The following is a 226258-nucleotide window of genomic DNA, read 5'->3' as shown; positions in this document are numbered from 1 at the left end:
TGCGCGAGGGGAAGTACTCGGCCAGCGAGCGCGCGGAAAGGCGCTCGCGATCGGCTTCGGTCAGGCAGATGGCCGTGACGATGCTGATCCCCAGGCCCATCGCCACGTACTGCTTGATGACCTCCCAGCCGCCGACTTCCAGCGCCACCGTGTAGGGCACGCGGTTCTGCTGGAACACCAGGTCGATCAGGCGGTACGTCGTAAGCCGCTGCGGCGGCAGGATCAGCCCGTACGGGGACAGGTCGTCGAGCGTGATCGACGCCTTCTGCGCCAGCGGGTGGTCGCGCGGGGTGATCAGCATGGGTTCGAAGCGGTAGACCGGCTCGTAGCTCAGGTCTGCCGGGACGTCGAGCATCGAGCCCACGGCGAGGTCCACACCGTCCGAGCGCAGCAGGTCGAGCCCGCCGGCGCCGGTGACGTTGTGCAGGCTCAGCCGCACCTCCGGATGCGCCGCGCGGAAGGCTTCGACGATGCGCGGCAGCAGATAGAGGATCGTCGAGCTGCCGGCAGCGACGTTCAGTTCGCCCGCGTCGAGCCCGCGGATACGCTCGTGAAAGGCCGCATCGAGGCCGTCGAGGCCTTCGACCAGCGGGCGGGCGAGGTCGTACAGCTCCTGGCCTTCGCGGGTCAGGGCGATGCGCCGGCCGGTACGTTCGAGCAGGCGGATGCCCATTTCCCGTTCCAGCGCCTGCAATTGCAGGGTCACGGCCGGCTGGCTGAGGTACAGGGCCTCCGCCGCGCGGGACACGGAACCCAGTCGCGCCGTCTGGCAGAACGCGCGCAGGGGCTTCAGGCGATCACCCTTGTAGGCGAAGCGGGGCGTGCTGGACGGGCTGGAGGCCATGTCAAGCGATCCGTATTAGCAGAACTAATGATATGCATTGACAAAGCTTCATTGTCAAATAACAAACGCCGGCGCATGGTGGCCCTCCACGGTTACCACGGAGTTACAGCATGTCGGCAGTCATGGCGCAGCCCCAGCAGTCGGACATCGAGGTCATCGCCCAGGCCCCCGGGCAGGCGGACGTACTCACTCCCGCCGCGCTGACCTTCCTGGCCGGGTTGCACACCCGCTTCGAGACCGCCCGTCAGGCGCGTCTCAAGGCACGTCGCGAACGCCAGGCGTTCTTCGACGGTGGCGGGCTGCCGGATTTCCGTGAGGACACCCAGGCCATCCGTGCCGGCGACTGGAAGGTCGCGCCGCTGCCGAAGGCGCTGCTCGACCGTCGCGTCGAGATCACCGGCCCGGTCGATCCGAAGATGGTCATCAACGCGCTGAACTCCGGCGCGAAGGTCTACATGGCCGACTTCGAGGACAGCACCGCGCCGACGTGGCCGAACCTCATCGCCGGACAGCGCGCGCTGATCGCCGCCGTTCGCGGGACGCTCGAATTCACCAGCGACGCCGGCAAGCACTACGCGCTGCGCCCGTTCGCCGAACAGGCCGTGCTGATGGTCCGCCCGCGCGGCTGGCACCTGGACGAGAAGCACGTGCTCGTCGACGGCGCGCCGATGTCGGCGAGCCTGTTCGACCTCGGGCTGTTCGCGTTCCACAACGCGCGCGAACTCGCCGCGCTCGATCGCGGCCCGTACTTCTACCTGCCCAAGCTGCAGTCGATGGAAGAGGCGCAGCTGTGGAACGAGGTGCTCGACCACATCGAGCGCGAGCTCCGTCTGCCGCAGGGGCAGCTCAAGGTCACGGTGCTGATCGAAACGCTGCCGGCCGTGTTCGAGATGGACGAGATCCTGCACGCGCTGCGCACGCGCATCGCCGGCCTGAACTGCGGCCGCTGGGATTACGTGTTCTCGTACATCAAGACCTTCCGCGCGCATCGCGACAAGGTGCTGCCCGAGCGCGCGCAGGTGACGATGACGCAGCCGTTCCTCAAGGCGTATTCGGAACTGCTGATCCAGACCTGCCACAAGCGCGGAGCGCATGCGATGGGCGGCATGGCGGCGCAGATCCCGATCAACGGCGACGACGACGCGAACGAAGCCGCACTGGCGAAGGTGCGCGCCGACAAGTTGCGCGAAGTGACCGCCGGCCACGACGGCACGTGGGTCGCGCATCCGGCGCTGATCCCGCTGGCGCAGCAGATCTTCGACGAACGCATGCCCACGCCGAACCAGCGCCACGTGCTGCGCGAGGACGTGTGGGTCACGCGCGAGGACCTCATCAAGCCTTCGCTGGGCACGATCACGCGCACGGGTTTCGAAGGCAATGTCGAAGTGTGCGTGCGCTATCTCGCCGCGTGGCTCGACGGCAACGGCTGCGTGCCGATCCACTGGCTGATGGAAGACGCCGCCACGGCGGAAATAGCGCGCACGCAACTGTGGCAGTGGCTGCATAGCGACGGCCTGTTCCTCGACGACGGCACGCCGGTCGATTTCGCGCTGCTCGAACGCGCCTTCCTCAACCTGCCGGCGCGCCTGGGCGATCGCTCGGGCATCCCGGGCGGCAGCCGCATCAACGAAGCCATCGGCGTGCTCGATCGACTCACGCATGCCGACGAACTCGAAGACTTCCTGACCTTGCCGGCGTACGCGCGACTCGACTGAGCCCGCGTCATTCCTGCACGAATCCGCTGTTCCGCACTCCCATCATCGAATCGATAAGGAACACCGCCATGAGCACCACGCTCCAGACCGCCGAACAACTCCGCCACGACTGGGCCACGAACCCGCGCTGGGCCGGCATCACGCGCCCGTACTGCCCGCAGGATGTCGTGCGCCTGCGCGGCACCGTGCAGGTGGAGCACTCCATCGCCAGGCTCGGCGCGCAAAAGCTGTGGAACTCGCTGCATAGCGAGCCGTTCGTCAATGCACTCGGCGCGCTCACCGGCAACCAGGCGATGCAGCAGGTGAAGGCCGGTTTGAAGGCGATCTACCTGTCCGGCTGGCAGGTCGCGGCGGACGCGAACATCGCCGGCGAGATGTATCCCGACCAGTCGCTGTATCCGGCGAACTCGGTGCCGCAGGTCGTGCGTCGCATCAACAACACGCTGCTGCGCGCCGACCAGATCCAGTGCGCCGAAGGCACGGGCGATGTCGACTTCCTGCAGCCGATCGTCGCCGACGCCGAAGCCGGTTTCGGCGGCGTGCTCAACGCGTTCGAACTGATGAAGGGCATGATCGAGGCCGGCGCCGCCGGCGTGCATTTCGAAGACCAGCTCGCCAGCGTGAAGAAGTGCGGCCACATGGGCGGCAAGGTGCTGGTGCCCACGCGCGAAGCCGTCGAGAAGCTCGTCGCCGCGCGCCTGGCCGCGGATGTCATGGGCGTGCCGACGCTGATCGTCGCGCGCACGGACGCCGAAGCCGCCGACCTCATCACCTCCGACATCGACGACAACGACAAGCCCTTCTGCACGGGCGAGCGTACGGTCGAAGGCTTCTACAAGACCAGCAAGGGCCTGGACCAGGCGATCAGCCGCGGCCTCGCCTATGCGCCGTACGCCGACCTGGTGTGGTGCGAAACCGGCAAGCCGGACCTGGAGTTCGCGCGGAAGTTCGCCGAGGCGATCCACGCGAAGTTCCCCGGCAAGCTGCTGGCCTACAACTGCTCGCCGAGCTTCAACTGGAAGAAGAACCTGGACGACGCGACGATTGCGAAGTTCCAGAGGGAAATCGCGTCCTACGGTTACAAGTTCCAGTTCATCACGCTGGCCGGCTTCCACAGCCTGAACTACGGCATGTTCAACCTGGCGCACGGCTACGCGCGCCGCCAGATGAGCGCGTTCGTCGAACTGCAGGAAGCCGAGTTCGCCGCCGCCGAAAAGGGCTTCACGGCCGTGAAGCACCAGCGCGAGGTCGGCACCGGCTACTTCGACGCGGTGACGCAGACGATCCAGGGCGGGCAGTCCTCGACCGTCGCGCTCAAGGGTTCGACCGAGGAAGAGCAGTTCCACGAGAAGCGGGCGGCTGCGGCATAAGCCCTCGCCCCACCTTGGAAGAAAAGCCCTTCTCCCGCGTGCGGGAGAAGGGGCCCGGCAGGGTGGATGAGGGCGTTGGCGGCCGTCACGGCGCCTCGCAGCGCGCCCTCACCCGGAACCCTCTCCCGCATGCGGGAGAGGAGCGGATGCGACCCCGTAGCAGCAGGCTACGGGCATCCCCGATTAAGGCTTCCGCCCTTGCCGGAGTACGGCTACACCCCATTCAGCAGCGCCCCGTCCGGACCGTCCGCTGTCCTCCGTTAGACATCCAGTTCAGGTGCTATTCTCCAGCCTCCCCAGGGACTGGGCCCTCGTTGGATGACTCGTGACAGCGCCGCGTCGTTACGGACGCGCGATTCCATCAACTCCGGCAAGTCGAGCGCGGCGCCTGCGGATGTGGCGACGGCGGTGCTTACCGAAGCGGAATACGAGCTGTTCGCCGAACTGGGTCGTCCGCGCCGTGTCGAAGCCGGCCAGCTGCTGTTCCGTCGCGGCGAACTGGGCACGACGATGTTCGTCATCGCGCGCGGCGTCGTCGACCTGGATTTCGGCGACGACCTCGTCGGCAAGCGCCTGGGGCCTTCGGAATTCTTCGGCGAACTCGGCCTGCTCATCGGCGACCACGTGCGCAGCGCCGATGCGGTCGCCGCCAGCGACGGCCTGCTGATCGAGCTGCGACATGAGGAATTCCAGCGGCTCGTCGATCGCGATCCCGGACTGGTCTCGTTCTTCCTGCGCCGCGCGATCCTGCGCGTCGTGCTGAACGAACAGAGCCTGATCCGCCGCCTGCGTCGTCGCAACGAGGAACTGCAGTCGGCGCTCGACAGCCTCTACGCCGCGACGCACCAGCTCAACCAGACCGAGGAACTCGTCCGCACGGACGAGCTCACGCGCCTGTACAACCGTCGCGGTCTGACGCTGCACCTGCAGGAACACCGCGAGCGCCGCGTGCATCGCAGCATGGGCCTGCTGCTGGTGGACTGCGACCGCTTCAAGCAGGTGAACGACGACCACGGGCACCTCATCGGCGATCGCGTGCTGCAGGGTGTCGCGAACATCCTGCGCTCGGTCGCCGGCCCGGAAGACTTCGCCTGCCGCCTCGGCGGCGACGAGTTCTGCCTGCTGGTGGTGACGGACCAGCGCGAGGAGGTGATGCGCTTTGGCGACTTCATCGTCTCCACCGCGCAGAACCTGATGCAGATGTCGCACGGTACGCCGCTGATGTGCCCCCTGAGCATCGGCGCCTGCCTGATCGACCCCACGCACGACTGGAACGACGGTTACGCCCACGCCGACGCGGCGCTGTACCAGGCCAAGCGCCTGGGCGGCAACCGCGTGCATTGGCACGACATGGAACTGACTTCGGCCTGAGCCGAACGGAGAGGGGAAGGACGCGATGAACGAGATGACCCATCGCCCTTCGATCGAAGCGCCACAGCTGCGCACGCTGCTGCTCACCGATCTTTGCGATTCGACCACGCTGGTCGAGCGCATCGGCGACGTGCAGGCGGCGACGCTGTTCCGCGACCACGATCGACTGGTGCTGGATCTGCAGCAACGCTGGCGCGGACGGTTGATCGACCGCTCCGACGGCCTGCTGCTGCTGTTCGAGCGCCCCATCGACGGCCTGGGCTTCGCCCTGGACTACGTACGCGAACTGCGCGAAATGGGCGACGCGCGCCGGCTGGAGCTGCGCGCGCGTGCCGGCCTGCACGTCGGCGAAGTGCTCACGTGGCGCAACAGCGACGAAGCCGTGCAGGTTGGCGCCAAGCCGCTGGAAGTCGAAGGCCTCGCCAAACCGATGGCCGCGCGCCTCATGTCGATGGCACGGCCCGGGCAGATCCTGCTGTCGGCCGTCGCCGAACCGCTGGCGCATCGCGCCGCGCGCGAACTGGGCGAACGCGGCCAGCACCTGCTGTGGAAATCGCACGGCCGCTGGCGCTTCAAGGGCGTGCCCGACGGCCAGCAGATCTATGAAGTCGGCGAGCCGGGCATCGCACCGCTGCGCATGCCGCCGAACACGCCGAAGGCGTGGCGCGACCTCCCGTTGTGGCGTCGCCCCGCCGCGCTCGCCGCCGAGGTCGCGATCATCGCCGGCATCGGCGTGGGCGTGTGGTTCGCAACGCGTCCAGCGCCGGCCATCGCCTTCAACCAGCGCGACTGGGTGGTCGTCGCGGACCTGCGCAACCTCACCGGCCAGAGCGTGCTCGACGACTCGCTCGAACAGGCCTTTCGCATCAGCCTGGAACAGTCGCGCTACGTCAACGTGCTCAGCGACCTGAAGGCGCGCGACACGCTCACGCGCATGCAGCTCAAGCCCGACACCATCCTCGATCGCGCCATCGCGTCGGAAATCGCGCTGCGCGACGGCGCGCGCGCCGTGATCCTGCCGACGGTGGCCGAAGTAGGCGGCAAGGTGCGGGTGAGCGCAGAGATCATCGATCCACACAGCCAGACCACCGTGCTGTCGGAGGCCGCGGACGGCTCGGACCTGTCGTCGGCGCTGGAGTCGATCGATACGGTCACGGCGCGGCTGCGCGAAAAGCTGGGCGAGACCGTCAAGACAATAGAGCGTGATTCCAAACCGCTGCCGCAGGTCACCACCGCAAACCTCGACGCCCTGCGTGCGTACGCCCTGGCGCAGGAGCTGTATGCCAAGCGCGACTACGCGCAGGCGCTGGAGCTCTACACGCAGGCGACCGATCTGGATCCAAACTTCGCGCTGAGCTGGATCGGCCAGATGCGTTCGCATTACTCGCAGGCCGATGCCCCAGCGGGCGTCGCAGCGCTGCGGCGCGCCCAGGCGTTGAAGTCGCGACTGGCGCCACGCGAGGCGATGTACCTGGACGCGTGGATCGCGCGCTTCGACGAGCCCGCCCGCGCCGCCGACAAATGGCTGAACCTCGCCAAGCTCTATCCGGATTACGACGCCGCGCAGAGCAACGCGGCGATCTGGATGTACCAGGACAACCGGTTCAACGAAGCCATCCAGTTCGCTACGGCCTCGCTGGTCCCCAACAACGTCTCGGCCGCGATCGACTACGACAGCCTGGGTCGCGCACAGCTCGCGCTTGGCGACCTGGCGGCGGCCTCGACGTCCTTCGACAAGGCGGTTAACGGGGGGTACGACAGCGCATTGCGACGTCGCGCGATGGTGGATGCATCGCAGCGCAAGTTCGCGGACGCGTGGAAGCATCTGGCGAAGGTGCCGCTGGACGACCGGCACGGCTACCTGGAGCGTACGTCCATCGCGATCGACGAAGGCAAGTTGGACCTGGCGAGGCAGTACGCCTCGGCCGGCCTGCAGATGGCGAAGAAGCAGGGCGGCTTCGACAGCCGCGCGTTCCTGCTGCCGATCGCGGTGGCCGAATGGCGCAGCGGCGACGAGCAGGCTGCGCTCGAGCACGTGCGTTCAGCCGCCGAGCAGTCCTTGACCGTGCTGCGCGCCGGCGACGGCAAGACGCCGGACGCGCAGGACGATGCGGAGGTCGCGCTGGCCGCCGCACTGATCGCGTTGCGATTGGGCGACGGGGGTGTCGCCGATCGGGTCGAGGCCCAGCTGAGCGAATACGACACCCTGACCACCGCGCCGAGCGTCGCGGAGTTCCGCGCCGTGGTGGCCGCACAGAAGCTGCGTCTGGCTGGCAAGCCGCAGGACGCCATCAAACAACTGCTGCCGCATCTGGACGGGCGTGAGCGCTACCAGACCCGCGTGGCGCTCCATCAGGCCTACCGCGACGCAGGCGACGAACGTGGCGCCCAAGTCCACGCGGAGTGGCTGCAGGCGCACCGCGGCCTGGCCTACGTGGAACTGGAGTGCGGCAACTGCCTGCAGGCGCTGAACATCATGGACAGCCACATCACGCCCCCGAAGGCGTGATGCGTGCGACGGCACCCGGCCGCGGCCGGGTGCGGGATGTCACTTCAAGCGGTAAGCCGACGCGTCGTACTGCGCGTCGAGCTTCGGCGACACCTGCGAGAGGCCCTGCGTCAGCATGGCCTTGATCTCCGCCCGTGCGGCGGCGATGACTTCCTTCGACGCGAGGTCCTGCACGCGGCAATCCCGGAAGGGCTCCATCGCGACCAGGGGCGACACTTCACCGCTCGCCGTCATCTGCCCCGGCGCCGGCGACTCGTAACCAATCGTACGCAGTGCCGCGAGGTGATCGCGCTGGAAGCGCTCGCGGAACAGGTCGTCGGTGCTCAGAAGGTCCAGGAGCCGGTCGGCCAGGGCCGGATCCAGCGGTGCGGTCAGCGGCTTGTTCATCCCCAATCTTCCCCGTCAAAGAGCCCGTTGCGGGCCAATCCGGCAAAATCTAACCGGTATGTGCTTGCTGTCACAACCGCGTGAGGACGCCCGCCGACGCGCGGCCAACGGCCCTCGGGGAGATAACGCTACCCGGGCACGACGACCTGCGACGATCGGCTCGCCGCAGGCGCGACCTCTTTCGCCCGGCCGCATGCACACGCAAAGTAGCGGCTACGTCCAGGGAACCGGTCATGCGCATCCGCCGTTGTGGAGTGGTCTATTTCGAACCGCGCGAACAGGTCGGGTTCGACCTGTCGATCCTGCTCACCGGCGGCGACGGCCTCCATCGCGAGCGACGCTGGCTGGCGCTGGCGCCGCACCTGGGTCGGGAAGTCGAAGTCGATGGCGATGAGCGCGAACTGCTCGGCGAGCTCAGTCCGGGCCAGTGGGTCGACGCCGATGCGATCGATGCCGACGCGGGCGTACTCGCACGCCTGCTGCGCGAAGGCCTGGTCGTCGGCGACGCCCCCGAGCACGCCGACATGCGCGAGCGCGACGAATCGCTGCGCCGCACGTACTGGCATCCGCTCGGTGCGACGCTGCATGCGTTCACGCGCTGGAGCGGCGTGGACACCGTGCAGAACCAGAAGGACAGCGGCACCGAAACCGCGGTGTCGATGCGCGAAGTGCTTGGCGCGCCACCGGTGGAAGCGGCCCGGCGCAGCGAAAGCGACGAGGCGCGCATCCGCCTGCCGCGCATCGCGCCGGCCGCGTTCGACGACCTGCTCGCACGGCGCGCCACATGCCGCAATTTCGATGCGTCGCGCACGTTGCCGTTCGACACTTTCGCGCAGGTGCTGCAGCGCGTGTTCGCCGCGCAGGCGGAAGTGCGCGTCACCGACGACACCGTGTTCCTGAAGAAGAACGTGCCCTCCGGCGGCGGCCTGCACCCGATGGAGTGCTACCTGATCGTGCAGCACGTCGACGGTGTGGCGCCCGGCCTCTACCACTACCAGTCGCAGGAACACGCGCTCGAACCGCTGCCGTCCCCGGACAAGCCGCTGCGCGAGTTCGTGACGGACATGGTCGCGCAGCAACACTGGTTCGCCGACGCGCACGTGGTCGTGCTGCTGTCGCCGCGCTTCGACCGGACCTTCTGGAAATACCGCCACCACGCCAAGGGGTACCGCGTGGTCGCGCTGGAAGGCGGACATCTCTCGCAGACGCTGTACCTGGCGGCAACCGACGCCGGGCTGGGCGCGTTCATCACCGGCGCGATCAACGAGGTCGAGCTGGAGCAGGCGTTCGGCCTGGACCCGATCCATCAGGGCGCGTTGGCCATCTGCGGCTTCGGGTGGCGCGGGCCGGTCATGGAAACAGCCGAACTGGACCCGGCCGAACGCGTCTGGCAGCGCGCGGACGCCTGACCGCGCCGTTCGTCGCGCATCGAGCGCGGAGCGACGCGGCCGCCACCGCCCGGAAGGCCGGGCAGGGGCCAACGAGTCTGAACGGCCGAATTTGCCTCCGCAGGCAGTCGACATTGCCAAATCTGGCGCGTTATGTTTGGCGACCCACCACAAGGACTGTCGCAATGCGTGCCATCCGCTTTGTTTCCGCCATCGTCCTGGGCCTGGCGCTTGCCGCCCCGGCCGCGTTCGCGTCCGTCGACAGCCGCGTGCTGATGCTGGACGACATCCGTACCCAGCAGACCGAGATCCGCGACGGCGTGGAAGCGCGCACCGGTCGCTACAAGGACCTGTCGACCTCGCAGCGCAACGAACTGCTGAACAAGCAGGCGCGCATGCTGCAGACCATCGAAGGCAAGCATTCGACCGAGGAACTCAACGCCCAGCAGAAGACCGAAGTCTTCAACACGCTGGAGTGGATCGAGGCGGTGGTGAACAACGACGACGACGAGCGCCTGGTGTGCGAGCGTCGCCCGGTGCTCGGCAGCACGCGCAAGGAGCGCGTCTGCAAGACCGCCACGCAGTGGCGTGAAGAGCGCGAAGCGGCACGCAACATGATGGATTCGCGTGGCGCGTGCATGGACTGCAAGAGCAACTGATCGCGGCGATCGCGTCGCATCCGGAGCCGGCCCGCCGGCTCCACCGACATCGACAGGGGGAGTGGCATGAACAAGCAACCACGCTGGGGCTGGCTGCTCGCCCTGGGCATCGCGTGCTCGTCGTTCGCGGCGCTCGCGCAGGACGACGCGGCCGCGCCGCCGCAGAAGCTGGACCGCATCCTCGCGCAACAGCAGGAACTCAAGCGCGATCTGGATGCCGGCAAGACCGACGGCATGACGACGCGCCAGGTCAATGCGATCCGCAAGGCGCAGGTCGACGTGTTCGCGGTCACCGACGGCAAGACTTCGCTCGATCAGTTGTCGATGGACGAGAAGGTGCGACTGGAAAACGCGCTGGAACGCATCAACGCAGAGGTCAAGAACACGCGCGCCGGGCAGGACGAGAAGCAGGTCTGCTGGCGCGAGCGTACGTCGGGCACCACGATGAAGGTCACCCGCTGCGGCACCGAGGCCGAGAAGCGCGAGGCGCGCGAAGGCGCCCGCGATTTCCTGGATCGCCCGAAGGTCTGCGGGGACCGCTGCGGCTGAATGCCGGTGTAGGACGCGACGCGGCAGGGAACTCACGCCACCGCGGCTTCGAGGCCGCGCGTGGCGCGTCGCAACGAAATGGCTTCGGTCAGGTGCGCGGTGCCGATGACCTCGGCGCCGTCGAGGTCGGCGATGGTGCGCGCCACGCGCATGATCCGGTGCATCGACCGCGCCGACAGCTGCAGGGCATCGACCGCACGTTCGAGCAGCAGGCGGTCGGCGTCGGCGAGCCGGCAAGCCGATGCGGTTTCCGGCTGGTCGAGCACGGCGTTCGTCTTTCCCGATCGAGCATGCTGGCGCGCGCGTGCCTCGACGATGCGTGCGCGCACCGTCTGCGTGGATTCGCCGGCCGGTGCATCGGGACGCAGCGCAGCGGGCGGCAGGCGCGCGACTTCGACGTGCAGGTCGATGCGATCGAGCAGCGGCCCGGACACGCGGCCGCGATAGCGTCGTATCGCGTCGGGACTGCACCGGCAACGGCCCGACGGATCGCCGGCCCAGCCGCAGGGGCACGGGTTCATCGCCGCGACCAGCTGGAACCGGGCGGGAAACTCCGCGCTGCGCGCCGCGCGCGAGACGGTGATGACGCCCGATTCCAAAGGCTCGCGCAGGACTTCGAGTGCGCGGCGATCCCACTCGGGAAGCTCGTCGAGGAACAGCACGCCCTGATGCGCGAGCGAGATCTCGCCGGGCCGCGGCTGCGCACCGCCGCCGACCAGCGCCACCGCGCTTGCGGTGTGGTGCGGCGAGCGGAAGGGGCGCTCGCGCCAGCGGGCGGGATCGAGCCCGCGCCCACTCACCGAGGCGATGGCCGCCGCCTCCAATGCCTCGCTTTCGGTCGCCTCCGGCAACAGGCCCGGGAGGCGCGAAGCCAGCAGCGTCTTGCCGCAGCCCGGCGGGCCGATCAGCAACAGGTGGTGCCCTCCGGCCGCGGCGATTTCCAGGGCCCGACGCGCCTGCGCCTGACCGCGGACGTCGGCAAGGTCCGGCCCGGGCGTGCGTTCCAGCGCCGGCGCTTCGGCGAACGGTAGCGGCTTGTGGCCGGTGAGGTGCGCGCAGACTTCCAGCAGCGTGCGGGCCGTGCGCACTTCGACGCGGCTGGCGAGCGCCGCCTCGGCGCCGTTGCCTGCCGGCACGATGAGGCGGCGTCCCGCGTCACCGGCCGCGAGTGCCGCCGGGAGCACGCCATCCACCGCGCGCAGTTCGCCGGTGAGGCCGAGCTCCCCGAGGAACTCGCCATCGCCGAGCGCTTCCAGCGGGATCTGCCCGCTCGCGGCGAGGATGCCGAGGGCGATCGGCAGGTCGAACCGGCCCCCGTCCTTGGGCAGGTCGGCCGGTGCGAGGTTGATCGTGATGCGCCGCGCCGGGAATTCGAACTGTGCGCAGAGGATCGCCGCGCGTACCCGGTCCTTGGCTTCGCGCACTGCGGCCTCGGGCAAGCCGACGATCGACATCGCGGGCAAGCCACCAGCCAGATGGACTTCGACGCGTACCGCGGGCGCACGGACGCCCGATCGTGCACGGCTGTGCACGAGTGCCAGGTTCATGGGAGGTGGCCGCGGGTTAGTGGTGCGGCGTCGTGGTCAGCGGCTCGGACTGCGCCAGCTGCGCTTCCAGATCGGCGACGGTCTGCTGCAGCGCTTCGAGCTTCTCGCGCGTGCGCAGCAGCACCTCGCGCTGGACCTCGAACTCTTCCCGCGTGACCAGATCGAGCTTGGCGAGCCCCGACTGCAGCACGGCCTTGAAGTTCTGCTGCAATTCCTCGCGGCCCTCGCGAACGCTCGGGGGGACCAGGGTGCTCAGGCGGCGGGCAAGGTCGTCGATGGGATTCAGGTCGATCATGGTGAGGGAGGTCCTCGGGCGTTCCCGCCAGAGTGGGGGCTCGCGCGTGAGGGCGCCGTCGGCACGGGCCGCGGCGTCATGTGGGGGAAGTCCGAAAGTTGCGTCACTCTATCCGAAGGCCACCCGGCCCGGCACGGCCTTCGCTATTCTTCCGCCACGATCGAAGGCGATCGCAGGAGAACGAAGCGATGAAGATGGTCATGGCGGTGATCAAGCCGTTTAAGCTCGACGACGTGCGCGAGGCGCTCGCCGAGGCCGGCGTGGCGGGCATCACCGCGACCGAGGTGAAGGGCTTCGGGCGCCAGAAAGGCCACACCGAGCTCTACCGCGGCGCCGAGTACGTCGTGGACTTCCTGCCGAAGATCAAGCTCGAGGTCGCGGTGACCGACGAGCAGGTCGACGCCGTGGTCGAGGCGATCATGAAGGCCGCCGGCACCGGCAAGATCGGCGACGGCAAGATCTTCGTGTGGGACCTGGAACGCGCCGTGCGCATCCGCACCGGCGAGATGGACGCCGACGCGCTGTAACGCGCCAGCGCCAGCGGCCGGCCCGGCGCCGCGTCGGCCTGCATGAAACTCGCGACGGGTGTCGAGCCGCCGGTGCTACGCGCGGTCCGGCGGACGCGCCGCACGTCAGAATCATCACGCGGCACGTCGCCGACGAAACGAACACGAAAGGACTCATGCCGCGCCTCCCCGGACTCGACCTGCTGCGCGCCATCGCCGTCGCATGGGTGATGCTGTTCCACTCCTTCCTCGTCGGCGGCCTCGGGCCGGTTTTCAAACCGGTCGAGCGCTACGGCTGGATGGGCGTGGACATCTTCTTCGTGCTGAGCGGCTTCCTGATCGGCCGCCAGGTGCTGGCGCCGCTGGCGCGCGGCGAGCGGCTGTCGTTCGGCGATTTCTACGCGCGGCGCGCGTGGCGGATACTGCCGGCGTTCGTCGCGGTGCTCGCGATCTACCTCGCCTTCCCGCAGTGGCGCGAGGCCGACGGCATCGCGCCGTGGTGGATGTTCGCCAGCTTCACCTTCAACCTCTTCGTCGATTACGGCACGCAGCAGTCGTTCTCGCACGCGTGGTCGCTGTGCGTGGAGGAACACTTCTACCTGCTGTTCCCCGCACTGGCGGTGTTCATGGCGAGACGGCCGTCGGTGGCGAAGTTCGTCGGCCTGTGCGCGTTCGTCGTCATTGCGGGCATCGCGATCCGCACCGGGACGTGGCTGCACGACGAGGCGACGCAGCCGGATCGGGCGTGGTTCGTCGAGGATCTTTACTACCCGACGTGGTGCCGACTCGACGGATTGCTTGCGGGCGTGGTGCTTGCGGTGATCGCAGTCTTCCGGCCGGCGACGTGGGAGCGCCTGATGCAGCGGGGCAACGCGTTCCTGGTGATCGGCGTGGGGGGCATGGCGCTCGCGTTCTGGCTGTTCGCGCAGCGCACCGGACTTCTGGGGAACGCGATCGGCTGGCCGGTCATGTCGTGGGCGATCGCCTGCCTCGTCGTCGCCGGCGCGAGCCCGCACAGCCTGATCGGCCGCCGCGCGCTGCCCGGTGCGGCGTGGATCGCGACGATCTCCTACAGCCTCTACCTCAGCCACAAGCTCGTGTTCGCCGGCGTCGATCGCGCGTGGGGCGAAGCGCTGGCGGGGCAGGGTTTCGCGACGTTCGCGGTGTATGCGGTGGCGACGCTCGCCGGCGGTGCGGCATTGCACTACGCGGTCGAGCGGCCGTTCCTGCGACTGCGCGAACGTCGCCGGCGCGCGGCGAAGTTGCGGCTGGCCGAAGCCGCCGCCTGATTCAGGCCTTGAGCCGCCGGTAAATCCGCTTCCAGCCCAGGCGGATCGCATCGACCCAGCGCGGCGGCGCGAGCAGTTCGGCCTCGCGCGGCGTCGGCGCTTCGCCGGTCAGGCGCTGGCGCATCTTCGCGACATTGGCCAGGTCGCTGCGCCGCAGTTCGCGCGCGAGGGGAAACCAGCGCAACCAGCGCGGCGTGCGCATGGCGGAGGCGAAATCGATCAGCACCGGCGTCGAACCGGCGACGAGTACGTTCGCCGGATGCAGGTCGTTGTGCGTGATGCCGTTGGCGTGCAGCGAGGCGACGGCGCCGCGCAATTGCTGGAAGACGTGCGAGCCGGCTTCCAGCGCGGCTTCGCCCAGCGTCTCGCCGGCGATGAACTCGATGCCCAGCGCGAGTCCGCCGATCGTGCCGAGCAGCGCCGGCGCATGGCGCCATCCGCGCAGCAACGCGAGCACGCGCGCCTCGCGCCGGACCAGCAGCCGTGCGAGCAGCGAGAGCGGCGTGCGTCGATACCGCCCGTAGTCCTTGACCACGGCGGGGCGTCCGTCGACGTGGAGGACGTAGACGTCGGGTTCGAGGAAGCGTTCGCCGCGTTTGAGCAGGCGAACGTCGGGCGGCAGCGACCGGGGGTCGCGCGGCAGGGCGTTGGCGTTCATGGGCGATCCGGCGACGCGCGTCGTGCTCGGGGGAGGGCGGCGCGGCGGTTCCCTGAACCGGACGGTTCAGTAGCGAAATGTTAACGACGCGGATTCGCCGGGCCGACCCGGGCAGGCGGCATTCACCGTTTCGCGAGCGCGCCCGATTCGGCACAGCTGCAGAAACGAAAAGCCCCGCCGTAGCGGGGCTTTTCGATCGATCCAACAGGGGTGTGTCCCAAGCGCTAGCCGGGCGTGCGACGGCGTCAGCCTTCGCCCAGCTCCGCCGCCACGAACGGCGGCAGCACCGCGGCGCCCTGGTGTGCATCGGCCGTGTAGTACTTGGTGTCGAAGCCCTTCGCGCGCGCGTCATCGACGCGGAAATCGAAACCCTGGCCCTTGCGCGCCAGCGTGCAGCTCCACCAGCCGGTCGGGTAGCACGGCTGCGGGAACGGCAGCGTCTGGAACGTCGTGAAGCCCGCCTTGCCCATTTCGGCGCGCATCTCCTTGATCAGCGAAAGCAGCATCAGCGGCGATTCGGACTGCTGCACGAGGATGCCGTCGTCCTTCAGCGCGCGGAAGCAGCTTTCGAAGAACGCCTTGTTGAACAGGCCTTCGGCCGGGCCGACCGGATCGGTCGAATCGACGATTACGATGTCCAGCGAGTTCGGCTCGCAGTTCTGCATGTACGCGATGCCGTCGTCGAACAGCAGCGTCGCGCGCGGATCGTCGTTCGCCTCGCACAGTTCCGGGAACCACTTCTCGGCCATGCGCGTGACCTGCTCGTCGATGTCGCACTGCACCGCGCGCTTCACGCCCTTGTGCTTGAGCACCTCGCGCAGCGTGCCGCAATCGCCGCCGCCGATGATCACCACGTTCTCCGGCTTCGCATGCGTGAACAGCGCCGGGTGGGACATCATCTCGTGATAGAAGAAGTTGTCCTTCGTGGTCAGCATCATCGCGCCGTCGATGAGCATCAGGTTGCCCCAGTCGGTGCTCTCGAAGATCTCGATCTTCTGGAACGGCGACTGCACTTCGTCGAGCTTCTTCGTGATGCGGTAGCCGATCGCCGAACCGGTCGGGTCGAAGTTCTCGTAATGCCAGGACGTGTTGGTGCTCATGCGCGATTCCCAGGAGAAGTTGGCGCGACCCAGTATTTCCCTGCGCGATGACAGGACGGGCGGCCGGAAAGGGGGCGGCATTGTAACGGAACGGCCGTGATGCGCCGGACGGCACGCCCGGTTAGGATCGGCGGACCTCGGGGGGAGATGCACGGATGGCGTCTGTGATGCGTTATCGACGCATGGTCGAACGGTTGGAGCGCCAGGCACGGCAGGCGCCGGGTCGGTACCGGTTCAAGCTGGCGATGCTGGCCGGACTCGGGTTCGTGGTGCTGGGAGGCAGCATCGCGCTGGCGCTGGGGATGTCGGTCGGACTGGTGGTCGTGTTACTGGCGATCAGCCCGGTCCTGCTGCTGAAGCTGATCAAGGTGGTCTGGATCCCGGTCGCCTTCGGCTGGTTCATGCTCAAGTCGCTGTGGATCAAGTCCTCGCCGCCGGAGGGTTACCACCTGCGCGAAGGCGAAGCGCCACAGTTGCGCGCCGAGATCGAATGGCTGCGCGAACAGACCGGCGCACCGCCGCTGGCCGGCATCGTCATCGATTCGCAGCTCAACGCGGCCGCGGCCAGCGTGCCGCGCGCGATGGGGCTGTTCGGCCATGCGCATTACCTGGTGCTCGGCCTGCCGCTGATGCAGTCGGTGAGCCGCGAACAGTTCGGTGCCGTGGTCGCGCACGAGTTCGGCCATTTCGGCGGTGGGCACGGGCGTTTCGCTGGCTGGATCTACCGCGTGCGCGTGAGCTGGTATCGCGTGGTCGAGGGCCTGGCGATGCAGCGCTCCTGGACGACGAAACTCTTCCGTCGCTTCTTCGATTGGTACGCGCCGTTCTTTGATGCGTACAGCTTCGTGCTGGCGCGCGCCAACGAATACGAGGCCGACGCGACCTCGGCGCGCGTGGTTGGCGCGCCGGCAGCAGCGTCCGCCCTGCAGCGCATCGGCGTGTGCGCGGCGCGGCTGGATCGCGATTTCTGGCCCGGCGTGCAGCGCAGCGTGCAGACCAGCGCGCAGCCGCCGATGGCGCTGTTCCGCGAGATGGCGACGTCCTTCACGCGGCCCGCGGAAAACGACGCCGCACGGCTGGCCGAACTGCTCGAAGAGACGCCCGGCCTGGAAGACACGCATCCCACGCTGTCGCAGCGCCTGCAGGCGTTGGGACAGTCGCCGGGCGACATCGCGCCGCCGCGCCGGACCGCCGCCGATTCGCTGCTCGGCCCGCTGCAGGATCAGCTGGAAGAACACTTCAGCAACGAGTGGCGCGAAAGCGTCGACGAGAGCTGGCGCGAGCGCCACGGCCAGCACGAACGCGATCGCACGCGGCTCGCCGAACTCTCGTCGATGCCGCAGCGCGACGCGCAGCAGGCGGCCGAGCACGCACGCCTGGTGGACGATCTCTGCCCGGACGTCGATGCCGTCCCGCTCTACCTCGATGCGTTGGCGGCGAACGGCGACGACGGCTTCACCCACTTCCGGCTGGGCCTGCTGCTGCTCGATCGCGACGACCCGAAGGGCATCGTGCATCTGCGCCGCGCCATGGACCTCGATCCGCATGCAGCCGAACCCGCGCTGCGCCGGCTCGAATTCCATTACCGCAAGCGCGAGCAGCTGCACGAACTGGAAGCGGTGCAGGCCCAGCTGCGCGCGCTGGAGGATCGCCAGATCGGCGCCTTCCATGCGCGGCAGGAACTGAACGCGCGCGACAGCTTCACCGCGCACGGGCTCGACGCGCAGGCGCTCGCCACGGCCATCGACGGGCTCGAACGCGTCGGCAACGTCAAGCAGGCGTGGATCGTGCGCAAGCTCATCCAGGCCGACACCAGCGGCGTGGACCATTTCGTGGTGATGGTGGCCTGGCGCGGCGTGGTGATGGGCGAGTCCGCCGCGCTGCAGAAGGTGGTCGATGCGGTCGACCTGCCGGGCTCGTTCGTCGCGGTCACGCCGTCGATTGGGCGCTCGATCGCGTCGAAGGTGAAGAAGGCCGCCGGTTCGCCGACGTTCCGGCATCGCTGAACGCGGTTGCCGGCGCTACACGGGCCGGGGCGGCGACGGGCTGTAGAATGCGCGTCCCCCCGCCTCCCCCGGAAGCCGCGCCGATGTCCGACTGGTCGCTCGATCAGGCCCGCAAGACCTACTCGATCCCGCACTGGTCGGAAGGCTATTTCGACGTGGGCGCGAACGGGCAGGTCCTCGTACGGCCGCGCGGCGAGAAAGGCCCGGCGATCTCGCTGCCGCAGGTCGTCGATGCCGCAAAGGCGAACGGCGCCAAGCTGCCGCTGCTGGTGCGTTTCCCGGACATCCTCGGCGACCGCCTGGGCAAGCTGCAGGCCGCCTTCGCGCAGGCGCAGGCCGACTGGGGCTACGCCGGCGGTTACACGGCCGTGTATCCGATCAAGGTGAACCAGCATCGCGGCGTCGCCGGCACGTTGGCGTCGCATCGCGGCGAAGGCTTCGGCCTGGAAGCGGGCAGCAAGCCGGAACTGATGGCGGTGCTCGCGCTGTCGCGCCCGGGCGGCCTCATCGTCTGCAACGGCTACAAGGACCGCGAATACATCCGCCTGGCGCTGATTGGCCGCAAGCTCGGGCTGGAAACCTTCATCGTCATCGAAAAGCCCTCCGAGCTTGCGCTGGTGATGGACGAAGCCGCCGCGCTCGGCGTGAAGCCGGGCCTGGGCGTGCGCATGCGCCTGGCCTCGCTCGGCGCGGGCAAGTGGCAGAACAGCGGTGGCGACAAGGCGAAATTCGGCCTCTCGCCGCGCCAGGTGCTCGACCTGTGGAAGAAGCTGCGCGATTCGGACATGACCGATTGCCTGCAGCTGCTGCATTTCCACATGGGCTCGCAGATCTCCAACGTGCGCGACATCGCCAACGGCATGCGCGAGGCGACGCGCTACTTCGTCGAACTCTCGCGGCTGGGCGCGAACGTGCGCTACATGGACGTCGGCGGAGGCCTGGGCATCGATTACGAAGGCACGCGTTCGCGCGGGTTCTGCTCGATCAACTACGGCGTGCAGCAGTACGCCAACTCGATCGTGCAGCCGCTGTCGGACGCCTGCGCCGAGCACGGCCTCGTGCCGCCGCGCATCGTCACCGAATGCGGCCGCGCGATGACCGCGCACCACGCCGTGCTGGTGGCCAACGTCGCCGAGGTCGAGGAAGCGCCGGAAGGCCGCATCCCCGACGTGCACGACGACGAGCCGGCGGTGATCCGCCACCTGCGCGAGGTCTACAGCGAACTCGCGCAACGCCCGCCGGTGGAACTGTTCCACGAGGCGCAGCACCACCACGCTGAGGGCCTGCAGCTGTACGCGCTGGGCCAGCTCGACCTGGTGCATCGCGCGCGCATCGACGATTTGTTCTACGCGATCGCGCACGACGTGCGTCGCCGGCTGAGCTACGACGAGAAGAGCCATCGCGAGCTGCTTGACGAGCTCAACGACCGCCTGGTCGACAAGTATTTCGTCAACTTCAGCGTGTTCGAATCGATCCCGGACGTGTGGGCGATCGACCAGGTGTTTCCGATCGTGCCGATCGAGCGCCTGGACGAGGAACCCACGCGTCGCGGCGTGCTCGCCGACATGACCTGCGATTCCGACGGCACGGTGAAGACCTACGTCGAGAACGAAGGCCTGGACACCTCGCTGCCGCTGCACGCCACGCGCTCGGGCGAGACGTACCGCATCGGGTTTTTCCTCGTCGGCGCGTACCAGGAAATCCTGGGCGACATCCACAACCTGTTCGGCGATACCGACGCGGTGGAAGTGCGCATCGAGGGCGACGGCTACCACCTGACCCAGCAGCGCCGCGGCGACACGACGGACGTGATGCTCGACTACGTCGGCTACCGGCTCGACGACCTGCGCGCGGCATACCGCGAGAAGGTCGCCGCCGCCGCGCTGCCGGCCGACGAGGCCGCGCGCCTGGACGCGGCGCTGGAAAGCGGCCTCACCGGTTACACCTACCTCGACGACGTGCCGCTGGCATGACCGGGGACGAGCGAAAGCGGTACCTGATCTTCACGCGGCGCACGCCCGCGTTCGACCAGGCGGCGATCGCTCCGCATTACGCGCACCTGGACGCGCTGCGTGAAGACGGCCGGCTGGAACTGGCCGGTCCGTTTTCCGACAGGAGTGGCGGCGCGTACATCGTACGTGCGGGTAGTCTGGCGGAGGCCGAAGCCATCGCGTTCGCCGATCCGGTCCACACCAGCGGGTCTTCGGACGTCACCGTGTACGAATGGAACGCCACGCCCTGAGGGCCGGCGTTCTTCTTAATCAATCAACGGAACAAGCAGATGAAAGTTGGCTTCATTGGCCTCGGTGCGATGGGCGCCCCGATGGCCCGCTACGTGCACGCCAAGGGCCTGCTCACCGCGGTGGGCAACCGCACCCAGGCCAAGGCCGACGCGTGCGCCGCGGAACTGAACGTGCGCGCCGCGCGTTCGGCGGCGAACTTCGCCGACTGCGACGTCGTGGTGCTGTGCGTGTCGCTCGACGCCGACGTGCTGGAAAACGTCACCGCGTTGGCCGACGTGCTCAAGCCGGGCGCGATCGTGATCGACCATTCCACCGTCGCGGTGGACACCGCGCGCCGCTGCGCCGCGATGCTCGCGCCGCACAACATCGGCTTCCTCGACGCGCCAGTGTCCGGCGGCGTGGAAGGCGCGCGCAACGGCAAGCTGTCGGTGATGGTCGGCGGCGACGCGGAGGTGCTGGAAACGGCGCGCCCGGTGATCGAAAGCTACGCCGCGCGCATCAGCCACATGGGCGCGACCGGCGCGGGCCAGGCGACGAAGGCCGTGAACCAGGTGCTGGTCGCCGGCATCAACGAAGCCGTCTGCGAAGGCCTCGCCCTGGGCGAGAAGCTCGGCCTGGATCCGGAAAAGCTGCTGCCGACGCTGATGGCCGGCGCGGCCAGCAACTGGTTCCTTGAGAAGCGCGGCGCGACGATGCTGCGCGACGAGTTCAGCCCCGGCTTCAAGTGCGCGCACATGCTCAAGGACCTGCGCATCGTGTCGGCGATCGCGCGCGATACCGGCGTGCGCATGAGCACCGTCGAACAGGCGCTAGCCGATTACGCCGAGCTCATCGAGCGTGGCCAGGGCGAGTCGGACACCTCGGCGCTGATTACGCTCAAGCGCGGCGCCTGAGACGCTTTACGCCGCGCCCAGCGCGCGGCGTCGTTCGACCAGGCGAGCACCCAGGAACGCGCCGAGCCATGCGAGCAGCAGGCTCAGGACGATCGCAAGCCGGTTGAAGCGCAGCACCTTCGCCAGCGTCATCTCCGGCTGCAGCGACATCAGCACGAACACGGTCGCAGCCCACATCAACGCGACGAGGCCCAGCGCGAGCCACGTGTAACGCCGGCCGGCGATCGCGCCGCCCACGGCCATCGACACGAACACGCCGGTGAGATCCAGCAGCGGCAGCTCGCCCCACGGCGTGGCCTGCACGTGGTGCAGCTTCGCGCCAAAGACGTAGCCGGCGAGGGCGAACAGCATCAGCCCGACCAGCGAGGCGATGCAGCCCGAGAGAGTGCGCTTGTCCATCCGTTCCCCAGGAATCCCGTTGCGGGACGGCGGCAGTCTATCCGGGGAAACGCGCGGCAGCGGTGACCGTGGTCGCGGCTCGACAGCCGGTTGGCCATCGTCCGGATCAGCGGTGGTTTGTGGTGGCTGGCCGGTCGCCCGATTCGATCGTCGCCCTCGCGATCGGTGAGTGGCGCTGGTGGGCGGTAACAAAAAGGGCCCGCGCTGCGCGGGCCCTTCGGTTCGTCTGCGTTCCTCGCGCGGTGCCGCGACGCGGGGCGCTATTTCACCTTGATCGCCATCGCCTGCAGCCCGCCGCCGGCGAGCTTGCGCTTGGCGTCGGCCAGGTCGCTGGCGGTGCCGTACGGCCCCATGCGGACGCGGTACACCGTGTTGCCGTTGATCGCGGCCGACTCGACGCGCGCGCTGAGGCCGAGCATCGCGATGCGGGCCTTCATCTCTTCCGCCTGGCCCGAGGCCTGGAACGCGCCGGCCTGCAACAGGTAGCGCGTGCCGTCATCGGCCGAAGCGCTCGCGGCGGGCGAGGTCGTCGAACTGTCCGACGGCTTTGCGCTGGGCGCGGGCGGCGTGGACGCGGTGCTGGTGGACGGGCTGGGCGTGCTTGCCGGCGTCGGCGTGCGCGACGGCACGGTGTCGGTTTCGACCGGACGGGGCAGCGGGGCCGTCGCCGGCGCATTGCGTGCCGGCGTCGCGGCGACTTCGGCATCGTCGGCGGCGGACTGCGCCTGCTTCTCGCGCTCGGCGGCGCGCTTGGCCTCGGCCTTCTCGCTCGCGGCGAGCTCGGCATCGGTCATCGGAACTTCCTTGCCCGGCAGCAGCGTGTAGAAGTCGTAGTCCGTGTCCTTTTTCGCCGGCGTTTCCTGATCGCGCTTGCCCTTCGCCGGTGCCGGCGGAGTGTCTTCGGCGATGGGCTCCTCGTCGGCGCCGCTGGCCTTGGCGGGCTGTGCGTCGGGGTTCGGTTGCGGACGGAAGAAGCCGTCGCCGCCGGACTTGAAGTACTTCGGCGCGACCAGGATCGCGACCACGGCCAGCAGGATGCCCAACACCATCCAGGCCCAGCCGGGCAGGCCGCTGTCGCCGCCGGAATTGCGTCGTGCCTGGGATTTGCCTCGCTTGGCTGCCACTTACATCACCTCGGGGGCGCTGACGCCCAGCAGTTCGAGACCGTTGGCCAGTACCTGTCGCGTCGCCATCGCGAGCACGAGACGCGCATCGCGGGTGTTGGCATCGTCGACCAGGAACTGGTGGTCGTTGTAGTACGTCTGGAAGGTCTGCGCCAGTTCGAGCAGGTACGCCGCGATCTGGTGCGGTTCGAGGTCGCGTCCGGCGGTCTCGACGACGTCGGCGTAGCGCAGCAGCGTCGCGATGAGTTCGCGCGCGGCGACATCGTCCAGGTCCAGCGGTTGGGCGAGGCCGTTCGCGGCGTCGAAGGAGAGGCCGCGCTCCTTCATCTGACGCATCAGGCCGTGCATGCGCGCGTGCGAGACCTGCACGTAGTACACGGGGTTGTCGAGCGACTGGCTGCGCGCGAGGTCGATGTCGAACGTCAGCTGCGAATCGGGCTTGCGCGCGATGAGGAACCAGCGCACCGCATCGCGGCCGGCCTCGTCGATCAGATCGCGCAGCGTGAGATAGCTGCCCGCGCGCTTGGAAAGCTTCACTTCCTCGCCGCCGCGCATGACGGTGACCATCTGGTGCAGCACGTATTCCGGCCAGCCCTGCGGGATGCCGCAGTCCAGCGCCTGCAGGCCGGCGCGCACGCGGGCGAGCGAGCCGTGGTGGTCGGCGCCCAGTTCGGTGATCGCGCGCTCGTAGCCGCGCTGCCACTTGCTGAGGTGGTACGCGACGTCCGGCAGGAAGTAGGTGTACGTGCCGTCGGACTTGCGCATGACGCGGTCCTTGTCGTCGCCGAAATCGGTCGTGCGCAGCCACAGCGCGCCGCCTTCCTCGTACGTGTGACCGTGTGCGACGAGTTCGCGCACGGTCTCCTCGACCTTGCCGTCGGTGTAGAGCGAGGACTCCAGGAAGTACACGTCGAACGACACGCCGTAGGCTTCCAGGTCCAGGTTCTGCTCGCGACGCAGGTACGCGACGGCGAACTGGCGGACCGCATCGAGATCACCCGCGTCCTTCGCGCCGGTGACGACGTGGCCTTCCACCTCGACGCTGTCCCCGCGCAGGTACGCCGCCGCGACGTCCTTGACGTAGTCCCCGCGATAGCCGTCTTCCGGCCAGTCCGGATGCTCCGGGCCGCGGCCCTCTGCGCGTGCCTGCACCGAAATGGCGAGGTTGTTGATCTGCGCGCCGGCGTCGTTGTAGTAGAACTCGCGCGCCACGCTCCAGCCGTTGGCATCGAGCACGCGCGCGATGCAGTCGCCGATCACCGCCGCGCGGCCGTGGCCGACATGCAGCGGGCCGGTGGGGTTGGCCGACACGTATTCCACGCCGGCACGATGGCCCTTGCCGGTCTCGTTGCGGCCGTAGTCGGCGCCGCGTTCCAGCACCTGACCGATCTGGCGGCGCCACGCCGCTTCGTCGACATGGAAGTTGATGAAGCCCGGGCCGGCGATCTCGACCTTCGCCAGATCGGCATTCGCCGGCAGCGCGTCCACCAGCGCCTGCGCGATCGCGCGCGGGTTCGAGCGCGCGGGCTTCGCCAGCAGCATGGCGGCATTGGTGGAGAAATCGCCCTGGCCTGCGTTCTTGGGACGCTCGATGACGAACTCGGGCGTGGCGAGGTCGGCCGGCAGGGTGCCGGCGGCGCGGAGGGCGTCGATCGCCTGCGCCACCAGGGCGCGGAGAGTGGATTTCACGGGCTTCTGCAGGGTGCTGCGGGACCGCGCATTGTACGCGAGCGGGCGCGCCGGGCCGGCCGTTCACACCCATCCCCGCGCCGCCAGGGAGACCGGCGTCCCGTCGCCGATGACGATGTGGTCGAGCAGGCGCACGTCGACCAGGGCGAGCGCTTCCTTCAGGCGGGCGGTGATCACGCGATCGGAGCCGCTGGGCTCGGGGTTGCCGCTCGGGTGGTTGTGGCCGCAGATCGCCGCGGCCGCGTTCAGTGCGAGTGCGCGCCGGGCGACCTCGCGCGGGTGGACGTGCGCGCCGTCGATCGTGCCGTGGAAGAGCTCCTCGAAGGCGAGCGCCCGGTGCCGCGTATCCAGGAACAGCACGGCGAAGACCTCGTGCGGCCGACCACGCAGGCGTTGCGCGAAGTAACGTCCGGCCGCGTGCGGATCGCTCAGCAGCGCGCCGCGTTCCAGTTCCGCGCCGAGGAAGCGATGGCCCAGTTCCAGCGCGGCGGCGAGACGGCACGCGCGCGCGGGGCCGAGCCCGGGCAGCTTCGCCAGCGCGTCCGCGGGCCGTTCCAGCAGGGCGCGCAGCGGCCCGTGCTCGTGCAGCAGGTCGCGCGCGGTGGTGACGGCATCGCGGCCGCGCAGTCCCGAGCCGAGGAAAATCGCCAGCAGTTGCGCGTCCGAAAGCGACTTCGCGCCGAAGGCGAGCAGCCGTTCCCGCGGGCGTTCGTCCGGCGGCCATTCGCGGATGTGCAGGGAGCGGGTCGGGGTTTCCATGACGGTCGATACGGAACGAGCGAGGCCGGTGCGATGTGAAGTGGGCGGACGGCCGTCGTTGCGCCGCTGCGTCGCGATGCACCACTGAGCATCGCCGCTGGCGCCGCACACCGAGCCCGCACCACCGCGCTCGTGTGACGGCCGCCCGCCGTATGCGTATTCCACCGTGTCGAGGCCGCGCGCACAGGCGGGCTGGACAGGTCATTCGGGTAAGCTAAACGCTGATTCGGCGGTAGGTAGTTTCCAGATGGTCGAGCCCCGCTCCCTGCGCGGAACCAAGATCCTGCTGTGCGTCTGCGGCGGCATCGCCGCGTACAAATCGGCCGAACTGGTGCGCCGCCTGCGCGAGGCCGGCTGCGAGGTGACCGTGGCGATGACCGAGAACGCGCAGCAGTTCGTGGGCACCACGACGTTCCAGGCGCTGTCGGGCAATCCGGTGCGCACGTCGTTGTGGGACGCCGCCGCCGAGGCCGCGATGGGGCACATCGAACTGGCGCGCTGGGCCGACCGCATCGTGGTCGCGCCGGCCACCGCGAACACGCTGGCCAAGCTGACGCACGGTTTCGCCGACGACCTGGTCACCACGCTGTGCCTGGCGACGACCGCGCCGATCACCGTCGCCCCTGCGATGAACCACCGCATGTGGCTGCATCCGGCGACGCAGGCCAACGTCGCGACGCTGCGCGAGCGCGGCGTGCAGATCGTCGGGCCGAACGACGGTCCGCTCGCCGAAGGCGAATCCGGGCCCGGGCGCATGAGCGAGCCGGCGGAAATACTGACCGCGCTCGGGCAGGCGAACGCATGAGTGCCTCCGAACGCCTGCGCGGACTGCGCATCGTGGTGAGCGCCGGCCCCACGTACGAGGACATCGATCCCGTCCGCTTCATCGGCAACCGCAGCAGCGGGAAGATGGGTTTCGCCGTGGCGCAATCGGCGGCGCGACTCGGCGCGCAGGTCGTGCTGGTCGCCGGGCCGGTCTCGCTGCCCACGCCGGACGGTGTCACGCGCATCGACGTGCGATCGGCCGCGCAGATGCACGAGGCGGTGCTGGCGCAGTTGCCGGCCGACATCTACATCGGCGCGGCGGCGGTGGCGGATTTCGCGCCCGCGCAGGCGGCGTCGAACAAGATCAAGAAGACCGCCGGCCAGGACACGCTGAACCTGATGCTGGTGCGCACGCGCGACATCCTGGCCGATATCGCCTCGCACGCGCAGCGGCCCCGCCTCGTCGTCGGCTTCGCCGCCGAGACCGACCACGTCGAGGCGTACGCGCGCGGCAAGCTGCAGAACAAGCGCCTGGACCTGATTGCCGCCAATCGCGTGGGCGTGTCGGGCAGCGGGTTCGAAAGCGACGACAACACGCTCGCCGTCTACGCCGCCGACGGCGACAGCCGCGTGCTCGGCCCCGCGCCGAAGACCGCGTTGGCCGACGACCTGCTCGAACTGATCGCCGCCCGCCTTCCCGCCTGACGGCGGAGTTGGCACGGTGCTTGCGTCACGACTTCACGACCACCGCGTCGGTTCGACACCGCGCGCAGCCATACGACGGACCGCATGAACCACACGCTCGAACTGAAGATCCTCGATCCGCGCTTCGGCGGGGAATGGCCGCTGCCGACCTACGCCACGCCGGCCAGCGCGGGCCTGGACCTGCGCGCCGCGCTGGAGGAGCCGCTGGCGCTGCAGCCGGGCGACGCCGCGCTGGTGCCCTCGGGGCTGGCGATCCATCTGGGCGATCCGACGATGTGCGCGGTGATCCTGCCGCGTTCGGGCCTGGGGCATAAGCACGGCATCGTGCTCGGCAACGGCACGGGGCTGATCGACGCCGACTACCAGGGCCCGCTGCTGATCAGCGTGTGGAACCGCGGTCGCGAGGCTTTTACGATCCAGCCGGGGGACCGCATCGCGCAGCTGGTGATCCTGCCGATCGTGCGGGCGGAGCTTGCGGTGGTGGATGAATTCGAAACCAGCGCGCGCGGCACCGGTGGCTTCGGCCATACCGGCGTGCGCTGACAAAGGGGATGGGAATGAAGGGTCTGGAAAAGGGACAAATCGCGGCCGGCGCAGCGCAGCTGAAAGTGCTGCTGCCGGTCGTGGTCGCGCTGTTCGTGCTGCTCGCGGCGTTCTTCGCGTGGAGCGGCTATCAGCTGCATCGCGACGGCGCACGCCGGCTGGCGATCAGCGAAGCGCGCAACGCCGCCGTCGACGGCGCCGTGCGGGCGCTCGGCCTCGAGCAGAAGCAGCTGACCGACCGCCTCGCCGCGCCGACGCTGCAGGCCGCGCTGACGGCGGGTGACCTGGGCGCCGCGTCGCAGGAGCTCGGCAAGGGCTGGAACGGCGCGAGCGATGCCGCGATCCTGCCGCTGGACCTCGCCGCCGAGTACGCGGCGCTGCCCAAGGGCGGGTACGGCCGCCTGGGCGTGATCGAAGCGGCCATCGCCGCTGACCGACCGGTCTCCGGGCTGGTCAAGCACAACGGCGGCCCGCAGCTGGCGCTCGCCGCGCCGGCGCGCGTGGGCGACCGGACGGTGGGCGTCGCTTACGTGCGCCTGCCGATCGCCCGCATCGGCGTTGGCCTGCAGCAGGTCGACGTGGCCGACGACAGCTACCTCGCCCTGCGCCAGGGCGGATACAGCGCGATCGAACGCGGCGACCAGAGCCTGTCCGGCGGTGCCGAAGCGCTGGCCGCGAAGGTCCCGGGCAGCGACCTGCGCGTCGCCGCCGCGGTGCCCGACGTCGCCGGTGGACCGTTCGGGATGGAGGCGCTGGGCTGCTTCATCGCCGCGGCCGTGTTCCTGCTGCTGGCCTTCTTCGCGTGGCGCGCCCCGAAGATGACGGCCCGCCGCAAGGGGGCTGAACAGGAAGATGAAGGAGCCGTTCAGACGCTGGCGGAGAGCATTGAGGCCAATCCCCCCGTCCAGGCAACCGCTCCCGTGACCGCACCCAAGCCCGCAGCCCCCGTTCCTTCCATCGCCATCGATCGCGGCATCTTCCGCGCGTACGACATCCGCGGCGTGGTCGGGCAGACGCTGGATGCGGGCGTGGCGGAGCTGATCGGCCACGCCGTCGGTTCGCTGATGCACGAGAAGGGCCTGACCGACATCGTCGTCGGGCGCGACGGCCGCCTCTCGGGCCCGGCCCTCGTCGAAGGCCTGATTGCCGGCCTGCGCAAGGCCGGCCGCAACGTCATCGACATCGGCCTCGCGCCGACGCCCGTCGTCTATTTCGGCGCCTACCACCTGCGCGCGGGCTCCTGCGTGTCGGTCACCGGCAGCCACAATCCGCCGGACTACAACGGCTTCAAGATCGTCGTGGGCGGCGAGACCCTCTCCGGCGACACCATCACCGACCTCTACGCGCGCATCGCCGAGGACCGTCTGCACCTGGGCGACCTGGGCACGCTGGTCCAGCGCGACATCTCCGAGGACTACGTCCAGCGCATCGCCTCCGACGTGCAGATCGACCGCCCGCTGCGCGTGGTGGTCGATGCCGGCAACGGCGTGGCGGGCGAGATCGGACCGCGCGTGCTGGCCGCGATCGGCGCCGACGTCACGCCGCTGTACTGCGACATCGACGGCACGTTCCCGAACCACCATCCGGACCCGAGCGAGCCGCACAACCTCACCGACCTGATCCGGATGGTGCAGCGCCTGGAAGCGGACGTCGGCATCGCCTTCGATGGCGACGGCGACCGGCTGGGCGTGGTCACGCGCGAAGGCGAGAACATCTTCCCGGACCGCCTGCTGATGCTGTTCGCCGCCGACGTGCTCGAACGCAACCCGGGCGCGGTGATCCTGTTCGACGTGAAGTGCACCGGCCGCCTGCCGGGCCACATCCTGCGCCACGGCGGCAGCCCGCTGATGTGGAAGACGGGGCATTCGCTGATCAAGGCCAAGATGCGCGAGACCGACGCGGAACTCGCCGGCGAGATGAGCGGCCACTTCTTCTTCAAGGAGCGGTGGTACGGCTTCGACGACGGCATCTATGCCGCCGCGCGCCTGCTGGAGATCCTGGCCGCGCAGCCGCGCACGCCGAGCGAAACCCTCAGCGCGCTGCCCAACGGCGTGTCGACGCCGGAAATCAAGGTCGATGCGCCCGACGGCGACCCGCACAGCTTCGTGGAGTGGTTCCGCGACGAGGCGAAGTTCGAGGGCGCGCGCCTGTCGACGATCGACGGCCTGCGCGTGGACTTCCCGGACGGCTGGGGACTGGTGCGCGCGTCCAACACCACGCCGGTGCTGGTGATGCGCTTCGATGCGGATTCGCCGGAAGCGCTGGCCCGGATCAAGGCCGACTTCCGCGCCCAGCTGCTGGCGCTGCGTCCGGACCTCGCGCTGCCGTTCTGATCCCTCCAGCGCTGCAAAACAAAAGGCCGACGGTGCGAACCGTCGGCCTTTCGGTTTCCAGAGCGGGAAGCGGCTGCGGAAGCGCCGCGCCCGCGGCTCAGTTCTTCGACGGCTGCTTCAGCGCGTGGTAGCGCTCCAGCGCGGCGGCAAGCTCCTCGTCGATCACCTCGCGTTCGGCCAGCTGCTGCACCAGCAGCTCCTGCTGGCGGATCAGCTGGTCGTGCTGGATGCGCACGTTCTGCTGGGCGGGCAGCGGCACCGGCTTGCCGGCCAGCTCGTTCTCGCCCGCGCGGCGGAGCAGCGCGACCAGCGTGTCGCGACGGCCGACGACGCCCAGGCGCGAGGCCTTGATCGATTCGTCCATCACCGCCTGGCGTTCGCCGAAGGCACGGCGCAGGTCTTCTTCGGTCGCGTACGACTCGACCATCGCGTGCTCGCGGCGATCACGCGCTTCGGCGATGGCGGCCTGTTCCTTGTCCAGCTTGGCCTGGGCTTCGGCCGCGGCGCGCTCCTCGGCGGTCAGGGCGCGTTCGACCTGCTTCGTCGCCAGGCCGCTCTTTGCGTTGATCTCGGTGCGCGCGTTGTCCACGGCATGCGCGGGCAGCGCGTCGCCGCAGACGCGGGCGCCGTTCTCGTTCCAGCAGTAGAGCTTCTTGCCTGCGCCTTCGCCCGACTTCTTCTGGGCGACGGCAATGCCGGTGGTGGCGAGCATCAGCGTGCAGGCGATCAGCGGCAACGTGCGACTGATCAGGGGGCGGCGGTTCGCGGTGCTGGTCATGACGTCAGCAAAGTCCGAAGGATCTGTCGGGAATACCCCCGGAATCATGCAAGAGTCACGCCAGCATCGCGGGCCGCCGCGCGATCGGCGCTCAGGCGGCCTCTTCGCTTCCGTAGGCCTGGCGGTAGGCCAGCAGGCGTTCGCGCTGCGCTGCGAGCTCCGCGTTGCCGCCGGCGAAGGCAAGCAGGTCGCCCAGCGTCGCGACCGCGATGACGGGCAGGCCATGGTCGGCCGCGACCGATTGTGCCGCTGAGCGTCGGGTTTTGGCCGGGTCGATGGCTTCCTGACGGTCGAGCGCAATCACGATCCCCGCCGTTTCGCCACCTGCGTCACGAATCAGTCCGAGCGCCTCGCGGATCGCGGTGCCGGCGGTGATCACGTCGTCGACGATCAGCACGCGACGGCCCTGCAGCGGTGCGCCGATCAGGTTGCCGCCTTCGCCATGCGTCTTGGCTTCCTTGCGGTTGAACGCCACCGGCAGGTCGCGGCCACGGCGCGCGTATTCGCAGGCCAGCGCGGTCGCCAGCGGAATGCCCTTGTAGGCCGGACCGAACAGCAGGTCGAACCCGACGCCGTGCGCGTCGATCGCATCGGCGTAGCACGCGGCGAGCCCGGCCAGCGCGACGCCCGAATCGAACCGGCCCGCGTTGAAGAAATACGGGCTCTGGCGCCCGGACTTCAGAGTGAACTCGCCGAAGCGCAGGGCGTCGGCGCGCAGGGCGAGATCGAGGAAACGCGCGCGGTGGTCTTGGATCATGGACGGGACTCTGGGTGCGGATGGAGGAACTGCAGCATCACGTGCTGCGGGCCGGCGCTGCCGCCGTGGAAAAGCTCGCCGGTGTCCTTGAACCCCGACTTCAGGTACGCCGAAATCGCCGGCGCGTTGATGCAGTTGACCGTGAGCACCAGCACTTCGCGCTCCGGATGCCGTTCGCGCAGGTCGTCGCAGCAGGCACGCATCGCCGCCTGGCCAAAGCCGCGGCCCTGCTGCCGATGGTCGATGGCGAATGCGCGCAAGCCCACGCTTGGCATGCCGAGCGAGCGACCGACGACCGCGTTGGGCGCGAAATCCAGCCGGTAGAAGCCGACGACGGCATCGTCGGCGATCACCGCCATCGCTTCGCTCATCGGATCGCGCAGCGTGTCGCCGAGGTTGAAGGTGGTGTCGCCGACGTAGCGGTACTGATCGGGCGCCACGCGCAGTTCGCGCACGCGGCGGGCCACGATCGAGTCGGGGTCCACGATCGGTTCGACGCGGACGCGGGCGGTGACGGCGGACATGCCCGGCATGATAGCCCCGGGCCCATTCGCGCCGATCATGCGGCGCCGCGCGAGGGGCTATGATCGCCGGCACATCGTCGTGGAGTGCGCATGCGCATCATCAGCTTCAACGCCAACGGCCTGCGCTCGGCCGCCAACAAGGGCTTCTTCGACTGGTTCCGCACGCAGGACGCCGACGTGTTGTGCGTTCAGGAAACCAAGGCGCAGGAGCACCAGCTCGCCGGCCCGCAGTTCCTGCCCGAGGGCTATCGCGCGTGGTTCAAGGACGCGATCACGAAGAAGGGCTACAGCGGCGTGGCGATCTACAGCCGGCGCGAACCCGACGAAGTGCGCACGAGCATGGGCTGGGCGCCGTTCGACGATGAAGGCCGCTACATCGAGGCGCGCTTCGGCAACCTGAGCGTGGTGTCGTTCTACATCCCGTCGGGCTCGTCCGGCGAGCTGCGGCAGGGCTTCAAGTTCGAAGTGATGGAGTGGCTGAAGCCACACCTGGACCAGTGGCTCGCCAGCGGCCGCGACTACGTGCTGTGTGGCGACTGGAACATCGTGCGTTCCCGGCTCGACATCAAGAACTGGACCAGCAACCAGAAGAATTCCGGCTGCCTGCCGCCCGAGCGCGACTGGCTGAACGGCCTGTGCACCGACACCACCGGCTGGGTCGACGCGTACCGCGCGCTGCATGCCGAAGGCCAGGATTACACGTGGTGGAGCAACCGCGGCGCGGCGCGCGCGAACAACGTGGGTTGGCGCATCGACTACCAGCTGTGCACGCCGTCGCTCGCCTCCAGGCTGAAGGCGTGCTCGATCCTGCGCGATCCGCGCTTCTCCGACCACGCGCCTTTCAGCGTCGACTATGACCTCTGAGTCCGCGCCGTCCACGCCGGCCAAGCCGCTGAAGGGCTGGCGCCTGGTCGCGGCGAACCTGCGCGAGCCGAAAGTGCTGGTGATGCTGCTGCTGGGTTTCAGCTCCGGCATTCCGATCTACCTGGTCGGCAACACGCTCGGCTACTGGATGCGCGAGAACGCGATCGAGCTGTCGACGATCGGGTTCCTCTCGTGGGTCGGCCTGGCGTATTCGCTGAAATTCCTGTGGGCCCCGGTGATCGACAAGCTCGACGCGCCGTTGCTCGGCAAGCTGCTGGGGCGGCGCCGGGGCTGGATGCTGCTGGCGCAGGTCGTCTGCGCGGCGGGGCTGGCCGGCATGGCGATGATCCAGCCGCAGGAAGGCCGCCTGCTGCTCGGTGGCCACGAGGTCGACCAGCTGGTGGTGTTCGGCGTGATGGCGCTGATCGTGGCGTTCGCCTCGGCGACGCAGGACATCGTGATCGATGCATGGCGCATCGAGATCGCGTCCAGCAACGAGCAGCAGGGCCTGCTGACGGCGACCTCCGCGCTGGGTTACCGCGGCGCGCTGCTCGTCACCGATTCGCTGATCCTGATCTTCGCCGCGCACATCGGCTGGTCGATGTCGTACGAACTGATGGCGGCGCTGATGGGCGTGGGCATCGTCGCGACGTTCCTCGCGCGTGAACCGGCGGCGAGCGTGCAGGCGGCCGCCGCGCCACACGCTTCGATGCTTTCCGTGCAGGGCCTGTACGACGCCATCGTCGCGCCCTTCGTCGTGTTCTTCCGCGAACACGGCAAGTGGGCGCTGGTGATGCTGCTGGCCATCAGCCTGTACCGATTGCCGGATTTCGTGCTCGGGCCGATGGCGAACCCGTTCTACGCGGACCTCGGGATGGACAAGGAAACCGTCGGTGCGGTTCGCGGCAGCTTCGGATTGTTGGCGACGACGGTTGGCATCGCCACCGCCGGCCTGTGCGCGGTGCGCTTCGGCTTCTTCACCACGCTGATGGCCGGCGCGGTGCTCGGCCCGGGTTCGAACCTCGCCTTCTCGTACCTGGCGCTGCACGGCGCCGACCCCGGCGTCTTCACGGCGGTGATGGTCATCGACAACTTCTGTTCCGGCTTCGCCGGGGTGGCGCTGATCGGCTACATGTCCAGCCTGACCAGCGCCGGCTACACCGCCACGCAGTACGCGCTGCTCAGCTCGTTCTACGCCTTGCCGGGCAAGGTGCTGAAGGGTTTTTCCGGTTGGTCGATCGAACAACTGGAAGTGGGCCGCAGTTTGCTCGAGGCGTATTCGCTATTCTTCGCCGGAACGGCCCTGATCGGCATCCCGGCACTGGTGTTGTGCCTGGTCCTGGCCGCTCGCCGCACGGGTGCGACCGCTCGCGCGCCGGCGGTGGAATGACCGGGCTGCGGCCCGGAAGGAACTTCGAATGACCGACATCATCCTTCACGACATCGATCCGCTGCTGCTCGACCGCGTCAAGCGCGTCGCGCAGGCGCGCAGCTGGCCGCTGCAGGAAGCGCTGATGCACCTGCTCGAGCACGGCCTGTTCGCGTGCGAAGCCGAGCTGGCGGCCCGTTTCACCGATTCGGACGCGATGGCGCTGCAGGCGGCGATCGCCGCGCTGGAACACATCCCGAGCGATCCGGGGTTCTCGAAGATCGGCCGCATGGAGCGTCCGGCGGACGTCGGGGCGCTGCCGCTGGAAAACCAGGGGCTGACGGACGTCGACCGCGACCTGATGGCTTACGCCCAGAAGGGCTGACGCCTCGACGGCCGCTCAGGCGGCCGGATGCACCACGCCGAGCACGCGCGGCCCGCGCGCGCCGGTCACGCTGGGCAGGTTTCCGGGCAGCCCCGACACCGTCTGCCGAGCCAGCCACGCGAATCCCATCGCCTCGACGAAATCCGGATCCACGCCGTGTCGCGCGGTCGATTCGACGATCGCGCCCGGCAGGTGCGCACCAATGCGCTCGAGCAGCCGCGGGTTGTGTACGCCGCCGCCGCAGGCGAGTACACGCCGGGTCGTCGGCTGGTGCGCGCGCAGCGCGTCGGCGATGGTGATGGCGCTCAGTTCCAGCAACGTCGCCTGCACGTCGGCCGGCGCTTCGTCGCCATCGAGGCGGCGTTCGACCCAGCGCAGGTGGAAGTGCTCGCGGCCGGTGCTCTTCGGCGGCGGCAGCATGAACCATGGCTCGTCGAGCAGGCGCGCAAGCAGCTCGGCGTCGAGCTCGCCCTGCGCCGCGAAGGCGCCGTCGGCGTCGTACGCCGCCCCGGTATGTCGCAGGCACCACGCATCCAGCAGGCAGTTCGCCGGGCCGGTATCGAAGCCGCGCACGGGGCCGTCCATCGGCAGCAGCGTGAAATTCGCGATGCCGCCGAGATTGAGGACCGCGCGATCCTCACCTTCGTCCGACAGCAGCGCCGCATGCAGCGCCGGGAGGAGCGGCGCGCCGTGGCCGCCGGCGGACACATCGCGTCGCCGGAAATCGCATGCCGTGGCGATGCCGGTGCGTTCGGCGATGAGCCCGCCGTCGCCCATCTGCCAGGTGAAGGGATGGCGGCCGTCGAAGCGCGCGCCCTCCGGCCGATGCCGGACCGTCTGTCCGTGGGAGCCGATCGCGCGTACGTTCCCTGCTGCGACGCCGGCTTCGTCCAGCAGGCGCAACGTGGCGTCGGCGAAGGATTCGGCGATCTGCACGTCGAGCGTGCCGAGTTCGTCCAGCGACTGGGCGTCCGACCCCTGGCCCAGCACGACCAGCCGCTCGCGCAGCGCGTCGTCCCACGCGTAGGTGCGGCCGAGCAGCAGCTCGACCGCATCGCGGCCGTCGTCGTGTCGTTGGAAGCGGACCAGCGCGGCGTCGATGCCGTCCGCGCTGGTGCCGGAGATCAGGCCGACGAAGAGTCCGTCGACCGGCGGGCCGGACGGCCCGGCCGCGAATGACGGCACGTCAGGCCTTGGTCTTCGCGGGCTTGGCCGGCTTGCGTGCGGCCGGCGAGGGCTCGGACGCGTCGGCGTAGATGATGTTCTCGACCTTCTGGATGCGCGCCAGCGCGACCGAGGTCTGTGCGCGGAACTGCGCCAGCGCGGTGCCCGACAGCGGTTCCGGCGGCGGCATGGTGATCGACAGCGGATTGCGGTGGACGCCGTTGACGCGGAATTCGTAATGCAGGTGCGGGCCGGTCGACATGCCGGTGCTGCCGACGTAGCCGATCACCGTGCCCTGCGCGATGCGCTGGCCAGGACGGATCTTGCCGACGCGCGACATGTGCCCGTACAGCGTGGTGTAGCCGCGGCCGTGGTCGAGCACCACCGCATTGCCGTAGCCGCCCTGCCAGCCGGCCGAAACGACGCGCGCGTCGCCGGCCGCCATGATCGGCGTGCCGGTGCGGGCGGCGTAGTCCACGCCCTTGTGCATGCGCGTGCGGCCGAGGACCGGGTGCTTGCGCGTGCCGAAGTTGGAGGTCAGGCGCGCATACGGGATCGGCATGCGGATGAAGCTCTTCTTCAGCGGGCGGCCGTCGCCGGTGAAGTACTCGGACTTGCCGTTGCGCTCGAAGCGGAAGCCGGTGTGCAGCTTGCCGCCGGTGGTGAAGGTCGCCGCCAGCACCGGGCCGGTACGCAGCAGCTCGCCTTCGCGCCAGGTCTGCTCGACGACCACGCTGAAGCGGTCGTCGGCGCCGACGTCTTCGTTGAAGTCGATGTCGTACTTGAAGATCTCGTCGGTCAGCGTGTTGATGTTGTTGCCCGACAGGCCCAGCTTGCGCGCCGAGCGAAACAGCGACTTGCCGACCTTGCCGCTGATCACGACGGTGCGGGTTTCGGTCGGACGGACGGTGACCTTTTCGGTGACCTTGTCGCCGGCGATCGCCAGCTCCACGCGGTGGCTGTCGTCGCGGTCGTAACGGAAGGTGCGCAGCTCGCCGCTGACCGGGAGGTCGAACGCGAGTTCGGTGCCGGGCTTCAGGCGCGTCAGCACCGATTTGTCGCCCGGGACGGCCGACAGGATCTGGTGCATCGCCGAGGCCGGCAGGTCCAGGTCTTCGAACACCGCGCCGAGCGTCTGGCCGCGCTCCACGCGTACGATCTGCCAGCTGTCGCCGCTGTGGCCCTTCAGGCGCGCCAACGGAAGCGGCGGCAACGCGAGCGCGAGGGAGCTGCGCTGCGCGTGGATGGGTTGCGGAACATTGGGCGCCGCGCCGAAACCGGGCACGATGGCGGCGACCAGCACGCCGAGCGTGGCGAACAGGCTGGCGTGTGCCCAGTGGCGACGCGTCCAGCGGCCGTTGAATCCACGCGACACCTGTGTCGCGGAGACAGGACGGTGAAGAGCGGCTTCACGCAGCGCCTTGAGTCGTTGGCGCCGATCCGTACCGGTCTCGGATGTCGTCATGTTCGTGTCCCGCGCGCAGGTGTGAAGGCCATGTAGCGGCGTTACCATAGAGGCGCGAGCTGTGTGCGTCAAACCCTTGAACTGAATAGGGTTTTTCTTCACGTGCCCCGGCGGGTATGTTTAACCGTGATTTAACCCGAATCCATGATCGTGATCGCATTGCGCGTTCACCATTCACCAGCGAGTCTCACTTTGTCCCCCCAGATTTCCGCTTCTGTCCAAGATGCCCTCGACCTGATCGCCCGCGGCGCCGACGAGATCCTCAAGCGTGAGGAGCTGCAGGCCCGCCTGGCCGCGTCCTCCAAGGCGGGGGGGCGCCCGCTCCGGATCAAGGCCGGTTTCGACCCCACCGCCCCGGACCTCCACCTGGGCCACACGGTCCTGCTCAACAAGATGCGCCAGTTCCAGGACCTGGGACATCAGGTGATCTTCCTGATCGGCGACTTCACCGGAATGATCGGCGACCCGACCGGCAAGAACGTCACCCGCAAGCCGCTCACCCGCGAGGACGTGCTCGCCAATGCCGAGACCTACGCCGAACAGGTGTTCAAGGTCCTCGACAGGGAGCGCACCGAGGTGCGCTTCAACTCCGAGTGGTTCGGCCAGATGGGCGCGGCGGACATGATCAAGCTTGCCGCGCAGCACACCGTCGCGCGCATGCTCGAACGCGACGACTTCGCCAAGCGCTACGCGGCGCAGCAGTCGATCGCGATCCACGAGTTCCTGTATCCGCTGGTGCAGGGCTACGACTCGGTGGCGCTGAAGGCGGACGTCGAACTTGGCGGTACGGACCAGAAGTTCAACCTGCTCATGGGGCGCGGCCTGCAGGAGCATTACGGCCAGCCGCCGCAGATCGTCCTGACGATGCCGTTGCTGGAAGGCCTGGACGGCGTCAACAAGATGTCCAAGTCGCTGGGCAACTACATCGGCATCAACGAGCCGGCGATCGACATCGTCACCAAGACGATGAAGATCGACGATGTGCTGATGTGGCGCTGGATCGACCTGCTCAGCTTCGAGATCGGCATCGCCGAGGCCGCGCAGTTAAAGCGCGACATCGAAGGCGGGCAGCTGAATCCGCGCGACCTCAAGCTGCGCCTGGCGCGCGAGCTTGCGGCGCGTTTCCACGGCGATTCCGCGGCGGAACAGGCCGTCGCCGGCTGGAATGCCGCGGTGCGCGGCGAGGGCGATATCGCGTCGCTGCCCATCAACGACGTCGTCGTGCCGGCCGAAGGCGTGCGCATCGCGGCGCTGCTGACGGCGGCCGGCCTCACGCCGAGCAACTCGGAGGCCAATCGCAAGCTCAAGGAGCGCGCGGTGCGCATCGATGGCGAAGTGATCGAGGATGCGCAGCGCGTGTTCGCGCCGGGCTTCGAAGGCGTGCTCGCCGTGGGCAAGCGCACGTTCGCGCGCGTTCGCCTGGTCGCTGCGTAAGCGCGTATGCATGACGTTCTGCGTGCGCTGCATGCGCTGCGCGCGTCGTTCATGAAAATCGAAAAAAATTTCTTCGAAGACCCCTTCCAATTCGCGTTGTGCGTGTGCACAATGCGCGCCCCGCCGAGGTGAATCACTGACGCGGGGCGCGGTTGAAGCGGCGGATTTCGAAGGGCGGTTGACGAACTTCGAAGGTGCTGTAAGATGCGCGGCCCGCTACCCGGGACGGCCTTGAAAGAGGCACTGAACGGCAGGCGGGGGCAGCGAAAAAGATCTCGACACGGTGTTGACGGAATCGAAATTCGCTGTATAGTAGTCGGCTCCCTCGGGCACTTCGGTGCGACGGGGTGAGGCAAGAAAAGGGAAAGGCGCTGAGGCCGGCCCCGTGATCTTTGACAGTGTGCGCAGGTGACTTGTGCGGGCGTCTGGCGAGTGGATGGTTGTCCATAAGCAGACGTTCGTAACAGAGCAACAAGTCAATTCAAATGCATGCAAATGCAAGCGAGTAATTTGGTGCCTGGAACGGGCTCTGCACTCAAGATATTGAACCTTCGGGTTCTGCAATTTTAAGTGAAGAGTTTGATCCTGGCTCAGAGTGAACGCTGGCGGCAGGCCTAACACATGCAAGTCGAACGGCAGCACAGAGGAGCTTGCTCCTTGGGTGGCGAGTGGCGGACGGGTGAGGAATGCATCGGAATCTGCCTATTTGTGGGGGATAACGTAGGGAAACTTACGCTAATACCGCATACGTCCTACGGGAGAAAGTGGGGGACCTTCGGGCCTCACGCAGATAGATGAGCCGATGCCGGATTAGCTAGTTGGCGGGGTAAAGGCCCACCAAGGCGACGATCCGTAGCTGGTCTGAGAGGATGATCAGCCACACTGGAACTGAGACACGGTCCAGACTCCTACGGGAGGCAGCAGTGGGGAATATTGGACAATGGGCGCAAGCCTGATCCAGCCATGCCGCGTGTGTGAAGAAGGCCTTCGGGTTGTAAAGCACTTTTGTCCGGAAAGAAAAGCGCTCGATTAATACTTGGGTGTTATGACGGTACCGGAAGAATAAGCACCGGCTAACTTCGTGCCAGCAGCCGCGGTAATACGAAGGGTGCAAGCGTTACTCGGAATTACTGGGCGTAAAGCGTGCGTAGGTGGTTTGTTAAGTCTGATGTGAAAGCCCTGGGCTCAACCTGGGAACTGCATTGGATACTGGCTTACTAGAGTGCGGTAGAGGGGTGTGGAATTCCCGGTGTAGCAGTGAAATGCGTAGATATCGGGAGGAACATCTGTGGCGAAGGCGACACCCTGGACCAGCACTGACACTGAGGCACGAAAGCGTGGGGAGCAAACAGGATTAGATACCCTGGTAGTCCACGCCCTAAACGATGCGAACTGGATGTTGGGGGCAACTTGGCCCTCAGTATCGAAGCTAACGCGTTAAGTTCGCCGCCTGGGAAGTACGGTCGCAAGACTGAAACTCAAAGGAATTGACGGGGGCCCGCACAAGCGGTGGAGTATGTGGTTTAATTCGATGCAACGCGAAGAACCTTACCTGGCCTTGACATGCACGGAACTTTCCAGAGATGGATTGGTGCCTTCGGGAACCGTGACACAGGTGCTGCATGGCTGTCGTCAGCTCGTGTCGTGAGATGTTGGGTTAAGTCCCGCAACGAGCGCAACCCTTGTCCTTAGTTGCCAGCACGTAATGGTGGGAACTCTAAGGAGACCGCCGGTGACAAACCGGAGGAAGGTGGGGATGACGTCAAGTCATCATGGCCCTTACGGCCAGGGCTACACACGTACTACAATGGTAGGGACAGAGGGCTGCAAACCCGCGAGGGCAAGCCAATCCCAGAAACCCTATCTCAGTCCGGATTGGAGTCTGCAACTCGACTCCATGAAGTCGGAATCGCTAGTAATCGCAGATCAGCATTGCTGCGGTGAATACGTTCCCGGGCCTTGTACACACCGCCCGTCACACCATGGGAGTTTGTTGCACCAGAAGCAGGTAGCTTAACCTTCGGGAGGGCGCTTGCCACGGTGTGGCCGATGACTGGGGTGAAGTCGTAACAAGGTAGCCGTATCGGAAGGTGCGGCTGGATCACCTCCTTTAGAGACTAAAGACAGCTAATTGCTGGCCGGACGTCCGCACAAGTGACCTGCATCTAGTTCCGGAAACTCCCAAGGGGGAGTTTCGCGGGAGCGTCCCGTTCACTCGATTGAACATGGGGCTTTAGCTCAGCTGGGAGAGCACCTGCTTTGCAAGCAGGGGGTCGTCGGTTCGATCCCGACAAGCTCCACCAAGCTATGACGCGAATCCTTCGCAACCGCCCGCACATCCCTGTGCGGACCGTTCAAGGAAACACGCACGACTTTTGGGTCTGTAGCTCAGGTGGTTAGAGCGCACCCCTGATAAGGGTGAGGCCGGTGGTTCGAGTCCTCCCAGACCCACCACTCCCGAACGAAACTAGATTGCGCACACATCAAGAATTGAAGCGGTACGGCGTTGAGGCCGGATCGCGTTCTTTGAAAATTGGGAAAGTAGCGAGCGTTTTGAGACGAATGTCCATGACGTGTCGTGAGGCTAAGGCGGGTGCCGAAAGGCACCTTATAATTGAGTCGTTGAATTCGCGTTTGGGCTTTGTACCCCCGAACACAGACGACCCTGAGGCGACTTGGGGTTATATGGTCAAGCGAATAAGCGCACACGGTGGATGCCTTGGCGGTCAGAGGCGATGAAGGACGTGGCAGCCTGCGAAAAGTGCGGGGGAGCTGGCAACAAGCATTGATCCCGCAATGTCCGAATGGGGAAACCCACTGCGCAAGCAGTATCCTGCAGTGAATACATAGCTGCTGGAGGCAAACCCGGAGAACTGAAATATCTAAGTACCCGGAGGAAAAGAAATCAACCGAGATTCCCTAAGTAGTGACGAGCGAACGGGGACCAGCCCTTAAGTTGATTGAGTTCTAGCAAAACAACCTGGAAAGGTTGGCCATAGACGGTGACAGCCCGGTATGCGAAAGAGCTCTTTCGATGAAATCGAGTAAGGCGGGGCACGAGAAACCCTGTCTGAACATGGGGGGACCATCCTCCAAGGCTAAATACTCCTGACCGACCGATAGTGAACCAGTACCGTGAGGGAAAGGCGAAAAGAACCCCGGAGAGGGGAGTGAAATAGACCCTGAAACCGTGTGCGTACAAGCAGTCGGAGCCCGCAAGGGTGACGGCGTACCTTTTGTATAATGGGTCAGCGACTTACTGTTCGTGGCGAGCTTAACCGTATAGGGGAGGCGAAGGGAAACCGAGTCTGATAAGGGCGCATAGTCGCGGGCAGTAGACCCGAAACCGGGTGATCTAGTCATGCCCAGGGTGAAGGTTGAGTAACATCAACTGGAGGCCCGAACCCACTCCCGTTGCAAAGGTAGGGGATGAGGTGTGATTAGGAGTGAAAAGCTAATCGAACCCGGAGATAGCTGGTTCTCCTCGAAAGCTATTTAGGTAGCGCCTCATGTGAATCTTCCTGGGGGTAGAGCACTGTTATGGCTAGGGGGTCATTGCGACTTACCAAACCATGGCAAACTCCGAATACCAGGACAGACTGCATGGGAGACACACGGCGGGTGCTAACGTCCGTCGTGAAAAGGGAAACAACCCAGACCCACAGCTAAGGTCCCAAATTTCGTGCTAAGTGGAAAACGATGTGGAAAGGCACAGACAGCCAGGAGGTTGGCTTAGAAGCAGCCACCCTTTAAAGAAAGCGTAATAGCTCACTGGTCGAGTCGGTCTGCGCGGAAGATTTAACGGGGCTAAGCACGGAACCGAAGCTTGGGGTGCATACTTTGTATGCGCGGTAGAGGAGCGTTCCGTAAGCCGATGAAGGTGGATTGAGAAGTCCGCTGGAGGTATCGGAAGTGCGAATGCTGACATGAGTAACGATAATGCGGGTGAAAAGCCCGCACGCCGAAAGCCCAAGGTTTCCTTGCGCAACGTTAATCGACGCAGGGTGAGTCGGCCCCTAAGGCGAGGCAGAAATGCGTAGTCGATGGGAAGCTGGTTAATATTCCAGCACCTCGCGTAAGTGCGATGGAGGGACGGAGAAGGTTAGGCAGGCCGGGCGTTGGTTGTCCCGGTGAGAGAGTTGAGGCGGTCCCCTTAGGCAAATCCGGGGGGGCAACGTTGAGACTAAGGACGAGTCCTTTAGGACTAAGCTGCCGATATCACGCTTCCAGGAAAAGCTCCTAAGCTTCAGCTTACGCAGACCGTACCGTAAACCGACACAGGTGGGCAGGATGAGAATTCTCAGGCGCTTGAGAGAACTCGGGTGAAGGAACTAGGCAAAATAGCACCGTAACTTCGGGAGAAGGTGCGCCCTTTTTGGTTCATAGCCGAGAAGGGCCGCAGTGACCAGGCCGCTGCGACTGTTTATCAAAAACACAGCACTCTGCAAACACGAAAGTGGACGTATAGGGTGTGACGCCTGCCCGGTGCCGGAAGGTTAATTGATGGGGTCAGCCGCAAGGCGAAGCTCTTGATCGAAGCCCCGGTAAACGGCGGCCGTAACTATAACGGTCCTAAGGTAGCGAAATTCCTTGTCGGGTAAGTTCCGACCTGCACGAATGGCGTAACGACAGCGGCGCTGTCTCCACCCGAGACTCAGTGAAATTGAAATCGCTGTGAAGATGCAGCGTTCCCGCGGCAAGACGGAAAGACCCCGTGAACCTTTACTATAGCTTTACACTGAACGTTGAGTTCGTCTGTGTAGGATAGGTGGGAGGCTATGAAGCGCAGGCGCTAGCTTGCGTGGAGCCATCCTTGAAATACCACCCTGATGTGCTTGACGTTCTAACCTAGGTCCGTAATCCGGATCGGGGACCGTGTATGGTGGGTAGTTTGACTGGGGCGGTCTCCTCCCAAAGTGTAACGGAGGAGCACGAAGGTACGCTCAGCGCGGTCGGACATCGCGCACTGTGTGCAAAGGCATAAGCGTGCTTGACTGCAAGATCGACGGATCAAGCAGGTACGAAAGTAGGTCTTAGTGATCCGGTGGTTCTGTATGGAAGGGCCATCGCTCAACGGATAAAAGGTACTCCGGGGATAACAGGCTGATACCGCCCAAGAGTTCATATCGACGGCGGTGTTTGGCACCTCGATGTCGGCTCATCACATCCTGGGGCTGTAGTCGGTCCCAAGGGTATGGCTGTTCGCCATTTAAAGTGGTACGCGAGCTGGGTTCAGAACGTCGTGAGACAGTTCGGTCCCTATCTGTCGTGGGCGTTGGAGATTTGAGAGGGGCTGCTCCTAGTACGAGAGGACCGGAGTGGACGAACCTCTGGTGTTCCGGTTGTCACGCCAGTGGCACTGCCGGGTAGCTATGTTCGGAAGCGATAACCGCTGAAAGCATCTAAGCGGGAAGCGCGCCTCAAGATGAGATCTCCCGGGAGCTTGACTCCCCTGAAGGAACCATCAAGACCAGGTGGTTGATAGGCTGGGTGTGTAAGTGCAGCAATGCATTGAGCTAACCAGTACTAATGATCCGTGTGGCTTGACCATATAACCTCAAGTGGCCTTGGACTTACGACAACGTCGTGACGTTCGGCTCACTCGCTACTTATCCCAACCTATCCGCGAAGGACGCCCTGCGTCCCGAGCAACCCAACGAGAGCGTGTGCGCGATCCAGTTCACCGGAACCCGCGACCCTCCACCCTCTCCCTGGTGACAATAGCTGTGTGGTCCCACCCGATCCCATTCCGAACTCGGAAGTGAAACGCACATGCGCCGATGGTAGTGTGGCTTAAGCCATGCAAGAGTAGGTCATCGCCAGGGGCTTTACCCAGAAGGCCGGTCCGACAGGACCGGCCTTCTTCTTTTGTGCGTTTGAAAATGCATCAACGCGCGTGTCGGGAAATGTGTCCGCAGACGGTGCATCTGCTCGTCCCCGCTACCAGCCGCCGCTCGGTTCACGCCTAACCACTATGCGTGGCAAATGAAAACGCCGACCCAGCGGCCGGCGTTCGGTTGCGTGCCCGAAGCGCGCGCGTGCGATCAGATACTGGCCCGGTGCCTGTGCCGCATAGAAACAACAATGCCGGCCCGCCAGGCCGGCATTTGTTTACGAGGCAAAAGGCTCCGCCGGACGCGCGCGAAACGCAGTCAGCTCAACGCCCGCTTCGCCGCCGAAACGTCACCACCAGCACATCCCGGTGCGATGGCTGCATCGGATCTTCCGGCTCCACCGGTGTAACGCCATGGAAGACACGCGAATCATCGACCAGTGCGGCATCCAGCGGCCGCGTCAGCGTGAAACTGCCGAGCATTGCACCGTCGGCGGAATGGATCGTCGTTGTCCCGCTGGCGATGTTCTCTCGATCGATCAGCAGCACCAGGACGTAGTCGACGCCGTCCCGATGCACGCCCTCCGGCGTGGGCTGGCCGGGTTCGTCCGGGCGGGCTTCGATACGGAACTGATGCAGCTCGACATGCCACGTCGCAACGTCGGGCGAAAGCGCACCGAAGAACGCGTGACAGAACCGCAGGATGCTACGAAGACTCGGGCTTTCCGCGACATGAGGCAGCACCGGCGCGAACCACCGCTCGATGCCGCCCTGCAGCGTGTTGTAGTCGCGACTCTGGTAATGCGGTTGATGCGGTTCGCGCGTGATCTCCCCGCCCTGCGCAGAGAACACCGCGTGTCGGCGACGACGATGCAAGCCGACGTTCGCCAGATAGGCATCCGGCTCCAACCCATTCCAACTGCCGGCGAACTCGCTCCAGTCCGATAGCGGACCGTAGGCTTCCAGCAGCGTCCGCATCGACTCGCCTTCGACGAAGCGGAACCCGTCGACGCGCAATGCGTCCGTCAGGACGGGAAACGACAACCCACGAGCGGATGCAAGGCTCAACGCAGTATTCCGTTTTTCAGGGCGAGACGTGCAGCGCTGCCTGCACCAGCAACCAGATCACGCACGCCAGTCCCAGCGCCCAGATCAGCGAACGAAGGTAGTGACGGCCCGCGATGTACACCAGGCCGTGCAGCACGCGAAGCACGATGAAGGTCAGCGACAGCGCGGCGATCTGCGAGTGCGCGACGCCGGCCAGTTGCGCGAGCACCACCGCCGCCGCGAACGGCGCGAACGCCTCGTAACTGTTGAGCTGGGCCGCATACGCGCGTTGCGCGCGCGGGCTCTGCTGCTTTTCCTGCCAGCGCCGCGGGTCGCGATTGTCGTAACGCTCGCCGCTGGCCTTGGAAATTGCGACCCAGAGGTACGGCAGCAACGCGGCGATCAGGACACAGACGTACGCGGTGGTGAGCGTCATGGCGGTTCCGTGCGGCCAGGATGGGGCCATCAGCGTAGCCGAAAACGACAACGGCGCCCGGGTGGGCGCCGCTGCGGGTCATGCCGATCGATCGGGAATTACTTCGCCGATTTCATCAGCTTGTCGTGGGCGCCGCGGAAGGCGTTGCCTTCGTACCAGTTCGGCCACTGCTCGTCGCCGGCCAGCGTGCGGCCGACGCCGTACAGCGCTTCCAGGTCCTGCACCACGCCGTCCATCTTCCACGACGTATCGAACTGGTCGCCGGGCTTGTGATAGCGGTTGTCGCGGTAATCCGACTCCGCCTTGCGGCCGGCATCGGCGCCGCCTTCGATCAGCTCGCTGCCGCCCTTGGCATACAGCGCCGGTACGCCGGCCTTGGCGAAGTTGAAATGATCGGAGCGGAAGTAGAAGCCGTCTTCCGGCGTCGCTTCGGCGTGCAACACGCGCTGCTGGCCTTCGGCCTGCGTCTTGAGCAGATCCTCAAGCTCCGAACTGCCGAAGCCCACCACCGTCATGTCCTTCGCCTTGCCGATCACCGGCATCGCGTCAAGGTTGATCACCGCGACAGTCTTGTTGAGCGGAATCGACGGATGCGCGACGTAGTATTTGGAGCCCAGCAGGCCCGACTCCTCCAGCGTCACCGCGAGGAACAGCAGCGAGCGGTCCGGCGGCGGCGTCTGCTTGCTGAAAGCCTCGGCGATCTCCAGGATGCCGGCCACGCCGGTCGCGTTGTCGATCGCACCGTTGTAGATCGTGTCGGCGTGCGGCTCGCCGGCGCTCGTGCCGCCATGCTCGTCGGCTTCGTGGCCGTGATTGCCGAGGTGATCCCAGTGCGCCATGTAGACGATCGCCTCGTCCGGGCGCTTGGCACCCGGCAGCAACGCGACGACGTTGCGCGAGGATTTCTCGCTCGTGGTGCTCTTCAGGTCCACCGACAGCTTGCCGTCCAACGGAATCGCCTTGAAGCCGGGTTTGTTGGCGGCCTTATACAGGTCGTCGAGGTTGTGGCCGAGGTCGGCCAGCAGCGAACGCGCCGTGTCGCCAGTGATCCAGCCCTGCACCGGCAGGCGCGGTTCCGGGTCGTCCTTGGCCGGCAGGTCGAACTGAGCGCCTGACCAGGAATTCTTGACCACGTCCCAGCCGTAGGACGCGCCCTCGGTGTCGTGGATGATGATTGCCGCGGCGGCGCCCTGGCGCGCGGCCTCCTCGAACTTGTAGGTCCAGCGGCCGTAGTACGTCATCCGCTTGCCCTCGAAGAGCTTCGGATCCTGGCTGTGGAAGCCCGGATCGTTGACGAACATCACCACCGTCTTGCCCTTCACGTCCACGCCGGCGTAGTCGTTCCAGTTCTGCTCCGGCGCGTTGACGCCGTAGCCGACGAACACCAGCTGGCTGCCGTCGACCTTCACTTCCTTCTGGCCGGTACGCGTGCCCACGACCATGTCGGTGCCGAACTTCAGCGTGCGCGGCTTGCCCTTGGCGTCGATGGTCAGCGTGGTCGACTCGTCCGCCGTGGTTTCCACCATCGGCACCGTCTGGAAGTAGCTGTCGCCGTTGCCGGGCTTGAGGCCCATGCGCTTGAACTGCGCTTCCAGGTACTGGACGGTTTTCTCTTCGCCGGCGCTGCCGGGCGCGCGGCCTTCGAACTCGTCCGACGCCAGCACCTTCACGTGCTGGGCGAAATCGGCCGCGTTGATCGCGTCGTTGAAGGAATGGCTGTCGGCCGTCGACGCCGCGGTGGCGGGCGCCTGCGGTTTGGCCGCGCTGGGTGCGTCGCTGGGCTTGGAGCAGGCGGTCAGCGCGATCGCGCCGACGACGCCGGCGACCGCCGTGCTGAGCAGGGAAACTCGGGACATGGGACCTCCGGATTGGACCAGGCCCCACGACAGCCCCACGCCAGGCGGGGCCGCCGTGAAGGCGAACCCCATTCTAGGCATGGTTTCCGGGCCGCGGCCGTGCGCGGTCCGGCAGTTCACGCGCCCCGGGCGTTACTGGCCCGGAGGCGTCGAGCCGTCGAAGCGGACCGCCGTCGCGCCGGTCACCGGGCCGACCTTCGCGGTGCTGTGCACGTACAGCTCGACCTTGCGTTCGAAGTTCAGCGGGCCTTCGACGACCGCGTTCGGCCCGATGATGACCTTCGGATCGCGCTTGTTGAACGAGAACCACGAGCTGCTCGGCTTCGTGTAGTGGATGCCGCCCTTCACGTGCGAGTTCACGCCGACGGTCACGTCGCCATTCACCGTGGTGATGCCGCCCGACAGGTCGGTATCGACCAGCCCGATCGCGCCGTTCACCGTCTCGATGTCGCCGCGCACGTCGCCGCCACGGTCCACGAAAATGCCGCCGTTGACGGTTTCCAACTTGCTGGACAGCTTGCCGTTGCCGGCCACGCGGATGGAGCCGTTGACCGTTTCCAGCCCGCCGGCTTCGACGTTCTCGGCGACGGTGATGCTGCCGTTGACGGTTTCGGCCTTGCCGGCGCGAGCGCCCGCGCCGATCTTGATGGAGCCGTTGACGGTCTCCAGGTCGCCGACGGTCTGGCCGGCTTCGACGGTGATGCTGCCGTTGACTTTGTCGATGTCCTGGGCGGCGAACGCCGGCGCGGAGAGCGCCAGGGCGAGCGGCAGGACGCAGAAGGAGCGGATTCGCATCGTTTCGGTTTCCGTGTTGGGACGGGCTTCAATGCATCGGATGCGCTGAAGGCGGAATCGGTTTACACCGCTTCGCTACAATCGCAGCCATCGCCGGCGCGGACCCGTGCCCGAAGTCACCATTGGCCCCCTCACACTGGAATCCGACGTGCCCGCATCCACTTCGCGCCCGAAACCCGTGGTCCTGCTGATCCTCGACGGCTGGGGGCATCGCGACGACCCGACCGACAATGCGCTGGCCCAGGCCACGCTGCCGAACTGGGATGCGCTGGTCGCCTCCGCGCCGCACACGCTGATCCACACCGAAGGCCGCCACGTCGGCCTGCCGGAAGGGCAGATGGGCAATTCCGAGGTCGGCCACATGAACCTCGGCGCCGGCCGCATCGTGTACCAGGACCTCACGCGCATCGACGCAGCGATCGAGGACGGCACGTTCTTCGGCAACGAGGAACTGCGCGCCGCCTGCGCCGCCGCGCAGAACAGCGGCGGGACCCTGCACGTCATGGGCCTGTTGTCGCCCGGCGGCGTGCACAGCCACGAGAACCACATCTTCGCGATGCTCGAACTCGCCAGCCAGGCGGGCGTGCCGAAGGTCGCCGTGCACGCGTTCCTCGACGGCCGCGACATGCCGCCCAAGTCCGCCGAACCGAGCCTGGCGAAGCTGCAGGACGTCTGCCGCAAGCTCGGCAACGCGCACGTCGCCAGCGTCAGCGGACGCTACTACGCGATGGATCGCGACCAGCGCTGGGATCGCCTGCGCCGCGCGTGGGATGCCATCGTCGAGGCGAAGAGCGAGCACGTCACCACCGGCCCGATCGAAGCGCTGTTGCAGGCGTACGAGCGCGGCGAGACCGACGAATTCGTCGCGCCCACCGTGATCCAGGGCCATATGCCGATGGCCGATGGCGATGCCGTGGTGTTCATGAACTTCCGCGCCGACCGCGCGCGGCAGATCACCGCCGCGTTCGTGTCGCCGACGTTCGCCGGCTTCGACCAAGCCGTCGAAGGCGTGCGCCGCCCGAAGCTGTCGCGTTTCGTCTGCCTCACCGAGTACGACGCGAAGCTGCCGGCACCGGTGGCGTTCGGTCCGGACGATCTTCGCCACACGCTGGGCGAAGTGCTCGCCGAGAACGGCCTCACCCAGCTGCGCATCGCCGAAACCGAAAAGTACGCGCACGTGACGTTCTTCTTCAGTGGCGGCCGCGAAGAACCGTACGCCGGCGAGACGCGCATCCTCGTGCCGAGCCCGAAGGTCGCGACCTACGACCTGCAGCCGGAAATGAGCTGCCCGGAAGTCACCGAGAAGCTCACAGCCGCCATCCGCTCCGGCGAGGTCGGCGTCGCCATCTGCAACATCGCGAACCCGGACATGGTCGGCCACACCGGCGACATCGCCGCCGCGGTGAAGGCCGCCGAAGCGGTCGATGTCGCCATCGGTGCGATCGCGCAGGCCGTGCGCGATACCGGTGGCGCGCTGCTGATCACCGCCGACCACGGCAACCTGGAAATGATGCGCGATCCCTCGACGGGCCAGCCGCACACCGCCCACACCGTCGGCCCGGTGCCGTTCGTCTACCTCGGCCCGCGCGCGGCGACGCTGCGCAGCGGGGGAGCGCTGCGCGACGTCGCGCCGACCATCCTCGACCTGCTCGGATTGCCGAAGCCGGCCGAGATGAGCGGAACGAGCCTGCTCGCAGGCTGACGCATGCGGCGCATCGTCGTTGCGCTCCACTGCGCGGCCCTGTTGGTCGCCGGCCTGATGCTGGCGATGCCCGCGTCCGCGCAGAACAGCCGCGAGGCCGAACGCAAGCTGGAGAAGATCCAGCGCGAGCTGAAGTCGGTCGCCGCCGAACGCCGCAAGATCGAGAGCCAGCGTGGCAGCGCGTCGCGCCAGCTGCGCGAGGCCGATGAGAAAGTCGGCGAATCGAACCGTCGCCTGCGCGAGATCGAAACGCGCATGGCGAAGGAGCAGGCCTCGCTCGCCGCCCTGCAGGAGCAGCGCGCGCAATTGCACGACCGCATGGGCGCGCAGCGCAAGGAGCTCGCGCAGCTGCTTCGCGCAGCCTACCTGCAGGGACAGGACGCGCCGCTTAAACTGCTGCTCGCGCAGGATCGCGTCGCCGATGGCAATCGCCTGCTCGCCTACTACGGTTACCTGCAGCGCGATCGCACGCGCCGCATCGCCGAACTCGACGCGCAGCTGCGCGAACTCAACGACGTGGAACAGGCGATCGTGCAGCGGCGCAGCGAACTGGATCGCACGCGCGAACAGCAGCGGTCGCAACTCGGCCAGTTGCAGAGCGCCCGCAAGGCGCGCGCAAGTCTGGTGGCGCAACTCGACGAACGCTACGAGGATCGCAGCACGCGCGAGCGCGAACTCGGTCGCGATGCCGCCGGCCTGGAGCAGCTGCTGAAGAAGCTTCGGGCCGCCGCGGCGAAGGCCGAGGCGCAGCGTCGCGCCGCCGCCGAACGCGCCGCACGCGAAGCCGCATCCGCCCCGAAGGACGCCCCGCCGCGCCGCAAGCCCGTGGTCGTCGCCAGCGCGCCGGCGCCGCAGGTCGGCGGCCTGGGTTGGCCGGTGTCGGGGGCGTTGCTCGCCGGCTTCGGCGCGACCATGCCCGACGGCCGCGACAGCGACGGCCTGCTCATCGCCGCCGCCGCCGGCACGCCGGTCAAGGCGGTCGCCGACGGCACGGTGGTCTATGCCGAATGGATGACCGGCTACGGCCTGCTGCTGATCGTCGATCACGGCAACGGCTACATGAGCCTGTACGCGCACAACGACGCGCTGCTCAAGGACGTCGGCAATGCCGTCAAGCGCGGGGATCCGGTCGCCACCGTCGGCACGTCCGGCGGCCACGGCCGGGCGGCTTTGTACTTCGAACTCCGGCGCAACGGCTCGCCAGTCAATCCCGGGACGTGGCTGAGACGTTGACGCTGAACGGTCGACGCCGTTGCCGGAACGATTAACGAAAGCCTTCCATTGCGCTCCCCCGCCGTGCCCATAATCACGCACGGCGGGCCGCGCGTGGCCCGCGACTCACCGCACCGCCCGGAGTTGCCCGAATGTCCCTGCGTCGCCTTGTTCCGTTCGCCCTGGCCGCTTTCGTCGCGTTGCCGGCTGCCGCGCAGGAGGCCGACGCGCCGCCCGCCGACGCGCCGATCGAATCGCCCGACGGCGAAACGGCCGAAGCCAAGGTGCCGCTCGACGAGATCCGCCGCTACGTGTCGGTCTACAACGCGGTCAAGCAGGCGTACGTGGAGCCGGTGGACGACCAGAAGCTGATGCATTCGGCGATCCGCGGGCTGCTGTTCGACCTCGATCCGCACAGCGTCTACCTCGACAAGGAAGACGCCGAGAGCTTCGACGAACAATCGCGCGGCGCCTACGACGGCGTCGGCGTCGAACTGATGCGCCAGCCCGACGGCTCGCTGCGCGTGATCTCGCCGATCGACGACACGCCGGCCGCGCGCGCCGGCGTCAAAGCCGGCGACGTGATCACCGCCATCGACGGCAAGCCGTTCAAGCCCGACGAAGGCGATCAGTCCGGCCCGCTGCGTGGCGAGCCGGGCAGCAAGGTCACGCTGACCATCGTGCGCGAAGGCAAGGACAAGCCGTTCGACGTGACGCTGACGCGCGAGACCATCCGCGTGGCGAGCGTGAAAAGCCGCATGCTCGAACCGGGCTACGGCTACGTGCGCATCAGCGCGTTCCAGGCCGATACGGCCGCCGATTTCGAAAGCCAGCTCGAGAAACTCAAGGCGCAGGCCGGCGGCAAGCTGCGCGGCCTGGTCATCGACCTTCGTAGCAATCCGGGTGGTTTGCTGACGTCCGCGGTGCAGATCGCCGACGACCTGCTCGACTCGGGGAAGATCGTGTCCACGCGTGGCCGCATCGCCATCAGCGACGCGGAGTTCGGCGCGACGCCGGGCGATCGCCTCAACGGCGCGCCGGTCGTGGCGCTGGTCGACGCCGGTTCGGCGAGCGCGGCCGAAGTGCTCGCCGGCGCGCTGCGCGACAACGATCGCGCGCGCATCGTCGGCAGCCGCACGTTCGGTAAGGGCTCGGTGCAGACCGTGCTGCCGCTGGACAACGGCGACTCGGTGAAGCTCACGACCGCGCGTTACTACACGCCCAGCGGCAAGTCGATCCAGGCGCTCGGCATCTCGCCCGACGTCGTGCTGCAGCCGGGCAAGGAGGCCGACAAGAGCATCCGCAATTTCAGCGAAGCGAGCCTGCCGGGCCACCTGCGCGGCGACAGCGAGAAGGACGGCGAGGAAGGCCAGCCCGGCCAGAACGCCGGCGACGTGCTCGACGGCGATGCGCCAATCGCGGCCGCACTGGTGGAACTCAAGAAACCCGTCGCGAGCGCGGCGACGAAGCCTGCCGCGAAAACGCAGTAAACGAACGCGGTTTTGCGCGCCGGGCTAGCGACGCTCGCCCGGCTCGCCGATCAAGCCGCACGAAATGCGTACCGGCGACTGCGCGGCGACTGCGAGGGTGTCCTGGAACATCCCGCAGTCGAGCAGGTTGTCCGGCGATGAGCGCCGACCCGAATAGACGTTGACGTTGACCTGCGGCGCGTCGGGCGCATCGGTCCACGCGAGCTGCTTCGCATCCAGCGAAACGGCGGGAAACCGCGCGACGACATTGCCATCGAGCGTTGCGCCTTCGAGTTCGACCTGCGCGCGGTGCAGCGTCAGCCACGGGTTCTCGCTGCCGGGTACGCGCTGCGCGATCGCTTCAGCGCTCGGCTCGCCGAAGTAATCCGCGCTGACGATCAGCGATTCGTGCTGTGCGCCCAGGCGTTCTCGCGCGGCGGGCGAGAGCGAAACCTCAACGGCGAAGGCGTTCGACGCAGCGCCCGCGTCGCGTCGCGCCGCACCGGGGCTGGAGGACGCCGTGTCGTTCGTCGACTTATGCCCGCATGCCGCGGCTGTGAGCGCAAGTGCGAGTGCGGCGATGGCAACGATGCGTGGGGAACGTTTCATCGCGCCACTCTATCGCGGCGTGCCTAGCGCGGCTTTCCCGGCAGCGGGAAGGGCGTGACGACCTTTTCGCCGGTGGTCGCATCGCGAATGGCCGACTGGCCTTTGCGCTCGACTTCCTCGATGCGCACGATGCTGTGCATCGGCAGATGCAGCGCGCGCGTGTTGCCGAACTCGTCGCGCAGCCGTTCTTCGGTGGGATCGATCACCACGCCGTCGTGCACGTCGAACACCAGCTCGCTCACTTCGGTGAAACCCCACAGCGCGCCCGATGCGACGTTGCGCGCATAGAGCTCGTACACCTTGCCGGCGTTGAGGAAGGTCACCTTGTAGAGCGGCTTGGACATGATCGGATCGGGTGTGATGGCGTAGTGCCGTGCACGCTGACGATGGGGTCGGCCGGCCCGCCAATCAAGCCGCGACGTCAGAAGCCCCGTCGTCGCCGCATGCGCCGCGCGATGCCGGCGCGTGCGATCAACGCGAACACGCCGCCGAACGCGAAGCCGGCCAGGTGCGCCGACCATGCCACCGCGCCGAACGCCGGACCGATGAAGGTGAAGACCAGTTGCAGCAGCGCCCACACGCCGATCAGCAGCGGCGCCGGCACCTTCACGAACTGCAGGAACAGGCCCAGCGGCACCACGACGCCCAGCTTCGCGCCGGGAAACAGCGCCAGGTACGCGCCGATCAGCGCCGACACCGCGCCGCTGGCACCGATGATCAGGCGGTCCGGCGTGCCGATGGCGATCACCGCGGCGAGGTTCGCGACCGCGCCGCCGAACAGGAACAGCACCAGCAGCCGCCACGGGCCCATCGTGCGTTCGGCGGGCAGGCCGAAGATCAGCAGGAACACCAGGTTGCCAAGCAGGTGGGCCCAGTCGGCGTGCAGGAACAGCGCCGTGAACAGCCGCCACACGCTGCCGGTCCGCATCGATTGCACCCAGGCGTCGGGCGAGGCGAGCCCGCCGGACAGCGCGCCCCACTCCATCAGCAGGCGGCGCTGCTCGGCGCCCGGCATCAGCTCGACCGTGATGAAGCTCAGCCAGAGCAGGCTGAACAGGGCTGGCGTGGCCCAGCGGAACGGAATCCGTTCGCGGCCGGGGATCGTCACGAACACCGCAAAACTCCCTCCCTGTTCAGCATCGCGAAGGGCCACGAAATGTGCAAAACCCCTGTTTTACAAGTGCGGACGGGCATGCCGGCTATTGTTAGCCTCGGGTTAAAAGCCGGGTTATAGTGCATACGGCGTCGTACGTCGGGAGGGGTTTCCGGCGGGCAATGGCGACCGACCGGACCGGCCGGATTGCCATGGCAATGACGCGGCCTGAAGAAGACGAAAAAATACTCCATTGGAGACTACACGCATGCAACACGCTTCTCGTTTCATCCAGCTGTCGGCGCTTGCCTTCGGCATCGCCGGCGCGCTGGCCGTCGGCCAGGCACACGCTTCGGGCTTCCAGCTGAAGGAAAACAGCGTCAAGAGCATGGGCGCGGCGTTCGCCGGCGCCGGTGTCAACGAGACCGACTCCTCGGTCGTGGCCAACAACCCGGCCACCATGGCGCGCTTCTCCGGCACCACGATGCAGGCCGACGTTACCGCGATCGACCTCAGCTATGAATTCAAGGGCACCGGCACCGACGCGATCGGCCGTCCGATGACCGGTGGCAACGGCGGCGACGCCGGTGACATCGCCGCCGTGCCGGCCCTGTCGGTCATCCACAAGCTGGACAACGGCCTGGCCTTCGGCGCCATGGTCAGCGCTCCGTTCGGCCTGAAGACCGAATACGACAACGACTGGGTGGGCCGCTATTACGCCCACACCTCCGACGTCGAAATCGTCGACCTGACCCTGGCGGCCGCGCTGGACATCGTGCCGGACCGCTTCTCGGTCGGCGCCGGCATCATCTACTCGCGCGCGGATGTGACGCTGTCGAAGTCGGTCGACTTCGGCTCGCTGCTGTTCTCCAACCCGGCCACCCGCCCGCTGCCGTTCGCCCGTCCGCAGGCTGCTGACGGCTTCGCCGAAATCCAGGGCGACGACACCGGCTTCGGCTGGACCGTGGGCGCCAACTTCAAGCCGACGGACAAGCTGGCCATCGGCGTGAGCTACCGCTCGGAGATCGACTACGAACTGGAAGGCACCGCCGACTGGACCGTGCCGGGCAACGTCGCCGCCGTGTTCTCCGCCAGCCCGACCACCCGTCCGCTGTTCCAGGACGGCGCCGCGCTGGCGAAGCTGACCACGCCGTCGGTGCTGAACGTCGACCTGCGTTACGACTTCACCGACAGCTTCTCGATGATGGCGTCCTACGCCGAGACCGGCTGGGAGTCGCTGCGCGAAGTGCGCATCGAGTTCGCCAACCCGGATCCGGATTCGGTCGAGCCGTTCAACTGGAAGGACACCACGTTCGCTTCGCTGGGCGCCGAGTACAAGCTCAACGAATCGTGGACGCTGCGCGGCGGTGTCGCGTACGACGAAACGCCGACCCACATTGAAACCCGCACGCCGCGCCTGCCCGATGCGAACCGCATGTGGTACTCGCTCGGCGCCAGCTGGGCCGCCACGCAGGCGCTGGAAGTGAACTTCGGCTACACCCGCATCGAGCCGAACTCGCCGAAGATCGACCTGCACTCGGAAACCTCGCTCCAGAGCCTGGTCGGTCCGTTCGACGGCGCGGCGAACCTGTACGGCGTCTCGGCGCAGTACAAGTTCTGATCGCATCGCGCCTGCAGTAATCGAAAGCCCCGCCTAGGCGGGGCTTTCTTTTTGCGCGATGCGTCTTGCAGTGTGTGTTACCGAACCATCAAAGCGCCGGCGTCACCGTAGCATCGCGTTCGCCGCGCAGCGCCTGCACGCGCGCCATCGCCGATTGCGCCATCGCGTCGTCCCGCAGCGCGCGATACAGCGCCAGCGTCTCCCACGCCAGCGCGTAATCGCTGGCGGCGAACGCATCCAGGTCGCCCAGCACCGGGAGCGCCGCCTCGGCCGCTCCCGGAACGAAAACGGCCCCGGCGATTGCCGGGGCCGTGCGGTGGTTCGCCGATGTGGGAGTGCCCACACGCTGCAGGCCTGGGTCCCGGCTTTCGCCGGGATGACGGATTACAGGGGGACCCCGTGATCCGCTTTCCCGAACCCCAAATCCCGAATCAATCGCCCAGCGTCAGCAGCGAGGCGTTGCCGCCCGCGGCCGTCGTGTTGACGGTGATGGTCTTCTCGGTGGCGAAGCGCGGCAGGTAGTGCGGGCCACCGGCCTTCGGGCCGGTGCCGGACAGGTTCTGGCCGCCGAAGGGCTGCACGCCGACGACCGCGCCGATCTGGTTGCGGTTGACGTAGCAGTTGCCGACCTTGATGCGCGAGGCGATCTTCTCGATCGTCTCGTCGATGCGCGAATGGATGCCCAGCGTCAGGCCGTAGCCGGTCGCGTTGATCTGGTCGATCACCGCGTCGAGCTGGTCGGCCTTCCAGCGGATCACGTGCAGCACCGGTCCGAAGATTTCCCGGTGCAGCTGGTCCAGCGACTTGAGCGTGTACGCGCGCGGGGCGAAGAAGCTGCCGTTGGCCGCTTCGGCGTCCAGCGCGACTTCGGCGATCTTCGTCGCTTCGCGATCCATGCGCTCGGCGTGGTCGCGCAGCATCTTCAGCGCGTCCTCGTCGATCACCGGGCCGACGTCGGTCGACAGCAGGCCCGGGTCGCCGACCTTCAGCTCGGCCATGGCGCCGGCGAGCATCGTGGTGACCTTGTCGGCGATGTCGTCCTGCACGAACAGCACGCGCGCGGCCGAGCAGCGCTGGCCGGCGGAAGTGAACGCCGAGGCGATCGCGTCCTTCACCACCTGCTCGGGCAGCGAGGACGAGTCGGCGATCAGCGCGTTCTGGCCGCCGGTTTCGGCGATCAGCACGCCGATGGCGGCATCGCGCGCGGCCAGCGCACGGTTGATCGCGCGCGCGGTGTCGGTCGAACCGGTGAAGGCGACGCCGGCGATGCGCGGGTCCTTGGTCAGCGCGGCGCCGACGGTCGCGCCATCGCCCGGCAGGAACTGCAGCACGGCTTCCGGCACGCCGGCTTCGTGCAGCAGCTTCACCGCGTAGTAGCCGATCAGGTTGGTCTGCTCGGCCGGCTTGGCGATGACGCTGTTGCCGGCGGCGAGCGCCGCGGCGATCTGGCCGGCGAAGATCGCCAGCGGGAAGTTCCACGGGCTGATGCACACGAACACGCCGCGGCCGGAGAGCTGCAGCGTGTTGGCCTCGCCGGTGGGGCCGGGCAGCGGTTCGACCGCGAACTGCTTGCGCGCCTGCGCGGCGTAGTAGCGCAGGAAGTCGACCGCCTCGCGCACCTCGGCGACGCCGTCTGGAATCGACTTGCCCGCTTCGCGCGTGCACAGCGCGATGTACTGCGGCATGCGCTGCTCGAGCAGGTCGGCGGCGTGTTCCAGGATCGCGGCGCGGCTGGCGGCCGGCGTCTTGTTCCAGGCATCGTGCGCGGCGACGGCGTTCTGCAGCGCCTTCTCGACGGTCGCGCTGTCGGCGGCCTGCCACTGGCCGACGGTCTGGCGACGATCGGCCGGGTTGGTCACCGCGATCAGCGGACCGGTGACGTTCGCGCCCGGCACGAGCGGCGTGGCGCGCCATTGGCTGCGCGCGGCGGCGTTGATCTGGTCGGCGAGCGTGCGCAGCTGGTCGTCGTTGGCGAGGTTGATGCCCATGGAGTTGGTCCTGTCGATGCCGAAACTGCGGTACAGATCGATCGGCTGCGGAATGCGCGGATGCGGGATGGATTCGAAGGAGGACACGGTCTCGACCGGATCGCGGACCAGGTCGTCGATGGCGATGTCCTCGTCGGTGATGCGGTTGACGAAGCTGGAGTTGGCGCCGTTCTCGAGCAGGCGGCGCACCAGGTACGGCAGCAGGTCCTCGTGCGAACCGACCGGCGCGTACACGCGGCACGGCACGTCCAGGCGGTCGGCCGGGATCACCTCGGCGTACAGGTCGTCGCCCATGCCATGCAGCTTCTGGAACTCGAAGTGCTTCGCACGGCCCATCGACTTCGCGCGCTGGTGAATCGTCGCGATCGTCTGCGCGTTGTGCGTGGCGAACATCGGATAGATCGCATCCGACGCCTCGAGCATGCGGCGCGCGTTGGCGAGGTAGCTCACGTCGGTGTTCGGCTTGCGCGTGAACACCGGATAGCCGGGCTGGCCTTCGACCTGCGCGCGCTTCACTTCGCTGTCCCAGTACGCGCCCTTGACCAGACGCACCGGGATGCGGCGGCCGGTGCGGCGGGCGAGGTCGGCGATGAAGTCGATCGCCTCCGGCGCGCGCTTCTGGTACGCCTGGATCGCCAGGCCGTAACCTTCCCAGCCGTTCAGCGACGCATCCGAATACGCGGCGGCGATGACGTCGAGCGAAAGTTCGAGACGATCGGCTTCCTCCGCATCGACGGTGAAGCCGATGCCGTAGGACTTGGCCATCTGCGCCAGTTCGAGCACGCGCGGCACGAGCTCGGACATCACGCGCGCACGCTTGGCGTGCTCGTAGCGCGGGTGCAGCGCGGAGAGCTTCACCGAGATCGACGGCGCGGCGAACACGTCGCCGTCGATGAAATTGCCCGACTTGCCGATGGCGTGGATCGCGTCGCGGTACGCCTGCAGGTAGCGCAGCGCGTCCTTCGTGGTCAGCGCGCCTTCGCCCAGCATGTCGAACGAATAGCGGTAGGCGGCATTGCCGTTCTTCTGCGAACGGGCGAGTGCTTCGCCGATTGTGCGGCCCATCACAAATTGATGGCCCATGATCTTCATCGCCTGGCGCACGGCCAGACGGATCACCGGTTCGCCGACGCGGCCGAGCAGGCGCTTGAAGGCGCCGTGCACGTCGCGCTTGGTCTCGTCCGCCAGATCGACCAGGTGGCCGGTAAGCATCAGGCCCCAGGTCGAGGCGTTGACCAGCACCGAATCGGACTGGCCCATGTGCTTCTTCCAGTCCGCATCGCCCAGCTTGTCGCGAATGAGCTTGTCGGCGGTTTCCTGGTCCGGAATGCGCAGCAGCGCCTCGGCCACGCACATCAGCAGCACGCCTTCCTCGCTGCCCAGGTCGTACTGGCGCATGAAGGCCTCGATCGCCCCCTGGTCCTTGGCGCGGGCGCGGACGCGGCGGACGAGGTCCGCGGCGGTCGCCTGCGCCTGGAGGCGGTCGGCTTCGGGCAGGCGGGCGCGATCGAGCAGGGCGCGCACGTGGCTGGCTTCGTCGCGGACCCAGCCGGCGGTGATCGCGGCGCGGGGCGCGGCGGGGCTCGGCGGGAGTTCGGGGCTGATCAGCGCGTGCGGCGCCGGCGGGCCGTCGCTATCGACGGCGGTGACGGAATGGATGGTCATGGGGCCAGGGACAGCCTTGGGAAGCCCGATAGTCTAGTGGGTTCCGGTCGCCGCAGACGTTGCGCACCCGGCCTGCTAGCGTCGGCGCACAAGGGGGAAGTTCGCCGCGTGGTGCGGCCGGGATTGCGAAATTTGCTCACTATTCCGCATGCTTTGACCGCTGCGGTTGTTGGTGGCGTTCACGGTCGGTAAACTAAGCGGTTCCGCGGGGCGGTTTTTTGGTTCCCTTTTTGGGTCCCTCCTGGGCTGTGATGCCCGCTGCCTCCGGTCGCGGATGAGCCCGCAAGCCAAGCCGAACGGCTCAGCCAGTCCAGTACATTCAACTAGCGTCTTTCTGGGGCTCGAACAGATGAAAGCCGGTCGTTTCAAGCAGTGGGGCGCGGGCATCGCCGCGATGGCGCTGCCGGTCCTTGCCAGTGCGCAGGCGGCCGATCCCAAGCGGTGGCAGCTCAACATGGGCCAGGGCGTGACCGTCCAGTCGGCCAACGCCTACAGCGCGCACATGTTCGCCCTGTGGGTGTGCGTGATCATCGGCATCCTGGTGTTCGGCGCCATGGCCTACGCCATGTTCAAGTTCCGCCACTCCAAGGGCGCGGTGGCGGACAAGGATTTCACCCACAGCACGAAGCTCGAGGTCATCTGGACCGTCGTCCCGGTCGTGCTGCTGGTGCTGATGGCGTTCCCGGCCACCAGCAAGCTGATCAAGATGTACGACACCCGCAACGCCGAGATGACCGTCAAGATCACCGGCTACCAGTGGATGTGGAAGTACGACTACCTCGGCGAGAACGTCGGCTTCACCAGCCGCCTGGACCGCAAGAGCGACCAGATCCGCCAGAGCGGCGTCGACGCCCGCACGGCCGACCATCCGCACTACCTGCTCGACGTCGACAACGTGCTGGTGCTGCCGACCGAGACGAAGATCCGCTTCGTGATCACCGCCGACGACGTCATCCACGCATGGTGGGTGCCGGCGCTGGGCTGGAAGCAGGACGCGATCCCGGGCATCGTCAACGAGGCCTGGACCGACATCAAGAAGCCGGGCATCTACCGCGGCCAGTGCGCGGAACTGTGCGGCAAGGACCACGGCTTCATGCCGATCGTGGTCAAGGCCGTGCCGAAGGCCGAGTACCAGCAGTGGCTCGCAGCGCAGAAGGCGAAGAACGCCCCGGCGCCGGCCCCGGCTCCGGCCGCACCGCCCGCCGCTCCGGCCCAGCCGGAAGCGACCCCGAACACCGACGCCACGGCCGCGACTGCTGAAAAGCAGGCGCCGGTCGCCGGCTGATCGTCCCGAATCCCGAGGTAGGCCATGGCCGTCACGCACGCTGACACCCACCATCACGATGATCACGCCCACAAGCAGGGCTTCATCGAGCGCTGGTTCTTCTCGACCAACCACAAGGACATCGGGACGCTGTACCTGATCTTCAGCTTCATCATGTTCATCATCGGCGCGGCGATGTCGGTGGTGATCCGTGCGGAGCTGATGAAGCCGGGCCTGCAGTTCGTCGAACCGATGTTCTTCAACCAGATGACCACCGTGCACGCGCTGGTCATGATCTTCGGCGGCGTCATGCCGGCCTTCGTCGGCCTGGCGAACTGGATGATCCCGCTGCAGATCGGCGCGCCGGACATGGCGCTGCCGCGCATGAACAACTGGTCCTTCTGGATCCTGCCGTTCGCCTTCACGATGCTGCTGCTCACGCTGTTCCTGCCGGGCGGCGCCCCGGCCGGCGGCTGGACGCTGTATCCGCCGCTCTCGCTGCAGGGCGGCAGCAACGTGGCCTTCGCGATCTTCGCCATCCACATGATGGGCATCAGCTCGATCATGGGCGCGATCAACGTGATCGCCACCGTGCTGAACATGCGCGCGCCTGGCATCGACCTTCTGAAGATGCCGATCTTCTGCTGGACCTGGCTGATCACCGCGTTCCTGCTGATCGCCGTGATGCCGGTGCTCGCCGGCGCGGTGACGATGCTGCTGACCGACAAGTTCTTCGCCACCTCGTTCTTCAACGCGGCCGGCGGCGGCGACCCGGTGATGTTCCAGCACATCTTCTGGTTCTTCGGCCACCCCGAGGTCTACATCATGATCCTGCCGGCGTTCGGCGTCGTGTCGGAGATCATCCCGACCTTCAGCCGCAAGCCGCTGTTCGGCTACCAGGCCATGGTGTATGCGACCGCGTCGATCGCGTTCCTCTCGTTCATCGTGTGGGCGCACCACATGTTCACCGTCGGCATGCCGCTGGGTGGCGAGATCTACTTCATGTTCGCCACGATGCTCATCGCCGTGCCGACGGGCGTGAAGGTGTTCAACTGGGTCACCACCATGTGGCGCGGCTCGATCTCGTTCGAAGCGCCGATGCTGTGGGCGATCGCGTTCGTGATCCTGTTCACCATCGGCGGTTTCTCGGGCCTGATGCTCGCCATCGTCCCGGCCGACTTCCAGTACCACGACACCTACTTCGTGGTGGCGCATTTCCACTACGTGCTGGTGACCGGCGCGCTGTTCTCGATCATCGCCGCCACGTACTACTGGTGGCCGAAGTGGACGGGCCGCATGTACAGCGAGTCGGCGGCGAAGTTCCACTTCTGGTGGACGATGATCTTCGTCAACCTGCTGTTCTTCCCGCAGCACTTCCTGGGCCTGGCCGGCATGCCGCGCCGCATCCCGGACTACAACGTCGTGTTCGCGGACTGGAACCTGATCAGCTCGATCGGCGCGTTCGGCATGTTCGTCACGCCGTTCATGATGGCCTTCATCCTGTGGCGCTCGAAGGCTGTTGGCGCCAAGGCCGCAGCCCGCGCGTGGCCGACCGCACGTGGCCTGGAATGGACGGTGCCGAGCCCGGCTCCGCACCACACGTTCTCGACGCCGCCGGTCATCAAGGATGGCGACCTGGCGCACGGCGACATCACTCACTGAAGCGGTAGCAAGGGATAAGGCGCGGAGGTTTTCGGCTTCGGATACGTGGGAATGCCTCCACAACCCCGCCGTCGCGATGCGACGGCCGCCCCCTTAACTTAAGGGGGCTCCAGAAGCAAAAACCTCCACTCCGCCCAACGTAGACATTGCAATGAACCAGCCCGCCCACAATCCCGACGAAATCGCCGCCCGCCGCAAGGCCGCGCGTCGCACGGCGTTGTGGGTGGCGGCCATTGCGGTTGCGGTGTACGTGGTGTTCATCGCCATGAACACGGTGGGCAAGTGAACGGCGCGCCGGAACATCGCGCCCCGGACGAGAAGGCGCCGGCGCGCAAGAACGCCGGTCTGGCGAAGATGGTGTTCGTCGCGATCGGGGCGTTCGCGTTGACGTTCGCCCTGGTCCCGCTTTACCGCATCGCGTGCGAGAAAGTGTTCGGCATCCGCCTGGAGCGCACCGCGTCGGAAGGCGTGCAGGACGCCAACGCCGCGCCGGCGAAGCGCGTGATCACGGTGCAGTTCGACGGCGGCGTCAACTCGAAGCTGCCGTGGGAGTTCTCGCCCAACCAGGTCACGATGCAGGTCGTGCCGGGCGAGCTGTACGAAACGACTTACCACGCGCGCAATACCTCGCAGCGCACCGTCGTCGGCAGCGCCGTTCCGTCGGTCGCGCCGGCGCGCGCGTCGGGGTATTTCAGCAAGACCGAATGCTTCTGCTTCACCGCCCAGACGCTCAAGGCCGGTGAAGTGCGCGACATGCCGGTGCGCTTCATCGTCGATCCGAACCTGCCGGCCGACGTGAAGACCATCACCCTGTCGTATACCTTCTTCAAGAACGACACGCTCACCGCACAGGCGCAGGGAACGGCATCGGCCGCCCCCGTCCCGATGTCGGCGCCGTGACCCTTTCCTTGCAATCGCATCACTGACTGGAACGCCGACATGGCCCAATCCCACTCGCCGGACGCCAACACCTACTTCGTGCCGCATAGCAGCCGTTGGCCGTTCCTCGGTTCGATCGCGCTGTTCACCACCATGGTCGGCATCGCCAGCTGGTTCAACGAGGTCAGCTGGGGCAAGCCGGTGTTCTTCTTCGGCATCGCGCTGATGGTCGGCGTGCTGTTCGGCTGGTTCGGCGACGTCGTGCGCGAGTCGGTGCGCGGCAACTACAACAAGCAGGTGGACACGTCGTTCCGCATGGGGATGATCTGGTTCATCTTCTCGGAAGTGATGTTCTTCGGCGCCTTCTTCGGCGCGCTGTTCTACGCCCGCATGTACGCGATGCCGTGGCTGGGCGGCGAAGGCGACGGCGTGATGACCAACTCGCTGCTGTGGCCGGGCTTTTCGGCCGCGTGGCCGAGCAACGGCCCGGGCGCCGTCGGCGGCGTCTACCAGACGATCCCGGCGTGGGGCCTGCCGCTGCTCAACACGATGATCCTGCTCACCTCGGGCATGACGGTCACCATCGCGCACCACGCGCTGAAGGCCGGCCACCGCAAGCAGCTGCTGACCTTCCTCGGCCTGACGGTGCTGCTGGGCGCGCTGTTCCTGTACTTCCAGGCGGAGGAATACATCCACGCCTACACCGAGCTGAACCTCACGTTGGGTTCGGGCATCTACGGCTCGACGTTCTTCATGCTCACCGGCTTCCACGGCGCGCACGTCACGCTCGGCACGATCATGCTGGCGGTGATCTGGTTCCGCTGCCTGAAGGGCCACTTCACCAAGGACAACCATTTCGCGTTCGAAGCGGTCGCCTGGTACTGGCACTTCGTCGACGTCGTGTGGCTGGGCCTGTTCCTGTTCGTTTACGTGCTGTAACAGCCCGTGATTCGTGATTGGTGATTCGTGATTCGCTAGAAGCGCAGCCCGCACTCACCAATCCACAAAAAAGGCGACGGGATGACCGTCGCCCTTTTTGCTTTTACGAATCACAAATCACGAATCACCAATCACGGACGTGGCCGCTTACGGCCCGCCGTGGAACTTGATCCAACCCATGTAGTTGGCGAGCACCACCAGCAGGATCAGCGCGATGGACAGCGCGATGCGGCGGGTCAGCGCGTTCACCGTGCGCTTGCTCTCGCCCTTGTCCACGAGCATGTAGTAGAGGCCCGCGCCCAGGTTCCACAGGATGACGATCAGGAAGGCGATGATCACCAGTGTCTTGAGCGAATCGTTCATGGCGGCCTCCGACCGGCCCCAGGATGGGGCGCGCCGGCCATTATGGCGCCGCGCCGCGAGGAAGTCGTGAGCCGCAAGCGCACGCTCATCGTCGGCTGGACGGCCGCCCTGGTCGCCATCGCCCTGTTCGCGAACCTCGGCCTGTGGCAGTCGCGCCGCGCCGTGGAGAAGCAGGCGATGCTCGATGCCGCGGCGCAGGTCATGTCCGATCGCACGCCGCGTCCGCTGTCGCTCGCGGGCCACGCCGCGCGTGCGCGTGAGGTCGACTGGGCCGTCGGCACCGGAACGTTCGATGCGCGCGCTGCGTTGCTGCTCGACAACCAGCAGCGCAACGGCCGGGCCGGCGTGCGCGTGTACCGCCTCTTCGTGCCGGCGCAGGGCGGTCCGATGCTGGTGGATCTCGGCTGGCTGCCGCTGTCGGGCGACCGCAAGCTGCCGCAGGTGCCGAACATCGACGGCGCGATCGAACTGCGCGGCCTGCTCGTGCCGCCGCCCTCGACGGGACTCGCGTTGGGTCCCGCGCTGGTGAAGCAGGGCGACGCCTGGCTGATGACGCGCGTCGACCTGCCCGCCATCGCGCGCGAAACCGGCCTGTCGGTGCCGATCGCGCCGCGCGTGCTGCGCCTGGATCCCGCACTGCGCATCGGCTACGAGCGCGACCTGGAGCTGCTGCCCAACACCCTTCCGCCGGACCAGCATCGCGGCTACGCGGTGCAGTGGTTCGCGCTTGCCGCCGCGGTACTCGCGACGGCGTTGATCCTCACTTTCCGCAGGCGCCGTCGGCCATAAGGAGTTCGCGATGCGCGACGACACGACCCCCAACGAAACGCGCAACCGCAGCCGCAACCGCGTGCTGTTGCTGCTGCTGTTCGCGATGTTCTTCGGCAGCATGATCGTCGCCGGCGCGCTGCGCTTCTCCGGCTGGCGCCCGTCGGGCACGAAGAACGTCGGCGAACTGCTCGATCCGCCGGGCGACGTGCGCGCGCTGACGCCGCGCCTGCTGTCCGGCGGCGACTACGCGTGGAAGGCCGGCGAGCGCACGTGGCGGATCGTGGTCGCGCCGCCGGCCGATTGCGACGCCGAATGCACCACGCTCGCGCGCGAGATCGAAACCGTGTGGCAGCTCTTCGGCAAGGACGCGGACGACGTGCACGTGCTGTGGCTGTGCGCGACGCAGGCCTGCGCCTGGCCTGCCGGCGTGCCGCAGCCGGGCACGCTGAAGCTGCTCGCGCCCGACGCGCAGTTGCGCGCCGGTCTGCCGCGCGTGGACGACACGATCGTCAAGGCCGCCAACGCGAGCGCCAGCACCAGCGGCCGCGGCGTGCCGGCGTACGTGATCGACCCCTACGGCTTCGTGATTCTGCGCTACGCTCCCGGCTTCGATCCGTCCGGCCTGCGCACGGACGTCGCCCGACTGGTCAAGTTGAAGTGACCGGCGGACGACGAAGGAACAACGACAGGTTCTGATGAGCAGCATGACCATGCCCACCGAATCCCGGACCGGCTCGCGCCCCGCGGTTTACCGACATTTCCATCGCCTCGCCTGGCTCGCCGTCGCGCTCGCGCTCGGCGTGATCGTGTTCGGCGCATTCGTGCGCCTGTCCAACGCCGGCCTGAGCTGCCCCGACTGGCCGACCTGCTACGGCCGCGCCGCGTGGCCGACCGTCGCGCACGAGGTCGTCGACCATGCCGCCACGGCGATCCGCCCGGTCGAAGTGCACAAGGCGTGGCGCGAGCAGTTCCACCGCATGATCGCCGGCACGCTCGGCGTGCTGGTGCTGGGCCTCGCGCTGCTCGCCGCGCGCCGTCGCAAGTACGGCGTGCTGCAGGTCATCGCCGCATCGGTGCTCGTCGGCATCGGCATTCCGCTCTACATGCATGGCGAACACGTCGCCGCGTCGGTGCTCGCCATCGCCGGTGAGGCGATCCTGCTGTTCGCCGCGCTGCGCTGGAGCAACGTCGACCTCGCGCGCGTGGCGTCGATCACGCTCGCGGTGATCATCTTCCAGGCGCTGCTGGGGATGTGGACGGTGACGTGGCTGCTCAAGCCGATCGTCGTCATGGGCCATCTGCTCGGCGGGCTGCTGACGTTCTCGCTGATCCTGTGGATGGCGTGGCGCGCGACACACATTCCGATCCGCCTGGCCGAAGCGCAGCTGGTGCGCCGCCTGGTGATCGCCGGCATCGTGCTGCTCGGCGTGCAGATCGCGCTGGGCGGCTGGACCAGCGCGAACTACGCCGCGCTCGCATGCGGCAACGATTTCCCGACCTGCGTCGGCCAGTGGTGGCCGCGACACGACTTCCGCGAAGCCTTCGTGCTGTGGCGCGGCATCGGCGTGGATTACGAAGGCGGCATCCTCGACGGCGAGGCGCGCATCGCGATCCAGCTCGCGCATCGCATGATGGCGATGGTCGTGTTCGTCTACCTGCTGTGGCTCGCGGTGCGCCTGATCCGCACGCCGGGCATGCGCAGCTGGGCGACGCTGCTCGGCCTGCTGGTGTTCGCGCAGGTGGGCCTGGGCATCGCGAACGTCAGGCTCGGCCTCCCGCTGTCGGTGGCCGTGATGCACAACGCGGGCGCGGTGCTGCTGCTGTTCGTGCTCGTGTCGCTGCTGGCGCGCCTGCGCCCGCCGGAGCCGTGATGGCCAGCGCAATGCCGAAGGGCACCCTCAAGCAGTACTGGGACCTCACCAAGCCGCGCGTCGTGGCGCTGATCGTGTTCACCGCGCTGGTGGGCATGTTCCTCGCCGTGCCGGGGCTGCCGCCGCTGCGGGAATCGGTGCTGGGCTTCCTCGGCATCTGGCTGGCCGCGTCCAGCGCGGCCGCGATCAACCAGCTGCTGGACTCGCGCATCGACGCCAAGATGGCGCGCACGTCGTGGCGCCCGATCGTCGCCGGGCAGATCACGCCGACGCAGGCGCTGGTGTTCGCGCTGATCCTCGCCGCGCTATCGATGACGATCCTGGTGGTGTGGGTCAACACGATCACCGCGATCCTCACCTTCGCCTCGCTCATTGGCTACGCGGTGATCTACACCGTGTACCTCAAGCGCGCGACGCCGCAGAACATCGTCATCGGCGGCATCGCCGGCGCGGCGCCGCCGCTGCTGGGCTGGGCCGCCATCACCGGCATGACCGGCGAGTGGGACTGGCCGCACGCGCTGCTGCTGGTGCTGATCATCTTCGTCTGGACGCCGCCGCACTTCTGGGCGCTGGCGATCTTCCGCCGCGCCGACTACGCGCGCGCGATGGTGCCGATGCTCCCGGTGACGCATGGCGTGGAATACACGCGCTGGCAGATCCTGTTCTACACGGTGCTGCTGGTCGTGGTGACGATCCTTCCGTGGGCGGCCGGCATGAGCGGGCTGTTCTACCTCGGCGGCGCGCTCGTGCTGGGCGCGGTGTTCCTCGGCTACGCGTGGAAGCTGATGAACCCGCCCGACGAGATGTACGCGATGAAGGTCTTCAACTATTCCATCGTGTACCTGATGGCGCTGTTCGCCTTCCTGTTGCTGGACCACTGGCTGATGCCGCTGCTGGCGCCGGTGCCGGTGATGGAGTTCCAGCCGCAACACTGATCGACCACCCAATCGAGACCGCCGAATGACGCACAACCGCTTCCGCTTCGCAGTGACTTCGTTGTTCGCCGGCCTCGTCGCCGCCACGTCGGGCGCGTCCGCGCAGGCGCCGGAACTGATCGAACCGCAGGCGCAGGCGGGCGAGGTCGTCGTCACCGCCGGGCGCCTGCTCGACGTGCGCACGGGCCGCATGATCGACCACCCGCAGGTGCGCGTACGCGACGGTCGCATCGTCGAGGTCGCGCGCGCCGGCGCGGCGCTGCCGCCGAACGCGCGCGTGATCGATCTTCCTGGCATGACGCTGATGCCCGGCATGATCGACATGCACACGCACCTGGACGCCGATCCCACCTACGGCGGCTACACCGGGCTGCAGTTCAACGACCGCTTCTGGTCGATGATCTCCGTCGGCAATGCGCAGCGCACGTTGCTCGCGGGCTTCACCACCATCCGCAACGTCGGTTCCGATGCCTGGAACGACGTCGGCCTGCGCCAGGCGATCGACGAAGGCAAGCTCACCGGCCCGCGCATCGTCACGGCGGCGTACTCGTTCGGCGCGACCGGCGGGCATTGCGACTCGACGTTCTTCCCGCCGTCGATGAACCAGAAGAGCCCGTACAACGCCGACACGCCGGAAGAGGGCCGCCAGCGCGTGCGCGAGCTGCGCAAGTACGGCGCGCAGGTGATCAAGATCTGCGCGACCGGCGGCGTGTTCTCGCGCAACACCGAGCCGGGCCAGCAGCAGATGAGTTACGCCGAGATGAAGGCGATCGCCGACGAAGCGCACCAGTGGGGGCTGAAGGTCGCCGCGCATGCGCACGGCACGGCGGGCATCAAGGACGCGATCCGCGCCGGCGTGGACACCATCGAGCACGCGAGCCTGATCGACGAGGAGGGCATCCGCCTGGCGAAGCAGCACGGCGCGTGGCTGTCGATGGACATCTACAACACCGACTACACGCAGGCCGAAGGCAAGAAGAACGGCGTGCTCGAGGACAACCTGCGCAAGGATCGCGAGGTCGCCGACATCCAGCGCGAGAACTTCCGCCGCGCGCACGCCGCCGGCGCGAAGATGGTCTTCGGCACCGACGCCGGCATCTACCCGCACGGCAACAACGCGAAGCAGTTCGCGGTGATGGTGCGTTACGGCATGACGCCGCTGGAGGCGATCCAGTCGGCGACGCTCACCGCGTCGCAGGCGCTGGGCCGCGAGGACGTGGGCGTGGTCGAAGCGAATCGCTGGGCCGACCTGATCGCCGTCAACGGCGACCCCACGAAGGACGTGACGGTGCTGGAGCAGGTGCCGTTCGTGATGAAGGGCGGCGTGGTGGTGAAGGGCGAGGGCGCGGCGCAGTAAAGGCGCAGGTTCCGAACCTCGACGGCTCATCACCTTTCGAAGTCGTCATCCCGGCGAAAGCCGGGACCCAGGCCCGGAACGCACGGGCACATTCCTGCCCTTGTAGCCCGGGTAAGCGAAGCGCACCCGGGGAAGCGTTAATCGAAGCCGGACGCCTGGGCCCCGGGCGCCGCGCGTAAACGGCGCAAGCGCCTACTGCACCGCCACCCGCGGCTCCAGTTCCGCATCCAGCAGGGGCGTCGCCGAAGGAAGCCGCGCGGGATCCAGCAACGCCGCCATCGTCGGGTCGGCCGGGTAGCGCGTCCCGTCGAATTCCAGCGCCACGGTGCCGGCTTCATCGCCGCCGCCGACGTTCACCAGCAGATCGTGCCAGCCGCGGTTCGTGCGTGCGCCGACCGCGATCGGCGCCTGCACCGACACGGACTCGCCAACGAGCCGGTAGCCGTCCTTGCCGCCGTGGAAGACCAGCAGCGTGCAGCCATCGGCCTGGCACCAGTTGGTGTCGTCGAGCAGCATCAAAAGGTCTTTCGTGCCGTCGCCATCGAGGTCCGCGGTCGCGTCGCGGTGCGCGGGAATCTCGCGGATGCTGCGCGAGGCGAGGAAGGTTTCCAGCGCCTTGTCCGCCAGCGCCTTCTCGTTCACCGGCGGCGGCAGCGGCGCAGTCGCCTGCGCGTCGCTGCGCGCGTTCGTGCTGCAGCCGGCGCACGACAGCGCGACCAGGGCGCATGCCATGGCCAACGTGAATGGGGTACGCATGTTCAGCTCTCCACCGAAGCTGACGCGAGCTTGCGCCCGCCTGCGTGGTGGCGGAGTGAGCGTTTTCCAACGGATGAATCGCGCGCGGCGAGCGCGCGCATGCTGGCCACATCCAAGGAAACCGTCATCCCGGCGCAGGCCGGGATCCAGGCTCGCATCCTGTTCGAAAGCAGAAAAGCCAGCGCGGAAGTGTTGCAGGCCTGGATCCCGGCCTGCGCCGGGATGACGGATCTGCAACGCTTCCGCCGATTCCCGATTCCCGATTCCCGATTCCCGATTCCCGATTCCCGATTCCCGATTCCCGATTCCCGATTCCCGATTCCCGATTCCCGATTCCCGATTCCCGATTCCCGAATCACGAATCACGAATCACAAAACCAACTCACTTCCCAAGCAACGCCTGCTCCCAGAACAGCATCGTCGCCGCGTTGAAGTAATCCACGTTGGTCTTCTTCTTGAAGCCGTGGCCTTCGTCGTCGTACAGCAGGTACCAGACGGGCTGCCCGTTCGCGCGAACTGCCTTCACGATCTGCTCGGCCTCGGTGTACGGCACGCGCGGATCGTTCTTGCCCTGCGCGACGAAGAGTCTCGACGCGATGCGGTCGGCGTGATTCAGCGGCGAGATCGTGTCGAACACCTTCGCCATCGCCGGATCGCGCTCGTCGCCGTACTCCGCGCGGCGAAGGTCGCGGCGGTAGCTTTCGGTGTTCTTCAGGAACGTGCCGAAGTGCGAGATGCCGACGATGTCAACGCCGGCCTTGATGCGGTCGCTGTAGTGCATCAGCGAGGCCAGCACCATGTAGCCGCCGTAGCTGCCGCCGTACACGCCCACGCGCGAGGCGTCGAGCTCGGGCTGCCGCGCGATCCAGTCCAGCAGCGCGCCGATGTCCTTGACCGAATCCTCGCGCTTCTCCGCGTTGTCCAGGCTCAGGTACGTCTTGCCGTAGCCTTCCGAGCCGCGCACGTTCGGCAGCAGCATCGCCACGCCGAGTTCGTTCGCCAGGAACTGCGCGGTCGGGTTGAACAGCGGCAGCGACTGGCCTTCCGGGCCGCCGTGGATGTTGATCACGACCGGGATCTTCCTGCCCGCCGGCACGTTCGCCGGACGGTAGTAGAACGCCGGGATCCTCCGCGGCTTTCCATCGACCGAGTCGAACGTCGGGTAATGCACCAGCTTCGGGGCGACGAACTTCGACGCGTCGAGTCCGCCGACTTCGCTCTGCGTCCAGCGCGCGATTTTCGAACTGTCCAGGTCGATGACGTACACATCGCTCGGCGACGTCGCCGAGTTGAGCGTCACCGCCAAGCGATCGCCATCGGGCGAGAAGCCCAGGTTCACCACGACGCCGACGGGTAGCTGCGGCAGCTTCACCTCGCGATGCGAGGGCAACGACAGCACGTGCAGTTTGTAGATGCCGTCCTCGTTGGTTGTATACGCCAGGCGCTTGCCGTCGTCGCTGAGCGCAAGATCCGCGACGTCCCACGGCGTCGATCCGGTGAGTACCTCGAACCTGCCGGTCTTCGGATCGTGGTGGCGCAGCGTCAGGAATTCCTGCGGCTTGCCGTCGATGGGCTCGTCGGAGAGGTAGTACACGCCGCGTCCGTCGGGCGAATACCTGAACTCCTTGAGCGATGCCTTGCCGCCGTCGACGGGGAACATCGTGAGCTTTCCGCTGGCCAGGTCGACCACGCCCGGATACGACTCCGCCGCCGAAACGTACTTCATCACCAGCAGCTCGCGGCCGTCGGGCGAGAAGTCCATCGCGTTCCACTGGCCGCCTTCGGTGACGAGCACGCGCGGCTTGCGCGCGGCGAAATCCATCACCCACACGTCGGTGTCCTTCCCGTTGCGCGCGGTACTGCTCCACGCGAACTGCTTGCCGTCGTGCGAGAACAGCGGGCCCTGGTTACGCGCCTTGCCGTCGGTGAGCAGCGTGGTTTCGCGCGATTTGAGGTCGAACCAGTGCAGCTGCCAGAACTCGTTGCCGCCGATGTCCTTGCCGAACACGAAGCCGTCCAGCGTCGAGCGCGCCGGTGCGGCTTCGATCGCGGCGAGCGGTTCGGGATAGAACGTCAGCTGCTCGCGCATGCCCATCGGCGCGCACACTCGATGTGCCTGCGCGGTTTCGGCGAAGCGCGTGCTGATGAGCAGGCAGTCGTCGCTCCAGCCCGCGAACGTCGCGCCGCGCGTGTTCTGGTAGCGGCTCAGGCGTTCGACCAGTTCCGGCGGAATCGCCGGGATGTTCTCGCTGGTGCGATTGCCGACCTGTTCGCGCGCGACGGCCGGCGCCTTGGCCTGCGGCTTCTGCGCGAGGGCAGGCGCGGCGCACGCGAGCAGCAGGGCGGGCAGGAGGATGGAACCGCGTGGCGACATGGGCGTTCCCCGGATGGAAAGCCCGAGCTTAGCCCGCGTCGCGTGTGCCGCGCCGGGCCGTCGTCGCGAAAGTGCGCGGATGCCTCAGCCGGCGCGCGCCGCCGTGCGGGCGGGCCGGACCAGCCGCCACACGGCGCGAATGGCGAAACGCACCAGCGCTGAGATCGCGGCGAACACCAACGCGACCAGCAGCGGCAGCACGCCGCCGAAGGTGAACGCCATGCCGGCGACGAACCCCGCGACGCATTCGGCGCGATGGACCGGGGCCAGCACCGCGACGACGAGCAGGCCGAAGAACAGCGTCTGCATGAGCGCCTGTGCCCCGAACTCGAAGCCCGTCGCCAACGCCGTGCCGTACAGGAACGACAGCACGAGCCCCGTCCACATCGACCGCGTGAAGCCGCCCTGGCGTCGCGCGCGCAGGCCCAGCGCGAAGCCGATGGCCGGCAGCGTGAGCAGGCCGAACCCGTTCGAGATGGCCGGCAGGTCCGCGCGGTTGAGCAGATGATGGCTCTGCACGCCGCCGCCAATCGCCTCCATCGACAACTGCACGACGGCGTAGGCGAGGCCGATGAGAACGGGCACGAAGAGCAGGCGGGTCGGGGACGGCATCGGATGCGCTCGGCACGGGGATGCCCGCACTGTGGCCCGGCGCGGGCGTCGCGGGCATATGCGGAAAGTGCAGGTGACCTTCCGCCCCACGGACGGCTCGCGGCGTTTAGTGCCGCTGCAGCAACCGCAGCGACAGCAGCTCGCGAAGCTCCTGCTTTTCCGCGTCGACCAGCGAGGCCATGCGCCCCTGCAGCGATTCGATGCGCGCCTGCAGCGCCTGTGCGTCCAGGCGCGCGATGGCATCGAGGAACGCCTGCTGCCGGCGGTCGGCATCGTCGAGCACGCGCGCATCCAGCGGCGTGGACGCCGTGGTTTCCACCGCACCGGCGGTGGCGAGCTTGGTCAGCGCCGGCGCTTCGCTGCGATCGGCGAAGTGTTCCAGGATCAGCCCGGTGGAGATGTCCGGCCGCTGGTGCACCAGTTCGATGATTTCCACCAGCAGGCCGACGCCGGGCTGGTCGAGCGAGGCGAAATGCAGCGACGGCGGCAGCGCGAGCGCGACCTGCGGCTGCTGCAGCAACATCGTGATGGCGCTGCGCACGAGCGACGGCTTGGAACCATGCGTGGTGCCCTGCGCTCGCGCGCGCTGCACCGGCACGTGCGTTTCCGGCGTGCTCGCGCGTGCGCCGACGCCGGTGAGTTCGGTCAGGCGCTGCTTCATCAGGTCGCCGAACGCGCCGTCGGGAATCTGCGCGAGCAGCGGCTTGGCGCGTTCGGCGAGGCGGCCCTTGCCTTCCAGCGTGTGCAGGTTGACGTCGCTGGAAAGCGAGTCGAAGAAGAACTGCGACAACGGCGTCGCCTGCTTCAATCTTGCTTCGAAACCATCGCGCCCTTCGGCACGCACCAGCGAATCGGGATCCTCGCCGTCGGGCAGGAACAGGAAGAACGCCTGGCGTCCGTCCTTCATGCGCGGCAACACGGACTCGACCGCTTTCCATGCGGCGCCACGTCCCGCGCGGTCGCCGTCGAAACAGAAATAGACGTCCGGCGCGTTGCGGAACAGCAGCTCCGCGTGATCGGGCGTCGTCGCGGTGCCGAGCGTCGCCACGGCCGTATCGAAGCCGTTCTGGAACAGCGCGATCACGTCCATGTAGCCTTCGACGACGATCAGCCGTTCGATCTTGTTGTTCGCCTGGCGCACCTGCCACAGGCCGTAGAGTTCGCGGCCTTTGTGGAACAGTTCGGTCTCGGGCGAGTTGAGGTACTTCGGGCCGTTTTCCTTCTCGAGCACGCGACCGCCGAACGCGATCGTGCGACCGCGGCGATCGTGGATCGGGAACATCACACGGTCGCGGAACTTGTCGTAGACGTGGCCGCGATCGTTCTTCGAGAACAAGCCGCCGCGTTCAAGCAGTTTCATGCGTCGCGGGTCGGTGCCCAGCGCATCGCGCAGGGCGTTGAAGCCGTCGGGCGCGTAGCCGAGCGAGAAGCGCGCGCGCGTGTCGGCATCGACGCCGCGGCTGTCGAAATACCCGAGTGCGCGACCGTTGTTCGCCAGCTGCTTCTGGAAGAACTTCGACGCGGCGTCCAGTGCGCCGTAGAGATCCTGGCTGTCGGGATTCGCGTTGCGCTGGTGCGTGTCGCGCGGCACTTCCATGCCCAGGCGCTTGGCGAGTTCTTCCACCGCGTCGAGGAACTCGAGGCGGTCGTAATTCATCAGGAAGCTGATCGCGGTGCCGTGCGCGCCGCAGCCGAAGCAGTGATAGAAGCCCTTCACCGGCGAGACGGTGAAGCTGGGCGAGCGCTCGTCATGGAACGGGCAGCGAGCCGAATACTCCTTGCCCTGGCGCTTGAGCTGCACGCGCGAACCGATCACCTCGACGAGGTCGGTGCGCGCGAGCAGGTCGTCGATGAAAGCGTCGGGGATGCGGGCCATTGGACGGTAAGGATGCCATGCGCTCACCCTTCTCCCGCTTGCGGAAGAAGGTGCCCGAAGGGCGGATGAGGGCGGCGGATGCCCTCACCCCAGCCCTCTCCCGCACGCGGGAGAGGGGGGCAGCGGAATCAGTTCGCCAGACGCTTCTTCACCAGCGCCGACACTTGGCCCATGTCGGCCTGGCCGGCGAGCTTCGCCTTCAGCGGGCCCATGAGCTTGCCCATGTCGGCCGGACCGGTCGCGCCGGTTTCGGCGATGGCCGCGTCGATCGCGGCGAGGATCTCGGCCTCGCCCATCTTCGCGGGGATGTAGCGCTCGATCACGACGATCTCGTCGCGCTCGACCTGCGCGAGGTCCTCGCGGCTGGCGGCTTCGTACTGGGTCACCGAGTCGCGGCGCTGCTTGACCATCTTGTCGAGCACGGCGATGACCGCGGCGTCGTCCAGCTCGATGCGCTCGTCCACTTCCTTCTGCTTGATGGCGGCGTTGATCAGGCGGATGACGGCCAGGCTGTGCTTGTCGCCGCCCTTCATGGCGGCCTTCATGTCGTCGGTGAGTCGCTGCTTGAGGCTCATCGGGCTGCTCCTTGGCTGGGGATCGCGCGCCAGACGCGCGGAATCGGGGAAATGAGGGCCGGGTCGGGCGTCTGACCGCAGGCCCGGATGCGGGTCGGGGCCGTCAGCGCACGAAATCCGGAAACACAAAAAGCCGGCAGCGCAGGGCGCGGCCGGCTTGTGCGATGCGTCCGGGAGCGGGTCGCGCTGGGCGCGGGCCCGCCAGGGCGATCAGTACAGGCGCTGACGCTTGGTCACGTCACGCGAGGCGCGACGGGCCTGGCGCTTCACCGCGGCTGCGGCCTTGCGCTTGCGTTCCTGGGTCGGCTTCTCGTAGAACTCGCGCTTGCGGGTCTCGGCCAGGACACCGGCCTTCTCGCAGGTGCGCTTGAAGCGACGCAGAGCAAACTCAAAAGGCTCGTTTTCGCGGACTTTGACGCTGGGCATACGTAATCTCGTTTCGGTAACCGGCCCGGGCAGGCCGGGGAAGAGCCGCGCATTATAGCGGCGGCCTTCTTGAAGGTGCAACATAGACCCACACTTCGGACGCAGGTCCTTGAATCCACACGTTTCCGGACGCCCGGAAGCCGCCCTGCGCCCCTCCCGGAAGCCTTTTCGTGAAAGTCCTCGGCATCGAAACCAGCTGCGACGAGACCGGCGTGGCCGTCTACGACACGCAATCCGGCCTGCGCGCGCACGCCCTCTACAGCCAGATCGCCCTGCACGCCGAGTACGGCGGCGTGGTGCCCGAGCTGGCCAGCCGCGACCACGTCCGCAAGCTGCTGCCGCTGGTGCGCGAAACCCTGCGCGAGGCCGGCCTGGGTACGTCCGACCTCGACGGCGTGGCCTATACGGCAGGCCCGGGCCTGGTCGGCGCGCTGCTGGTCGGCGCCGGCGTGGCGCGTTCGATGGCTTGGGCACTGGACGTTCCGGCCATTGGCGTCCACCACATGGAGGGCCATCTGCTGGCGCCGCTGCTGGAGGACGATCCCGAGCGCGGCCGCCCCCAACCGCCCTTCGTCGCGCTGCTGGTCTCCGGTGGCCACACCCAGCTGGTGCACGTGGAGGCCATCGGCCGCTACAAGCTGCTCGGCGAGACGCTGGACGACGCGGCCGGCGAGGCCTTCGACAAGACCGCCAAGCTGATGGGGCTTCCGTACCCCGGCGGCCCGCAGCTCGCCGCGCTGGCCGAACAGGGCCGGCCCGGCGCGTTCAGGTTCGCCCGGCCGATGACCGACCGCCCCGGCCTGGATTTCAGCTTCAGCGGCCTGAAGACGCAGGTGCTGCTGGCGTGGCGCGACAGCGACCAGAGCGAGACGGTCCGCGCCGACATCGCGCGCGGTTTCGAGGACGCCGTGGTCGACACGCTGTCGATCAAGTGCGAGCGCGCGCTGGATGCGGCCGGCTGCGACACGCTCGTCGTCGCCGGTGGCGTCGGCGCCAACAAGCGCCTGCGCGCGAAGCTCGACGAGATGACCCGCAAGCGCGGCGGCCGCGTGAGCTTCCCGCGCCCGCAGTTCTGCACCGACAACGGCGCGATGATCGCCTACGCCGGCGCGCTGCGACTGGCCGCCGGGCAGCACGGCGATCTCGCGGTGCGCGTGACGCCGCGTTGGGACATGGCGACGCTGGAAGCCGTGATTCGTCAATCGTGATGCGCGGATGCAGGCCGCGCGCGCTGTAAGCTTTCGCTCCTGCGAATCACCCCTCCCGAATCACGAATCACGGCTCCCATGGACCACGTCTTCATCGAAGGCCTCGAAATCGAGGCGCTGATCGGCATCTACGATTGGGAGCGGCGCATCCGCCAGCCGCTGGTGTTCGACCTCGAAATGGCCTTCGACAACCGCGTGCCGGCCGCGACGGACGCGATCGCCGACACGCTGAACTACAAGGCGATCAGCAACCGCATCGTCGAGTACGTGTCGCAGTCGAGTTTCGAACTGGTGGAAACGCTCGCCGAGCGCGTGGCGCAGATCGTCCTCACCGAGTTCGGCGTGCGGCACGTGCGCCTGAAGCTGAGCAAGCCCGGCGCGGTGCGCGGCGCGCGCGCGGTCGGCGTGACGATCGAACGTTCCGCGTCCTGACGCGCCTGCCATCGCATGAGCCGCGCCTACCTGAGCCTGGGCAGCAACGTCGATGCCGTGACGCACCTGCGCGCGGCCGTCCATGCGTTGCACGAACGTTTCGGCGACGTGGTGATGTCGCCGGTGTATCGCACGCGCGCCGTCGGATTCGACGGGCCGGACTTCCACAACGCGGCGGCGATCATCGAGTCCGACCTGGACCCGCATGCGCTCAACGCGTGGCTGCATGCGCTGGAAGACGCGCACGGCCGGGATCGTAGCGGGCCGCGCTACGGCGATCGCACGCTCGACATCGACATCGTGCTGTTCGACGGACTGACGCTTGAAGGCGCCGGCAACCCCGGATCAAGTCCGGGGCAGGCTTTGCGCATCCCGCGGCCGGAACTCAGGCACGCGTTCGTGCTGCGTCCGCTGGCGGAAATCGCGCCCGACGTCGACGTGCCCGGCACCGGCCGCACGCTCGCGCAGTTGTGGGACGCGCATCCGGAACGCGGCGTGGCGCTGGAAACCGTCACGCTCTGATCGACGGACCGCGCCGGCCGTCCGAATTCGCGCGTCTTCCCCTTGCCATCGCGGCCACGCCGGCCCGAGGATGCGCGCTGGTCCATGGGGGACTTGGGGAATCGCGATGTTCGATAAGTTCTCACGCAGTTGGGAGCTGGTGAAGGCGAGTGCGGCCGTGTTGCGCTCGGACAAGGAGCTGATGGTGTTCCCGGTCGTCTCCGCGGTCGCCACGCTGGTGGTGCTGGCGACGTTCCTGGTGCCGATGATCGGCTGGCGCGTTTTCAGCCACGGCGCCGCGTCGAGCGTGATCTGGGTGTTCCTGTTCTATTTCTGCCAGTACACGGTGATCGTGTTCTGCAACAGCGCGCTCGTCGCCGCGGCGATGATCCGCCTCGACGGCGGCGATCCGACGCTCGCCGATGGCTTCAATGCGGCCAAGGCGCGACTGCCGTCCATCCTCGGTTATGCGGCGATCGCGGCGACCGTCGGCGTGCTGCTCAAGCGCATGAAGGACGACGACAACCTGCTGATGCGGCTGGTCGGCGGTGGCCTCGGCGCGGCCTGGACGCTGGCGACGTTCCTCGTCGTGCCGGTGCTGGTGCACCAGGAAGTCGGTCCGTTCGAAGCGCTGCGCCGCAGCGCGAACCTGCTGCGCCGTACCTGGGGCGAGAACGCCATCGGCAACGTCGGCATCGGTCTGGCGTTCGGCCTGGTCTCGTTCGGCATCATCGCCGTGGGCGCGCTGCTCGCGTTCGTCGCGGCGCAGCTGTCGATGGCGCTGGCGGTGTCGATCATCGTGGTGTTCGTGATCGGCCTGCTGCTGCTCGGCGTGTTCCAGGCGGCGCTGAGCGGCATCTACTCGGCCGCGCTGTACCGCTATGCGATGGAAGGCGAAGCGCCGCCGGCGTTCCGCGCGCTGCAACTGGAATCGGCGTTCGCGGCGCGGTAATCGCGGACGGCAAAAAAAAAAGCGGCGCCGGCGCGATATGCCGGCGCCGTTTTCGTTTCAGGTATGCCGCGTTCGCTTTTGTAGCCCGGGTAAGCGAAGCGCACCCGGGGGGCGCGGTCGACATTCCAACCCGGGTGCAATGCGCTTACCCGGGCTACAACGACAACCGCTTGCACGACCGTCTACACCGACAGCAACCGCCCGCCATCCAGATGCAGCACCTGTCCGGTGCTGTAGTGCGCGTCCTGCAGCAGCCAGCGCACGGCTTCGGCGACTTCGTCCGGCGTCCCGGTGCGGCCCAGCGGCGTGCGGGCCAGCATCGCCTGCTGCGCGGCGGTGTCGCTGCGGTCTTCCGGCCACAGGATCGCCCCCGGCGACACGGCGTTGACGCGCACGTCCGGCCCGAGTTCGAGTGCGAGCGAGCGCGTCATCATCAGCAACGCCGCCTTTGCCATGCAGTAGAGCGTGTGCTCGCGCAGCGGGCGTTCGGCATAGAGGTCGCACAGGTTCACGATCGCACCGCGCGACGCGCGCAGATGCGGCGCAGCGGCCTGCGCGAGGAAGAACGGCGCGCGCGCATTGCTGGCGAACACGTCGTCCCATTGCGCCGGTGTCGCGGTGCCGATCGGCGTGGGCGTGAAGGTCGATGCGTTGTTCACCAGCGCGTCGAGCCGGCCGAAGCGGCCGACGCACTGCGCGACGAGTTCGGGCAGCCGGTCGAAGTGGGCGAGATCGGCCTGCAGCAGCAGCGTGCTTCCGGCGCGCGCACGTTCCAGCTCCGTCGCGACCGCATGCGCCTCGTCCGTCGAGCCGCGGTAATGCAGCGCGACGTCGTATCCCGCGGCGTGCAGGCGGCGCGCGATCGCCGCGCCGATGCGGCGGGCGGCGCCGGTCACCAGCGCGACCGGCCGCGTGGCGGGTGCTGGCGTGCTCAACGGGGCGTGCTCATGACGGGTCTCTCCGGAGCGTGGCGTATCCTGAGCAGCCAGTGTTCCCACGGCGATGCCGCATGTCCACCGATTCCCCCTCGCATCGTCCCGACGCGCAGCAGCGCCAGCGCGAAGCCAATGCCCTTCCGACGCCGGACGCCGATGCCCTTGCGCACAGCGCGCGGCTGGACGAACTGATCCGTTCGCAGATCGCGCACAACGGCGGCGCGATTCCGTTCTCGCGCTTCATGGAGCTCGCCCTCTACGCGCCGGGCCTGGGTTACTACAGCGCCGGCGCGAGCAAGTTCGGCGAGAGCGGCGATTTCGTCACCGCGCCCGAACTCGGCCCGGTATTCGCCGCGTGCGTCGCCGAGAGCCTGGCACCCGTGTTGCAGCAGCTCGGGCCGCAGGCGCGTTTCTTCGAACTCGGCGGCGGTACCGGCGCGTTCGCGGAAGTCGCGCTCAAGCGGCTGATGGAACTGGATGCGCTGCCGGATCGCTACTGCATCCTCGAGCCCAGCGCGCAACTGCGGCATCGCCAGCGCGAGCGCCTGCAGGAGCGGCTCGTCCCGCCGCTGTTCGAACTGCTGGAATGGGTCGACGGCCCGTTCGACGACGAATGGGACGGCGTGCTGTTCGCCAACGAGGTGATCGATGCGCTGCCGACGCCGCGCTTCGCCATCGAGGCCGGTGAGGTGTACGAGGAGCACGTCGCCATCGAAGGCGGCGAACTGGTGCGCGTGCTGCGTCCGGCCGATGCGTTCCTCGGCAACGCGGTGCGGCACCTGGAGCGCCAGCTCGGCCGCGAGTTCGAACACGGCTTCCGCTCCGAGACGCTGCCGCAACTCCCGTACTGGGTACAGGCCGTGTCCGGCGGCATGCGCAATGGCGCGATGCTGTTCGTCGATTACGGCTATTCGCGCGGCGAGTTCTACCTGCCTGAGCGCAACGACGGCACGTTGCGCGCGTTCTACCGCCATCGCATGCACAACGAGCCGCTGCTGTGGCCGGGCCTGCAGGACCTCACCGCGTCGGTCGATTTCACCGCGCTGGCCGAAGCGGGCGTCGCGGCGGGATTCGACTTCGCCGGTTACTGCTCGCAGGCGAGCTTCCTGCTCGGCAACGGCCTGCAGGGCGTGCTTGAGCGCATCGAGCGCATCGCCGACGAGGGCGAGCGCATGAAGCGCACGAACGAGGTGAAGCGCCTCACGCTGCCCAGCGAGATGGGCGAGCGCTTCCAGGTGATGGGCTTCGAGAAGGGCGTCGAGTTCGGCGCGGCGTTCCTGGTCGGCGACCTGAGTTTCCGCCTGTGAGCGCGACCACCCTGAAGCGGCCGCTGCTGCGCGGCTTCCGCTGGCCGGCGCTGTGGGTGGCGATCTGGATCGCGATGATCGCCGCCGTCGTCGCCTCCTCGCTGCTGCCGGCGCACGATCTCCCCGAGGTGCCCGACGGCTTCGACAAGGTCGAGCACTTCGTCGGCTACTTCGTCCTCAGCGCCTGGGCGGTGATGCTCTTCGCGCAGCGACGCGCCCAGGCGATCGCGGCCGTCGGGCTGATCGGGCTCGGCATCGCGCTGGAGTTCGCCCAGGGCGCGTGGACGGTGTCGCGCATGGCGGACTCCGCCGACGCCCTGGCCAACTCGCTCGGGGTGCTCGCCGGGTTGATGCTCGGGCCCACCCCGTTGGGCGGCTTGCTGGTCTGGGTCGAAGGGAAGATGCGGCGCTAAGCGCGCAAGATCGCAATCATTTCGCCGACGTTGGCCGGCGAAGCGTTGCGAACGGCCCATCTCGGCTTCCATCGGGGCGCGCTGCCGTAACCGCGCGCCCGAACGCGGCCGACGCCGGAATCGGACAAAAGATCGCCATAAAAGCAGATTAGGCAAAGCGATGGTAGGTATTGCGCAAAGGTTAAAGGCTGGTTAAAGCTCCGGGCTGGGCTCGACAGGGGGAGTCCGCCCACCCTGAGTAAGGAAACCGCCAATGCCCGTTGCCAACCGACATCGCCTGACCACGGCCGTCGTCGCCGCGCTGTTTTCGACCGTCGTAACGCCCGCCTTCGCACAGGATCCCGCGCAGACGTCTCCGCCCCCCGCCGCCCGCCAGGAAGCGGTGGACCTCGACAAGCTCGTGGTCACCGGCACCCGCGTGCAGGGCCGCTCGCCCACCGAATCGATGTCCCCGGTCGACGTCTTCCGTCCCGCCGACCTCGAGAAGCAGGCCTCGGCCGACTTCACCGACCAGCTGGCCAACATCGCGCCGTCGTTCAACACGCAGCGCTTCCCGATCGCCGACGGCACCGCCTTCGTGCGCCCGGCGAACCTGCGCAACCTGCCGCCCGACCAGACCCTGGTGCTGATCAACGGCAAGCGCCGGCACCGTTCGGCGCTGGTGAACCTGCAGGTGGAACCGTTCGGCACCGTGAACCAGGGCTCGCAGGCGGTGGACTACAGCCTGATTCCCTCCGCCGCCATTCAGCGCGTGGAAGTGCTGCGCGACGGCTCCTCCGCGCAGTACGGCTCCGACGCCATCGCCGGCGTGATCAACGTGCTGCTCAACGACTACGCCGATGGCGTGCGCATCGACGGCCAGTACGGCTCGACCTACGAGGGCGACGGCGATCGCTGGCGCACCTCGTTCAACGCCGGCGCGCAGATCGGCGACGGCGGCTTCTTCAACATGACGGTGGAGTACTTCGACTCCGACCACACCTCGCGCGGCGTCCCGCGTGCGGACGCGGCGCAGGTCGGCGCGGCGGTCGGCAGCAACCTCGTGCCGTTCGAAGGCCTCGGCCAGCGCTGGGGCGATCCGGACGGCGAAGGGTTGCGTTCGTTCTTCAACGCCGAATACCCGATCAACGAGCGCGTCAGCCTGTACGGCTTCGGCAGCTACGCCGACACCGAGTACGAGTCGAGCTTTTTCTACCGCACGCCCGTCGGCGTGCCCGGCGTGGCGCCGCGCGGCACGCTGCTGGTCGATGGCGACGAGGACGGCCTGCCCGATCCGGTCGAGCAGTCGCTGGTGAACGACATCCTCGCGCGGGGGCTCAACCCCGCCGACTACCTCACCGCCGACGCGTCGAGCCCCTCCGGCTGGGTCGCGCTCAACCCGATCTACCCGCTGTTCCCTGGCGGCTACACGCCGACCTTCGGCGCGGAGATAACCGACTACGAAGGCGTGTTCGGCGTGAAGGGCGAAACCGCCGGCAGCCTGCGCTGGGACGTCAGCCTGCGCCAGGGCGAGAACCACATGATTTACAAGATGGCCAGCTCGATCAATCCGAGCCTGGGTCGCCTGAGCCCCACCAGTTTCGAGCCCGGCGACCTCACGCAGCTGGAGCGCGGCGCGAACGCCGACTTCGTCTGGCCGTGGCAGAACGACGTGTTCGCAACGCCCGTCAACGTCGCCTTCGGCGCGGAGTGGCGCGAGGAAACCTACAAGATCCGCGCGGGCGATCCGGCGTCGTGGGAGAACGGGCCGACCGGCGCGCTGTTCGGCGTGGGCTCGGACGGCTTCCAGGGCGACTCGCCGGAAGCGGCGGGCGATTTCAGCCAGTACAGCCGCGCGGCGTACCTGGACCTCGAAACCGACGTCGTGGAGGACTGGACCGTCGGCGTCGCCGGCCGCTACGAGGACACGTCGAACTTCGACAGCACCTTCGACTGGAAGGTCTCCACGCGCTTCGCCTTCACCGACGCCTTCGCCGTGCGCGCCACCGTCAACACCGGCTTCCGCACGCCGACGCCGGGCCAGCTCAACACGCTGGACGTGACCACCACGGCCGATTCGTCCGGCAACCTCGTGCCGCTGGGCACGTTCCCGGTGGCGAGCGAGGCGGCGATCGCGCTCGGCGCGACGCCGGTGACGGCCGAGGAATCGCTGGCGTACTCGGCGGGTTTCGTCTGGTCGCCCAACGACGTCTTCAGCCTCACGCTCGACTACTACAACATCGAGGTCGACGACCGCATCGCGCTGCAGACGATCAACGTCGTCGAGGGCTCGCCGCAGCAGCAGGCGCTGATCGATGCCGGCGTGCCGGGCGCCGAGCTGTTGCGCCAGGTGTCGTACTTCGTCAATGGCTTCGACAGCACGGTGCAGGGCGTGGACCTGGTCGCGGTCTATCGCGCCGACTTCGGCGGCATGGGCACGGGCGTGTTCGACTTCCGCCACAGCTACAACAAGCAGGAAGTGGACAGCGTCGCGGTGATCCCGGGCACGACGACGCCGGTGATCGACGCCGAGCGCGTGGCCGACCTGGAGAACCAGCTGCCGAACAACCGCAGCGTGATCACCTTCGACTGGCGCTCGCCGTGGAACGTGAACTTCACCGCCCGCGCGAACTATTACGACAGCTGGGAGGACTTCACCTTCGGCGAGCAGGGCGAGTTCGGCTCGGAGTGGCTGTTCGACCTGTCGGCGACCTTCAGCTTCATGGAGGACAAGCTGCACGTGACGGTCGGCGGCAACAACGTCTTCGACAACTACCCGGACCGCGAGACCAACAGCACGCTGACCTTCCTCGGCGCGAAGTATCCGCTGTCCTCGCCGTTCGGCTTCAACGGCGGCGAGTGGTACGTGAAGGCGAGCTACGAGTTCTGACCGGCGCCGCCCGCGCGGTGCGACCGTGTTCACGGTTGCCCGCGCGGCCTCGGCAACTGCCGATGAACCCGCGCCGATCCTGTGACCGCGGCACGGTTCCTAACGGAAGCTTCACGTATCGTCTCCACCGCGATGCCGGCCTGAACGGCGGCGCGAGTGGTCGGATCCCGGTGCCAGGGGGCGAGGGATCCGGACACGCCAGAGGACAGGAAAGAACGCCGGGCGACTGGGGAGTCGACCGGCGTTTTTTTTGGAAGTCCCGCGTCGGGCGCGAGGTTCGAGCCCCTCTCCCTCCGGGAGAGGGGTTGGGGTGAGGGTCGGGACGCGCGAGCGCGCATGCGCTCGTGATGCGCTTCTCGATGGGCGGCTGATCAAACGGCTCCAGCTGTTGTAGCCCGGGTAAGCGAAGCGCACCCGGGGCTCCTTGCCGCCACCCCGGGTGCGCTTCGCTTACCCGGGCTACAGGAGCAAACGCGCGCGAAGCGACGAGCTACAGCTTCTTCCCCGTCGCCTCCGCGATCGCGCGGATCCTCGCCTTGCGGATCGCCTCGCCGACGTCCGGCCCGCTGAGCCCGCGCGCGACGTCCTCCGCGCGCACCGTCATCGCGGCCGCCAGCGCGGCCTTGAGCGCTTCGCCCTGCGGATAGGGCACGTCCTGCAACCCGGCGCGGCCGCGCTTGTCGGCCTCGCACACGATCGCCATCTGCGCGATGCGCGCGGGTTTGCGGAACCCGTCGCAACGGGCCAGCAGCTCGTACACGGTGCTCGCGCGCAGCTCGTCGAAGCGATGCACGTTGAGGTGTTCGCGACACACCGCTTCGGCCAGCTGGCGGTGCTCGGCCGGCACTTTCAGCCGGTCGCACAGGCCGCGCAGCGGCGCGACGCCCGCGTGCTCGTGGCCCAGGTGCTTGGGCAGCACGTGCGCCGGCGTCAGCGCCTTGCCCAGGTCGTGCGTCATCGCGGCGAAACCGATGAGGTCGTCGCCGGGCGCCAGGCGCGAGGCCATGTCGCACACCAGTTCGACGTGCACGCCGGTGTCGACCTCCGGGTGGTATTCCGCGCGCTGCGGCACGCCGTACAGCGCGTCGACTTCCGGCAGCACGACGGCCAACGCGCCCGCATCGTGCAACGTGCGCAGGAACGCCGACGGCGTCGCGCATGCGAGCGCGCGCCGCGTTTCCTGCCAGACGCGTTCGGCGGTGAGCTCGGCCAGTTCGCCCGATGCCGCCATGTCGCGCATCAACGCCATCGTGTCCGGCGCGACGGTGAAGCCCAGCGACGCGAAACGCGCCATGAAGCGCGCCGCGCGCAGCACGCGCAGCGGATCCTCGGCGAAGGCCGGGCCCACATGACGCAGCACGCGCGCCTCGATGTCGCGCGCGCCGCCGTAGGGATCGACCAGCACGCCGTATTCGTCCTGCGCGATGGCGTTGATGGTGAAATCGCGCCGCTGCAGGTCGTCTTCCAGCGTGACCGACGGGTCCGCGTCGACGACGAAACCGCGATAGCCGCGGCCACTCTTGCGTTCCGTGCGCGCCAGCGCGTGTTCCTCGCCGGTGTCCGGATCGAGGAACACCGGGAAATCGCGTCCAACCGCGCGGAAGCCGGCGGCTTCCATCGAGGCCTGCGTTTCGCCGACCACGACCCAGTCGTTGTCGCCGTGCGGCAGGCCGAGCAGGCGGTCGCGCACGGCGCCGCCGACGAGGTAACGCTTCATCAACGCGGCGCGTGCTGTGCGAGCAGTGCGAGGATCTCGCGTGCACCGCTGTCGCGGCCGAGCGTGCGGGCGATCGGCGCCGCCTGGCCCGACAGCCAGATGCGCAGTTCCGAATCCATGTCGAAATGGCCGGCCGTCTCGACCGAGAACATCACGATGCTGCGGTAGGGGATGCTCAGGTACTGCACCTTGCTGCCGGTCACGCCCTGTTTGTCGACCAGGATCATGCGGCGGTCGGTGAAGACGATCAGGTCGCGGATCAGCCCGAACGCGCGCTGCAGCGTTTCGCCCGGTGCGAGCAGCGGCGCGAATTCCTCGGCGAGTTTTTCCACGGGCCTTTCGCCCGCATGGCCGAACAGGGTGTCGATGAGGCCCATGGCGTGTCTCCGGAACGGTGCAGGCGGGATGCTAGCGCACCGGCGCGATGCGTTCCGTATGCGGTCGGCTCAGCAGCCGGCGAGGATCTGCGCGAGCTTCGGCTCGACCGGCGTCGGCGTGAGATTCAGACGACGCAGGCCGTCTTCCATGCTCACCGAATCCAGCTGCAGCGAACGCCAGTTGTCGCGGCTGATCGGCTTGCCGGGCAGCCATTCGCCGACTTCGGCCTGCAGCTTGCCCAGCGACGGCGGCAGGCCGAGCACCATGCGATGCCGCCCGTGCCCGCGCGCGGCAAGCTTCACGATCTGCTTGAGCGTCATGACGTCGGGCCCGACGAGGTCGTAGGCCTGTCCGATGCTGCGTGGTTCGTCCAGCGCCTTGGCGTAGGCATCGACCACGTCGCCCACCCACACCGGCTGGAAGCGCGCGTCGGCGCGGCCGATCGGCAGCACCGGCGCGAATTTCAGCAGACCGTCGAACCGGCAGAACAGGCCATCGCCCGGGCCCGCGATCACCGACGGACGGAACAGCGTCCAGTCCAGGCCCGAGGCGCGCACACGTTGTTCGGCGCGACCTCGCGCCTGCAGGTAATGGCTTTCGCCGCGCCCGGCGTTGAGCGCACTCATCTGCAGCAGCCGGCGCACACCCATGCGCTGCATGGCATCGATCAGTGCATCGGTGATGCCGACGAACACGCGTTCGAACCCGTCGCCGCGATCGCCCATCTCGTTGAGGATGCCGACGAGGTTCACCACGGCATCGGCGTCGTCGAGCACGGCGGCGAGGAAGTCCGCGCTGGCGACATCGCCTTCGATCAGGCTCGCGCCCTGCGGCTTGAGGTGGCGCTTGCCGGTATCGATGCCGCGACTGAGCACGGTCACGCGATCGCCGCCGTGCAACAGGCGCGCGACCAGATGCCGGCCGACGAAGCCGGTGCCGCCCAGAACCACCACGTGACGTTGTGCCATGCGGAAAGTCTAGGCGACGACGGGCGTCAACGCTGTGATCTGGAACGGGATTGTGTCGCCGGCGCAGCGGCCGGCGGTGTCGGAACGGTGGCGGGCGTCGGGCAGGTGAAGCGCGTGCGCGGCCCGTCGGTGCGGCCACGCAGGCGATCGCTCAGGCGCAGGGCATCGCCATTGAGGCGCCAGTCGTACAGCACGCTGAAGGCGAGCACGCGCGCGACGTACTCGCGCGTTTCCTTGTAGCTGATGGTCTCGATCCAGAACGGCGGCTCCATGCCCGGCCGCTGCGACTGCCATCGCGCGAGCGGCGCCGGGCCTGCGTTGTAGCCGGCGATGACCTGGTACGGCTGGCCGCCGTACTTGTCCATCAGCTGACGCAGGTACGCGGTGCCTAGGATGATGTTCGTGTCCGGGTCGTAGAGGCTTTCCGCACCGCCCCACGGCATGCCGATGCGCGAGGCGACGCCCGAACCGGTGCCGGGCAGCACCTGCATCAGCCCCATCGCGTTGGCCGACGAGCGCGCGCGTGGATAGAAGATGCTTTCCGCGCGGATCTCCGCCGCCACCCACGCCGGATCGAGGTTGTTCTTCTGCGCCTCGCGCCGGATCGTCGCCTCGTGGTGCAGCGGGAAACGCAGGCCATACAGGCGTGACTCGTCGGGATTCTTCCCGAGCGAGAACACGGCGCGATCGAACCAGCCGTTGCCCTGCGCGACTTCCACCGCGATGCGGCGCTGCTCGTCGTTGAAGCGCGACAGCGCGTCGTCCCATTCGCGCACGGCCCAGCCGATGCGGTCGAGCTGGAACAGCCCCATCGCGCGCACCATCGCCGGATCGCGCGCGATGGCCTGCTGCTCCGCGGCCGGCGTTTGCGGCAGCCACGGGCACAGCGCGTAGAGAAGTTCGAGGCGGTCGGCGGCGAGGAAGCCGTGGAAATCGGGCTTCGTCGAGGCATCGCGGAACAGGCGCTCGGCTTCGGACTTGTTGCCGGCGATCTCGTTCAAGCGCGCTTCGAAGTACATCCAGCGCGAGTCGGCTCGCTGCTTGGCGCCCATCTTCCGGATCGCCGCGAGCGCCGCGGGCCAGTCCGAACGCGACAGCGCCTCGCGCACGCGCCACTCGTGCAGGCGCTCGTCGTAGGCGGAGGCGGGCACGGCGTTGAGACGACGCGCGGATTCGGACTCGTACGACGCGACGGTCCACAGCGCGATCTGGTAGAGCACGCGCCCTCGCTGCGCTTCGTCCAGGCCGAGCGCGTCGGCGTAGCGCGGCAGGATGGCTTCCGCACCGGCGGGCGAGGACTTGCCGTACTTCGCCAGGCCCTGCGATGCGATCTCGCGGCTGCGCGGGGTCTTCGGCCAGTTGAAGGCGCGCTCATGCGGCGTCTCGAGGAAGGCTGCGTAATCGTTGGCCAGCGCGGCCTGGTCCGCGGGCAGGCCGCGCGCGGCGGCGCGCATCACGCCCGGTTGCCATTCGGCCGCCGCGAGTTCGATGCGCTCCCAGCGCAGTTCCGGCGTCAGCCCGCCCTGTACGGCGAGCGTCGCCATCGGCGAGTCGCACGCGTCCGGCAGCGACTTGCCGGTGCGCCATATCGCCTGCGCATCGCGCGTCCATTGCGCGTCGGCGCGCCCCAGCGCCTGGCGCGCGTCGAGTTCGTTGCAGCGCAGGGCCGTGCTCTTGATCGACGGGCTCCACGCAGCCAGCACGGACGACCAGTCCTGCCGACGGGCGGCCGCGGAAATCCACGCCTCGCGGAAGGTTTCGCCGACCGGCTTCCCCTGGTTGCGCGACAGGAAGCCCTGCGCGACGTTCGGCGAAAGGTTGTCGATATCGCGACGCAGCGACGCGTACTCGATCCATCCGTACAGCGGGTGCTGTGCGAGATCGGAGAACTGCGCGGCGTCGAACGTGCCGGTTTCGGCGGCCTGCAGCGCGGTGCGCACGCGGTCGAGCCGTGGATCGGCGAGCGGTCGCGGCAACGGCGGAATGGACACGGCAGGCGCCGCCGCAGGCGTCTGCGCGCAGGCGGACGTGGCAAGGGCGACGCTGCACGCAGCGAGTGCGATGATGAATGGGCGGGGGACCATTGCCGGGACTATAGCCCAGCATCGTGAAGCGGCCGTCTCCACGCGGCGCGCCATGGTCAGGCACTGTTTCGGGTGCGGCGTATCGTGCGATGCGTTGCGGATGCGCATGTAACGGCCAACGCCTCGCGCGGTTTCATTCTGGAGCTTCCATGTTGCTTTCACTGTTCGTGTTCCTGGGGCTTGGCGCAATTGCCGGCGTGCTGGCCGGCCTGCTGGGAGTGGGCGGCGGGCTGGTGCTCGTGGCCGCGCTCGCGTGGCTGCTGCCCGGCATGGGCATTCCGAAAGAGGCCGCGATGCACGCGGCGCTGGCCAGTTCGCTGGCGAGCATCGTGTTGACCGCCGCCGCGTCGGCGCGCGCGCACGCCAGGCGCGGGAGCGTGTTGTGGCCGACCGTCGCGTGGATGGTGCCGGGGCTGCTCATCGGCGGTTGGGTAGGCAGCGGCATCGCGGTGCATATCGACGACGACGTGCTGCGCTGGATCGTGGCCGGCTACTGCTTTCTCGCCGCGGCGCAGCTGATCTTCGGCGGCGCGCGCGCGGGTGGCGGCGCCGACGTGCCGGCGCCGCGCGGCGTGCCGATGAGCGCGGCCGGCCTCGGCATCGGGGCGTTGTCGGCCGTGGTGGGTATCGGCGGCGGCAGCATGACCGTGCCGCTGCTGGTGTGGCGCGGCGTGGTGCCGGTGCGTGCGGTGGGTACGTCGTCCGCATGCGGCGTGGCGATCGGCCTGGCGAGCGCCGTCGGTTATGCGCTGCACGCGCCGCCGGGCGCGCTGCCGGAATACGCGGTCGGCTACGTCTACCTGCCGGCGGCGATCGGCGTGGCGGCCGCCTCGGTGTTCGCCGCGCCCTACGGCACGCGCCTTGCGCATTACCTGCGCGGCGACACGCTCAAGCGCGTGTTCGCGGGGTTCCTTGTACTGGTGGGAACCAGCCTGGTGTTCAGCGGCTGACGGCCGCATCAGCCGATCGCGCCGCTGCGGGATTCGCGCAGCGCCGATTCGATGCTGTCGAGCGTGGCGACGATCGCCGCGCGGCGTAGCGCGACATCGCGCGGGGAATCCTCCGGCGGTGCCATGTGCGCGCCGACCAGCACCAGTGCGCCCTCGATGCGATGCAGCAGTTCGCGCTGCCGTGCCGGATCGCCTTCCTCAATGGCGTCGTCGAGTTCCGCCAGCTCGGTGCGGCTGATGTCGAGCAGGTCGCCGAGCACGCGCCGGTAATCCGCGTCGTCCTCGTACATTCCGCGAAGGCGATCCAGGCCTTCGGGCTCGCCAGCGGTGAACGGGGTGCCCATCGACGACGGCGACAGCAACAGCGACGAGAGCTTCGCCGCCAATGCGTCGAGCTGGATGGGTTTTCCGAGGAAATCGTCCATGCCGGCGTCCCGGCAGCGCTGGATCTGTTCGGGCAGCACGCTTGCGGACAGCCCGACGATCGGCAGGTGCACGTCGCCGACTTCCGAAGCGCGTACTGCGCGCGTCAGTGCGTAACCGTCCATCACCGGCATGTGGCAGTCGGTGAGCAGCAGGTCGTAGTGCGCGCGACGCAGTTCCGCCAATGCCTCGTCGCCGTTGGTCGCCATGGCGAACGCGTAGCCGAGGCTCTCCAGCTGGCGGCCGATCACCGCACGGTTGATCGGGTGGTCTTCCGCGACGAGGATGCGCGCCTCGCGCGGTGCGCTCGCCAACGCGGAGGCGGGCGCCGTCGCGTCGCTCACGATGAGGCCGAGCGCTTCGTGGCACGCACGCGCCAGTGCACGCGTGCTCTGGGGATCGCCGGACAGGCGAACCTCGCCGGCGCGGGTCGGTCCCGCCTCGTCATCGCGCAGCACACGCACCAGCGGGCGGTCCGTCAGCACGTCGGGTACGGGGATGCCGGCGTCGACAAGGAGCAGGTCCATGTCGCCGGCGTCGAACTCGACCAGGTCCGAGGCTTCCGCCTCGATCAGGCTGAAGCCGAACGAGCTCAGGCCGTTGCCGATTTCCTGCGAACGCAACTCGTCGCCGACGCACATGACCGCCGAGCGGCCCTCGAATTCCGGCCGCCCCTGCAACGGCTGCACGACGGCCAGCGCGAGTTCCAGCACCGCACGCGTGCCGTCGCCGGGTTCGCTCTCCAGGTGCAGGCTGCCGTCCATCATCTCCGCGAGCCGGCGGCTGATCGACAACCCGAGCCCCGTTCCGCCGTAGCGGCGCGTGGTGGATTCTTCCGCTTGGGTGAATGGCTGGAACAGGCGCGCGAGGTTTTCCGGCGCGATGCCGATGCCGGTGTCGGCCACTTCGATACGCAGGCGTTGGCCATGCGGTGTTTCGTTCAGCAGTCGCACCTGCAGCGCCACGTGGCCCTGCGCGGTGAACTTGAGCGCGTTGCTGAGCAGGTTGGCGACGATCTGGCGGATGCGCATGGCGTCGCCGCGGAACCGCGTGGCCAGTCGCCAGTCGACGATCGAGTACAGGCGCACGCCGCCTTCCTTCGCACGCACGCCGAACAGGCCGGCGACGCTGTCCACCAGTTCGCGCAGGTCGAAATCGGCATCGCTGATGGCCAGGCGGCCGGACTCGATGCGCGAGTAATCCAGGATGTCGTCGAGGATCTGCAGCAGCGCGCGCGCCGAATCGCGCGCCATCGACGCCATGCTGGACTGCTCGTGGTCGAGCGGTGTCTGCGTGAGCAGCTCCATCAGGCCCAGCACGCCGGTCATCGGTGTGCGGATTTCATGGCTCATCGCCGCCAGGAAGGTGCTCTTCGCCGCGACGGCGGCCTCGGCCTGCGCCTTGGCCTCGCCCAGCGCGTGCGCCTGCTGGTGCAGCTCGGTGGTATCGACCCAGTAGCCGCTCCATTCGACCGCGCCATCGGGCAGGCGTCGCGGCGAACCGCCTTCGGTCCGGAGCCAGCGCCAGTCCTCGCCGATGCGCATGCGCACGTCGAACGCCGGAATCGGCTTCAGCGTCTGCGCGGCCGCCTCCACCGCGCGCTCCACGCGCGGCTGGTCGTCCGGATGCAGGCGCGCGAACACCAGCGATTCGTGATGCAGCAGTTCGTCCTGCGGCATGCCCAGCATGCCTTCCACGTCGCCGGCGACGTAGGTGAAGCCGCGCCGCCCGTCGGCCGATACACGGAACTGGAACACCGTGCCGGGCATGGCCCCGGTGATGTCGTGCAGTCGTTGCTCCGAGGCGCGCGCGCGTGCTTCAGCCTCGCGGATTTCCGTCACGTCGACGATCGTTCCGATCAGGCGCAACGGTCCGTTCTCCGACGCGGCGAGCGGATGGCGCCACACGATCAGGTGATGGACGCCGTCGCGCGCACCGCGTGCCGGAACCGTCAATTCGCGCCGCGACCCCTGCCCGGACGCGAGCACCTGCATGTCCTCGCCGGTGAGGACCTCGTGGTCGATCCCGCTCGCATGCGTGCTCTGCTCGACGGTGCGACCGATGATCTGTTCGCGCCGCACGCTGAACATCGTCTCGTACGCGCGGTTCACCGCGATGTAGCGGCCGTCGCGGTCCTTCACGAACACGGCGTAGGGAATGTTCTCCAGCAGCGCCTGCTGGAAGTGTAGTTGCGCGGCGAGCGCGGTTTCCGCCCGCGCCTGCAGTTGCGAAGCGCGTCGCAGTCGCGCATAGGCCAAGCCGATGGCGCTCATCACCAGCAGCACGGCGGCGGTTGCGAGCAGCACCCATCGCCACGGCACGCCATACACGAAGTCGGTGGTCAGCCAGCGCGCGCGGATGGACTGGCGTTCGTCGTCCGGCGTGCTGTCGAGCACGCGATCGATGAGCGGTATCAGCGGCTCGTACTGGCGTTGCACCCCGAACGACAACTCCGTATCGAAGCCGGCAGGCCCCACCACGCGCAGCTCGCCGGCGTAGCGGTTGCGGATGAGGGCGTCGATCGCCGGCAGCGTGCCGATGTAGGCATCGGCGCCGCCGTTCGCGACCAGCGCGAGCCCGGCTTCGTTCCCGCCCACGGTGCGCAGCTGCGTCTGCGGAAGCAGCGCGTGCAGCGACGACAGCACGCCGGGCTCGTCGCGCACGGCGACGGTGCGTCCGCCGAGATCCGATGCGCTGGCAATCGCCGGGCCGTGCAGGCGCGCGACGATGACCTGCGGGAAGTCCTCGTAGGATCGGCTGAACACCATCTCGTTGCCGTCGATGTCGCCGGTGCTGCCGGTGGCGATCATGTCGACTTCGTGCGCCAGTGCCATGCGCTGCAGGCTGTTCCAGTCGTCCGCGGGCACGAGTTGCACGCGAAGTCCGAGCTTGCGCTGGATCAGGTCGAGGTAGTTCGCGGCGATGCCGTCGAATCCGCCTTCGCGCGCGAGGAAGCTGTACGGGAAACGATCGACCTCATACCCGACGCGAAGCACGGGAAGGTGGGCGATCCACTCGCGTTCGCTGCGCGTCAGGCCCACGGCGTGCGATGTCGCCAGCGACGGCACGTCGCCCGCGCCCCAGCGCTGTCGCATCTGCTCGACTTCGTGGTCGGGGATCGTCGCTTCGGCCTTGCGCAGGATGCTGGCCAGTTCGTTGTGATCGCGACGAACCGCGGGCGCCAGCTCGAACGTCGGCAGGTCGAGCGCGCCGAGAATCGCCACGTCGTCCGCCTGGCGCTGGCGCACCAGCGCGGTCGTGCGCGGAAGCGTGACGCCAAGGTACGCGTCGGCCTGACCGCGGGTGAGCATCTCCAGCGCCTGGCGCCCGTCGTCCGCGTAGACCAGCGTCGCGCGGGGATGGCGTTCGGCGAACACCTTCGCCGGCAGCCGGAAGCGGCGTTCGACCACCACGCGGGCCGAGTCCAGGTCGCGCGCCTGACGGATCTGCAGGTCGCCTTTTCGCGCGACCAGCATCACCTGTTGCGACGCCGCGAACGGCCGCAGCATGTGGAAGCGCTCCATGCGCTGCGCGATGACCGGCTGCGCGAGCAGGACGTCGTAGGGTTCGGCGGTGCCGGAGGTGCCGAGCGCGATGGCTTCCCAGTCGGTATAGGGATGGAACTCCACCTGCATGCCGGCGCGCGCGGCGAGCGTGCGGATGTAATCGACGCCGAGGCCTTCCGGGCGGCCGCCGCGCCAGGCTTCGAACGGCACGAAATCACCGGCGAACACGCCCACCTGGATCACCGGGTGCGCGCGTCGCCATGCGTCTTCGGACGGCGTCAGCGAAATCTGCGCGCGTTGCGCCGCAGAGGCCGGGCGGCGCGGCGCGTTCGCATGCTGGGCGTTCGCCAGGCCGCAGACCAGCAGCGCGAGGAGGATCAGACACCGCGAGGCGAGCCGGATTGGATGCGGAGGATTGCCCAAGCTCATGGGTGTCTCGTCGTGAAAGTACGTGCTTTCACCGCAGACTAGGCCCCACCCGAAAGTGCAGCCATCAGACGGGTCTGAATCTCCTTTCTACTCGCTACTTCGATGTCAAGAGGGTGTGAAGAAGTGGCCTGAGCGCGGTTGCGTGCGCGTCGATGTGCCGACCGTCGCACCGGAAGGCGAAGCGGCAGCCGTGCTGCCGCCCGCGTTGCGTGCGCGTGTTACGAGCGCTTCATGATCGGCGGCGGGAAGTACGTGCCATCGGCCACGCCGCCCTTCGGTCCGTAGAAGCGGAAGGTCAACCGGTAGTCCTGTCCGCGCGGGGTCGGCAACCAGTTGCCCTCGGGCGCATCGGCCGGCTTCTGGTCGGCGAAGTACAGCGTGAGCGAGCCGTCGGGGTTGTACTTCAGGTCCGATTCGCGGTTGAGCAGGAAGCGGTTCTTCGCGTTCGGCAGGACGCGCATGTGGCGCGTGTCCACCGCGATCACCGACCAGAAGTAGTTCGCGTACTTCTCCGGCAGGTCGTCCTTCGGGAAGGTCAGCGTGTACACGTGGTCGCCGTTGAGCTGCGTGCCCGTGCTGTCCAGGTTGCCCTTGTAATAGACCACCTCGTCCATGTCGTTCGCCCAGATGCCGGCGTAGTTGACGAGCGTGCGGCCGAGCCAGTCGTTCTTGTAGTTGCCCGATACGGCGGGGCGGGCCCAGTGGTTCTTCGTCGTGCCGTGGCCGATGGTCGGCGACGCCTTGGCGAAGTCGGCCAGCGCCTTCTCGCGGATGACCTGGTCGACCCGCGCGCGTTCGGCAGGGTCCTTGATGCCCTCGGCGATCGCACGCGCCTTCGCGGCCACCGCGTCCATGCCGGTGTTCAGGTCGGCTTCGCTGTCGAGCACGGCCGGCGCGGCTTCGAACGCCTCGGCGCCGGGCAGCTTGTCCATGTCGAACGACGGGATCGTCGGCAAGGTGGGCAGCGCCGGCGTGCCGGTGGCCTTGAAGGCGAACTGGTGCTGCAGCGCTTCAGCGCCCTTCCAGTCCTCGCCCAGTTCCACGCGCGCCAGGACACGCGCGTACTTCACCGGCAGGTCGATGCGCGTGGCATTCGCCGGAAGCTGGACGTTGGCGCCCTTCAGGCACACCGCGAACTCGCCATTCGGATGCGCGCGCTGCGTGCGTTCGTTGATGTTCGCCAGCGTCTCGCCCCAGCCGTTGAGGAACTGCACGGTGTAGTAGCGGCCCGTCACCTTGGGCACGGTGACCAGCGTGCAACTGTTCTCGTCGACGGCGATCCACGCTTCGGAATAGGCGACGTCGAGGTTGGGATTTGGCCAGTCCACCGCGCCCGGCTTGCGGTGGACGATCTCGTTCCACTTGAAGCCTTCCTTGAAGTCCGATTGCTGCTGGCGCAGCACGAGCAGGCGGCTGAGCAGGTAGATGTACGCGTCGCTGATGTCCTGGTCGGTGTAGGACCGTTGCGACGCAGGCGCGGCGGCAGGTGCGGGCGTCGCGGTATCGGTAGCCGGTGTGGCGTCCGGGGTGCGGTTGCACGCGCTGAGGGCCACCAGCGCGATGGCCAGGGCGAGGGGTGTGGTGCGGGGGCGTGACATGGCGCTGATCTCCTTGCAGGGCCGGGGGATGGAGCAAGCCGGAGGGTAACGCCCGGCGGCGGTCGTCCTGCCCGCCGGTCATCTGCGAATTATTCGCATTGAAGCGTGATGCGATTGCGTGTACCGACGAACGGTCATCTGCACGCCGAGCGGCCCGTGGCGGATGCGCCGGGATCCGCGGTCGAGGGTCGCGCATGTCGTTTGCGAGGGAGGACGCGTGCGGGGATCGTGGTGCGCGCCGTCATCGACGACGCCACGATGCACTGTGTCGAACGCAACCCTTACGACGTAGGTCGGAACGAAACAATCTCAGTTTCGAGGCGTGGGCGTCGCGATCGCCATCCGGCGCACGTCGCGCCCTCGGGCAAAGGCGCGAAATAACCACGATGAATCGTGAAATACGCAGCGAACGATGCGCGAATGCATGTGCAAGTTGCGCATGCACATCGTGCTCGTCGCAGTTGTGCATCGCAAGATTTATCTGATTCTCAAAGTCTGCATCGACAGCCAGCATGTCCTTGTCGCTGGGGGAGCGACACGAAGGAAGCGGTTCGAGCTACTCGCCCCCCAACGGCGAACTCTCTCCAACAAGGACATATGGACGCATGAGCAAGACCCTGATTTCCGCCGCGCTGTTCGCGGCCATCGGCTTCACTTCCCTGTCCGCCGCGGCCGCGGACGGCAAGATCAGCTTCACCGGCAAGATTTCCGACGTCACCTGCACCATCAAGGGCGGCGACAACACCGATGGCGGCACCAGCAACTTCACCGTGACGCTGCCAAGCGTTTCCACCACGGCGCTGAAGGCCTCGGGCCAGAGCGCGGGCGACACGCCCTTCAGCGTGGTCGTGGGCGGCAGCGGGCAGTCGGGCTGCACGAACGGCAAGATCGCGAAGATGTGGTTCGAAACCAGCACGCCGACGATCGATACCGCGAACGGCGGCCGCCTGAAGAACACCGCCACCGGCGGCGCGTCCAACGTCGTCGTGGGCCTGCTGAACAAGGCCGGCGCGAACATCAACCTGTCCAACAACGCCGGCGGCGACGGCTCGGCGGAGACCATCGCCGACAACACCGCCACGCTGCAGTACACCGCGCAGTACTACGCGACCGGTGTCGCGACCGCGGGCGACGTGAGCACGTACGTCAACTACTCGGTCGTCTACAACTGAGCCACGCGTGACGCACACGGCGGGGTCCACGCGGCCCCGCCGTCTCAGGGAAGTCTGGGGAAGAACAGGAACTGCTCATGAAACTGCTCGCACGAGTGGGTTGTGCGTTCGCGTGGACGGCTGCATCCGTCCTCGCACCGGCCCACGCCGACATACAGATCAGCGGAACCCGCGTGATCTATCCCGCCGACGAGGCGGAAGTGACCGTCCAGGTCGACAACAACGGCAGCGGACCGCGCCTGCTGCAGATCTGGACCGACGGTGGCGATCCGAACGAAACCGCCGCCACCAGCACCGCGCCGTTCCTCGTGACGCCGCCCATGTCGCGGCTGGAACCCGGCAAGGGCCAGGCGTTGCGGCTCATGTTCACCGGCACCGACGTCCCGCAGGATCGCGAATCGGTGTACTGGCTCAACGTGCTGGAAGTGCCGCCGCGCCCGAAGTCCGACGGCGGCGCGGACAACTTCCTGCAGTTCGCCGTGCGCACGCGCATCAAGATCTTCTACCGCCCGGGCGGCCTGCGCGGCGCGCCGCTCGACGCGATCGGGCAGCTGACGTGGCGCATGGTCCACTCCGGCGGTTCCGCATCGTTGGAGTGCACCAACCCGAGCGCCTACAACGTGTCGTTCGCACAAGTGCGACCGGAGCGCGCTCCGCGCGAAGACATGCCCAAGGGCGGCATGTGCCCCGCGATGGGGCGCGCGACGTTTCCCGTCCAGTCGCCAGCCGGCAGTGGCCCCGGCACGGTACTGATCACCGCGATCAACGACTTCGGCGGCTTCGTCGAAAGCCGCGCGCCGTACACGGACTGAGCCGCGCGGGCCGCAGATAGCGGCTCGTTGCTTCCATCACGACGCTCCATCGCGCCGGCCGGGCGCGAGCGCGGCACGCCGCGCCGCCGACGGCGTGCCATCCGCAACGCGAGATCGAGACATGCATTCAATGGATCCGTGCGCCATCGCACCGGCCGTCAGGGGCCTGAGGCGAAAGCGCATTGCACTTTTCGTACTGGCCGCGCTGGGGCAGATGCCGCTGGGCGCCTCCGCCTCACCCGACCCGGCGCCCGCGCCCGAACCTTCTCCCGAGCCCGCGCCCGACGCCTTCGAGTTCAGTCCGCAGTTCCTCGGCGATTCCGCCGCGACGACCGACCTGTCGCGCTTCGAGCGCGCGAACGCCGTGCTGCCCGGCGACTATCTGGGCGATGTCTACCTCAACGGGTATCGGATCGCGCGCCAGTCGGTGGCGTTCCGTGCGAGTCCTACCGGCGGCGATGCGCGCGCCTGCGTGTCCGGCGCGCTGCTGGAGACGCTCGGGGTCGACACCGCGCAACTGCTCGCCGCCGGCGTGGACCTGTCGCAGGCGTGCATCGACATCGAAAGCGCGATCCCGGCGGCGCGCGTCGCCTTCGACATGAACCAGTTGCGCCTCGACGTGTCGATCCCGCAGGCCGCGCTGAAGCGAAGCGCGCGCGGACAGGTCGATCCCGCCCTCTGGGATCGAGGCGTCAACGCCTTCACGCTGGGCTACAACCTCAGCGCGAACCAGCTCGACTACGCGTCGGGCGATCGGACGCGCGGTGCGTACGCGGGGCTCACGATGGGCCTCAACCTGCGCGGATGGCGCATCCGCAACCAGTCGGGCTATCGCTGGGAGCACGGTGTTGGCGATGATTACCAGAACGTCCGCACCTATGCCGAACACGATGTCGCGGCGCTGCAGTCGCAGTTCACGGCAGGCGATACGTTCACGTCCGGCGAGCTGTTCGACTCGACCGCGTTCCGCGGCGTCAAGCTCGCAACCGACGACCGCATGCAACCCGACTCGACGCGTGGTTACGCGCCGATCGTGCGCGGCGTGGCCGAAACCAACGCGCGGGTGGTGGTGCGGCAGGCCGGCTTCGTGATCTACGAGGCGAATGTCGCGCCGGGCGCGTTCCAGATCGACGATCTCTACGCGACCGGCTACGGCGGCGACCTGGACGTCACGGTGACCGAAGCCGATGGCAGGCAGCGGACGTTCTCCGTGCCGTATGCCGCGGTGCCGCAACTGCTTCGTCCAGGCAGCTGGCGTTACTCCGCCGTGGCCGGGCAGGTGCGCAACGACGCGTTGCACGGCGATTCGCCGTGGTTCCTCGAAGGCACGTACCAGCGCGGCTTCAGCAACCTGTTCACGGCGTACACCGGCGGGCAGGCCACGGACGACGGCCTGTACCGCAGCGTATTGCTTGGCGCGGCGTTCAACACGCCGGTGGGAGCGGTGTCGCTCGACGTGACCGGATCGCGCACGACGTTCGACGTTCCGGACGAAACGCAGTCCGGCTACAGCACGCGCCTGGCGTACAGCAAGAGCATTCCGCAGACGAACACGGACTTCGCGCTCGCCGCGTACCGCTATTCGAGCATCGGGTATCTGTCGCTGGGCGATGCGGTGCGACTGGACGATGCGATGCGCTACGGCGAACTGGCCGGTGGTGTCTTCGAAGGCGCCGGAAGCCAGCGCAGCCGTTTCCAGCTGACCGTCAGCCAGAGCCTGGGCGAACGCGGCGGATCGCTGTTCGTCAGCGGCGCGCGCAGCGACTACTGGGGCGATGCGCTGCCGGTGGACTCGAGTTACCAGATCGGCTGGAACAAGCAGTTCCGCAACGTGTCGCTCGGCGTGAATGCAAGCCGCAGCCGCGTGATCGGCAGCGGGTACGACAACCAGGCGACGGTCAGCGTCACCATGCCGCTCGGCGCGTCGAGTGCGCGCGCCACGCCGCCGCAACTGTCGATCGCGGCCGGACACGCGTACGACGGAAATTCCGTACAGGCCGGCGTCACCGGCAATGCGGGCCGTCGCGGACAGTTCAACTACGGCGTCAACGGCAACTTCAACGATCGCGACACGGACAGCGTGGGCATCAACGCCGGTTGGCGTGCGGCCTTCGCGGCACTGGGCGCATCGTATTCGCGCAATGCGCAGAGCCGGCAGGCATCCATGTCGGCGAACGGTGGCCTCGTCGTGCATCCGGGCGGCATCACACTGGCATCGCAACTGGGCGACACCATCGGCGTGGTGGAAGCACGCGGCGCGCACGGTGCGCGTCTTGGGAGCGAGGGCGCGGGCCGAGTCGACCGTCGCGGTTACGCGATCGCCGGGCATCTCACGCCGTACCGCATCAACGAAGTCGTGCTCGATCCGAAGGGGCTGTCGGCCGACGTTGAACTGGACACGTCGCGCGTGCAGACCGTTCCACGCGCCGGCGCCGTGGTGCCGCTGAAATTCGGCGCGAGTGTCGGGCGGGCGATCCTGCTCCATGCGTGGCTGGACGACGGCGAGCCGGTCCCGTTCGGCGCGCAGGTCGAAGAGTTGGACGGAACCGAAGTCGGGCTGGTGGGACAAGGCGGACAGGTGTTCGTGCGGCGCGCCGTCGATCGCGACGGGCCGATGCGCGTGAAGTGGGGCCTGGCCGACCGCGTATGCCTGATCGACCCCGCGGCGGGCAAGGCCCGAAGCAGCCGTTCGCGCGTCAGCGAATTCGATGCCGTCTGCAGCGCTCCCGCTATCGCATCCGCGCACGCGGCGGCGAGCGGCGAGGGGCGTTCGGCGCGCACGTCCGAGTAGGGCCTTGTCTCTCCAGTCATCAGCCGCCACTCGCGGTGCATCGGAAAACTCATGAACACACTCCCAAAGTGCCTGACGGCGCTCGCCTTGCTGCCCCTGGTCTCCTTCGTGGGAACGGTACACGCCGCGTGCGCGGCACACGATCTCCACGTCGCCGTCCCGACGCTTTCCTACGTGGGGCCGGCGGACGCGCCGATCATCGGCAAGCAGATCGGTTCAGGCTGGGGCGGCACGTCCAATAACGTGACCGTACTGGAGGTCTCCAGTTGCCCGGCCCAGTATTCGTACGCCGAGCCGATCGACACGCCGGTTCCCGGTGTCACGTACTCCGACGGTACGACGACCTATCCCGTCTACCCGACGGGTGTCGCCGGCATCGGCTACGTGATGGGCCTGCGGGACAACAACGCGACGCAGTGGGTCGCCATCAAGCCCCCCAATGCGCAGACCTATCCGGCGCCTGGCACCGGCACCGGCGTCCAGACCTCCACGTTGGGGTGGTGGGTGCGCGTGCTCTTCGTGGCTACCGGGCAACTCAAATCGGGCGCCTATACGCTGCCGTCCAAACGCTTGGCCCGGGTCTGGGGCGCGAACAGTTCCAAGGTGCAGACATCGCCCAACGCGTACCTCGTCTTCGACGGGTCCACGATCAATGTGACCGCAAAGGGCTGCGACCTCACCAGCACGCAGGACATGGCGGTCGAGCTGCCGGCCGTGAACGTCGCGCAGTTCGGGAGCGTGGGGTCGAGTCCCGCCGCAAGCGCTTCGTTCGATGTATCGCTGAGCTGCCAGTCGGGCGTGGCGGTGTACGCGACGATGACCGACGCCAACGCGCCGGGCAGCAGGGGCACCGCGCTGGCGCTGGGAGGCGCATCGACCGCGTCGGGGGTCGGCGTGCGGCTGTTCCGCAATGGGCTGTCAACCCCGCTCGCGTTTGGGCCGGATTCGTCCGCCATCGGCAACGTCAACCAGTGGCTCGTCGGTGGCGGTACGTCCGCAAGCGCCACCACCTATTCGATCCCCTTCATCGCCCGGTACGTACAACTCGCCAGCTCGGTATCGCCGGGAAGCGTGGAGGCGGCCGCGACGATCACGCTCTCGTACCAGTGACGCGGTGGGTTAGCGCGGTGTGGCGCGCACCGTGCCAAGTGCGCGAGGCGGCGCGCACCGTGTCACAGCGAGCTTCCCGGCGCTTCTGGGTGCGGAGGCTGCAGGTTCGAAGGTGGTGGTCGCGTGGCGATGAGGGGGAGGGACGGCGCCAGGTGGCGGCCTACGGGGCAAAGACGGCGACCCTCCCCTGCAAAGACACCCGCCTCACTGTGCCGAACGTTGGGCAACTCTTTGCCGCTTGTGGCGGATTCACGAATTGTTTACAACTTTGGGGGTGCCGCCCGGGCAGGGGAGGCGGCCGTTGCTGCTGTTCATTCATTCGAGGGAGAGAGTAATGAAAGCCATGCGTCGCCAATCGCTCACCCGAGCGATCCAGCTGTCTTTGCTGTTGTCCCTGCCGGGCCTCGCGGCCGCGCAGGAAACCTCGCCAGCCCCACAGGGTTCGGCCACCACGCTCGACACCGTCACGGTGACGGGCTCGCGTATCAAGCAGACCAACGCCGTCACGGCCCAGCCCGTGTTCGTGCTCGACAAGGCCAGGATCGACCAGACCGGCCTGCAGACCGTGGGCGATCTGCTCCAGCAGATGACCTCCAGCGGCAAGGCGCTCAACGCCAAGTTCAACTCCTCGGGCAACTTCGGTTACCCGCCGGACGGTGGCGGCATCGGCGCGGGTTCGGCGCAGGTCGACCTACGCAACCTCGGCTCGCAGCGCACGCTGGTGCTGGTCGACGGCGTCCGCTGGGTCAATGAATCCTCCGCCTCGGGCGTGAGCGGCAGCGCGGACCTCAACACCATTCCGCTGGCCATCGTCGAACGCGTCGAAGTGCTGGAAGACGGCGCCTCGGCGATCTACGGCTCCGACGCCATCGCCGGCGTGATCAACATCATCACCCGCCGTAATTTCGACGGCGCCGAAGTGCACGCCTACTACGGCGAGTACGAGGACGGCGGCGAAACCACCGAAGCCAGCCTCACGCTCGGCGGCAGCGGCGACAGGTGGTCGGCGGTGTTCACCGCCAGCTACTTCGAGCAGCAGGAAATCAGCTCCGGCTCGTGGCAGCAGTCGGCATACCCGACGCCGGGCACCGGCGTGCGCGGCGGCAGCTCGGGCATCCCGCAGGGCCGCTTCTTCTTCTGCGATCCCACGCGCCCGACCACCGGCGTCGGCGGGTGCGACGACGACACCGAGAACTGGTACGACATCACGCTCAACAACGGCACCACCACGCCGGTGTTCGATCCGAACAACCCCAACGGTGGCACCTACAACGCGTTCGACGGCAGCGACCGCTTCAACTTCGCGCCGTACAACCTGTTGCTCACGCCGCAGAAGCGCAAGTCGATCTTCGCCAGCGTCTATTACGACGTGACCGAAAACACCCGCTTGCACGTGAAGGGCCTGTACAACAACCGCACCTCGACCAACCAGGCGGCGCCGGAGCCGATCTTCGTCGGTCCGGGCGCAGGGACCGGCGGCATCGCCGACACCATCAGCATCCACGCCGACAACCCGTACAACCCGTTCGGCTACACGCTGGATGCGAATTCCAACTTCCTCGTGGCGACGCGTCGCCCGGTCGAAGTCGGGCCGCGCATCTTCAACCAGGACGTGGACACGGTGTACTTCAACACCGGCCTGGACGGCACGTTCACGCTCGGCACGCGCAGCTTCGGTTGGGACTTCAACTACGCCTACGCCGACAACAAGGCTACGCAGGAATTCCTCAACGGCTACAACGTCGCCAAGCTCAAGCTCGCGCTGGGCGATCCGGCGGTCTGCGCCCAGGTGGCCGGTTGCGTGCCGCTGGACATCTTCGGCGGCCAGGGCCGTCCGATGACGCAGGAGATGATCGACTACATCCGCACGCGCCAGATCGACTCCTCGCAGCAGAAGCTCGACCTGTACTCGGCGAACATCACCGGCGACATGTTCAACATCGGCGACCGCACCGCCGGTTTCGCGGCGGGCGTGGAGCATCGTCGTTACCGCGGCGACTTCAACCCCGATCCGCTGCGCCAGAGCGGCGAGTCGCAGGACTCCTTCGCCGCGCCGGTGTCGGCGTCGTACGACGTGGACGAGGTCTACGCGGAATTCAGCTTCCCGGTGCTGTCGACCCTGGACCTGAGCGCCGCCGTCCGCTACTCGGATTACTCGACCTTCGGCGGCACGACGACTGGCAAGGCCGGCTTCCGCTGGCAGCCCATCGAGGACCTGGTGATCCGCGGCACCTACTCGCAGGGCTTCCGCGCGCCGAACCTCGGCGAGCTGTACGGCCTCACGCAGTTCGGCGCCACGCTGGTCGATCCCTGCGGTTCCACCGGCAGCCCGGGCCCGTCGGACCCGTCGTTCGCCGCCGGCTGCGCCGCGCAGGGCGCACCGCCGAACTTCGAACAGGCCAACACGCAGATCACCACCTTCACCGGCGGTAATCCGGACCTGCAGCCGGAAGAGTCCGACAGCTACACCTTCGGCGTGGTGTATGCGCCCGGCTGGGCGACGGGTCAGGCCTGGTCTGATCGACTCGACTTCGAAGTGGGCTACTACCACCACAAGATCGACGACGCGATCCAGGCGCGCGACATCCAGGCGCTGCTCGAAACCTGCCTGCGCGAAGGCGGCGTGGGTTCGGTCAACTGCACGCCGTTCACGCGCGGCGCGGGCGGCAACCTCAACCCGCCGGAGAACTTCCTCGACAACCTCGGCCGCATCAAGACCGACGGCGTCGACTTCAAGGTGAACTGGGCCGGTCCGGAATGGAGCTGGGGCCGCCTGAGCGCATCGCTGCAGTCGACCTTCGTCAACGACTACGAGGCCGTCGACGTCGACGGAAACCGCTCGCAGCGCGAGGTGGGCGTCGAAGTCAACGACAGCGCGATCCCGGAATGGCAGACCAACCTCCAGACCAACTGGACGATGGGCGACTTCAACGTCGGCTGGACGGTGCGCTACATCTCCTCCGTCGAGGAGCTGTGCTCGAACGTGCCCGTCGACGAGGCGCCCGGCTGCATGGGCGGCGTGGAAACCAACACGCTCGGCTCCACGACGTACCACGACCTGCAGTTCAACTGGAACAACGCGCTGGTCGACAAGCTGAAGTTCACCGTCGGCGTGAACAACCTGTTCGGCAAGGAGCCGCCGGTGTGCCTGACCTGCTCGCTCAACGGTTACGACGCCGGTACGTACGACCTGCCGGGTTCGTTCTGGTACGTCAGCGCGGACTACCGCTTCTGATCGCCTGACCGATCCGCTGTAAAACACGAAACGGCCGATGGTTCGCCATCGGCCGTTTTCGTTCGGGTCTTTGCTTTTTGTAGCCCGGGTAAGTGGAACGGCACCCGGGAAAAGGCATCCATCACGTTCGCCCCGTGTGCGCTTCGCTTACCCGGGCTACAACGTTGGTGCTGCAGCGATCAGCGCAACGCCGAATCCGGAACGTGCAGGTCGATCGACAACGCCAGATGGTCCGACGACGCCGCAGGCCGCGCGCGTGCATTTGACGTCTTGAGCCCGTCGCCGACCAGGATGTGGTCGATCGCGCGCTGCGGGCGCCAGCTCGGGAAGGTGTGCACTTCGCCGTCGGGCGGCTGCAGGCGCGTGTTGCGGAACAGGGCGCGCATTTCGGGGCGATCGATGGAGCAGTTGAAATCGCCCATCAGCACGGCGTTGGGATGGTCGTGCAGCAGTTCGGCGATGAAACCCAGCTGCGCGGCGCGCGAATTCGCGCCGAGCGAGAGGTGCGCGACCGCGACCAGCAGCCCCTTGTCGCCGTCGCCGTACCGCGCGAGCAGGACACCGCGCCCGGCGATGCGGCCGGGCAGGGCGTGGTCGATGACTTCCTTCGGCTCCAGCCGGCTCAGCAGGCCGTTCGCACTGGAAGCCACGCCGCCGACGCGACGGTTCGGCTGGTGGCTCCAGTAATCGAAGCCGGCGCGCTGGGCGAGATAGTGCGTCTGGTTGGTGAAACCCGATCGCAGGCTGCCCGGATCGCTTTCGTTGAGGCCGACGATGTCGTGCTCGCCGGCCAGTTGCGCGATGGCGTCCAGGCTGCCGCGCTTGTTGCCGGCGGGCAGCACGTGGGACCAGCTTCGCGCGACGTAATCGTGGTAGCCGCGCGTGCTGGACCCCGCCTGGATGTTCGCGCTGAGCAGGCGGAGCCGGCGGGTGTCCATGCGATCGTCGCGTGTCCTTACTGGGCGCCGCCGGCCTTGGCAGCGCGCTCCTGCGCGATCAGGTGATCGGCGATGCGCAGTGTGTCCTCGAAGCCCTTGCCGGTGACCTTGTACTTGCCGTTGATCACCATCGTCGGGGTCGAATCCACTTCGCTGCGCGCGATGAACTGGCCGGCGCGCTTCATCTTCGCGTCGATGGCGAAGCTCGACATCGTGCTGGCGAACTGCTTCGGGTCGACGCCGTAGTTGCCGTAGAACGCGGCGATCTGCTCGTTGGTCGGCAGCGGCTGCACCGGCAGCGTGCGGTCGACGTGGATCGCGTTGAAGACCGCCTGGTGCGTCTTGTCGAGCACGCCCATCGTCTGCGCGGTGTAGAACGCCTTCGCGTACGGCTCCCAGTAGCCGCCGAACGGCGCGGCGAGCGCGACGAACTTCACGTCGGCCGGCTGCTTGGCCTTCCACGACTCGACCAGCGGTTCGAAGTGCGCGCAGTGGGGGCAGGTGTAGCCGAAGATCTCGGTCACTTCGATCTTGCCGCCGGTGGGCTCGAACGGCTGGCCGCCGGCGATTTCAACGTAGTCGGTGCCGGCGACCGGCGCCGGGCCCTGCGGCGGCGTGGCGGCCGAGGCGGGTGCCGCTGCCGGAGTGGCGGCGGCGTCGGCCGGGGCGGCGGTCGTGGCCGGCGCCGGGGCGGTTTCAGCCGGGGCGGCGGGCGCCGTCGGCGCTGCCGGGGCGGCCGTCTCGGCCGGAGCCGGGGCCTGCTTCGAGCAGGCGGACAGGACCAGCAGTCCGGTCAGGACCACGGCGAGATGGGGCAGACGCGAATTCATGCAGACAATCTCCGCAAAGGTCGGGAAAAGCGGGAGCCGGGCGGCGTCGGCCGAGCGGCGGGGCACAGGCAAGAATACCGGCCGGGCGGCGCCGGTGGCACTCGACTCAGCGCGTTTTGCCGTCGCGTTCACGCGCGATCAGCTGATCGGCGATGCGCAGCACGTCGTCGAAATCGTGCCCGATCACGCGGTAACGGCCGTTGATCACCAGCGTCGGCGTGCCTTCCACGCCGCTGCGGCGGATGAACTGCTCCGCCTTCGCCACGCGCGCGGCGACGTCGGCACCCTCAAAGGTCGCCATGAACTTCGCAGGGTCCACGCCGTAGCGCGCATAGAACGGGGCGATCTCGCCCGGCGTCGCGTTGCGCAGCGGCAGCGTGCCGTCCGTGTGCAGCGCCCGGAACATCGCGTCGTGGGTCTGGGCGACGACACCCAGCGCCTGCGCGGCGTAATAAGCCTGCGCGTAGGGCTGCCAGGAGCCGCCGAACGGCGCGGCCATCGGGATGAAATTCACCGTCTTCGCGTTCTTCTTCGCCCAGGCCGATACCGCCGGCTGGAAGTGCGCGCAATGCGGGCAGGTGTAGCCGAACACCTCGACGACCTCGACCTTCCCCTTCAGCGGCGCGAACGGGATGCCGCCTTCGATCACTTCGTAGTCCGTGCCCTCCACCGGCGCGGCCTGGGGCGTGGCCGCCATGGCGGCGACGGGGAGCAGCACGAGCAGGAGCAGCGAACGGAGCAGCAGGCGGCGGGTCATCGGCGTTCTCGAACGGGTGGGCCGGAAACTAGAACGCCGGCCGTGGAAGCACGGCCGGCGCTACAGACAACTCAATGGTTCCGCCTCCGACCATCGTCAGCGGCGGAAGTTCAACCGATCAGGAGCCGGTAGCCGGCTCGGCCGGCTTCTCCGCCGGGGCGGCCGGCGCCGCGGCCGGAGCCGTCGGAGCGGCAGCCGGAGCAGCGCCTGCCGGGGCAGCGGCGACGGCCACGTCGTCGCGGCTCGGGTGCAGACCCTGCAGGTAGCTCGACAGCGAGCCGATTTCTTCGTCGGTCAGCTGCTTGGCGACGGCGGCCATGATGTTGAACAGGTGCGCGTCGCGCTGCACCGTCGTGCCGGCGCGGTATTCCTCGAGGCGACGCTGCGTGTACGGCGCCTGCTGGCCGGCGATGTGCGGGTAGGCCGGGCCGGGGTTGCCGGCGCCATCGGGGCCGTGGCACGCCATGCACGCCGGGATGCCGCGCGCCTTGTCGCCCGAGCGGAACAGCTGCTGGCCGATCTCGAAGTACTTCTTGCCGGTGTTGGGGCCAGTGGCGACGGCGGTGTCGTCGGCGACGCCCGCGCCGGCCTTCTGCGTGGCGAAGTAGGCGCCGACATCGCGCGCGTCCTGGGCCGACAGCGCATCGGCGAACGGCTTCATCACAGCCGCCATGCCGGTGTTGCGCTCGCCGGTCTTGAACAGCGCGATCTGGTGCGCGATGTAGCGCTCGCTCTGGCCGGCCAGGCGCGGGTACTGCGGGTCGGTCGGGTTGCCGTCCAGGCCGTGGCAGGCGGCGCAGGTGCCCGCCTTGGTCGCACCGGCCTTCGCATCGCCCCACACCGTCTTTTCCGGCGCGGTGTTCAGCGGCGCCTGTTCGACCGGCGCGTTGTTCGGGACCGGGGTGACGGTGGTCTGGGCATAGGCAACGGCGGCGGCCGCGAATGCGACGATGCCGACAATGCCGAGGATGCGGGCTTGGCTCATGTAGCTGGGCTCCGAAACACAGATGAGGCGAACGCCGGGCGCACGCCGGAACCGCGGAATTATCGTCGGCGGTCCGGGGGCGGTCAACGCGCGCGACGTGCCGAAAGCGGCCGCAGTCCGCGGTTTGGCGGGATCGCGGGGCCCGTGCGCATGCCGATGTGCGTGCCGGGAGCGGGTTTCGCGCGTGCGCGTGCGATCCTTATGCCATGGCCAACCCCTTCGTCCGCGCCCGCTATCTGTTGTCGGCGCACAACCACAAGCAGCTTCCGCCCGACGGCGCCTTCGAGGTCGCCTTCGCCGGCCGCTCCAATGCGGGCAAGTCCAGCGCGCTCAATGCGCTGTGCCAGCAGAACGCGCTCGCCCGCGTCTCCAAGACGCCCGGCCGCACGCAGCAGCTGGTGTTCTTCGACATGACGCCGCCGGAGATCGAGCCGCCGCGCTACCTGGTCGACCTTCCCGGCTACGGCTACGCCAAGGTCCCGCAGGACCTGCAGGCGCACTGGCAGGCCTTCATCGACCAGTACTTCCGCACGCGTGAGGCACTCAAGGGGCTGGTGGTGGTGATGGACATCCGGCACCCGCTGAAGGACTACGACCGCCAGATGCTCGGCTACGCCGTTGAGCGCGGCCTGCCGGCGCACGCGCTGCTGACCAAGGCCGACAAGCTCGGGCGCGGGCAACAGTCGCAGGCGCTCCTCGCCGTGAGGAAGGAGTTGTTCAACGCGTTCGGCGACACGGTGAGCGTGCAGACGTTCTCGGGCGAGTCGAAGCAGGGTGTGGACGAGGCACGGGCGGTCGTGGCGGGGTGGCTGGGGCTGTAGCGTTTGCGTTTTGCGGCGGTGGGTAGCGTGCGGGCACTGCGTCAATAACAACCATGGCACCGTCATCCCGGCGAAGGCCGGGATCCAGACCCGTGACGTTTGGGCACTCTATCGGCGGTTCCCCACCCCGCCGTCATTCCAGTGAAAGCTGGCACCCATTTTGCTCCTGCTGCCCAACCCCCGGGTGCGCTTCGCTTACCCGGGCTACAAGAGCCATCGCCGTTGCGGTTGATCGTCATCCCGGCCTTCGCCGGGATGATGATCAAAGTGCTTCCTTGACGAGGGAGTGCCCGCGCGTCACGCGCCTGCATCCCGGCCGTCGCCGGGATGACGTGGTTCGGGCGCCCGGGCGCAGGAGGGCCCCAAAAACAAACCCCCGCCGACTCGCATCGGCGGGGGTCGCAAGCACCGCGGGAGGGCGGCTTAGAACTTGTAGTTCACGCCGACCAGGTAGGTGCGGCCCCACTCGATGTATTCCAGCGGACGATCCTTCGTGCCGGCATACGTCTGGTACGGCGAGTTGGTCAGGTTGCTCGCTTCGAACAGCAGCGTCAGGCCGGCCAGGCTGCTCGCCTCGCCGAAGCTGTAGCTGATCTGCGCGTCGAGCTGGTCTTCGCCCACGACGTAACGCAGCGTGCGGTTGCCATCGAAGTTGCCGATCTCGCCGATGAAGTCCGAACGCTTGCGCTGGCTCACGCGCGCCTCGAAGCCCGCGCGCTCGTAGTACGCGGTGAAGTTGTACACCTCGTCCGACAGACCCGGCAGGCTGATCGGATCGGTGCCCACGCTGCTCGCGCTTTCCGGGTCGAGGATCTCGATGTCGCTGTCGGTGAAGCTCGCGCTGGCGACGATGCCGAAGCCTTCCAGCGGCGCCCACAGCATGTCCAGCGGCAGCGACGCGCTCAGCTCGATGCCCTGCAGCTTGCCGCCCTGTCCGTTGTACGGCGCGGTGAAGTTGCCGATGGTCTGCGTCGGCGGCTCGTTCGGGCCCGGCACGTAATCGGCGACGAACGCCGAGAAGTCGTAGTTGTCGTTGGTCTGCGTGTAGATGTAGCTGCGCAGGTCCTTGTAGAAGTACGCCGCCGCGACATACGCCTTCGTGCCGAAGTACTTCTCGTACGAGATGTCGAACGCGTTGGCACGCCACGGATCCAGCTCGGGATTGCCGCCGCTCGCGCCCGGACGACCCGTGCTCGTATCCACGCCGAATTCCAGCGACGCACGCAGCTGGTCCACGCGCGGACGCGCCACCTGGCGGGCCAGCGCCACGCGCAGCGTCTGGTCGTGCGGGAACAGGAACGCCAGGTTCATGCTCGGCAGGTAGTCGGTGTAGGTCTTGCCGTTCTCGTACGGCTGCACTTCGCTGCCGGCCGGCTGGGTGGAATCCCAGAAGTTCGCGCGCGAGGACTGGTCCGCATGCTGGATCTGCACGCCGATGTTGCCGCGCACGCCCACCGAACCCCAATCGGTATCGATGTTGCCCTTGATGTAGCCGGTGGTGAGCTTCTCATCGACCGTCCATGCCTTCGGGATCAGGTAGGACAGGTTGTCCACCGGTTCGAAGCTCATGTAGCGCGACACCGCCGCCGGCACGTTCCACGCCGGGATGGAGCCCATGCCGGCGAAGCCCAGGTTCACCAGCCCGTACTGCAGGTCGCGACCGATGGCGGTGTCGCCCTGCGCGCCGAGCCGGATGTTGCCTTCGGGCTGCGTCTTCTGCTTTTCGCGGTCGGCGTAGTTCAGGCCGACGTCGATGTCGGACAGGAAGCCGCTAGCGAATGCCGGCGCCGGAATCGACGCGGCCAGCGTGTAGGTCTTCAGCTCGTCCTCGACGCGCGGCACCTTGCCGTAGCCGGAACCGTAGATGGTGTCGGTGAGGAACAGCGTTTCCGGGTTCGAATAGTCGCGACCCGGCACCAGCCACGAGAAGCCGTCGCTGTTGTATGCCAGCCCCAGCGTGTCGAGCTGGAGGCGCGGCACCTGCTGCGTGTTGTTCTCCAGCAGCAGTTCCTCGCGCTCGGCGCGCGACCAGCCGATGTCGGCCTTCATGCGCACGTCGCCGACGTTGAAGTCGTTGGCCCAGCCGAACGCGTCGATCTTGTCCTCGCGCTTGCGGTACATGCCGCGCACGAGCGGATAGACGTTCACCGCCGTGCCGCCGGTGAAGGAGCCGTTCCCGTTGACCTGCGGGTTGAGGAAGACCACGACCGGGTCGCCTTCGCCGCCGCCGTTGTAGCCCGACAGGTTCACTTCGAACTGGTTCGCCGTGTCTTCCTGGTCGGCCTTGGTGTGGAACAGGTCCAGGGTGCTCGTCCAGTTGTTCGACGGACGGTATTGCAGCGTCGCCATCACCGCGTCGCGCTCGATCTCACCGGTGCGGCGCAGCGCCTTGATGCCGTCGGCGAAGAACGTGCCTTCCGGCACGCCGTTGCGGAAACGGTCGCCATCCGGGCCGGTCGTCGCGCTCCACGGCTCGTACAGGCCGACCTGGTTCTCCTGGATCGGCAGCTCCGTGTGCGAGTAACCGATCGAGAACCCGAGCGTGCGGTCCATGAACTGGCCGATGTAGCTGGCGTTGATGCGATTGCCGTCGCCGTCGGCGTTGGCGGCGTCGCCCAGCGAATTGCGCTGGTAGCGGCCGCTTACCGCGACGATCGGCTTGTCGTAGTCGAGCGGGCGCACGGTGCGCATGTCGATCGTGCCCGACAGGCCCTGGCCGACGAGGCCGGCATCGGGCGTCTTGTACACGGTCACGCCGCTCATCAGCTCGGCGGGATACTGGTCGAACTCGACGCTGCGGTTGTCGCCGGTGGACACCATCTCGCGGCCGTTGAGCAGCGTGGTGGCGAAGTCCGGCGACAGGCCGCGCACGCTGATCACCTGCGCGCGACCGCCCACGCGCTGCGCGGACAGGCCGGGCAGGCGGGCGATGGATTCGGCGATGCTCACGTCGGGCAGCTTGCCGATGTCTTCGGCGGACACCGCTTCGACGATGGACGTCGACTCCTTCTTGGTGTCGATCGAGGTCTCGATGCCGGCGCGGATGCCGGTGACGACGACCGAATCGAGCGTCCTGGTTTCGTCGGTACGCGACGGCTCGCCTTCCGGTGCCTGCGTGGCCACCTGGGCCTGCGCGCCGGCGGCGAGCAGCATCGTTGCCGATGCGAGCGCCACGCTCAGCAGATTGCGCTTGAGTTGCATCTCCCCTCCCACTCAATCGATTCTGGCGAATCGGGTTCTAGTCGTTGTGTGTCGGCCCGCGTACGTCGCGACGGATGCCGCGCTCGCCGGGAGCCCGCGCCCGAGTCGGCAAAGAAAAACCGCTCAGGACGTAGCGGCGATGGTAGTTCGCCCCATCCCTGCACAAAGTTCTTTGCATACGTATTCATCGCCCGCCTGCCCGCATGAATCGGCATGCAAGCGTTTTCCCGGCGCACGGCGATGCGCCCGCGCGCATGCGCGGGCACACGTGGGGTCGCGCTGGTCCGTCAGCGGCCGAGCAGGAACTGCAGCGGCACCTCGAGGCGATCGCGCCAGGCGCGTTCGTTATGTTCGGCGCCGGGAAACTGGCGACTCATGAAATCGCGATCCTCGCGCCAGCCCGCATCGCGCAGGACGGCGTCCATGCGCTGCTGGTACGGCGCGTACGACGCGTCGAGCGTCGCGGTGCCGTGGTCGAAATAGAACCGGTGGCTGCGACGGGCCGGCAGGTGCGTCGCAAGGTAGTCGATGACGGCGCCGTCGTTCGCAGGCCAGTGCGTCGAAAGCCCGCCTGCCGCGCCGAACACGTCCGGGTACTCGCTCATCGCGTAGGCGGAGATCAGGCCGCCCATGCTCGCGCCCATCACCAGCGTGTCCCCGCGCGCGGGTTTCGTGCGGTACGTCGCGTCGATCGCAGGCTTCAGCTCTTCGACGATGAAGCGCAGGTAGCCGTCCGACGGCACGTAGGGGCGCTGTTCGGACGACGCGGCCTTCGCCGGCATGTATTCGTTGCCGCGCAACGGCGTGTTCGAGATCGCCACGACGATCGCCTCGCGCACGCGGTGCGCCTGGATCAGCTTCGTCATCGTGCCGTCCACGTCCCAGTCGATGCCGGTGAACGACATCGACGGATCGAACAGGTTCTGCCCGTCGTGCATGTAGAGCACGGGATAGCGACGCGTGGGGTGTGTCGCGTACGACGGCGGCAGCCACACGTCGATCGTGCGCGCCGGCACGTGCGCGGACGGCACGTCCTGGTAGCTGTCGACGCGACCGGTCGCGTCCAGCGCCGGCGCATGCACCGCATATGCCCAACGCAGGAACACCGGCAGCATCCGCGCCCACGCCACCTGTTCATGCTTGCCACCGGGCAGCAGGTAGAGCGACGCATCGGCGCGCGTGGCCTTGGCGCCGTAATCGTCGTTGATGCTGTAACCGAGCTGGCGCAGGCCCTTCATGCCGCCGGCATCCGCGTTCCAGCCGACGAGCATGTCGCGCGCATCGTCCACCGCGTCGTCCACGCCGTCGCCGTCGCGATCGGCCGCTTCCTCCGCGGTTCCCACCGCGAAGAACCAGCGTGCACCGTTGCGCGGCTCGCTCGCATCGACCATGTGCTGCGCCATGCGCGTGCGCTGCATGCTCGCGTTGTCGGTCGTGTCCGATGCGGGCCAGAACGAGGGCGAAAACGCGCCGACGCGTCCGAACACTTCCGGATACTGCCAGCCCAGGTTGAACGCGTTCAGCCCGCCGAGCGACCACCCGAGGATCGCGCGCGCGTCGGGCGTGGTGCGCGTGCGGTAGCGTGCGTCGATCGCGGGCACGAGCGTGCGCACCAGCCATTCGGAATACGCGTGCGCGTTCGTGCCGATGCCGCCGAAGCGCGTCTTCGCGACGAGGTTCGTGCCGGCCTTGCGATCGGACAGACCGTACGCGCCCATGCGATCGGGCGGCATGTCGATGGCGACGACGATCGGCGCGCGGATCTCACCGGCGACGATGAGCTTCTGCAGGGTTTCGCGAAGCTGCACCGCCTGCCGATCCTGTCCGTCGTTGACGTACAGCACGGGATAACGGCGCGTCCCGGCGGCGTAATCCGGCGGCAGGTAGACGGTGGTTTTCATGCCGTCCGGCGCGAATGGCGTCGCGTCGAGCGCGAATGCTTCGACGACCACCTCGCCCGTCACCGGCTCGGGCGAGAGCGGTTCAAGCGCGATCGCCGCCTGCGCGATCGCGAGCAGTCCCGCCAGGCAGGCCAGGCGAAGGCCGCTGCGGATGCGTTGTGTCGTCATGCGGCGGTCTCCCGTGCCAGCGCGTTCGTCGTCGGATGCGCGCGCTGCACGAGGCTCAACCCAGCCGCGCGTAGAACACGCCGCGCGGCGGCAACTCGAGCGTGTTCTCGTGCAGCTCGCCGGCGCGTAGGCCATGGTCCGTGAGCGGCACGGCACTCCGCAGTGCCGTTGGTAGGGGCCACTTCCGAGGGGTCGCCGACAGGTTGAACACGACCAGCATCGATTCGCTGGCATCGCGACGCGTGAACGCCAGCACCGGCTCGTCCGCATCGAGGAACGCGATCTCGCCCGACACCAGCGCCGGATGCGACTTGCGCCAGCGCAGCAGGTGGCGCACGCCGTTGAGCACCGAATCGGCGCGCGCATCCTGCGTGGCGACGCTCAGTTCGCCGTGTTCGGGCGGCACTGGCAGCCAGGGACGCGCGGCGCTGAAGCCGCCGTTCGCCTCGCCATTCCACGGCATCGGCGTGCGGCATCCGTCGCGGCCCTTGAAGGTCGGCCAGAACGTGATGCCGTAGGGATCCTGCAGCGATTCGAACGGCACGTCGGCTTCGGTCAGCCCGAGTTCTTCGCCCTGGTAGAGGCACACCGAACCGCGCAGCGAGCACACCAGCGCGACCAGTTGCTGCGCCAGCGCGGCGTCGTACGCGGCGCCGGGGTTCCAGCGCGTCACCGCGCGCTGCACGTCGTGGTTGGAAATCGCCCAGCACGGCCAGCCGTCGCGCATCTTCGCTTCGAGGTTCTCGACCGTGCCGCGGATGTACGCGGCGCTGGAATCGTCGGTCAGCAGCTCGAAGCTGTAGCCCATGTGCAGGCGGCGTTCGTTGACGTACTCGGCCATGGTGGCGAGCGAGTCTTCCGACGAGATTTCGCCCAGCGTGGTCGCACCCGGATAGCGATCGAGCAGCGCGCGCAGTTCCTCGAGGAACGGGATGTTCTCCGGCTGCGTGTTGTTGTACCAGTGGTACTGGAACGCGTACGGGTTGTCCGGGCTGAACCCACGGCCGGTGCGCAATTCCAGCGGTTTGGCCGGGTTGTCGCGCAGCTGCGTGTCGTGGAAGCAGAAGTTGATCGCGTCCAGGCGCAGGCCGTCGACGCCGCGGTCGAGCCAGAACTTCACGTTGTCCAGCGTCGCCTGCTGCACTGCCGGATTGTGGAAATTCAGGTCCGGCTGCGAAGCGAGGAAGTTGTGCAGGAAATACTGCTGCCGGCGCGGTTCCCACTGCCATGCGACGCCGCCGAAGAGCGACATCCAGTTGTTCGGCGGCGTGCCGTCGGGCTTCGCGTCGGCCCACACGTACCAGTCGGCCTTCGGGTTGTCGCGGCTTTCGCGACTCTCCTTGAACCACGCGTGCTCGATCGAGGTGTGGCTGAGCACCTGGTCGATCATCACGCGGATGCCGAGCGAATGCGCCTTCGTGAGCAGGCGGTCGAAGTCGTCGAGCGTGCCGAACAGCGGGTCGACGTCGCGGTAATCGGCGATGTCGTAGCCGAAATCGGCCATCGGCGACTTGAAGAAGGGCGAGATCCAGATTGCGTCCACGCCGAGGCTGGCGACGTAGTCCAGCCGCGCCTCGATGCCCGGCAGGTCGCCCACGCCGTCGCCGTTGGTGTCCAGGAAGCTGCGCGGGTAGATCTGGTAGATCACCGCGCCGCGCCACCAGTTCGTTCCTTCCGCGTTGCCCACTGCCGCCATCTGCCTTCCGTCCCCGACGCTGCCCTGCGTGTGTCTACCGTGTCGTCCATGCCGAACCGGACGCGCGCCCCGGGCGCGCGATGGCGTGCACTATTCCACGGTGCGTCCCCGTCGCGCACCGCCCGGAACGGATGCAGGCCATGAATACGTATGCAGCCCGAACCCCCGTCGCCCCCGCCGACTACCATGGGCCATCGAGTTGGGGACGTTGCATGAATCAAGCCCGCCCGGCGCCGTCGATGCGCCGCTCGCCACGCCTGTTGCTCGCCATCGCGCTCGTCCTGGCCGCCGGTTCCGTGCCGGCCGGGAACGCGTTCGCCGGCGATGCGGCATGGCGCGATGCGATCGCGTGGCAGGGCGCGACGGCCCGCATGCAGTCCGACGGCGCAGGTTGGCGCCTGCAGCGCAAGGACGGCGCCGTGGTCGCGATCCCCGCGCAGCCGATGCGCACGCAGACCGCGAGCCCGATGTTCGATGGCCTGTTCGCGCTGGCGCAGGCGGAACTGACGAAGGCGCAGGTCGAGTCGATCTCCGACAACGCCTACGACCGCGGCAAACCGATTCCCTGCGCGTGCTTCGAAACCGGCGAGAAGTGGCGCTACGTGTGGACGCGCGACCTCGCGTTCGCGGCCGACCTCGCGCTGGCGAAACTGCGTCCGGAGCGCACGCGCAACGCGCTGCGCTTCAAGCTGTCCGACCTGCGCGCGGGCGGGCCGCAGGGCACGTTCGTCGTGCAGGACACCGGCTCCGGCGGTAGCTGGCCGATCAGCAGCGACCGCGTGGTGTGGTTCCTCGCCGCGCGCGGGCTGGTGGATGCGGCGCCAAACGATGCCGATGCGAAGCGCTTCAACGAAGAAGTGTGGACGGCGCTTACCGACACGCTCGCGCAGGATCGCGAGTTCGTCTTCGATGCGAACATGGGCCTGTATCGCGGCGAAACCTCGTTCCTCGACTGGCGCGAACAGTCGTATCCGACGTGGACGGCCGACGACGTCGCGTTCATCGCGCAATCGTTCGCGCTGTCGACCAACGTGCTCCACTACGAGGCGCTGCGCCTGGCCGAACGCATGGCGCGCGAGCGCGGCGACGCGCGCTCCGACGGCTACGCGCAGCAGGCGAAAGCGCTTGCCGCGCAGATCGACCGGCGCTTCTGGCGCGAGGATCGCGGGCTGTACATGAGCTACATCGGCACCGCGGCGCATCCGGCGGCGTTCGAGGCGTACGACCTGCTCGGCCTCTCGCTGCTGATCGACAGCGGTGTCGCGCCGGACGCGCGTGCGCGCCGCGCGCTGGCGAACTATCCGATGCTCGATTCGGGCAGTCCCGTGATCTGGCCGCAGCAGCCGGGTATCGCGATCTACCACAACCGCGCGATCTGGCCGTTCGTGAGCGCGTATTCGCTGCGCGCCGCGCGCAAGCTCGACGACGCGCGCAGGATCGAGCGCGAAGTGCGTTCGATCCTGCGCGGCGCCGCGCTCGCGGGTTCGAACATGGAGAACTACGAACTCCTCACGCAGGCGGTGCACGTCGACGAAGGCGCGCTGAGCGGGCCGGTCGTCAACTCGCCGCGGCAGCTGTGGTCGGTGGCGGGCGCTTTGCAGATGGTCATGGAAGGCGTATTCGGGCTGGAGCCGGATGGTTCGCTCGCACCGAAGCTTCCCGCGTCGCTCGTACCGATGTTGTTCGGCGAGCGCGACCGGATCGCGCTGCACACGGCGGATCGCGACATCGTGCTGGTGCGACCGTCGACCATCGAAGGCGATCTGCTCGTCGCCGGCGACGTAACGCGCGAGGGTACGCGCGAAACCGTCACGCTCGTCGCCAGGCGCAGCGCGGCGAAGGAGACCACCGCTGCGCTCGACGCGGCCGCGTTCGCTCCGCCGTCGCCGGCCGCGCCGAGTCCGGTTCGGGACGCGAAGGCCTGGCGCATCGACCTTCCCGCGCAGCATCGGCTCTACGTCGACGGCGCACTGCATGACGACGCCTCACCGAACGCGCGCACGGTGCGCCTCGCAAAGCGCGATGGCCGTCAATGCGTGTCCACGACGCGCGTGGAGAACGGCATCGAATCGCTGCATTCGCAGACGCGTTGCGTGGGCGACGAGATCGTCGTGAATGGCGAATGGCCGCGCTCGTGGCGCGCGCCGAAGGCCGGCCGATACGCCTTCAGTGTCGAGTTCACCAACACGCACGGCCCGATCAACACCGGCATCACCGCGGCGGTGAAGACGCTGGTCGCGCAGTGCGACGGCGTCGCCGAGCAGCGCGGCACGCTCGTGATGCCGCACGGCGCGGCGATGCAGCGATCGAGCGAGGTCGTGATCGACGTGCCGGGCGGCGCGAGCTGCCGCTTCGCGATCCACGACGGCATCAACATGTCGTACCTCACCCACAATGCCCGTTATACCGGCGGCGTCGGCGGCATCGACGGTCCGATCAACGATGCGACCCTCGGCGCGCTGCACGGCGTGGCGGTGGGTGCCGCCCAACAGGAGTCCGCGCGATGAGCACGAAACCGCAGCTGTCGTTCTGGCAGATCTGGAACATGTGCTTCGGGTTCCTCGGCATCCAGTTCGGCTTCGCGCTGCAGAACGCCAACGTCAGCCGCATCTTCCAGACGCTCGGCGCGAGCATGGACGACATCCCGGTGCTGTGGATCGCCGCGCCGCTCACGGGCCTGATCGTGCAGCCCATCGTGGGCTACATGTCGGACCGCACGTGGACGCCGCTGGGACGTCGCCGACCGTACTTCCTCGTCGGCGCGGTGCTGGCGACGCTGGCGCTGTTCTTCATGCCGAACTCGCCGACGCTGTGGATCGCCGCCGGCCTGCTGTGGGTGCTGGACGCGTCGATCAACATTTCGATGGAGCCGTTCCGCGCCTTCGTCGGCGACCAGTTGCCGACGTCGCAGCGCGCGAGCGGCTACGCGATGCAGAGCTTCTTCATCGGCGTGGGCTCGGTGATCGCGAGCCTGTTGCCGTGGATGCTCGCGAAAGCGGGCGTCGGGAATACCGCCGGCCCGGGCGAAGTGCCGGACACGGTGCGGTACGCGTTCTACTTCGGCGGCGCGGTGCTGCTGCTCGCCGTGGGCTGGACGGTGCTGCGCACGCGCGAGTACCCGCCGGAGACGCTGCGCGCGCACGACACTGCCGCGCGCGAACCGGCGACGGAACTCGACGCAGCCCGCGCCCGCCTCAATGGCGCCGTATGGCTGCTCGCCGGCGTGGTCGGCGCGCTGGCGGTGTGGCGATTCGCGCTCGACAAGCAGCTGTACATCCTCGCGGGCCTGCTCGCCGGCTACGGCGCCGCGCTGCTGCTGGCCAGCGGCATGCGTCGCGATCGCGCGCTCGCGCAGATCGTCGGCGACCTGCACGGCATGCCCGCGGTGATGCGCAAGCTCGCGGTCGTGCAGTTCTTCTCGTGGTTCGCGCTGTTCGCGATGTGGATCTACACCACGGCTGCGGTCACGCAGGTGCATTTCGGCAGCACGGATACGTCATCGGCCGCGTACAACGAAGGCGCGAACTGGGTCGGCGTGCTGTTCGCGGCGTACAACGGATTCGCCGCGCTCGCGGCGATCGCGATTCCGTGGATGGTGCGGCGCCTGGGCCTGCGCGTGAGCCACCTGGTGAACGTCACGCTTGGCGGCGTCGGCCTGCTGTCGTTCCTGGTGATCCGCGACCCCCAGTGGTTGCTGCTGTCGATGGTCGGCGTCGGTTTCGCGTGGGCCTCGATCCTGTCGCTCCCCTACGCGTTGCTGTCCGACAGCGTGCCCGCGGCGAAGATGGGCGTGTTCATGGGCATCTTCAATTTCTTCATCGTCATCCCGCAGCTGGTGGCGGCGAGCCTGCTCGGCTTCCTGCTCAAGCATTTCTTCGCCGGCGCGCCGATCCACGCGCTCACCATCGGCGGCATCAGCCTGATCGTCGCCGGCCTGTGCGTGCTGCGCGTGCAGGACGCGTCCGTCGACGGCCGGCGCGTCGCCGCTGCGGCGGCGACCGGTCATTGAGGAGTTTCGAATGCGCCTGAACGTGTCCTTCCGCCGCCATGCCCTGACGCTCGCGCTCGCGACGTCCATTCCATTCGCGCACGCCGCGCAGGCGCCCGACTACTACGGAACGCTCGAGCCGTTCGCGAAAGAGGCCGTGTACTTCGTCGTGACCGACCGCTTCGTCAACGGCGATCCGTCGAACGACCAGCGCGAACAGGGCGGGCCGGACGCCGCGACACGCACGTTCGACCGCCCCACGCCGGGCAGCGATGCGGGCGACAACATCGGTTATCTCGGCGGCGACTTCCAGGGCATCGTCGATCACCTCGACTACATCCGCGGCATGGGCTTCAGCGCGCTGTGGATCACGCCCATCGTCGACAATCCCGACGAGGCGTTCACCGGCGGCAAGCCCGCGCAGAAGGGCGGTTTCCTCACCGATGGCGGCAAGACCGGCTATCACGGCTACTGGGGCGTGAACTTCTACGAGCTCGACGAACACCTGCCGAGCAAGGGCCTGGATTTCAAGGCGCTCGCCGATGCCGTGCACGGGCACGACATGAAGCTGGTGCTGGACATCGTGGGCAACCACGGCTCGCCGGCGTATTCGATGCCGAGGCCGCAACCGAAGTTCGGCCAGGTGTTCGACGGCGACGGCAAGCTCGTTGCCGATCACCAGAACCTCCCGCCGGGCAAGCTCGACCCGAAGAACAATCCGCTGCACCGGTTCTACAACACGTCCGGCGGCCTGGCGGAACTGTCGGATTTCAACGAGAACAACCCCGAGGTGATGGACTACCTCGCCGGCGCGTACGCGCAGTGGATCGGGCAGGGTGCGGACGCGTTCCGCATCGACACGATCGGCTGGCTGCCGCATCCGTTCTGGCACGAGTTCGTCGCGCGCATGCGCAAGCTGAAGCCGGGCATGTTCATGTTCGGCGAGGCGTTCGAGTACGACGCGAAGAAGATCGCCGAGCACACCTGGTCGCGCAACGCGAACGTGAGCGTGCTCGATTTCCCGCTGAAACAGGGGCTCGAGAAGGCCTTCGGCCACGAGCGCGCGGGCTTCGAGGTACTGGCCGACCGCCTGTTCCTCGACGGCGGGCCGTACGCGAATCCGTACGAACTGGCGACGTTCTACGACAACCACGACATGGCGCGGCTCGACGCGACCGACGAAGGCTTCATCGACGCGCACAACTGGCTGTTCACCGCGCGCGGCATTCCGGTGGTCTATTACGGTTCGGAAGTCGGGTTCATGCGCGGCAAGCCGGAGCACGACGGCAACCGCAACTACTTCGGCGCCGAGCGCATCGCGAGCGCGCCGTCGAGCGCGATCCACCGCAACCTGTCGCGCATCGCGCACGTGCGTGCGGCGTCGCCCGCGTTGCAGCGCGGCTTGCAGGCGAACGTCGAACTGAAGGGCGAGCGCGCCGCGTTCTACCGCGTGTACCAGCACGAAGGCGTCTCGCAGACCGCGCTGGTGCTGCTCAACAAGGGCGATGCGCCGGCGGCATTCGACGTGAAGCAGTGGCTGCAGCCGGGCACGTGGCGCGCGGCGGTTGGCGGTGGCGGGAAGACGGTGCGCGCCGGCGGTTCGCTGAAGACGACGGTGCCTGCGCACGGCGTCGAGGTGTTCCTGCTCGACGCACCCGTGACGCAGCCGCAGCTGCGGGCGGAACTGGATCGGCTGATGAAGGTGAAGCGGCCGCAGTAGCGCGGCCGCTCAGGCGCCGCTGGACTTTCTCACCACCAGCGATGCCGACAGCGTGATGCTCTGCGTCTGCTCGCCGGCGATCTGCCGCAGCAGCGTTTCGACCAGCAGCTCGCCGGCGCGCTTGGTGTCCTGGAACACCGTGGTCAGCGGCGGGCTGGTGAAGCGCGCCATCGGCAGGTCGTCGAAGCCGACCACGGCGATGTCTTCCGGCACGCGCAGGCCGGCGTCGGCCAGCGCGCGCATCGCACCGACGGCGATGAGGTCGCTCGCCGCGAAGACGGCATCGAACGCACCGCCGCGCGCCAGCAGTTCGCGTGCCGCGGCGTAGCCGTCTTCCTCGGAGCTTTCGGCATCGACCTGGAGGATGGCCTCCATCGCGCCGCCGACTTCGCGCAACGCGGCGTCGCAGCCGCGGAAGCGGTCGAAGAATTCCGGGCAATGGCTCGACGCACCGCCGAGGAAGGCGATGCGTCGACGGCCGAGGCCGACGAGGTGTTCGCCGGCGATGCGTCCGCCGTTGAAGTTGTCGCAGCCGATCGACAGGCCCGGCTGGTCGGGCAGTACCGCGCCCCAGCGCACGAAGCGCGTGCCCTGTGCGACGAGTTTCTCCAGCTTGCCCTGGTAGGCGAGGTAGTCGCCGTAGCCCAGCAGGATCAGGCCATCGGCCTTCATGCTGTCCTCGTAGTCGGCATGCCAGTCGTCGGATAGCTGCTGGAACGAGATCAGCAGGTCCTGCCCCTCGCGCGCGCAGGCGCGGGTGATCGAGCCGACCATCGACAGGAAGAACGGGTTGATGTGCGACTCGTCCGGCGTCGGGTCCTCGAACAACAGCAGCGCCAGCGTGCCCGACCGCTGCGTGCGCAGGCTGGAGGCGTGCCGGTCGACCTTGTAGTTGAGCTCGCGAACGGCGTCCTCGACGCGGCGGCGGGTCTCGGCATTGACCAGCGGACTGCCGCGCAGCACGCGCGACACCGTGGCCTGCGACACGCCCGCGCGATGGGCGATGTCGAGCGAGGTGATCTTGGTCTTCTTGCTGCGGCCGATGTAGTGCACTTGCGACATGTTCGCAGTATGTAAGCCCTTGACCGCAAAGGCTTGCGGCAGTGCGGCATGCGGCGTTGCGCGTGCGGGTCGATCCGGCCTGCGGTGGTACGCGCGCCGCTCATGCACGGGGAGGTCCGGCTTGCGGCGAGCGACCGAACCGATTCGTCCATCCGACCGGGGCGACGCCGCCCCTGCGTGAGGGTCGTGCATTCCGGATTACTGCGTTGCACCGCCGTGGATGGGGTCATTCACGCCGCCTCGCTACACTGGCGTGATCGCCGCCACAGTCCGGGACGTCGTCCCACTGCAGCCAAGGCTCCATCAACGAGGTGTGTGTGTCGGGTCCCAGCCAGGTCAAGGATGTTCCCATCGAGGGTCGGGCCCAGCTCGTCGAATTCCTCAGCTCCGGTATCCGGGCGCGCGAGGACTGGCGCATCGGTACCGAGCACGAGAAGTTCGGTTTCCGAACCGACGACCTGCGCCCGCCGACCTTCGACGGCGACCGCGGCATCGAGGCGTTGCTCAAGGGCCTGACCCGTTTCGGCTGGACGCCGGTGACCGAACACGACCGCGTCATCGCCCTCACGCGGGACCAGGCGTCGGTATCGTTGGAACCGGCAGGGCAGCTGGAACTGTCCGGCGCGCCGCTGGAAAACCTGCATCAGACCTGTTCGGAAACCAACAGCCACCTGCGCGAAGTGCGCACCATCGCCGAGCCGATGGGGCTGGGCTTCCTCGGCGTCGGCTTCCAGCCCAAGTGGCGGCGCGACGAAATGCCGTGGATGCCCAAGGGCCGCTACAAGATCATGCGCGAGTACATGCCGAAGGTCGGCTCGCTCGGCCTGGACATGATGACGCGCACCTGCACGGTGCAGGTCAACCTGGACGTCGGCTCCGAGGCCGACATGGTCAAGAAGTTCCGCGTCTCGCTTGCGCTGCAGCCGGTGGCGACGGCGATGTTCGCCGATTCGCCGTTCCTGGAAGGCAAGCCCAACGGCTACCTCAGCTACCGCTCGCACATCTGGACCGATACCGACGCCGGCCGCACGGGGCTGCTCGATTTCGTGTTCGAGGACGGCTTCGGCTACGAGCGCTACGTCGATTACCTGCTCGACGTGCCGATGTATTTCGTCTACCGCGACGGACAGTACATCGATGCGTCGGGGCAGTCGTTCCGCGACTACCTCGACGGCCGGCTGCCGGCGTATCCGGGCCACCGCCCGGTGCTGCGCGACTGGGCCGACCACAGCACGACCGCGTTCCCGGAAGTGCGCCTGAAGAAATACCTGGAAATGCGCGGCGCCGACTCCGGCCCGTGGAACCGCATCTGCGCGCTGCCGGCGTTCTGGGTCGGCCTGCTGTACGACGACGCCGCGCTGGATGCGGCGTGGGACCTGGTGAAGGACTTCACGCTCGAAGAACGCCACGCCCTTCGCGACGGCGTGCCGAAGCACGCGTTGAAGCTGCCGTTCCGCAACGGCACGGTGCAGGATCTCGCGCGCAAGGCGTTGGAGATTTCCGCGCACGGGCTGCGTCGTCGCGCGCGGTTGAACGCGAACGGGGCGGACGAATCGGTGTTCCTGGAACCGATGATGGAGTTCGCCGAAGCGGGCATCACGCCGGCCGAACGCAAGCTCGACCTCTACCACGGTGCGTGGCAGGGCGACATCGATCGCGTGTTCCGCGAATTCGCGTACTGAGCGAGGCGTTTGTCGTCCTTACGCTGCATGCGCGGCGGAAAGCGGGCCGATGGTAGCCCTTCTCCCGCGCGCGGGAGAAGGTGCCGGCAGGCGGATGAGGGCGCTCCGGGATTGGTGAGCGATCACGCGTGATCCCGAGTGCGGCCTTTCGGCCTTACCCGGGCTACAAAGGCCGCAGATGGTACGCGCACCCTGCGTTTGTAGCCCGTATAAGCGGAGCGCATCCGGGGTGAAGGCACCATCACGGCTTCCCCCGGGCTACAAAAGCCGCAGATGGTTACGCACACCTGCGTTTGTAGCCCGGATAAGCGAAGCGCATCCGGGATGGAGCGCGCGCGCTTGGCCACGAGGCAGCGCCGCGTCAGCCGCCTGCCTCACCCGGTGTTCTGGATCCCCGCCGAAATGCCGTTCACCGTCGCCACCAACGCCTGGTACAACGCATCGTCCGGGCGGTCGGCCGCGCGCCAGCGTGCGAGCAGGTCGACCTGCAGCAGGCTGATCGGGTCGACGTACGGATTGCGCAGACGGATCGACTGGCGCAGGCGGTAGTCGCCTTCCAGCAGTTCGTCGCTGCCCTTGATCGCCAGCACCGCCGCGCGCGTGCGTTCGAATTCCGCCGCGATGCCCGGATGGAAACGCTCGTGCAGTTCGCCCGCCAGAAGCGAGTAGCGCTCGAAGATGCCCGGCTCCGACTTGGCCAGCATCATTTCCAGGTCGTCGATCAGGGTGCCGAAGAATGGCCAGTCGCGTGCCATTTCCGCCAGCGTGTCGCGCCCGTGCGTGTCGAGCGCGCGTTGCAGCGCGGTGCCGACGCCGTACCACGCGGTGAGTCCGGCGCGATTCTGCGACCACGCGAACACCCACGGGATCGCCCGCAACGATCCGACGTCGCCGGTGCCGGCGCGCTTGCTCGGCCGCGAGCCGATGCGAAGTCGTTCGATCACGTCGATCGGCGTCGCCGCGCGGAAATACGCGGGAAAGTCCGGGTTCTCGTGCACCAGCGCGCGGTAGTGCGCACGCGCGTCGCCGGCGAGTTCCGTCGCGATCGCGCGCCACTGTTCCTCGCGCGGTTCCGGCGCGCGCGGGCGCAAGGTCGCGCGCAGCACGGCGCCGGTTGCCTGTTCGAGATTGCGCAGCGCGATGGCGCGGATGCCGTATTTGCGATGGATCACCTCGCCCTGTTCGGTCAGGCGCAGGTAGCCGTCGACCGAGCCGCGCGGCGCGGCGATCACCGCACGCTCGGTCTTGCCGCCGCCGCGGCTGATCGAACCGCCGCGGCCATGGAAGAACGCAATGCGCACGCCGCTGTCGCGCGCCAGTTCGGTCAGCGCGATCTGCGTGCGTTGCAGCGCCCAGCGCGAGGCGAGCATGCCGCCGTCCTTCGCGCTGTCGGAGTAACCCAGCATCACGACCTGCCGGTTGCCGCGCGCGGCCAGGTGCGCGCGATATACCGGGTCGTCGAACAGCGCGCGCAGCGTGTCGCTTGCGGCATCGAGATCGTCGACGGTTTCGAACAACGGCGCGACGTCCAGCGGCACGCGGCCGTCGCCGTCGATGCATCCGGCCACGCGCGCCAGCGCGAGCACGGCGAGCGCGTCGGCGGCGCTGCGGCTCATGCTCACGATGTACGGGCCGAAGGCCTGCGCGCCGTAGCGCGGGCGAAGGCGCGCGGCCGCGCGGAACACGTCCAGCGTCGGGCGCGCGGTGCCGTTGCCGACGCCGCGCACCGGCTCGCTGCCGTCGAGCAGGCGATGCAGCCGCTCGGCGCGTTCCTCGCGCGAACGCGATTCCCACTGCGCATCGCCGAGCACGTCGGCAAGCGCCGCGTCGTGCGTCGCCGAGTCCTGTCGCAGGTCCAGGCTCGCCAGGTGGAACCCGAAGCATTCCGCGCGACGACGCAGGCGACGCACCGCGTGTCCGCCGCCGTGCTCGCCCTGGTGCGCGCGCAGGCTGTCCTCGATCATGCGGATGTCGGCGAGGAACGCGGCCGCGTCCGGGTAGCCGTTGACGTGGTCGTCCGCCGTCGCACGCAGCCGCGCGCCGATCAGCGCGAGCAGGTTGCGATACGGCATGTCGGCGTGGCGCGGCTTCAGCGCGGCGGCGGCCTTGGGCAGCAGGTAGCGGTATTCCTCGATGCGCGCGGTCACGGCGTCGGCCACGCCGATGCGCTCCAGCGACTGGCTCAGCAATTCGCCCAGTGCGGCGACTTCCTGCCGGTACGCGCGCAGCACCAGCGCGCGCTGGCCGGCGAGCGTCGCGGCGATGGTGTCGGCGCCGACGTTCGGATTGCCGTCCATGTCGCCGCCGACCCAGGTGCCGAAGCCGATCACGGTCGGCATCGGCACGTGTTCGCCGTAGGTCTCGCGCAGCGCGTCCTCGAACAGTTCGTAGAACACCGGCAGCACGCGGTACAGCACGTCCGACAGATAGAAGCCGACGTGCTCGAACTCGTCGGCGACGCTTGGCTTCACCGGCGGCGTCTCGGCGGTCTGCCAGCTCGCGGTGAGCGCAAGGCGCATGCGTTCCAGGTCGGCGCGATGTTCGTACGGCGTGCGCGTGCGGTCGATGTCGTCGATGAGGCAGGTGACGATCTGGCGCTCCTTTTCCAGCAGCGCGCGGCGCACGGCCTCGGTCGGATGCGCGGTGAACACCGGTTCGATGCGGAGCCGCTGCAGCAGGCCGACCACCTCGTCCAGGCTCACGCCCTGCGCGGCGAGGGTGGCGAGCACGTCGCGCAGTCCGCCCGGCTGGCGACTCGCGCCCTGGCGTTCGTAATCGCGGCGGCGGCGGATGCGGTGCACGCGCTCGGCGACGTTCACCGCCTGGAAGTAGGTGGCGAAGGCGCGCACCAGGTCGCCGGCGTGTTCGAGTTCGACGCCGGCCAGCGCGTCGGCCAGTTCGGCCACCGGCGCGTTCGATTCGCGACGACGGATCGCCGCGCGCCGCAGGTTCTCCACCTCGGCGAGGAACTGCGGCCCGCGCTGTTCGGCGAGGATGTCGCCGACCAGCGCGCCGACGGTTTTCACGTCCTCGCGGAGCAGGGCGTCGTGCGGCGCGAAATCGACGACGCGCAGGGGATCGTTGGCGGACTCGGCGGGCGGGTTCTGGCGGGTCATCCGCCGAGCCTACCGCACTGCAACATGAGGCGGCGCGACGGTTGCGGCTGCAACGGTCGGCTCGCGCCGCCTGCACGGAGTCAGGGCAGGGCGACTGACCGTCGAATCGCGCTCCCGACGTTCTGATTCCTGATCACCCCAGCGCCGGAGTGCGCCATGACGACGCGGTTCCGCCTGTTCGGCCTCGCCCTTGCCTGCCTTGCCCTGACGGCCTGCCCCACGGCGCCCAAGGAGAACACCGCGCAGGAGAGCAATGCGCCGCCGCTGTTCGACACCTTCGGCGAGCAGCATCGCGACATCGCCTCGAAGGTTCCCGAAGCGCAGCGCTATTTCGACCAGGGCCTGCGGCTGGCGTACGGCTTCAACCACGAGGCCGCCGGGCGCGCGTTCGCCGAGGCCGAACGGCTCGATCCGACCTGCGCGATGTGTGCGTGGGGCCAGGCGCTGGTGCTCGGGCCGAACATCAACCTGCCGATGTCGCCGGACCTCGCCGCCGATGCCACCACGCTCGCGCTGCGCGCGCAGCAGCTGTCGAAACACGCGACGCCCGCCGACCAGGCGCTGATCGCCGCGCTGGTCAAGCGTTACGAAACACCGGCGCCGGCCGATCGCGCTCCGCTCGACAAGGCCTACGCGCAGGCGATGGCCGATGCGCACCGCCAGTTCCCGGACGACGACGACATCGCCGCGCTGTACGCCGAATCGCTGATGGACCTGACGCCGTGGGCGTACTGGAACGCGCAGGGCCAGCCGACGCAGTACACCGACACGCTGCTGGCGACGCTGGAGGGCGTGCTCAAGCGCAACCCGCGCCATATCGGCGCCGTGCATTACTACATCCACGCGGTGGAAGCCTCGCACCAGCCCGAGCGCGCCGAGCCGTATGCCGATCGCCTCGCGTCGCTCGCGCCGGGTTCGGGCCACCTGGTGCACATGCCGGCGCACGTCTACATCCGCGTGGGCCGCTATCACGACGCGACGCTGAGCAATCTCGCCGCGAGCACCGCCGACAAGGCGTTCCTCGCCGTGTGCCGCGGCAGCAATGGCGCGTATCCCCTGGGCTACGTGCCGCACAACTGGCACTTCGCGGCGATGACCGCCGCGCTGCACGGCTCGCGCACGCTGGCGATCGAAGCCGCCGAGCAGACCGCGCGGCGCGTCGACGCGAACCAGCTGGAGGCGATGCCCTTCATGCAGCAGTTCCTCGTCGCGCCGCTGTTCGCGCGCGTGCGCTTCGGCGAATGGCAGCAGATCCTCGCCGAGGACGCGCCGCCGTCGGACGTGCCGTTCCCGAAGGCGATCTGGCATTTCGCGCGCGGCATGGCGCTGGTGCGTACCGACAAGCCGGCCGACGCGAAGAAGGAGCTCAAGGCGCTGCAGGCCATCGCGTCCGATCCCGCGCTGGAGAAGGTCGTGCTGTTCGACATCAACCGCGCCGACCGCGTGCTCGACGTCGCCCAGCACATGCTCGCCGGCGAGATCGCGCTGGCCACGAAGCAAACCTCGTCCGGCATCGCCTCGCTGCAGAAGGCCGTGGCCGCCGAGGACCTGCTCAACTACAACGAGCCGCCCGACTGGCCGCTGCCGGTGCGCCCGTTCCTCGGCGCGGCGTTGCTCGATGCAGGACGCGCGAAGGAAGCCGTGGCCGTCTACGAGGAAGACCTGCGCCGCTTCCCGCGCAACGGCTGGTCGCTGTACGGCCTGGCGCAGGCGCAGCGCAAGCTCAAGCTGAAGGACGCCGCCGTCGAAACCGAACGCCGCCAGGCCGCCGCATGGCAATGGGCCGACGTGAAGCTGGTGGCGTCGCGGTTCTGACGGAGCGTGGGGCCTGCGAGGCGTAGGGCGGCAGGCCCGGAGCGGGGTAAATGCGGGACGGCGGGTTCGATCTCCCTGTTCATCTAACCGCCGCCGCCGTTCTTGTCACCGCTGACACAAACCGGCAACCGCAAACAACATCGCGTGGGCAGGATCGAGGGTGAGTCGTGGACCCATGTGTCCCGTTGCCGCCATCGGAGATCCCCCGATGGCGGCATTTTTCTGTCCGACGCGCGGAGCCCGGGAACCGGGACAATTCGTTCACGGTCTGCCTACACTCGCAAACGCCCTTCCGTTCGTGGTGGCATGGATCTGCAGTCCCTCCTGCTCGTCGTCGACGACGACCCCGACCTCCGCCGGCTCATCTCCGGCTTCCTGACCGAACACGGCTACCGCGTGGAAACGGCCGAAGATGCCGTGCAGATGCGCCGCGTGCTGGACGAGCAGCGACCGGACCTGGTGATCCTGGACGTGATGATGCCCGGCGAGGACGGCCTGAGCGCCGCGCGCCGGCTGACGAGCGAGCGCGGGCCGGCGCTGATCATGCTCAGCGCGCTGGGCACCGATACCGATCGCATCATCGGGCTAGAGATCGGCGCCGATGATTACCTCGCCAAGCCGTGCAATCCGCGCGAACTGCTCGCGCGCGTGCGCGCCGTGCTGCGCCGCCGGCAGCTCGCGGCCGATGCGGCCAGCGGCCATATGTACGAATTCGCCGGCTGGCACCTGGACGTGATCCGCCGCGCGCTGCGCGATCCGGGCGGCACGTACATCAACTTGTCCGACGGCGAGTTCTCGCTGCTGCGGACCTTCGTCGAACACCCGCAGCGCGTGCTCAGCCGCGACCAGTTGCTCGACTGCGCGCGCGGCCGCGACAGCGAGGTGTTCGATCGCGCGATCGACAGCCAGATCAGCCGCCTGCGCCGCAAGATCAACGAGCGCGGCCACACCGAACTGATCCGCACCGTGCGCAACGAGGGCTACATGCTGTTGCCGACGGTCACGCGCCTGTGAACACGCGCGGCCTGCCGATCTTCGCGCGCACCTTCCTGGTGCTGCTGGCGGCGCTCGCCGTCGCGTACGGCATCGGCATCGCGCTGCTCGCGTTGCGCGAACCGCCGCCGGCGGTGCGGTTGTCGGAAGTCGTCGCGCTGCTGTCCACGCGCATGCCGTCGGGCAATCCGCTGCTGGCGGTGAGCGAATCGGACGAGGCGCCGCAGCCGGAGCACGGCTTCCTCAGCCCGCCGCCGCTGCGCACGCTGCTGGCGCAATGGCTGGACGTGCCCGAAGACCGCGTGCGCTTCTTCGTCGCGGGGCCGAACATGCTGCCGCCGTTCCGGCGCATCGTCGTGGCGCCGGGCGTGCCGCTGGCGCGTGCGGACGCGATGGATCCCGCGGTGCTGGTCGACTTCATCGTGCCGCCGGCCGCCGCGCAGGCGCCGGTGCTCCCGGAGCCTGCGCGCGTCGAGCCGTCGCGCCAACGCCAGGCGGTACGCGTGGGCGAACCGCAGCGCGTCGGCGGTCCGCCGATCGTGCACGACCGCGGCTGGCGCGCCGACTCGCATCTGCCGTTCGCGTTCGTCGCCGCGTTGCGCCAGCCGGACGGGCGTTGGCGTCGCGTGGAACGCATGGACCACGGCGTCGGCATCGGCCGCGCGTTCGCGATGATGTTCGCGATGGGCCTGGTCGCGCTGCTGCCGCTGGCGTGGTGGTTCTCGAGCGCGCTCGCCGGGCCGATCCGCCGCTTCGCCGCGGCCGCCGACCACATGGGCCAGGACGCGCACGCGCCGCCGGTACCGCTGGAAGGGCCGGCGGAAATCCAGCGCGCGGCGGCGTCGTTCAACGCGATGCAGGCGCGCATCAACCGGCTCGTGCGCGAACGCACGCAGATGGTCGCCGCCATCGCGCACGACCTGCGCACGCCGCTGGCGCGGTTGTCGTTCCGACTGGACGGCCTGCCCGCCGAGGCGCGCGAGAAGGCGACCGCCGACATCGCCGAGATGTCGCAGATGATCGAGGCGGCGCTGGAGTTCATCCGCGAGCAGCACCGCGAGCGCGTGCGCGAGCGGCTCGACCTGCGCCTGCTGGTGGAAAGCGTGGTCGACGAGCAGGCCGACATGGGCCACGCGGTGGCGCTCGCGCCGGGCGCGTCGGCACCGCTGCGCGGCGACCCGCTTGCGTTGCGGCGCATGGTCGCCAACCTGGTCGACAACGCGATCAAGTACGGTCGCGCGGCGCGCCTGTCGCTGCATCCGGAGGCCGACGGCTACCGCCTGTGCATCGACGACGACGGTCCCGGCGTGGACATGACCCGGAGCGAGCAGCTGTTCATGCCGTTCGTGCGCGGGGAGAGTTCGCGCAACCGCGAAACCGGCGGCATCGGCCTGGGTCTGGCGACGGCGCGCGGCGTCGTGCTCGCGCACGGCGGCGACATCGCCCTGGCGAACCGCGACGAAGGCGGACTGCGGGTCACGGTGACGCTGCCGCATGAGGTGGGGTGAGGCGGTCGTGACGCGCCGCGCGCGACGCGGCCGATGGTCCTGAACGATTCAGCAAACGCCGCATCGCTTCACGTCTGGCGCGCCCGTCCGGGCGTATTCTCGAATCGCCGTCACCGTGGGAGCCGGCCATGAAACGATTCGCCATTCTCCTCGCCTTCTCGCTGCTGGCCGGGTGCGCCACCACGCCGGCCGTATTCACCGATTACGACCCGGGCGTGAACTTCGGCCAGTACCAGACGTATCGCTGGGCGCAGCGGCCGGAAGGCTTCTCTCCGTTGCAGACGCAGCGCCTGGTCGCCGCCATCGACGCCAAGCTGCGCGAACGCGGCTGGACGCAGTCGACCAACGCGCAGGTCACGCTGTCGGGCAGCATCGTCACCGAGCGCCGCATCCGCGTGGACACCTGGAACAACGCCCCGATGTGGGGCGGCTGGGGTTGGGGCGGGTGCTGCTGGGGCCCGGGCTGGGGCGCGTGGGGCGGCTGGAACACCTCCACCACCGTGCGCGACTACACCTACGGCACGCTCGTGCTCGACATGTTCGACGCGCAGACGCAGCGGCCGCTGTGGCGCGGCATCGCGATGGGTACCGTGCCCGATTCGCCGATCGCCCAGACCAACGCGATGCAGTCCAGCGTCGATCGCATCTTCGCGCAGTTCCCGCCGACCTCCGCGGAGGCGTCGATGCCCTGATGCCCTGACGCAAACAGGTAACGCGACGCGAAAAACGGGAGCCCGGGGGGCTCCCGTTCTTGTTTTGGCTTTTGTAGCCCGGGTAAGCGCAGCGCACCGGGGGCCATCACGCTCGCCCCGGGTGCGCTTCGCTTACCCGGGCTACCAAAACACGATGCCTTCCGTATACTCCACCCCAGTACCCGAGCGGGCGGCTGCCGTGCCCCATTCCCCCGAAGAAAAGAAGCGCGTCCAGGCCCGCATCCGCCGCATCAAGGGGCAGGCCGACGCACTCGAGCGCGCGCTGGACGCCGGCGCCGACTGCGGCGCCGTGCTGCAGCAGATCGCGGCGATCCGCGGCGCGGTGAACGGCCTGATGTCCGAAGTGCTCGAAGCGCACATCCGCGAGGAATTCGGCCAGGCCGCCACCTCCGCCGAGCAGCGCGACGCGCGCGTCGCCGAACTCGCGAGCCTAGTCCGCTCGTACCTCAAGTAATCGTCCTTCGCCCCACCTCATCGTCCAGGAGTCGCCCATGAAATCCCGTGCCGCCGTCGCTTTCGCCGCAGGGCAGCCCTTGCAGATCGTCGAGATCGACGTCGCGCCGCCCAAGGCCGGCGAGGTGCTGGTGAAGATCACCCACACCGGCGTGTGCCACACCGACGCGTTCACGCTCAGCGGCGACGATCCGGAAGGTCTGTTCCCGTGCGTGCTGGGCCATGAAGGCGCGGGCGTCGTGGTCGAAGTGGGCGAGGGCGTCACCAGCGTGAAGCCGGGCGACCACGTCATCCCGCTGTACACCGCCGAGTGCGGGCAGTGCCTGTTCTGCAAGTCCGGCAAGACCAACCTGTGCGTCGCCGTGCGCGCGACGCAGGGCAAGGGCGTGATGCCCGACGGCACCACGCGCTTCTCGTATGAAGGCCAGCCGCTGTACCACTACATGGGCTGCTCGACCTTCAGCGAATACACCGTCGTGGCCGAAGTCTCGCTGGCGAAGATCAACCCCGAGGCCAACCACGAGCACGTCTGCCTGCTCGGCTGCGGCGTCACCACCGGCATCGGCGCGGTACACAACACGGCGAAGGTGCAGGAAGGCGACAGCGTCGCGGTGTTCGGCCTGGGCGGCATCGGGCTGGCGGTGATCCAGGGCGCGCGCCAGGCGAAGGCCGGCCGCATCATCGCCATCGATACCAATCCGTCGAAGTTCGAACTCGCGCGCAGCATGGGTGCGACCGACTGCGTGAACCCGAAGGACCACGACAAGCCGATCCAGAACGTGATCGTCGAGATGACCGGCTGGGGCGTGGACCACTCGTTCGAATGCATCGGCAACGTCAACGTCATGCGCGCCGCGCTGGAATGCGCGCATCGCGGCTGGGGCCAGTCGGTGATCATCGGCGTGGCCGGCGCGGGGCAGGAAATCAGCACGCGTCCGTTCCAACTGGTCACGGGGCGCAAGTGGATGGGCACGGCGTTCGGCGGCGTGAAGGGCCGCACCCAGCTGCCCGGCATGGTCGAGGACGCGATGCGCGGCGACATCGAACTGGCGCCGTTCGTGACGCACACGATGCCGCTGGACGAGATCAACGAAGCCTTCGACCTGATGCACGAGGGCAAGTCGATCCGTAGCGTGATTCACTATTGAGCCGTGATTCGTGAAGTGTGATTCGGGGAAGCCGTGATTGGTGATTCGTGATTGGTGATTCGTGATTCGAAAGAGCGCGGTCCCACCTAACGGCGTGAAATCATCCCGATTCCCGATTCCCGAGCCATAAAACCCCGAACCCCGGAACCACCATGGATCGCATCGAACACCGCGCCTGCTTTGGCGGCTGGCAGCACGTTTACCGGCATCACGCGAAGTCGCTCGACTGCGAGACGACCTTCGGCGTGTACCTGCCGCCGCAGGCCGAACAGCGTTCGTGTCCGGTCCTGTACTGGCTCAGCGGGCTGACCTGCACCGAGCAGAACTTCATCACCAAGGCCGGTGCGCAGCGGTACGCCGCCGAGCATGGCGTGATTCTCGTCGCGCCGGACACGAGCCCGCGTGGCGCCGGCGTCGCGGATGCGGAAGGCTACGACCTGGGCATCGGCGCGGGTTTCTACGTCGATGCGACGCAGGCGCCGTGGTCGAAGCACTACCGCATGTACGACTACGTGTCGCGCGAGTTGCCGGACCTGATCGAAGCGCAGTTCCCGGCGACGAAGGCGCGCGCGATCAGCGGGCATTCGATGGGCGGACACGGTGCGCTGATCGTCGCGCTGAAGAACCCGGGGCGCTATCGCAGCGTCTCGGCGTTCTCGCCGATCGTCGCCCCGACGCAGGTTCCGTGGGGCCAGAAGGCCTTCGCCGCGTACCTGGGCGAAGACCGCGAGGCGTGGAAGGCGTGGGACGCAACGGCGTTGATCGCCTCGGCGTCGGAGCGTTTGCCGCTGCTCGTCGACCAGGGCGAGGCGGATGAATTCCTCGCGACGCAGCTGCAGCCGCAGCGCCTGCGCGAAGCCTGCGAAGCGGCGGGGCACCCGCTTGAGGTGCGCATGCAGCCCGGCTACGACCACAGCTATTACTTCATCGCGAGCTTCATCGGCGAACACATCGCGCACCACGCGAAGGCGCTCAAGGCGTAACGCTAGGCTAGGGTGAAATCGGTATAGGCGAACCGCGCATCGCGCAGCACGGTGTCGCCTTCGCGCATCGCGAGCGGCGCGTCGAACATCGGTCCGTCGTGCACCAGCGTGTGGAACTCGCCGTTCTCGCCGCACGGATCGCAACCGGGCGGCAGTTCGGCAAGCAACGCCGCGTCGAATGCGCGACCGGCGAAACGCGCGTCCAGTTGCTGCGTATCGATGCAGCACAGTCGCGCACGCAGGCCGCCGTCATGCATCTCGCGCGCGAGCTGTGCGGTGTCGCGGCCGAACAGCGGGGTGTCGATGCGCCAGCCGAGCGCTGCGCACGTCGCCTCGCGCCAGGCGCGCACATCGGCCAGCAGCAGGTCGCCGAACGCGATGGTGTCCAGCGCCGGCCAGCGCTCGCGCGCCTGCGCAAGCGCGGCGGCGAACGCCGCCTCGTACGTCGCGTTGTCGCACTGCGCGGGAATGCGCGCTTCGATCAACGGAAGGTGGGTGGCGTTGGCCTGCGCGTGGAGGACATCGCGCCGGATGCCCTGCATCGACACGCGCTCGAACTCGTCGGTGACCGTGGTCAGCAGCGCGACGACCTCATCGCCGCGCTGGCGCATGACGTGGAGCGTCCACGCGGTGTCCTTCCCGCCGCTCCACGACAGCAACCGCGGGCTCATGCCGCGGTGACGTCCCTCAGTTCCCACGCACTGCCTGCCAGCCAGCGAAGGCGCTGGCGCAGGATCTCGCCCCCGATGCGCGTGGTCGCGACCAGGTCGATATGCAGGTCGTCCTGCGCGCCCTGCACGACGGCGCCCGGATCGGTTTCGCCGAGCGCCGGATCGACCGCATCGGGATCGTCCTGCTTCGCCTTCCACTGTTCGAAAAGGGACGCCTCGCGCAGCGCGGCCTGCAGCTGTTCGGCAAAGCCGTCCGGGCTGACCGCGGTGAAGGACAGCGACGGGTCGCCGCCACGCGCGCGCTGCGCGTCGGGAAGGCGGATGTAGTAACGCGTGGCCATCGTGGGTCTCCTGTTTTGGAGACGCAGTTTAAGGAGGTGAAGGTCCGCGAGACGTGACGGGACGACCGGCTCGACGCGTCACGCCGTGAACTTCTGCCCTTCCGCCGCGAAGCCGACCACGACCGCGCCCTTGCCGACGTTCACCATGCCGGTGAGGCTCATGACGCTTTCGAACAGCTCGACGTTGTTCGACGCGCACGCATCGCGCAGGCGTTCGTAACCGGGCAGCGCGCGCAGGCCTTCCAGTTCGCCGCCGTAGCTCAGGCACATCGTCGGCGTGAGCAGTTCGTTGCGTTCGACGCGTTGCGAGACGTGCTCGAACAGCTTCTGCACCGCCGGATCGAAACCCTTGATCTTCGCCACCGGCCCGGTTTCGCCGCGGTTGGCGTGCAGGATCGGCTTGATGTCCAGCGCGCTGCCGAGCGCGGCGCTGAGGAAGCCGACGCTGCGATCGCCCTTGGCACGTGCGCGGTTGCGCAGGTAGTAGAGATCGGGCGGCACCATGTAGCCCTGCGTGTGCAGCGCGAGGTGCTCCAGGCGCGCGCGGATCTTCGGCGCGCCTTCGCCCGCGGCGCGCAGGCGGATCGCCTCGACCGCGGTCACGCCCTGCGCGGCGAAAAGGTTCTGCGTGTCCACCACGCGCAGCGCGAATGGCGTCGAGTTGCCGGCCGCGGCGCGCACGGGCTTGTAGTCGTTGAGGATCGCGAAACTCGCCTGCTGCGCGTTGTCGAAGATCGGGCTGCGCGTCTTCGTGATGGTCATGCAGAAGACGTAGTCGTAATCGATCACCAGCCGTTGCAGGAACAGGTCCTGGATCTGCTGGACCGTGTACGGCATGGTCTGCGCCTCGTGGCCGCGCTCGGCGACGTGGGCGTGCAGGAACTCCAGCGTGGCCTGTTCGTCGCGATGGTCGGCGAGCACCGCGTCGCCGATGCGCACGGTGATCGGCAGCACGGAGACTTCGTGCTGCTCGAGGTAGTGCAAAGGCAGGTCGCAGGCGGAATCGACGACGAGTCCGATGCGCATGGTTCCCCTCCCGGAAAGAGCGCTGGCTTTCGAAGTGTGACGGCCAGCATACCTTGTCCGAGACGGAAGTCCGTGCGGCGGCGCCGCATGACGCTGCGCGTCAGCGTCGGCGTTGCAATCCGACCGGGAGCTCGCTCAGCCGGCGCATTTCCTCGTCCTGCAGCAGCGCCGGATCGCGCAACGCGGCCAGGGCGAAGTCGAACGCGTCGTTCCCCCAGAACAGCTCGCCGCCGACCGCCAACGTGGGCACGCCGTAGACGCCGGCGGCGATGGCGGCATCGGTGTTCGCGCGCAGGGCGGCCTTGGTGGTGTCGGCATCGAGCGCGTCGGCGGGGACGTCAAGTGCGGCCATCAGCGGCACCAGCGCCTCGACGCTGTCGCCGGGGCGGCCGTGGTTCCAGATCCAGTCGAAGACCGAATCGACCGCTTCGGGCGTGTCGCCGGCGGCGATGCTCAGCCGCAGCGACGGCAGGGGATTGAACGGATGCGCCGGCGGGAACCGCAGCGGCACGCCGGCCTGGCGCGCGAGCCACAGCACGTGGCGATAGGTGAATTCGCGCTTGCCGGGGATTTCGGCGGGGCCTTTCTGCCCGCGCGCATCGAGCACCGCGGCGAACACGATCGGCACCAGCCGCACGGGCGTTCCCGCCGCTTCGCACTCATGCAGCAGCGGTTTCAGCCGCTGCCACTGCAGGTACGAGAACGGCGAGATGAAGTCGAAGTACCAGGTCAGCGGCGCATCCATGCAGGTCTCCTCAGTGCCATGCGCCCAGGATCAGCCCGTACAGGCAGAACTGGGCGATGTGGTAGCCGGCGTCGATCATCCACAGCTTCAGGCTGCGCTGGGCGAAGGCGTAATTGATGCCGAAGCTCATCGCCACGAAGAACAGCCCGACCACGAAGCCCGCGCCGAAGCCGTCGGCGGCCGAGGCGGTGGGCGGCAGGAAGTTGGCGAACATCACCGCCGCCAGCAGGCTGCACACGAAGGCGGTCGCGAAGATGCGCTTGGGATGCGGCGGCGTGGCATCCGGATCGATGCCGGCTTCGCGGCACCAGGCGCGCTTGAACAGCGGGCCGTACCAGATGCCGCCCAGGACGAACGACGAAACGGCGGCGGCGATCGCGGCGACCCAGTTGAAGTCGACGTGCGGGAGGGGCGGCATGGGCGGTGTCCTGTGCGAAGCGGGCGCGCGGTCGGCCCGAGGCGGTCAGGATAAGCCGGCGTCGGAGTGCGGGCGAAGGTCCTGTTCTTTCCCTTCTCCCCTCGGGAGAAGGTGCCCGCAGGGCGGATGAGGGGTAACGGAGGGTCAACGTCAAACCGGCAGTGCGGTGATGCACCAGGTTTTGGGAGGTCGACCCTCCGTTACCCCTCACCCCAACCCCTCTCCCGTTGGGAGAGGGGCTAAAGCATCGGCCTCTCCAAGCGAAGAGGCTTCAAAACATCACCGGCCCAAGGCCGGATACGCCCGCGGCATGCCGCCGTCCGCGGCCGGCGCGGCGGTCTTGAGGTAACGGTCGCGAAGCTCCGTCTGGCGGCTGCGCATCTGGATCGCGCGACCGTCCATCCACACCTGCAGCGCGACGGCGTTCACTTCCAGCGGATCGCCGCTCCACATCACCAGGTCGGCGCGCTTGCCCGGCGCGATGGTGCCGAGCCGGTCCGACACGCCGAACGCTTCGGCCGGCACGCGCGTCAGGCCGGCGAGGCCGTCTTCCCACGGCAGGCCGCTGGCGACGGCGTTGCCGGCGAGCTGGCGGATCTTGCGCGCGTTGTGCGAGGCGTCGCCCGACTGGGTGAAGCCGACCTGCACGCCCGCCGCACGCAGACGCGCGGCGTTTTCCATGGTCGAGCCGATCTGGTCGAAGTCCATCGGCAGGTTGCCCAGCGGATCGACGAACACCGGCACCTTCGCCGACGCGAGCATCGGCGCCACGCGCCAGGCCTCGGCGCCGCCGGCGATGGCGACGCGCACGTTGTGGCGCTGCGACCAGCGCAGCAGCTGGCGGATGTCCGCGGCGCGGTGCACCTCCACCACGACGCGACCGCCGCCGCCCAGATACCTGGCGAGCGTGGCGCGTCCGGCCGGCGTCAGCAGCGCGACGTTGGCGTCGGGGGGAATGCGCCCGCGCGCCTCGTCGATCAGCTGGTCCAGGATCATCCATTGCGCCGCGCGCGACTTGCCCGTGAGCCCGGCCGCGTCGCCGCCGATGCGCAGGAACAGCTCGCGCGGCCCGATGGGGTCGGCGCTGCCGTCCAGGCGCACCACGCCGCCCTGGCCGGCGACGATCGAACCGCCCGTCGCGGTGCCGGCGCCGAGCAGCGTCCAGCCGATGCCTTCGATGCGCGTGACCGGGATCAGGATCGACTCCGGGTTGTACGCAAGCGTGACGTCGAACTCCGGACGCACCGTCATCTGCTTGGTGTCGGCGCCCAGCGCGAGCGTGGCGTCGACCGTGTCCTCTTCGCCCGAGACTTCCTCCAGGCCGATTTCGGTGATGCCGCCGAACAGCGTCGGCGTGACCGGACGGCCCTGCGCGTCGATCACCTGCGCGCCCGCCGGCGCGGACAGCGCGGTGCCGACGGCGCGGATCGTGCCGCCCGAGACCAGCACGTCGGCGCTCTTCAACGTGCCCTGCGCGCCGGCGGTATGCACGGTGGCGTTGCGGATCAGCAACTCCTGCGCGCCGGCGCCCATCGACGCCAGCAGCAGGCCAATCAGCAGGAAGCTGCGGCCGGTGTCGCGGAAATACGACCAGCGCGCGTCGCGATCGCAGCAGGCGATCTCGAACGTGTCGGTGGGGCGGTTATGCCGCGAACGGCGGAACTCGATGAAGCGCCTCATTCCACACCTCCTGCGCTCGTGCCGGCGGCAGCGTCCTGGCCGAGCATGAAATCCGACAGCGGGCGGCGCGAGCGGTCGTTGCGATCGAACACGCGCGCGCCGTCGACGTACACCTGCTCGGCGTGCGCGTAGACGCTGAAGGGATTGCCGTTCCACACCACGACATCGCCCATCTTGCCGGGCTCCAGCGTGCCGGTCTGCGCCTCGATGCCCAGCGCCTTGGCGGCGTTCTGGGTCATCCAGCGGATCGCGCGCTCCGGCGGGATGTCCATGCCGGCGAGTTTCGCGTGCGCCATCACCTTCGCCGCCTCCTGGTTGAGGCGCTGGATGCCTTCGGCCGAATCCGAATGCACGATCGCGCAGCTGTTGGGCGGGCGATCGACGATGGCGATGTTTTCCTGGATGCCGTCGAAGGCCTCCATCTTGAAGCCCCACCAGTCGGCCCACAGCGCGCCGCAGACGTTCTCGGCGGCGAGGCGGTCGGCCAGCTTGTAGGCCTCCACGCCGTGGTGGAACGCGGCGACCTTGAAGCCGAATTCACGGGCCAGGTCGAGCATCACCGCCATCTCGTCGGCGCGGTAGCAGTGGATGTGCACCAGGATGTCGCCGTTGATCGCGCCGGCCAGCGTGTCCAGCTTGAGGTCGCGCTTGCCGCCGGTGTCCTTGTCGCTTTCGCCGGCGTCGTTGGCCGACTGCCACCAGCGGCGCTTCTTCTCCGGCTCGTCCTTCTTCTTGCCGCCGTTCTTGGTGAGGTATTCGCTGGCGTCGATGAACGCCGCGCGGTAGCCGGCGACGTTGCCCATGCGCGTGGCCGGGCCGCTCTTGCCGCCGTAGACGCGCTTGGGGTTCTCGCCGCAGGCCATCTTCAGGCCCCACGGCGCGCCGGGGAACTTCATGCCCTGGTAGGTCGTGGCGGCGACGTTCTTGAGCGTCACGCCGCGGCCGCCGATGAGGTTCGCGCTGCCGGGCAGCACCTGCATCGAGGTGATGCCACCGGCGAGCGCCGCAGCGAAGCCCGGATCCTGCGGCCACACCGAATGTTCGGCCCAGACGTTGGGCGTGACCGGCGCGGTCATCTCGTTGCCGTCGCTGTGCGCGGTGACGCCGGGCGTCGGGTACACGCCCAGGTGCGAGTGCACGTCGATCAGGCCCGGCGTCACCCACTTGCCGGCGCCGTCCACGCGCGTGGCGCCCGCGGGCGCCTGCAGGCCCGGGCCGACGGCGACGACCCTGCCGTCCTGCAGCAGGACGTCGGCGCCTTCCAGCCGCTGGCCGGTGCCGGTGAGCACGGTCGCGCCGGAGATCAGCACCGGCGCGGCGGCGATGCGCTGGTAGGTGCTGGGATACGGGTCTTCGGTGAAACGGGAGCGGGCCGGCGACTTCGCCGACGTGTTGGCCTGCGATTCGGGCGGCGCGGCGTGCGCGGCGCCCATCGCCAGCGCCGCGATCAGCGCGGCGGCGAGTGGTCGAAGCATGGAGGTCCCCGGGAAAGTGCGGCTCACAACCTTCGCACCGTAGCCGTGCCGGCGACGCCCTGCCAACCCTGACGATGGTCATGGGCGGCGTGACACAATGCCCGATTAGGCGCCATACGTCGGCGTCTTGCGGCACACACAACTACAAGAGGAGCAAACCCCTGATGAAAGACAAGGAACAGATCGTCGACAACTGGCTGCCGCGCTACACCGGCGTGCCGCTGGACCAGTTCGGCGAACACATCCTGCTGACCAACTTCGGCGGCTACGTGAGCATCTTCTCGCGCATGACCGGCGCGCCAGTGGTCGGCCTGGACCGCCCGATGCCCAGCTGCACGCACGACGGCATCACGATGATCAACTTCGGCATGGGCAGCCCGAACGCGGCGACCATCATGGACCTGCTCAGCGCCGTCTCGCCGAAGGCCGTGCTGTTCCTGGGCAAGTGCGGCGGCCTCAAGCGCAAGAACCAGCTGGGCGATCTCATCCTGCCGATCGCGGCGATCCGCGGCGAAGGCACCAGCGACGACTACCTGCCGCCGCAGGTGCCGGCGCTGCCGGCGTTCGCGCTGCAACGTGCGGTGTCGACGATGATCCGCGACCTCGCGCTCGACTACTGGACCGGCACCGTCTACACGACCAACCGTCGCGTGTGGGAACACGACGAAGCCTTCAAGGAACGCCTGCGCGCAATGCGCTGCATGGCCATCGACATGGAAACCGCGACGATCTTCGCCGCCGGCTTCGCCAACCGCATTCCGTGCGGCGCGCTGCTGCTGGTGTCGGACCAGCCGATGATCCCCGAAGGCGTGAAGACCGAAGCGTCGGACGCGCGCGTCAGCGCCGATTACGTCGACAACCACATCAACGTCGGCATCGAGGCGCTCAAGCTCATCCGTCGCAACGGCAAGTCGGTGCGGCACCTGCGCTTCGACGAATGATGCAGCACGCGTCATGCCTCGCAACGAACGAAGGCCGGCAATCGCCGGCCTTCGCATTCGTACGGCATGTCACGGGTATTTCAGTCGCAGACCATCTGCCATTCGTAGGTCTGCGTATCTTCGTCGAACACCTGTTGCGCGGCGCACGCCGGCGGCGGCGACTGCGCGTCGGTCGCGTCGGTGGTATCGAGCGACAGCTTCAAGGGAGTGACGCCGCAGAGTTTCGCCAGCGGCGGCATCGGGACGCCCGATGGCTGGCAGTACACGCGCGCTGGCGTGCAGACGAGGAAGCAGTCGTATTGCGCGAAGGCAAAGCCGGGAGCGAACAGGCCTGCCAGCGACATGGCGGCGAGGAGCAGCTGTTTCATGGGAGTTCCCTCGTGGGAGGTGGAGCGGGGATACGGAGGGTGTCGACCAGGGACGGGTTGGTCGGCGCGAGCGTAGCCGAGCCTCCGTAGGGCCGGCACGAAGGCCGCCGGTTCAGTCTTGTGCAGATCGCGTGATGATCCCGTGGAGCGCGTCCAGCGCCGGAAAACGGGGCGGGACCGTGGCGGCACGGGCCCCAGGTCGCAGTGCCTGCGACCTCCCGCAGGCACACTGTCTTCCGTGAATCAAGGAGCATGCCCGGGGAGGGTTCCGACATGGAAAAGCTGATTTACCTGGCGCTCGGCGCCGTCCTGACCTGGGGGTTCTATTTCCTCCAGCGCCGCGTCGAACGACGCAGCGCGGTGGAGGCGATCGAACGCAACCAGAAGCTGCTCGACCTCAAGCAGGGGCTCGACGAATCCAACACCAACCTCGACGACCTGCGTCGCCTGGAACATCGCCTGATCGGCAAGGCCGAAACGGCGGCGCGCATCGCCGACAACTACTTCACCAAGGCCGAGGAAGTCGCGCGACAGAGCGACGATGCGGCCGTCACGCAGAACGACATGAACCAGCAGGCGCTGGAGGAATTCCGTCGTGCCGATGCGCGGCTGACGACCGTCGTCGCGCACCTGCGACGCCAGCTCGACGAGGAAACGCTTGCGGTCTTCGACGATGCGCATCGCAGCTGGCTGCAGTTCCGCGACCGGTATGCGCGCTTCGTTTCGCAGTCCTATGCCGGCGGCGCGATCCGCCCGCTGATCCACGCCGTTACGCTGGAGAGCATCACGCAGCTGTGGAGCAACGAGCTGGAAACCCAGCTGGGCGACGAATCGCTTTGATGCACGCAACGACAACCCACACCCGGGACGCACGATGACCACCACTGCGCACGAGCTCCTCACCTTCTGGCACCAGGCCGGCTACGAGCGCTGGTTCGCGCGCGACGACGCGTTCGACGCGCGCTGCGGCGATTTCGTCGATGCGCATTTCGCCGCCGCGCGGCGCGAACTCGACCATTGGATGGACACCGCCGACGGTGCGCTCGCGTTGTGCATCCTGCTCGACCAGATTCCGCGCAACGCCTTCCGCGGCACCGGGCATGCGTTCGCGACCGACCCGCTCGCGCGGCATTACGCGGCCCGCGCGATCGATCGCGGCGACGACCTGAAGGTCGAGCCGTCGCTGCGGCCGTTCTTCTACATGCCGTTCGAGCATTCCGAATCGATGGAGGACCAGGAGCGCTCGATCGCGCTCGCCTCCACGCTGCAGGGCGATACGGGGCGCGGGTATCTGGAGTACGCCCACAAGCATCGCGACGTCATCGCGCGCTTCGGCCGGTTCCCGCATCGCAATGCGATGCTCGGGCGCGAGTCGACGCCGGAGGAGCAGGCCTACCTCGACGCGGGCGGCGGCTTCTGAATCATCGGAAAAGAAAAACGCCGTAGCCGTGGACGCACGGGTCCGGGGAGCGGCTACGGCGTTCGGGAAACGTGCCGGCGTAGGGCCGATGACGTCAGCCTAAGCGCCGCCCGTGCACGTTTGCGGTGGTGCGCGATGAACCGTGGCGTGGATGCGGCGAGGCGAGCGCGCCGCCGCATCCAGCCGGCGGCATCAGTACTTCGGGATGCCCGAATCGAAATCCGCCCACGCGTCGATGCCGCCGACGACGTTGTAGACCTCGCGGAAACCCAGGCCGCGGAAGTGGTCCGCCGCCTGCTGGCTGCGACCGCCGTGGTGGCACAGGAACGCGAGCGGCGTGTCCTTCGGCAGCGCCTGCAGGGCTTCGATGCCGTGGTCGAGCGTGTCGAACGCGACGGGCGCGGCGGCGAGGGCGCGTTCGTCGGCCGGACGCACGTCGACCAGGCGCAGCGCGCCGGCGCGCACGCGGGCGTCGGCCTCGTGCGGGGACAGCGTCTTCACCGGCGGCGCGGCGAGCGGGTGGCTCACGGCCAGGCCGCGGCCGCGTTCGTCGTCGACCCAGTCGATGCTGATGCCGTCGGCGCGGCGCACCTGCAACGCGTCGGTCTGCAGGCGCACGCCTTCGATCTCGATGGCCACGGCGTTGGCGTCGATCGGCGCCAGCTGCAGGCGCACGTTGTAGCGCGCGTCGATGTCGATCTGCACGGCATAACCGCCGCCGGCGTTGTCGATCGCGCTGCGCAGCATGTCCAGCGCCTCGGGCGTGATGGTGAACTCCGGCGGACGGCGGTCCGGCGGCGGCAGGCCGAGCGCGCTGTGCAGTTCGCCGCTGCCGGCCATCTGCTCGACGATGTCGCTGCCGCCGACGAGTTCGCCGTCGATGTAGAGCTGCGGGATCGTCGGCCAGTTGCCGTACTGCTTGATGCCTTCGCGGATGTCGGCGTCGGCGAGCACGTTAACGTGCGCGTAGCCCTCGGGCAGCAGGGAATTGAGCACACCGACGGCCTTGGCCGAGAACCCGCATTGCGGCGCATCGGGCGCGCCCTTCATGAACAGGACGACGCGGTTGGACTGCAGCAGGGTTTCGATGCGCGAACGCAGCGCGGGGTCGAGCGACATGGCGGGCTACCGGGTGGGAATGGGGTGCATGTGGGGGCGGGGGCGGGGTTTGGCAAGGCGGCATCGCCTTTCGCCGTCATCCCGGCGAAAGCCGGGACCCAGGCCTGCAGCTTCCGGGCACTCCGGGGCTGGCGAACCACTCATGCTCGTCATTCCAGCGAACGCTGGAATCCATTCTGGTCTTCGAAGCGATGACGTTCGCGCTGGATCCAAGCAACACCCCTGCCTGTAACGCAATGATTGGTCGCCGCTCGCGCTTCGTTGCCCCTCACCCAACCCCTCTCCCGCAGGGAGAGGGGCTTGAATGCCCGACCCCTTGCCGTCGCGGCGAATTCGTCTTTGCGTACCATCCCCTCATGCCGACGCCCCTCCACCAGTCGCCCCGCCACCCGCACGCATGGGCCTGGCTGTTCGCCGCCTCGCAACTCGCGGTCGTCGCGATCTGGTGGTTCTGGGGATGGAAGGCCGGCCTTCCGGCGCTGCTGGTCACCCATGGCAGTCTCGTCTGGGCCACGCTGCGCCCGGGGTCGCGCCTGCTCAGCCCGGTGTTGAGCCGCCTGCCGACGAACGAGCGCGTCGTCTGGCTCACCATCGACGATGGCCCCTCCGACGACACGCGCGCCGTGCTCGACCTGCTCGACGAACACGACGCGAAGGCCACGTTCTTCCTCGTCGGCGAACGCGCGCAGGCGCGCCCCGAACTCGTCGCCGAGATCGTCCGTCGCGGTCACGGCATCGGCCAGCACAGCCACACGCACCCGCAGGCGTGGTTCTGGGCGCTGCCGCCGCGGGCGATGCGGGCGCAGATCGAGCAGGCGCAGGCCGCGCTGACCTTCCTCACCGGCACGCGCCCGCGCTGGTTCCGCGCGGTGGTGGGGATGTCGAATCCGTTCGTGGCCGCGTCGCTGAAACGCCACGGGCTGGCGCGCGTGGCGTGGTCGGCGCGCGGTTACGACGCGGTGCTTCGCGATCCGGCCGGTGTCGTCGCGCGCATCGAACGCGATCTCACACCCGGCGCGATCGTATTGCTGCACGAAGGCGCCGCGCACGGGCGCAACGTCGAAACGCTGGCGACGCTGCTGGTGCGGTTGAAGGCGCTGGGGTTCGGCACCGTGCTGCCGGAGGAGCTGGAGGCCGCGTCCGTCGCCCGGGTAAGCGAAGCCCAGCCGGGGTAAGTCGCGCCGATCGTTGCGCTTCGCTGGCCCGGGCTGCAAAGGCCACGATCACGACGGCGGAAGACTCAATCCTTCGACGCCACGATCCGGAAGTTGTTGAACGGTGTGTTGCCGCGCAGCGACACGAATTCCGAACGCAGCCCCGCGGCGTCGAAACGCGCGCGCAACATGTCCGCATCGGGGTAATGGATCGGCGCGGCGTTCATCCAGCCGACGACTTTCGCGAACACGTCCACCGCGCGCGTGACCTGCGCACGATGGCTGCCGTCGGCGAGTCCCGTGCGGATCACCAGCTTGGCGCCGGGTTCGAGCATGCCGATGCATGCATCGACCGCGCGCATCTGCGCGTCTTCGGGCACGAACTGCATCACGTCCAGCAGCGCGACGCTGCCGCGGTGCGCCGGCAGCTGCGCGCCCAGGTCGGCCGTGCCGAATTCCACGACCTGGAGCCCGCAACGCTGCGCCGCACGGCGTCCGCGTTCGACCTTGCTCACGTCGTTGTCGACGCCGCGGTACGGCATCGCCTGACCGTCGGCGCGCAGCGCGTGCGCGAGCAATCCCAGGCCGCAGCCGATGTCCAGCAGCGGCGCGCGCGTACCGCGCAGGACGTCGCACACGCCGGGATACAGCGGGTCGGTACCCAGCTTGGTGCGCGCGTAGTAGTAGTCGTAGCGGATGTACCAGCGCGGCAGGAACGCGCGCGCGATGTCGTCCGCGCGCTGCGGCGGAAGCGGGCGGAAAGCGAGGCCGTCGGCGGTCACGTCGGCTCCTTCAGCGTTGCAGCAGCGATCGCGCGACCGGCAGCGCCAGCGCGGTCCACAGCGTGTACATCGCGGCCGACGGATGCAGGCCGTCCTCGGCCAGCATCTCCGGCTCCGCGCCGCGCTCGCGCGACACCGGCGTGATGTCGACGAACGCGACGCCGTGCGCCTCGCACACGACCTGCGCGGCGGCGTTGTAGGCGTCCAGTTCCGTGGCGACCTGTTCCGGCGTCGCCTGCGTCGTCTTCACGAACGGCGTGATGCCCCAATCGGGAATCGACAGCACCAGCACGCGATCGGCGCGGCCGCGCGCGCAACGCATCGCGCGCTGCAGCAGCGTTTCGAACTCGCCGCGATAGTCGGTGGCGCTGCGCCCGCGGTACTGGTTGTTCACGCCGATCAGCAGCGTGACGAAATCCCATTCGCCCAGCGGTTCGGCGCCGTCGATGCCCCATGCGAGCTCGTCCGTCGTCCAGCCGGTGGTGGCGATGATGCGCGGATCGGCCAGCGCGATGCCTTCCTCGCGCAGTTTCGCGGCCAGCTGCACCGGCCAGCGGCCGCTTTCGGCTACGCCTTCGCCGATGGTGTAGCTGTCGCCCAGTGCCAGGAACGACAGCGCGGTCGCGGGCGCGTTCGCCATCAGGCCACCGCCGCCTGCGCGTCCGCGTCGGCCTGCGCGTAGCGGTCGAGCAGGCATTCGATGCGGCGGAACACTTCGCGCAGATCGTCCGGCTGCGGCAGCAGCGTCACGCGGAAGTGGTTGCGGTACGGCACGTTGAAGCTCGAACCCGGCACGACGAGGACGTCCTGCGTTTCCAGCAGTTCCAGCGCGAAACGGTGGTCGTCGAAGCCCTGCGCCGCCGCGCCGGTCACCGCCGGGAACGCGTACAGCGCGCCGGCCGGCGCGACGAGCTGGAGGTGCCGGCTTTCGGCGATGCTTTCCATCACCGCGCGGCGCGCTTCGAACAACCGGCCGCCCGGTGCACACAACGGCGCGATGGTGTCCTCGCCGTGCAGCGCGGCTTCGATCGCGAACTGCCCCGGCACGTTGGCGCACAGGCGCAGCGCGCCGAGCAGGTCCATCGCGTGGTGCAGGTTGCCGCTGGCGACCGGATCGCCCGACAGCACCGCCCAGCCCACCCGCCAGCCGCACGCGCGATGCACCTTGCTCAGCCCGCCGAACGACAGGCACGGCAGGTCGCCGGCGAGCGGCGCGATCGGCGTGAACGCGGCATCGCCGTAGAGGATCGAGTCGTAGATCTCGTCGCACATCAGCAGCAGCTTGTGGCGCTGCGCGATGGCGACGATCTGCTCCAGCAGCTCGCGCGGATACGCCGCGCCGGTCGGGTTGTTCGGGTTGATCAGCACGATTGCCCGCGTCCGGCTGGACACCAGCGACGCGATTTCCTCCGGATCGGGCAGGAAGCCGTTCTCCGGCAGGCAGCGGTAATACACCGGGCGGCCGTCGTTGAGGATCGTCGCGGCCGACCACAGCGGGTAGTCGGGCGAGGGCAGCAGGACTTCGTCGCCCGGGTTGAGCAGTGCGCGCAGCGACAGGTCGATCAGCTCGCTCACGCCGTTGCCGACGAACACGCGTTCGGGGCTGGCGTTCGGCGTGCCGCGCTGCTTGTGGAATGCCGCGATGGCCTCGCGCGCCTGCGGCAGGCCCTGCTGGTGCGTGTACGGGTCGGTGTCGGCGATGCGGTCTGCGATCGCGCGCTGCAGATGCTCCGGCGCGCGGAAACCGAACGCGCCCGGATTGCCGATGTTGAGCTTGATCAGCTTGCGGCCCTGGCCCTCCAGCTCGCGGGCTCGCCGTGCCAGTTCGCCGCGGATCTCGTAACGGACTTCGGACAGGCGCTCGCGGGTCTTCACGGGGGGCAGGGACATTGCTGCGGGAAATGGGGGGTCGGAGGGCCAGACTAGCCGAATCCGCGCCCCGTGACAGGGGAATGGCCGACGAATCGAGGCATCCAAAACGATCGCTGCGGCGGCGATCTCCTTCGAAACCTCCAACGCGCTTCACGCCGCGGGGCGTCCGCGCACCCAACCGGCAGCGCGCCGCACTAGAATCCCGGCCCATGGCCCCGACCTTCCGCTGTCCTTGATGCCCGCCTTCGACGCCCTCCAGGCGATCGGCTGGCCGCTGTCCGCGGACGCGCCGGCGCCGGGGAGCGCGTCCGACGCCGCCGAAGGGCCCCTGACCTCGTGGCGCGAGCTCATGGCCGCGCATCCGCAGGCCCGGCCGGCGCGCGTGATCGAGCAGCATCGCAGCGGCTACATCGTCGCCGACGGCCCCGACACCGGTTTCCCGGTGGAATCCCTGCCCGAATGGCAGCGGCCCCCGGGCTATCGCAAGGGCACCGTCACCATCGACCAGCGTCCCGGCGTGGGCGACTGGCTGCTGATCGAGGGCAAGAAGGCCATCGCGTTGCTGCCGCGCCGGAGCACGATCAAGCGCGGCGCGGCCGGCGAGCACTACCAGCAGCAGCTGATCGCGGCGAACGTGGACACGGTGTTCGTCGTCTGCGGGCTGGACGCCGATTTCAACCCGCGCCGCATCGAGCGCTACCTGTTGCTGGTTCGCGGCGGCGGCGTGGAGCCGGTCGTCGTGCTGACCAAGGCCGACCAGGCCGACGCCGCCGACGCGGACGAGGCCATGGCCACGCTCGTCGAACTCGCCGCGCAGGGCGTGGCCGTGCGGGCGGTGAACGCGAAGGATCCGGCCAGCGTCGCCACGCTCAACCCATGGTTGGGCCCCGGCCGCACCGCGGTGCTGATTGGCAGCTCCGGCGCGGGCAAATCCACGCTGACCAACACGCTGCTGGGCATCGAGAAGATGAAGACCGGCGAGGTGCGCGAACACGATTCGCGCGGCCGCCACACCACGACCCATCGCGCGCTGATCCCGCTGCCGTCCGGCGCCTGCCTGATCGACACGCCCGGCATGCGCGAGCTCAAGCCCACCGGCGAGGAAGACGTCGCGGAGAATTTCAGCGACATCGAGGCGCTGGCCGAGCAGTGCCGCTTCCGCGACTGCAAGCACGCCAAGGAGCCCGGCTGCGCCGTTCGCGCGGCGATCGAAGCCGGAAAGCTCGATCCGCAGCGCTTCGCCAACTACCTCAAGCTCAGCGACGAAGTGGCCGGCGCGGCAAATAAGCTGGCGAACCGTCGCGCGCAGAAGGCCGACGAGAAAGTGCAGGGCAAGGCGCTGAACAAGCGGCTGGACGAAAAGTATGGCCGGCACTAGCGCCTGACCTGCGATGGACACCTGGCCCGCCGACATCGCCCATCACGCCGCGCTCGATGCGCGCATGGTCGAGGCCGTGAAGGACATCCGCCTGCTCGCGCTGGTGAGCTGGCCGGCCGGGCAGGAGGTGCATTTCCTCGCCGATTACGCCCGCGGCATCGTCAAGCTACCGCAGCCGGAGTATCCGAAGCTCGACTTCGGCCTGGCGCGCGCGGAACTCGACGCGATCGCCCGGGCCGCCGACCCGTCCCACCCGCTCGGCGTCTACCTGATCGATTCCGCGCGCAGCTGGTCGATCGCCGCCGCGCTGTGCGAGAACCTCGGCACGACGACCGTCGGCGACCGCTCGATCCAGCTGTTCGGCCGCCCCGACGAATGCCTGCCCGGCGACGGCCCAACCACGCGCGACGCCGCGCGGCATTTCATTTCCATCGCCGACGAACTCGACCACGAGCTGATGGCGCCGGCCGAACACGTCACGATTTCCGCCACGGCGCTGCAATTGCAGCTGCAGCGTGAACTGGACGACTACTTCGACGGCCGCGTGATCGACGTCGTGCTCGACCCCGACCTCATCGCCAAGGCTGCCGCCGGCGCCACGCGCATCCGGTTGCGGTTCGGCGCCGCCTTCAGCGATTACGACCGCCACCAGCTGCTGCAGCACGAGGCGTTCGTGCATTCGCTCACCGCGCTCAACGGCCGCCAGCAGCCGGTGTTGCCGAGCCTCGCGCTGTCCTCGCCGCGCATCACGGCCACGCAGGAAGGCCTGGCGACGTTCGCCGAGCAGATCACCGGCAGCATCGACATTGGCCGCATGAAGCGCATCAGCCTGCGCATCGAAGCGGTGGCGATGGCGCTGAACGGCGCGGATTTCGTTGAGGTGTTCCGCTATTTCCTCGATTCCGGCCAGAAGCCGGAAGACAGCTTCGCCTCGGCGCAGCGCGTGTTCCGCGGCGTGCCGACCACCGGCGGCACCGCGTTCACCAAGGACATCGTCTACCTGCGCGGCCTGCTCGGCGTGCACACGTTCTTTCGCTGGGCGCTGCGCGAACGCAAGCTGCAGCTTTGCCGCTGGCTGTTCGCCGGCAAGATGACGCTGGCCGACGTGCAGCGCTTCGAGCCGCTGTTCGCCGCTGGCGTGTTGAAGCCTGCGCGCTGGCTGCCGCAGTGGGTGGCGCGCGCCAATGGCCTGGCCGGGATGCTCGCGTTCTCGCTGTTCGCCAACCGGATCCGGCTGGACAAGATCGTCGCCGACGGCCACGTGCCGGACCTTTGAGGCCGCCTTCGCGGCCCTCGCGCGGCGCAATCCGGGCACCACGCCGCGTTTCCGCCATACCGTGCCGTCTTCGGCGTCCGCGTTAAGCGGCTAGAATCACCGGCCCGCCCGTGGTTTCCGCCCTGATGTCCGAACAGTCGCCGTCCGCCAACGAGCTCAAGCAAGCCGCGCTCGACTACCACCGCCTCAGCCCGCCCGGGAAGATCAAGGTCACCGCGACCAAGCCGATGGTGACCCAGCGCGACCTCGCGCTGGCGTATTCGCCCGGCGTGGCCTTCGCCTGCGAGGCGATCGTCGAAGACCCCAACCGCGCCAGCGAACTCACCGCGCGCGGCAACCTGGTGGCGGTGATCAGCAACGGCACGGCGGTGCTGGGCCTGGGCGACATCGGCCCGCTCGCCGGCAAGCCGGTGATGGAAGGCAAGGGCGTGCTGTTCCAGAAGTTCGCCGGCATCGACGTGTTCGACATCGAGATCGACGAGCGCGACCCGGACAAGCTGGTCGATATCATCGCCTCGCTGGAGCCGACCTTCGGCGGCATCAACCTGGAAGACATCAAGGCGCCGGAGTGCTTCATCGTCGAGCGCAAGCTGCGCGAGCGGATGAAGATCCCGGTGTTCCACGACGACCAGCACGGCACGGCGATCATCGTCGGCGCCGCGGTGCTGAACGCGCTGGAAGTGGTCGGCAAGAAGATCCAGGACGTGAAGCTCGCCACCACCGGCGCGGGCGCGGCAGGCATCGCGTGCCTGGACATGCTGGTGGCGCTGGGCCTGAAGAAGGAAAACATCATCGCGTTCGACCGCGACGGCGTGATCCATGCGGGCCGCGAACACCTCGATCCCGACAAGGCGCGTTACGCCAGCCACACCGACGCGCGCACGCTGGCGGAAATCGTCGACGGCGCCGACGTTTTCCTCGGGCTGTCCGCCGGCGGCATCCTCAAGCCGGAGATGGTCGCGACGATGGCCGCGCGGCCGATCATCCTCGCGCTCGCCAATCCGTATCCGGAAATCCTTCCGGAAGACGCGAAGGCCGTGCGCCCGGACTGCATCATCGCGACCGGCCGTTCGGACTACCCGAACCAGGTCAACAACGCGCTGTGCTTCCCGTACATCTTCCGCGGCGCGCTGGACGTGGGCGCCACCGTGATCAACGAGGCGATGAAGCTCGCCTGCGTGCGCGCGATCGCGCAGCTGGCGCGCGAGGAATCGGCCGATCTTGGCGCGGCGTACGGCGGTGAAGCGCCGGAATTCGGCGCCGAGTACCTGATCCCGCGTCCGTTCGATCCGCGCCTGCTGGTGAAGCTCGCCCCCGCCGTCGCGCGCGCCGCGATGGAGTCGGGCGTCGCCGCGCGTCCCATCGAGGACATGCGCGCGTACGAGGAGAAGCTCGGCACCTTCATCTACCGCACGGGACTGGTGATGAAGCCCGTGTACGACCGCGCGCGCAGCGACCTCAAGCGCGTGGTCTACGCCGAAGGCGAAGAGGAAACCGTGCTGCGCGCGGTGCAGACCGTCATCGACGAGAAGCTCGCGTGGCCGATCCTCATCGGCCGCCCGGACGTCATCGACACGCGCATCAAGCGCCTGGGTCTGCGCATGCGCGCGGGCGTCGATTTCGAACTGACCAACATCAACGACGACCCGCGCTTCAACGACTACTGGCAGCAGTACCACGCGCTGACCGAACGTCGCGGCGTGTCGCCGGCGGCGGCGAAGAACCTGCTGCGCTCGCGCCCGACACTGATCGCGGCGCTGATGGTCGAACGTGGCGAAGCCGACGCGATGATCTGCGGGCTGATCGGCCGCTTCCACAAGAAGCTCGGCTACCTGCGCAGCGTGTTCGATTTCGATCGCGGCGTGACCGGCACGTCGGCGATGACCGGCGTCATCAACGACCAGGGCGTGTGGTTCTTCCTCGACACGCACGTGCAGTGCGATCCGACCGCCGAACAGATTGCCGAGGCGACGCTGCAGGCCTCCTTCCGCCTGAAGCTGTTCGGCATCGAGCCGAAGGTCGCGCTGCTGTCGCACAGCAATTACGGCAGCCACGACAACCCGTCGGCGCAGAAGATGCGCAAGGTGTTCCAGCTGATCAAGCAGCGCATTCCCAAGCTGGAAGTCGACGGCGAGATGCAGGCCGACACCGCGTGGGACGAGGAGCTGCGCCACCGCATCTTCCCGAACACGCTGCTGAAGGGCCGCGCGAACCTGTTCGTGATGCCGAACCTCGACGCGGCGAACATCACCTACAACATGGTGCGCGTGATGACCGAAGGCGTGGCGATCGGGCCGATCCTGATGGGCCTGGACAAGCCGGCGCACATCCTGACCCCGGCCTCGACGCCGCGCCGCGTGGTGAACATGACGGCGATCGCGGCAGTGGACGCGCAGATCCGCGCGTCGCTGTCTTCGTCGGGGATCTGAGGCTTCGCCGCCGGTCAACGGCGGCGAACGCAAATCGACGTCATCCCGGCGCAGCTTGTGTAGCCCGGGTAAGCGAAGCGCACCCGGGAGCCTGCACTGAGGTGGGGTGGAACCCGGGTGCGCTTCGCTTACCCGAGCTACAACGGCGTGGGGCCTTACGCCCCCATCAACCCACCGCCCATCTTCCCCGGCAGCGAGTTGTCGCCGCCGTCGTCCTGATCGTCCTGCGCATCCGGGTCGCGCTCGGCTTCCGCGTCCGCGTCGAGCTCGCCGACTTCCGGATTCATGCCGCCGTTGGGCACGCCTTCCACGCGTGTCAGGCCTTCTTCCTCCGACGAGGCTTCCTCCAGTTCGGTCGGCCGACGGCCGAGTTCATCGCGTTCCGGCTGGCGGCCGACGCCGCTGCGCGTGTCGCCCTTGTGCTTGTCGGTGAGCTGCTTCATGGCGCGTTCCTCGATGGAAGACGCGATCAGGCTAGAAGGTCGAACGTGAGCCGGCAGTCGTTGCGACGTGCACGCGTCGTAGGACGTCTCAAGGCTTGCCGCGTTTGGCGGGCTTTTTCTTCGCCGGCGCCGCCTGCAGCCTGCGCACGCGCTCGACTTCCGCCGGCAACGCGCGCTGGAGCATGCCGAGCACCTCCGCCGTCGCGTCTTCGTCGATGGGCTTTCCCGCCATCGTCGTCGCGGTGACGCGCGTTCGCGTGCGGTTGCCGGTTTCGGCCGCGGTCATCGCCTTGGTAAGCACCAGGAACTCCACGCCCCGATAGCGCAGCGAATACAAATCCAGCATCTGCGCGCGCCCGAGGTATTCCACGCCGCGCGCATTCACGACGATCTGCCCGACCGCGTTCCACACGTCGAGCTTGTCGGCAGGCAGCGTGAACTCTCCGCGCGTCACGGTGACGGGCGCGGCGGGGCGCTCGTCCGTCACGACGGCCGGCGTCGCGTCCGAAGGCCCTGCCGAAGGCGCCGTGTGGCACGCCGCCACCGCCAGCGCGATGCAGCATGCCGCAAGCAGGTCGCGCATGGGTGCCTCCCGGCCAACGAACGCTCCGCGCGCAGGCTAGCGCGCGGGGCGTTGTCGCCGCGCGAGGCCGGTCAGCCGCCCGCCTTCCAGCCGAAGCCCAACGTGAAGCCGCGGCCCGGCGCCGGTTCGAAATAGCGTGCGTTGCCCTCGTTCACGATGACCGAGCCGACGTAGTCGCGATCGAACACGTTGTCCACGCGCGCGAAGCCGTACCAGCCGCTGTTCGCCGCGCGCCATTGCATGCGCAGCGCGAACGTCGCGTAGCCGTTCGACGCGTCGGTATTGCGATCGTCCGTAGGCACGCCGTCGCTCGCGCGCATTTCGATGGCGGCGACGGTGCGGTTGTCGCGCGTGTTCCAGGCGAGTTCGGCGTAGCCGTCCGCGCGCGGAATGCCGGGAATGCGGTTGCCCGCTTCGACGACCTGCACGCGCTCCACGCCGCTGGTGAGCACGGTGTACGAGAAGCGTTCGGTGAAGCGCGCCCGCAGCCAGTTCGCCGTGAGCGCGTACGACCATTGCGGATGGAAACGGCCTTCGAAACCGGCCTCGACGCCTTCGCGACGCGTGCTTCCGGCGTTGGCGAAACTCGCGCGGCCGCCGCGATTGTCGGCCGGCACGATCTCGTCCTCGCCGTCGATGCGATACGCCGACACGCTGGCTTTCCCAGCGGAAAACCGCCACCGCGCGCCGATCTCGCCGGTATCGAACTGCGCTGGTTCGAGGTCGGTGTTGAAGCCGGCGCTGCCATCGGGTCGATACGCGAGTTCCGTCACCGTCGGCGTTTCGAACCCGTGGCCGATACTGGCGAACACCTCGCCATTGCCGAACGCGCGCGACACGCCCAGCGCCGCCGCCGTTTCGCCGTAATCCAGCGAGCCGCTGTCGTCCCCGTTGCCGGGCGCGATGTAGTGATCGTCCGACTCGAAGCGCAGCTTCGCGCGACGCACCGCGCCGAGCACGGTCCAGTCCTGCGCCGGGCGCAGCTCGCCGAGCACGAATGCTTCGGTGCTGCGGATGCGGTTGTCCTCGTCGCGTCGCAGGCGGCCGCGCACGCCGAGTTCATCGCCGACGAAGTTCTCGTAGCCGCGGCGTTCTTCGTCCAGCCAGCCCGCTTCCGCGCCCACCGTCAACGCGCCGCGCGCGAAATCCCAGCGATGCCCCGCATCGATCCCCGTCGAACGGCGCCCCAGGTCGATCACGCCACCGGCACTGCTCGGCGCGCGCTGCGCGACGGGCGGAATCGCGAGGAACTGCACGACGTCGCGCGTGACGCCGTAGGCGCCGATCCAGTATTCGCGACCTTGCGCATAGGCGTCTTCCCAACGCGCGCCGAGCTGCGTGTTGTCGATCTTCTTGCGCGTGTCGAACTGCTCGGCGACGGGATCGGTGCCGTGCGGATCGCGCTCCCATTGTTCGCGCGTGAGGCCCAGCGGATCGTCCGTGTAAGGCTGGCTCAGCGCGCCGGCGACGATGCGGAGCCGTGCGTGGTCGTTCGGCGCGTATTGCGCGACGCCGTCGAGCTGCGCGCGTTCGGCCGCGCTGTGCGGTCGGTCGCCGTCGGTCGTGAACCAGCTGCCGAGCGCACGCCAGCGCCATGCCTCGTCGGGACTCGCGCCTTCGAAGCCCGCCGCCACGCGCGCGCTGGCATTCGAGCCGACCCAGCCCTCGATTTCCGCCGGCGGCCCGTCGAACGCGGTTTCGCCGACGATCGCGCCGCCGGCGGCGTTGCCGTATTGCAGTGCGAGCGGGCCGCGCAGCACCTGGATGCGGTCGAGCGCGCTCAGCGGGAAGCTCGCGGCCTGGCCTTGTCCGTCCAGCGCCGACGACGGAATACCGTCGACGATGAGCTTGATCCCGCGGATGCCGAAGGTCGATCGCGCGCCGAAGCCGCGGCTCTGCACCTGCAGGTCCTGCGCGTAGTTCTGGCGATCGAGCACGGTGATGCCCGGCGCGCGCACCAGCGATTCGGCCAGCGACACCTGCCGCTGGCCCGCGCGCAGCGTGTCGCCTTCGATGACGCTGATCGAACCGGGGAAGTCCGACAACGCATGCCGCGTGCCGAGCACTTCGACGGTGTCCAGCGTGGTGGCCTCGCGCGACTGCGCCGGGGCAGGGGAGTGGAACAGCGCGGCCGCGATCGCCAGGCCCAGCGCCATGGGCGCTGCGGCCGGTCCCCGCCGCGCGCGCCGTGAAATTCCGCACACGGCCGCACCGTTAGGGTGTCGGCCGGAACACGCACACACACGTTCTTCCTGCTGGGGTGGGGTCATGAAGGTCGCAATCCGCGCGTTGCTCGTTATGGCCATTGTGGCCGTGCCCATCGTCATCTCCGCGCAAACGAGCTCTCCGACGCCGCCGGCCGCCGCGGTTTCGCCCGATCCGGCAACGCCGCCGGCCGTGCCGGTCGCGCCGCCCGCGCCGATCATCGACGACCCCATGCCGATGGACCTGGACGGCGACGGCGTGGTCACCGCCGCCGAACACGCCGCCGGGGCGCGGGCGCTGTTCGAGCACATGGACGCGGACCACGACGGCCGCGTGACGCGTGCGGAGATGGCCGACTTCCAGCGGCAGGTACTGGGCGCGGCGATTCCGCCGGTGCGGTAAGCGCGAACCACCCCGACCTTCAACCGTCATCCCGGCGAAAGCCGGGACCCAGGCCCGTAGCCCAGACACTCGCGATGCTGTTGTAGCCCGGGTAAGCGGAGCGCACCCGGGTTTCAGGTCGCCTCGGCGGAGGTTCCCCGGGTGCGCTTCGCTTACCCGGGCTACAACAGCCGAGCATCGCGAACGCGGGCGTAGTCGCACGCCCCGACCCTCGCCCCAACCCTCTCCCAGTGGGAGAGGGGCTGATGGCGCAGCCCCGAAGGAAGTGCCGCATCGTCGTGCACCAACGCCCTGGACAGGCGCCCAAACCGGCCCGCCCACCCATCCGCCCCCGTACGCAACCCCGCGCCGCCATTCGCCTTTCGTCGCAACGCAGCGGGCCAGAAGCGGGGTCCGGCGAGCCGGGTCCGGCTGTTAGAATCGATGCTCTAACCCGTCCCCACACGAGGCGCGGCCAATAGGGGCCGCGATACGCATGACGTCTCTCCACGCTGTCATCACCGACCTGATCCAGAACGACCCGGACCCGACCGAAACCCGCGAGTGGATCGAGTCCGTCCAGGCCGTCATCGCGCGCGATGGCGCCGAACGCGCCCACCAGCTGCTCGAAGGCATGGTCGAGGTCACGCGCCGCGCCGGCGCGCACCTGCCGTTCCAGCCCACCACCGAATACATCAACACCATTCCCGCGCACCTGGAGGCCAAGAGCCCGGGCGACCACGCGATGGAATGGCGCATCCGCTCCATCATCCGCTGGAACGCGCTGGCGATGGTCGTGCGCGCGAACCGCAAGCCGGGCGAACTCGGCGGCCACATCGCGTCGTTCGCGTCGGCCGCCACGCTCTATGACGTGGGCTTCAACCACTTCTGGCGCGGTCCGGACGGCGACCATCCGGGCGACGTCATCGGCGTGCAGGGCCACAGCTCGCCGGGCATCTACGCCCGTTCGTTCCTCGAAGGCCGCATCAGCGAGTCCCAGCTCGACAACTTCCGCATGGAAGTCGACGGCCGCGGCATCTCGTCGTACCCGCACCCGTGGCTGATGCCCGATTACTGGCAGGTGCCGACGGTGTCGATGGGCCTGGGTCCGCTCGCCGCCATCTACCAGGCGCGCAACTGGAAGTACCTGGAAGGCCGCGGCCTGCTGCCCAAGACCGACCGCAAGGTGTGGGCGTTCCTCGGCGACGGCGAGACGGACGAACCCGAATCGCTCGGCGCCATCTCGGTGGCCGGTCGCGAAGGCCTGGACAACCTGGTCTTCGTCATCAATTGCAACCTGCAGCGCCTGGACGGCCCGGTGCGCGGCAACGGCAAGATCATCCAGGAACTGGAAGGCCAGTTCCGCGGCGCCGGCTGGAACGTCATCAAGACCATCTGGGGCAGCTACTGGGATCCGCTCCTGGCGCGCGACACCAGCGGCAAGCTGCGCCAGCTGATGATGGAAACCGTCGACGGCGAATACCAGAACTGCAAGGCGTTCGGCGGCAAGTACACGCGCGAGAACTTCTTCGGCAAGTACGCCGAAACCGCGCAGCTGGTGGCGAACCTGTCCGACGACGACATCTGGCGCCTCAACCGCGGCGGCCACGACCCGCACAAGGTCTACGCCGCATACCACGAAGCGGTGAACACCAAGGGCATGCCGACGGTGATCCTCGCCAAGACGGTGAAGGGTTACGGCATGGGCGCGGCGGGCGAATCGCTCAACCCCACGCACCAGACCAAGAAGCTCGACGACGAAGCCGTCCGCATCTTCCGCGACCGCTTCAACATCCCGGTGACCGACGCGCAGCTGGCCGATGGCAAGGTGCCGTTCTTCAACCCGGGCGAGAAGTCGCCGGAAATCGAATACATGCACGAGCGCCGCAAGGCGCTGGGCGGCTACCTGCCGCAGCGTCGCCGCAAGAGCAGCCAGACGCTGGAAGTGCCGAAGCTGGAAGCCTTCGACCGCCTGCTCAAGAGCACCGGCGATCGCGAGATCAGCACCACGATGTCGTTCGTGCAGTCGCTCAACATCATCCTGCGCGACAAGCAGGTAGGCCCGCGCTGCGTGCCGATCGTCGCCGACGAGGCGCGCACCTTCGGCATGGAAGGCCTGTTCCGCCAGATCGGCATCTACGCGCCGCACGGCCAGAAGTACAAGCCGGTCGACCGCGACCAGTTGATGTACTACCGCGAGGACGCGGCGGGCCAGGTGCTGGAAGAGGGCATCACCGAGGCCGGTGCGTTCACCAGCTGGATGGCCGCCGCCACCAGCTACAGCACCAACGACCTGCCGATGCTGCCGTTCTACATCTACTACTCGATGTTCGGCTTCCAGCGCATCGGCGACAGCGCATGGCAGGCCGCGGACATGCGCGCGCGCGGCTTCCTGCTGGGCGCCACCGCCGGCCGCACCACGTTGAACGGTGAAGGCCTGCAGCACGAAGACGGCCACAGCCACCTGCTGGCCAGCGCCATCCCGAACTGCCGCAGCTACGATCCAACGTTCGGTTTCGAAGTGGCGGTGATCCTGCAGCACGGCATGCAGCGCATGCTCACCGAGCAGCAGGACGAGTACTACTACCTCACCCTGATGAACGAGAACTACAGCCACCCGGACATGCCCGAAGGCGCGGCCGACGGCATCATCAAGGGCATGTACCTGCTCAAGGACGCGGGCAAGGCGAAGAAGGGCGAGCTGCGCGTGCAGCTCATGGGCAGCGGCACCATCCTGCGCGAAGCCATCGCGGCGGCCGAACTGCTGGACAAGGATTTCGGCGTCACCGCCGACATCTGGTCCTGCCCGAGCTTCACCGAACTGGCGCGCGACGGCGAAGACGCCGTGCGCTGGAACCGCCTCAATCCGGAAGGCGAACAGCGCAAGCCGTACGTCACCCAGTTGCTGGAAGGCCGCCAGGGCCCGGCGATCGCCGCCACCGACTACGTGCGCACCTTCGCCAACCAGATCCGCGAGTTCGTGCCCACGAAGTACACCGTGCTGGGCACCGACGGCTTCGGCCGCAGCGACACCCGCGAAAACCTGCGCCGCCACTTCGAAGTGGACCGCTTCCACATCGCCCACGCGGCGATTGCCGCGCTGGCGGCGGAAGGGAAGATGACCGCGAAGGACGTGGCTCGGGCTATCAAGCAGTACAAGATTGATAGCGAGAAGCCGAACCCGATTGGGGTTTGATGCAATAAGGAATTTCTGCCTCTAGTTAGACGGGGTAGGTCAAGAGAAAAGGCGGCCGAATGGCCGCCTTTTTTTCGCTCCGAGTAGCCGCCGAGCGGTCAACGTGATCGCTACTCAATCTTGTATGTTCGCCCCGAGCCTTTTCCAGGGATGTGAACTCATGGCCGCTGTACCCAAGAAAGTCGCTGAGCGTCTGGTCGCCGGTCTCAAGCGCTATCAGCCTATCCTCGCTGCCGCTCGTGCTCGCGACGTAGGCGAAGCAGACACCGTCACCATCATCAAGGACATGCTTGCCGACGTGTTCGGCTACGACAAGTACTCGGACGTCACGTCCGAGCACTCAATACGCAGCACGTTCTGTGACCTCGCTATCAAGATCGACGGGCAGCTCCAAACACTGATTGAGGTGAAGGCGATCGGCCTCGACCTCAAAGATACGCACGTCAAACAGGCCATCGACTACGCGGCTAACCAAGGTGTGGATTGGGTCCTGCTCACCAACGGCATCACTTGGCGCGTCTACCACTTGATCTTTGCAAAGCCGATTGATCAGGAGCTGGTTCTTGAGATTGACTTTTGTGCTCTGAACCCACGCGCTGCAGGTGATGTCGAGCTTCTCTATCTGTGGTGCAAGGAGGGCTGGCAACGGTCCATGCTTGGCGAATATCACACTCAGCGACAGGCGCTTTCCCGCTTCTTTCTGGGTGCGCTTCTGCAAACCGATACGGTCCTCGATGTTATTCGGCGCGAGTTGCGACGCGTTTCACCCGACGTGCGCATCGACACGGCGCAGATCAAGGATGTTCTGATAAGTGAAGTAATCAAGCGTGATGTGCTTGAAGGCGACAAGGCAGATGAGGCTCGAAAAAAGATCGCCAGAGCCGCCAACATCGCTCTGCGGACGACAATGCCAAAGCCGCGTAAGGCAAAGGAAGACGCTGCCGTCGAAGTGGACGCTCAGATGGAGGGTGGCTGAATCCCCATCACTGTGGCGCGGAAGCCATTCGCCTCCAGATGGCAGTTCGCCGCCACAGGTCCAGTCAACACAAACATCCGCGGCCTCTTCCGAAACGCGAAGAGGCGATACAGATGGAACTGACGGAACTGCTCGCTGGAGAAGTCCACCTCGTTCGGCGTGACAAAGAACGGCGTCTCCGCCATGTAGGCGGTTGTCTTGACTTCGATGAAGCGCTCGCGCCCGTCAGCGTCGAAGGACAGGATGTCGTAGCCGGTGCCGTCGCCGCGCACTTGCGAGACGTGTTCGATCCGATCGGCGAAACGCTTGGCACCTTCTTCATGAAGCCGCCGCGCTTCGTACTCCATGACGAGAAGCTCGCCGGCCAAGCCAAGTGAACGGTTGCGCGATTCCCGCTCCAGGTAGTCGCGCTTCACGGGTGCGCGGCGTATCCACTCCGCGCGTTGTTCTTGAACGCGCTCTTTGACCTTCGGCGCTTCCACCAGGAAGTCTTCGAAGCTACCCAGAACTGGGACCTCGGCCGGCGTCTCGACGCTGCGGATCGCAGCCTCATCGAACGCCCGATCCTGCGCCAAGGTCTGACCGACGACGTCCACCAGCAACTGTTGGAAGTTGGTAGCGGGCCTGTATCCGCTCAGCATCTGGGCGCCGTAGAGGTTCATCACGGCGCTAATGTTGCGATGCTTGTACTCAATTGCCTTAAGGTTACGAGCGGGCAGCTTCTCAAGCAGCCGGCGGTTGTGCTCGGCTTTGTTAAGCCGCTGACCAAGCTCCTGCATGCGCAGCATCTGGAAGTAGGCCGTGACAGTCGCCTCTACTTCTCGCCGAGTCCACGGTTCGCCCGTTTCACCTTGTTCAAGGTCCATGAGAGTCCCCTTTCGTCAGGTCGCCCAGGATAGGGCACGGAACTCTCAGTTGGTTAGGCGATCCGAAGCGGCTTCACTTCCGATCAGCGCTCGCCGCGTACCTCATCACCAGCGCCTGCCTGACAAGCGCAGCAGTTGAGGCGTCAACGGAAGCTCCCCTCCTGTCCGCCATGAACTCCGCGCCTCGCCCTGCTGGATTGAACACCCGGACGTCTGAGGCCGCCCGACTGCCCGTCGAGTCGATCCACCAGCCAGGAAGTGCAAGCGCCGGGAGCACCGGCACCTTGCGCCCAACCGCGCCCTCAAGATAGCTGGCCAGCCATTCCGCTTGTCGCCTGGTCTGTTGCAGACGCTTGTCGTCGCTAAAACCGGGGAAGTGCAATCGCTGTCCGTCGTAGCTGACTTTGAAGTGATCCTTGCCCCCCGTTGGGGCGGGCTTTCTTACCGACTTGGTCTCGATTGCATAGACACCGCGCTGCCCAATCACGACGTGGTCGATGTTGAACTGTTCGCAGGGAATGTCGTGTAGGACCGTGCAACCCAAGGCCATCAGTCGGTTCAGCTCCTGGGCGGTATACAGCTCGGCCTTCAAGCCCGCATTGGCAATGCGGCGCCTCCTGCCGTGGTGCAGAACGCGGGAGATCAGAAGCGCGGCCATCAAGCTCGCGGCGGCCAGCAGGATGTAGTCACCGAAGCTGACCTTGATCTGCGCCAAGTTGATGCGTTGGAGTGCCCAAATCGCCAGAAAGTAGGGCCCGACGAAGAGCAGGACGCCAAGGCTGACCATGAGCTCGTCGCCATGCTCCTCAACCCGCTTGCGTAGCTGCTCGGCAGCACCGTGAATGGTGCGACCCTCAATGGGGGATCTGCGCCCATCTCGATCCTGCACCCGGCGAGACAACCACGAGATACCAATCGCGAGCGCAACCGGCACCGCGGCCGAGCTCGCGACCAAGAGAACAGTCATTAGCGCCATTGCCACTCCTCATCCATAAGTCAAACACGGGCAGTTAGGCCCGCAATGTTATCGACTGATTCGTATAGAACTTGAGCGTGTATGTCCGTGCCACAGTGTAAAAACTAAAGCGGCTCCGGCGCACATCGCGGCGGCCAAGCACCTCGCGACGCCGTTCATAACGCGGCATCTGGGAGCCAGTCCTACACGGGGGCAAATCATCTGCGAGTTGCGTGTATCCAGCACTCATCCAAGGGAGTCGCTCATTCGGCCAATGCGTCCCAACTCCAGCGTTGCTGGACAGGTCCTGGACCCTGCTTTCACCCAGAAGCGCTCCCGTACGGTTGTCATAAAGACGATAGAACCCGGGATAGTCATTTGGAAACCACGGCGCATACCAGTCCGTCAACGGGTTCCACCAACCCTCGTCGTCGAACTTGGGATGAAAGCCATTCGGAAGGATCCAGTACGGCTTGAGTTCCTCCAACCGATAGCATCCGTTCGGACTCACCTGGACACTAGTACGAGTGGCGAAAGCCTTCTCCCACCACAGAGACGCGACCCAAAATATCCCTGCAAGACCTGCGACAAGAAGCAGAAGTGCTGCGGCAATCCTGACGAGTAAGCTCATGGCTTCCCACCTCGCTCGGCCGCCGAACCGTACTCCGCAAGTCTCTGGGTGACTTCTGCCTGATGCCCGTACTTCTGCCGCAGGTACGCCAGCTCCTTATCGGTTCCGGGGCAGTACGTAGCAATGCCAAGCTCGATTTCCAGAGCTCGCTCGCGCTGCCCCGGCTCCGGCGCCTCGGCGCGGAAGTAGTCGCACAAGTTTCGCCTCTTGGCGAAGTCAAGAACGTCCTCTGGAGTTCCGAGTGGAAAACCCGGCGCCCATGGCCGCTCTTCGCGGGGGCCGTTGAAACGCGCTCGCATGCTTTCACGGCCGGCGCGCTCGTCGGCGCGTCTTTGCTTCGCTGCATAGATGGCGTAGCAAAGTCCGGGATCTAGGTCAAAGCGAACACGGCAGAACGCCTCGAACTGCCAGTTCGCCTCGATGCCAATGTTCTCCGGGCGTCGTAGATCGCACTCTCCGCACAACACGGGATTGCGATAGACAGTTGTCCACGATGGATACTGTTTGATGAAGAACTTGTAGTCCGTTGAGTGCTCGTAGTCGATTGCCTCGAAGCCCATGAACAGCCAGAGGAGCAACGCAGCCCCGAGCATCGGGACGACGCGAGTGACATACCTCACTGCGGCGCCTCAAGCCGGAACTCGGCCCGTAACGCATCCACGACTGCCATCCCCAGACGTCCAGGGCACGCACGTCCTTCGTGATTCGCCAGTCGCTGAAACTCGCGGTGTCCACCGAGCATCCGTATCGGGAAGTAGCTCTTGAGCGTGTAGACCAGCTGCGCAAGTGAACGCACCTGAACGGGGGGAGGGGGATTGGCACCAGCATCCACCCTGTCGCGTACTAGCTCTGGTGCGTTCTTGAGCCGTTCCAGGCGACTCTTCTCTTTGTACTCCTCCTCATAGGCTTCTCCCGGATCGCTGAAGTCATTAAGAAGAACGATGCCGATCCTTCCAGTGTTGCCCTTGCTCACGTGTGATCCCTTGAAGCGGATATCGCGAGCTTCGTAAATGGTTCCGGTACACGAGATTGCATAGTGGTAGCTCATGTAGCCGAACTTCGTCATATCGGTAGCCTCAACACGACGAAGCTGGTCCAGGTCGTCAGCGTTGCACGAGTAGCTGTTCCCGGCGTGGTGAAGAACAAGGCATGTGTAGTCCCAGTCCGGGCCGTCGCTTCGCGCAGGATCCTCCGCCTTGGCCTTCCATTGAGAGCGCTCCTGAAAGGCTATCCCGCTCCGGCGCAGGGTGACGATGATGGCTTCCCGAGTCGCGGCAGGGTTGTTGATCCTTGCCTTGATTGTTTCCACCTTCCCAGGTTCGTCGGAGACGCGGCGAAGGTTCTCCGTAGTGTCAAACGGTCCGCCGCTCACATCGCGCGTTCGAAAGGTCATGACAGGTCACTCTTTGAGATGGAGTTGCCGATAGGAGAGGTGAACACGAAGTGGATGGAAACCTGCTCCGGCTGGACTGAAGAAATCACATCCGTCAGCCCACTCTCGTCACACTGGCCGCGTTGTACTTGGCCGTCACCTCTTGTGAGGATGTACTTGCAGTGGGGTAGGGGTCGTCCCGTGTTGTAGTCGGTAGCCTGGAACTGAAGCGCGTACTTGGGTTGTTCCCCCGGCGCGCTCTTCGAGCTCACCAGCGATTCGGCAACCGGATTGCTTATGCGGTGCGTGGCCCGTGATCCGTCGTTAACCTCGACAGAGCACAGCCTCTGCGACTTCGCGATCATCTGGTGGCCGCATGCCAGCAACAAGCCGTCGTAAGCGACGAGCGCACCGCCGGTCAGGAAATGGCCCGCGCCCTGAATGACTTTTGTTGGTCCGCAAGCGCCACACATGACCGCGTCGTTGACGCGTACCGCCGGTCGCGAAGAGCCGTCCAGACACTGGATCATCCAACCAGAATCGCCCTCTACTGCCTCACCGCCTGCGGTGGTCGGGTCGCCAACCACGATCAGATACTTCAAGGCCAATTCACTTCTCCTATCTATTTGGAGTAGGTGCAGCACAACAACGCGGCGACGATGGCGCAACGCGAAAAACGTGCGGTGCGAGGTGCTACTTCTTCGCATTGAACACGCCGGCATCCGCAAGCAATCTCGATGCCCAAGGAGTGTCGAAACTCCGATACGAAGCGGGACCCACCTCCGTCATACCGGTGGGTTTTTTATGCCCGATCATCTGGGCTGTCCGACGCAAGCGTTCCGCGTCGGGAGGGCGGCTGAATAGAACACCTCGCGAGAGGAAATAGGCCCAGCCGGCTTCGTACGGTTTTCGAACCTCCCGACACCTTGCGCCGCAATCCCGCGGCGCAAGCCGGCTGGTTTGCTGGAGAGCCCTAGATTCAAAAGGATGTTTGCCGTTCCCACGCCGCGTTCGCGGGCGTGCTGCTGCCCGACTTCGCGCACCACAAGTTGATGCAGGCGCGCGATCAGTTGTTGCTGCTGTCGCAGCTCGCCGGTTCGCGCGGCGAGGAGCAGGAAGTCGAGTTCCGCATCGCGCCCGATGCGCTCGCGGAGTTGTTCGATCGCCAGGCGCAGTACCTGGACGAAGTGCTCGACTCGGTGCTCGACGCGCCGCCGTAGTGGTTGGAATGGCGGGATGTGGTGCCGGGTGGTGGGAGACGCCCGGCTCCCGGGAGCATCCCCGGGTGCGCTTCGCTCACCCGGGCTACAAGGGCTGCTGGCGCGCAGTCGAACCCGTGATGGTCTTCTCGTCGTAAGGCATCCCACGGCACGCGCCTGGAATCCGATGCTGGGCTACGCTAGCCGCCGCCATGCGCCCCGATCGAGTCGGCGCACGTGCTTCCCCATGCATGGAGAGCAGGATGAAGTCGATCGCACGCATCGCGCTTATCGCCGGCGCCTCGATGTTCGCGCCCGCGCACGCCGCGCCGGACGCGCCGCCACAAACCCCCGACACCTACGCCACCGCGGGGCAGCGCGTCACCATCGCGCCCGGTCGCGCCTTGAACCTGCGCTGCGTCGGCGACGGACCGCGCACGGTGCTGCTGGAGGCGGGCGGCAACGCCGATTCCACCACGTGGTTCAAGGTGCTGGCGATGCTCGCGCCGCAGACGCGCACGTGCGCGTACGACCGTGCCGGCTACGGTTTCAGCGATGAAGGCCCGATGCCGCGCGACCTCGACGCCGACGTCGCCGACCTCGCCGCGCTCATCACGGCGGCTGGCTTGAAGACGCCGCTGGTGCTCGTCGGGCATTCGCTGGGCAGCAACATCGTGCGCCGCTATGCGCAGCACCATCCGGAGAACGTGCGCGCGCTGGTGCTGGTCGATCCGCCGGAGCAGGGCGTCGACGCGCTGTTGCCCGCCGCATGGAAACAGCAGGGCGAGGCCGGTCGCTCGCAGCGCGATGCATTCCTGGATGCATGTTTGAAGGCCGCCGAGGCGGGCACGCTCGACAAGGCCGAAGGCCCGCTGGCGTCCTGCCTGCGCGCGGCGCCGCCGTGGCAGAGCGCTTCCGTCGCTGCGGCGTCGCGCGCCTACAAGCTCAAGCCGGCGTATTGGCGGACGCTGCGCTCCGAGCTCGACGCGAACACCGCCATTTTCGCCGCGCCCGTCCCTGCGGACGAGTCGCACGGCGCGACGCCCGTCGTCGTCCTCACCGCGCCCAATGACGTGCCGGGCGTGCCAGACGAGGTCCGCAAGGCATTGCAGACCGCACGCGAGCAGACGCAGGCACGACTGGCGGCCACATCGACGAACGGCCGCGTTGTCGCGGTTCCGAATGCATCGCATGACATCCAGATCGATGCGCCGCAGGCGGTCGCCGATGCGGTGAACGAACTCTGGTCTCGATAGGACGATCGCGTAATGGATGTCGAACAGCTTCGCCTGCACATCGCGCGCGCGTTCGTGGACGTCATTCGACCTGCGCGGGAGAACATCACCACGCACCGCTGCGACGAATGCGACGAGTTGCGGGACGCGCTTGCGCCCTACGCGTGGCAGGACGTGCCGGTCAACGTGCTCGACGACCACCGATGGGACATGACCCTGCTGTCGGACGACGCCAAGCAGCACTACCTGCCCGCATGGATGCTGCAGGCGCTGGATGACGGCCAGTGGGCGGGCGACTACGTGTGGAACCTCCTGTTTGCGTTGAACTCCGATCATCGCTGGGCGCCGGCGAGGCCTTACACGAAGGAACAGCGCCAGGCGGTTGCGCATTTCCTCGACTTCATCGAGCACCGCGACTTGAGCGAATGGGAAGCGCAGGACGTCGAAAAAGCGCGTGCATCCCTACGGGAGCGCTTTCCCTGAGGCAGTCGCCTCGCGCCCTTGGGCCTTCGGCCGATAGCGCGACCCCGCCAACATCCATGCCACCAACCGCCCGCCCGTCGCCCGGTCGCCACTGAGCGACGTCCGGGCGGCCGTTTCGTGCGGGCTCTGCGTTGGAACCCATGCGCCTGCCCGGCGCTTCGGACAGGCGCGTCCTCCTTCCCCCACAGGACATCGCCATGAACTCCACATGCTCGCTCCACGCGCGCACGCTCTCGCGGCGTGCGTGCACGTCGATGGCGGCCGCGCTCGCGCTTTGCATCGCGCTGCCGTCGCACGCCGATTCGGTGACCGACTGGAACGCACTCGCCAGCGGCCCCACGGTGGCGCCGCGCTTCGGCGGACCGCAGCAGCAGTCGCGCGCGATGGCGATCGTCTCGCTGTCGGTGCACGACGCGCTCAACTCGATCCAGTCGCGCTACAACACCTATCGCCCCGTCGCGAGCGCGCCGGGCAACGCATCGCCCGATGCCGCCGTCGCCGCGGCCAATCGCACCGCGTTGCTTGCGATGATCGATGCGCTGCCCACTGCGCCCACGCCGGCCGAAGCCACCGCGCGCGCTGCCGCCATCGCCGCGATCAACGCGATGTACGACGCGTCGATCGGCCCCGGTGCACCGGATGCATCCGAAGCGGCAGGCATCGCCGCGGGCGAATCGGCGGCGGAGACGCTGCTCGCGTTGCGCTATGACGACAACGGATCGGGTGGGCTCGTGCCGACCGACGGATCGGGCACGCCGAACCTGCCGGCGTATGCGCTGCCGCCGTCGGTGGGCGTGCACCAGCCGACGCCCGCGCCGGAGTTCCCCGCTTCGACCACGCCCGCGTTCATGGGATGGGCGTTCGTGACGCCGTTCGCCGTGGAGAGCGCGGCGCAGTTCCATTCGCCGCCGGCGAAGATCTTCAAGGTCACCAGCGCGAAGTACGCGTCCGAGTACAACCTGGTGAAGTCGATCGGCGACGCGCGCGTGCGCGGCGCGCAGCCGAACTCGCCGCTCAGCGACATCCCGCGGTTCTGGGCCGGCGGTGGACTCGACTGGAATGGCAACGTGCGCATCATCGCGCTGTCGCGACCGCTCGATCGCTGGCAGAACGCGCGCCTGTTCGCGCTGGTGAACATGGCGCTCGCCGATGCGGCCATCACCAACATCGCCGACAAGTACGGCTACAACTTCTGGCGGCCGGTCACGGCGATCCGCTGGCCCGACGACGGCAACCCGTTCACGAAGAGCGACGCGACGTGGCGACCCTTCCTGCAGACGCCGCCGTATCCGGATTACCCGTGCGCATCGACCTCGCTCACCGGCGCGGCGGCGCAGACGATGCGGCGCTTATTCAAGAGCGACGCGGTGCGGTTCACGCGAACGGTCAATGCGCCGGCGGTGGCCTTGCCCCCGCCGATGGTGGAACTGCCGATCAAGGCGATCACGCGCACGTACCCGTCGCTGACTACCGCGGAGCACGAGCAGGCGATGGGACGCGTGTACGCGGGCATCCACTTCACCGAGGGTTGCCTTGCCGGGTTGAAGGCCGGCAACAAGGTGGCGGACTGGGTGTACGGGCATCAGTTGCAGGCGAAGTGATGGCCGATCGAAGAACGCGTTTGTGGCCCGGGTAAGCGCTAGCGCACCCGGGTTGCAGACGTGGTGGCGATCGGTTCCCCGGGTGCGCTTTGCTTACCCGGGCTACAAGAGCGTCGCAAACACGCTGGCGCTTCGTTGTCCCTCACCCCAACCCCTCTCCCGGCGGAGAGGCGCTCAATCGTGCGCTTTCCGAACGGGCGGCACGATGAACCACGCCGCGATCACCAGCGCCGCGAACGCGCTGTACGCGGCGACGAAACTCCACCACGGCGCGTCGAAGAAGATGAGCCGCGAGAGCCAGTGTTCGATGAACGATTCGCCGTAACTCGCCTGGCCTGCGCGGCGGCGCAGCGCCTGCTCCCACACCGTGAGCGGGCACAACGCGCCGAGCCACGCCTGCAGCGCGATGAACGCCATCAGCAACACGTGCGTGAGCCGCCAGCGGACGCCGCGCACCCAACGCCATCGCGATCGCCCGACGAAGATGGCGACGGCACCCAGGATCACGAACGCGACGATGCCCACGTGCACGACGAGGATCGCATCGGCGAGCTTTCCGGCAAACGCGGGGTTCATGGCGGCACTGTAGCCAACCCATGGCCCATGCCGCTCACGCGGGCTCATGCACAATGCGGCGCATGCGCTATCCCCTGGTCATCTTCGATTTCGACGGCACGCTGGCCGACTCCTTCCCGTTCTTCGTGAAGGCGCAGCACGCGCTCGCGCAGCGGCACGGATTCACCGCGATCGAGGACGACCGCGTCGATGCGCTGCGTCGCCTCGGCACGCGCGAGCTGCTGCGCGAGTTGAAGTTTCCGACGTGGAAGGTGCCGATCGTCGCGGCGGATTTCGTCCGCATGATGCGCGGCGCACCGCCGGTGCCGCTGTTTCCCGGCGTCGCCGACACGCTGCGGCACCTGCGCGATCGCGGCGCGCGCCTGGCGATCCTCACCTCGAACTCCGTCGACAACGTGCGGCGCGTGCTCGACGCCGAGCTGATGGAAGCGATCGAACTGATCGACGGTGGCGCGCACGTGCTCGGCAAGCATCGGCGCATCGCCCGCATGTTGAAGCTGGCGAAAACCGGGGCGTCGGAGGCGATCTACATCGGCGATCAGGTCAGCGACGGCGAAGCGGCACGTCGCGTGGGCGTGGCGTTCGGCGCCGTCGGCTGGGGGTATTCGCACGCGGATACGCTGCGCGCGATGGGTGCGGAGGAGTTCTTCGAGACGGTGCCGGAGCTGGGGCGACTGGCGTCGTAGTGACGGCTCTTGTAGCCCGGGTAAGCAGCGCACCCGGGAAACCTGCGCTGGGATGGCTGAATCCCCGGGTGCGCTGCGCTTACCCGGGCTACAAAAGCCACGCTACAGCCGAGCCCGTTCAGCCTCATCGGTCGCGCCGCCTGCTGCAATGCAACATAATGGCCGCATGTCCGCCGTATCCCCAGCCGCGCCGGCGCTGAGCCCGCGCCAGGTCACCCTCGTCCTGTTCGCCCTTGCGATGGGCGGCTTCGCCATCGGCACCAGCGAGTTCGTCGTGATGGGGCTGATCAGCGACATCGCGCGCAGCCTGGGCGTCAACGAGCCGCAGGTCGGCCACGTGATCAGCGCCTACGCGCTCGGCGTGGTCGTCGGCGCGCCCACCTTGGCGATCCTGGGCAACCGGCTCTCGCGCCGCAGCCTGCTGCTGTGCCTGATGGGCTTCTACGCGCTGGGCAACCTCGCCAGCGCGCTCGCGCCGGGCTATTTCACCCTGATGGGTGCGCGCTTCATCGCCGGTCTGCCGCACGGTGCGTATTTCGGCATCGCAGCCCTGGTCGCCGCGCGCATCACGCCGCCGGAACAGCGCGGCGCCGCGGTCGGCCGCGTGATGCTCGGCCTGGCGATCTCGCTGCTCGTCGGCAATCCGCTCGCGACGTGGATGGGGCAGACGTTCGGCTGGCGATGGGCGTTTGGCCTCGTGACGATCCTCGCGATCGCCACGGTGATCATGACCATGCGCGTGCTGCCGCGCGGCATGAACGCGCCGCGGCCGGATGCATTGCGCGAACTGCGCGACTTCAACCGCAAGCCGGTGTGGCTGGCGCTGGGCATCGGCGCGATCGGATTCGCCGGTATGTTCTGCGTCTTCAGCTACCTCACGCCGACGCTGGTGCACGTGACCGGCGTGCGCGAAACCTTCGTGCCGTTCGGCCTGGTCGCGTTCGGCATCGGCGGCATCCTGGGCACGCTCGGCGGCGGCTGGATGTTCGATCGCTTCCAGTTCCGCGCGGTGCCGATGCTGCTGGTGTGGTCGATCGTCGTGCTGCTGGTGTTCCCCTTCGCGGCCAAGTCGCCGTGGACCGTGCTGCCGGCGGTGCTCGCGGTCGGCACCATGGGCGCGCTGGCGACGGTGTTGCAGGCGCACCTGATGGACGTCGCGCGCGAAGCGCAGACGCTCGCCGCGGCGTCGAACCACTCGGCGTTCAACTTCGCCAACGCGCTCGGCCCGTGGCTGGGCGGCATGGCGATCACCGCCGGCTACGGCTGGACGTCGACGGGCATCGTCGGCGCAGCCACGGCAGTGTGCGGTTTGCTGATCTACGCGTGGGCCCGCGCGGATCTGCGGCGCAGCGCGGCGGTGGTGGTGGAAGAGGCGGCGTAACGCCCCCGATCGTCATTCCCGCGAAGGCGGGAATCCAGCCGTCAATCGTCGCGATCCGGTGCACGAAAGCGCCGTCAGGCAATGACCGATCGAGCGCGCCGTCACCGGGCGCCGCGAGCCAGCCGCTCTTCCACTTCGGTGAACGCCGAATGCGTCCCGCGCGGCGCATCTTCCATGCCGGTGGCGAAATAGACGACGCCGCTGCCGGACGCGCGATCGATCCAAAGCCCGGACAGCAACCCGTAAGCGGATCCCGCATGGCCGCTGCGCTCCACGCCGTCGCCGAACGGATCGTCGCGGCAGCCCTCGCGCTTGGTCGCCAGCGTCTGCACCGCCAGGCCGTAGCGACAGAAGAAGCCGTTGCGCGACTGCCCGCTCGCGTCTTCCTCGGCGGTGACGCCGTTGTCGGCCGTGTACGTCCATTGCGGCGTCATCATCGTGCGAACCGATGCGGCGGAAAGCACGCGCACGCCATCGAGTTCGCCTTCGCGCAGCAGCATGCGGCCGATCCGCGCCAGGCCATTGGCCGAAATGCGCAGCCCGCCCTGCGGCGAGAACATTGCGCCGTTGCGGCCGGGTGTCCACTGCGACAGGTCGCACTCGCGCTTCGTCGAACGGATCACCGCGCAATCCGGCTTGCGCCCGCGCAGGTTGTCGTACACCGGCGCGCCCGCCGCGTCGTACTGCACGACCGCGCGCGCGGCGAAGTCGCGACTGCAGCTTTCCCAGTTGAAGCATGCCTCGATCTTCAGCGGCGCGAACACCAGGCGTTGCATGAGTTTGTCGAACCGCTCGCCGGTGGCCTTTTCCATCGCGGAGGCGACGATCGGCAGGTCGATGTTCGCGTAACGGAAGAACGTGCCGGGCGCGTGCGCGTCGTCCCACGCGCGCGGATTGTCGGTGATGTCGCGCAGCGCGCCGTCGAGCGGCACCGCCCAGTAGCCGGCCGCATCGGTCAGGCCGGCGCGATGCGAGAGCAGCAGCCGCAGCGTGATCGGTGTCTTGGGAAACGCCGGATGGCGCAGCCTCCAGCCGAGCAGCGGCGAGAGGTCGGCATCGAGGTCGAGCTTGCCTTGCTCGACCAGCCGCATCGCGCCGATCGCGGTGACGAGCTTGCTGATCGACGCGACGCGCACCGGATCGTCCGCCGTCACCGCGCGTTTGGCCGCGAGGTCGGCGTATCCATGCACCTGCGTGCCGGTCGTGCCGTCACGGTCGAACGCGATCCGCACGCTCGCAACCGGTGGCACCGCGCTCGCAGGCGCCGCGAGCATGGCGAGCAGGAGGACGAGGGCCATCGTTCGGATCACGCGCATGAGGTCGCTCGGAATCGGGGGCGCCCCAAGCCTAGCCTGCGCGGGTGCATGTTGCAGCGATGAAACCTTTTTTCGGCCCGCTTGCGCGCACCGCGAACCTTCACGGACAACGCGGTTTCGCGGGCGCAGACTCAAGCCGAACTCCGCTGGGGCCGCCGATGAATGACGATACGCGCGCCACGCCGGGCGAGGGCACGCCAGTCGGTCCGGGCACGATCGACAACCAGGTCATCAAGGACATGCTGTGGGCGTTCGCCGTGCGATCGCCCGAACACGCCGCGCTGCTGATCGGCAACGACGGCACGATCACATGGACCAACTCGGGCGCCGAAGTGATCCTCGGTGCCGAGCCCGGCGGCCTGATCGGGCGCAACATGGGCTCCTTCTTCACCCGGCGCGACCTTGCGGCCGGCATTCCCGAGCACGAACGCGTCGAAGCGCGCAGCCGCGGCACGGCGTCGGACGATCGCTGGCTGTCGCGGCTTGACGGTTCGCGCTTCTGGGCGTCCGGCGTCACGGTGTACCTCGGTCCGTTCGTGCAGGAGATGGATTGCTGCGCGTACCTCAAGCTGTTCCGCGACCTCACCGAAGTGAAGATGCAGCTGGAAAGCAGCCGCAAACGGTGTCGCGCCGCGAGCGAGGCCAGCGACAAGAAGAGCGCGGCCATCGCGCTGCTCGCGCATGAACTCCGCAATCCGCTGTCAGGCATCAGCCTGGCGGCGGGCATGTTGAAGCGCCGCATCGGCGACGACGTGCCGTCGGCGGCCGATCCCATCGACGTGATCGAGCGCAACGTCGAACTGGCCGTGCGCCTGATCGAAGACCTGATGCAGCACAGCAAGGTCGCGTCGGACGGGTTCCAGCTCGACAAGACGCGCTGCAAGCTGCGCGAGATGCTGGAGACGTCCACGTCCATCGCGAAGCGCCAGATGGAAGAGGAATCGCGGCTGGTGCGCGTGCTGCTGCCGCAGCATGAGATCGAAGTGGACGTGGATCCGATGCGCATGCAGCAGGTGTTCGTGAACCTGATCGCCAACGCGCTGCGCTACACGCCTATGCCGGGGCGCATATGGGTCAGCGGCACGGTAGAAGGGCACGAGGCGATCGTGCGCGTGACCGACGAAGGCATCGGCATCGCGCCGGACCGGCTGGAGCGGCTGTTCGAAATGTTCACCCTGCCGCGCCTGGACAGTTCGAAACTCGGACTCGGGCTCGGCCTGGCGCTGGTGAAGAAGATCATCGAACTGCACGGCGGCACCGTGCAGGCGCGCAGCGAGGGCGTGGGGAAAGGCAGCCAGTTCGTGGTGCGCTTCCCGGTGCACTGACGCCTACAGCGCGCCGGTCCTCACGTGGAAGCCGAGCGCGCCGGCCACCATGCGCAGCGCTTCGTCGTCGCGCTGGCGCGCGATGAACCCGGCCTGCGTGTGGTCGCCGGTTTCGTACGTCCACAGCGTGTAGTGGTGTTCGCGCAGGCGGTCGAAGGCGACGTTGATCAGCGCGGGCACTTCGGCGTCGGCCAGCGCGTCGTCGTCGTCCGCATCGAAGCCCCAGTCGATACGCAGGCCCAAGCGCGAAGCGAGCTCGTCGAGCACTTCGATCAGCCCGGCGGCATCGGACTCCTCCACGTGGAAGCCGGCGCGCCAGTCGATCGCGTCGCGCAACGCCTGCACGGGGTCCTCGCCGTCGATAAGGGCCTCGCGGCAGCGGCCGAATTGCTCCATCGCCGCGTCGTCGTCGCCGGGATTGATGAGTAGCAGGAACTGCCAGGCCACGGCTTCCTGCGCGGCATCCTCGTCGAGGTCGGCGTCGTCGTGGAAGGAGCGGGCGAAGTTGTCGTCGGGGTCGTATTCGGAATGCATGGCGCGGGCCCGCGAGTGGGGCGCACAGGATACGGCGCGATGCGGCGGCGGGGCGTGCGGGCAAAAAAGAAGGCTGCCGAAGGTCCGGCAGCCCTGAAAGGAGTGGACGCCCCGGGGGAGTGTGGGCGTCCTGGCCGACTCGCAGCGGCCGACGCCAGCGTTGCGCAGCGCTCGTGCGCCCTCCATGGGACGAATCCGAAAACGCCATCCGTCGGAAGGCTCGCGCCGCGCATGGCGCGGCTTCGTTCGCGGGATCACGCTGCCGACATCTCAGTTGCCGGGAGCGTGCGCCATGGCCTCGATCCAGCGCGAGATCGACGTGGACATCGCGTTGCGCGACGCGTGGGATGCGCTGCGCGATGTCGGGAGCATCCATCAACGCCTGGTGCCGGGCTTCGTCGCCGACTGCCGCATGGAGGGCCGCGTGCGCGTGGTCACCTTCGGCAACGGCATGGTGGTGCGCGAGCCAATCCTCGTCATCGACGAGGATCGGCATCGCGTGGCGTGGGCCGCGGTCGGCGGCTCGTTCGAGCACTACAACGCGTCGGTGCAGGCATTCGACCTGGGCGAAGGCCGCACGCGTCTGCGGTGGATCGCGGACCTGCTGCCGGATTCGGCGGCGCCGGAGGTGGAGGGGATGATCGCGGAGGGGCTTGGGGTGATGAAGCGGACGTTGGAAGCGGCGGGTTGAGGTTTGTTTTTATGCGCGGCGTCCCTTGGGCGAAGGTGGGACCTGCGCTCGTAGCGCGAAGGGCACGCTTCTGGCGCGGAACCACCTCACCGTCATTCCAGCGAAAGCTGGAACCCATTTGCTCTTGCTGACCAAGCCCCCGGGTGCGCTTCGCTTACCCGGGCTACAAGAGCCATCGCCGTTGCGCTTGATCGTCATCCCCGCGAAGGCGGGGATGCCGGGACTTTTCATGCTTTCCCGTTGCTTTTCAGAAGAAGAATCACCAGCCAAGCTTCCGATCGCCTGCGGCGCCCGGGTCACTTTTCTTTGCTTGCCCAAGTCCTACTGGATTCCCTTCGGTCAAAAAGTAACCAAAAGAAAGGGCAGCTCCCCGACAAATCAATCCCACGACCGGACAGAGCAAGGGCGCGTTCGCGATTCGCCTTCCATGGCTCGGCGCTCACCGCCGCACGTCCTGTGGGGCGCCCGTTGGGGCTAGGGACCTGATTGGCTGTTCGACAGCGACAGCAACAGCAACAGGAAGCGCAACACCAAAGCGCCACGCGTTTGTAGCCCGGGTAAGCGAAGCGCACCCGGGGTGGCAGGGCGGTCGCGTCCCGGGTGCGCTTCGCTTACCCGGGCTACCAGAGCAAACGCATCGCGCGTGCCAGCGAGATCGCGCATCCCAACCCCAACCCCTCTCCCGCAGGAGAGGGCAACATCGCAAGCACCGCATACAGCACCGCCACGCAAGAGCGGCGCATATCGTGCGGCGGGTGACGCTCGCGTACGCCGCGTCAACCGCCCGACCTCACGGCAACGCCGTCCCCTGGTCCGCGATCGCCAGCCAGCGGTGGCCGTCGTGGCTGTAGGTCACGCCGGTGTAGGCGTGCTGGCGGAAGCCGATGCGGGGGATTTCGTACACCGTCTCGTACAGGATGAACGCGGCGTTGCAGCCATCGACCACGCGGTAGACCTCCGTCCACGTCCACTGCGCCTCGCGGTTGGCGAAGTGGCTCGCCAGCGCGGTCATGATCGCGTCGATGCCGACGAACTTGTGGCCGCTGGCGAAGACGGTGATCGCGCGTTCGTCGTGCACGGCGCGGAAGGTGTCGGCGTCGTAGTCGCGGAAGGACTCCATGTCCATGCGCTGGGCCAGTTCGAACTGGCGCGCGCAGCCGCGGGCGCGGCCGTCGCCGTGTCCGCCGGCGAAGGCGGGCGCGAAGGCGGACAGGAGCAGCAGGCAGGTGGCGGCGGGAATGCAGCGACGCAGGAGCGGGCGGATCGTCATCGTCGTGTCCTCGACATGGGGGCAGGACGACGGTAGGCGCGCAAGCGGCACCGTTGAAGAGCCAAAACCGGAGGGTTCCACAGGGCCAATCCGGCCCCGCCCGGACGCGTCGCCTGCCGCCGCCCCGCCACAAATCCCCCGCATAATCGAATGCCCCACACGTCATCGGAGCCGCTTCCATGACCCTTCTCGTGACCGGCAGCGCCGGCCATCTGGGCGAAGGACTGATGCGCGAGTTGCGCGCCACCGGGCGCGACGCCGTCGGCATCGACATCAAGCCTTCCGCATTCACCGACCACGTCGGCTCGATCACCGACCGCGACTTCGTGCGCCGCCGCATGAAGGGCGTGCGTGCGGTGATCCACGCCGCGACGCTGCACAAGCCGCACGTGGCGACGCATCCGCACCAGGACTTCATCGACACCAACGTCAGCGGCACGCTGGCGCTTTTGGAGGAAGCCCTCGCCGCGAACGTCGAAGCGTTCGTGTTCACCAGCACGACCAGCACGTTCGGCGCCGCGCTCACGCCCGCGCTGGGCGAGCCGGCGGCGTGGATCGACGAGCACGTCGCGCCGATCCCGAAGAACATCTACGGCGTGACCAAGCTGTCGGCCGAGCAGCTGTGCGAGCTGTTCTACCGCAAGCGCCGCCTGCCCGTGCTGGTGCTGCGCACCTCGCGCTTCTTCCCCGAGCCCGACGACAGCATCGACGTGCGCAACGGGTTCTCGACGGCGAACGCGCAGGCGAACGAGCTGCTCTATCGCCGCGTCGACATCGCCGATGCGGTGGACGCGCACCTGCTCGCGGTCGAGCGCGCGAAGGCCATTGGCTTTGGCCGCTACATCATTTCGGCCACCACGCCGTTCACGCGCGAGGATCTTGCGGAACTTCGGCGCGATCCGGCGACCGTGCTCGCGCGGCATTTCCCCGATGCGCCGGCGCTGTATGCGTCGCGCGGATGGCGGATGTTCCCGCAGATCGATCGCGTGTACGTCAACGCGCTCGCGCGCGAGCAGCTGGGATGGCAGCCGAAGTACGACTTCGCGCGCGTGCTCGCCGCGCTGCGTAGCGGGGAGGAATTCCGCAGCCCTCTCGCCGAGGCGGTCGGCAGCAAGGGGTATCACGACGCGGTGTTCGAGGACGGCCCGTATCCCGTCGCGTCTTGAGGACGTTGTAGCGCCGGCCCCTCTCCCGCGTGCGGGAGAGGGTCGGGGTCGCTTGACCGGGCTACAGAAGCGGAACGACTACTGCCCCTTCGGCCGTACCTGCACCACCGCCGCTTCGGTGAAGGCGACGCGCAGCATGTCGCCCACCTTCAGCTTCGACAGGCGCGCCTGGTATTCCGGCTTTCGCACGTCCAGGGTGACGACGTTTCCGCGCGGGCCTTCGACGGTGATGGTGTTGTTTGCCGTGTCGATGGCGCGGATCGGCGCGAGCACGGTGACCACTTCCGCGGCGCCGGCGCGCGGCTTCTCGCCCTTCTTCGCGATGTCTTCCTTCTGCTTGATGTACGCGCCCGGTTCGGCGCTGCCGGCCGGCTGGATGTCCACGGTGACCGCGCGCAGATAGTCCAGCGACACAGTGTCGCCGACGCGCACCTGCTCGAAGTTGCGCACGGTTTCGTCCGCGTGCACTTCCACTTCGTTGCCATCCGGGCCCTGGACGGTGATGAGCCGGTTGGGCGTGTCGATGTCGGTGACCTTGCCTTCGACGGTGACGGCGACCGCGGCGGTCTCGCTGCGATCCGGGTCGGGCGGGGTCGGCTTGGCGGCGTACGTGGCCGAGGTGGCGAGGGCCAGGGCGATGGCGAGGAAAACGGGGCGGAGCGGGAGCGGGGAAGTCTTCACTGCGTCCTCCGTGCGGTGTGGGCGCGCATCGCGCGGACGCGCGACGGCAACGCGCCGCCCGGTTCGGGGCGGCGCGGTTCAGTGTGTGCACGGAAAAGTGAAGGCCGCGTGTCGTGCGCGGCGGGCGCAGCGCTAGTGCAGCGTCGGCCCCTTCTGCTCGCGATGGCGCACCTTCGCCAGCGCGTTGTCGTCGGAGGAATCGTTCGCCGGCGTCGAGGCGGCCTTAGGCTGGTTGCGCTCTTCCAGGTCCTTCTTCTGGTCCTTGGAGCCCGATTTCTGCTGGGCCTGGAGTTTTGGCTTGTCCGGTCGCATGGCGTCCTCCTCAGTGATGGCGCTTGTCGCTGCCGGAGCGGTGGTCGTCGCGGCCTTCCTCGCGCGTGGACGGCTCCTTGTGCACCGCGTGCTTGCGTTGGCTCGGCCCGTCGTGGCCCGCGCGCATCGCGTGGTCGCGGTCGGTGTCGCGATTGCCGCCCGACGGTGGCGTGCTGTGGCCGCTCTTGACCCGGTCCTGCGCGTGCTTGTTGGTGCCCATGGTGTCTCCGCGTGGTGGGGGAAGGCTCACCGTAGGAGTTGCGCCGTTAGGTGCGGCGCACCGGGATGTAAGCCCTTCGTTACCGCGGCGCATTCAGCCGGATAACGAAAAAGGCCCCGGAATCCGGGGCCCTTCGTACGACGCAGATCGAACGCGCGTGGATCAGTGATGCAGCAGCACGTCGGCGATGATGCCGGTGGCCACGGCGATCAGCACGTAGCGGCCATCGTCGCTTCGCACCCAGCGGTGACCGCGGGGCGGCTCGCGCAGGTCGTAGTGGTGGTAGTCGTCGACATAGACGCGGCGCTCGACATAGACCACGCCGCGGCGGTAGTCGTGCTTGTAGTGGCCGTTCTTGCGGCCGCGGTCGTGGCGGTCGTCATGGTCGTCGTAGCGGTCGTGATGATCGTGACCGCGGCCGTGGCCGTGGCCCTTGCCGTGCGCGGACGCGACGACTGGCGAGAGCAGCAGGAAGCCGACGGCGAGGGTCGAAATCAGGCGCTTCATGGAATCCCCTGTTGAATGCGAGTGCGTGGTGGTTCTTGTGCGCTCGATCCTGACTGCGCCTGTCGTGCTGGCAAGTCGGGTCCGCATCAAACCATGACGCAGTTCGCGGTTTGGGCCCCGAATCCTTCACCCGGCCTTTAGGTAAGCGCTTACAACGCGCGTGCCGGACAAAAAAACACCGGGGCGGCGCGCGAGCCCAGTCGCGCGCCGCCCCGGCAATCTCCCTGACGAGGAGTGCGTGCAGTGTGGCCGCCGACCGTCGCAGGGGACGAGACGCCGCGCCGCGCGGCCTCCTACACTCGGCGCAAACGTGAACACCTGAGGGGAAGGGAATGAAGCGTCGTGCCATGGCGGCCCTGACGGGCCTGTCGGTTGCCCTGCTGTCGATCACCACCGCGACCCCGGCGCAACAGGCGCCGCCCGCGGCGCCCGCGTCCGCACCGCCGATCGTGTTGCGGGCCGCGCATCTGTTCGACGGTCGCAGCGGGCGGCTCGTGTCGCCGGGCACCCTCGTCGTGCAGGGCGGGCGCATCGCCGCCGTCGGCGACGCCGCGGTGCCGGCCGGCGCGAAGGTGATCGACCTGGGCGACGCCACGCTGCTGCCGGGCTTCATCGACGCGCACACGCACATCGCGTCCAACCACGACGACAACTGGGCGCAGGGCTTCTACGAGAACATGCTGCGCTTCCCGACCGAGCAGTCCTTCCACGCCGCGCGCAACGCGAAGCTGACCCTCGAGGCGGGCTTCACCACGGTGCGCGAAGTCGGCGCGCCGGACTTCGTCGACATCGCGCTGCGCAACGCCATTCGCGACGGTCTCACCGAAGGCCCGCGCATGCTGGTCGCGGGCCATGCACTGGGTTCCACCGGCGGGCACTGCGATGCCGCGCCGTTCCCGCCGGAGCGCGTGACGCCGCTCGGCCCGCGCGACGGCGTGTGCAACGGCGCCGAACAGTGCCGCCTGGCGACGCGCGAGCAGATGAAGTACGGCGCCGACCTCATCAAGATCTGCGCCTCCGGCGGCGTGCTGTCGGAAGCCGATCCGGTGGACGTTCCGCAGCTCACGCCCGAGGAACTGCGCGCGATCGTCACCGAAGCGCACACTTGGGGCCGCAAGGTCGCCGCGCACAGCCATGGCGACCTCGCCGCGAAGCTCGCCGTGGAAGCCGGCGTGGATTCGATCGAGCACGGCAGCTTCCTCACCACGCCGACGCTGCAGCTGATGAAGAGCAAGGGCACCTACCTGGTGCCCACGCGCATGACGCAGGTGTGGGTGGTCGAGAAGGCCGACACCTACCCGCCGCAGATCGGCGCCAAGGCGCGCGCTGCCGGCGCGGCGCACCAGAAGATGTTCAAGGAAGCGCTTCGCGTGGGCGTGCCGATCGCGCTGGGCACCGACGCAGCGGTGTATCCGCACGGGATGAACGCGCAGGAATTCGGCGACATGGTCGACCTCGGCATGACGCCCGCGGCGGCGCTGCTCACCAGCAGCCAGGGCTCGGCGAAGCTGCTGGGCATCGACAACGAAACCGGCACGCTGGAAGCCGGCAAGTTCGCCGACATCGTCGCCGTCCCGGGTAACGTGCTGGAAAACATCCGCGCCACGCAGAAGCCGCTGCTGGTGATGAAGCAGGGCGCGGTGGTGCGCGGGCCGTAGGCGGCCGACGCCGCGTCGCGATATCGATCAGTTTTCGAGAAGCGGCGACGCGAACGCCGCGTCAGGATCGTTCCACGGGCCCGCACGGTGCGGGCCCCATCAGGAGCGCTCCCATGAACTGGAACACGTGGATCCGCCAGGCCCACCGCTGGCTGTCGATTGCCTTCACGCTGTGCGTCATTGCCAACTTCGCCGTGATGGGGCGCGGGGACATCGCGCTGTGGGTGGGTTTCGCGACGCTGGTGCCGTTGGCGTTGCTGCTGCTCAGCGGGTTGTACCTGTTCGCGTTGCCGTATCTGGCGCGGCGGCGTGGGGCGGTGTTGGAGCGGACGTGAGCGGAAGGGTCTGTGTGCCGAGCTCGCTCCCTAAATCGGAAACCCCCAGAACCGTCATCCCGGCGAAAGCCGGGACCCAGGCTGTCACGTCATCCGTAGAAGCGCGGCATCGTGAGTTGTCCCGCTGCGGGCCTGGATCCCGGCCTTCGCCGGGATGACGGAAAATTGGGGACGGTCGGGCGGACGGCGGCATCCGGGTGGCCGTCTTCGGAATCGTCCCTCCCGGGTGCGCTTCGCTTACCCGGGCTACAAGGGCGGGGCGCCTGCCACCGCTTGCGCCCGCCCACTTACCTGACTAAAGTCAGGCAATGAACGAGCGCCAGGTACAGCAGGTCCGCAGCTTCAACCGGGCGGTGACGCGACGGATCGGTGCGCTGTCGGACGATTTCCTCGGGCGTGGCCGGCCGCTGGCCGAATCGCGCCTGCTGTTCGAGATCGGCCGCGAGGGCGCCGACGTGCGCGACCTGCGCGCGCGGCTGTCGCTGGATTCGGGCTACCTCAGCCGCCTGCTGCGCGGCCTGGAGGCGCAGGGACTGACGACCTCCCAACCGGCGCCCGACGACGCGCGCGTCCGGCGCGTGCTGCTCACGGCAAAGGGGCGACGCGAATTCGAAGCGCTCGACCGCCTTTCGCAGGACTTCGCGACCTCGCTGCTCTCGCCGCTCGGCGATGCGCAGCGCGAGCGCCTGACCCGGGCGATGGCCGAAGTCGAACGCCTGATGCGCGCCGCTGCGGTCGTCATCGAACCGGCCGATCCGGCCAGCGCCGACGCACGCGCGTGCATCGACGCCTACTTGCGCGAACTCGACGAACGCTTCGACACCGGCTTCGACGCCACGCGCGGGCCGAGCGCCGATCCGCAGGAACTCGTGCCGCCCTCGGGCGTGCTGCTGCTCGCGCGACTGGACGAGGAGGCGCTCGGCTGCGGCGCGCTCAAGGTGCTGGGCGACGGCGTCGGCGAGATCAAACGCATGTGGGTCGCGCCGGAGGCACGCGGCCTGGGCATCGCGCAACGCATGCTCGACGCGCTGGAAGCACACGCGCACCGGATGCACCTGCACACGCTGCGGCTGGACACCAACCGCACGCTGCTGGAGGCGCGCGCGCTGTACGCGCGCAACGGCTACGTCGAGATCCCGCGCTACAACGACAATCCGTACGCGGACTACTGGTTCGAAAAGCGCCTGCGCTGACGTCGGCCTTACGCGCCCACGCGTTCCCGCACGGCCGCGAAATCGCGCACCGGGCGCACTTCGATCGAACCGAAGCGCGACCACGGGAACGAATGCGCGATGTCCACCGCGGACTCGATGTCCGGCGCCTCGATCAGGTTGAAGCCGGCGAAGACTTCCTTCGCCTCGGCGAACGGGCCGTCGTACACGTGCGTGTTGCCGCCACGCGTGCGCACCGAGCGCGCCGTGCTGGGCACCTCAAGCTGCTGTGAATCCAGCAGCACGCCGCGCTCGCGCAGCGCATCGGCCTTCTCGATGCAGTCCTTCATCAGCCGGTCGTATTCGCCGGCCGGCAACGCGTCCAGCAACGTCTGGTCCGTGTAGATCATCAGCAGGAATTTCATGGGGCTCCGGCGATGCGTCCTGGGAGCGCGCATTGTCGCCCATGCGGACTGCGCCGCGATGTACCGGAAGGCACAGCTCGCATTCGCCCGCTGATGGGACGGTTCTTCCCCGCGATGCGGGCTTATCGGGATTGCATCGGCTGCCTACCCTGTCGCTTCCCCCGTCGCAACGGAATGCCCGCAATGCTCACGCCGCGCCAGGCCCAGTTCGCCTTCGTCCCCCTCGTCGTCACGCTGATGTCGGGCGTGATGAGCTTCGCCATGATCGCGCTGCAGCGCGGTTTCGGCCCGGGCCTGATCTCCGCGTGGCTGCGCGGATGGCCCGTCGCGTTCGCCGTCGCGCTGCCTGCCGCGTGGGTGATCCTGCCCGGCGTGCGCGCACTGCTGGCACGCGTGACGAAGGCGTGCACCCAGGCGGCCGGTTCGTCGCAACGCCTCGGGCGCATGGGATGAGCGACATGCCGCGAACGCCGCTCCGGTACGATGCCGCGGGTTCACCGCAGGAAAAGGACCACGGCATGGCGTCGACCGCCGGCTTGCAGACACACGATCCCGTCATCGACGTGCGGGGCCTCACCAAGACGTATTCGACCGGTTTCCAGGCGCTCAAGGGCATCGACCTGTCGATCCGGCGCGGCGAGATCTTCGCGCTGCTCGGCCCGAACGGCGCGGGCAAGACGACGCTGATCAGCATCATCTGCGGCATCGTCAACGCCAGTTCCGGCACCGTGACCGCCGACGGCCACGACATCGTGCACGACTACCGCGCCGCACGCGCGAAGATCGGCCTGGTGCCGCAGGAACTGTCGACCGACGCGTTCGAAAGCGTATGGGCGACGGTGAAGTTCAGCCGCGGGCTGTTCGGCAAGTCGCGCGACGACGCGTACCTGGAAAAGGTGCTGCGCGACCTGTCGCTGTGGGACAAGAAGGACAGCAAGATCATGGCGCTGTCCGGCGGCATGAAGCGCCGCGTGCTGATCGCCAAGGCGCTTTCGCACGAGCCCTCGATCCTGTTCCTCGACGAGCCAACCGCGGGCGTCGACGTGGAACTGCGCCACGACATGTGGGAAATGGTGCGCCGCCTTCGCGAGAACGGCACCACGATCATCCTGACCACGCACTACATCGAGGAGGCCGAGGACATGGCCGACCGCATCGGCGTGATCAACAAGGGCGAGCTGGTGCTGGTGGAGGACAAGGCCACGCTGATGCGCAAGCTCGGCAAGAAGCAGCTCACGCTGACGTTGCAGGCGCCGCTGGAGCGCATTCCGGAGGACATGGCGGACTACCCGCTGGAACTCGCCGAAGACGGCACGGCGCTGGTCTACACCTTCGACGTGCAGGCGCAGGAAACCGGCATCGCCGCGTTGCTGCGCCGCCTCACCCAGCACGGCATCGACTTCAAGGACCTGCATTCGTCCGAGAGTTCGCTGGAGGACATCTTCGTCAGCCTGGTCCGCCAGAACCGGGAGGCGCGCGCATGAATTTCCACGCGATCCGCGCGATCTACCGCTTCGAGATGGCGCGCACGTTCCGCACGCTGATGGAGTCGATCGTCTCGCCGGTGCTGTCCACGTCGCTGTATTTCATCGTCTTCGGCGCGGCCATCGGCGGGCGCATGGGCGATGTCGACGGCGTGAGCTACGGCGCCTTCATCATCCCCGGCCTGATCATGCTGTCGCTGCTGAGCGAGAGCATTTCCAACGCGTCCTTCGGCATCTACATGCCCAAGTGGGCGGGCACGATCTACGAACTGCTGTCGGCGCCGGTGTCGGCGCTGGAGATCGTGATCGGCTACGTCGGCGCGGCGGCGACGAAATCGCTGATGCTCGGCACGCTGATCCTGCTCACCGCGCGTTTCTTCGTGCCGTACGAGATCCAGCATCCGTTCTGGATGCTGTGCTTCCTCGTGCTGACGGCGCTGACCTTCAGCCTGTTCGGTTTCATCATCGGGTTGTGGGCCGACAGCTTCCAGCGCCTGCAACTGGTGCCGCTGATGATCATCACGCCGCTGACGTTCCTCGGCGGCGCGTTCTATTCGATCAGCATGCTGCCGCCGCTGTGGCAGAAGGTCGCGCTGTTCAACCCGGTCGTCTACCTGATCAGCGGCTTCCGCTGGAGTTTCTTCGGCATCTCCGACGTGAACGTCGGCATCAGCGCCGCGGCGATCACCGGCTTCCTGCTGCTGTGCCTGGGCGTGGTGTACTGGATCTTCCGCACGGGGTGGAAGCTGAAGCAGTAGGAACGAGGGGAAGAAAGCAGGCACTGGAACCTCGTGCGAGGCGTCGCCGCTTCGTGCGCCTAGCTCTTGAGTTCCTGCGAGAGCCAGCGATCGATCAGGCGCTTTTCGAAGCGCAGCGGATCGGTATCGAGCGATGACGTGTCGCCCATCAGGAAGCCCGGGTCGCTGAGCTTGCGCTCGCCCTGCGCGATCACGTTGCCACCGGCGTCGGTGAGCCGCACGTTGAGCGTCATGCGCGGCGGATAGACGTCGCGGATGATGCGCGTGTTCTGCAGGTTCGGGCCGTGCCACCCCTCGAATCCCCCGGCGCGGCGGATGTCGAGGATGTCGACGTCCAGGCGCTGTCCGGCGGGCAGGCGCTTGTCGGCACGCTCGCGGATGTACGCGGCCAGTTCCTGCACCCAGTCGCCGCGCGAGGCTTCCCAGCGGTTGCCGCTGTAGCGCAGTTCGCTGAAGCGCGAAGGATCTTCCCATCGGACGTTGACCGAATCGCTTTCGGGCAAGGCGCGCGGGGCCTGTGGGTCGGTGACGTTGCGCGCCGCGGCGTGGGCCGTGGAAGCCAGCGCGAGCGCGAGGGACAGAACGACGAGGCGCAGTTTCATGGCGACCTCCGCAAGGGATGGGAGCGATCGGATTCTCCCACCGCGCGCACGCCCCGGCGGTGCCGACGCTGGCGGCGTACAGCCGGCGTTTCCGGTTCGGACCCATGAATCCTTAACGCGTCAAGGGCGCGCGCTGAGACTTTTTCGGACGTGTCTCATATCGACGCCGGGGCCGGATCCGGAGACTTCTCCCTGCGCCTCGCGGCGCCATCGTCCGGCAGCCAGGTCTCGCCGGGAACCCAGCCAGGAGTCCTTGCGTCCGGTCGCCGGACGCCGCCGATCGTTTCACGGAGTCGTCCATGTCCCCCGCCGTACGCAACGCCCGAACCCGTCCCATCCGCTGCGGTTGGCGCAGCAGCCTCCAGCTGATCTGCGCCGCCGCGGTCATGACCGCCGCCACCAGCGCAGGATCCGGCTGGGCGCGTTCGCATGTCGCCGTGCCGACCCGGACGGCCGTGACCGAGGCTGGCATGGGTGGGCCGTATATTCCGGCCGCGCAGGCGCCGCACTACGACCTCGTCGCCGATCTGTCGCGCATGGAGGCCGCACCGCTGCGAAAGGCCGACGACGCGGTCGAACTCTCGTCCGTCGCCTGGAACCCGGTGAAACGCGGCTGGCGCGATCGCCTGCTCAGCCTGCTGCCGGTGGCGCCGGTGCGGATCACCTCCGGCTTCGGCCGCCGGCACGATCCGTTCGGCCACGGCGACGCGTTCCACAGCGGCATCGATTTCGCCGGGGCGCTCGGCACGCCCGTGCACGCCGTCGGCGACGGCGTCGTCGTGCAGGCGCGCTACAGCAAGGATTACGGCAACGTGGTGATGATCGACCACGGCCAGGGCATCGTGACGCTGTACGCGCACAACAGCCGGCTGGAAGTCCGCCCCGGCGACGTGGTGCTGGCGGGGCAGGAGATCTCGAAAATGGGCTCGACCGGCCGTTCGACCGGTCCGCACCTGCATTTCGAAGTGCGCCAGTACGGCCAGCGGATCGATCCGGGCCGCTACCTGGCGGGGCTCTGAGGCTTACTGCGCCTCTTCGGCGTCGCGGTACCAGGCCTCAACCGTGCCCTTGTGCTTCATCGTCATCGGATTGCCGGCGGCGATCCAGCGCCTTGCCGACCGGCAGGCGCACCCAGCCTTCGCTGATGCAGTACTCGTCGACGTTGGTGCGCTCGACGCCGTTGAAGCGGATGCCGATGCCGCGTTCGAGCACCGCCTCGTCATAGAACGGGCTGCGCGCGTCGTTGGAGAGGCGGTCGGGCGGGGTGTCGGTCATGGCGTGGATCCGTGCGGTTGAAACCGGGCGCGTGCGCCGGGGCCGCACAGGATACGTGCGGTTCCGCGAACACGCAGCCTCGGGCGGGTCGTCACGGATGCTCGCCGCGCCCCTGCGCCTTGGCGCGCGCGATCACCGCCCGGACCTGGGCGCGATCGCGGTGTCGCGAGATCGCGACCGCGCCGAACCCGATTGCCTTCTCGCGCAGGTCCGACGGGACGTCGTAGTGCGCCCCCGACGTCTTGTTCTGGAAGGCGCGCCGGGGGATGTCCAGCCGGTCGGCCATCGCGTGCAGCTCGTCGAGGGTGTCGGCCATCAGGTGGGCCCAGCGGCGGCCGCGCCAGAGATGGACCGCATCATCGACATAAACCGTCATCGCAGCGCAGGGATCCTGGAAAACCTGAACGGGGATCGTATCTGAACCGCCCGGCCCGGTCGGGATTTGCAAATCCGACCAAACACGTCCAACATGCCCTGCGCTGCGTTAGCCAAGGGTCACGGTGAATGTGACCCGATGTGGATTCCGTTCTCCATCGTTGCACCTCGCTTTCTCCTTGCGACCAGCTCCATAGCCGCGTTAGCGGTCTCACCATCCGTATAGGAGAAAGTCATGTCGAACCGTGAAACCGGTACCGTCAAGTGGTTCAACGATGCCAAGGGCTTCGGCTTCATCAGCCGCGAGAACGGCGAGGACGTGTTCGTCCACTTCCGTTCGATCCAGGGCTCGGGCTTCAAGAGCCTGCAGGAAGGCCAGAAGGTGTCCTTCACCGTCGTCCAGGGCCAGAAGGGCCTGCAGGCCGACGCCGTGCAGGCGCTGTAAGCCTCTCGCACCAAGCGTTACCGAAAAGCCTGGCTTCGGCTGGGCTTTTTTTATTGCGTATGTCGCCCGGCTTCGGCCGGGCTTTTCATTGGGTAAGGCCGAAGATCAGCCCCGCCGCACCCGCACCATCCGGTCCATCAGGTGCTCCACCGCATTGCCGGCATGCACGCAGCGGCCCAGGTGGACGGGCGAGGTCTGGATGATCGAGCTGCGCTTGGCCGTAAGCCAGTGGAACCGCGCGCGCTGTGGCAGCAGGCCGATGGGGCCGCTGCCGGGGCCGCCGGCGCAGATGGCTTCGATCGCCGCGAGGTGCCGACGTACCGTTTCCAGGTCGATGTCCGGGTCGAGCGCCCGCAGCCGGGCCTCGTCGACTTCGATGCGCGCCTGAAGGAACTTCGCCGTCGGGCACGAGAGCAGGATGCCGACGTTGACGAACTCCTCGCGTTCCACGCGCGGGACCACGCGGATCACCGCGTAGTCGTAGGTATCGCGGCGGGGCGTCTCAGGCGCGTGCATGGATCGCCTCCTCGACGAAGCGCTGCCGCTGCGCCAGCCGCTGCATGAAGTGTTCGACGTACGCCGCGCGGTGTTCGTCCGGATCGGCCGGCGTGTCGGCCCCGACGAGCCACGCGTCGGGCACGAGCGCGAGGATCGCGTCGAAATCGGTCCGCGCCAGCTTGCCCGACAGCCGCGCGTCGGCGCCGGCGATATCGTCCGCCTGCGGCAGCAGCACGTGCTCGCGGATCATCGGGAATGCGCTGCCGGCATGCGTCGGCGAGCCGTCCCAGCCGTGGTGGAAATACAGCGCCGCGCCGTGGTCGATCAGCCACGTGTTGCGGTGCCAGACCAGCAGGTTCGGATTGCGGAAACTGCGGTCGACGTTGCTCACGAAAGCGTCGAACCAGACGATGTCGGAGGCGAGCCCGCCCGGCACGTGCTCGGCCACGGGATCGAAATTGATCGCGCCGGGCAGGTAGTCGAGTGCGAGGTTGAGGCCGTCGCTGGCCTTGATCAGCTCCTGGATTTCCGGATCGGGCTCGGTGCGCGCGAGTTCGGCATCGAGTTCGACGAACACCAGTTCCGGAATGGGCAAGCCGAGCCTGCGTGCGATCTCGCCCGCGACGAGCTCGGCGACCAGCGCCTTCACGCCCTGGCCCGCGCCGCGGAATTTCAGGACATACAGGCCGTCTTCATCGCCTTCGATGATCGCGGGCAGCGAACCGCCTTCGCGCAGCGGCGTGACGTAACGGGCGGCGTTTACGGTACGAAGTGGCATGGGTCGCGGCATGGGAAAGCCGCGACAGGGTAGCCGAATCGCACCGCGCGCGAGGGGCGAGCCTTCGCGCGCGCGGGTTACTCGTCGTCGGGTTTGCCTTCCGATTCGACGCCCGGAGCGCCCGGTGTCGCGTCGCGCTGCGCGCCGCCGCGGAAACCCTGCCAGTCGGTCTCGTGCTTCTTGGTGTTGCGATCGCCGGAGCTGTGTTCGTACTCGCGCTGCGATTTGCCTGCGGTGTCGGGCGTGCGGTGCGGTTGGGGTTCGCGCGGCTGGGCCATCTCACTCTCCTTCGCATGCGATCGAAAACGTGCGACGAGCGTGCGCGGATCGGCCTGAACCTGCCGTCGCGATGATGTAAGCGTTGCGCGAAGAACCGCGCGCCACGCGCCTACCAGGTGTCCTCGAGCATGCGCGGGCGGCTCGCCAGCCAGCCGCCGTAGAGCAGCGCGAGCAGGCAGAACGTCAGGAACGCGAACGGCCACGTCCAGCCGTGCGTGGCTTCGTGCAGCCAGCCGAACAACAGCGGGCCCAGGCAGCTGAGGCTGTAGCCCACGCCCTGCACGAAGCCCGACAACCGCGAGGAACCGCTGGGCGTGCGCGTGCGCAGGTTGATGAGGGTGAGCGAGAGCGGGAACGTGCTCGGGCCCAGGCCTAGAAACGCGACCCACAGCAGCGGCGCGGCCATCGGCGCGATCAGCAGGCCCGCGAACGCGGCGAGGTAGGCTACGCCGCACGCGACCACGATCGGGAACGGATTGCGGATGCGCACCGCGAGCGCGGGCAGGAACAGCGCGCTCAGCAGGCCCATCGTCGAGAACAGCGCGACCATCGAACCGCCCAGCGCCGGCGAGCCGCCGGCTTCGGTGAGCAGCTTGGGCAGCCAGGTGAACATCGAGTACGTCGTCAGCGACGTCATGCCGAACATCAGCGTGAGGCCCCATGCGACGGGCGATCGCCAGACGCGACCCGTCACGGGCTCGACGCCGTCGAGTTCGGGCGCCCGATCGCCGCAGGCGACCGCGCGATCGTGCGCGTCCGACAGCGCCTCCGCCTGGCGCGAACGGCCGAAGCGCTCCATCCACAGCACGCCGATCCACGGCATCGCGGCAGCCGCAGCGACCAGCGACCACGCGCCCAGCGATACGCGCCAGCCGGCGGCGGTGGCGATCGGTACCGCGAGCAGCGCCGGCAGGATCGTGCCCAGCTGCAGCACCGTGATGTACAGCGTGCTCACCGTGCCGACGCGATCGGCGAAATAACGCTTCACCAGCGGCGGCAGCACGACGTTGCCCATGCCCATGCCCGACAGCGCCACGGCGGAGGTCACCAGCAGCATCGCCGTGTCGCCGACGAACGCGCGCGCGAACAGGCCGATCGCCGCGAGCGCCATCGCGACCAGCGCGGTGCGCTCGAGCCCGAGGCGGTGCGCGATGGCCGGCGTCACCACGCCGAACACCGCGAACGCGGCGGTCGGCACCATCCCGAGCACGCCGGTCATCGTCGGGCCGAAGCCGAAGGTTTCGCCGAGCGTGTCGAGCAGCGGAGTGAGCGAGGTGACCGCCGTGCGCAGGTTGAAGGCCGACATCGCGATGCCCGCCAGCACGAGCGCGCGATCGCGCCACAGCGGGCGGGCGAGCGGGGCGGCGAGGGAGGGTGCATTCATTGCGGGAAATCCTGTGCATCCCGCGCGGATGAGGCGGGACGAAGACGAGCGGATCGATGTCGCGCGTGAGCGAGCGTGCGGCCGGCGACGTGAGGCGTGAAGTGTGCGGGATCGATGCGCGCGGGACCACCGCGCACGCGGCAACGCTGGGTTCCACGTCGCTTCGGGTGTGCTTTCACGGGCGGATCACCATGCTGACCCCAGCCGAACGCGCATCGCGCGAGGGCGGTCGGATTCACCCACGGTTCGCGCCATCGGCAGAAGACTCCAGTGCCACTGCACAGGAGGAGATGTGGAATGAACAAGACCATCGTGCTGACCGCGCTGCTGTCGCTGTCGACTGTCGCCTTCGCCCAGGACGCCGCGCCCAAGGCGCCGCTCACCGAGGCGCAGGTCCGTGCGCGCCTGACCGAGCAGGGCTACACCAAGGTCAACGACGTGAAGTTCGAGGACGGCGTGTGGAAGGCCGACGCCCGCAGCGCCGAAGGCGAGCGCGTGGATCTGCGCCTGGACGCGAAGACGGGCCAGGTCTATCCGGACCAGCAGGTCGCCAACCTCAGCGAGGCCGACGTGCGCGCGCGCCTGTCCGCCGAGGGCTACACCAACGTGCACGACGTCGATTACGAGGACGGCATCTGGAACGCGGAAGCCGACGATCCGGCCGGCAAGGACGTCGAGCTCAAGATCGACCCGACGACCGGCAAGGTGATCGGCAAGGAAAAGGACTGATCGCCTCGTTCCCGCACATCGGCCCCCCGCAAGCTGGAGAGGGCTCGGGCGGCGTGCCGTTCGTGACTGGCACGCCGCCCACGCCCTCCGTACCATCGGCCGGCACTCCGACCCCAGGTCCACTCCATGAAGCTACCGGCCGTATCGCTGCTCGCGCTGTCCCTTTCGCTCGCCCTCAACCCCGCGCTCGCCGGCAAGCCGGCGGCGACCGACATCGATCCCCAGCGCCTCTCGCAGGACGTGAAGGTGCTTTCCTCCGATGAATTCGAGGGCCGCGGCCCCGCCACGGCCGGCGAAACCAGGACGATCGATTACGTCGTCGCGCAGATGAAGGCCGCCGGCCTGCAGCCGGGCGGCGACCTGAAGGACGGCAAGCGCGAATGGACCCAGGCCGTGCCGCTGGCGCGCGCCGAGATCAAGGGCACGCCGACCCTCTCCGTCGCCGTGAAGGGCAAGACCCAGGCGCTGACGCAGGGCGAGCAGATCGCCGTGCGCGCCGCGCAGGACGGCTCGACCGCCATCGACATCAGCAAGGCGCCGCTCGTGTTCGCCGGCTACGGCGTCAGCGCGCCGGAGCGCGGCTGGGACGACTTCAAGGGCGTGGACCTCAAGGGCAAGATCGCCGTGGTCCTGATCAACGATCCGGACTTCGACGGCGGCGAAGGCGACTTCGGCGGCAAGGCGATGACCTACTACGGCCGCTGGACCTACAAGTACGAAGAGGCCGCGCGCCAGGGCGCGCTGGGCCTGCTGATCGTGCACGAAACCGACCCGGCGTCCTACGGCTGGGCGACGGTCAAGAATTCCAACACCAACACGATGTTCGACGTCGTGCGCGACAAGCCGGCGTCGGTGCATCCGAAGCTGGAAGGCTGGATCACGCGCGATTTCGCCACGCAGCTGTTCAAGCAGTCGGGCCTGGATTTCGACGCGCTGAAGGCGCAGGCGAAGACGAAGGCGTTCAAGCCGGTCGAACTGAAGGACGCGACGTTGAGCGCGAAATACGACGTGGATCGCCAGATCATCACCTCGCATAACATCGTCGGCCGCATCGACGGGACCCGGCGCCCGGATGAAACCGTCGTTTATTCGGCGCACTGGGACCACCTCGGCGTGGGCCAGCCGGACGCGAAGGGCGACAAGATCTACAACGGCGCCGTCGACAACGCGACCGGTACCGCCGCGCTGATCGAACTCGGCCGCGCGTTCGCGAAGGCGCCCAAGCCGGAGCGTTCGGTCGTGTTCCTCGCCGTCACCGCGGAAGAAAAGGGCCTGCTGGGCTCGGAGTACTACGCCTCCAAGCCGCTGTATCCGCTGGGCAAGACCGTGGCCGTGATCAACATGGATGCGCTCGACCCGCATGGGCCCGCGCGCAACTTCACCACCTCCGGCAGCGCGAAGCAGGAACTGCTCGACGAGTTGATCGACACCGCGAAGAAGGTCGCCAATCTGGATTACGTGACCGATCCGAAGCCCGAAGCCGGCCACTTCTTCCGCTCCGATCACTTCCCGTTCGCCAAGCGCGGCGTGCCGGCGATTTCGTTCGGCTCCGGCAACGACCTGGTCGATGGCGGCCTGGAAGCGGGCAAGAAGATGGAAGACGCCTACGTCGCCGACCGCTACCACCAGCCGGCCGACGAATGGGAAGCCGACTGGACGTTCCTCGGCATGGCGCGCGACCTGGGGCTGCTTTACACCGTCGGCCGCAACCTCGCCGATTCGGACCGCTGGCCGAACTGGGACGCGTCGAGCGAGTTCCGCGCGGCGCGCGATCAGACGGCGGGCGATCGGAAGTAAGCACGCGCCTGCTCCCTCCCCTGCGTGCAGGGGAGGGCTGGCGAGGGGTGAAATCCTGGGCGGCATGCCCAGCGAGGACCGCGTGTCACGCGCCCGCTCATTCACCCTGGCCGCTTCATCGACTCCTCTCCCGACGCGAGAAGGGCCTCTAGCGCTTCGATAACGTCGAGCGTTTCCACGACCTGCGCGAATTCGGCCCGTAACGTCGCCAGATGCGCGCGATGGATCTCCTCGGCCGGAATGACCGAGCCGTCGGCATCCTTCAAGTCGAAACACGCACACGCATCGCCGACGACGATCGTGCGATAGCCCAGGTTCGCCGCGACGCGCGCCGTCGTCGACACGCACATGTCGGTGGCGATGCCGAACAGCACGACCGTGTCGACGCCGAGGCGGCGCAGGCGCAGGTCGAGATCGGTGCCGATGAAAGCGGCGTTGACCGACTTGGTCACCAGCGGCTCGCCTTCCAGCGGAACGAAGCCCGGGCGATGCGCATTGCCCGGATGCCCTGGCGCCAGCACCGAGCCTTCCATCACCGAATCGTGGCGCACGTGGATCAGCGGCAGGCCCGTGCGACGCCACGCATCGAGCACGCGCAGGCCGTTGGCTTCCATCGACGGGTTGTTGCGCCGCGGCCACGGCGGCAGGTCGAAACCGCACTGCACGTCGATGGGGAGGAGCGCGCTGCGTGCGTGCAGTTCGAAGGGTGAGCGGGGGGCGTTCATGGGTTCGCGCGGCTGCCGTGGGAGTGGACGCCACGATGCGCGCTCGCCAGCGCCGGTCTCAACCCGGCAGAATGCCGGCCACACCGGCACCGACGTTGCGATGAAGACCCTCGACGCCATCGACCGCCAGCTGATCGCGCTGCTGCAAGACAACGCGCGCCTGTCGGCGGTCGCGCTGGCCAAAGCCGTGGGGCTCGGCCGAAGCACCGTGCAGGAACGCCTGCAACGTCTCGAAAACGCCGGCGTGATCGCCCAGTACACGGTGCGCCTGGGCAGCAGCGGCGACCCGCTGCAGGCCTGGCTGATGCTGCGTTACGCCGACGGCTTCAGCTGCGACGACGTCATGCCGTTGCTGGTCGCGATGCCGCAGGTGCGCCTGTGCCACAGCGTGGCGGGCGAGATCGATCTGCTGGTGCTGGTGCAGGCCGAGTCGCCCGGCGAACTCGCCGATCTGCGCGAACGCGTCGCCGCGTTCAAGGGCGTGGACGACGTCACCACCGTGCCGGTGCTGCGCACGATGCTGGATCGACGATGATTAGTTGATTTAGCCGCGCTCGGTACATGCGGCGCCGCCATCCGTGGCGGTACGCGAGGGGCTACGGATCGCCCGGCCCGGCCATCCATGGCCGGGCGTTCGTCGGGTCGCGCGGCAGTGCCGCGCGAGCGCGCGGCCTCACCCCAGCTTCCGCGAGGCTGCGTAGGCGGCCAGGTTCCCGAGGCCCGTCACGCCGAGCAGCACGGCAACGACGCCGGGGGTGATCTCGTTCCAGCCGAAGGCTTCGATCAGCGCGAACCCCAGGCCGACCGCCAGCAGCAGGATGCCCCAGCGCAGCGAGGCGTGGCGGCGCTGCAGCGCTTCGGCCTGCACGAGCGAGCGGATCAGGTCTTCCGAACCGTTGCTCGCGATCAGCTTGGCGCGGGTGCGGGCGTCCACCACCACCTTGATGGCGTAGACGACGCAGATGAACAGGGTGATCGGGATCAGGATTTCGAAGTTCATGGGTGTCTTCCGGGGCCGTGATGTGGGGTACGGGACGAGAGATACGGCCGCCGCCCGGTCGGTTGCACCGGGCCTGCGCGATTTCGTGAAGGCCGCGTTGCAACCATCGCGCCCCTGAACGTATCCACAAAGGTCATGACCGGTGAAACCCCGTGACCGAGGACGACCGCAAGCTGGTGGACGCCGTGCTGGGCAACGTGCCCGGCGCGTTCGAACGCCTCGTGCGCGAGTACCAGGGCCTGTGCTGGCACATCATCCAGCGCATGGTCCGCCAGCCGGAGGACACGCGCGAGCTGTGCCAGGAGGCCTTCCTCCGCGTGCACCAGTGCCTGCATCAGTACCGGGGCGAGAGCGCGCTGAAATCGTGGATCGGACAGGTGGCCTATTCGGTCGCCAAGCGGCACCTGGAGAAGCGCCGCATCGCGATCGTCGAGCCGGTGGGCGACGAGGACGACGGCATCTCGCTGCTGGACCAGATGAGCGATGGCTTCGATCTGGAAACCGCCTGCGCCGATGCCGAGATCGCTGCCGGTCTCCATGAGGAAATCGAATCGCTGCCGCCGTTGCAGCGCACGCTGCTGACGCTGTATCACCTGGATGAAGTGCCCATCGTCGAGATCGCCCGCATCACCGGTCTCGCCGAAGGTACGATCAAGAGCCATCTGTTCCGGACCCGGGCGCGACTGCGCGAACGCCTGCAGGCCCGGATGGGAGTGACCGCATGAACACACCCGACGATCGCAAGCCCGACCGCGACGAGCCGCCGATGAACCGCAACGCCTGGCGCAACCTCGACGCCCTGCGCCTGGAAGCCGAATGGCAGGCGCAGGAACGCGCGCTGGAACAGGAGCGGCGCGGACAGCCGCTGGATCCGGCCGATTCGCGACTGGCCGAATACCGCCTCATCGCACGCGCGTTGCGCACGCCCGCGATGGAGCCGGTGCCCTACGACCTCGCCGCACAGATCGTGCGTCACGTCGAAGGCACGCCGGCGGCCGGCGAACTGCTGGAACGCTGGCTGCTTCGCCTGCTCGGCGTGGCGCTCGCCATCGCGGTGCTCTACGCGGTGTCGGCTTACGGCGCGCAGTGGATGCCGGCGTTCGAACGCGTGTGGCCGACGCTGTCGCCGCAATCGGCCGACTGGGCGGGCCTGCTCGTCGGCTGCCTCGCGGTGTCGCTGGCCTGGCAGGGTGTCGCGCGGTTGATGCGCGCGGATGTGGAGTTGCCGCGCGGGCTGGCGTAGCGCTCAAGCCGCCTGTGTTGAGCCCCTCTCCCTCCGGGAGAGGGGTTGGGGTGAGGGTCGGCGCGCGCGATCACGCACGCATTCCCATGCATGAAAGAACCCGTCGTTTCCCGGCGAAGCGCAATCCAACCTTCCGGGCCCGCTCTTGTAGCCCGGGTAAGCGAAGCGCACCCGGGGAGCCTTCGCCGAGGCGGCTGAAACCCGGGTGCGCTTCGCTTACCCGGGCTACAAAGCGGCTTGATGAAGATCGAAGCGGCGCCTCGAACGAAAGCCACTTCGAAGGAAGCGCCGATGCCATCCATGGCGTCACGCACCCGGCTTCCGGAAAGCCCAGCCCGGCCCTCCATGGCTGGGCATTCGGCAGGCCACGCGGCCGTGCCGCGTAAGCGGCCTGCTTCATCCCTTGATACACACCACCTGCCGCAGCGTATGCACGATCTCCACCAGATCGCGCTGCGCCGCCATCACCGCGTCGATGTCCTTGTACGCGGCGGGCGATTCGTCGATCACTCCGGCGTCCTTCCGGCATTCGACATGCGCGGTCGCCTCGCGGTGTTCCTTCAACGTGATGCGCGCACGTGCGGCGGTACGGCTCATCACGCGGCCGGCGCCGTGGCTGCAGCTGTGGAAGCTGTCCGCGTTGCCCTTGCCGCGCACGATGAAGCTGCGTGCGCCCATGCTGCCCGGAATGATGCCGAGCTCGCCCTCGCGCGCGCTGACCGCACCCTTGCGCGTGACCAGCAACGACTCGCCGAAGTGGTCCTCGCGCTGCACGTAGTTGTGGTGGCAGTTCACCGCCGACTTCTCCGTCTGGAACTTCGGCAAGCGTTGGCGCATCTCGTGCAGCACGCGAACCATCATCGCCTCGCGGTTCGCACGCGCGTAATCCTGCGCCCACGAGACCGCTTCGACGTACTCGTCGAACAGCGGCTCGCCTTCGAGGAAGAACGCCAGGTCGCGATCGGGCAAGTGGAAGCCGAGCACGCGCTTCTCCAGCTGGCGACGCGCCAGCTCGATGAAGTACGTGCCGATGAGGTTGCCGGTGCCGCGCGAACCGGAGTGCAGCATCGCCCACACGCGGTCTTCCTCGTCCAGGCAGATCTCGATGAAGTGGTTGCCGCCGCCGAGCGTGCCGATCTGCCGGTCGAGCTTGTCCGGACGGATCTTCGGGTGCTTCTCGCGGATCTTCGCCAGCCGCGCGACGAGGTTGGACTTCTCCAGCGCCGTCTCGACGCTGTCGGGAATCCGGCGGTGCTCGCCGCCCGGGCCGTTGCCGACCGGGACGCTGCGCTCGATGGAATTGCGCAGCAGCGCGAGGTCGTCGGGCAGGTCGTCGGCGCGCAACGTGGTGCGCACCGCGGCCATGCCGCAGCCGATGTCGACGCCGACCGCGGCCGGGATGATCGCGCCCTTCGTGGGCACGACCGAGCCCACCGTCGCGCCGATGCCCAGGTGCACGTCGGGCATCACCGCGACCCACGGCCCGACGAAGGGCAGGGTGGTGATGTTGCGCAGCTGCTGCCGCGCCTGGTCCTCGACCGGCACGCCGTGCGTCCAGCCCTTGATCGGCGTGGTCGCACCTTCCGCGTGCAGCAGGTCGAACGAAGTGTGTTGCGTGTTCATGGTTCCATTCCTTGTGAAAGGCGTGCAGGCGAATCCGTTCGCCTGCACGCAGCTTACTGCTTCAGGCTCACCAGCTGCCTCATGACGCCGTCCAGGCCGCCGAACACGGTGAGCTTGTCGATCTTCTCGGTGATCTTCTCCAGCGCCTCCAGCTCCTTCAGGCGCATGAGCACCGGGCTCTCCTCGATCAGTCGCGCGGTGTTGAGCAGCGAACGCGTGGCGTTGGCCTCCTCGCGACGGCGGATCACGTTGGCCTGCGCCGACTTCTCCGCCTGCACGACCGCGTTGAGGATGTCCTTCATCTCGCCCGGCAGGATCACGTCCTTGACGCCGACGCCGAGCAACTCGGCACCGACCTCACCGACGCGACCGCGCACGTACGCGAAGATGTCCGCATCCAGCGACGCCTTGTCGCCGAGCAGTTCGTCCAGCGTCTTGGCGGACACCGCCTTGCGCAGGCCGAACTGCAGTTCGCGGTACACGTAGTCACCGTACTTGGCGACCTTCGTGATCGCGGCCACCGGATCGACGATGCGCACGCTCGCGGCAAGGTTCACGCGCAGGCTGACCTTGTCGCGCGTGAGCAGCTCCTGGCCGGAGACCTCGAGCGACTGCACGCGAAGATCGACCGCCTGCACGACGACGTTCTTCCGGAAATTCCAGAAGGCGTACGAACCCGCGCCGACGACCCGCGCGAGCTTGCCGTCGACGAACACCAGGCCGGCGAACTCGGCCGGCACCGCCAGCACGACGGCGACCTTTTCGAGCACACCGAGCTGGCGCAGGCGCGTGGCGACATCGTTCGGCACGTCCGGCTCGTCCTGCAGCGCGAGCGTGCGGATCGCCACGGCGATCGGGCCCTTCCAGTACAACCGGCGCGAGCCCGGCGCGAGCACCTCCTCGAGACGGCCGTTCTTCATCACCAGGCCGACCTCGTCCACGCCGATGTCGGCGAGCACGAAGGTTTCGGCTAGGCGCGCGCCCAGTGCATCGACCAGCGCGTTCTCGTCGCTGCCGACGTACTCGGCGCGCAGCGCGATGTTGTGCACCTTCACTTCGACCGCGCCGAACGGGTCGAACCACTTGTGCACGCCCGGCGCGATGACGCCTGCGAATTGACGGTTGCGATACACCAGGCCGCGCTCGCCGTCACCGATCACGACCTTCTTGGTCCAGAACATCGGAATGTCCTCCTTGTTGGCTCTGGTGGTCCGATCCGCTTGGTGCGCGAGGGATCGGTCGCCGCGTGTAGCTCGCTCCTTGCGCGAGTGCGCAGGAGGCGTGAGGTGCACAGCGCTGAAATGCCAGGCGCAGCGCACATCGAAAAAGTTGGAAACACCCCGTGACGCCGAACCCGCGGAGCACGTCGCGTTCGATGCATGCACTGCGAAGGCCGTCGAACCCCGATGCACGAACACGCCGTGCGATCGAAACGCGAACCACCAGCGCAGGCACGCCCTAGGGCGGCAGCCCGGCGGATCCACCGCTGCGGTTTCCGTTTCGCGCGACGCACGAAGCGACGCGTTCGGCGGAACACCGCAAGGGGTGTTTCCGTGGAGGGACTTTCGTCCCGGTGTGCAACGACGTGAAAGGTCGTTTGGAGCGGGAATCGAACCCGCGACTCTCAGGTTATTGGCCTGATGCTCTACCCGACTGAGCTATCCAGTGGTGGGCAAGCCGGACTCGAACCGGCGACCGATGGCATGCGCCATTGCTCTCCCGCTGAGCTACTGCCCTTGGCACGACGCACCGCAATGCATGCACGGCATGCGCCACGGCACGGCCGCGCGCACCGGGCAGGCACGGCTTCCGCCGCAAACCTGCACCGCTGTGGATGTACTGCGTGATGCGTCGTTCATTGCCGCCGCGTTCCATCGCGAACGATGGCCGAAGCGTCAATCCTGTTTGCGAATGCACCCGCCCGCCGCCCGCGCCGAAGCATCCAGGCGCAGCGCCGATGCGCTTCACGGCATTCCCCTCATCGGAACCAGCAATGCTCCGGATGCTTCGGGATGCGCGATGCAATCGCGTTGTGATCGTGTGTGACTGGCCTTTGCGAACGCTGGAAACAAAACGCCCCCGGGTGTGGACCCGAGGGCGTTCGCATTGCCTCGGGGAGATCGGGGTGACCGATCTCCCGTGTGCAGGAGATCAGTCGATGGACGTGCCTTCGTCCCGCAGTCGCGGCGCGAACGCGCACAGACCGCGGCCGTTCGGCTGCAGTGCGTGGCGCTTGGCGATGTGGGCGACGGCGTTCATGAGGATCGACTGACTCGAAAAGTTTGTGGTGCAACGAAGGTCGCGCAAGTTACGCATTCGTAAAAACGAATGCAAGACCGTTCGTCGGGAAATGAACGGTCGTATGCATGCAATGCGATCAGCGAATCAACGCAACAGCGGCGCGAGTTGCGTCCACACGTGATCGCGCAACTTCGGTTGCGCGCTCGCGACCGGATGCAGGTTGTCGTCCTGGAACGCGGTGCGATCGGTCGCGATGGGTTCCAGCAGGAACGGCAGCAACGCCACGCCGTGCTGTTTCGCCAGTGCGGTGTAGTTGTCGCTGAAGGCCTGCGTGTATTCGCGCCCAAGGTTCGGCGGCATGCGCATGCCGATCAGAAGCACCTTCGCGCCACTGTTCTTCGACGCGACGATCATGCGGTCGAGGTTCGCGCGCGATTGCGCCAGCGGCAATCCGCGCAGGCCGTCGTTCGCGCCGAGCTCGATCACCACGACCGCGGGCTTGTTGCGCTTGAGTTCGCCCTCGATGCGCGATGCGCCGCCGGCGGTGGTCTCGCCGCTGATGCTCGCATTCACCACGCGCCAGCCGGGTTTCGTCTTCGCGATGCGGTCCGCGGTCAGCGCGACCCATCCCTGCGACGCCGCGAGCCCGTACCCGGCCGACAGCGAATCGCCCATCACCAGCACCGCGCGCGCGGGCTGCGCGGCGGGCGCAGCCTTGGCCGACTGGGCGAAGGCGGGAAAGGCCACCGCCAGCATCAGCGACGCGGCCGCGACCCAGCCGATGGCACATTGCAGGCGGTGCGCAAGGCGCGCATATCCCCTATGGGCGGTGCCTGAACCGCGGGCGGTGGTCTTCTTAAAGAACATTTAATCCGCGCTCCCAATCATGATGTGGACGATGAACGAACAGAGCATAAGGACGAACATGGCCGATTCCATCGCACCGCGCACGCGGACTCAAGCGGCGCTTCAGGTGGCCTGCCTCGGCAAGCGCGTGATGCTGCCCTCGGGCGAGCTGATCATCCTGGACGAGGTCACGTTCGACATCGCGCCTGGCGATACGGTGGCGATAGTCGGCGCCTCCGGATCGGGCAAGAGCACGCTGCTGTCGCTGCTCGCGGGCCTGGATACGCCCAGCAGCGGCCGCGTGGTGCTGGACGGCGAGGCCTTGTCGACGCTGGATGAAGACGGCCGCGCGCGCGTTCGCGGCGAGAAGGTCGGCTTCGTGTTCCAGAACTTCCAGCTGCTGCCGTCGCTGACGGCGCTGGAAAACGTGATGCTTCCGCTCGAACTGCGCGGCGATCGCGACGTAGACGCGCCGGCACGCGCCATCCTGGAGAAGGTCGGGCTCGGACAACGTCTCAACCACTATCCGCGCCAGCTGTCCGGCGGCGAGCAGCAGCGCGTCGCGCTCGCGCGTGCGTTCGTCACGCGACCGTCGCTGCTGTTTGCCGACGAGCCCACCGGCAACCTCGACACGCATACGGGCCAGGCGATCATTGAACTGCTGTTCGAACTGAATGCGCAGGCCGGCACGACGCTCGTGCTGGTGACGCACGACGAGCACCTCGCGTCGCGCTGCGGACGACTGCTGCGCCTGGACAGCGGCCGACTGGTGGCGTCGTGAGCGCCGCCCCGAACGCGTTCGCGCTCGCGTGGCGCCAGCTGCGTCGCGATCTCGCGGCCGGCGACGTGCGCATCCTGATCGCGGCGCTCGTGCTCGCGGTGCTGGCCGTTACCGCGGTCGGCTTCGTCACCGATCGCGCCGAACGCGCGCTGGCGATCGAAGCCAACCGCCTGCTCGGCGGCGATGCGGTGGTGCGCGCGGATGCGCCCATCGCCGGCGCCATTCGCGAGGCCGCCAACGCGCCGCAACTGCAACGCACCGAAACCATCGAACTGCAGACGATGGTGCGCGTCGGCGAGCGACTGCAACTCGGCGATCTGCGCGCGCTGGGCGAAGGTTTTCCGTTGCGCGGCGCGTTCCGCGTGAGCGGCGCGGACGGCGTCGAGCGCGATGCCGATGCCGTGCCCGCACGCGGCACGATCTGGATGAGCCGCGCCGGCGCCGACACGCTCGGCGCGAAAACCGGCGACGAGATCGCGCTGGGCGATGCGAAGTTCCGTCTCGCGGCACTCGTCGTGCAGGAGCCCGACGCGACGCTGGATTACTTCAACGTCGCGCCGAAGGTGTTCCTCAACCTCGCCGACGTGCCGTCGACGGGGCTGGTGCAGGAAGGCAGCCGCATCCGCTATCGCCTCGTCGTCGCCGGCCCCGCATCGGCGGTGGAAACCTTCGTGCAGGAGGCGAAGCCCGCGCTCGGTCGCGGCCAGCGGCTGGAAACCATTTCCGATGCACGGCCCGAGATCCGCTCCGCGCTCGATCGCGCCGGCCGTTTCCTCGGCCTCGCCGCGCTCGTGTCGGTCGTGCTCGCCGCCGTCGCCGTGGCGATGGCCGCGCGACGCCACAGTGCGCGCCACCTGTCGGGCACGGCCGTCATGCGCTGCCTCGGCGCGAGCCAGCGCACGCTGGTCGGCATCCAGGTCGGCGAACTGCTGATGCTCGGCGTGATCGCGAGCACCATCGGCGTGCTGCTCGCGTTCGCGCTGCAATGGGCGATCGGCGGCTGGCTCGCGCAGGCGCTCAAGCTCTCGATTCCGCCGGCGAGCCTGATGCCGGCGTTGCAGGGATACGCCGTGGGGCTGGTGGTGCTGATGGCGTTCGGCGCGCCGCCGGTGCTCGCGCTGCGCCGCGTGCCGGCGCTGCGCGTGCTGCGTCGCGACCTGGATCCCACCGAGCCGAGCGCGTGGCTGGTCGGCATCGCCGGCTTCGTCGGCCTCGCCGCATTGCTGTGGTGGAAGGCGGGTTCGGCCGCGCTGGGCTTCTCGATGCTCGGCGGCATCGCCGCGACGCTGCTCGTGCTCGGGCTGCTGGCGTGGGCGCTGATCCTCGTCGTGAGGCGCGTGCGATCGCGCCTGCGCGGCAGCCTGCGCTACGGACTGGCGAACGTGAGCCGCCGCGCCGGCACGAGCATCGCGCAGGTGTCGGCGCTTGGCCTGGGCCTGATGGCGTTGTTGTTGCTCACCTTCGTGCGCACGGACCTGCTGGACCGCTGGCAGCTCGCGCTCGCAAGCGACGCGCCGAACCGCTTCATCATCAACGTGCAGGACGACCAGGTCGACGCGGTGCGCGCGTTCATCGCCGAACAGGGCGTGGCCGCGCCGACGCTGTATCCGATGATTCGCGGACGCCTGGTCGAACACAACGGCAAGCCCGTCACCGGCAAGGATTACCAGGAGCAGGGCGAGCGCGCGCAGCGCCTGGCCGAACGCGAGTTCAACCTGTCCGTCGCCGACCATCTGCGCGACGACAACCGCGTCACCGAAGGCACGTTCTGGACGGGCAAGCCCGCCAAACCCGAAGTGTCGGTCGAGGAGGAGTTCGCCAAGCGGCTGGGCTGGAAGATCGGCGACCGCATCGCGTTCGACATCGCCGGCCAGCCGTTCGAGGGGACCATCACCAGCCTGCGCAGCGTGGAATGGGAGAGCTTCCGGCCGAATTTCTTCGTGATCGCCTCGCCGGGCTCGATGGACGGTTTCCCTGCCAGCCACATCACGGCGGTGAGCGTGCCGCCGCAGCGCACGCGCTTCACCGCGGACCTGGTCGAGCGCTTCCCGAACCTGTCGGTCATCGACATCGACGCGGTGCTCAAGCAGGTACGCAGCACGGCGGACCAGGTGTCGACGGTGGTCGAGGTTGTCTTCTACTTCTCGCTGGTCGCCGGCCTGCTGGTGCTGATGGCGGCGGTGAGTGCGAGCCAGGATGAGCGCCTGCTCGAAGGCGGCGTGATGCGCGCCATCGGCGGCAGCCGCCGGCAGCTGCGGCTGGCGCAGGCGTCGGAATTCATCGCGATCGGGCTGCTGTCGGGCCTCGTCGCGGCGATCGCGGCATCGCTGCTCGCCGGCGTGGTCGCCACGCAGGTGTTCGACCTGCCGTGGGAAGCGGATTGGCGCATGGCGGCTGTCGGCGCAGTGGCGGGCGTGCTCGCGGCGCTACTCGCGGGGATGTTCGCGACGCGGCGCGTGCTGGATGCACCGCCGTCGGTGACGTTGCGGGAGTTGCAGAGCTGACGTCGTTGACGCCTTGGTCGCCCGGATGTGCGAAGCGTGCCCGGGGTGGGAGCGGCAGCCTCGGCACGTCGGTGCAGTGCGCTTGCGCCCTCATCCGCTTGCCGGCACCTTCTCCCGCGAACGGGAGAAGGGTCGCTTCCCCAGGCGATGCGCTCGGCGTCACCGTGGCGGCAACCTGGGCGTGCCCTCCGGCCTTGCCCCGGTTACAGGAGCGCTGGGTCGTCGGCTAGAAAACCTACTGCATCACCGCCTGCGGCTTCGCGCTGAAGCGGCGCGCGTAATCGCGCTCGTCGATGACGCGGTCCACTTCTTCCGTCGCCAGTTCCGGCGCGCCGTACACGGCATAGGCGATCTCGCCGTCGCGAACCCCGATCTGGTGCAACCGGTAGCGCGGGCGGCCGCCGCCGGTGTTCTCGGGGTAGTGCAGCGGCGGCTCGGCGCCGTCGATGTCCAGTTCGCTGTTGTCGACCGTACCGCCGACGAAAAGGGCGCGCATCGCGATTCTCCTTTTGGCTTTCGGCGATGGTGGCCCGCCGCGCGTTGAATCGGCATGAAGCCGTGGCCGGCCGCCGCATCGCGCACAGGTAGAATTGACCCCCATCACACCTTCGGACCTGCCCATGCGCGCCGACGTCGGCGACGACGCACTGGAAACCTTGTTCCTGCCGTTCATCGACGCCACGCTCGCGTGGCCGTCGTCCGGCGGCGCGCTGTTCCTGCGCGCGCGCGACGGCTGGCCGCTGCATCAGCGCGCCTGGCCGGGCCTGCGTTGCGAGCAGAGTTTCCGACCTGCCGCCGAGGCGCTGGAACGCTCGGGCCTGTCGCTGGCCGATGAAAACGAGACCTCGCGCGTGCCGCTCGTGCTCGTGCTGCCGCCGCGCCAGCGCGACGAAGCCCGTGCGCTCCTCGCGCGCGCCGTTGCCCGCTGCGCGCCGGGCGGGCGCGTCGTCGCGTGCGTGCCGAACAACGAGGGCGCGAAATCCGGTGAAGCGGACCTGGCGCGCATCGCGGGGCCGGTATCGAGCCTGTCGAAGAACAAATGCCGCGTGTTCTGGACGGCGCCCATCGACGGGCCCGCCGACGCCGCGCTCGCCACGCAGTGGGCCCGGGCCGATGCGCCGCGTCCCATCGCCGAGGGCCGCTTCACCAGCCGCCCCGGCGTGTTCGCGTGGGACCGCATCGACGCCGCATCGCGACTGCTCGCCTCGCACCTGCCGCACGACCTCGCCGGCCACGCGGCCGACCTGGGCGCCGGTTACGGCTATCTCACCGCGGAACTGCTGACGCGCTGCCCGGGCATCCGCGCCGTCGACCTTTACGAAGCGGAGCGTCGCGCGCTGGATCTGGCGCGCACGAACCTCGCGTCGTTCGCCGGGCGCGTCGCGCTGCAGTTCCACTGGCACGACGTCACGCGCGGCATCGATGGGCGCTACGACGTCATCGTCTGCAATCCGCCGTTCCATGCGCAGGGGCGCGGCGATCGTCCCGATATCGGGCGTCGTTTCATCGCCGTCGCCGCGCAGGCGCTGAACCCGGGCGGCCGCCTGTGGCTGGTGGCCAATCGCCACCTGCCGTACGAGGCCGAGCTGGATGCGCATTTCACGCGTGTGCGCACCGTCGCGCAGGACGGCGGGTTCAAGGTGGTCGAGGCGATGCGTTCGCCATGAGGATTCACTGAATGAAGCTGGTCAAACTCATCGCCAACCTCGGCTACGGAAGCCGGAAAGAGGTCGCGGCGATGTTCCGCGAAGGCCGCATCACCGATGCGCAGGGCGAGGTGCTCTACGCCGACGACAAGGTCGGCCACGAGGTCATCCGCATCGACGGCGAGCCGCTCGATCCGCCCGCCGGCATGACTCTGATGCTGCACAAGCCCGTCGGCTACACGTGTTCGACGAAGGATCCGGGGCGTGTGATCTACGACCTGCTGCCGCTGCGTTTCCGTGCGCGCTCGCCGCTGCTGTCGAGCGTGGGCCGCCTGGATCGCGACACCAGCGGGATGCTTCTGATGACCGACGACGGCGCGCTGCTGCATCGCATCGTCTCGCCGAAGGCGAAGCTCGCGAAGGTGTACGAGGCGACGCTCGCGCAGGACCTGCGCGGCGACGAGGGCGAGGTGTTCGCCAGCGGCACGCTGATGCTCGAATCGGAAACCACGCCGCTCGCGCCCGCGTCGCTCGACGTGCGCGACGCGCGCCACGCCGCGCTGACGCTCACCGAGGGCCGCTATCACCAGGTGCGGCGCATGTTCGCGGCGGTCGGCAACCACGTGGACGCGCTGCATCGCAGCCGCATCGGTGGACTGTCGCTGGGCGACCTGCCCGCCGGGCAGTGGCGGCTGCTCGACGCGGGCGACCTGGACGCGCTGTTCGGAGGCAAGGCATGAAGCTGGAGTTCACCCCCGCCGCGGTGCTGTTCGACATGGACGGCCTGATGATCGAAAGCGAGCGCGCGCTGCTGCAATGCTGGCGCGAGGCATCGCAGGAACTGGGGCTCGAGGTGGAGGACGCGCTGTGGCTGTCGTTCGTCGGCCTCTCCGATCGGGCGTGCCATGACCTGCTGCGGCAGCGCTTCGGCAACGAAGAAACGCTGCAGGCGCTGCTGCACGGGCTGCAGGTGCGCTACGACGCACACGTCGAGGCCGGCCTGCCGCTGAAGACGGGCGTGCTCGAACTGCTCGCGTTGCTGGAAGCGCGCGGCATCCCGCGCGCGGTCGTCACCTCGACGCGTCGCGAGCGCGCGTTGCAGAAGCTCACCACGACCGGACTGCTTCCGCATTTCCACGAAGTCGTCGCCGGCAACGAAGTGCAGCACACCAAGCCGGCGCCCGACATCTACCTGCTCGCGGCGAAGCGCCTCGGCGTGGCGCCGTCGCAATGCGTCGTGCTGGAAGATTCCGTGCCCGGCGTGCGTGCCGCGCTCGCGGCGGGGATGACGCCGATCCAGGTGCCGGACCTCGTGATTCCCGACGACGCCGTGCGCGCGCTCGGCCATCGCATCGTCGATTCGCTGGTGCACGCGCGGGCGTTGATCGAGCCCGCGCTGCGTCGCTGAACACTCAGCGCATCAGCTCGTCCCAGCCCTCGCGGCCAAGGTTTTCCAGGGTCGCGATGTTCCGCTCCACGATGACGTCCGGATCGGGAAACGCCGCCACCGCGCGGTCGATGCTCGCCTCGCGCAACAGGTGCAGCGTCGGGAACGGCGAGCGGTTGGTGAAGTTGCCCATCTCGTCGGCATAGGTGCCGGCGAACTGGTACTGCGGATGGAAGCTCGCGACCTGGATCTCGCCTTCCAGTCCGAGCGCGACGACGGCCGCGTCGGCGCGATCGAGGAAGTCGTTGTAGTCGAGGAAATCCGCCAGCACGTGCGGGTGCACGAGCAGCGTCGTATCGATGGCCTCGGGCTCGGCGGCGGCCAGCAGCGACAGCTCCGCGGCGAGTTCATCGAGCAGGGACTCCTGCGTGGTCGCTTCGCTTAGCACGAAGCGCACCTGCTGCTTCACGTACACCGCCTTGGCGAACGGGCACAGATTGAGCCCGATCACCGCGCGCTCCAGCCAGCGGCGGGTCTGCGCGATGGGGTCGTCTGTGTTCATCGCGCCGGCACGCGGATCAATCGCGGAAGTTCTCGAACTGCAGCGGGCGCTCAAACTCCACGCCGCGCAGCAGCGCAATGGCCGATTGCAGGTCGTCGCGCTTCTTGCCGGTGACGCGCAGCTTGTCGCCGTTGATCTGGCTTTCGACCTTCAGCTTGGCGTCCTTGATCGAGGCCTGGATCTTCTTCGCCAGTTCGCGCTCGATGCCCTGCTTGACGGTGATCTTCTGGCGCGCGCCGGCGAGGTTGGTTTCCACGTCGCCGAATTCCAGGCAACGCACGTCGATGCCGCGCGCGATCAACCGCGCGCGCAGGATGTCGTTCATCTGCTTGAGCTGGAAATCGCTCGGCGCGGACTGTGTGATGACCTGGTCTTCCAGCACGAACTTCGCGTCCACGCCCTTGAAATCGAAACGCGTGCCCAGTTCGCGATTGGCCTGGTCGACGGCGTTGGTCAGTTCGTGGCTCTCGACTTCGGAGACGATGTCGAAGGAAGGCATGGGTCGCTCCGCGGCTGTTTCGGGGGCGCAAAGGGTAGCGCAGCGGGCGCGAAGCTGCAGCGCTGGAACGCTGTGTCGACGGCGTGCCGACCATTGGCGCACGGCGCGGGAACATCGGCGCCACTAGACTTTCCGGATTCTCCCGCATCCAGGAACACCGATGTCCGCCACGCCCGCCTACGCCGCGCTCAGCGCCACCACGCCGCTGGAACCGTTCACCGTCGAGCGCCGCGAGCCCGGTCCGCGCGAGGTGCTGATCGACATCCTGTACTGCGGCGTCTGCCACTCCGACATCCACCAGGCGCGCGACGGCTGGGGCGGCGCGACCTTCCCGATGGTGCCGGGCCACGAGATCGTCGGCCGCGTCGCCAGGCTCGGCAGTGAGGTCACCGCGTTCACGATCGGCGAGGCGGTCGGCGTCGGCTGTTTCGTCGATTCGTGCCGCCAGTGCCCCTCGTGCGACGCCGGCGAGCAGCAGTACTGCGATTTCGGCATGACCGCCACGTACAACAGCTTCGAGCGCGACCCGGGCGATCGTCGCCGGCAGGACCGCAGCCGGCCGACCTACGGCGGCTATTCGACTCAGATCGTCGTCGACGCGGGCTACGTGCTGCGCATTCCGGAGTCGATCCCGCTCGATCGCGCCGCGCCGCTGCTGTGCGCCGGCATCACCACGTATTCGCCGCTGAAGCATTTCGGCGTCAAGCCGGGCGACCGCGTGGCCGTCGTCGGCCTGGGCGGGCTCGGCCACATGGCGGTGAAGCTCGCCGCCGCGATGGGCGCACACGTCACGGTGCTGAGCACGTCCGAATCCAAGCGCGACGACGCGCTCGCACTGGGCGCGCAGGATTTCGCCGCCACGCGCGACGGCACGGTGTTCAAGACGCTCGCGGGAAGCTTCGACTACATCCTGGACACCGTCTCGGCCGAACACGACTACAACGCCTACCTCAACCTGCTCAGGCTCGACGGCACGATGGTCCTGCTCGGCCTGCCGGAAGCGCCGGAGTCGGTCGCCGCGGGCGTGCTGATCCGCAAGCGTCGCCGCCTGGCCGGTTCGATGATCGGCGGCATCGCCGAAACGCAGGAAATGCTGGATTTCTGCGCCGCGCATGGCGTCGCGTCGGACATCGAACTGATCCGCATGGACCAGATCAACGAGGCCTACGAGCGCATGCTGAAGTCGGACGTGCGGTACCGCTTCGTGATCGACCTGGCTAGCCTGAAGTAGCGCAACGCCCCACGCTTTCGTAGCCCGGGGAAGCGAAGCGCACCCGGGTCCTGTCACGCGCAACCCGGATGCGCTTCGCTTACCCGGGCCACCGGGGCGCATGCCGGCCGCTGCGGCCCGCTATAGTGCCGGGCCCCACCCGCCGGTTCCCGCCATGTCCCCCTCCCGCAACGCGCACCAGGGCCGCGCCATGCTGACCATGCTGGTCGCCGTGGCGATGTTCGCGATGATGGATGCGGGCCTGAAGCAGCTCTCCACGCACTATCCGCCGTTCCAGGTGGCCTCGCTGCGCGGCGCGGCCTCCTTCCCGCTGGTGCTGGTGTGGGCGATCGCGACGGCCGGCGTCGCGCCGCTGCTGCGGGTGCGTTGGTCGCTGCACCTGCTGCGCGGCGTGCTGGGCGTGGCGATGATGGCGACCTTCGTCTTCGCCGTTTCCAAGCTGCCCCTGTCGACGACGTATTCGATCTTCTTCGTCGCGCCGCTGCTGATCACCGCGCTGTCGGTGCCGGTACTCGGCGAGAAGGTCGGGCCGCGTCGATGGACCGCGATCGCCATCGGCCTGGTCGGCGTCATCGTGCTGCTGCGACCGACCGGCGAGGGCATGATCAGCCTCGCCGCGCTGGCGGTGCTCGTGGCGGCGGTGATGTACGCGGTCAGCGCGATCACCGTGCGCATCCTCGCGCGCACCGACAGCACGCAGTCGATGATGGTCTGGCTGATGGCGATGATCGCGGTCGGCGCGGGCGTGCTGGCGTGGCCGGAATGGGTGGCAATCCGTCGCGAGGACTTCTGGCTGATCGCCGGCATCGGCGTGGCCGGGGCGCTGGGACAGTACGCGATCACCGAGGCGTTCCGCATGGGCGAGGCGTCGGCGATCGCGCCGCTGGAATACACCGCGCTGGTGTGGGGCGTGCTGTTCGACCTGACCTTCTGGGGCGTGTTGCCCGATGCGATCACCTGGATCGGCGCGGCGATCATCGTCGCCAGCGGGCTGTATTTGATCCGCCGCGAGAAGGTGCACGCCGAAGCGGAGCATCCCTGAGCGGTAAGCGCATCACACGCGTCGGGCAGTGGTCCGCTTCGTCGCGGTTTTAGCCACCTTCTTGACGGCTTTCTTGGCGATCTTTTTCGCGGCCTTCTTGACGGCCTTCGCGGGCGCTTTCGTCGCTACTTTCGGGACCGCTTTCCTCACGCGACTGATCGGTTCCGGCGGCGGCAGGCGTTCGCCGTAGAACACCTGGCAGGTCTCGCAGAAGAATGCGCGGCGCTGGAAATGCCCGAGTTTTGCGCGGTACGTCAACCGCGTGCCGTCGCGCGGGCAGATCGTCTTGGTATGTACCTGATAGTGCTTGCGAAGGACGTATTCCTTCTTCCAGCGCAGGAAATCGAAGCTGTACTCGCGCGCCTGGGTCACCAGTTCGCCGAGCTTGCGCGGGGACAGCGCACCGATTTGGCTCTCCGGATGCACGCGGATGCGGTGCAGCACTTCGTTCTTGATGATGTTGCCGACGCCGGAAAAGATCGTCTGGTCGAGCAACGCGTCGGCGGCGAGCAGCTTCGGCCTGGCCTTGAGTTTGCGGCGTGCCTTCTTCGGATCCCAGGCGTCGGCCATGACGTCCGCGCTCCAGTCGTAGACGGTGTCCAGGTCGCCTTCGACGTAACGAAGCGAGCACGCGTAGAAGTTCAGTTCATCGCCATCGGCGAACTGCAGGCTCATGCGCGGGGCGGCTTCGCGGCGCTCGTTGATGCGGTAGCTGCCAAACAGCATGAAGTGCACGCGCATCGCAAAGGAGGGGAAGCGGATGAGGAAATGCTTTCCCCAGCTGCACAGCGCGGTGATGCGCTCACCGCGCATGCGCTGCAGGTCGAGCCGGCTGTTGCCGGTGACCTGCTTCACCACGCGCCCTTGAAACCCTGCCGCCTCCTCGCGAAGGATGACGATCGTCGGGCCTTCAGGCACGGGCGGATCAGCGCTCGGTGCTGGCCGACAGCGCCGCGTTCAGCTGCGCGTTGCCGCTGACCAGGTCGGCCCAGCGCAGTTCCTGGCCGTTGCGGCGGCCCTTCTCGACCAGTTTCAGGCCATCGGCGTCGATGGTCAGGGTGTAGGCGCGTTCCTCGATCTGGATTTCGCGACGCAGGGGCTTGTCGAGCTTCGTGGTCATGCGCAACTCCTCGCAGGGGTGAATTCCGTGGGTCACCGCGACCCTACGGGGACGCGGTTAGGGTGGCGTGAACACGTTCAGCGCGCGGTCGAGCGCGGCGCGTGCCCGGCGTGAAGCCATGACGCCACCGAAACAAAACGGGCCCCGATCGGGGCCCGTTTCGTCATGCATGGAACGATGCGCCTTAGAAGCGGGCGCCCACGCCCACGCCGACCGTGACCGGATTCAGCTCGGCCTTGCCGACGTTGGCGCCGTCGACGGTGACGTTCGGCTGGCCGGTGGTGTCGTGCATGTAGCGCACGTCGGCGCGCGCGAACCAGGTCGGGGTGATGTTGACGTCCACGCCGGCGGTGGCCATCGCGCCCTTGGCGGTTTCCACGCCGATGCGCTGGCCGGCGAGCGCGCCGGTCGGCTCGGCCTTCTCGCCGTCGGTGTTGGCTTCGAAATAGCCCAGGCCCACGAACGGACGCACGATGCTCTGCGTGTTGCCGAAGTGGTACTGGCCGCTCAGCGCGTAGGGCTGCGTGTCGACGCTGGCGATCTTGCCGTTGGGCGTGCGCACGCGGTTGCCGAACTTGTCGGCCGCGCCCCACGCCTCGATGGCGATGTTGTCGGTGACGTAGTAGTTCGCGCTCAGGGTGGCGGCGCCGTCGCCGTCCACGGTGGTGCGCTCGCCGGCGATCAGCGGATTCTTGGTCGGTTCGGCCAGCGTGTAGCCGCCCACGACGGCGAAGCGCTTGCCGCTGGTATCGGGGCCGGTGATCTCCTGCGCAAAGGCAGGGGCGATGGCGAGGGTGGCCACGACGGCCAGGGTCAACTGACGAAAGTGCTTCATGGAGAAATCTCCTGTTATTGGTCTAGCGATCACGCCTTGGGGGAGGCTGCCTTGGAAAGGCGGCGCCAACGTAGCGACCGGCGAATGAACCGTTCTTGCGTCGCGATCGCGCGATCACGGAACTTTCGCGCGGTCGACTCGGGTCAACGCGGCGCGCGTGCTTGCCACTTTCGTGATGAATCGCGCTTGACCGCGGTCGCGCATCGTTGACGAAAGCTCGACGGCCCGGCGCACGGGGCGGTGTGTAAACGCGGTGGAGGACAACGCGCCGCGCAGGATGCAAGATGGAAACCCACGGAAAGGACGGGGGAGCGCTCCATGAATCGACAGTTAGCGTCGTGCGCGCTGTGCATCGCGTTCGTCGTCCCGCCGGCGATGGCGGCGGACGTCGAGCTCAACGCGTCGTGCGAGATCGACAGTGACTACGACCTGACCATCGACGAACGCAGCGTCATCCTCACCCGCGAATCGGGCGTGCCGCACGCCATCGTGATGCGCCAGGGGAAGCTGTTCGTCGACGACCGCTGGGTGGAGTTGAACGCCGCCGACCGGCAACGCATCGCCGACTTCGAACGCGGCGCGCGTGCCGCGATGCCGGAAGCGCAGGCGATCGGGCGCGACGCCGCCGACATCGCCTTCACCGTGCTGGGCGAGGTGGCCGCCGGGTTTGCGAGCGACCCCAAGTTGGTGAAGCAGAAGCTCGATCGCGCGCGCTCGCAGATCGACGCGCGGCTGGCGCGGTCGGTCACCCCCACCCGGTTCAATGGCCGCGAGCTCGGCGACGGCATTGGCGAAGCGGTCGCCGAGGTGATCCCGAGCATGATCGGCGACATCGTGTCCGGGGCGATCGGCGCCGCCTTCAGTGGCGACGCGTCGCGGCTCAAGCGGCTGGAGGATCTCGACGCGCAGATCGATGCCCGCGTTGAACCCCGTGCCCGGGCGCTGGAAGCACGCGCCGACGGTCTGTGCCGGCGCCTGGTCGAACTGGACCGCATCGACGATGCGCTCGAGTTCCGCCTTGCCGACGGGCAACCGCTGTCCATGCTCCGGGCCCACCGGTCCGGCGATCCCACGCCCGCCGCCGACGCCGCCGAAGAGGCCGCCCGGGCGGGCGAGCAGGGCGAGACGACACGCTGAGTACCGGATACCGGTACGTACGGAAGTCTTGGTTGGCGCATGGGCCGGCAAACCGCACAATAGGGTTTTCGCGTCTGCGGGACCCCCCACAATGGCTGAGCTCAAAGAAGCACGCGTTCCCGACATCGGGAACTACGACGGCGTGCCGGTGATCGAACTGCTGGTCGCGGTAGGCGACACGGTGAAGCTGGACCAGGGACTGGTCACGCTCGAATCGGACAAGGCCACGATGGAGGTTCCGGCGCCGTTCGCCGGCGTCATCCGCGAGATCAAGGTCAAGATCGGCGACGAGCTCGCCGAAGGCAGCGTGGTGGCGCTGATCGAGCCGACCGACGCCGCGCCTGCCGCCGAAGCGCCGAAGGCGGAAGCACCGAAGGCCGAAGCCGCGCCGGCGAAGGCCGCCGCCCCGGCCCGTGCCGAACCCGCCGCGCCATCGCAGCAGGTCAAGGCATCCGAGACCGGCACCAGTGTCGAGCCCGTCGTCGTGCCGCAGCAGGCCGACCGCATCGCCCAGGCGTCCATCGACGCCTCGCGTCCGGGCGTGGACCCGGAAGCCATGCCGCCGCGCAGCCCGCCGGTCACTTTCGACTCCAACGAACTGATGCCCGACAAGGTGCCGTACGCCAGCCCGTCGGTGCGCCTGTTCGCGCGCGAGCTTGGCGTCGACCTGTCGCAGGTCTCGGGCAGCGAACGCGGTGGCCGCATCAGCCGCGAGGACGTGCAGAAGTTCGTGAAGTCGGTCATGGAAGGCGGCGCTGCACCGTCGGCCGGCGCCGCGCCGATCGCCGGTGGCGGTGGGCTCAACCTGTTGCCGTGGCCGAAGGTCGACTTCGCCAAGTTCGGCGAAATCGAAAGCAAGCCGCTGTCGCGCATCCAGAAGCTGTCCGGCGCGAACCTCGCGCGCAACTGGGCGATGATCCCGCACGTCACGCAGCACGACGATGCCGACATCACCGACCTGGAAGAGCTGCGCGTCGCGCTCAACAAGGAAAACGAGAAGAGCGGCGTCAAGCTCACCATGCTCGCCTTCCTGATGAAGGCGTCGGTGGCGGCGATGCAGAAGTACCCGACGTTCAACGCCTCGCTCGACGGTTCGGGCGAGAACCTCGTGCTCAAGAAATACTTCCACATCGGCTTCGCCGCCGACACGCCCAACGGCCTGGTCGTGCCGGTGGTGCGCGACGTCGACAGGAAGGGCGTGCTGCAGATCGCGCAGGAAACCTCGGAGCTGGCGAAGAAGGCCCGCGACGGCAAGCTCGGCCCCGCCGACATGAGCGGCGGCTGCTTCTCGATCAGCTCGCTGGGCGGCATCGGCGGCACCAAGTTCACGCCGATCGTCAACGCACCGGAAGTCGCGATCCTCGGCGTGTCCAAGTCGGCGATCCGCCCGGTGTGGGACGGCAAGCAGTTCGCGCCGCGCCTGATCCTGCCGCTGTCGCTGAGCTACGACCACCGCGTCATCGACGGCGCCGCGGCCGCACGTTTCACCGCATACCTGGCGCAGCTGCTGGCCGACATGCGGCGCGTGCTGCTGTGACGCAGCGCGCGCTGGGCCTGGCGATGGCGGCATTGGCCGCCCTGGCAACGACGTCCGCCGTGCACGCGCAGGATGCATGCACGCTCGACATCGGCCGCGGCTGGCCGCCGGCGACGGAGAACTACGGCACCGCCGTGGAGCAGCTGTTCTTCGGGGGCACCCGGCCCGTGCTGAGCCTGACCCGCCTGCCCGCGCGCAGCGTGGAAAGCGGCGTGCAGCTCTATGCCGGCGAAGGCGAGGGCGACTGGCGCCTGCGCTTCACGCAGGCCGACGAGCGCGTCGAGGTCTGGAGCGGCGGCAAACGCGAACTGCGCGTGGGCCAGCAGCCCGACGTGGTCGAAGTGCCGATGCCGGCCGCGCTCGCGCGTCGCGTCGTCACCGACTGGCAGCGCGCGCTCGGCACGCAGGTGCCGGCCGATCGCGCCGCGCAGTTCCACGACGGCGAAGTCCTGCTGTTCGTCGTCGACGACACGGCCACCGGCCAGCCGCTGCGTTTCAGCGGCCTGCAGCCCGGCTGCGGCCCGGCCGCCGAACTCATGGAGCAGGTCGGCCTGCTGATCGAGGCGACCGACGACAGCGACGAAAAGCGCTTCAAGCGTTGGCGCGAACTCGAAGAGTCGCTGGACCAACTCGAACTGCAATTGGAACAGACGCTCGCCGGCGCCACCGGCTGAGCCGCAGGAGACCCCCACAATGGCGACCATTGAAGTCAAGGTGCCGGACATCGGCGATTACGACGGCGTGCCGGTGATCGAGCTGCTCGTCGCCGTCGGCGACACGGTGAAGAAGGACCAGGGCCTGGTCACGCTGGAATCGGACAAGGCGACGATGGAAGTGCCGTCGTCGGACGAAGGCGTGGTGAAGGAGATCAAGGTCAAGGTCGGCGACAAGGTCGCCGAGGGCGCCGTGATCGTCGTGCTGGAAAGCGCCGGCGAAGCCGCTGCGCCGAAGGCCGAGGCGCCGAAGGCCGCCGCGCCCGCAGCCGCGCCGTCGCCCGAAACCGCGAAGCCGCCCGTCGCGCCGTCGCCGGCCGCACCGCCGAGCGAAGCGCCCAAGCCCGCGCTGGGCACCGGGCGCAAGGCCGATATCGAATGCCGCATCGTCGTGCTGGGTTCCGGCCCCGGCGGCTACACCGCCGCGTTCCGCGCCGCCGACCTGGGCCTGGATACCGTCCTGGTGGAGCGCTACGCCAGCCTCGGCGGCGTCTGCCTCAACGTCGGCTGCATCCCGTCGAAGGCGCTGCTGCATGCCGCGGCGCTGATCGAGGAAGCCGCGCATTCGGCCGACATCGGCATCAGCTTCGGCAAGCCGAAGATCGACATCGACAAGCTGCGCGACTTCAAGCAGAACAAGGTCGTGGGCCAGTTCACCAAGGGCTTGGGCGGCATGGCCAAGCAGCGCAAGGTGCGCACGGTGCAGGGCGTCGGCCGGTTCGTGTCGCCGAACGAGCTGGAGATCACCGCCGAAGACGGCAAGACGCAGCTGCTGCGTTTCGAGCAGTGCATCATCGCCGCCGGTTCGCAGGCGGTGAAGCTGCCGAACTTCCCGTGGGACGACCCGCGCATCATGGACTCGACCGATGCGCTGGAACTGGCCGACGTGCCGAAAAGGCTCCTGGTTGTCGGCGGCGGCATCATCGGCCTGGAAATGGCGACGGTGTATCGCGCGTTGGGCAGTGAAGTGACGGTCGTGGAGTTCATGGACCAGCTGATGCCGGGCGCCGACAAGGACCTGGTCAAGCCGCTGGCCGATCGCCTCAAGAAGCAGGGCGTCATCGTCCACCTCAAGACCAAGGCGGCGAAGGTCGAAGCCTCGAAGGCCGGCATCAACGTGTCGTTCGAAGCGGCCGAAGCCGGCGCGACGCCCGCGCTGGAAAACGGCACGTGGGATCGCGTGCTCGTCGCCGTCGGCCGCGCGCCGAACGGCAACAAGATCGACGCCGACAAGGCGGGCGTGCAGGTGACCGATCGCGGCTTCATCCCGGTCGATCGCCAGATGCGTACGAACGTGCCGCACATCTTCGCCATCGGCGACCTGGTCGGCCAGCCGATGCTGGCGCACAAGGCGACGCACGAAGGCAAGCTCGCGGCGGAAGTCGCCGCCGGCGAGAAGCGCGAGTGGGTCGCGCGCGTCGTGCCGTCGGTGGCGTACACGGATCCGGAAATCGCCTGGGTCGGCGTCACCGAAACCGAAGCCAAGGCCAAGGGCCTGCACGTCGGCGTGGGCAAGTTCCCCTGGGCGGCCTCCGCTCGTGCGGTCGGTATCGGCCGCGGCGAAGGCTTCACCAAGCTGGTGTTCGACGAGAAGACGCATCGCATCATTGGCGGCGGCATCGTCGGCGTGCACGCGGGCGACCTGATCAGCGAAGTGGCGCTTGCCATCGAAATGGGCGCGGAAGCCGGCGACATCGGTGCGACCATCCATCCGCACCCGACGCTCAGCGAAACGGTGGCGATGGCGGCCGAAGTCTACGAAGGCACGATCACCGACCTGTACATCCCGAAGAAGAAGTAAGCGGGGTTGCAGGCGGCATCAACGAAACAGGCGCGGAACTCCGCGCCTGTTTCGTTTCACGCGTTTGCGGCGTCGATCAGAACGAGAACGACACGCCCGCGACCGGACCCTTGAAGCGGTGGTCGAGGCCCAGCGAGGCATCGCGACCGTTTCGACGCGCATCGAGCTTGAACCAGTCGTAGCCCACGAACGCGCCGAACACCGGCGTGAAGCGATATTCCACGGCGGCGTTCGCACGCGAGATGCTGCCGTCGTAGTCGCCGAAGTCGCCCCAGTCGGCGTCCAGGTACTGGCCCTGCACGTTGATCAGCCACTTCTCGCTCGGCGTGAACGTGAAGCGCGCACCGACCACCGGCGCGTAGCCGTCTTCCTGGTCGCTGTCCGCGTAACGGTAGGGGCCTGCCTCGGCGAGCAGCTTGCCGTCGAGCTTCGCCCACTCTGCGCCGACCTGCAGGCCCAGCTCGAAGGTGTCGGTGTCGACCACGGCGTAGTCGTACATCAGGCTGGCCAGCGTGAACTCCACCTCGGCGCGCGCGAAGCTGCCGGCCGGGATCGTGTACTGGTCGTACGACAGATCGCGGTCGAGCGTGGTGGTGTTTTCCTTGTCGTACTGGAAGTAGTCGAACACCAGGCGCTGGCGGTCGCTGAAACGGAACGTGCCGTCGATGCGCGGCGACACTTCGTTGCTGCCGAAATCGAAGTCCTGGCTGTAGCGATAGTCCTGCCCCATGAAGGTCGTGTTGGCAGTGAGTTCGCTGGACGCATCGGCATCCATTGCGCCGATGCGAAGGGTGAATCGATCGTTCTGTTGCGCCTGCGCGGCGCCGGCAAAAAACACGGAAGACAGGGCCAACGCAAGGCCCAAACGCTTCAACTCCATCATCAGTCCACTCCATCGAGGCGATTGCGAGTGCGTAATGGAGCCTTATGAGCGATGCAGCAAAAGTGAAAGTCGCCGCGATGCATGCGTTGATGCCGCGTCGATGCGATGAAGCGCACGCACGATCACATGCGACTCACGTGCATCGCTTCGTGGTTGCGCGAAGTGGTTGCGACATCGCGCACGTCGATCCGCGGAACGCATTGGCGACGCGCAATGCACAGGTGCAGAAACAGAAAAGGAGAAGCCCCGGCGCGAGCCGGGGCTTCGGAGGGCCCACCGGGACTGCCGTTGACGAGGAGAGAGCGTCGGCGGGCGATCAACAGATGGGACCGGGGGGCTGCGGAAAGGTTCCGCATTCCGCGACGGGGATTGCGAAACCGGACGGCCGTCACAAAGCGACGGCGTTGGTCCCCGACGCACCACGTGCCGCGTGGCGGCGGGCCTCGATGCGCTTCCAGATCTTCTCGTGGAAGTGGAACGCCACCGTGTTGCAGGCGGGCTCGACCAGGGCCAGGGCGCCGCCTACCCAGACGCTGCCCGTCATCAGGTAGCCCACGGTAAAGGCGACGCTGAAGTGCACGGCGGCAAAGCTGAAGGTCTTGGCCATGGCGAATGCCTTAGATGAGAGTGGTTCTCATTATGGGGGTCGCCGTGTACCGGTCCAATCGAATGTTCCGTGCGGAACGATAGGGGGCGCCTATTGTTCGAGAAAATGTCGCGGCCTTCCGAAATCGTGCCGATTGGCCCGAATCCGGGCGAAATCCGTCCGCGGCGAGCCTCGCAGGTTGCCCGGACTTAAGGGGACCTTTATACTTTTGCGGCTCTACCGGGCGCTTTGCGCCTGCCCCAGACCGACGAGTCCCGCGTGCACGATCCCTTGTCCGCAGGCCGCCGGCTGGCGTCGCGCGCGACTGCCTGGCAGGCCGCCGCGGCAGCGCTGGCCGCGCTGGCGTTCATCCCCCTCGGGGCGCCCATGGCGCTGGCGGCGGCGGTGGGCGGCGGCGCAGTCGTCGCAGGCGGACTGGTGGCGGCCCTGATGGCCCTGGGCGGCGGCATACAGCCGGCCGGCATGGCGATGGGGCGGCTTCTGGCCGGGGTGATGTTGAAGTGGGTGGTGGTGTTTGGAGTTTTAACCCTCGGCCTGGCCGGGTTCAAGCTGCCGCCATTGCCGATGCTGGTGGGAGTGCTTGCGGCGACGCTCGCATTCGTATTGGCCAATCTTTTGAAACGATAAGGTGTCTTTCGTGAGCGAACAGACCGGTTCGGGCGGCCTGAACGAATACATCCAGCATCACCTCCAGCAGAACACCATCGAGGTGTTCGGCGGTGCGTTCCATATCGACACCTGGGCGGTGTCGCTGGTGCTTGGACTGATCTTCATCGCCTGGTTCGCGTTCTTCGCGCGCAAGGCCACGGCGGGCGTCCCGGGCAAGGGCCAGGCGTTCGTCGAACTCATCCTGGAATTCATCGACGGCCAGGTGAAGGACAGCTTCCACGGCGACCGTCGCTCGATCACGCCGCTGGCGCTGACGATCTTCGTGTGGGTCGTGCTGATGAACGGCATGGACCTGCTGCCGCTGGATGCGCCGTACACCGCCATCAAGCTGGCCGCCGGCGCCGAGGCCGCGCACCACACCTATTTCCGCTGGGTCCCGACCGCCGACCTCAACACCACGCTGGCGATGTCGGTGGTGGTGTTCTTCCTGATCCTGGGTCATTCGATCAAGGCCAAGGGCGGTTTCGGTTTCGGCAAGGAGCTGCTGACCGCGCCGTTCCATGCGCACGGCACCGGCGCCAAGATCGCGCTCGCCCCGGCCAACCTCGGCCTCAACGTCATCGAGTACCTCGTCAAGCCGGTCAGCCTGGCGATGCGACTGTTCGGCAACATGTACGGCGGCGAGCTGGTCTTCATGCTCATCGCCGGCCTGCTGGGCGGCGGCATCCTGATGTTCGTGCCGGGCGTGGTGTTCAACATCGCGTGGGCGCTGTTCCACATCCTGATCGTGCTGCTGCAGGCCTTCATCTTCATGATCCTCACCGTCGTCTACATCGCCGGCGCGTACGAGAGTCACTGAGCCTGTTCGGAACGCCGCGTCACCGCTTTCGCTCCACCCTTTCAGCTTCACCCTTCCAAACCAAAACGTTTCAGTAGGAGAAAACCATGGAATTCATCGCCAGTGTGCAGGGCCTGACCGCTATCGCGATCGGCATGATGGTCGGCCTCGGCGCGATCGGTGCGTGCCTCGGCATCGCGCTGATGGGCTCGAAGTTCCTTGAGTCGGCTGCCCGCCAGCCGGAGCTGGTTCCGATGCTGCAGGGCCGTATGTTCCTGCTGGCCGGCCTGATCGACGCGGCGTTCATCATCGCGCTGGCCGTCGGCCTGCTGTTCGCCTTCGGCAACCCGCTGCTGGGCGAAGTGAAGAACGCTGCTGCCGCCGTCGGCGCCACGCCGTAATTGCTGCACAAGCAACCGTTGAGCCGTCCGGCCATGCCGGGCGGCTCTCCCGGGCGTAAGCCCGAAAAAAGCGTTCCATCGGAGCTGTCATGAATCTCAACATGACCTTCTTCGGCCAGATGATCACGTTCATCGTGCTCATCTGGTTCACGATGAAGTTCATTTGGCCGCCGCTGAACAAGGCGATCGAAGAACGTCAACAAAAGATTGCCGAGGGTCTGGCCGCTGCCGAGCAGAGCCAGAAGAACCTGGCACAGGCCCAGCAGAGCGTCGATGCCGAGCTGCGCACCGCGCGTACGAAGGCCAACGAGATCATCGAGCAGGCGCACCAGCGCGCCAATCAGATCATCGACCAGGCCAAGAACGACGCGATCGCCGAAGCCAACCGACAGAAGTCGGCGGCCGAAGCCGAGATCGCCGCGGCGTCCAACCGCGCCCGCGAGGAGCTGCGCAAGCAGGTCTCCACGCTGGCCGTGACCGGCGCCGAAAAGCTGCTCAAGCGCGAAATCGACGCCAACGCCCACAAGGCGCTGCTCGACGAGCTGGCAGCCCAGCTTTGATCTGTGTACGCGGCATCACCCAGGCTCGCTCGAGCGGAATGATCTGAAATGACCCAGGCCCTGACCCTCGCCCGTCCGTACGCACGTGCCGCCTTCGCGCTTTCGCGCGAGGGCGGTCGCACCGCTGCGTGGTCGCAGGCGCTCGCCTTCGCTTCGCGCGTGGCCGCCGATCCGCAGGCCCAGGCGCTGCTCGGCCACCCGCTGCTGAACCCGGCCGATGCGGTCGGCCTGCTCGCGCCCGACGGCGCCGATGAGGCCTTCACCCGTTTCCTCGGGCTGCTCGCCGACAACCGTCGCCTCGCGCTGCTGCCGGAGATCACCGGCCAGTTCGAGGAGCTGCGCGCCGAAGCCGAGCGCGTGGTCAAGGCCAAGGTCACGGCCGCGAGCGAACTGCCGACCGCCGAACTCGACGCCATCAAGGCCGCGCTGAAGAAGCGCTTCGGCCGCGAGGTCGAGATCGAGACGGCGGTGGACGCCTCGCTGATCGGCGGCGCCGTGATCGACGCGGGCGACGTGGTCATCGACGGCTCGCTGAAGGGCAAGCTCGAGCGCCTGCAGTCGACGCTGTCGCAATAACGAATTCATCTGCAATTCCGGGCAACCGGATCAAGGGACTCAACCCATGGCAACCACCACGCTCAACCCGTCCGAAATCAGTGAACTGATCAAGACCCGCATCGAGAAGGTCAAGCTGACCGCCGAAGCGCGCAACGAAGGCACCGTCACCTCGGTGTCGGACGGCATCGTGCGCATCTACGGCCTGGCCGACGTGATGCAGGGCGAAATGATCGAGCTGCCGAACAGCACCTACGCGCTGGCGCTGAACCTGGAGCGCGACTCGGTCGGCGCCGTGGTCCTGGGTGACTACGAACACCTGCGCGAAGGCGACGTCGCCAAGACGACCGGCCGCATCCTCGAAGTGCCGGTCGGCCGCGAGCTGCTCGGCCGCGTCGTGAACGCGCTGGGCGAGCCGATCGACGGCAAGGGCCCGATCGGCGCCTCGCAGACCGCTCCGGTGGAACGCGTTGCCCCGGGCGTGATCTGGCGCAAGTCGGTCGACCAGCCGGTGCAGACCGGTTACAAGACCGTCGACGCGATGATCCCGATCGGCCGCGGACAGCGCGAGCTGGTCATCGGCGACCGCCAGACCGGCAAGACCGCGCTGGCGATCGACGCGGTGATCAACCAGAAGGGCACGGGCATCAAGTGCGTGTACGTGGCGATCGGCCAGAAGGCCTCGACCGTCGCGAACATCGTGCGTCGCCTCGAAGAAAACGGCGCCTTGGCGCACACGATCGTCGTCGCCGCCACGGCGTCGGAATCGGCCGCCATGCAGTACATCTCGGCCTACTCGGGCTGCACGATGGGCGAGTTCTTCATGGACCGCG

Annotated in this window: 202 protein-coding genes, 4 tRNA genes, 3 rRNA genes and 4 pseudogenes (2 of these 213 only partly in view); 115 read left to right on the top strand and 98 right to left on the bottom strand. The window is 67.8% G+C overall.

All coding sequences use genetic code 11. The features are described from left to right. Positions 1 to 844, bottom strand: partial view of a LysR family transcriptional regulator gene (locus LA521A_RS18335; protein ID WP_281780262.1) — the 5' portion only. 125 nt of this gene lie to the left of the window's left edge; the window shows 844 of its 969 coding nt (coding positions 1-844); the start codon lies at positions 842 to 844; its stop codon lies beyond the left edge, outside the window. A gap of 110 nt (positions 845 to 954) precedes the next feature. On the opposite strand from LA521A_RS18335, the gene aceB reads away from it, so the two are divergent. The 4 genes from aceB to LA521A_RS18315 all read left to right on the top strand — a co-directional run bounded on the left by aceB (position 955) and on the right by LA521A_RS18315 (position 7809). Next, positions 955 to 2559 (top strand): malate synthase A, encoded by a 1605-nt coding sequence (gene aceB, locus LA521A_RS18330; RefSeq protein WP_281780261.1) that lies wholly within the window; start codon positions 955 to 957, stop codon positions 2557 to 2559. Between the two features lie 68 nt (positions 2560 to 2627). Beyond that, positions 2628 to 3929: an isocitrate lyase gene (aceA, locus tag LA521A_RS18325; protein ID WP_281780260.1), complete on the top strand. Its 1302-nt coding sequence runs from the start codon at positions 2628 to 2630 to the stop codon at positions 3927 to 3929. A gap of 318 nt (positions 3930 to 4247) precedes the next feature. Continuing rightward, positions 4248 to 5300, top strand: a complete 1053-nt coding sequence (locus LA521A_RS18320) for a GGDEF domain-containing protein (protein WP_281780259.1) — start codon at positions 4248 to 4250, stop codon at positions 5298 to 5300. Between the two features lie 25 nt (positions 5301 to 5325). Further along, positions 5326 to 7809, top strand: a complete 2484-nt coding sequence (locus LA521A_RS18315; protein WP_281780258.1) for a putative peptide modification system cyclase — start codon at positions 5326 to 5328, stop codon at positions 7807 to 7809. A gap of 39 nt (positions 7810 to 7848) precedes the next feature. Here the strand turns inward: LA521A_RS18315 and LA521A_RS18310 are convergent, their stop codons facing one another. Then, complete coding sequence (locus LA521A_RS18310; RefSeq protein WP_281780257.1) at positions 7849 to 8196, bottom strand: NHLP-related RiPP peptide; 348 nt, start codon at positions 8194 to 8196, stop codon at positions 7849 to 7851. 233 nt (positions 8197 to 8429) lie between these two features. On the opposite strand from LA521A_RS18310, the gene LA521A_RS18305 reads away from it, so the two are divergent. From LA521A_RS18305 to LA521A_RS18295, 3 genes are all read left to right on the top strand, one after another. Next, positions 8430 to 9605 carry a putative peptide maturation dehydrogenase gene (locus tag LA521A_RS18305; RefSeq protein ID WP_281780256.1) on the top strand — a complete coding sequence of 392 codons (1176 nt, stop codon included), beginning with the start codon at positions 8430 to 8432 and terminating at the stop codon, positions 9603 to 9605. Between the two features lie 164 nt (positions 9606 to 9769). Then, complete coding sequence (locus LA521A_RS18300) at positions 9770 to 10243, top strand: hypothetical protein (protein WP_281780255.1); 474 nt, start codon at positions 9770 to 9772, stop codon at positions 10241 to 10243. A 66-nt stretch (positions 10244 to 10309) separates the two neighbouring features. After that, entirely contained in the window at positions 10310 to 10792 is a 483-nt protein-coding gene (locus LA521A_RS18295; RefSeq protein ID WP_281780254.1) for a hypothetical protein, read from the top strand. Positions 10793 to 10824: 32 nt separating this feature from the next. On the opposite strand, the gene LA521A_RS18290 is transcribed toward LA521A_RS18295, so the two are convergent. After that, positions 10825 to 12339, bottom strand: a complete 1515-nt coding sequence (locus LA521A_RS18290; protein ID WP_281780253.1) for a YifB family Mg chelatase-like AAA ATPase — start codon at positions 12337 to 12339, stop codon at positions 10825 to 10827. Between the two features lie 16 nt (positions 12340 to 12355). Further along, positions 12356 to 12634 carry a ubiquinone biosynthesis accessory factor UbiK gene (ubiK, locus tag LA521A_RS18285; RefSeq protein ID WP_281780252.1) on the bottom strand — a complete coding sequence of 93 codons (279 nt, stop codon included), beginning with the start codon at positions 12632 to 12634 and terminating at the stop codon, positions 12356 to 12358. A 188-nt stretch (positions 12635 to 12822) separates the two neighbouring features. Between ubiK and LA521A_RS18280 the strand changes: the two genes are divergently transcribed. Continuing rightward, a complete protein-coding gene (locus tag LA521A_RS18280) occupies positions 12823 to 13161 on the top strand; it encodes a P-II family nitrogen regulator (protein ID WP_206862090.1) in 339 nt (112 codons plus the stop codon). Between the two features lie 155 nt (positions 13162 to 13316). Next, positions 13317 to 14429, top strand: a complete 1113-nt coding sequence (locus tag LA521A_RS18275; RefSeq protein WP_281780251.1) for an acyltransferase family protein — start codon at positions 13317 to 13319, stop codon at positions 14427 to 14429. A gap of 1 nt (position 14430) precedes the next feature. On the opposite strand, the gene LA521A_RS18270 is transcribed toward LA521A_RS18275, so the two are convergent. Both LA521A_RS18270 and speE read right to left on the bottom strand, forming a co-directional pair. Then, positions 14431 to 15087: a phosphotransferase gene (locus tag LA521A_RS18270; protein WP_281780250.1), complete on the bottom strand. Its 657-nt coding sequence runs from the start codon at positions 15085 to 15087 to the stop codon at positions 14431 to 14433. Between the two features lie 245 nt (positions 15088 to 15332). Then, the gene (gene speE, locus LA521A_RS18265; RefSeq protein WP_281780249.1) at positions 15333 to 16187 is read right to left on the bottom strand and encodes a polyamine aminopropyltransferase; all 855 of its coding nucleotides are present in this window, start codon (positions 16185 to 16187) and stop codon (positions 15333 to 15335) included. Between the two features lie 167 nt (positions 16188 to 16354). Between speE and LA521A_RS18260 the strand changes: the two genes are divergently transcribed. The 4 genes from LA521A_RS18260 to LA521A_RS18245 all read left to right on the top strand — a co-directional run bounded on the left by LA521A_RS18260 (position 16355) and on the right by LA521A_RS18245 (position 21329). Continuing rightward, entirely contained in the window at positions 16355 to 18193 is a 1839-nt protein-coding gene (locus LA521A_RS18260) for a M48 family metalloprotease (protein WP_281780248.1), read from the top strand. 83 nt (positions 18194 to 18276) lie between these two features. Further along, on the top strand, positions 18277 to 20166 hold the full coding sequence (speA, locus tag LA521A_RS18255) for an arginine decarboxylase (protein ID WP_281780247.1): 1890 nt from the start codon (positions 18277 to 18279) through the stop codon (positions 20164 to 20166). Continuing rightward, positions 20163 to 20435, top strand: a complete 273-nt coding sequence (locus LA521A_RS18250) for a YciI family protein (protein ID WP_281780246.1) — start codon at positions 20163 to 20165, stop codon at positions 20433 to 20435. The genes speA and LA521A_RS18250 overlap by 4 nt, the downstream gene beginning before the upstream one ends. 39 nt (positions 20436 to 20474) lie before the next feature. Continuing rightward, entirely contained in the window at positions 20475 to 21329 is an 855-nt protein-coding gene (locus tag LA521A_RS18245) for an NAD(P)-dependent oxidoreductase (protein ID WP_281780245.1), read from the top strand. Positions 21330 to 21335: 6 nt separating this feature from the next. On the opposite strand, the gene LA521A_RS18240 is transcribed toward LA521A_RS18245, so the two are convergent. The 4 genes from LA521A_RS18240 to radC form a co-directional block, all read right to left on the bottom strand. After that, entirely contained in the window at positions 21336 to 21728 is a 393-nt protein-coding gene (locus LA521A_RS18240; RefSeq protein WP_281780244.1) for a hypothetical protein, read from the bottom strand. Positions 21729 to 21988: 260 nt separating this feature from the next. Continuing rightward, the gene (locus LA521A_RS18235; RefSeq protein WP_281780243.1) at positions 21989 to 22852 is read right to left on the bottom strand and encodes an SPOR domain-containing protein; all 864 of its coding nucleotides are present in this window, start codon (positions 22850 to 22852) and stop codon (positions 21989 to 21991) included. Beyond that, on the bottom strand, positions 22853 to 24541 hold the full coding sequence (gene argS / locus LA521A_RS18230; protein ID WP_281780242.1) for an arginine--tRNA ligase: 1689 nt from the start codon (positions 24539 to 24541) through the stop codon (positions 22853 to 22855). A gap of 63 nt (positions 24542 to 24604) precedes the next feature. Beyond that, complete coding sequence (radC, locus tag LA521A_RS18225; RefSeq protein WP_425494611.1) at positions 24605 to 25279, bottom strand: RadC family protein; 675 nt, start codon at positions 25277 to 25279, stop codon at positions 24605 to 24607. Between the two features lie 268 nt (positions 25280 to 25547). On the opposite strand from radC, the pseudogene coaBC reads away from it, so the two are divergent. The 3 genes and pseudogenes from coaBC to LA521A_RS18210 all read left to right on the top strand — a co-directional run bounded on the left by coaBC (position 25548) and on the right by LA521A_RS18210 (position 29646). Next, a pseudogene (coaBC, locus tag LA521A_RS18220) lies at positions 25548 to 26770 on the top strand (bifunctional phosphopantothenoylcysteine decarboxylase/phosphopantothenate--cysteine ligase CoaBC). 84 nt (positions 26771 to 26854) lie between these two features. Then, positions 26855 to 27313, top strand: a complete 459-nt coding sequence (dut, locus tag LA521A_RS18215) for a dUTP diphosphatase (RefSeq protein ID WP_115844310.1) — start codon at positions 26855 to 26857, stop codon at positions 27311 to 27313. 14 nt (positions 27314 to 27327) lie between these two features. Continuing rightward, the gene (locus LA521A_RS18210) at positions 27328 to 29646 is read left to right on the top strand and encodes a phosphomannomutase/phosphoglucomutase (RefSeq protein WP_281780241.1); all 2319 of its coding nucleotides are present in this window, start codon (positions 27328 to 27330) and stop codon (positions 29644 to 29646) included. Between the two features lie 97 nt (positions 29647 to 29743). Here LA521A_RS18210 and LA521A_RS18205 read toward each other — a convergent pair whose 3' ends face one another. The 3 genes from LA521A_RS18205 to LA521A_RS18195 all read right to left on the bottom strand — a co-directional run bounded on the left by LA521A_RS18205 (position 29744) and on the right by LA521A_RS18195 (position 31705). Beyond that, positions 29744 to 30424, bottom strand: coding sequence for a hypothetical protein (locus LA521A_RS18205; protein WP_281780240.1), 681 nt, complete (start codon positions 30422 to 30424; stop codon positions 29744 to 29746). A gap of 91 nt (positions 30425 to 30515) precedes the next feature. Next, a complete protein-coding gene (gene pyrE / locus LA521A_RS18200; protein ID WP_281782135.1) occupies positions 30516 to 31178 on the bottom strand; it encodes an orotate phosphoribosyltransferase in 663 nt (220 codons plus the stop codon). Then, positions 31178 to 31705, bottom strand: a complete 528-nt coding sequence (locus LA521A_RS18195; RefSeq protein ID WP_281780239.1) for a GNAT family N-acetyltransferase — start codon at positions 31703 to 31705, stop codon at positions 31178 to 31180. Before LA521A_RS18195 ends, pyrE begins: the two co-directional genes overlap by 1 nt. A gap of 90 nt (positions 31706 to 31795) precedes the next feature. On the opposite strand from LA521A_RS18195, the gene LA521A_RS18190 reads away from it, so the two are divergent. The 3 genes from LA521A_RS18190 to LA521A_RS18180 are packed head-to-tail and all read left to right on the top strand — an operon-like array spanning position 31796 to position 34323. Then, entirely contained in the window at positions 31796 to 32569 is a 774-nt protein-coding gene (locus LA521A_RS18190) for an exodeoxyribonuclease III (protein WP_281780238.1), read from the top strand. Continuing rightward, positions 32559 to 33959: an AmpG family muropeptide MFS transporter gene (locus tag LA521A_RS18185; protein ID WP_281780237.1), complete on the top strand. Its 1401-nt coding sequence runs from the start codon at positions 32559 to 32561 to the stop codon at positions 33957 to 33959. The genes LA521A_RS18190 and LA521A_RS18185 overlap by 11 nt, the downstream gene beginning before the upstream one ends. Before the next feature lie 28 nt (positions 33960 to 33987). Beyond that, positions 33988 to 34323, top strand: a complete 336-nt coding sequence (locus LA521A_RS18180) for a hypothetical protein (protein ID WP_281780236.1) — start codon at positions 33988 to 33990, stop codon at positions 34321 to 34323. Between the two features lie 15 nt (positions 34324 to 34338). Here LA521A_RS18180 and LA521A_RS18175 read toward each other — a convergent pair whose 3' ends face one another. Further along, positions 34339 to 35508, bottom strand: a complete 1170-nt coding sequence (locus LA521A_RS18175; protein ID WP_281780235.1) for an anhydro-N-acetylmuramic acid kinase — start codon at positions 35506 to 35508, stop codon at positions 34339 to 34341. A gap of 1 nt (position 35509) precedes the next feature. Further along, positions 35510 to 36952: a peptidoglycan DD-metalloendopeptidase family protein gene (locus tag LA521A_RS18170; RefSeq protein WP_281780234.1), complete on the bottom strand. Its 1443-nt coding sequence runs from the start codon at positions 36950 to 36952 to the stop codon at positions 35510 to 35512. A 192-nt stretch (positions 36953 to 37144) separates the two neighbouring features. On the opposite strand from LA521A_RS18170, the gene tyrS reads away from it, so the two are divergent. The 6 genes from tyrS (at position 37145) to rrf (ending at position 44211) form a co-directional block, all read left to right on the top strand. Continuing rightward, on the top strand, positions 37145 to 38386 hold the full coding sequence (tyrS, locus tag LA521A_RS18165) for a tyrosine--tRNA ligase (RefSeq protein WP_281780233.1): 1242 nt from the start codon (positions 37145 to 37147) through the stop codon (positions 38384 to 38386). A 567-nt stretch (positions 38387 to 38953) separates the two neighbouring features. Next, positions 38954 to 40498 (top strand): 16S ribosomal RNA (locus tag LA521A_RS18160). A 115-nt stretch (positions 40499 to 40613) separates the two neighbouring features. Next, a tRNA-Ala gene (locus LA521A_RS18155) sits at positions 40614 to 40689 on the top strand. 74 nt (positions 40690 to 40763) lie between these two features. Further along, positions 40764 to 40840, top strand: a tRNA-Ile gene (locus LA521A_RS18150). Between the two features lie 233 nt (positions 40841 to 41073). After that, a 23S ribosomal RNA gene (locus LA521A_RS18145) occupies positions 41074 to 43937 on the top strand. Positions 43938 to 44096: 159 nt separating this feature from the next. Then, positions 44097 to 44211, top strand: a 5S ribosomal RNA gene (gene rrf / locus LA521A_RS18140). The 16S, 23S and 5S rRNA genes sit together here with 2 tRNA genes alongside, the layout of an rRNA operon. 332 nt (positions 44212 to 44543) lie before the next feature. On the opposite strand, the gene LA521A_RS18135 is transcribed toward rrf, so the two are convergent. The 4 genes from LA521A_RS18135 to LA521A_RS18120 form a co-directional block, all read right to left on the bottom strand. Further along, the gene (locus LA521A_RS18135) at positions 44544 to 45197 is read right to left on the bottom strand and encodes a 2OG-Fe dioxygenase family protein (protein ID WP_281782134.1); all 654 of its coding nucleotides are present in this window, start codon (positions 45195 to 45197) and stop codon (positions 44544 to 44546) included. 106 nt (positions 45198 to 45303) lie between these two features. Continuing rightward, a complete protein-coding gene (locus LA521A_RS18130; protein WP_281780232.1) occupies positions 45304 to 45702 on the bottom strand; it encodes an MAPEG family protein in 399 nt (132 codons plus the stop codon). Positions 45703 to 45800: 98 nt separating this feature from the next. Continuing rightward, on the bottom strand, positions 45801 to 47558 hold the full coding sequence (locus LA521A_RS18125) for a M28 family metallopeptidase (protein ID WP_281780231.1): 1758 nt from the start codon (positions 47556 to 47558) through the stop codon (positions 45801 to 45803). Positions 47559 to 47690: 132 nt separating this feature from the next. Continuing rightward, positions 47691 to 48353, bottom strand: a complete 663-nt coding sequence (locus tag LA521A_RS18120) for a DUF4097 family beta strand repeat-containing protein (protein ID WP_281780230.1) — start codon at positions 48351 to 48353, stop codon at positions 47691 to 47693. Between the two features lie 148 nt (positions 48354 to 48501). On the opposite strand from LA521A_RS18120, the gene gpmI reads away from it, so the two are divergent. The 3 genes and pseudogenes from gpmI to LA521A_RS18105 form a co-directional block, all read left to right on the top strand. After that, a complete protein-coding gene (gpmI, locus tag LA521A_RS18115; protein ID WP_281780229.1) occupies positions 48502 to 50055 on the top strand; it encodes a 2,3-bisphosphoglycerate-independent phosphoglycerate mutase in 1554 nt (517 codons plus the stop codon). A 3-nt stretch (positions 50056 to 50058) separates the two neighbouring features. Continuing rightward, positions 50059 to 51288 carry a murein hydrolase activator EnvC family protein gene (locus LA521A_RS18110; protein WP_281780228.1) on the top strand — a complete coding sequence of 410 codons (1230 nt, stop codon included), beginning with the start codon at positions 50059 to 50061 and terminating at the stop codon, positions 51286 to 51288. Positions 51289 to 51419: 131 nt separating this feature from the next. Then, positions 51420 to 52754, top strand: a pseudogene (locus LA521A_RS18105) (S41 family peptidase); the annotation flags it as partial. 27 nt (positions 52755 to 52781) lie between these two features. Here LA521A_RS18105 and LA521A_RS18100 read toward each other — a convergent pair. The 3 genes from LA521A_RS18100 to LA521A_RS18090 form a co-directional block, all read right to left on the bottom strand. Next, positions 52782 to 53345, bottom strand: coding sequence for a hypothetical protein (locus tag LA521A_RS18100; RefSeq protein ID WP_281780227.1), 564 nt, complete (start codon positions 53343 to 53345; stop codon positions 52782 to 52784). A gap of 23 nt (positions 53346 to 53368) precedes the next feature. After that, on the bottom strand, positions 53369 to 53689 hold the full coding sequence (locus LA521A_RS18095; RefSeq protein ID WP_281780226.1) for a DUF1820 family protein: 321 nt from the start codon (positions 53687 to 53689) through the stop codon (positions 53369 to 53371). Positions 53690 to 53766: 77 nt separating this feature from the next. Beyond that, positions 53767 to 54459 (bottom strand): rhomboid family intramembrane serine protease, encoded by a 693-nt coding sequence (locus tag LA521A_RS18090; protein ID WP_281780225.1) that lies wholly within the window; start codon positions 54457 to 54459, stop codon positions 53767 to 53769. A gap of 247 nt (positions 54460 to 54706) precedes the next feature. Here LA521A_RS18090 and LA521A_RS18085 point away from each other — a divergent pair, with 247 nt between their 5' ends. Then, on the top strand, positions 54707 to 56059 hold the full coding sequence (locus tag LA521A_RS18085) for an OmpP1/FadL family transporter (protein WP_281780224.1): 1353 nt from the start codon (positions 54707 to 54709) through the stop codon (positions 56057 to 56059). 88 nt (positions 56060 to 56147) lie between these two features. Here LA521A_RS18085 and LA521A_RS18080 read toward each other — a convergent pair whose 3' ends face one another. Then, on the bottom strand, positions 56148 to 56312 hold the full coding sequence (locus LA521A_RS18080) for a hypothetical protein (RefSeq protein ID WP_281780223.1): 165 nt from the start codon (positions 56310 to 56312) through the stop codon (positions 56148 to 56150). Positions 56313 to 56490: 178 nt separating this feature from the next. Beyond that, complete coding sequence (gene putA, locus LA521A_RS18075; RefSeq protein WP_281780222.1) at positions 56491 to 59712, bottom strand: bifunctional proline dehydrogenase/L-glutamate gamma-semialdehyde dehydrogenase PutA; 3222 nt, start codon at positions 59710 to 59712, stop codon at positions 56491 to 56493. Positions 59713 to 60061: 349 nt separating this feature from the next. Here putA and coxB point away from each other — a divergent pair, with 349 nt between their 5' ends. The 5 genes from coxB to LA521A_RS18050 all read left to right on the top strand — a co-directional run bounded on the left by coxB (position 60062) and on the right by LA521A_RS18050 (position 64456). Beyond that, complete coding sequence (coxB, locus tag LA521A_RS18070; protein ID WP_281780221.1) at positions 60062 to 60997, top strand: cytochrome c oxidase subunit II; 936 nt, start codon at positions 60062 to 60064, stop codon at positions 60995 to 60997. A 24-nt stretch (positions 60998 to 61021) separates the two neighbouring features. Further along, entirely contained in the window at positions 61022 to 62638 is a 1617-nt protein-coding gene (gene ctaD, locus LA521A_RS18065) for a cytochrome c oxidase subunit I (RefSeq protein ID WP_281780220.1), read from the top strand. 151 nt (positions 62639 to 62789) lie between these two features. After that, positions 62790 to 62924, top strand: a complete 135-nt coding sequence (locus tag LA521A_RS18060) for a hypothetical protein (RefSeq protein WP_267896508.1) — start codon at positions 62790 to 62792, stop codon at positions 62922 to 62924. A 68-nt stretch (positions 62925 to 62992) separates the two neighbouring features. Continuing rightward, a complete protein-coding gene (locus tag LA521A_RS18055; protein WP_281782133.1) occupies positions 62993 to 63538 on the top strand; it encodes a cytochrome c oxidase assembly protein in 546 nt (181 codons plus the stop codon). A 39-nt stretch (positions 63539 to 63577) separates the two neighbouring features. After that, a complete protein-coding gene (locus tag LA521A_RS18050) occupies positions 63578 to 64456 on the top strand; it encodes a cytochrome c oxidase subunit 3 (RefSeq protein ID WP_281780219.1) in 879 nt (292 codons plus the stop codon). A gap of 147 nt (positions 64457 to 64603) precedes the next feature. Here LA521A_RS18050 and LA521A_RS18045 read toward each other — a convergent pair whose 3' ends face one another. Next, a complete protein-coding gene (locus LA521A_RS18045; RefSeq protein WP_158732522.1) occupies positions 64604 to 64819 on the bottom strand; it encodes a twin transmembrane helix small protein in 216 nt (71 codons plus the stop codon). Between the two features lie 66 nt (positions 64820 to 64885). Here LA521A_RS18045 and LA521A_RS18040 point away from each other — a divergent pair, with 66 nt between their 5' ends. From LA521A_RS18040 to LA521A_RS18020, 5 genes are read left to right on the top strand one after another with little or no spacing between them, the layout of a single operon-like run. Beyond that, complete coding sequence (locus LA521A_RS18040) at positions 64886 to 65608, top strand: SURF1 family protein (RefSeq protein WP_281780218.1); 723 nt, start codon at positions 64886 to 64888, stop codon at positions 65606 to 65608. Positions 65609 to 65618: 10 nt separating this feature from the next. Continuing rightward, positions 65619 to 66251, top strand: a complete 633-nt coding sequence (locus LA521A_RS18035) for a redox-active disulfide-containing membrane protein (protein WP_281780217.1) — start codon at positions 65619 to 65621, stop codon at positions 66249 to 66251. Between the two features lie 43 nt (positions 66252 to 66294). After that, positions 66295 to 67461 carry a COX15/CtaA family protein gene (locus LA521A_RS18030; protein ID WP_281782132.1) on the top strand — a complete coding sequence of 389 codons (1167 nt, stop codon included), beginning with the start codon at positions 66295 to 66297 and terminating at the stop codon, positions 67459 to 67461. A gap of 11 nt (positions 67462 to 67472) precedes the next feature. Next, positions 67473 to 68396, top strand: a complete 924-nt coding sequence (locus LA521A_RS18025) for a heme o synthase (RefSeq protein WP_281782131.1) — start codon at positions 67473 to 67475, stop codon at positions 68394 to 68396. Positions 68397 to 68421: 25 nt separating this feature from the next. Then, positions 68422 to 69753, top strand: coding sequence for a Xaa-Pro dipeptidase (locus LA521A_RS18020; RefSeq protein WP_281780216.1), 1332 nt, complete (start codon positions 68422 to 68424; stop codon positions 69751 to 69753). 192 nt (positions 69754 to 69945) lie between these two features. Here LA521A_RS18020 and LA521A_RS18015 read toward each other — a convergent pair whose 3' ends face one another. After that, a complete protein-coding gene (locus LA521A_RS18015) occupies positions 69946 to 70509 on the bottom strand; it encodes a COG3650 family protein (RefSeq protein WP_281780215.1) in 564 nt (187 codons plus the stop codon). A gap of 99 nt (positions 70510 to 70608) precedes the next feature. On the opposite strand from LA521A_RS18015, the gene LA521A_RS18010 reads away from it, so the two are divergent. Beyond that, positions 70609 to 70941 (top strand): hypothetical protein, encoded by a 333-nt coding sequence (locus tag LA521A_RS18010; protein WP_281780214.1) that lies wholly within the window; start codon positions 70609 to 70611, stop codon positions 70939 to 70941. On the opposite strand, the gene LA521A_RS18005 is transcribed toward LA521A_RS18010, so the two are convergent. From LA521A_RS18005 to rpsU, 5 genes are all read right to left on the bottom strand, one after another. After that, positions 70892 to 72883: a S9 family peptidase gene (locus LA521A_RS18005; protein ID WP_281780213.1), complete on the bottom strand. Its 1992-nt coding sequence runs from the start codon at positions 72881 to 72883 to the stop codon at positions 70892 to 70894. The genes LA521A_RS18010 and LA521A_RS18005 overlap by 50 nt on opposite strands. 84 nt (positions 72884 to 72967) lie before the next feature. Continuing rightward, complete coding sequence (locus LA521A_RS18000) at positions 72968 to 73495, bottom strand: hypothetical protein (RefSeq protein WP_281780212.1); 528 nt, start codon at positions 73493 to 73495, stop codon at positions 72968 to 72970. 106 nt (positions 73496 to 73601) lie between these two features. After that, positions 73602 to 75371 carry a DNA primase gene (dnaG, locus tag LA521A_RS17995; RefSeq protein WP_281780211.1) on the bottom strand — a complete coding sequence of 590 codons (1770 nt, stop codon included), beginning with the start codon at positions 75369 to 75371 and terminating at the stop codon, positions 73602 to 73604. Positions 75372 to 75499: 128 nt separating this feature from the next. Beyond that, a complete protein-coding gene (locus tag LA521A_RS17990; protein ID WP_115842038.1) occupies positions 75500 to 75946 on the bottom strand; it encodes a GatB/YqeY domain-containing protein in 447 nt (148 codons plus the stop codon). Between the two features lie 210 nt (positions 75947 to 76156). Then, positions 76157 to 76372 carry a 30S ribosomal protein S21 gene (gene rpsU / locus LA521A_RS17985; protein WP_031371286.1) on the bottom strand — a complete coding sequence of 72 codons (216 nt, stop codon included), beginning with the start codon at positions 76370 to 76372 and terminating at the stop codon, positions 76157 to 76159. 170 nt (positions 76373 to 76542) lie between these two features. Here rpsU and tsaD point away from each other — a divergent pair, with 170 nt between their 5' ends. From tsaD to LA521A_RS17965, 4 genes are all read left to right on the top strand, one after another. Beyond that, positions 76543 to 77580, top strand: a complete 1038-nt coding sequence (gene tsaD / locus LA521A_RS17980) for a tRNA (adenosine(37)-N6)-threonylcarbamoyltransferase complex transferase subunit TsaD (protein WP_281780210.1) — start codon at positions 76543 to 76545, stop codon at positions 77578 to 77580. Positions 77581 to 77658: 78 nt separating this feature from the next. Next, on the top strand, positions 77659 to 78012 hold the full coding sequence (gene folB / locus LA521A_RS17975; protein ID WP_281780209.1) for a dihydroneopterin aldolase: 354 nt from the start codon (positions 77659 to 77661) through the stop codon (positions 78010 to 78012). Between the two features lie 15 nt (positions 78013 to 78027). Then, positions 78028 to 78534: a 2-amino-4-hydroxy-6-hydroxymethyldihydropteridine diphosphokinase gene (gene folK, locus LA521A_RS17970; RefSeq protein ID WP_281780208.1), complete on the top strand. Its 507-nt coding sequence runs from the start codon at positions 78028 to 78030 to the stop codon at positions 78532 to 78534. Positions 78535 to 78640: 106 nt separating this feature from the next. Beyond that, entirely contained in the window at positions 78641 to 79465 is an 825-nt protein-coding gene (locus LA521A_RS17965) for a DUF6159 family protein (RefSeq protein ID WP_281780207.1), read from the top strand. Between the two features lie 182 nt (positions 79466 to 79647). Here LA521A_RS17965 and LA521A_RS17960 read toward each other — a convergent pair whose 3' ends face one another. After that, entirely contained in the window at positions 79648 to 80400 is a 753-nt protein-coding gene (locus LA521A_RS17960; RefSeq protein WP_281780206.1) for a pteridine reductase, read from the bottom strand. Positions 80401 to 80474: 74 nt separating this feature from the next. Between LA521A_RS17960 and LA521A_RS17955 the strand changes: the two genes are divergently transcribed. The 3 genes from LA521A_RS17955 (at position 80475) to LA521A_RS17945 (ending at position 84989) form a co-directional block, all read left to right on the top strand. Next, positions 80475 to 81707, top strand: a complete 1233-nt coding sequence (locus LA521A_RS17955; protein WP_281780205.1) for a class I SAM-dependent methyltransferase — start codon at positions 80475 to 80477, stop codon at positions 81705 to 81707. Further along, positions 81704 to 82120: a VanZ family protein gene (locus tag LA521A_RS17950; protein ID WP_281780204.1), complete on the top strand. Its 417-nt coding sequence runs from the start codon at positions 81704 to 81706 to the stop codon at positions 82118 to 82120. Before LA521A_RS17955 ends, LA521A_RS17950 begins: the two co-directional genes overlap by 4 nt. A gap of 253 nt (positions 82121 to 82373) precedes the next feature. Beyond that, positions 82374 to 84989 carry a TonB-dependent receptor plug domain-containing protein gene (locus LA521A_RS17945; RefSeq protein ID WP_281780203.1) on the top strand — a complete coding sequence of 872 codons (2616 nt, stop codon included), beginning with the start codon at positions 82374 to 82376 and terminating at the stop codon, positions 84987 to 84989. Positions 84990 to 85479: 490 nt separating this feature from the next. Here LA521A_RS17945 and LA521A_RS17940 read toward each other — a convergent pair whose 3' ends face one another. The 4 genes from LA521A_RS17940 to LA521A_RS17925 form a co-directional block, all read right to left on the bottom strand. After that, positions 85480 to 86706, bottom strand: coding sequence for a multifunctional CCA addition/repair protein (locus LA521A_RS17940; protein WP_281780202.1), 1227 nt, complete (start codon positions 86704 to 86706; stop codon positions 85480 to 85482). Continuing rightward, complete coding sequence (locus LA521A_RS17935; RefSeq protein ID WP_281780201.1) at positions 86706 to 87083, bottom strand: PH domain-containing protein; 378 nt, start codon at positions 87081 to 87083, stop codon at positions 86706 to 86708. Before LA521A_RS17935 ends, LA521A_RS17940 begins: the two co-directional genes overlap by 1 nt. Before the next feature lie 69 nt (positions 87084 to 87152). Beyond that, entirely contained in the window at positions 87153 to 88052 is a 900-nt protein-coding gene (locus tag LA521A_RS17930) for a complex I NDUFA9 subunit family protein (RefSeq protein ID WP_281780200.1), read from the bottom strand. A gap of 26 nt (positions 88053 to 88078) precedes the next feature. Continuing rightward, on the bottom strand, positions 88079 to 90136 hold the full coding sequence (locus LA521A_RS17925; RefSeq protein ID WP_425494541.1) for a lytic transglycosylase domain-containing protein: 2058 nt from the start codon (positions 90134 to 90136) through the stop codon (positions 88079 to 88081). A 149-nt stretch (positions 90137 to 90285) separates the two neighbouring features. Between LA521A_RS17925 and LA521A_RS17920 the strand changes: the two genes are divergently transcribed. Continuing rightward, positions 90286 to 91086 carry a sulfite exporter TauE/SafE family protein gene (locus tag LA521A_RS17920; RefSeq protein ID WP_281780198.1) on the top strand — a complete coding sequence of 267 codons (801 nt, stop codon included), beginning with the start codon at positions 90286 to 90288 and terminating at the stop codon, positions 91084 to 91086. 8 nt (positions 91087 to 91094) lie between these two features. On the opposite strand, the gene LA521A_RS17915 is transcribed toward LA521A_RS17920, so the two are convergent. After that, entirely contained in the window at positions 91095 to 95444 is a 4350-nt protein-coding gene (locus tag LA521A_RS17915; RefSeq protein WP_281780197.1) for an ATP-binding protein, read from the bottom strand. A 218-nt stretch (positions 95445 to 95662) separates the two neighbouring features. After that, positions 95663 to 97042, bottom strand: coding sequence for a DUF1214 domain-containing protein (locus LA521A_RS17910; protein ID WP_281780196.1), 1380 nt, complete (start codon positions 97040 to 97042; stop codon positions 95663 to 95665). A gap of 605 nt (positions 97043 to 97647) precedes the next feature. Here LA521A_RS17910 and LA521A_RS17905 point away from each other — a divergent pair. The 5 genes from LA521A_RS17905 to LA521A_RS17885 all read left to right on the top strand — a co-directional run bounded on the left by LA521A_RS17905 (position 97648) and on the right by LA521A_RS17885 (position 106162). After that, the gene (locus tag LA521A_RS17905) at positions 97648 to 98214 is read left to right on the top strand and encodes a fimbrial protein (RefSeq protein ID WP_281780195.1); all 567 of its coding nucleotides are present in this window, start codon (positions 97648 to 97650) and stop codon (positions 98212 to 98214) included. Between the two features lie 77 nt (positions 98215 to 98291). After that, entirely contained in the window at positions 98292 to 99026 is a 735-nt protein-coding gene (locus LA521A_RS17900) for a fimbria/pilus periplasmic chaperone (RefSeq protein ID WP_281780194.1), read from the top strand. A gap of 121 nt (positions 99027 to 99147) precedes the next feature. Further along, positions 99148 to 101817, top strand: a complete 2670-nt coding sequence (locus LA521A_RS17895; RefSeq protein ID WP_281780193.1) for a fimbria/pilus outer membrane usher protein — start codon at positions 99148 to 99150, stop codon at positions 101815 to 101817. A gap of 51 nt (positions 101818 to 101868) precedes the next feature. After that, on the top strand, positions 101869 to 102927 hold the full coding sequence (locus LA521A_RS17890) for a fimbrial protein (protein WP_281780192.1): 1059 nt from the start codon (positions 101869 to 101871) through the stop codon (positions 102925 to 102927). Between the two features lie 334 nt (positions 102928 to 103261). After that, complete coding sequence (locus tag LA521A_RS17885) at positions 103262 to 106162, top strand: TonB-dependent receptor plug domain-containing protein (RefSeq protein WP_281780191.1); 2901 nt, start codon at positions 103262 to 103264, stop codon at positions 106160 to 106162. A 179-nt stretch (positions 106163 to 106341) separates the two neighbouring features. Here LA521A_RS17885 and LA521A_RS17880 read toward each other — a convergent pair whose 3' ends face one another. The 4 genes from LA521A_RS17880 to LA521A_RS17865 all read right to left on the bottom strand — a co-directional run bounded on the left by LA521A_RS17880 (position 106342) and on the right by LA521A_RS17865 (position 109672). Further along, the gene (locus LA521A_RS17880; RefSeq protein ID WP_281780190.1) at positions 106342 to 107100 is read right to left on the bottom strand and encodes an endonuclease/exonuclease/phosphatase family protein; all 759 of its coding nucleotides are present in this window, start codon (positions 107098 to 107100) and stop codon (positions 106342 to 106344) included. A 17-nt stretch (positions 107101 to 107117) separates the two neighbouring features. Then, complete coding sequence (locus LA521A_RS17875; RefSeq protein ID WP_281780189.1) at positions 107118 to 107930, bottom strand: thiol:disulfide interchange protein DsbA/DsbL; 813 nt, start codon at positions 107928 to 107930, stop codon at positions 107118 to 107120. Positions 107931 to 108036: 106 nt separating this feature from the next. Continuing rightward, positions 108037 to 108687 carry a thiol:disulfide interchange protein DsbA/DsbL gene (locus LA521A_RS17870; protein WP_281780188.1) on the bottom strand — a complete coding sequence of 217 codons (651 nt, stop codon included), beginning with the start codon at positions 108685 to 108687 and terminating at the stop codon, positions 108037 to 108039. A 118-nt stretch (positions 108688 to 108805) separates the two neighbouring features. After that, the gene (locus LA521A_RS17865; protein WP_281780187.1) at positions 108806 to 109672 is read right to left on the bottom strand and encodes a c-type cytochrome; all 867 of its coding nucleotides are present in this window, start codon (positions 109670 to 109672) and stop codon (positions 108806 to 108808) included. A gap of 206 nt (positions 109673 to 109878) precedes the next feature. Between LA521A_RS17865 and yihA the strand changes: the two genes are divergently transcribed. Continuing rightward, positions 109879 to 110493: a ribosome biogenesis GTP-binding protein YihA/YsxC gene (gene yihA / locus LA521A_RS17860; protein ID WP_281780186.1), complete on the top strand. Its 615-nt coding sequence runs from the start codon at positions 109879 to 109881 to the stop codon at positions 110491 to 110493. Between the two features lie 423 nt (positions 110494 to 110916). Here yihA and LA521A_RS17855 read toward each other — a convergent pair whose 3' ends face one another. The 3 genes from LA521A_RS17855 to LA521A_RS17845 all read right to left on the bottom strand — a co-directional run bounded on the left by LA521A_RS17855 (position 110917) and on the right by LA521A_RS17845 (position 117459). After that, positions 110917 to 113694, bottom strand: a complete 2778-nt coding sequence (locus LA521A_RS17855) for a TonB-dependent receptor (RefSeq protein ID WP_281780185.1) — start codon at positions 113692 to 113694, stop codon at positions 110917 to 110919. Between the two features lie 287 nt (positions 113695 to 113981). Continuing rightward, positions 113982 to 115763, bottom strand: a complete 1782-nt coding sequence (locus LA521A_RS17850; protein WP_281780184.1) for an alpha/beta hydrolase-fold protein — start codon at positions 115761 to 115763, stop codon at positions 113982 to 113984. A 55-nt stretch (positions 115764 to 115818) separates the two neighbouring features. After that, on the bottom strand, positions 115819 to 117459 hold the full coding sequence (locus LA521A_RS17845) for an alpha-glucosidase family protein (protein ID WP_281780183.1): 1641 nt from the start codon (positions 117457 to 117459) through the stop codon (positions 115819 to 115821). Between the two features lie 212 nt (positions 117460 to 117671). On the opposite strand from LA521A_RS17845, the gene LA521A_RS17840 reads away from it, so the two are divergent. From LA521A_RS17840 to LA521A_RS17830, 3 genes are read left to right on the top strand one after another with little or no spacing between them, the layout of a single operon-like run. Then, on the top strand, positions 117672 to 119966 hold the full coding sequence (locus tag LA521A_RS17840; RefSeq protein ID WP_281780182.1) for a glucosidase family protein: 2295 nt from the start codon (positions 117672 to 117674) through the stop codon (positions 119964 to 119966). Then, positions 119963 to 121468, top strand: coding sequence for an MFS transporter (locus LA521A_RS17835; protein WP_281780181.1), 1506 nt, complete (start codon positions 119963 to 119965; stop codon positions 121466 to 121468). Before LA521A_RS17840 ends, LA521A_RS17835 begins: the two co-directional genes overlap by 4 nt. A gap of 10 nt (positions 121469 to 121478) precedes the next feature. Beyond that, a complete protein-coding gene (locus LA521A_RS17830; protein WP_281780180.1) occupies positions 121479 to 123167 on the top strand; it encodes an alpha-amylase family glycosyl hydrolase in 1689 nt (562 codons plus the stop codon). 9 nt (positions 123168 to 123176) lie between these two features. Here LA521A_RS17830 and LA521A_RS17825 read toward each other — a convergent pair whose 3' ends face one another. Then, positions 123177 to 124229, bottom strand: a complete 1053-nt coding sequence (locus LA521A_RS17825) for a LacI family DNA-binding transcriptional regulator (RefSeq protein WP_281780179.1) — start codon at positions 124227 to 124229, stop codon at positions 123177 to 123179. Between the two features lie 317 nt (positions 124230 to 124546). Here LA521A_RS17825 and LA521A_RS17820 point away from each other — a divergent pair, with 317 nt between their 5' ends. Next, positions 124547 to 125911, top strand: a complete 1365-nt coding sequence (locus tag LA521A_RS17820) for a glutamate--cysteine ligase (RefSeq protein WP_281780178.1) — start codon at positions 124547 to 124549, stop codon at positions 125909 to 125911. A gap of 374 nt (positions 125912 to 126285) precedes the next feature. On the opposite strand, the gene ppc is transcribed toward LA521A_RS17820, so the two are convergent. Further along, positions 126286 to 129027, bottom strand: a complete 2742-nt coding sequence (gene ppc / locus LA521A_RS17815; protein ID WP_281780177.1) for a phosphoenolpyruvate carboxylase — start codon at positions 129025 to 129027, stop codon at positions 126286 to 126288. A 156-nt stretch (positions 129028 to 129183) separates the two neighbouring features. On the opposite strand from ppc, the gene LA521A_RS17810 reads away from it, so the two are divergent. The 7 genes from LA521A_RS17810 (at position 129184) to fghA (ending at position 136640) form a co-directional block, all read left to right on the top strand. Next, entirely contained in the window at positions 129184 to 130842 is a 1659-nt protein-coding gene (locus tag LA521A_RS17810) for a tetratricopeptide repeat protein (protein WP_281780176.1), read from the top strand. Positions 130843 to 131148: 306 nt separating this feature from the next. Then, positions 131149 to 131856 carry a response regulator gene (locus LA521A_RS17805; protein ID WP_281780175.1) on the top strand — a complete coding sequence of 236 codons (708 nt, stop codon included), beginning with the start codon at positions 131149 to 131151 and terminating at the stop codon, positions 131854 to 131856. Beyond that, positions 131853 to 133343: an ATP-binding protein gene (locus LA521A_RS17800; RefSeq protein WP_281780174.1), complete on the top strand. Its 1491-nt coding sequence runs from the start codon at positions 131853 to 131855 to the stop codon at positions 133341 to 133343. Before LA521A_RS17805 ends, LA521A_RS17800 begins: the two co-directional genes overlap by 4 nt. Positions 133344 to 133471: 128 nt before the next feature. Further along, a complete protein-coding gene (locus tag LA521A_RS17795) occupies positions 133472 to 134035 on the top strand; it encodes a DUF4136 domain-containing protein (RefSeq protein ID WP_281780173.1) in 564 nt (187 codons plus the stop codon). Between the two features lie 199 nt (positions 134036 to 134234). Then, positions 134235 to 134510, top strand: coding sequence for a formaldehyde-responsive transcriptional repressor FrmR (frmR, locus tag LA521A_RS17790; protein WP_281780172.1), 276 nt, complete (start codon positions 134235 to 134237; stop codon positions 134508 to 134510). A gap of 37 nt (positions 134511 to 134547) precedes the next feature. Then, a complete protein-coding gene (locus LA521A_RS17785) occupies positions 134548 to 135657 on the top strand; it encodes an S-(hydroxymethyl)glutathione dehydrogenase/class III alcohol dehydrogenase (RefSeq protein WP_281780171.1) in 1110 nt (369 codons plus the stop codon). Between the two features lie 152 nt (positions 135658 to 135809). Beyond that, a complete protein-coding gene (gene fghA, locus LA521A_RS17780; RefSeq protein WP_281780170.1) occupies positions 135810 to 136640 on the top strand; it encodes an S-formylglutathione hydrolase in 831 nt (276 codons plus the stop codon). A 2-nt stretch (positions 136641 to 136642) separates the two neighbouring features. Here fghA and LA521A_RS17775 read toward each other — a convergent pair whose 3' ends face one another. From LA521A_RS17775 to LA521A_RS17745, 7 genes are all read right to left on the bottom strand, one after another. Beyond that, positions 136643 to 137311 (bottom strand): Dph6-related ATP pyrophosphatase, encoded by a 669-nt coding sequence (locus LA521A_RS17775; RefSeq protein WP_281780169.1) that lies wholly within the window; start codon positions 137309 to 137311, stop codon positions 136643 to 136645. Then, complete coding sequence (locus LA521A_RS17770) at positions 137308 to 137652, bottom strand: hypothetical protein (protein ID WP_281780168.1); 345 nt, start codon at positions 137650 to 137652, stop codon at positions 137308 to 137310. The genes LA521A_RS17775 and LA521A_RS17770 overlap by 4 nt, the downstream gene beginning before the upstream one ends. A 78-nt stretch (positions 137653 to 137730) precedes the next feature. Further along, the gene (locus LA521A_RS17765) at positions 137731 to 138678 is read right to left on the bottom strand and encodes a DegV family protein (RefSeq protein WP_281780167.1); all 948 of its coding nucleotides are present in this window, start codon (positions 138676 to 138678) and stop codon (positions 137731 to 137733) included. Between the two features lie 100 nt (positions 138679 to 138778). Then, entirely contained in the window at positions 138779 to 139423 is a 645-nt protein-coding gene (locus LA521A_RS17760) for a 2-hydroxychromene-2-carboxylate isomerase (protein ID WP_281780166.1), read from the bottom strand. 10 nt (positions 139424 to 139433) lie between these two features. Then, positions 139434 to 139841, bottom strand: a complete 408-nt coding sequence (locus LA521A_RS17755) for a DUF1761 domain-containing protein (protein ID WP_281780165.1) — start codon at positions 139839 to 139841, stop codon at positions 139434 to 139436. Between the two features lie 279 nt (positions 139842 to 140120). Beyond that, complete coding sequence (locus tag LA521A_RS17750; RefSeq protein ID WP_281780164.1) at positions 140121 to 141521, bottom strand: amidohydrolase family protein; 1401 nt, start codon at positions 141519 to 141521, stop codon at positions 140121 to 140123. Next, positions 141518 to 142996, bottom strand: a complete 1479-nt coding sequence (locus LA521A_RS17745; RefSeq protein WP_281780163.1) for an amidohydrolase — start codon at positions 142994 to 142996, stop codon at positions 141518 to 141520. The genes LA521A_RS17750 and LA521A_RS17745 overlap by 4 nt, the downstream gene beginning before the upstream one ends. Positions 142997 to 143160: 164 nt before the next feature. Here LA521A_RS17745 and LA521A_RS17740 point away from each other — a divergent pair, with 164 nt between their 5' ends. Further along, a complete protein-coding gene (locus tag LA521A_RS17740) occupies positions 143161 to 143937 on the top strand; it encodes an AMP nucleosidase (protein WP_281780162.1) in 777 nt (258 codons plus the stop codon). A gap of 80 nt (positions 143938 to 144017) precedes the next feature. On the opposite strand, the gene LA521A_RS17735 is transcribed toward LA521A_RS17740, so the two are convergent. After that, positions 144018 to 144305 (bottom strand): hypothetical protein, encoded by a 288-nt coding sequence (locus tag LA521A_RS17735; protein WP_281780161.1) that lies wholly within the window; start codon positions 144303 to 144305, stop codon positions 144018 to 144020. A gap of 273 nt (positions 144306 to 144578) precedes the next feature. On the opposite strand from LA521A_RS17735, the gene LA521A_RS17730 reads away from it, so the two are divergent. Next, positions 144579 to 145145, top strand: coding sequence for a lysozyme inhibitor LprI family protein (locus LA521A_RS17730; RefSeq protein WP_281780160.1), 567 nt, complete (start codon positions 144579 to 144581; stop codon positions 145143 to 145145). Between the two features lie 34 nt (positions 145146 to 145179). Further along, the gene (locus LA521A_RS17725) at positions 145180 to 145725 is read left to right on the top strand and encodes a DUF924 family protein (protein WP_281780159.1); all 546 of its coding nucleotides are present in this window, start codon (positions 145180 to 145182) and stop codon (positions 145723 to 145725) included. A 192-nt stretch (positions 145726 to 145917) separates the two neighbouring features. On the opposite strand, the gene grxD is transcribed toward LA521A_RS17725, so the two are convergent. After that, positions 145918 to 146844, bottom strand: coding sequence for a Grx4 family monothiol glutaredoxin (gene grxD, locus LA521A_RS17720; RefSeq protein WP_281780158.1), 927 nt, complete (start codon positions 146842 to 146844; stop codon positions 145918 to 145920). Positions 146845 to 147200: 356 nt separating this feature from the next. Here grxD and LA521A_RS17715 point away from each other — a divergent pair, with 356 nt between their 5' ends. Next, a complete protein-coding gene (locus tag LA521A_RS17715) occupies positions 147201 to 148019 on the top strand; it encodes a polysaccharide deacetylase family protein (protein ID WP_281780157.1) in 819 nt (272 codons plus the stop codon). Between the two features lie 65 nt (positions 148020 to 148084). Here the strand turns inward: LA521A_RS17715 and LA521A_RS17710 are convergent, their stop codons facing one another. The 3 genes from LA521A_RS17710 to LA521A_RS17700 are packed head-to-tail and all read right to left on the bottom strand — an operon-like array spanning position 148085 to position 150670. Continuing rightward, on the bottom strand, positions 148085 to 148780 hold the full coding sequence (locus tag LA521A_RS17710) for a class I SAM-dependent methyltransferase (protein WP_281780156.1): 696 nt from the start codon (positions 148778 to 148780) through the stop codon (positions 148085 to 148087). A gap of 10 nt (positions 148781 to 148790) precedes the next feature. Beyond that, entirely contained in the window at positions 148791 to 149420 is a 630-nt protein-coding gene (locus tag LA521A_RS17705; RefSeq protein WP_281780155.1) for an SGNH/GDSL hydrolase family protein, read from the bottom strand. Next, a complete protein-coding gene (locus LA521A_RS17700; protein ID WP_281780154.1) occupies positions 149420 to 150670 on the bottom strand; it encodes an aminotransferase class I/II-fold pyridoxal phosphate-dependent enzyme in 1251 nt (416 codons plus the stop codon). Before LA521A_RS17700 ends, LA521A_RS17705 begins: the two co-directional genes overlap by 1 nt. A gap of 217 nt (positions 150671 to 150887) precedes the next feature. On the opposite strand from LA521A_RS17700, the gene rsgA reads away from it, so the two are divergent. From rsgA to LA521A_RS17685, 3 genes are all read left to right on the top strand, one after another. Then, entirely contained in the window at positions 150888 to 152030 is a 1143-nt protein-coding gene (gene rsgA, locus LA521A_RS17695) for a ribosome small subunit-dependent GTPase A (RefSeq protein WP_281780153.1), read from the top strand. A gap of 13 nt (positions 152031 to 152043) precedes the next feature. Further along, complete coding sequence (locus LA521A_RS17690) at positions 152044 to 153306, top strand: flavohemoglobin expression-modulating QEGLA motif protein (protein ID WP_281780152.1); 1263 nt, start codon at positions 152044 to 152046, stop codon at positions 153304 to 153306. Positions 153307 to 153431: 125 nt separating this feature from the next. Continuing rightward, a complete protein-coding gene (locus LA521A_RS17685) occupies positions 153432 to 155735 on the top strand; it encodes an NADP-dependent malic enzyme (RefSeq protein ID WP_281780151.1) in 2304 nt (767 codons plus the stop codon). Positions 155736 to 155890: 155 nt separating this feature from the next. On the opposite strand, the gene LA521A_RS17680 is transcribed toward LA521A_RS17685, so the two are convergent. The 3 genes from LA521A_RS17680 to LA521A_RS17670 form a co-directional block, all read right to left on the bottom strand. Further along, positions 155891 to 156178 carry a hypothetical protein gene (locus LA521A_RS17680; protein ID WP_281780150.1) on the bottom strand — a complete coding sequence of 96 codons (288 nt, stop codon included), beginning with the start codon at positions 156176 to 156178 and terminating at the stop codon, positions 155891 to 155893. 88 nt (positions 156179 to 156266) lie between these two features. Next, complete coding sequence (locus tag LA521A_RS17675; protein WP_281780149.1) at positions 156267 to 156761, bottom strand: hypothetical protein; 495 nt, start codon at positions 156759 to 156761, stop codon at positions 156267 to 156269. Between the two features lie 71 nt (positions 156762 to 156832). Beyond that, a complete protein-coding gene (locus LA521A_RS17670; RefSeq protein WP_281780148.1) occupies positions 156833 to 158917 on the bottom strand; it encodes a TonB-dependent receptor family protein in 2085 nt (694 codons plus the stop codon). Positions 158918 to 159029: 112 nt separating this feature from the next. Between LA521A_RS17670 and LA521A_RS17665 the strand changes: the two genes are divergently transcribed. The 3 genes from LA521A_RS17665 (at position 159030) to LA521A_RS17655 (ending at position 163519) form a co-directional block, all read left to right on the top strand. Then, on the top strand, positions 159030 to 159368 hold the full coding sequence (locus LA521A_RS17665; RefSeq protein ID WP_281780147.1) for a hypothetical protein: 339 nt from the start codon (positions 159030 to 159032) through the stop codon (positions 159366 to 159368). A gap of 475 nt (positions 159369 to 159843) precedes the next feature. After that, positions 159844 to 162543, top strand: a complete 2700-nt coding sequence (gene aceE / locus LA521A_RS17660) for a pyruvate dehydrogenase (acetyl-transferring), homodimeric type (RefSeq protein ID WP_281780146.1) — start codon at positions 159844 to 159846, stop codon at positions 162541 to 162543. Positions 162544 to 162703: 160 nt separating this feature from the next. Beyond that, the gene (locus LA521A_RS17655) at positions 162704 to 163519 is read left to right on the top strand and encodes a type I restriction enzyme HsdR N-terminal domain-containing protein (protein ID WP_281780145.1); all 816 of its coding nucleotides are present in this window, start codon (positions 162704 to 162706) and stop codon (positions 163517 to 163519) included. Here the strand turns inward: LA521A_RS17655 and LA521A_RS17650 are convergent. The 5 genes from LA521A_RS17650 to LA521A_RS17630 form a co-directional block, all read right to left on the bottom strand. Then, positions 163501 to 164385 (bottom strand): protein NO VEIN domain-containing protein, encoded by an 885-nt coding sequence (locus tag LA521A_RS17650; RefSeq protein WP_281780144.1) that lies wholly within the window; start codon positions 164383 to 164385, stop codon positions 163501 to 163503. The genes LA521A_RS17655 and LA521A_RS17650 overlap by 19 nt on opposite strands. Positions 164386 to 164458: 73 nt before the next feature. Beyond that, the gene (locus LA521A_RS17645; protein WP_281780143.1) at positions 164459 to 165361 is read right to left on the bottom strand and encodes a nuclease-related domain-containing protein; all 903 of its coding nucleotides are present in this window, start codon (positions 165359 to 165361) and stop codon (positions 164459 to 164461) included. A 606-nt stretch (positions 165362 to 165967) separates the two neighbouring features. Further along, complete coding sequence (locus tag LA521A_RS17640) at positions 165968 to 166591, bottom strand: hypothetical protein (RefSeq protein WP_281780142.1); 624 nt, start codon at positions 166589 to 166591, stop codon at positions 165968 to 165970. Continuing rightward, a complete protein-coding gene (locus LA521A_RS17635; RefSeq protein WP_281780141.1) occupies positions 166588 to 167364 on the bottom strand; it encodes a peptidoglycan recognition protein family protein in 777 nt (258 codons plus the stop codon). The genes LA521A_RS17640 and LA521A_RS17635 overlap by 4 nt, the downstream gene beginning before the upstream one ends. Continuing rightward, positions 167361 to 167945, bottom strand: coding sequence for a PAAR domain-containing protein (locus tag LA521A_RS17630; protein ID WP_281780140.1), 585 nt, complete (start codon positions 167943 to 167945; stop codon positions 167361 to 167363). The genes LA521A_RS17635 and LA521A_RS17630 overlap by 4 nt, the downstream gene beginning before the upstream one ends. Before the next feature lie 417 nt (positions 167946 to 168362). Here LA521A_RS17630 and LA521A_RS17625 point away from each other — a divergent pair, with 417 nt between their 5' ends. From LA521A_RS17625 to LA521A_RS17610, 4 genes are all read left to right on the top strand, one after another. Continuing rightward, a complete protein-coding gene (locus LA521A_RS17625) occupies positions 168363 to 168563 on the top strand; it encodes an XAC0095 family protein (protein ID WP_281780139.1) in 201 nt (66 codons plus the stop codon). Between the two features lie 242 nt (positions 168564 to 168805). Then, a complete protein-coding gene (locus LA521A_RS17620; RefSeq protein WP_281780138.1) occupies positions 168806 to 169798 on the top strand; it encodes an alpha/beta fold hydrolase in 993 nt (330 codons plus the stop codon). A 12-nt stretch (positions 169799 to 169810) separates the two neighbouring features. Next, positions 169811 to 170260, top strand: a complete 450-nt coding sequence (locus LA521A_RS17615) for a DUF6714 family protein (protein WP_281780137.1) — start codon at positions 169811 to 169813, stop codon at positions 170258 to 170260. A gap of 197 nt (positions 170261 to 170457) precedes the next feature. Then, positions 170458 to 171861 carry a vanadium-dependent haloperoxidase gene (locus tag LA521A_RS17610; protein WP_281780136.1) on the top strand — a complete coding sequence of 468 codons (1404 nt, stop codon included), beginning with the start codon at positions 170458 to 170460 and terminating at the stop codon, positions 171859 to 171861. Positions 171862 to 172035: 174 nt separating this feature from the next. Here the strand turns inward: LA521A_RS17610 and LA521A_RS17605 are convergent, their stop codons facing one another. Further along, positions 172036 to 172437, bottom strand: coding sequence for a DUF2784 domain-containing protein (locus tag LA521A_RS17605; RefSeq protein ID WP_281780135.1), 402 nt, complete (start codon positions 172435 to 172437; stop codon positions 172036 to 172038). Positions 172438 to 172499: 62 nt separating this feature from the next. Here LA521A_RS17605 and LA521A_RS17600 point away from each other — a divergent pair, with 62 nt between their 5' ends. Together LA521A_RS17600 and LA521A_RS17595 are read left to right on the top strand one after the other, a co-directional pair. Next, positions 172500 to 173123: an HAD-IA family hydrolase gene (locus tag LA521A_RS17600; protein WP_281780134.1), complete on the top strand. Its 624-nt coding sequence runs from the start codon at positions 172500 to 172502 to the stop codon at positions 173121 to 173123. Between the two features lie 166 nt (positions 173124 to 173289). Then, on the top strand, positions 173290 to 174504 hold the full coding sequence (locus LA521A_RS17595; protein ID WP_281780133.1) for an MFS transporter: 1215 nt from the start codon (positions 173290 to 173292) through the stop codon (positions 174502 to 174504). A 101-nt stretch (positions 174505 to 174605) separates the two neighbouring features. Here LA521A_RS17595 and LA521A_RS17590 read toward each other — a convergent pair whose 3' ends face one another. Beyond that, positions 174606 to 175802 carry a serine hydrolase domain-containing protein gene (locus LA521A_RS17590; RefSeq protein ID WP_281780132.1) on the bottom strand — a complete coding sequence of 399 codons (1197 nt, stop codon included), beginning with the start codon at positions 175800 to 175802 and terminating at the stop codon, positions 174606 to 174608. Between the two features lie 176 nt (positions 175803 to 175978). Between LA521A_RS17590 and LA521A_RS17585 the strand changes: the two genes are divergently transcribed. After that, entirely contained in the window at positions 175979 to 177145 is a 1167-nt protein-coding gene (locus LA521A_RS17585) for a PAS domain-containing sensor histidine kinase (RefSeq protein WP_281780131.1), read from the top strand. Between the two features lie 3 nt (positions 177146 to 177148). Here the strand turns inward: LA521A_RS17585 and LA521A_RS17580 are convergent, their stop codons facing one another. Next, entirely contained in the window at positions 177149 to 177679 is a 531-nt protein-coding gene (locus tag LA521A_RS17580) for a DUF6630 family protein (RefSeq protein ID WP_281780130.1), read from the bottom strand. 184 nt (positions 177680 to 177863) lie between these two features. Between LA521A_RS17580 and LA521A_RS17575 the strand changes: the two genes are divergently transcribed. Then, complete coding sequence (locus LA521A_RS17575; RefSeq protein WP_281780129.1) at positions 177864 to 178370, top strand: SRPBCC family protein; 507 nt, start codon at positions 177864 to 177866, stop codon at positions 178368 to 178370. A gap of 790 nt (positions 178371 to 179160) precedes the next feature. Here the strand turns inward: LA521A_RS17575 and LA521A_RS17570 are convergent. Then, entirely contained in the window at positions 179161 to 179640 is a 480-nt protein-coding gene (locus tag LA521A_RS17570) for a Cif family virulence factor (RefSeq protein WP_281780128.1), read from the bottom strand. 179 nt (positions 179641 to 179819) lie between these two features. Between LA521A_RS17570 and LA521A_RS17565 the strand changes: the two genes are divergently transcribed. Next, on the top strand, positions 179820 to 180806 hold the full coding sequence (locus tag LA521A_RS17565) for an NAD-dependent epimerase/dehydratase family protein (RefSeq protein ID WP_281780127.1): 987 nt from the start codon (positions 179820 to 179822) through the stop codon (positions 180804 to 180806). A 78-nt stretch (positions 180807 to 180884) separates the two neighbouring features. Here LA521A_RS17565 and LA521A_RS17560 read toward each other — a convergent pair whose 3' ends face one another. The 4 genes from LA521A_RS17560 to LA521A_RS17545 all read right to left on the bottom strand — a co-directional run bounded on the left by LA521A_RS17560 (position 180885) and on the right by LA521A_RS17545 (position 182526). Beyond that, complete coding sequence (locus LA521A_RS17560; RefSeq protein ID WP_281780126.1) at positions 180885 to 181487, bottom strand: hypothetical protein; 603 nt, start codon at positions 181485 to 181487, stop codon at positions 180885 to 180887. Between the two features lie 132 nt (positions 181488 to 181619). After that, positions 181620 to 181799, bottom strand: coding sequence for a hypothetical protein (locus tag LA521A_RS17555; RefSeq protein ID WP_281780125.1), 180 nt, complete (start codon positions 181797 to 181799; stop codon positions 181620 to 181622). A gap of 10 nt (positions 181800 to 181809) precedes the next feature. Beyond that, positions 181810 to 182019 (bottom strand): hypothetical protein, encoded by a 210-nt coding sequence (locus tag LA521A_RS17550; protein ID WP_281780124.1) that lies wholly within the window; start codon positions 182017 to 182019, stop codon positions 181810 to 181812. 162 nt (positions 182020 to 182181) lie between these two features. After that, positions 182182 to 182526 (bottom strand): RcnB family protein, encoded by a 345-nt coding sequence (locus tag LA521A_RS17545; RefSeq protein ID WP_281780123.1) that lies wholly within the window; start codon positions 182524 to 182526, stop codon positions 182182 to 182184. Positions 182527 to 182873: 347 nt separating this feature from the next. On the opposite strand from LA521A_RS17545, the gene LA521A_RS17540 reads away from it, so the two are divergent. From LA521A_RS17540 to LA521A_RS17530, 3 genes are all read left to right on the top strand, one after another. Beyond that, entirely contained in the window at positions 182874 to 184184 is a 1311-nt protein-coding gene (locus LA521A_RS17540; protein ID WP_281780122.1) for a metal-dependent hydrolase family protein, read from the top strand. Between the two features lie 113 nt (positions 184185 to 184297). Continuing rightward, positions 184298 to 184519: a hypothetical protein gene (locus tag LA521A_RS17535; protein ID WP_281780121.1), complete on the top strand. Its 222-nt coding sequence runs from the start codon at positions 184298 to 184300 to the stop codon at positions 184517 to 184519. Between the two features lie 308 nt (positions 184520 to 184827). Continuing rightward, positions 184828 to 185712: a bifunctional helix-turn-helix transcriptional regulator/GNAT family N-acetyltransferase gene (locus LA521A_RS17530; RefSeq protein ID WP_281780120.1), complete on the top strand. Its 885-nt coding sequence runs from the start codon at positions 184828 to 184830 to the stop codon at positions 185710 to 185712. Between the two features lie 8 nt (positions 185713 to 185720). Here the strand turns inward: LA521A_RS17530 and LA521A_RS17525 are convergent, their stop codons facing one another. Next, the gene (locus LA521A_RS17525; RefSeq protein ID WP_281780119.1) at positions 185721 to 186095 is read right to left on the bottom strand and encodes a YciI family protein; all 375 of its coding nucleotides are present in this window, start codon (positions 186093 to 186095) and stop codon (positions 185721 to 185723) included. A 183-nt stretch (positions 186096 to 186278) separates the two neighbouring features. On the opposite strand from LA521A_RS17525, the gene LA521A_RS17520 reads away from it, so the two are divergent. From LA521A_RS17520 to LA521A_RS17510, 3 genes are all read left to right on the top strand, one after another. Continuing rightward, on the top strand, positions 186279 to 186548 hold the full coding sequence (locus tag LA521A_RS17520) for a DUF2798 domain-containing protein (protein WP_281780118.1): 270 nt from the start codon (positions 186279 to 186281) through the stop codon (positions 186546 to 186548). Between the two features lie 65 nt (positions 186549 to 186613). After that, complete coding sequence (locus tag LA521A_RS17515; protein ID WP_281780117.1) at positions 186614 to 187579, top strand: ABC transporter ATP-binding protein; 966 nt, start codon at positions 186614 to 186616, stop codon at positions 187577 to 187579. Further along, a complete protein-coding gene (locus tag LA521A_RS17510) occupies positions 187576 to 188337 on the top strand; it encodes an ABC transporter permease (RefSeq protein WP_281780116.1) in 762 nt (253 codons plus the stop codon). The genes LA521A_RS17515 and LA521A_RS17510 overlap by 4 nt, the downstream gene beginning before the upstream one ends. Positions 188338 to 188396: 59 nt before the next feature. On the opposite strand, the gene LA521A_RS17505 is transcribed toward LA521A_RS17510, so the two are convergent. After that, positions 188397 to 188939, bottom strand: coding sequence for a DUF3016 domain-containing protein (locus LA521A_RS17505; RefSeq protein ID WP_281780115.1), 543 nt, complete (start codon positions 188937 to 188939; stop codon positions 188397 to 188399). 299 nt (positions 188940 to 189238) lie between these two features. Here LA521A_RS17505 and LA521A_RS17500 point away from each other — a divergent pair, with 299 nt between their 5' ends. Then, a complete protein-coding gene (locus LA521A_RS17500; protein WP_281780114.1) occupies positions 189239 to 189958 on the top strand; it encodes a M23 family metallopeptidase in 720 nt (239 codons plus the stop codon). A 3-nt stretch (positions 189959 to 189961) separates the two neighbouring features. Here LA521A_RS17500 and LA521A_RS17495 read toward each other — a convergent pair. Then, positions 189962 to 190214 (bottom strand): annotated as a pseudogene (locus LA521A_RS17495) (DUF3297 family protein). A 91-nt stretch (positions 190215 to 190305) separates the two neighbouring features. Then, on the bottom strand, positions 190306 to 190590 hold the full coding sequence (locus LA521A_RS17490; RefSeq protein WP_281780113.1) for a DUF4031 domain-containing protein: 285 nt from the start codon (positions 190588 to 190590) through the stop codon (positions 190306 to 190308). Between the two features lie 234 nt (positions 190591 to 190824). Here LA521A_RS17490 and LA521A_RS17485 point away from each other — a divergent pair, with 234 nt between their 5' ends. Then, positions 190825 to 191034 (top strand): cold-shock protein, encoded by a 210-nt coding sequence (locus tag LA521A_RS17485; RefSeq protein ID WP_115841954.1) that lies wholly within the window; start codon positions 190825 to 190827, stop codon positions 191032 to 191034. 105 nt (positions 191035 to 191139) lie between these two features. On the opposite strand, the gene LA521A_RS17480 is transcribed toward LA521A_RS17485, so the two are convergent. The 4 genes from LA521A_RS17480 to LA521A_RS17465 form a co-directional block, all read right to left on the bottom strand. Further along, the gene (locus LA521A_RS17480) at positions 191140 to 191550 is read right to left on the bottom strand and encodes a DUF3037 domain-containing protein (protein ID WP_281780112.1); all 411 of its coding nucleotides are present in this window, start codon (positions 191548 to 191550) and stop codon (positions 191140 to 191142) included. Beyond that, positions 191537 to 192310, bottom strand: coding sequence for a HipA family kinase (locus LA521A_RS17475; protein WP_281780111.1), 774 nt, complete (start codon positions 192308 to 192310; stop codon positions 191537 to 191539). The genes LA521A_RS17480 and LA521A_RS17475 overlap by 14 nt, the downstream gene beginning before the upstream one ends. A gap of 77 nt (positions 192311 to 192387) precedes the next feature. Beyond that, entirely contained in the window at positions 192388 to 192588 is a 201-nt protein-coding gene (locus tag LA521A_RS17470) for a hypothetical protein (RefSeq protein WP_281780110.1), read from the bottom strand. A gap of 110 nt (positions 192589 to 192698) precedes the next feature. Next, on the bottom strand, positions 192699 to 193973 hold the full coding sequence (locus tag LA521A_RS17465; protein ID WP_281780109.1) for a CynX/NimT family MFS transporter: 1275 nt from the start codon (positions 193971 to 193973) through the stop codon (positions 192699 to 192701). A 297-nt stretch (positions 193974 to 194270) separates the two neighbouring features. Between LA521A_RS17465 and LA521A_RS17460 the strand changes: the two genes are divergently transcribed. Together LA521A_RS17460 and LA521A_RS17455 are read left to right on the top strand one after the other, a co-directional pair. After that, entirely contained in the window at positions 194271 to 194702 is a 432-nt protein-coding gene (locus LA521A_RS17460) for a PepSY domain-containing protein (protein ID WP_281780108.1), read from the top strand. Between the two features lie 126 nt (positions 194703 to 194828). Next, entirely contained in the window at positions 194829 to 196499 is a 1671-nt protein-coding gene (locus tag LA521A_RS17455) for a M28 family metallopeptidase (protein ID WP_281780107.1), read from the top strand. A 101-nt stretch (positions 196500 to 196600) separates the two neighbouring features. On the opposite strand, the gene LA521A_RS17450 is transcribed toward LA521A_RS17455, so the two are convergent. After that, complete coding sequence (locus LA521A_RS17450) at positions 196601 to 197224, bottom strand: cysteine hydrolase family protein (protein ID WP_281780106.1); 624 nt, start codon at positions 197222 to 197224, stop codon at positions 196601 to 196603. Positions 197225 to 197324: 100 nt separating this feature from the next. Here LA521A_RS17450 and LA521A_RS17445 point away from each other — a divergent pair, with 100 nt between their 5' ends. Continuing rightward, the gene (locus LA521A_RS17445; protein WP_281780105.1) at positions 197325 to 197759 is read left to right on the top strand and encodes an Lrp/AsnC family transcriptional regulator; all 435 of its coding nucleotides are present in this window, start codon (positions 197325 to 197327) and stop codon (positions 197757 to 197759) included. Positions 197760 to 197897: 138 nt separating this feature from the next. Here the strand turns inward: LA521A_RS17445 and LA521A_RS17440 are convergent, their stop codons facing one another. Further along, positions 197898 to 198224: a DUF6249 domain-containing protein gene (locus tag LA521A_RS17440; protein WP_281780104.1), complete on the bottom strand. Its 327-nt coding sequence runs from the start codon at positions 198222 to 198224 to the stop codon at positions 197898 to 197900. A 152-nt stretch (positions 198225 to 198376) separates the two neighbouring features. On the opposite strand from LA521A_RS17440, the gene LA521A_RS17435 reads away from it, so the two are divergent. Next, complete coding sequence (locus LA521A_RS17435) at positions 198377 to 198949, top strand: RNA polymerase sigma factor (RefSeq protein ID WP_281780103.1); 573 nt, start codon at positions 198377 to 198379, stop codon at positions 198947 to 198949. After that, complete coding sequence (locus LA521A_RS17430) at positions 198946 to 199467, top strand: hypothetical protein (RefSeq protein ID WP_281780102.1); 522 nt, start codon at positions 198946 to 198948, stop codon at positions 199465 to 199467. Before LA521A_RS17435 ends, LA521A_RS17430 begins: the two co-directional genes overlap by 4 nt. Positions 199468 to 199863: 396 nt before the next feature. On the opposite strand, the gene LA521A_RS17425 is transcribed toward LA521A_RS17430, so the two are convergent. From LA521A_RS17425 to LA521A_RS17410, 4 genes are all read right to left on the bottom strand, one after another. Then, positions 199864 to 201090 (bottom strand): RtcB family protein, encoded by a 1227-nt coding sequence (locus LA521A_RS17425; protein WP_281780101.1) that lies wholly within the window; start codon positions 201088 to 201090, stop codon positions 199864 to 199866. A gap of 53 nt (positions 201091 to 201143) precedes the next feature. Beyond that, the gene (locus LA521A_RS17420) at positions 201144 to 202271 is read right to left on the bottom strand and encodes a slipin family protein (protein WP_281780100.1); all 1128 of its coding nucleotides are present in this window, start codon (positions 202269 to 202271) and stop codon (positions 201144 to 201146) included. A 416-nt stretch (positions 202272 to 202687) separates the two neighbouring features. Continuing rightward, a tRNA-Ile gene (locus tag LA521A_RS17415) sits at positions 202688 to 202755 on the bottom strand. A 1-nt stretch (position 202756) separates the two neighbouring features. Next, positions 202757 to 202826, bottom strand: a tRNA-OTHER gene (locus LA521A_RS17410). A 31-nt stretch (positions 202827 to 202857) separates the two neighbouring features. Here LA521A_RS17410 and LA521A_RS17405 point away from each other — a divergent pair. After that, positions 202858 to 203136: a hypothetical protein gene (locus tag LA521A_RS17405; RefSeq protein ID WP_281780099.1), complete on the top strand. Its 279-nt coding sequence runs from the start codon at positions 202858 to 202860 to the stop codon at positions 203134 to 203136. Positions 203137 to 203475: 339 nt separating this feature from the next. On the opposite strand, the gene LA521A_RS17400 is transcribed toward LA521A_RS17405, so the two are convergent. Continuing rightward, positions 203476 to 204198, bottom strand: a complete 723-nt coding sequence (locus LA521A_RS17400; protein ID WP_281780098.1) for an arylesterase — start codon at positions 204196 to 204198, stop codon at positions 203476 to 203478. A 58-nt stretch (positions 204199 to 204256) separates the two neighbouring features. Here LA521A_RS17400 and LA521A_RS17395 point away from each other — a divergent pair, with 58 nt between their 5' ends. Together LA521A_RS17395 and LA521A_RS17390 are read left to right on the top strand one after the other, a co-directional pair. Then, positions 204257 to 204958, top strand: a complete 702-nt coding sequence (locus LA521A_RS17395) for an ABC transporter ATP-binding protein (protein ID WP_281780097.1) — start codon at positions 204257 to 204259, stop codon at positions 204956 to 204958. After that, the gene (locus LA521A_RS17390; protein WP_281780096.1) at positions 204955 to 207462 is read left to right on the top strand and encodes an ABC transporter permease; all 2508 of its coding nucleotides are present in this window, start codon (positions 204955 to 204957) and stop codon (positions 207460 to 207462) included. Before LA521A_RS17395 ends, LA521A_RS17390 begins: the two co-directional genes overlap by 4 nt. 235 nt (positions 207463 to 207697) lie before the next feature. On the opposite strand, the gene LA521A_RS17385 is transcribed toward LA521A_RS17390, so the two are convergent. Further along, positions 207698 to 207958: a hypothetical protein gene (locus tag LA521A_RS17385; RefSeq protein ID WP_281780095.1), complete on the bottom strand. Its 261-nt coding sequence runs from the start codon at positions 207956 to 207958 to the stop codon at positions 207698 to 207700. 124 nt (positions 207959 to 208082) lie between these two features. Between LA521A_RS17385 and LA521A_RS17380 the strand changes: the two genes are divergently transcribed. The 3 genes from LA521A_RS17380 to LA521A_RS17370 are packed head-to-tail and all read left to right on the top strand — an operon-like array spanning position 208083 to position 210516. Further along, on the top strand, positions 208083 to 209129 hold the full coding sequence (locus LA521A_RS17380) for a class I SAM-dependent methyltransferase (protein WP_281780094.1): 1047 nt from the start codon (positions 208083 to 208085) through the stop codon (positions 209127 to 209129). Between the two features lie 11 nt (positions 209130 to 209140). Then, positions 209141 to 209848, top strand: coding sequence for a pseudouridine synthase (locus LA521A_RS17375; RefSeq protein ID WP_281780093.1), 708 nt, complete (start codon positions 209141 to 209143; stop codon positions 209846 to 209848). Continuing rightward, on the top strand, positions 209845 to 210516 hold the full coding sequence (locus LA521A_RS17370; protein WP_281780092.1) for an HAD family hydrolase: 672 nt from the start codon (positions 209845 to 209847) through the stop codon (positions 210514 to 210516). Before LA521A_RS17375 ends, LA521A_RS17370 begins: the two co-directional genes overlap by 4 nt. Before the next feature lie 4 nt (positions 210517 to 210520). On the opposite strand, the gene LA521A_RS17365 is transcribed toward LA521A_RS17370, so the two are convergent. Continuing rightward, a complete protein-coding gene (locus LA521A_RS17365) occupies positions 210521 to 211057 on the bottom strand; it encodes a DUF1415 domain-containing protein (RefSeq protein WP_281780091.1) in 537 nt (178 codons plus the stop codon). A gap of 16 nt (positions 211058 to 211073) precedes the next feature. After that, positions 211074 to 211556 (bottom strand): YajQ family cyclic di-GMP-binding protein, encoded by a 483-nt coding sequence (locus LA521A_RS17360; protein ID WP_281780090.1) that lies wholly within the window; start codon positions 211554 to 211556, stop codon positions 211074 to 211076. A gap of 160 nt (positions 211557 to 211716) precedes the next feature. Here LA521A_RS17360 and LA521A_RS17355 point away from each other — a divergent pair, with 160 nt between their 5' ends. Together LA521A_RS17355 and LA521A_RS17350 are read left to right on the top strand one after the other, a co-directional pair. After that, a complete protein-coding gene (locus LA521A_RS17355; protein ID WP_281780089.1) occupies positions 211717 to 212787 on the top strand; it encodes an NAD(P)-dependent alcohol dehydrogenase in 1071 nt (356 codons plus the stop codon). A 199-nt stretch (positions 212788 to 212986) separates the two neighbouring features. Continuing rightward, positions 212987 to 213829, top strand: coding sequence for a DMT family transporter (locus LA521A_RS17350; protein ID WP_425494610.1), 843 nt, complete (start codon positions 212987 to 212989; stop codon positions 213827 to 213829). 186 nt (positions 213830 to 214015) lie between these two features. On the opposite strand, the pseudogene LA521A_RS17345 reads toward LA521A_RS17350, so the two are convergent. The 3 genes and pseudogenes from LA521A_RS17345 to LA521A_RS17335 form a co-directional block, all read right to left on the bottom strand. Next, a pseudogene (locus LA521A_RS17345) lies at positions 214016 to 214747 on the bottom strand (DNA-formamidopyrimidine glycosylase family protein); the annotation flags it as partial. 7 nt (positions 214748 to 214754) lie between these two features. Continuing rightward, positions 214755 to 214949 carry a hypothetical protein gene (locus LA521A_RS17340; RefSeq protein WP_115841930.1) on the bottom strand — a complete coding sequence of 65 codons (195 nt, stop codon included), beginning with the start codon at positions 214947 to 214949 and terminating at the stop codon, positions 214755 to 214757. 184 nt (positions 214950 to 215133) lie between these two features. Continuing rightward, positions 215134 to 215784: an OmpW/AlkL family protein gene (locus tag LA521A_RS17335; RefSeq protein ID WP_281780087.1), complete on the bottom strand. Its 651-nt coding sequence runs from the start codon at positions 215782 to 215784 to the stop codon at positions 215134 to 215136. Positions 215785 to 216159: 375 nt separating this feature from the next. Between LA521A_RS17335 and LA521A_RS17330 the strand changes: the two genes are divergently transcribed. From LA521A_RS17330 to lpdA, 4 genes are read left to right on the top strand one after another with little or no spacing between them, the layout of a single operon-like run. Further along, entirely contained in the window at positions 216160 to 216921 is a 762-nt protein-coding gene (locus LA521A_RS17330; protein WP_281780086.1) for a DUF2884 family protein, read from the top strand. Further along, positions 216803 to 218458: a dihydrolipoyllysine-residue acetyltransferase gene (locus tag LA521A_RS17325; protein ID WP_425494540.1), complete on the top strand. Its 1656-nt coding sequence runs from the start codon at positions 216803 to 216805 to the stop codon at positions 218456 to 218458. The genes LA521A_RS17330 and LA521A_RS17325 overlap by 119 nt, the downstream gene beginning before the upstream one ends. Then, positions 218455 to 219132: a hypothetical protein gene (locus LA521A_RS17320; RefSeq protein WP_281780084.1), complete on the top strand. Its 678-nt coding sequence runs from the start codon at positions 218455 to 218457 to the stop codon at positions 219130 to 219132. The genes LA521A_RS17325 and LA521A_RS17320 overlap by 4 nt, the downstream gene beginning before the upstream one ends. Before the next feature lie 19 nt (positions 219133 to 219151). Further along, positions 219152 to 220972: a dihydrolipoyl dehydrogenase gene (gene lpdA / locus LA521A_RS17315; protein WP_281780083.1), complete on the top strand. Its 1821-nt coding sequence runs from the start codon at positions 219152 to 219154 to the stop codon at positions 220970 to 220972. Between the two features lie 76 nt (positions 220973 to 221048). Here lpdA and LA521A_RS17310 read toward each other — a convergent pair whose 3' ends face one another. After that, positions 221049 to 221855, bottom strand: coding sequence for a hypothetical protein (locus LA521A_RS17310; protein ID WP_343226699.1), 807 nt, complete (start codon positions 221853 to 221855; stop codon positions 221049 to 221051). 388 nt (positions 221856 to 222243) lie between these two features. Beyond that, a complete protein-coding gene (locus LA521A_RS17305; protein WP_281780082.1) occupies positions 222244 to 222462 on the bottom strand; it encodes a DUF2061 domain-containing protein in 219 nt (72 codons plus the stop codon). A 258-nt stretch (positions 222463 to 222720) separates the two neighbouring features. Between LA521A_RS17305 and LA521A_RS17300 the strand changes: the two genes are divergently transcribed. The 6 genes from LA521A_RS17300 to atpA all read left to right on the top strand — a co-directional run. Further along, complete coding sequence (locus LA521A_RS17300; protein ID WP_232338469.1) at positions 222721 to 223089, top strand: hypothetical protein; 369 nt, start codon at positions 222721 to 222723, stop codon at positions 223087 to 223089. A gap of 10 nt (positions 223090 to 223099) precedes the next feature. Beyond that, complete coding sequence (atpB, locus tag LA521A_RS17295) at positions 223100 to 223930, top strand: F0F1 ATP synthase subunit A (RefSeq protein WP_281780081.1); 831 nt, start codon at positions 223100 to 223102, stop codon at positions 223928 to 223930. Positions 223931 to 224016: 86 nt separating this feature from the next. Next, a complete protein-coding gene (gene atpE / locus LA521A_RS17290; protein WP_281780080.1) occupies positions 224017 to 224310 on the top strand; it encodes a F0F1 ATP synthase subunit C in 294 nt (97 codons plus the stop codon). An 89-nt stretch (positions 224311 to 224399) separates the two neighbouring features. Next, positions 224400 to 224870 carry a F0F1 ATP synthase subunit B gene (locus tag LA521A_RS17285; protein ID WP_281780079.1) on the top strand — a complete coding sequence of 157 codons (471 nt, stop codon included), beginning with the start codon at positions 224400 to 224402 and terminating at the stop codon, positions 224868 to 224870. A gap of 48 nt (positions 224871 to 224918) precedes the next feature. After that, entirely contained in the window at positions 224919 to 225446 is a 528-nt protein-coding gene (locus tag LA521A_RS17280; protein ID WP_281780078.1) for a F0F1 ATP synthase subunit delta, read from the top strand. Positions 225447 to 225492: 46 nt separating this feature from the next. Then, positions 225493 to 226258 carry the 5' portion of a F0F1 ATP synthase subunit alpha gene (gene atpA / locus LA521A_RS17275; protein WP_281780077.1) on the top strand. It continues 785 nt past the right edge of the window, so 766 of the gene's 1551 nt are visible here — the first part of the coding sequence; the start codon lies at positions 225493 to 225495; the stop codon falls past the right edge of the window.

Source organism: Lysobacter auxotrophicus (assembly GCF_027924565.1).
Taxonomy (GTDB): domain Bacteria; phylum Pseudomonadota; class Gammaproteobacteria; order Xanthomonadales; family Xanthomonadaceae; genus Lysobacter_J; species Lysobacter_J auxotrophicus.
This window is presented reverse-complemented; position numbering and strand designations above follow the sequence as displayed.

Excerpts from the sequence above, each read along its gene's own strand:
- LA521A_RS17635 (WP_281780141.1), bottom strand. The coding sequence starts at position 167,364 with ATGACCTTTCGAACGCGCGATGTGAGCGGCGGACCGTTTGACACTACG.
- LA521A_RS17490 (WP_281780113.1), bottom strand. The coding sequence starts at position 190,590 with ATGACGGTTTATGTCGATGATGCGGTCCATCTCTGGCGCGGCCGCCGC.
- LA521A_RS17740 (WP_281780162.1), top strand. The coding sequence starts at position 143,161 with ATGAAAGACAAGGAACAGATCGTCGACAACTGGCTGCCGCGCTACACC.
- LA521A_RS17910 (WP_281780196.1), bottom strand. The coding sequence starts at position 97,042 with ATGTCACGCCCCCGCACCACACCCCTCGCCCTGGCCATCGCGCTGGTG.
- LA521A_RS17885 (WP_281780191.1), top strand. The coding sequence starts at position 103,262 with ATGAAAGCCATGCGTCGCCAATCGCTCACCCGAGCGATCCAGCTGTCT.
- LA521A_RS17555 (WP_281780125.1), bottom strand. The coding sequence starts at position 181,799 with ATGCGACCGGACAAGCCAAAACTCCAGGCCCAGCAGAAATCGGGCTCC.
- LA521A_RS18015 (WP_281780215.1), bottom strand. The coding sequence starts at position 70,509 with ATGCGTACCCCATTCACGTTGGCCATGGCATGCGCCCTGGTCGCGCTG.
- LA521A_RS17855 (WP_281780185.1), bottom strand. The coding sequence starts at position 113,694 with ATGCAACTCAAGCGCAATCTGCTGAGCGTGGCGCTCGCATCGGCAACG.
- LA521A_RS17745 (WP_281780163.1), bottom strand. The coding sequence starts at position 142,996 with ATGCTTCGACCACTCGCCGCCGCGCTGATCGCGGCGCTGGCGATGGGC.
- LA521A_RS18170 (WP_281780234.1), bottom strand. The coding sequence starts at position 36,952 with ATGACGACATCCGAGACCGGTACGGATCGGCGCCAACGACTCAAGGCG.
- LA521A_RS17365 (WP_281780091.1), bottom strand. The coding sequence starts at position 211,057 with ATGAACACAGACGACCCCATCGCGCAGACCCGCCGCTGGCTGGAGCGC.
- LA521A_RS17935 (WP_281780201.1), bottom strand. The coding sequence starts at position 87,083 with ATGGGCCTCATCGACACCCTGTTCGGCCATGCGGGCGAAAGGCCCGTG.
- LA521A_RS17685 (WP_281780151.1), top strand. The coding sequence starts at position 153,432 with ATGTCCGAACAGTCGCCGTCCGCCAACGAGCTCAAGCAAGCCGCGCTC.
- LA521A_RS17285 (WP_281780079.1), top strand. The coding sequence starts at position 224,400 with ATGAATCTCAACATGACCTTCTTCGGCCAGATGATCACGTTCATCGTG.
- putA (WP_281780222.1), bottom strand. The coding sequence starts at position 59,712 with ATGACCATCCATTCCGTCACCGCCGTCGATAGCGACGGCCCGCCGGCG.
- LA521A_RS17610 (WP_281780136.1), top strand. The coding sequence starts at position 170,458 with ATGAACTCCACATGCTCGCTCCACGCGCGCACGCTCTCGCGGCGTGCG.
- LA521A_RS18195 (WP_281780239.1), bottom strand. The coding sequence starts at position 31,705 with ATGTCCGCCGTCACCGCCCGCGTCCGCGTCGAACCGATCGTGGACCCC.
- LA521A_RS18050 (WP_281780219.1), top strand. The coding sequence starts at position 63,578 with ATGGCCCAATCCCACTCGCCGGACGCCAACACCTACTTCGTGCCGCAT.
- LA521A_RS18245 (WP_281780245.1), top strand. The coding sequence starts at position 20,475 with ATGAAAGTTGGCTTCATTGGCCTCGGTGCGATGGGCGCCCCGATGGCC.
- folB (WP_281780209.1), top strand. The coding sequence starts at position 77,659 with ATGGACCACGTCTTCATCGAAGGCCTCGAAATCGAGGCGCTGATCGGC.
- LA521A_RS17310 (WP_343226699.1), bottom strand. The coding sequence starts at position 221,855 with ATGATGGAGTTGAAGCGTTTGGGCCTTGCGTTGGCCCTGTCTTCCGTG.
- LA521A_RS17485 (WP_115841954.1), top strand. The coding sequence starts at position 190,825 with ATGTCGAACCGTGAAACCGGTACCGTCAAGTGGTTCAACGATGCCAAG.
- ubiK (WP_281780252.1), bottom strand. The coding sequence starts at position 12,634 with ATGATCGACCTGAATCCCATCGACGACCTTGCCCGCCGCCTGAGCACC.
- LA521A_RS17735 (WP_281780161.1), bottom strand. The coding sequence starts at position 144,305 with ATGAAACAGCTGCTCCTCGCCGCCATGTCGCTGGCAGGCCTGTTCGCT.
- LA521A_RS17440 (WP_281780104.1), bottom strand. The coding sequence starts at position 198,224 with ATGAACTTCGAAATCCTGATCCCGATCACCCTGTTCATCTGCGTCGTC.
- LA521A_RS17600 (WP_281780134.1), top strand. The coding sequence starts at position 172,500 with ATGCGCTATCCCCTGGTCATCTTCGATTTCGACGGCACGCTGGCCGAC.
- LA521A_RS17965 (WP_281780207.1), top strand. The coding sequence starts at position 78,641 with ATGTTCGATAAGTTCTCACGCAGTTGGGAGCTGGTGAAGGCGAGTGCG.
- LA521A_RS18020 (WP_281780216.1), top strand. The coding sequence starts at position 68,422 with ATGACGCACAACCGCTTCCGCTTCGCAGTGACTTCGTTGTTCGCCGGC.
- LA521A_RS18010 (WP_281780214.1), top strand. The coding sequence starts at position 70,609 with ATGCTGGCCACATCCAAGGAAACCGTCATCCCGGCGCAGGCCGGGATC.
- dut (WP_115844310.1), top strand. The coding sequence starts at position 26,855 with ATGAACCACACGCTCGAACTGAAGATCCTCGATCCGCGCTTCGGCGGG.
- LA521A_RS17840 (WP_281780182.1), top strand. The coding sequence starts at position 117,672 with ATGAATCAAGCCCGCCCGGCGCCGTCGATGCGCCGCTCGCCACGCCTG.
- LA521A_RS18250 (WP_281780246.1), top strand. The coding sequence starts at position 20,163 with ATGACCGGGGACGAGCGAAAGCGGTACCTGATCTTCACGCGGCGCACG.
- LA521A_RS18030 (WP_281782132.1), top strand. The coding sequence starts at position 66,295 with ATGACCATGCCCACCGAATCCCGGACCGGCTCGCGCCCCGCGGTTTAC.
- LA521A_RS17865 (WP_281780187.1), bottom strand. The coding sequence starts at position 109,672 with ATGAGCCAAGCCCGCATCCTCGGCATTGTCGGCATCGTCGCATTCGCG.
- LA521A_RS17355 (WP_281780089.1), top strand. The coding sequence starts at position 211,717 with ATGTCCGCCACGCCCGCCTACGCCGCGCTCAGCGCCACCACGCCGCTG.
- LA521A_RS18205 (WP_281780240.1), bottom strand. The coding sequence starts at position 30,424 with ATGACCAGCACCGCGAACCGCCGCCCCCTGATCAGTCGCACGTTGCCG.
- rpsU (WP_031371286.1), bottom strand. The coding sequence starts at position 76,372 with ATGCCCAGCGTCAAAGTCCGCGAAAACGAGCCTTTTGAGTTTGCTCTG.
- LA521A_RS17455 (WP_281780107.1), top strand. The coding sequence starts at position 194,829 with ATGAAGCTACCGGCCGTATCGCTGCTCGCGCTGTCCCTTTCGCTCGCC.
- LA521A_RS18055 (WP_281782133.1), top strand. The coding sequence starts at position 62,993 with ATGGTGTTCGTCGCGATCGGGGCGTTCGCGTTGACGTTCGCCCTGGTC.
- LA521A_RS17520 (WP_281780118.1), top strand. The coding sequence starts at position 186,279 with ATGCTCACGCCGCGCCAGGCCCAGTTCGCCTTCGTCCCCCTCGTCGTC.
- LA521A_RS18210 (WP_281780241.1), top strand. The coding sequence starts at position 27,328 with ATGAAGGGTCTGGAAAAGGGACAAATCGCGGCCGGCGCAGCGCAGCTG.
- LA521A_RS17425 (WP_281780101.1), bottom strand. The coding sequence starts at position 201,090 with ATGAACACGCAACACACTTCGTTCGACCTGCTGCACGCGGAAGGTGCG.
- fghA (WP_281780170.1), top strand. The coding sequence starts at position 135,810 with ATGGATCGCATCGAACACCGCGCCTGCTTTGGCGGCTGGCAGCACGTT.
- LA521A_RS17830 (WP_281780180.1), top strand. The coding sequence starts at position 121,479 with ATGCGCCTGAACGTGTCCTTCCGCCGCCATGCCCTGACGCTCGCGCTC.
- LA521A_RS17785 (WP_281780171.1), top strand. The coding sequence starts at position 134,548 with ATGAAATCCCGTGCCGCCGTCGCTTTCGCCGCAGGGCAGCCCTTGCAG.
- LA521A_RS17340 (WP_115841930.1), bottom strand. The coding sequence starts at position 214,949 with ATGACCACGAAGCTCGACAAGCCCCTGCGTCGCGAAATCCAGATCGAG.
- LA521A_RS18095 (WP_281780226.1), bottom strand. The coding sequence starts at position 53,689 with ATGTCCAAGCCGCTCTACAAGGTGACCTTCCTCAACGCCGGCAAGGTG.
- LA521A_RS17850 (WP_281780184.1), bottom strand. The coding sequence starts at position 115,763 with ATGACGACACAACGCATCCGCAGCGGCCTTCGCCTGGCCTGCCTGGCG.
- LA521A_RS17575 (WP_281780129.1), top strand. The coding sequence starts at position 177,864 with ATGGGACGAATCCGAAAACGCCATCCGTCGGAAGGCTCGCGCCGCGCA.
- LA521A_RS17570 (WP_281780128.1), bottom strand. The coding sequence starts at position 179,640 with ATGACGATCCGCCCGCTCCTGCGTCGCTGCATTCCCGCCGCCACCTGC.
- LA521A_RS18120 (WP_281780230.1), bottom strand. The coding sequence starts at position 48,353 with ATGCGAATCCGCTCCTTCTGCGTCCTGCCGCTCGCCCTGGCGCTCTCC.
- LA521A_RS18320 (WP_281780259.1), top strand. The coding sequence starts at position 4,248 with ATGACTCGTGACAGCGCCGCGTCGTTACGGACGCGCGATTCCATCAAC.
- LA521A_RS18300 (WP_281780255.1), top strand. The coding sequence starts at position 9,770 with ATGCGTGCCATCCGCTTTGTTTCCGCCATCGTCCTGGGCCTGGCGCTT.
- LA521A_RS17370 (WP_281780092.1), top strand. The coding sequence starts at position 209,845 with ATGAAGCTGGAGTTCACCCCCGCCGCGGTGCTGTTCGACATGGACGGC.
- LA521A_RS18060 (WP_267896508.1), top strand. The coding sequence starts at position 62,790 with ATGAACCAGCCCGCCCACAATCCCGACGAAATCGCCGCCCGCCGCAAG.
- LA521A_RS17765 (WP_281780167.1), bottom strand. The coding sequence starts at position 138,678 with ATGCGCATCGGACTCGTCGTCGATTCCGCCTGCGACCTGCCTTTGCAC.
- LA521A_RS17945 (WP_281780203.1), top strand. The coding sequence starts at position 82,374 with ATGCCCGTTGCCAACCGACATCGCCTGACCACGGCCGTCGTCGCCGCG.
- LA521A_RS17500 (WP_281780114.1), top strand. The coding sequence starts at position 189,239 with ATGTCCCCCGCCGTACGCAACGCCCGAACCCGTCCCATCCGCTGCGGT.
- LA521A_RS18000 (WP_281780212.1), bottom strand. The coding sequence starts at position 73,495 with ATGCCGTCCCCGACCCGCCTGCTCTTCGTGCCCGTTCTCATCGGCCTC.
- LA521A_RS17705 (WP_281780155.1), bottom strand. The coding sequence starts at position 149,420 with ATGGCGAACGCGCCCGCGACCGCGCTGTCGTTCCTGGCACTGGGCGAC.
- LA521A_RS17905 (WP_281780195.1), top strand. The coding sequence starts at position 97,648 with ATGAGCAAGACCCTGATTTCCGCCGCGCTGTTCGCGGCCATCGGCTTC.
- LA521A_RS17760 (WP_281780166.1), bottom strand. The coding sequence starts at position 139,423 with ATGGATGCGCCGCTGACCTGGTACTTCGACTTCATCTCGCCGTTCTCG.
- LA521A_RS17990 (WP_115842038.1), bottom strand. The coding sequence starts at position 75,946 with ATGAGCCTCAAGCAGCGACTCACCGACGACATGAAGGCCGCCATGAAG.
- LA521A_RS18315 (WP_281780258.1), top strand. The coding sequence starts at position 5,326 with ATGAACGAGATGACCCATCGCCCTTCGATCGAAGCGCCACAGCTGCGC.
- LA521A_RS17725 (WP_281780159.1), top strand. The coding sequence starts at position 145,180 with ATGACCACCACTGCGCACGAGCTCCTCACCTTCTGGCACCAGGCCGGC.
- LA521A_RS18280 (WP_206862090.1), top strand. The coding sequence starts at position 12,823 with ATGAAGATGGTCATGGCGGTGATCAAGCCGTTTAAGCTCGACGACGTG.
- LA521A_RS17475 (WP_281780111.1), bottom strand. The coding sequence starts at position 192,310 with ATGCCACTTCGTACCGTAAACGCCGCCCGTTACGTCACGCCGCTGCGC.
- LA521A_RS18085 (WP_281780224.1), top strand. The coding sequence starts at position 54,707 with ATGCAACACGCTTCTCGTTTCATCCAGCTGTCGGCGCTTGCCTTCGGC.
- LA521A_RS17605 (WP_281780135.1), bottom strand. The coding sequence starts at position 172,437 with ATGAACCCCGCGTTTGCCGGAAAGCTCGCCGATGCGATCCTCGTCGTG.
- LA521A_RS17755 (WP_281780165.1), bottom strand. The coding sequence starts at position 139,841 with ATGCCGCCCCTCCCGCACGTCGACTTCAACTGGGTCGCCGCGATCGCC.
- LA521A_RS17480 (WP_281780112.1), bottom strand. The coding sequence starts at position 191,550 with ATGCACGCGCCTGAGACGCCCCGCCGCGATACCTACGACTACGCGGTG.
- LA521A_RS17670 (WP_281780148.1), bottom strand. The coding sequence starts at position 158,917 with ATGGCGCTGGGCCTGGCGATCGCGGCCGCGCTGTTCCACTCCCCTGCC.
- aceB (WP_281780261.1), top strand. The coding sequence starts at position 955 with ATGTCGGCAGTCATGGCGCAGCCCCAGCAGTCGGACATCGAGGTCATC.
- LA521A_RS17920 (WP_281780198.1), top strand. The coding sequence starts at position 90,286 with ATGTTGCTTTCACTGTTCGTGTTCCTGGGGCTTGGCGCAATTGCCGGC.
- LA521A_RS17680 (WP_281780150.1), bottom strand. The coding sequence starts at position 156,178 with ATGAAGCAGCTCACCGACAAGCACAAGGGCGACACGCGCAGCGGCGTC.
- ppc (WP_281780177.1), bottom strand. The coding sequence starts at position 129,027 with ATGACCCGCCAGAACCCGCCCGCCGAGTCCGCCAACGATCCCCTGCGC.
- LA521A_RS18260 (WP_281780248.1), top strand. The coding sequence starts at position 16,355 with ATGCGTTATCGACGCATGGTCGAACGGTTGGAGCGCCAGGCACGGCAG.
- LA521A_RS17535 (WP_281780121.1), top strand. The coding sequence starts at position 184,298 with ATGAACTGGAACACGTGGATCCGCCAGGCCCACCGCTGGCTGTCGATT.
- LA521A_RS17590 (WP_281780132.1), bottom strand. The coding sequence starts at position 175,802 with ATGGCCCTCGTCCTCCTGCTCGCCATGCTCGCGGCGCCTGCGAGCGCG.
- LA521A_RS17420 (WP_281780100.1), bottom strand. The coding sequence starts at position 202,271 with ATGTTCTGGACCAAGAAGGTCGTGATCGGTGACGGCGAGCGCGGCCTG.
- LA521A_RS17890 (WP_281780192.1), top strand. The coding sequence starts at position 101,869 with ATGAACACACTCCCAAAGTGCCTGACGGCGCTCGCCTTGCTGCCCCTG.
- folK (WP_281780208.1), top strand. The coding sequence starts at position 78,028 with ATGAGCCGCGCCTACCTGAGCCTGGGCAGCAACGTCGATGCCGTGACG.
- speA (WP_281780247.1), top strand. The coding sequence starts at position 18,277 with ATGTCCGACTGGTCGCTCGATCAGGCCCGCAAGACCTACTCGATCCCG.
- LA521A_RS18130 (WP_281780232.1), bottom strand. The coding sequence starts at position 45,702 with ATGACGCTCACCACCGCGTACGTCTGTGTCCTGATCGCCGCGTTGCTG.
- LA521A_RS18185 (WP_281780237.1), top strand. The coding sequence starts at position 32,559 with ATGACCTCTGAGTCCGCGCCGTCCACGCCGGCCAAGCCGCTGAAGGGC.
- LA521A_RS18190 (WP_281780238.1), top strand. The coding sequence starts at position 31,796 with ATGCGCATCATCAGCTTCAACGCCAACGGCCTGCGCTCGGCCGCCAAC.
- LA521A_RS17665 (WP_281780147.1), top strand. The coding sequence starts at position 159,030 with ATGAAGGTCGCAATCCGCGCGTTGCTCGTTATGGCCATTGTGGCCGTG.
- LA521A_RS17700 (WP_281780154.1), bottom strand. The coding sequence starts at position 150,670 with ATGTCCCTGCCCCCCGTGAAGACCCGCGAGCGCCTGTCCGAAGTCCGT.
- LA521A_RS17530 (WP_281780120.1), top strand. The coding sequence starts at position 184,828 with ATGAACGAGCGCCAGGTACAGCAGGTCCGCAGCTTCAACCGGGCGGTG.
- atpE (WP_281780080.1), top strand. The coding sequence starts at position 224,017 with ATGGAATTCATCGCCAGTGTGCAGGGCCTGACCGCTATCGCGATCGGC.
- coxB (WP_281780221.1), top strand. The coding sequence starts at position 60,062 with ATGAAAGCCGGTCGTTTCAAGCAGTGGGGCGCGGGCATCGCCGCGATG.
- LA521A_RS18045 (WP_158732522.1), bottom strand. The coding sequence starts at position 64,819 with ATGAACGATTCGCTCAAGACACTGGTGATCATCGCCTTCCTGATCGTC.
- LA521A_RS17460 (WP_281780108.1), top strand. The coding sequence starts at position 194,271 with ATGAACAAGACCATCGTGCTGACCGCGCTGCTGTCGCTGTCGACTGTC.
- LA521A_RS17465 (WP_281780109.1), bottom strand. The coding sequence starts at position 193,973 with ATGAATGCACCCTCCCTCGCCGCCCCGCTCGCCCGCCCGCTGTGGCGC.
- LA521A_RS17400 (WP_281780098.1), bottom strand. The coding sequence starts at position 204,198 with ATGTTCTTTAAGAAGACCACCGCCCGCGGTTCAGGCACCGCCCATAGG.
- LA521A_RS17335 (WP_281780087.1), bottom strand. The coding sequence starts at position 215,784 with ATGAAGCACTTTCGTCAGTTGACCCTGGCCGTCGTGGCCACCCTCGCC.
- LA521A_RS18005 (WP_281780213.1), bottom strand. The coding sequence starts at position 72,883 with ATGTCGCCACGCGGTTCCATCCTCCTGCCCGCCCTGCTGCTCGCGTGC.
- LA521A_RS17750 (WP_281780164.1), bottom strand. The coding sequence starts at position 141,521 with ATGAGGCGCTTCATCGAGTTCCGCCGTTCGCGGCATAACCGCCCCACC.
- LA521A_RS17895 (WP_281780193.1), top strand. The coding sequence starts at position 99,148 with ATGCATTCAATGGATCCGTGCGCCATCGCACCGGCCGTCAGGGGCCTG.
- LA521A_RS17350 (WP_425494610.1), top strand. The coding sequence starts at position 212,987 with ATGCTGGTCGCCGTGGCGATGTTCGCGATGATGGATGCGGGCCTGAAG.
- LA521A_RS18275 (WP_281780251.1), top strand. The coding sequence starts at position 13,317 with ATGCCGCGCCTCCCCGGACTCGACCTGCTGCGCGCCATCGCCGTCGCA.
- aceA (WP_281780260.1), top strand. The coding sequence starts at position 2,628 with ATGAGCACCACGCTCCAGACCGCCGAACAACTCCGCCACGACTGGGCC.
- LA521A_RS18035 (WP_281780217.1), top strand. The coding sequence starts at position 65,619 with ATGCGCGACGACACGACCCCCAACGAAACGCGCAACCGCAGCCGCAAC.
- LA521A_RS17645 (WP_281780143.1), bottom strand. The coding sequence starts at position 165,361 with ATGGCGCTAATGACTGTTCTCTTGGTCGCGAGCTCGGCCGCGGTGCCG.
- LA521A_RS18295 (WP_281780254.1), top strand. The coding sequence starts at position 10,310 with ATGAACAAGCAACCACGCTGGGGCTGGCTGCTCGCCCTGGGCATCGCG.
- LA521A_RS17770 (WP_281780168.1), bottom strand. The coding sequence starts at position 137,652 with ATGGCCACGCGTTACTACATCCGCCTTCCCGACGCGCAGCGCGCGCGT.
- LA521A_RS17825 (WP_281780179.1), bottom strand. The coding sequence starts at position 124,229 with ATGTCGCAAGTGCACTACATCGGCCGCAGCAAGAAGACCAAGATCACC.
- LA521A_RS18290 (WP_281780253.1), bottom strand. The coding sequence starts at position 12,339 with ATGAACCTGGCACTCGTGCACAGCCGTGCACGATCGGGCGTCCGTGCG.
- LA521A_RS17395 (WP_281780097.1), top strand. The coding sequence starts at position 204,257 with ATGGCCGATTCCATCGCACCGCGCACGCGGACTCAAGCGGCGCTTCAG.
- LA521A_RS17940 (WP_281780202.1), bottom strand. The coding sequence starts at position 86,706 with ATGAAGCGTTACCTCGTCGGCGGCGCCGTGCGCGACCGCCTGCTCGGC.
- speE (WP_281780249.1), bottom strand. The coding sequence starts at position 16,187 with ATGAGCACCAACACGTCCTGGCATTACGAGAACTTCGACCCGACCGGT.
- LA521A_RS17915 (WP_281780197.1), bottom strand. The coding sequence starts at position 95,444 with ATGAGCTTGGGCAATCCTCCGCATCCAATCCGGCTCGCCTCGCGGTGT.
- LA521A_RS17730 (WP_281780160.1), top strand. The coding sequence starts at position 144,579 with ATGGAAAAGCTGATTTACCTGGCGCTCGGCGCCGTCCTGACCTGGGGG.
- LA521A_RS17925 (WP_425494541.1), bottom strand. The coding sequence starts at position 90,136 with ATGGTCCCCCGCCCATTCATCATCGCACTCGCTGCGTGCAGCGTCGCC.
- LA521A_RS18100 (WP_281780227.1), bottom strand. The coding sequence starts at position 53,345 with ATGAAACGTTCCCCACGCATCGTTGCCATCGCCGCACTCGCACTTGCG.
- LA521A_RS17505 (WP_281780115.1), bottom strand. The coding sequence starts at position 188,939 with ATGAAACTGCGCCTCGTCGTTCTGTCCCTCGCGCTCGCGCTGGCTTCC.
- LA521A_RS17585 (WP_281780131.1), top strand. The coding sequence starts at position 175,979 with ATGAATGACGATACGCGCGCCACGCCGGGCGAGGGCACGCCAGTCGGT.
- LA521A_RS17615 (WP_281780137.1), top strand. The coding sequence starts at position 169,811 with ATGGATGTCGAACAGCTTCGCCTGCACATCGCGCGCGCGTTCGTGGAC.
- LA521A_RS17405 (WP_281780099.1), top strand. The coding sequence starts at position 202,858 with ATGCGCCACGGCACGGCCGCGCGCACCGGGCAGGCACGGCTTCCGCCG.
- LA521A_RS17375 (WP_281780093.1), top strand. The coding sequence starts at position 209,141 with ATGAAGCTGGTCAAACTCATCGCCAACCTCGGCTACGGAAGCCGGAAA.
- LA521A_RS17875 (WP_281780189.1), bottom strand. The coding sequence starts at position 107,930 with ATGAATTCGCGTCTGCCCCATCTCGCCGTGGTCCTGACCGGACTGCTG.
- LA521A_RS17795 (WP_281780173.1), top strand. The coding sequence starts at position 133,472 with ATGAAACGATTCGCCATTCTCCTCGCCTTCTCGCTGCTGGCCGGGTGC.
- LA521A_RS17805 (WP_281780175.1), top strand. The coding sequence starts at position 131,149 with ATGGATCTGCAGTCCCTCCTGCTCGTCGTCGACGACGACCCCGACCTC.
- LA521A_RS17880 (WP_281780190.1), bottom strand. The coding sequence starts at position 107,100 with ATGGACACCCGCCGGCTCCGCCTGCTCAGCGCGAACATCCAGGCGGGG.
- LA521A_RS17305 (WP_281780082.1), bottom strand. The coding sequence starts at position 222,462 with ATGGCCAAGACCTTCAGCTTTGCCGCCGTGCACTTCAGCGTCGCCTTT.
- LA521A_RS17510 (WP_281780116.1), top strand. The coding sequence starts at position 187,576 with ATGAATTTCCACGCGATCCGCGCGATCTACCGCTTCGAGATGGCGCGC.
- LA521A_RS17595 (WP_281780133.1), top strand. The coding sequence starts at position 173,290 with ATGTCCGCCGTATCCCCAGCCGCGCCGGCGCTGAGCCCGCGCCAGGTC.
- LA521A_RS17715 (WP_281780157.1), top strand. The coding sequence starts at position 147,201 with ATGCCGACGCCCCTCCACCAGTCGCCCCGCCACCCGCACGCATGGGCC.
- LA521A_RS17580 (WP_281780130.1), bottom strand. The coding sequence starts at position 177,679 with ATGCATTCCGAATACGACCCCGACGACAACTTCGCCCGCTCCTTCCAC.
- LA521A_RS17515 (WP_281780117.1), top strand. The coding sequence starts at position 186,614 with ATGGCGTCGACCGCCGGCTTGCAGACACACGATCCCGTCATCGACGTG.
- dnaG (WP_281780211.1), bottom strand. The coding sequence starts at position 75,371 with ATGGCCCGCATCCCCGACGCTTTCATCGACGACCTGCTCGCGCGCACC.
- LA521A_RS17870 (WP_281780188.1), bottom strand. The coding sequence starts at position 108,687 with ATGACCCGCCGCCTGCTGCTCCGTTCGCTGCTCCTGCTCGTGCTGCTC.
- LA521A_RS18240 (WP_281780244.1), bottom strand. The coding sequence starts at position 21,728 with ATGGACAAGCGCACTCTCTCGGGCTGCATCGCCTCGCTGGTCGGGCTG.
- LA521A_RS17280 (WP_281780078.1), top strand. The coding sequence starts at position 224,919 with ATGACCCAGGCCCTGACCCTCGCCCGTCCGTACGCACGTGCCGCCTTC.
- aceE (WP_281780146.1), top strand. The coding sequence starts at position 159,844 with ATGACGTCTCTCCACGCTGTCATCACCGACCTGATCCAGAACGACCCG.
- LA521A_RS17540 (WP_281780122.1), top strand. The coding sequence starts at position 182,874 with ATGGCGGCCCTGACGGGCCTGTCGGTTGCCCTGCTGTCGATCACCACC.
- yihA (WP_281780186.1), top strand. The coding sequence starts at position 109,879 with ATGGCCAACCCCTTCGTCCGCGCCCGCTATCTGTTGTCGGCGCACAAC.
- LA521A_RS17330 (WP_281780086.1), top strand. The coding sequence starts at position 216,160 with ATGGCGGCGGACGTCGAGCTCAACGCGTCGTGCGAGATCGACAGTGAC.
- LA521A_RS17675 (WP_281780149.1), bottom strand. The coding sequence starts at position 156,761 with ATGCGCGACCTGCTTGCGGCATGCTGCATCGCGCTGGCGGTGGCGGCG.
- LA521A_RS17385 (WP_281780095.1), bottom strand. The coding sequence starts at position 207,958 with ATGCGCGCCCTTTTCGTCGGCGGTACGGTCGACAACAGCGAACTGGAC.
- LA521A_RS17360 (WP_281780090.1), bottom strand. The coding sequence starts at position 211,556 with ATGCCTTCCTTCGACATCGTCTCCGAAGTCGAGAGCCACGAACTGACC.
- LA521A_RS18270 (WP_281780250.1), bottom strand. The coding sequence starts at position 15,087 with ATGAACGCCAACGCCCTGCCGCGCGACCCCCGGTCGCTGCCGCCCGAC.
- LA521A_RS18180 (WP_281780236.1), top strand. The coding sequence starts at position 33,988 with ATGACCGACATCATCCTTCACGACATCGATCCGCTGCTGCTCGACCGC.
- LA521A_RS17810 (WP_281780176.1), top strand. The coding sequence starts at position 129,184 with ATGACGACGCGGTTCCGCCTGTTCGGCCTCGCCCTTGCCTGCCTTGCC.
- LA521A_RS17470 (WP_281780110.1), bottom strand. The coding sequence starts at position 192,588 with ATGGCCCAGCCGCGCGAACCCCAACCGCACCGCACGCCCGACACCGCA.
- LA521A_RS17430 (WP_281780102.1), top strand. The coding sequence starts at position 198,946 with ATGAACACACCCGACGATCGCAAGCCCGACCGCGACGAGCCGCCGATG.
- LA521A_RS18025 (WP_281782131.1), top strand. The coding sequence starts at position 67,473 with ATGCCGAAGGGCACCCTCAAGCAGTACTGGGACCTCACCAAGCCGCGC.
- LA521A_RS18305 (WP_281780256.1), top strand. The coding sequence starts at position 8,430 with ATGCGCATCCGCCGTTGTGGAGTGGTCTATTTCGAACCGCGCGAACAG.
- LA521A_RS17550 (WP_281780124.1), bottom strand. The coding sequence starts at position 182,019 with ATGGGCACCAACAAGCACGCGCAGGACCGGGTCAAGAGCGGCCACAGC.
- LA521A_RS17775 (WP_281780169.1), bottom strand. The coding sequence starts at position 137,311 with ATGAGCCCGCGGTTGCTGTCGTGGAGCGGCGGGAAGGACACCGCGTGG.
- LA521A_RS17845 (WP_281780183.1), bottom strand. The coding sequence starts at position 117,459 with ATGGCGGCAGTGGGCAACGCGGAAGGAACGAACTGGTGGCGCGGCGCG.
- LA521A_RS17955 (WP_281780205.1), top strand. The coding sequence starts at position 80,475 with ATGTCCACCGATTCCCCCTCGCATCGTCCCGACGCGCAGCAGCGCCAG.
- LA521A_RS17655 (WP_281780145.1), top strand. The coding sequence starts at position 162,704 with ATGGCCGCTGTACCCAAGAAAGTCGCTGAGCGTCTGGTCGCCGGTCTC.
- LA521A_RS17620 (WP_281780138.1), top strand. The coding sequence starts at position 168,806 with ATGAAGTCGATCGCACGCATCGCGCTTATCGCCGGCGCCTCGATGTTC.
- LA521A_RS17930 (WP_281780200.1), bottom strand. The coding sequence starts at position 88,052 with ATGGCACAACGTCACGTGGTGGTTCTGGGCGGCACCGGCTTCGTCGGC.
- LA521A_RS17380 (WP_281780094.1), top strand. The coding sequence starts at position 208,083 with ATGCGCGCCGACGTCGGCGACGACGCACTGGAAACCTTGTTCCTGCCG.
- LA521A_RS17690 (WP_281780152.1), top strand. The coding sequence starts at position 152,044 with ATGGACACCTGGCCCGCCGACATCGCCCATCACGCCGCGCTCGATGCG.
- LA521A_RS18125 (WP_281780231.1), bottom strand. The coding sequence starts at position 47,558 with ATGTCCCGAGTTTCCCTGCTCAGCACGGCGGTCGCCGGCGTCGTCGGC.
- LA521A_RS17900 (WP_281780194.1), top strand. The coding sequence starts at position 98,292 with ATGAAACTGCTCGCACGAGTGGGTTGTGCGTTCGCGTGGACGGCTGCA.
- LA521A_RS18110 (WP_281780228.1), top strand. The coding sequence starts at position 50,059 with ATGCGGCGCATCGTCGTTGCGCTCCACTGCGCGGCCCTGTTGGTCGCC.
- LA521A_RS17835 (WP_281780181.1), top strand. The coding sequence starts at position 119,963 with ATGAGCACGAAACCGCAGCTGTCGTTCTGGCAGATCTGGAACATGTGC.
- LA521A_RS18135 (WP_281782134.1), bottom strand. The coding sequence starts at position 45,197 with ATGCGGACGCTGCTGGAAGCCTACGGTCCGCTATCGGACTGGAGCGAG.
- LA521A_RS17565 (WP_281780127.1), top strand. The coding sequence starts at position 179,820 with ATGACCCTTCTCGTGACCGGCAGCGCCGGCCATCTGGGCGAAGGACTG.
- LA521A_RS17650 (WP_281780144.1), bottom strand. The coding sequence starts at position 164,385 with ATGGACCTTGAACAAGGTGAAACGGGCGAACCGTGGACTCGGCGAGAA.
- LA521A_RS18310 (WP_281780257.1), bottom strand. The coding sequence starts at position 8,196 with ATGAACAAGCCGCTGACCGCACCGCTGGATCCGGCCCTGGCCGACCGG.
- rsgA (WP_281780153.1), top strand. The coding sequence starts at position 150,888 with ATGCCCGCCTTCGACGCCCTCCAGGCGATCGGCTGGCCGCTGTCCGCG.
- LA521A_RS17525 (WP_281780119.1), bottom strand. The coding sequence starts at position 186,095 with ATGAAATTCCTGCTGATGATCTACACGGACCAGACGTTGCTGGACGCG.
- ctaD (WP_281780220.1), top strand. The coding sequence starts at position 61,022 with ATGGCCGTCACGCACGCTGACACCCACCATCACGATGATCACGCCCAC.
- LA521A_RS17545 (WP_281780123.1), bottom strand. The coding sequence starts at position 182,526 with ATGAAGCGCCTGATTTCGACCCTCGCCGTCGGCTTCCTGCTGCTCTCG.
- grxD (WP_281780158.1), bottom strand. The coding sequence starts at position 146,844 with ATGTCGCTCGACCCCGCGCTGCGTTCGCGCATCGAAACCCTGCTGCAG.
- LA521A_RS17450 (WP_281780106.1), bottom strand. The coding sequence starts at position 197,224 with ATGAACGCCCCCCGCTCACCCTTCGAACTGCACGCACGCAGCGCGCTC.
- LA521A_RS17445 (WP_281780105.1), top strand. The coding sequence starts at position 197,325 with ATGAAGACCCTCGACGCCATCGACCGCCAGCTGATCGCGCTGCTGCAA.
- lpdA (WP_281780083.1), top strand. The coding sequence starts at position 219,152 with ATGGCGACCATTGAAGTCAAGGTGCCGGACATCGGCGATTACGACGGC.